This window comes from uncultured Dokdonia sp. (assembly GCF_947492535.1).
Lineage (GTDB): Bacteria > Bacteroidota > Bacteroidia > Flavobacteriales > Flavobacteriaceae > Dokdonia.
On record NZ_CANLNH010000008.1, the window covers coordinates 1 to 212,484 of the forward strand.

General features: G+C 34.5%; 183 protein-coding genes, 1 other RNA gene, 3 pseudogenes and 1 riboswitch. Of the genes and pseudogenes, 71 read left to right on the forward strand and 116 right to left on the reverse strand.

Features of this window, described 5'->3' with window-relative positions; all coding sequences use genetic code 11:
- Positions 1–204, forward strand: a pseudogene (locus tag Q1A60_RS11860) (hypothetical protein); the annotation flags it as partial.
- Positions 205–278: 74 nt separating this feature from the next.
- Here the strand turns inward: Q1A60_RS11860 and Q1A60_RS11865 are convergent.
- Positions 279–1,385, reverse strand: coding sequence for a TlpA disulfide reductase family protein (locus Q1A60_RS11865; protein WP_299766685.1), 1,107 nt, complete (start codon positions 1,383–1,385; stop codon positions 279–281).
- A 284-nt stretch (positions 1,386–1,669) separates the two neighbouring features.
- Between Q1A60_RS11865 and recN the strand changes: the two genes are divergently transcribed.
- The 7 genes from recN to Q1A60_RS11900 all read left to right on the forward strand — a co-directional run bounded on the left by recN (position 1,670) and on the right by Q1A60_RS11900 (position 10,201).
- Positions 1,670–3,376, forward strand: coding sequence for a DNA repair protein RecN (recN, locus tag Q1A60_RS11870; RefSeq protein WP_299766683.1), 1,707 nt, complete (start codon positions 1,670–1,672; stop codon positions 3,374–3,376).
- Between the two features lie 705 nt (positions 3,377–4,081).
- Entirely contained in the window at positions 4,082–4,903 is an 822-nt protein-coding gene (locus tag Q1A60_RS11875; RefSeq protein ID WP_299766681.1) for an SDR family oxidoreductase, read from the forward strand.
- Between the two features lie 258 nt (positions 4,904–5,161).
- Positions 5,162–6,163, forward strand: coding sequence for a glycosyltransferase (locus Q1A60_RS11880; RefSeq protein WP_299766679.1), 1,002 nt, complete (start codon positions 5,162–5,164; stop codon positions 6,161–6,163).
- 9 nt (positions 6,164–6,172) lie between these two features.
- Positions 6,173–7,123: a hypothetical protein gene (locus Q1A60_RS11885; RefSeq protein WP_299766677.1), complete on the forward strand. Its 951-nt coding sequence runs from the start codon at positions 6,173–6,175 to the stop codon at positions 7,121–7,123.
- Between the two features lie 144 nt (positions 7,124–7,267).
- Positions 7,268–7,861 (forward strand): dephospho-CoA kinase, encoded by a 594-nt coding sequence (gene coaE, locus Q1A60_RS11890; RefSeq protein WP_299766675.1) that lies wholly within the window; start codon positions 7,268–7,270, stop codon positions 7,859–7,861.
- 97 nt (positions 7,862–7,958) lie between these two features.
- Complete coding sequence (locus tag Q1A60_RS11895; protein ID WP_299766673.1) at positions 7,959–9,491, forward strand: HAMP domain-containing sensor histidine kinase; 1,533 nt, start codon at positions 7,959–7,961, stop codon at positions 9,489–9,491.
- A 2-nt stretch (positions 9,492–9,493) separates the two neighbouring features.
- A complete protein-coding gene (locus tag Q1A60_RS11900) occupies positions 9,494–10,201 on the forward strand; it encodes a response regulator transcription factor (RefSeq protein ID WP_299766671.1) in 708 nt (235 codons plus the stop codon).
- 38 nt (positions 10,202–10,239) lie between these two features.
- On the opposite strand, the gene miaA is transcribed toward Q1A60_RS11900, so the two are convergent.
- From miaA to Q1A60_RS11960, 12 genes and pseudogenes are all read right to left on the reverse strand, one after another.
- Positions 10,240–11,154: a tRNA (adenosine(37)-N6)-dimethylallyltransferase MiaA gene (gene miaA, locus Q1A60_RS11905; RefSeq protein WP_299766669.1), complete on the reverse strand. Its 915-nt coding sequence runs from the start codon at positions 11,152–11,154 to the stop codon at positions 10,240–10,242.
- Positions 11,147–11,995: an ion transporter gene (locus Q1A60_RS11910; protein ID WP_299766667.1), complete on the reverse strand. Its 849-nt coding sequence runs from the start codon at positions 11,993–11,995 to the stop codon at positions 11,147–11,149. Before Q1A60_RS11910 ends, miaA begins: the two co-directional genes overlap by 8 nt.
- 36 nt (positions 11,996–12,031) lie before the next feature.
- On the reverse strand, positions 12,032–13,411 hold the full coding sequence (locus tag Q1A60_RS11915) for an exonuclease domain-containing protein (RefSeq protein WP_299766665.1): 1,380 nt from the start codon (positions 13,409–13,411) through the stop codon (positions 12,032–12,034).
- A gap of 136 nt (positions 13,412–13,547) precedes the next feature.
- Positions 13,548–13,628, reverse strand: a pseudogene (locus Q1A60_RS11920) (YggS family pyridoxal phosphate-dependent enzyme); the annotation flags it as partial.
- 82 nt (positions 13,629–13,710) lie between these two features.
- The gene (locus Q1A60_RS11925) at positions 13,711–14,367 is read right to left on the reverse strand and encodes a YggS family pyridoxal phosphate-dependent enzyme (protein WP_299766663.1); all 657 of its coding nucleotides are present in this window, start codon (positions 14,365–14,367) and stop codon (positions 13,711–13,713) included.
- Between the two features lie 19 nt (positions 14,368–14,386).
- Positions 14,387–15,625 carry a DUF1015 domain-containing protein gene (locus Q1A60_RS11930; RefSeq protein ID WP_299766661.1) on the reverse strand — a complete coding sequence of 413 codons (1,239 nt, stop codon included), beginning with the start codon at positions 15,623–15,625 and terminating at the stop codon, positions 14,387–14,389.
- A gap of 1 nt (position 15,626) precedes the next feature.
- Complete coding sequence (locus tag Q1A60_RS11935) at positions 15,627–16,259, reverse strand: M23 family metallopeptidase (RefSeq protein ID WP_299766659.1); 633 nt, start codon at positions 16,257–16,259, stop codon at positions 15,627–15,629.
- Between the two features lie 4 nt (positions 16,260–16,263).
- Positions 16,264–16,740: a YcxB family protein gene (locus Q1A60_RS11940; RefSeq protein WP_299766657.1), complete on the reverse strand. Its 477-nt coding sequence runs from the start codon at positions 16,738–16,740 to the stop codon at positions 16,264–16,266.
- A gap of 3 nt (positions 16,741–16,743) precedes the next feature.
- Complete coding sequence (locus Q1A60_RS11945; RefSeq protein WP_299766655.1) at positions 16,744–17,322, reverse strand: GrpB family protein; 579 nt, start codon at positions 17,320–17,322, stop codon at positions 16,744–16,746.
- A gap of 15 nt (positions 17,323–17,337) precedes the next feature.
- On the reverse strand, positions 17,338–18,225 hold the full coding sequence (locus Q1A60_RS11950; RefSeq protein WP_299766653.1) for a 3-hydroxybutyryl-CoA dehydrogenase: 888 nt from the start codon (positions 18,223–18,225) through the stop codon (positions 17,338–17,340).
- A gap of 146 nt (positions 18,226–18,371) precedes the next feature.
- Complete coding sequence (locus Q1A60_RS11955; RefSeq protein WP_299766650.1) at positions 18,372–19,037, reverse strand: hypothetical protein; 666 nt, start codon at positions 19,035–19,037, stop codon at positions 18,372–18,374.
- An 11-nt stretch (positions 19,038–19,048) separates the two neighbouring features.
- On the reverse strand, positions 19,049–20,008 hold the full coding sequence (locus Q1A60_RS11960; RefSeq protein ID WP_299766648.1) for a Gfo/Idh/MocA family oxidoreductase: 960 nt from the start codon (positions 20,006–20,008) through the stop codon (positions 19,049–19,051).
- A 131-nt stretch (positions 20,009–20,139) separates the two neighbouring features.
- Between Q1A60_RS11960 and Q1A60_RS11965 the strand changes: the two genes are divergently transcribed.
- From Q1A60_RS11965 to Q1A60_RS11985, 5 genes are all read left to right on the forward strand, one after another.
- A complete protein-coding gene (locus Q1A60_RS11965; RefSeq protein ID WP_299766646.1) occupies positions 20,140–20,781 on the forward strand; it encodes a protein-L-isoaspartate(D-aspartate) O-methyltransferase in 642 nt (213 codons plus the stop codon).
- A 4-nt stretch (positions 20,782–20,785) separates the two neighbouring features.
- On the forward strand, positions 20,786–21,043 hold the full coding sequence (locus Q1A60_RS11970) for a hypothetical protein (RefSeq protein WP_299766644.1): 258 nt from the start codon (positions 20,786–20,788) through the stop codon (positions 21,041–21,043).
- 45 nt (positions 21,044–21,088) lie between these two features.
- Positions 21,089–21,706: a recombination mediator RecR gene (gene recR / locus Q1A60_RS11975; protein ID WP_299766642.1), complete on the forward strand. Its 618-nt coding sequence runs from the start codon at positions 21,089–21,091 to the stop codon at positions 21,704–21,706.
- A 13-nt stretch (positions 21,707–21,719) separates the two neighbouring features.
- A complete protein-coding gene (locus Q1A60_RS11980) occupies positions 21,720–22,826 on the forward strand; it encodes a glycosyltransferase family 2 protein (protein ID WP_299766640.1) in 1,107 nt (368 codons plus the stop codon).
- Positions 22,827–22,916: 90 nt separating this feature from the next.
- Positions 22,917–24,230, forward strand: coding sequence for a dihydrolipoamide acetyltransferase family protein (locus tag Q1A60_RS11985; RefSeq protein WP_299766638.1), 1,314 nt, complete (start codon positions 22,917–22,919; stop codon positions 24,228–24,230).
- A 128-nt stretch (positions 24,231–24,358) separates the two neighbouring features.
- Here Q1A60_RS11985 and Q1A60_RS11990 read toward each other — a convergent pair whose 3' ends face one another.
- From Q1A60_RS11990 to Q1A60_RS12010, 5 genes are all read right to left on the reverse strand, one after another.
- Positions 24,359–27,175, reverse strand: coding sequence for a fibronectin type III domain-containing protein (locus tag Q1A60_RS11990; RefSeq protein WP_299766636.1), 2,817 nt, complete (start codon positions 27,173–27,175; stop codon positions 24,359–24,361).
- Between the two features lie 112 nt (positions 27,176–27,287).
- The gene (locus Q1A60_RS11995; protein WP_299766634.1) at positions 27,288–28,688 is read right to left on the reverse strand and encodes a T9SS type A sorting domain-containing protein; all 1,401 of its coding nucleotides are present in this window, start codon (positions 28,686–28,688) and stop codon (positions 27,288–27,290) included.
- Positions 28,689–29,165: 477 nt separating this feature from the next.
- Positions 29,166–29,780 carry a hypothetical protein gene (locus tag Q1A60_RS12000; RefSeq protein WP_299766632.1) on the reverse strand — a complete coding sequence of 205 codons (615 nt, stop codon included), beginning with the start codon at positions 29,778–29,780 and terminating at the stop codon, positions 29,166–29,168.
- Between the two features lie 81 nt (positions 29,781–29,861).
- Complete coding sequence (locus Q1A60_RS12005) at positions 29,862–30,377, reverse strand: hypothetical protein (RefSeq protein WP_299766630.1); 516 nt, start codon at positions 30,375–30,377, stop codon at positions 29,862–29,864.
- Positions 30,378–30,396: 19 nt separating this feature from the next.
- Positions 30,397–31,077: a hypothetical protein gene (locus Q1A60_RS12010; protein WP_299766628.1), complete on the reverse strand. Its 681-nt coding sequence runs from the start codon at positions 31,075–31,077 to the stop codon at positions 30,397–30,399.
- A gap of 112 nt (positions 31,078–31,189) precedes the next feature.
- On the opposite strand from Q1A60_RS12010, the gene Q1A60_RS12015 reads away from it, so the two are divergent.
- The 8 genes from Q1A60_RS12015 to Q1A60_RS12050 all read left to right on the forward strand — a co-directional run bounded on the left by Q1A60_RS12015 (position 31,190) and on the right by Q1A60_RS12050 (position 35,247).
- Positions 31,190–31,966, forward strand: a complete 777-nt coding sequence (locus Q1A60_RS12015; RefSeq protein WP_299766626.1) for a 3'-5' exonuclease — start codon at positions 31,190–31,192, stop codon at positions 31,964–31,966.
- Positions 31,967–31,985: 19 nt separating this feature from the next.
- A complete protein-coding gene (locus Q1A60_RS12020) occupies positions 31,986–32,597 on the forward strand; it encodes a fumarylacetoacetate hydrolase family protein (protein WP_299766624.1) in 612 nt (203 codons plus the stop codon).
- A gap of 2 nt (positions 32,598–32,599) precedes the next feature.
- Positions 32,600–32,941 carry an Hpt domain-containing protein gene (locus tag Q1A60_RS12025; RefSeq protein ID WP_299766621.1) on the forward strand — a complete coding sequence of 114 codons (342 nt, stop codon included), beginning with the start codon at positions 32,600–32,602 and terminating at the stop codon, positions 32,939–32,941.
- A 5-nt stretch (positions 32,942–32,946) separates the two neighbouring features.
- Entirely contained in the window at positions 32,947–34,194 is a 1,248-nt protein-coding gene (locus Q1A60_RS12030) for a competence/damage-inducible protein A (RefSeq protein WP_299766619.1), read from the forward strand.
- Positions 34,195–34,270: 76 nt separating this feature from the next.
- Entirely contained in the window at positions 34,271–34,507 is a 237-nt protein-coding gene (rpmB, locus tag Q1A60_RS12035; RefSeq protein WP_299678602.1) for a 50S ribosomal protein L28, read from the forward strand.
- 21 nt (positions 34,508–34,528) lie between these two features.
- On the forward strand, positions 34,529–34,711 hold the full coding sequence (gene rpmG, locus Q1A60_RS12040) for a 50S ribosomal protein L33 (protein WP_089371636.1): 183 nt from the start codon (positions 34,529–34,531) through the stop codon (positions 34,709–34,711).
- Between the two features lie 9 nt (positions 34,712–34,720).
- A complete protein-coding gene (locus Q1A60_RS12045) occupies positions 34,721–34,873 on the forward strand; it encodes a DUF4295 domain-containing protein (protein ID WP_299766617.1) in 153 nt (50 codons plus the stop codon).
- Between the two features lie 152 nt (positions 34,874–35,025).
- The gene (locus Q1A60_RS12050) at positions 35,026–35,247 is read left to right on the forward strand and encodes a phosphate ABC transporter substrate-binding protein (protein WP_299766615.1); all 222 of its coding nucleotides are present in this window, start codon (positions 35,026–35,028) and stop codon (positions 35,245–35,247) included.
- Positions 35,248–35,308: 61 nt separating this feature from the next.
- Here the strand turns inward: Q1A60_RS12050 and Q1A60_RS12055 are convergent, their stop codons facing one another.
- The 7 genes from Q1A60_RS12055 to Q1A60_RS12085 form a co-directional block, all read right to left on the reverse strand.
- The gene (locus tag Q1A60_RS12055; protein ID WP_299766613.1) at positions 35,309–35,797 is read right to left on the reverse strand and encodes a DUF192 domain-containing protein; all 489 of its coding nucleotides are present in this window, start codon (positions 35,795–35,797) and stop codon (positions 35,309–35,311) included.
- Positions 35,798–35,801: 4 nt separating this feature from the next.
- Positions 35,802–36,728 carry a prolipoprotein diacylglyceryl transferase gene (gene lgt / locus Q1A60_RS12060; RefSeq protein ID WP_299766611.1) on the reverse strand — a complete coding sequence of 309 codons (927 nt, stop codon included), beginning with the start codon at positions 36,726–36,728 and terminating at the stop codon, positions 35,802–35,804.
- Between the two features lie 72 nt (positions 36,729–36,800).
- Entirely contained in the window at positions 36,801–37,052 is a 252-nt protein-coding gene (gene yidD, locus Q1A60_RS12065) for a membrane protein insertion efficiency factor YidD (RefSeq protein ID WP_299766609.1), read from the reverse strand.
- The gene (gene cysS / locus Q1A60_RS12070) at positions 37,052–38,536 is read right to left on the reverse strand and encodes a cysteine--tRNA ligase (protein WP_299766607.1); all 1,485 of its coding nucleotides are present in this window, start codon (positions 38,534–38,536) and stop codon (positions 37,052–37,054) included. The genes yidD and cysS overlap by 1 nt, the downstream gene beginning before the upstream one ends.
- A gap of 135 nt (positions 38,537–38,671) precedes the next feature.
- The gene (gene folE / locus Q1A60_RS12075; protein WP_299766605.1) at positions 38,672–39,367 is read right to left on the reverse strand and encodes a GTP cyclohydrolase I FolE; all 696 of its coding nucleotides are present in this window, start codon (positions 39,365–39,367) and stop codon (positions 38,672–38,674) included.
- A 229-nt stretch (positions 39,368–39,596) separates the two neighbouring features.
- Entirely contained in the window at positions 39,597–40,298 is a 702-nt protein-coding gene (locus Q1A60_RS12080) for a LytTR family DNA-binding domain-containing protein (protein ID WP_299766603.1), read from the reverse strand.
- On the reverse strand, positions 40,295–41,023 hold the full coding sequence (locus Q1A60_RS12085) for a histidine kinase (RefSeq protein WP_299766601.1): 729 nt from the start codon (positions 41,021–41,023) through the stop codon (positions 40,295–40,297). Before Q1A60_RS12085 ends, Q1A60_RS12080 begins: the two co-directional genes overlap by 4 nt.
- 539 nt (positions 41,024–41,562) lie before the next feature.
- Between Q1A60_RS12085 and Q1A60_RS12090 the strand changes: the two genes are divergently transcribed.
- Positions 41,563–42,597, forward strand: coding sequence for a serine hydrolase domain-containing protein (locus Q1A60_RS12090; RefSeq protein ID WP_299766599.1), 1,035 nt, complete (start codon positions 41,563–41,565; stop codon positions 42,595–42,597).
- Positions 42,598–42,627: 30 nt separating this feature from the next.
- Positions 42,628–43,005: a MotA/TolQ/ExbB proton channel family protein gene (locus Q1A60_RS12095; RefSeq protein WP_299766597.1), complete on the forward strand. Its 378-nt coding sequence runs from the start codon at positions 42,628–42,630 to the stop codon at positions 43,003–43,005.
- 65 nt (positions 43,006–43,070) lie between these two features.
- Here Q1A60_RS12095 and lptB read toward each other — a convergent pair whose 3' ends face one another.
- The 4 genes from lptB to Q1A60_RS12115 all read right to left on the reverse strand — a co-directional run bounded on the left by lptB (position 43,071) and on the right by Q1A60_RS12115 (position 46,264).
- Positions 43,071–43,811, reverse strand: a complete 741-nt coding sequence (gene lptB, locus Q1A60_RS12100) for an LPS export ABC transporter ATP-binding protein (RefSeq protein WP_299766595.1) — start codon at positions 43,809–43,811, stop codon at positions 43,071–43,073.
- A gap of 77 nt (positions 43,812–43,888) precedes the next feature.
- Positions 43,889–44,239 (reverse strand): carboxymuconolactone decarboxylase family protein, encoded by a 351-nt coding sequence (locus Q1A60_RS12105; RefSeq protein WP_299766593.1) that lies wholly within the window; start codon positions 44,237–44,239, stop codon positions 43,889–43,891.
- Between the two features lie 223 nt (positions 44,240–44,462).
- Positions 44,463–45,299, reverse strand: a complete 837-nt coding sequence (gene tatC, locus Q1A60_RS12110; RefSeq protein ID WP_299766591.1) for a twin-arginine translocase subunit TatC — start codon at positions 45,297–45,299, stop codon at positions 44,463–44,465.
- The gene (locus Q1A60_RS12115; protein ID WP_299766589.1) at positions 45,299–46,264 is read right to left on the reverse strand and encodes a KpsF/GutQ family sugar-phosphate isomerase; all 966 of its coding nucleotides are present in this window, start codon (positions 46,262–46,264) and stop codon (positions 45,299–45,301) included. The genes tatC and Q1A60_RS12115 overlap by 1 nt, the downstream gene beginning before the upstream one ends.
- 85 nt (positions 46,265–46,349) lie before the next feature.
- Between Q1A60_RS12115 and Q1A60_RS12120 the strand changes: the two genes are divergently transcribed.
- Positions 46,350–48,545 (forward strand): ATP-dependent DNA helicase RecQ, encoded by a 2,196-nt coding sequence (locus Q1A60_RS12120; protein WP_299766587.1) that lies wholly within the window; start codon positions 46,350–46,352, stop codon positions 48,543–48,545.
- A gap of 218 nt (positions 48,546–48,763) precedes the next feature.
- Here the strand turns inward: Q1A60_RS12120 and Q1A60_RS12125 are convergent, their stop codons facing one another.
- From Q1A60_RS12125 to Q1A60_RS12135, 3 genes are all read right to left on the reverse strand, one after another.
- Positions 48,764–49,102 carry a DUF6249 domain-containing protein gene (locus Q1A60_RS12125; protein ID WP_299766585.1) on the reverse strand — a complete coding sequence of 113 codons (339 nt, stop codon included), beginning with the start codon at positions 49,100–49,102 and terminating at the stop codon, positions 48,764–48,766.
- 167 nt (positions 49,103–49,269) lie between these two features.
- Positions 49,270–51,411, reverse strand: coding sequence for a DUF3857 domain-containing protein (locus Q1A60_RS12130; RefSeq protein WP_299766583.1), 2,142 nt, complete (start codon positions 51,409–51,411; stop codon positions 49,270–49,272).
- 60 nt (positions 51,412–51,471) lie between these two features.
- Complete coding sequence (locus Q1A60_RS12135) at positions 51,472–51,951, reverse strand: hypothetical protein (RefSeq protein ID WP_299766581.1); 480 nt, start codon at positions 51,949–51,951, stop codon at positions 51,472–51,474.
- Positions 51,952–52,326: 375 nt separating this feature from the next.
- Here Q1A60_RS12135 and Q1A60_RS12140 point away from each other — a divergent pair, with 375 nt between their 5' ends.
- Both Q1A60_RS12140 and Q1A60_RS12145 read left to right on the forward strand, forming a co-directional pair.
- Positions 52,327–52,911: a sigma-70 family RNA polymerase sigma factor gene (locus Q1A60_RS12140; RefSeq protein ID WP_299766579.1), complete on the forward strand. Its 585-nt coding sequence runs from the start codon at positions 52,327–52,329 to the stop codon at positions 52,909–52,911.
- Complete coding sequence (locus Q1A60_RS12145) at positions 52,898–53,320, forward strand: hypothetical protein (protein WP_299766577.1); 423 nt, start codon at positions 52,898–52,900, stop codon at positions 53,318–53,320. Before Q1A60_RS12140 ends, Q1A60_RS12145 begins: the two co-directional genes overlap by 14 nt.
- A 4-nt stretch (positions 53,321–53,324) precedes the next feature.
- Here the strand turns inward: Q1A60_RS12145 and Q1A60_RS12150 are convergent, their stop codons facing one another.
- A complete protein-coding gene (locus Q1A60_RS12150) occupies positions 53,325–54,434 on the reverse strand; it encodes a hypothetical protein (protein ID WP_299766575.1) in 1,110 nt (369 codons plus the stop codon).
- Between the two features lie 470 nt (positions 54,435–54,904).
- Positions 54,905–55,137, forward strand: a riboswitch (cobalamin riboswitch).
- Positions 55,138–55,203: 66 nt separating this feature from the next.
- Here Q1A60_RS12150 and Q1A60_RS12155 point away from each other — a divergent pair.
- Positions 55,204–57,096 (forward strand): TonB-dependent receptor plug domain-containing protein, encoded by a 1,893-nt coding sequence (locus Q1A60_RS12155; protein WP_299766573.1) that lies wholly within the window; start codon positions 55,204–55,206, stop codon positions 57,094–57,096.
- 637 nt (positions 57,097–57,733) lie between these two features.
- On the opposite strand, the gene Q1A60_RS12160 is transcribed toward Q1A60_RS12155, so the two are convergent.
- Positions 57,734–57,982 carry a GlsB/YeaQ/YmgE family stress response membrane protein gene (locus Q1A60_RS12160; RefSeq protein WP_299766571.1) on the reverse strand — a complete coding sequence of 83 codons (249 nt, stop codon included), beginning with the start codon at positions 57,980–57,982 and terminating at the stop codon, positions 57,734–57,736.
- A gap of 174 nt (positions 57,983–58,156) precedes the next feature.
- On the reverse strand, positions 58,157–59,374 hold the full coding sequence (locus Q1A60_RS12165) for a bifunctional alpha/beta hydrolase/OsmC family protein (protein WP_299766569.1): 1,218 nt from the start codon (positions 59,372–59,374) through the stop codon (positions 58,157–58,159).
- Positions 59,375–60,115: 741 nt separating this feature from the next.
- On the opposite strand from Q1A60_RS12165, the gene Q1A60_RS12170 reads away from it, so the two are divergent.
- Together Q1A60_RS12170 and Q1A60_RS12175 are read left to right on the forward strand one after the other, a co-directional pair.
- Complete coding sequence (locus tag Q1A60_RS12170) at positions 60,116–61,192, forward strand: 50S ribosomal protein L11 methyltransferase (protein ID WP_299766567.1); 1,077 nt, start codon at positions 60,116–60,118, stop codon at positions 61,190–61,192.
- A 450-nt stretch (positions 61,193–61,642) separates the two neighbouring features.
- Positions 61,643–62,857 (forward strand): DUF418 domain-containing protein, encoded by a 1,215-nt coding sequence (locus tag Q1A60_RS12175; protein WP_299766565.1) that lies wholly within the window; start codon positions 61,643–61,645, stop codon positions 62,855–62,857.
- A 3-nt stretch (positions 62,858–62,860) separates the two neighbouring features.
- On the opposite strand, the gene Q1A60_RS12180 is transcribed toward Q1A60_RS12175, so the two are convergent.
- From Q1A60_RS12180 to Q1A60_RS12225, 10 genes are all read right to left on the reverse strand, one after another.
- Complete coding sequence (locus Q1A60_RS12180) at positions 62,861–63,247, reverse strand: VOC family protein (RefSeq protein ID WP_299766563.1); 387 nt, start codon at positions 63,245–63,247, stop codon at positions 62,861–62,863.
- Between the two features lie 162 nt (positions 63,248–63,409).
- Complete coding sequence (locus tag Q1A60_RS12185) at positions 63,410–64,114, reverse strand: hypothetical protein (protein WP_299766561.1); 705 nt, start codon at positions 64,112–64,114, stop codon at positions 63,410–63,412.
- Positions 64,111–64,593, reverse strand: a complete 483-nt coding sequence (locus tag Q1A60_RS12190; protein WP_299766559.1) for a hypothetical protein — start codon at positions 64,591–64,593, stop codon at positions 64,111–64,113. Before Q1A60_RS12190 ends, Q1A60_RS12185 begins: the two co-directional genes overlap by 4 nt.
- A 1-nt stretch (position 64,594) precedes the next feature.
- A complete protein-coding gene (locus tag Q1A60_RS12195) occupies positions 64,595–65,419 on the reverse strand; it encodes an AAA family ATPase (RefSeq protein ID WP_299766557.1) in 825 nt (274 codons plus the stop codon).
- Between the two features lie 758 nt (positions 65,420–66,177).
- Positions 66,178–67,071, reverse strand: coding sequence for a hypothetical protein (locus Q1A60_RS12200; RefSeq protein ID WP_299766555.1), 894 nt, complete (start codon positions 67,069–67,071; stop codon positions 66,178–66,180).
- Positions 67,072–67,208: 137 nt separating this feature from the next.
- Positions 67,209–68,927, reverse strand: a complete 1,719-nt coding sequence (locus Q1A60_RS12205) for a serine hydrolase (RefSeq protein ID WP_299766553.1) — start codon at positions 68,925–68,927, stop codon at positions 67,209–67,211.
- Positions 68,928–68,998: 71 nt separating this feature from the next.
- Positions 68,999–69,805, reverse strand: coding sequence for a helix-turn-helix transcriptional regulator (locus Q1A60_RS12210; RefSeq protein WP_299766551.1), 807 nt, complete (start codon positions 69,803–69,805; stop codon positions 68,999–69,001).
- A 130-nt stretch (positions 69,806–69,935) separates the two neighbouring features.
- Positions 69,936–70,631, reverse strand: a complete 696-nt coding sequence (locus tag Q1A60_RS12215; RefSeq protein WP_299766549.1) for a DUF2490 domain-containing protein — start codon at positions 70,629–70,631, stop codon at positions 69,936–69,938.
- A gap of 210 nt (positions 70,632–70,841) precedes the next feature.
- Positions 70,842–72,764 carry a S9 family peptidase gene (locus Q1A60_RS12220; RefSeq protein ID WP_299766547.1) on the reverse strand — a complete coding sequence of 641 codons (1,923 nt, stop codon included), beginning with the start codon at positions 72,762–72,764 and terminating at the stop codon, positions 70,842–70,844.
- A 225-nt stretch (positions 72,765–72,989) separates the two neighbouring features.
- Positions 72,990–76,208, reverse strand: a complete 3,219-nt coding sequence (locus tag Q1A60_RS12225) for a hypothetical protein (RefSeq protein WP_300007773.1) — start codon at positions 76,206–76,208, stop codon at positions 72,990–72,992.
- Positions 76,209–76,826: 618 nt separating this feature from the next.
- Between Q1A60_RS12225 and Q1A60_RS12230 the strand changes: the two genes are divergently transcribed.
- From Q1A60_RS12230 to Q1A60_RS12245, 4 genes are all read left to right on the forward strand, one after another.
- Positions 76,827–77,357, forward strand: a complete 531-nt coding sequence (locus Q1A60_RS12230) for a fasciclin domain-containing protein (RefSeq protein ID WP_299766543.1) — start codon at positions 76,827–76,829, stop codon at positions 77,355–77,357.
- 157 nt (positions 77,358–77,514) lie between these two features.
- Positions 77,515–78,636, forward strand: a complete 1,122-nt coding sequence (locus tag Q1A60_RS12235; RefSeq protein WP_299766541.1) for a VWA domain-containing protein — start codon at positions 77,515–77,517, stop codon at positions 78,634–78,636.
- A gap of 428 nt (positions 78,637–79,064) precedes the next feature.
- On the forward strand, positions 79,065–80,525 hold the full coding sequence (locus tag Q1A60_RS12240) for a magnesium chelatase (RefSeq protein ID WP_299766539.1): 1,461 nt from the start codon (positions 79,065–79,067) through the stop codon (positions 80,523–80,525).
- Between the two features lie 413 nt (positions 80,526–80,938).
- Entirely contained in the window at positions 80,939–82,039 is a 1,101-nt protein-coding gene (locus Q1A60_RS12245) for a serine hydrolase domain-containing protein (protein ID WP_299766537.1), read from the forward strand.
- A 45-nt stretch (positions 82,040–82,084) separates the two neighbouring features.
- Here Q1A60_RS12245 and Q1A60_RS12250 read toward each other — a convergent pair whose 3' ends face one another.
- Entirely contained in the window at positions 82,085–82,582 is a 498-nt protein-coding gene (locus tag Q1A60_RS12250) for a hypothetical protein (protein ID WP_299766535.1), read from the reverse strand.
- Positions 82,583–82,624: 42 nt separating this feature from the next.
- Positions 82,625–82,865: pseudogene (locus Q1A60_RS12255) on the reverse strand (integrase core domain-containing protein); the annotation flags it as partial.
- A 301-nt stretch (positions 82,866–83,166) separates the two neighbouring features.
- On the opposite strand from Q1A60_RS12255, the gene Q1A60_RS12260 reads away from it, so the two are divergent.
- The 8 genes from Q1A60_RS12260 to Q1A60_RS12295 all read left to right on the forward strand — a co-directional run bounded on the left by Q1A60_RS12260 (position 83,167) and on the right by Q1A60_RS12295 (position 88,580).
- The gene (locus tag Q1A60_RS12260; protein WP_299766533.1) at positions 83,167–84,087 is read left to right on the forward strand and encodes a phosphotransferase; all 921 of its coding nucleotides are present in this window, start codon (positions 83,167–83,169) and stop codon (positions 84,085–84,087) included.
- A 122-nt stretch (positions 84,088–84,209) separates the two neighbouring features.
- Positions 84,210–84,593: an acyl-CoA thioesterase gene (locus tag Q1A60_RS12265; RefSeq protein WP_299766531.1), complete on the forward strand. Its 384-nt coding sequence runs from the start codon at positions 84,210–84,212 to the stop codon at positions 84,591–84,593.
- Positions 84,594–84,626: 33 nt separating this feature from the next.
- The gene (locus Q1A60_RS12270; protein ID WP_299766529.1) at positions 84,627–85,175 is read left to right on the forward strand and encodes a Crp/Fnr family transcriptional regulator; all 549 of its coding nucleotides are present in this window, start codon (positions 84,627–84,629) and stop codon (positions 85,173–85,175) included.
- Positions 85,176–85,241: 66 nt separating this feature from the next.
- On the forward strand, positions 85,242–85,877 hold the full coding sequence (locus Q1A60_RS12275; RefSeq protein WP_299766527.1) for a hypothetical protein: 636 nt from the start codon (positions 85,242–85,244) through the stop codon (positions 85,875–85,877).
- 3 nt (positions 85,878–85,880) lie between these two features.
- Complete coding sequence (locus Q1A60_RS12280) at positions 85,881–86,591, forward strand: class I SAM-dependent methyltransferase (protein WP_299766525.1); 711 nt, start codon at positions 85,881–85,883, stop codon at positions 86,589–86,591.
- A gap of 86 nt (positions 86,592–86,677) precedes the next feature.
- Positions 86,678–87,376 carry a metallophosphoesterase family protein gene (locus Q1A60_RS12285; protein ID WP_299766523.1) on the forward strand — a complete coding sequence of 233 codons (699 nt, stop codon included), beginning with the start codon at positions 86,678–86,680 and terminating at the stop codon, positions 87,374–87,376.
- Positions 87,377–87,518: 142 nt separating this feature from the next.
- Complete coding sequence (locus tag Q1A60_RS12290; RefSeq protein WP_299766521.1) at positions 87,519–87,653, forward strand: hypothetical protein; 135 nt, start codon at positions 87,519–87,521, stop codon at positions 87,651–87,653.
- A 387-nt stretch (positions 87,654–88,040) separates the two neighbouring features.
- Complete coding sequence (locus tag Q1A60_RS12295; RefSeq protein ID WP_299766519.1) at positions 88,041–88,580, forward strand: phosphoglycerate mutase family protein; 540 nt, start codon at positions 88,041–88,043, stop codon at positions 88,578–88,580.
- A gap of 47 nt (positions 88,581–88,627) precedes the next feature.
- Here the strand turns inward: Q1A60_RS12295 and Q1A60_RS12300 are convergent, their stop codons facing one another.
- Positions 88,628–89,419 (reverse strand): DUF6503 family protein, encoded by a 792-nt coding sequence (locus Q1A60_RS12300; RefSeq protein WP_299766517.1) that lies wholly within the window; start codon positions 89,417–89,419, stop codon positions 88,628–88,630.
- A gap of 90 nt (positions 89,420–89,509) precedes the next feature.
- On the opposite strand from Q1A60_RS12300, the gene smpB reads away from it, so the two are divergent.
- Together smpB and Q1A60_RS12310 are read left to right on the forward strand one after the other, a co-directional pair.
- Positions 89,510–89,977: an SsrA-binding protein SmpB gene (gene smpB / locus Q1A60_RS12305; protein WP_089371699.1), complete on the forward strand. Its 468-nt coding sequence runs from the start codon at positions 89,510–89,512 to the stop codon at positions 89,975–89,977.
- Positions 89,978–90,155: 178 nt separating this feature from the next.
- Complete coding sequence (locus Q1A60_RS12310; protein WP_299766514.1) at positions 90,156–92,657, forward strand: DUF5686 and carboxypeptidase regulatory-like domain-containing protein; 2,502 nt, start codon at positions 90,156–90,158, stop codon at positions 92,655–92,657.
- Between the two features lie 24 nt (positions 92,658–92,681).
- On the opposite strand, the gene Q1A60_RS12315 is transcribed toward Q1A60_RS12310, so the two are convergent.
- The 4 genes from Q1A60_RS12315 to Q1A60_RS12330 all read right to left on the reverse strand — a co-directional run bounded on the left by Q1A60_RS12315 (position 92,682) and on the right by Q1A60_RS12330 (position 94,919).
- Positions 92,682–93,029: a hypothetical protein gene (locus tag Q1A60_RS12315; RefSeq protein ID WP_299766512.1), complete on the reverse strand. Its 348-nt coding sequence runs from the start codon at positions 93,027–93,029 to the stop codon at positions 92,682–92,684.
- Positions 93,030–93,134: 105 nt separating this feature from the next.
- The gene (locus Q1A60_RS12320) at positions 93,135–93,602 is read right to left on the reverse strand and encodes a DinB family protein (protein WP_299766510.1); all 468 of its coding nucleotides are present in this window, start codon (positions 93,600–93,602) and stop codon (positions 93,135–93,137) included.
- Positions 93,603–93,678: 76 nt separating this feature from the next.
- Positions 93,679–94,539: an SDR family oxidoreductase gene (locus tag Q1A60_RS12325; protein ID WP_299766508.1), complete on the reverse strand. Its 861-nt coding sequence runs from the start codon at positions 94,537–94,539 to the stop codon at positions 93,679–93,681.
- Positions 94,540–94,559: 20 nt separating this feature from the next.
- Positions 94,560–94,919, reverse strand: a complete 360-nt coding sequence (locus Q1A60_RS12330; RefSeq protein WP_299766506.1) for a DoxX family protein — start codon at positions 94,917–94,919, stop codon at positions 94,560–94,562.
- Positions 94,920–95,118: 199 nt separating this feature from the next.
- On the opposite strand from Q1A60_RS12330, the gene Q1A60_RS12335 reads away from it, so the two are divergent.
- Both Q1A60_RS12335 and Q1A60_RS12340 read left to right on the forward strand, forming a co-directional pair.
- A complete protein-coding gene (locus Q1A60_RS12335; protein WP_299766504.1) occupies positions 95,119–95,925 on the forward strand; it encodes a sigma-70 family RNA polymerase sigma factor in 807 nt (268 codons plus the stop codon).
- Positions 95,926–95,932: 7 nt separating this feature from the next.
- Complete coding sequence (locus Q1A60_RS12340; RefSeq protein WP_299766502.1) at positions 95,933–96,361, forward strand: hypothetical protein; 429 nt, start codon at positions 95,933–95,935, stop codon at positions 96,359–96,361.
- A gap of 60 nt (positions 96,362–96,421) precedes the next feature.
- On the opposite strand, the gene Q1A60_RS12345 is transcribed toward Q1A60_RS12340, so the two are convergent.
- The 13 genes from Q1A60_RS12345 to Q1A60_RS12405 form a co-directional block, all read right to left on the reverse strand.
- Positions 96,422–97,879, reverse strand: coding sequence for an NAD(P)/FAD-dependent oxidoreductase (locus Q1A60_RS12345; protein WP_299766500.1), 1,458 nt, complete (start codon positions 97,877–97,879; stop codon positions 96,422–96,424).
- A gap of 528 nt (positions 97,880–98,407) precedes the next feature.
- On the reverse strand, positions 98,408–98,995 hold the full coding sequence (locus tag Q1A60_RS12350; RefSeq protein ID WP_299766498.1) for a 2OG-Fe(II) oxygenase: 588 nt from the start codon (positions 98,993–98,995) through the stop codon (positions 98,408–98,410).
- A 147-nt stretch (positions 98,996–99,142) separates the two neighbouring features.
- The gene (locus tag Q1A60_RS12355; protein WP_299766496.1) at positions 99,143–99,457 is read right to left on the reverse strand and encodes a hypothetical protein; all 315 of its coding nucleotides are present in this window, start codon (positions 99,455–99,457) and stop codon (positions 99,143–99,145) included.
- A gap of 24 nt (positions 99,458–99,481) precedes the next feature.
- Complete coding sequence (locus Q1A60_RS12360; protein WP_299766494.1) at positions 99,482–100,696, reverse strand: DUF418 domain-containing protein; 1,215 nt, start codon at positions 100,694–100,696, stop codon at positions 99,482–99,484.
- A 459-nt stretch (positions 100,697–101,155) separates the two neighbouring features.
- Positions 101,156–102,580: a DUF4041 domain-containing protein gene (locus Q1A60_RS12365; RefSeq protein WP_299766492.1), complete on the reverse strand. Its 1,425-nt coding sequence runs from the start codon at positions 102,578–102,580 to the stop codon at positions 101,156–101,158.
- 179 nt (positions 102,581–102,759) lie between these two features.
- Positions 102,760–103,296 carry a hypothetical protein gene (locus tag Q1A60_RS12370; RefSeq protein WP_299766490.1) on the reverse strand — a complete coding sequence of 179 codons (537 nt, stop codon included), beginning with the start codon at positions 103,294–103,296 and terminating at the stop codon, positions 102,760–102,762.
- 158 nt (positions 103,297–103,454) lie between these two features.
- Positions 103,455–104,933: a tetratricopeptide repeat protein gene (locus Q1A60_RS12375; RefSeq protein ID WP_299766488.1), complete on the reverse strand. Its 1,479-nt coding sequence runs from the start codon at positions 104,931–104,933 to the stop codon at positions 103,455–103,457.
- Between the two features lie 617 nt (positions 104,934–105,550).
- On the reverse strand, positions 105,551–106,930 hold the full coding sequence (locus Q1A60_RS12380) for a S41 family peptidase (RefSeq protein ID WP_299766486.1): 1,380 nt from the start codon (positions 106,928–106,930) through the stop codon (positions 105,551–105,553).
- A 128-nt stretch (positions 106,931–107,058) separates the two neighbouring features.
- A complete protein-coding gene (locus Q1A60_RS12385; RefSeq protein ID WP_299766484.1) occupies positions 107,059–107,931 on the reverse strand; it encodes a helix-turn-helix domain-containing protein in 873 nt (290 codons plus the stop codon).
- Between the two features lie 268 nt (positions 107,932–108,199).
- A complete protein-coding gene (locus tag Q1A60_RS12390; protein WP_299766482.1) occupies positions 108,200–108,388 on the reverse strand; it encodes a hypothetical protein in 189 nt (62 codons plus the stop codon).
- 324 nt (positions 108,389–108,712) lie between these two features.
- Positions 108,713–110,266 (reverse strand): hypothetical protein, encoded by a 1,554-nt coding sequence (locus Q1A60_RS12395; protein WP_299766480.1) that lies wholly within the window; start codon positions 110,264–110,266, stop codon positions 108,713–108,715.
- 212 nt (positions 110,267–110,478) lie between these two features.
- Positions 110,479–111,246: a carboxypeptidase-like regulatory domain-containing protein gene (locus Q1A60_RS12400; protein ID WP_299766478.1), complete on the reverse strand. Its 768-nt coding sequence runs from the start codon at positions 111,244–111,246 to the stop codon at positions 110,479–110,481.
- A 745-nt stretch (positions 111,247–111,991) separates the two neighbouring features.
- A complete protein-coding gene (locus Q1A60_RS12405; protein ID WP_299766476.1) occupies positions 111,992–113,053 on the reverse strand; it encodes a glutaminyl-peptide cyclotransferase in 1,062 nt (353 codons plus the stop codon).
- 84 nt (positions 113,054–113,137) lie between these two features.
- On the opposite strand from Q1A60_RS12405, the gene ffs reads away from it, so the two are divergent.
- Positions 113,138–113,236, forward strand: an RNA gene (gene ffs / locus Q1A60_RS12410) — signal recognition particle sRNA small type.
- Positions 113,237–113,659: 423 nt separating this feature from the next.
- Here ffs and Q1A60_RS12415 read toward each other — a convergent pair.
- Positions 113,660–114,298: a CPBP family glutamic-type intramembrane protease gene (locus tag Q1A60_RS12415; RefSeq protein WP_299766474.1), complete on the reverse strand. Its 639-nt coding sequence runs from the start codon at positions 114,296–114,298 to the stop codon at positions 113,660–113,662.
- Between the two features lies 1 nt (position 114,299).
- A complete protein-coding gene (locus Q1A60_RS12420) occupies positions 114,300–114,758 on the reverse strand; it encodes an Lrp/AsnC family transcriptional regulator (protein ID WP_299766472.1) in 459 nt (152 codons plus the stop codon).
- A gap of 201 nt (positions 114,759–114,959) precedes the next feature.
- On the opposite strand from Q1A60_RS12420, the gene Q1A60_RS12425 reads away from it, so the two are divergent.
- The gene (locus tag Q1A60_RS12425; RefSeq protein ID WP_299766470.1) at positions 114,960–116,177 is read left to right on the forward strand and encodes an aminotransferase class I/II-fold pyridoxal phosphate-dependent enzyme; all 1,218 of its coding nucleotides are present in this window, start codon (positions 114,960–114,962) and stop codon (positions 116,175–116,177) included.
- 75 nt (positions 116,178–116,252) lie between these two features.
- On the opposite strand, the gene Q1A60_RS12430 is transcribed toward Q1A60_RS12425, so the two are convergent.
- Both Q1A60_RS12430 and Q1A60_RS12435 read right to left on the reverse strand, forming a co-directional pair.
- On the reverse strand, positions 116,253–116,984 hold the full coding sequence (locus tag Q1A60_RS12430; protein ID WP_299766468.1) for a hypothetical protein: 732 nt from the start codon (positions 116,982–116,984) through the stop codon (positions 116,253–116,255).
- Between the two features lie 255 nt (positions 116,985–117,239).
- Positions 117,240–118,976 (reverse strand): tail fiber domain-containing protein, encoded by a 1,737-nt coding sequence (locus Q1A60_RS12435; protein WP_299766466.1) that lies wholly within the window; start codon positions 118,974–118,976, stop codon positions 117,240–117,242.
- 943 nt (positions 118,977–119,919) lie between these two features.
- Here Q1A60_RS12435 and Q1A60_RS21620 point away from each other — a divergent pair.
- Positions 119,920–120,108 carry a transposase gene (locus tag Q1A60_RS21620; protein WP_363322587.1) on the forward strand — a complete coding sequence of 63 codons (189 nt, stop codon included), beginning with the start codon at positions 119,920–119,922 and terminating at the stop codon, positions 120,106–120,108.
- 312 nt (positions 120,109–120,420) lie between these two features.
- Here the strand turns inward: Q1A60_RS21620 and Q1A60_RS12440 are convergent, their stop codons facing one another.
- From Q1A60_RS12440 to Q1A60_RS12450, 3 genes are all read right to left on the reverse strand, one after another.
- A complete protein-coding gene (locus Q1A60_RS12440) occupies positions 120,421–120,696 on the reverse strand; it encodes a hypothetical protein (protein ID WP_299766464.1) in 276 nt (91 codons plus the stop codon).
- 349 nt (positions 120,697–121,045) lie between these two features.
- Positions 121,046–121,666 carry a hypothetical protein gene (locus Q1A60_RS12445; protein WP_299766462.1) on the reverse strand — a complete coding sequence of 207 codons (621 nt, stop codon included), beginning with the start codon at positions 121,664–121,666 and terminating at the stop codon, positions 121,046–121,048.
- Positions 121,667–121,697: 31 nt separating this feature from the next.
- Positions 121,698–122,282 (reverse strand): hypothetical protein, encoded by a 585-nt coding sequence (locus Q1A60_RS12450; RefSeq protein WP_299766460.1) that lies wholly within the window; start codon positions 122,280–122,282, stop codon positions 121,698–121,700.
- A gap of 250 nt (positions 122,283–122,532) precedes the next feature.
- Here Q1A60_RS12450 and nhaC point away from each other — a divergent pair, with 250 nt between their 5' ends.
- The 9 genes from nhaC (at position 122,533) to Q1A60_RS12495 (ending at position 134,602) form a co-directional block, all read left to right on the forward strand.
- Positions 122,533–124,017, forward strand: a complete 1,485-nt coding sequence (gene nhaC, locus Q1A60_RS12455) for a Na+/H+ antiporter NhaC (RefSeq protein ID WP_299766458.1) — start codon at positions 122,533–122,535, stop codon at positions 124,015–124,017.
- A 242-nt stretch (positions 124,018–124,259) separates the two neighbouring features.
- The gene (tpx, locus tag Q1A60_RS12460) at positions 124,260–124,760 is read left to right on the forward strand and encodes a thiol peroxidase (RefSeq protein ID WP_299766456.1); all 501 of its coding nucleotides are present in this window, start codon (positions 124,260–124,262) and stop codon (positions 124,758–124,760) included.
- A gap of 2 nt (positions 124,761–124,762) precedes the next feature.
- Positions 124,763–125,125 carry a diacylglycerol kinase family protein gene (locus Q1A60_RS12465; RefSeq protein WP_299766453.1) on the forward strand — a complete coding sequence of 121 codons (363 nt, stop codon included), beginning with the start codon at positions 124,763–124,765 and terminating at the stop codon, positions 125,123–125,125.
- A gap of 198 nt (positions 125,126–125,323) precedes the next feature.
- Complete coding sequence (locus Q1A60_RS12470; RefSeq protein WP_299766451.1) at positions 125,324–127,816, forward strand: DNA translocase FtsK; 2,493 nt, start codon at positions 125,324–125,326, stop codon at positions 127,814–127,816.
- Positions 127,809–128,456 carry an outer membrane lipoprotein carrier protein LolA gene (locus tag Q1A60_RS12475; protein ID WP_299766449.1) on the forward strand — a complete coding sequence of 216 codons (648 nt, stop codon included), beginning with the start codon at positions 127,809–127,811 and terminating at the stop codon, positions 128,454–128,456. Before Q1A60_RS12470 ends, Q1A60_RS12475 begins: the two co-directional genes overlap by 8 nt.
- A gap of 60 nt (positions 128,457–128,516) precedes the next feature.
- On the forward strand, positions 128,517–130,517 hold the full coding sequence (locus tag Q1A60_RS12480; RefSeq protein WP_299766447.1) for an LptF/LptG family permease: 2,001 nt from the start codon (positions 128,517–128,519) through the stop codon (positions 130,515–130,517).
- Positions 130,518–130,580: 63 nt separating this feature from the next.
- The gene (gene ribB, locus Q1A60_RS12485; protein ID WP_299766445.1) at positions 130,581–131,723 is read left to right on the forward strand and encodes a 3,4-dihydroxy-2-butanone-4-phosphate synthase; all 1,143 of its coding nucleotides are present in this window, start codon (positions 130,581–130,583) and stop codon (positions 131,721–131,723) included.
- Between the two features lie 277 nt (positions 131,724–132,000).
- Positions 132,001–133,401: a dihydrolipoyl dehydrogenase gene (gene lpdA / locus Q1A60_RS12490; protein ID WP_299766443.1), complete on the forward strand. Its 1,401-nt coding sequence runs from the start codon at positions 132,001–132,003 to the stop codon at positions 133,399–133,401.
- A 109-nt stretch (positions 133,402–133,510) separates the two neighbouring features.
- Positions 133,511–134,602: a COX15/CtaA family protein gene (locus Q1A60_RS12495; RefSeq protein ID WP_299766441.1), complete on the forward strand. Its 1,092-nt coding sequence runs from the start codon at positions 133,511–133,513 to the stop codon at positions 134,600–134,602.
- A 156-nt stretch (positions 134,603–134,758) separates the two neighbouring features.
- On the opposite strand, the gene Q1A60_RS12500 is transcribed toward Q1A60_RS12495, so the two are convergent.
- From Q1A60_RS12500 to Q1A60_RS12520, 5 genes are read right to left on the reverse strand one after another with little or no spacing between them, the layout of a single operon-like run.
- Entirely contained in the window at positions 134,759–135,346 is a 588-nt protein-coding gene (locus Q1A60_RS12500) for a CHAP domain-containing protein (RefSeq protein WP_299766439.1), read from the reverse strand.
- Complete coding sequence (locus Q1A60_RS12505; protein ID WP_299766436.1) at positions 135,347–136,135, reverse strand: class I SAM-dependent methyltransferase; 789 nt, start codon at positions 136,133–136,135, stop codon at positions 135,347–135,349.
- Positions 136,132–136,668, reverse strand: coding sequence for a GNAT family protein (locus tag Q1A60_RS12510; protein ID WP_299766434.1), 537 nt, complete (start codon positions 136,666–136,668; stop codon positions 136,132–136,134). The genes Q1A60_RS12505 and Q1A60_RS12510 overlap by 4 nt, the downstream gene beginning before the upstream one ends.
- 60 nt (positions 136,669–136,728) lie before the next feature.
- Positions 136,729–137,274, reverse strand: coding sequence for a Crp/Fnr family transcriptional regulator (locus Q1A60_RS12515; protein ID WP_299766432.1), 546 nt, complete (start codon positions 137,272–137,274; stop codon positions 136,729–136,731).
- An 11-nt stretch (positions 137,275–137,285) separates the two neighbouring features.
- Entirely contained in the window at positions 137,286–138,860 is a 1,575-nt protein-coding gene (locus tag Q1A60_RS12520; RefSeq protein ID WP_299766430.1) for a protein adenylyltransferase SelO, read from the reverse strand.
- A gap of 501 nt (positions 138,861–139,361) precedes the next feature.
- Between Q1A60_RS12520 and Q1A60_RS12525 the strand changes: the two genes are divergently transcribed.
- Entirely contained in the window at positions 139,362–140,084 is a 723-nt protein-coding gene (locus Q1A60_RS12525) for a hypothetical protein (RefSeq protein WP_299766428.1), read from the forward strand.
- A gap of 453 nt (positions 140,085–140,537) precedes the next feature.
- On the opposite strand, the gene Q1A60_RS12530 is transcribed toward Q1A60_RS12525, so the two are convergent.
- The 12 genes from Q1A60_RS12530 to Q1A60_RS12585 all read right to left on the reverse strand — a co-directional run bounded on the left by Q1A60_RS12530 (position 140,538) and on the right by Q1A60_RS12585 (position 151,298).
- Positions 140,538–142,145, reverse strand: coding sequence for an amidohydrolase family protein (locus Q1A60_RS12530; protein ID WP_299766426.1), 1,608 nt, complete (start codon positions 142,143–142,145; stop codon positions 140,538–140,540).
- A gap of 40 nt (positions 142,146–142,185) precedes the next feature.
- Positions 142,186–142,656, reverse strand: a complete 471-nt coding sequence (locus tag Q1A60_RS12535) for a hypothetical protein (protein WP_299766424.1) — start codon at positions 142,654–142,656, stop codon at positions 142,186–142,188.
- A 158-nt stretch (positions 142,657–142,814) separates the two neighbouring features.
- Positions 142,815–143,906 carry a two-component regulator propeller domain-containing protein gene (locus Q1A60_RS12540; protein WP_299766422.1) on the reverse strand — a complete coding sequence of 364 codons (1,092 nt, stop codon included), beginning with the start codon at positions 143,904–143,906 and terminating at the stop codon, positions 142,815–142,817.
- Between the two features lie 28 nt (positions 143,907–143,934).
- Positions 143,935–144,519, reverse strand: a complete 585-nt coding sequence (locus Q1A60_RS12545; RefSeq protein WP_299766420.1) for a hypothetical protein — start codon at positions 144,517–144,519, stop codon at positions 143,935–143,937.
- A gap of 125 nt (positions 144,520–144,644) precedes the next feature.
- Entirely contained in the window at positions 144,645–145,067 is a 423-nt protein-coding gene (locus Q1A60_RS12550; protein ID WP_299766418.1) for a hypothetical protein, read from the reverse strand.
- Positions 145,068–145,229: 162 nt separating this feature from the next.
- Positions 145,230–145,907 (reverse strand): transglutaminase domain-containing protein, encoded by a 678-nt coding sequence (locus Q1A60_RS12555; protein ID WP_299766416.1) that lies wholly within the window; start codon positions 145,905–145,907, stop codon positions 145,230–145,232.
- A 10-nt stretch (positions 145,908–145,917) separates the two neighbouring features.
- The gene (locus Q1A60_RS12560; protein ID WP_299766414.1) at positions 145,918–146,328 is read right to left on the reverse strand and encodes a carboxypeptidase-like regulatory domain-containing protein; all 411 of its coding nucleotides are present in this window, start codon (positions 146,326–146,328) and stop codon (positions 145,918–145,920) included.
- A 175-nt stretch (positions 146,329–146,503) separates the two neighbouring features.
- Complete coding sequence (locus tag Q1A60_RS12565) at positions 146,504–146,875, reverse strand: DUF2200 domain-containing protein (RefSeq protein ID WP_299766412.1); 372 nt, start codon at positions 146,873–146,875, stop codon at positions 146,504–146,506.
- A 215-nt stretch (positions 146,876–147,090) separates the two neighbouring features.
- The gene (locus tag Q1A60_RS12570) at positions 147,091–147,600 is read right to left on the reverse strand and encodes a GNAT family protein (RefSeq protein ID WP_299766410.1); all 510 of its coding nucleotides are present in this window, start codon (positions 147,598–147,600) and stop codon (positions 147,091–147,093) included.
- 30 nt (positions 147,601–147,630) lie between these two features.
- The gene (locus Q1A60_RS12575; protein ID WP_299766408.1) at positions 147,631–148,122 is read right to left on the reverse strand and encodes a DinB family protein; all 492 of its coding nucleotides are present in this window, start codon (positions 148,120–148,122) and stop codon (positions 147,631–147,633) included.
- 22 nt (positions 148,123–148,144) lie between these two features.
- On the reverse strand, positions 148,145–148,363 hold the full coding sequence (locus tag Q1A60_RS12580; protein ID WP_299766406.1) for a hypothetical protein: 219 nt from the start codon (positions 148,361–148,363) through the stop codon (positions 148,145–148,147).
- Positions 148,364–148,784: 421 nt separating this feature from the next.
- Positions 148,785–151,298 (reverse strand): M14 family metallopeptidase, encoded by a 2,514-nt coding sequence (locus Q1A60_RS12585; RefSeq protein ID WP_299766404.1) that lies wholly within the window; start codon positions 151,296–151,298, stop codon positions 148,785–148,787.
- A 131-nt stretch (positions 151,299–151,429) separates the two neighbouring features.
- On the opposite strand from Q1A60_RS12585, the gene Q1A60_RS12590 reads away from it, so the two are divergent.
- Both Q1A60_RS12590 and Q1A60_RS12595 read left to right on the forward strand, forming a co-directional pair.
- Positions 151,430–152,806: a hypothetical protein gene (locus Q1A60_RS12590; RefSeq protein WP_299766402.1), complete on the forward strand. Its 1,377-nt coding sequence runs from the start codon at positions 151,430–151,432 to the stop codon at positions 152,804–152,806.
- Between the two features lie 113 nt (positions 152,807–152,919).
- Positions 152,920–154,050: a metallophosphoesterase gene (locus tag Q1A60_RS12595; protein ID WP_299766400.1), complete on the forward strand. Its 1,131-nt coding sequence runs from the start codon at positions 152,920–152,922 to the stop codon at positions 154,048–154,050.
- Positions 154,051–154,257: 207 nt separating this feature from the next.
- On the opposite strand, the gene Q1A60_RS12600 is transcribed toward Q1A60_RS12595, so the two are convergent.
- On the reverse strand, positions 154,258–155,499 hold the full coding sequence (locus Q1A60_RS12600) for a proprotein convertase P-domain-containing protein (protein ID WP_299766398.1): 1,242 nt from the start codon (positions 155,497–155,499) through the stop codon (positions 154,258–154,260).
- Positions 155,500–155,739: 240 nt separating this feature from the next.
- Between Q1A60_RS12600 and Q1A60_RS12605 the strand changes: the two genes are divergently transcribed.
- Positions 155,740–159,810, forward strand: coding sequence for an ATP-binding protein (locus tag Q1A60_RS12605; RefSeq protein ID WP_300007793.1), 4,071 nt, complete (start codon positions 155,740–155,742; stop codon positions 159,808–159,810).
- Positions 159,811–159,819: 9 nt separating this feature from the next.
- Here Q1A60_RS12605 and Q1A60_RS12610 read toward each other — a convergent pair whose 3' ends face one another.
- Positions 159,820–160,587 carry a DJ-1/PfpI family protein gene (locus Q1A60_RS12610; RefSeq protein WP_299766393.1) on the reverse strand — a complete coding sequence of 256 codons (768 nt, stop codon included), beginning with the start codon at positions 160,585–160,587 and terminating at the stop codon, positions 159,820–159,822.
- 5 nt (positions 160,588–160,592) lie between these two features.
- Entirely contained in the window at positions 160,593–161,828 is a 1,236-nt protein-coding gene (locus tag Q1A60_RS12615; protein WP_299766391.1) for an MFS transporter, read from the reverse strand.
- 251 nt (positions 161,829–162,079) lie between these two features.
- On the opposite strand from Q1A60_RS12615, the gene Q1A60_RS12620 reads away from it, so the two are divergent.
- Positions 162,080–162,721 (forward strand): DUF1684 domain-containing protein, encoded by a 642-nt coding sequence (locus Q1A60_RS12620; RefSeq protein WP_299766389.1) that lies wholly within the window; start codon positions 162,080–162,082, stop codon positions 162,719–162,721.
- 128 nt (positions 162,722–162,849) lie between these two features.
- Here the strand turns inward: Q1A60_RS12620 and Q1A60_RS12625 are convergent, their stop codons facing one another.
- The 8 genes from Q1A60_RS12625 to Q1A60_RS12660 form a co-directional block, all read right to left on the reverse strand.
- Positions 162,850–163,758 (reverse strand): glycosyl hydrolase family 17 protein, encoded by a 909-nt coding sequence (locus Q1A60_RS12625; protein WP_299766387.1) that lies wholly within the window; start codon positions 163,756–163,758, stop codon positions 162,850–162,852.
- 5 nt (positions 163,759–163,763) lie between these two features.
- Positions 163,764–166,094, reverse strand: coding sequence for an MFS transporter (locus Q1A60_RS12630; protein WP_299766385.1), 2,331 nt, complete (start codon positions 166,092–166,094; stop codon positions 163,764–163,766).
- Between the two features lie 135 nt (positions 166,095–166,229).
- A complete protein-coding gene (locus Q1A60_RS12635) occupies positions 166,230–167,726 on the reverse strand; it encodes a glycoside hydrolase family 30 protein (RefSeq protein ID WP_299766383.1) in 1,497 nt (498 codons plus the stop codon).
- A gap of 65 nt (positions 167,727–167,791) precedes the next feature.
- The gene (locus Q1A60_RS12640) at positions 167,792–169,081 is read right to left on the reverse strand and encodes a glycosyl hydrolase family 17 protein (protein WP_299766381.1); all 1,290 of its coding nucleotides are present in this window, start codon (positions 169,079–169,081) and stop codon (positions 167,792–167,794) included.
- 60 nt (positions 169,082–169,141) lie between these two features.
- On the reverse strand, positions 169,142–172,612 hold the full coding sequence (locus Q1A60_RS12645) for a hypothetical protein (protein ID WP_299766379.1): 3,471 nt from the start codon (positions 172,610–172,612) through the stop codon (positions 169,142–169,144).
- A gap of 177 nt (positions 172,613–172,789) precedes the next feature.
- A complete protein-coding gene (locus tag Q1A60_RS12650; protein WP_299766377.1) occupies positions 172,790–173,656 on the reverse strand; it encodes a glycoside hydrolase family 16 protein in 867 nt (288 codons plus the stop codon).
- Positions 173,657–173,784: 128 nt separating this feature from the next.
- Entirely contained in the window at positions 173,785–176,061 is a 2,277-nt protein-coding gene (locus Q1A60_RS12655) for a carbohydrate binding domain-containing protein (protein WP_299766375.1), read from the reverse strand.
- 6 nt (positions 176,062–176,067) lie between these two features.
- Positions 176,068–179,184 carry a glycoside hydrolase family 2 TIM barrel-domain containing protein gene (locus tag Q1A60_RS12660; RefSeq protein WP_299766373.1) on the reverse strand — a complete coding sequence of 1,039 codons (3,117 nt, stop codon included), beginning with the start codon at positions 179,182–179,184 and terminating at the stop codon, positions 176,068–176,070.
- 430 nt (positions 179,185–179,614) lie between these two features.
- On the opposite strand from Q1A60_RS12660, the gene Q1A60_RS12665 reads away from it, so the two are divergent.
- The gene (locus Q1A60_RS12665; RefSeq protein WP_299766371.1) at positions 179,615–182,419 is read left to right on the forward strand and encodes a two-component regulator propeller domain-containing protein; all 2,805 of its coding nucleotides are present in this window, start codon (positions 179,615–179,617) and stop codon (positions 182,417–182,419) included.
- Positions 182,420–182,796: 377 nt separating this feature from the next.
- A complete protein-coding gene (locus tag Q1A60_RS12670; protein ID WP_299766369.1) occupies positions 182,797–184,953 on the forward strand; it encodes a carbohydrate binding domain-containing protein in 2,157 nt (718 codons plus the stop codon).
- A 308-nt stretch (positions 184,954–185,261) separates the two neighbouring features.
- Here the strand turns inward: Q1A60_RS12670 and crcB are convergent, their stop codons facing one another.
- Both crcB and Q1A60_RS12680 read right to left on the reverse strand, forming a co-directional pair.
- Positions 185,262–185,633, reverse strand: coding sequence for a fluoride efflux transporter CrcB (crcB, locus tag Q1A60_RS12675; protein WP_299766367.1), 372 nt, complete (start codon positions 185,631–185,633; stop codon positions 185,262–185,264).
- A gap of 22 nt (positions 185,634–185,655) precedes the next feature.
- Positions 185,656–186,675 (reverse strand): GyrI-like domain-containing protein, encoded by a 1,020-nt coding sequence (locus Q1A60_RS12680; protein ID WP_299766365.1) that lies wholly within the window; start codon positions 186,673–186,675, stop codon positions 185,656–185,658.
- A 92-nt stretch (positions 186,676–186,767) separates the two neighbouring features.
- On the opposite strand from Q1A60_RS12680, the gene Q1A60_RS12685 reads away from it, so the two are divergent.
- Positions 186,768–188,807: a dihydrofolate reductase gene (locus tag Q1A60_RS12685; RefSeq protein WP_299766363.1), complete on the forward strand. Its 2,040-nt coding sequence runs from the start codon at positions 186,768–186,770 to the stop codon at positions 188,805–188,807.
- 76 nt (positions 188,808–188,883) lie between these two features.
- Here the strand turns inward: Q1A60_RS12685 and Q1A60_RS12690 are convergent, their stop codons facing one another.
- Entirely contained in the window at positions 188,884–189,666 is a 783-nt protein-coding gene (locus Q1A60_RS12690) for a DUF6503 family protein (protein ID WP_299766361.1), read from the reverse strand.
- Positions 189,667–189,673: 7 nt separating this feature from the next.
- A complete protein-coding gene (locus Q1A60_RS12695; RefSeq protein ID WP_299766359.1) occupies positions 189,674–192,370 on the reverse strand; it encodes a T9SS type A sorting domain-containing protein in 2,697 nt (898 codons plus the stop codon).
- A gap of 67 nt (positions 192,371–192,437) precedes the next feature.
- Here Q1A60_RS12695 and Q1A60_RS12700 point away from each other — a divergent pair, with 67 nt between their 5' ends.
- Positions 192,438–193,235, forward strand: coding sequence for a TrmH family RNA methyltransferase (locus tag Q1A60_RS12700; RefSeq protein WP_299766357.1), 798 nt, complete (start codon positions 192,438–192,440; stop codon positions 193,233–193,235).
- 74 nt (positions 193,236–193,309) lie between these two features.
- Complete coding sequence (locus Q1A60_RS12705) at positions 193,310–194,554, forward strand: M48 family metallopeptidase (protein WP_299766355.1); 1,245 nt, start codon at positions 193,310–193,312, stop codon at positions 194,552–194,554.
- Between the two features lie 129 nt (positions 194,555–194,683).
- Here Q1A60_RS12705 and Q1A60_RS12710 read toward each other — a convergent pair whose 3' ends face one another.
- Positions 194,684–195,382, reverse strand: coding sequence for a peptidylprolyl isomerase (locus tag Q1A60_RS12710; RefSeq protein ID WP_299766353.1), 699 nt, complete (start codon positions 195,380–195,382; stop codon positions 194,684–194,686).
- Positions 195,383–195,399: 17 nt separating this feature from the next.
- Between Q1A60_RS12710 and Q1A60_RS12715 the strand changes: the two genes are divergently transcribed.
- Together Q1A60_RS12715 and Q1A60_RS12720 are read left to right on the forward strand one after the other, a co-directional pair.
- Positions 195,400–196,044 (forward strand): CoA pyrophosphatase, encoded by a 645-nt coding sequence (locus tag Q1A60_RS12715; protein ID WP_299766351.1) that lies wholly within the window; start codon positions 195,400–195,402, stop codon positions 196,042–196,044.
- A gap of 58 nt (positions 196,045–196,102) precedes the next feature.
- Positions 196,103–196,906 carry a lysophospholipid acyltransferase family protein gene (locus tag Q1A60_RS12720; protein ID WP_299766349.1) on the forward strand — a complete coding sequence of 268 codons (804 nt, stop codon included), beginning with the start codon at positions 196,103–196,105 and terminating at the stop codon, positions 196,904–196,906.
- 165 nt (positions 196,907–197,071) lie between these two features.
- Here the strand turns inward: Q1A60_RS12720 and Q1A60_RS12725 are convergent, their stop codons facing one another.
- From Q1A60_RS12725 to Q1A60_RS12755, 7 genes are all read right to left on the reverse strand, one after another.
- On the reverse strand, positions 197,072–197,824 hold the full coding sequence (locus Q1A60_RS12725; RefSeq protein ID WP_299766347.1) for an SDR family oxidoreductase: 753 nt from the start codon (positions 197,822–197,824) through the stop codon (positions 197,072–197,074).
- Positions 197,825–198,651: 827 nt separating this feature from the next.
- Positions 198,652–199,269, reverse strand: a complete 618-nt coding sequence (locus Q1A60_RS12730) for a hypothetical protein (RefSeq protein ID WP_299766345.1) — start codon at positions 199,267–199,269, stop codon at positions 198,652–198,654.
- 2 nt (positions 199,270–199,271) lie between these two features.
- Entirely contained in the window at positions 199,272–199,769 is a 498-nt protein-coding gene (locus Q1A60_RS12735; protein ID WP_089371791.1) for a sigma-70 family RNA polymerase sigma factor, read from the reverse strand.
- A gap of 275 nt (positions 199,770–200,044) precedes the next feature.
- Positions 200,045–202,693, reverse strand: a complete 2,649-nt coding sequence (locus Q1A60_RS12740) for a choice-of-anchor I family protein (protein WP_299766341.1) — start codon at positions 202,691–202,693, stop codon at positions 200,045–200,047.
- 173 nt (positions 202,694–202,866) lie between these two features.
- Complete coding sequence (locus tag Q1A60_RS12745; protein WP_299766339.1) at positions 202,867–203,286, reverse strand: DUF1801 domain-containing protein; 420 nt, start codon at positions 203,284–203,286, stop codon at positions 202,867–202,869.
- Positions 203,287–203,362: 76 nt separating this feature from the next.
- Entirely contained in the window at positions 203,363–203,962 is a 600-nt protein-coding gene (locus tag Q1A60_RS12750) for a DUF1801 domain-containing protein (RefSeq protein ID WP_299766337.1), read from the reverse strand.
- 7 nt (positions 203,963–203,969) lie between these two features.
- A complete protein-coding gene (locus tag Q1A60_RS12755) occupies positions 203,970–204,983 on the reverse strand; it encodes a DUF1028 domain-containing protein (protein ID WP_299766335.1) in 1,014 nt (337 codons plus the stop codon).
- A 194-nt stretch (positions 204,984–205,177) separates the two neighbouring features.
- Here Q1A60_RS12755 and Q1A60_RS12760 point away from each other — a divergent pair, with 194 nt between their 5' ends.
- On the forward strand, positions 205,178–205,753 hold the full coding sequence (locus Q1A60_RS12760) for a hypothetical protein (protein WP_299766333.1): 576 nt from the start codon (positions 205,178–205,180) through the stop codon (positions 205,751–205,753).
- A gap of 40 nt (positions 205,754–205,793) precedes the next feature.
- Positions 205,794–207,953, forward strand: a complete 2,160-nt coding sequence (locus Q1A60_RS12765) for a TonB-dependent receptor (protein WP_299766331.1) — start codon at positions 205,794–205,796, stop codon at positions 207,951–207,953.
- A 100-nt stretch (positions 207,954–208,053) separates the two neighbouring features.
- On the opposite strand, the gene Q1A60_RS12770 is transcribed toward Q1A60_RS12765, so the two are convergent.
- From Q1A60_RS12770 to Q1A60_RS12785, 4 genes are all read right to left on the reverse strand, one after another.
- Complete coding sequence (locus Q1A60_RS12770; protein ID WP_299766329.1) at positions 208,054–208,956, reverse strand: hypothetical protein; 903 nt, start codon at positions 208,954–208,956, stop codon at positions 208,054–208,056.
- A gap of 117 nt (positions 208,957–209,073) precedes the next feature.
- A complete protein-coding gene (locus Q1A60_RS12775; protein WP_299766327.1) occupies positions 209,074–209,814 on the reverse strand; it encodes a LytTR family DNA-binding domain-containing protein in 741 nt (246 codons plus the stop codon).
- Positions 209,807–211,669, reverse strand: coding sequence for a histidine kinase (locus Q1A60_RS12780; RefSeq protein WP_299766325.1), 1,863 nt, complete (start codon positions 211,667–211,669; stop codon positions 209,807–209,809). Before Q1A60_RS12780 ends, Q1A60_RS12775 begins: the two co-directional genes overlap by 8 nt.
- A 281-nt stretch (positions 211,670–211,950) precedes the next feature.
- Positions 211,951–212,484: T9SS type A sorting domain-containing protein (locus tag Q1A60_RS12785; protein WP_299766324.1), on the reverse strand; the 534-nt coding region annotated here is incomplete at its 5' end.

A 212,484-nucleotide genomic window follows, 5' to 3' on the forward strand; every position in this document is an offset into this window, starting at 1 on the left:
ATAGGTATTGAACAGGCTAATAAGGTGATGCATCTGAGTGCGATGGCTTATAACTTGAAGAAGTACCTAAAATTCACACATAAAAAGGTAAAAAGTGGAGTGGGAAAGGAACTTTCATCTGGATTTTATAAAATTACTTTTTATGACCTAATATACGTTCCTATAAACGTCTTAAAAATCAAAATCCAGTACAAGATACTATAAAAAAAGCCTCAGGAAAGAGGCTTAGAATGAGTTGTTTTTATCAGAATTATGGACTTGTGCAACGATTACCATTGTTACCTGTTGGCTTTTTTTATATTTGATTCAATAGTTTCAATCAATTTTTCACCTCTTAAATCACGAGCGATAATGATTCCTTTTTCATCAATCAGGAAATTATCCGGTATTCCATTAATTCCATAAATTAAATATGGGTCAGCCTTTCCACCATTATCTTGCCAAAGGTTGACCCAGTTCAAATCATTTTTTTCTATTGATTTTAGCCACGTCTCTTTAGCTTGGTCTTCTGAAATACTAACAATTTCAAATCCATCCTCATTAAACATAGAGTAAGCTTTTCTTAATGCTGGATATTCTTTAATGCAAGGGCCACACCAAGATGCCCAAAAATCTAATAATATAAGTTTACCTTCGAAGTCTGATAGTTTAATAATTTCTCCGTTTTCGTTTGGCATTGAAAAATCAACATACTTTTCTCCAATTTGTGGATTCTGATTAATTTCTAAAAATCGACTGATAGATTTACCGTAAGAAGAATTTTTTATGTCCTCATTAAAGTTGTTATAGAATTCTGAAACTGTTTTTTTTGAAAAAGTCTTAGAATAGAAGTCAAGTGTCGCAGCACTTACATAAGATTCTGGATTATTTTTAATAAAATCTTTCTCTGCTTTTAGCCAATCTTCTTCTATCTTTTTTTGCTCAAGTTTTGCGACAGATTTTAAACTGTCATTTAATTGATTGTTGTTTAAAATTTTCCTTATGCTATCTCTGTGCTTTCTGTATTCCCAAATTGGCTTCCAGAGTCTTTCCTTTTCTTTATGGGATACAGAACCACTAACGATTGCATCTTTGAACTCTCCATTTTTAGCTTTGAAATAAATATTTCCTGGCTCTATCCAAATACGAGAATAGTTTCGTGAATTCTTAACGAATAAATCGTATTGTTTAGGATGTTCCGTTACTCCAATTATTGAAAATTTATTATTTTCTACTTTTGTCGAATCTATAGGTTTGTTGTCCAACATTAAATAAATCCAACTGTTGTTTTCAATTCCTTCTAATTCTCCATTGAGTACAAATTCATTTTCACCAAGTTTGTTTTTAGTTTCTTTACATCCAAATAATGAAAGTCCAATAATTAAAATTCCTAATATTTTTTTCATTTGCGTTGCTTTAGCTTGCAGGTAACTAGTTTATATCATTACCTCTAAAATACTATAAAAACCCATAAGCCATATAGTTATAGGATTTTAAATGATTAACAGCTTGTTTATAGTCGTTTTTAACGGATATAAACGTTTGAAAATACATACTTCCAATCTCCAAAATCCATTCCAATTCCCTTTACGGTTTCTCGTAATCCACCTAAATAAATCCAAACAAAAACAACAGTCTATTCCATAAATTTGGAAAAATTCCAAATTATATTCCATTTTCCATTTGGAATATGGAGAAACTCCACTATCTTTACAACCGTAATTTAAAATCAGATACCAATTCCGTGCTTACATCCCTATCCATAAAAAACTATGCGCTTATTGAAGAAGCACAGCTCTCATTACAAGATGGGTTTACGGTCATTACAGGAGAAACAGGCGCGGGAAAGTCGATACTATTAGGAGCCTTAGGACTGATTACAGGTAAAAGAGCCGATAGTTCCAGCATGGGAGATATGACGTCAAAATGTATCATAGAAGGGATATTTGAAGTTGGCGGTTATCAATTACAGACCTTTTTTAAGAAGAATGACCTTGATTATGAAGAAGCGACGATCATTCGTCGGGAGATCTTACCTTCAGGGAAAAGCCGTGCGTTTATCAATGATACGCCTGTAACTTTAGCGCAGTTAGGAGCCTTAGGCGAACGATTGGTCGATATTCATAGTCAACATAAGACATTGGATGTGATTGATAATGAGTATCAGTTTGAAGTATTAGACACTTTTGCCAATGCCTTGGTACTTCGTAAAAAGTATTACGAACAATACGCCGTTTGGAAAAAGAAGCTTGTCCAATTAGAACAAGTCCAAGAAAAGAAACAACGTGCACAATTAGAGTTTGATTATCAGTCATTTTTATTTAATGAATTGGATGAAGCCAAACTCATAGAAGGTGAGTTTGAACAATTAGAGATACAACTTAAAACCTTAAGTCACGCCGAAGAAATCCAAGAAAACCTTGCTACCGCACAGCAGAAGTTAGGACAAGATGAGGTAGGTATTATGGATCAGTTGGCAGAAGCGCGATCGGCATTATCACGTATTAGTAGTTATGGCGATGCCTATGAAACTTTATATACGAGACTCCATAGTGTATTTATTGAAATAGATGATCTCACCCAGGAACTTGCAGATGTAGCGAGTGGCGTAGATGCAGACCCACTGACTTTAGAAAAAACAAACAATAGAATCCAATTGCTTTATAACTTGATGAAAAAACATCAGGTAGATTCTGTAACTGAGTTAATTGATGTTCGTGAGCGTTTGGATGCCGAGCTATTCGAAGTACAAAATGTAGATGATCAGATTGCAGTGATTGAGGAAGAGATCGCTTTCGCGAAAGCGGAAGCCCAAAAAATCGCAACCCAATTACACGAAAAACGCTCCAAAGCCATTCCGAAACTAAAAGCCTCTATTGAAAAGATATTGGTAGAATTAGGAATGCCTAATGCACAATTACATATTGAAGTAACACACTTGCAGGATTTAATGCCCAACGGACAAGATGCCTTAGCGTTTTTGTTTTCAGCTAATAAAGGCATGGACGTAAAACCATTAGGAAAAGGTGCTTCTGGAGGAGAATTATCTAGAGTCATGCTTGCCATCAAAGCAGTATTAAGCCGACATAAGAAATTACCTACCCTTATTTTTGATGAGATTGATACGGGTGTGAGTGGAGAAGTGGCAGTCAAAATGGGCGCTATTTTAAAAGATATGGGACATACCATGCAGCTCATTAGTATTACACATTTACCACAAATAGCGGGACAAGGAGCTTCTCACTTTAAAGTTTTTAAAACAGACGAAGCCGAAAAAACCAAAACTCAAATCGTACGTCTTTCTCAAGAAGATCGTATCGTAGAAATTGCAGCTATGCTAGGTGGTAATAATCAAACAACGGCAGCATTAGAACATGCAAAGAATTTATTGAACTAACCAGTTGTACATGTAGGTATTCATTATTTTAATTTTCTATTGAAATTTTAAGTTTTACCTCAATCTTAAAGGAAGAACTAAAAATTTGGTCGATATTTCCTTTAGGGTTAAGGAAAGAATAGATGAAATCATTCAAAATACATAATAGACTGAACGAATACGCATTTGTTCTTACGAAATTCATTGGTTTATCGATAAACTACACAAATCACACTGTGAAATCATTCCTTTTTTTGCATAAGCACAAATGAAATAGACCTCATTTCTGTACTTATATATTTGTGTCATTCATGATTTGTGGGTGGAACAAGCTTATATCAGAATGGGGATTTTGGTTATCTAAGTTTGTTCGTTCCTGATACAATAAGATGGGGATGTCTTAGTGTATCAAATTAATAGTACTATACTCAAGTGAAGCTGAAACCTGTAGCCCCTAAACTACAGGTTTCTTTTTTAGAATTCATTCTACTATTTTAAGAGGTTTTACTAGTATCACTTGATTTTGATAGGGGTTTAAGATGTTTTCAAAATTGTAAGTTAAACCTATCGCTATTAACAGGCAGATTCATCAATCTTTTTCAACAAAATCTTTAATGAATGCCTTTTATGTATGCATTGAAAAAGAAGATAAGTTCAATACATATTAAAAAATAAACGCCGATATTTGTCCTTCAAAACGAAAATCAACTTTTAACCGATATTACAATGGGGTATAACTTACTAAAAGGAAAAAAAGGAATCATTTTTGGAGCATTAGATGCAAATTCTATTGCATGGAAAACCGCAGAGCGTGTACATGAGGAAGGCGGACAATTTGTATTGACAAATGCACCTATCGCAATGCGTATGGGAACATTAAATACACTGGCAGAACAAACAGGTTCTGAAATTATTCCTGCAGATGCAACTTCTATAGAAGACCTTGAAAACCTAGTAGAAAAAGCACAAGAAATCTTAGGAGGTAAACTTGATTTTGTATTACACTCTATCGGGATGTCTGTAAATGTGCGTAAAGGACGTGCGTATACAGATCAAAACTATACATGGACGGAAAAAGGATGGGATGTAAGTGCTGTCTCTTTTCATAAAACAATGCAAACACTATATAAGAAAGATGCCATGAATGAGTGGGGAAGTATTGTGGGCCTAACCTATATGGCGGCACAACGCGTATTTCCGGATTATAATGATATGGCAGATAATAAAGCCTTTTTAGAATCAATTGCACGTAGCTTTGGATACCATTTTGGAAAAGAGAAAAACGTACGTGTCAATACGATCTCTCAATCACCTACGCCTACAACCGCAGGTCAAGGTGTAAAAGGTTTTGACGGCTTTATCGCTTTTGCAGAAAAGATGAGTCCGTTAGGAAACGCTACAGCACAAGACTGTGCAGACTATACCGTGACTTTATTTTCAGACCTTACCAAACGTGTAACTATGCAAAACCTTTATAATGATGGAGGTTTTAGTAATACGGGTGTGAGTAGAGAAGTGATGGATGCATTTGTAAAAGACCAAGAATAAACCCTCAAAGAGGAAACAATAAAAATAGAGTAGTGTTCTAAAATAGAGTGCTACTCTATTTTTTGCGCTTTCGCGAAATCGAGCCTGCGAGATTCACGACCGGAGGGAGAATGAAATGGTAAATCGAACTTGTGAGACCTGCCTGCCGGCAGGCAGGTTCACGACCGGAGGGAGAGCGAAGCGTTAAAGCGTATACATCGAGAATAATTCCCCTTTCGGAGGTTAGGGGGCTTTTAGGGATTACCCTATATTTGCGGCATGCAATTATCGTATTCATTTATTATTCCTGTATACAATCGTCCCGACGAAATCAAGGAGTTGCTAGACAGTTTTGCAAGTCAAGACACACAGTTACCTTATGAGATTGTCATTGTAGAAGACGGATCGTCACTTCCTAGTGATACTATTGTTGCTGACTATACAAATACATTAAATATCACCTATCTCCCTAAGCCAAATTCTGGACCTGGACCTTCAAGAAATTATGGAATGGCTCGTGCTTCGGGAAATTATTTTATCATACTAGATTCAGATTGCATACTGCCACCACATTATGTGCGTGTAATGGATGAAACACTACGAGAAGATTATGTAGATTGTTTTGGCGGACCCGATGCGGCGCATCCTTCATTTTCACCTTTACAAAAAGCTATTAATTATAGTATGACCTCTTTTTTGACAACGGGAGGCATACGTGGAGGGAAAAAACAAGTCAATGCGTTTCAGCCTCGTAGTTTTAATATGGGGTTGTCTAAAAAAGCATTTGAAGCTAGTCAAGGATTTGGAAAAATACATCCCGGGGAAGACCCAGACTTAGTATTACGACTATGGGATAAAGGGTTTAAAACACGATTACTCTCAGATGCCTATGTGTATCATAAACGTCGTATCTCTTGGTCTAAGTTTTACAAACAAGTCAATAAATTTGGCATGGTACGTCCCATTCTAAATAGTTGGCATCCCACGTCAGCAAAGATTACTTACTGGTTTCCTACGGTATTTTTAGTAGGAATTCTTTTCAGTATCGTAATGGCTCTTTTTGGATGGTTATTCTTTATATACGCTGTGATAGGATATTTCGTTCTTATAGGAGTACATGCGATTATAATGACTAAAAGTTTTTCTATCGGTATCATGTCAATAGCTGCGACTATGGTACAATTTTATGGATATGGAACTGGGTTTTTAAAATCTACGATTGCCATACAATGGCTAGGGAAGAAGCCACAGAAAAAATTCCCTCATTTATTTTTTAAGTAACTTAGAGGTATGTCTAATTTTAAAGGAATCACATTTAAGAGAACTAACGTAAGAGAATTTCTATTTTTTCTTATGCTTACTACAATTTTAGCGGTTCTCATTAAACTTTCAAAAAACTATACCAAAATATATAGTCTTCCTGTAACCGTCGTCAATACTCCTATAGATAAAGTAGTGAGTAATCTGGAACCTGAAGAACTAGAAGTCACGACAAGTCTTTCTGGTTTTGCTTTGCTTTCCAATCAGTTTTCTGACTTCGAACTTGCTATAGATTTCAGTCAGTTAGAAAAAACATCTAATAAGAAATATCAATATGTTCCAGAAGGACACCCACTAGAGATTGCTAATGCTTTTTCTGGAATATCAGAAGTTACAGCGGTGCGTCCAAAACAAATTGAGATTCAAATAGATTCACTAGCGAGTAAAGATGTTCCAGTGACCTCCTTCCTTTCTTCAGAATATAAAACAGGATATGGTCCTAATGGAAAAGCAACACTAACACCCTCTGTAGTGCGTATAGTAGGTCCTAAAGCATATATTGATACCATTACAAGTGTGCAAACAATCTCTAAAAGCATAACAGGAATTTCTGAAAATATAGAAACACAATTAGCTATAGACTCTTTAGCATTGCATAAGGAAATAAAGTTGTCTTCGTATGAAGTGGTATATACGCAAGAAGTTGCAAAGTTTACAGAAGGCTCTTTTAGCATTCCTGTAAAACTAATCAATACAGACGGAGTAGATGTCAAGATATTTCCTAAAACAGTAGACATTTATTTTACGGTACCTATAGATGCCTATGAATCTATAACAGTAAATGATTTTGAAATCATTTGTGATTTTAAGAAAAGAAATTCTGAAGACGATTTTATTGTCCTCACCATTAAAAGAGCTCCAATAGAAGTACGAAGTACTCGATTAGCAACAAAACAGATTAAATATATTGTTGTTAATTAATCATTGTGTTTCATCTTATTAAGGTTTTTAATTAATTTTTGAATAAAAAGTTAAACAGAATAAGCTTTTTATTATTAATTTTAAAAACAGAATACCTGAACTCCCCATAAGGTAAAGTAATAAAAGATTAATTTTTAGAATAGTATGATTGTAGGCCTTACTGGAGGTATTGGTAGTGGAAAGACAACAGTTGCTGGGTTTTTTAAAAAACTAGGTGTTCCTGTATATATAGCAGATGATGAAGCAAAACGTCTTATGGCTATCTCCCCAGATATTCGTAAAGAAATTATTCAATTATTAGGAAGAGAAGCATACACAAATAACGGCCTTAATAGAACGTATGTAGCAGCCAAGGTTTTTAAAGATACGCATCTGTTAGAGCAATTAAATGCGATTGTGCATCCCAGAGTGGCAATACATTTTAAAAATTGGTATCATCGACAAGACAGTCCCTATGTTATTAAAGAGGCTGCTATTCTTTTTGAAAATGGAGGATATAAGGAATGTGATTTTATGTTATTAGTCACCGCTCCTATGCATATGCGTATAGAGAGACTCAAAAAACGTGATGATAGCTCTGAAGAAGAAATTAAAGATCGTATGGGAACGCAATGGAGCGATGCCAGAAAACAAGCATTGTCAGATTTTTCCATAGAAAATATATTTATGGATCAAACTAAAGAGAAAGTTTTGCGTATTCATAATCATATTCTACTCAGAATTGATCGTAAGTGGTAAAAGCTGTTAACATTTGGTTAAATGGAAAGCAGGCTAAATGTTAAAATATTACTTTTGAGCAGTGAACAAAAAACTGTTTTATGCTTTAATAACCCTTATGAGCCTATCGCTGATAGGTATCATATTTGTACAAGGATATTGGATCTTAGACAGTGTAGATGCAAAACGAGAACAGTTTTCTTTTAATGCTAAAAGAGCTGTTATTAAAGTAGCTGAAAAAATACAAGAAAGGGAATATGAAGACTACTATTACGCTGTTGAAAGAATAATAGATAGTGTTGGAATCCCTGATGATCTGACCCTTGATGAATATTTCTTTATAAATGAAGACCCTATTACAAAAGATGTGTTTTTACAACGTAATGGGATCTTACAACAAGACTTTAAACTTTCTGCACCCGCTTTTGACCGTAGTTTAGATAGTCTAGAGTTTAAACGTTTTTTTAATCTCAGTTCTAGACAGATTCTTAGAAGAGGGTCATTAGACGGAAACCTTGCGAGTACAGGTAAGATACAAGAGATCTCTAAAATTGTTGATTTTAAAAGGATCAGCTATGAGAACCTTATAAGTGATGTGTTAGAGAAAAAACCAATACATAAACGTGTTTCAGCAGAAGAAATACAACGTGTCATGACACTAGAACTTGTAGAAAGCGATTTAGAAACAGATTTTGAATTTGGGATTTTTGATAATGATCTTTTGACCAGAGTACGATCAGAAAACTTCGAATTTGAAGGGGGAGCTCAATTTTATCAAGCACCCATATTTGCAGATGAAGATGGAAGAACAGATTATTATTTATATGCTGAATTTCCAGGAGAGAAAAAAATAGTAATCTCTTCTATCATAGGAATGATTGTGCTTTCAGTCATATTTACATTAATTATTGTAATTGCCTATTCAAGTGCGTTACACCAATTAAATAAACAACGTCAAATCTCACAGATTAAGACAGACTTTATTAATAATATGACTCATGAGTTTAAAACGCCTATTGCTACCATTAACCTAGCATTAGATGCCGTTAAGAACCCTAAGATATCTAATAATCCTGAAAAGGTATCCTATTATCATAAGATGATACGTGATGAGAATAAACGTATGCATGCACAAGTTGAAAATGTATTGCGTATCTCAAAATTAGAAAAGAATGAACTTGATATCCGTAAAGAACGTTATAAATTACACGATATCATAGAAGATGCAGTGCAACACGTATCTCTTATTGTAGAAGATCGCAACGGATATATAAACATGCATTTAGATGCGCCAAAGTCATCAGTTTTGGCAAATGAATCACATTTTACAAATGTGATCGTTAATATGTTAGAGAATGCTGTTAAGTATTCTTCAGACGAACCTAAAATAGATGTCTATACAGAAAATGTAAAGAACTTTATTTATGTGAAAATTAAAGATCAAGGCGATGGAATGTCAAAAACGGCACAACGCAAAGTTTTTGAGAAATTCTATCGAGAGCAGTCAGGAAATATTCACAATGTCAAAGGGCACGGTTTAGGCTTAGCCTATGCCAGACAAATAGTAGAAGACCATCAAGGAGAAATCTTTGTGGAAAGTGAGAAAGGAAACGGAAGTACATTCATCATTAAATTACCACTAATATCATAATTATGGAAACTGAAAACAAAAAGATTTTACTCGTAGAAGACGATCCGAACTTCGGAACAGTCCTAAAGGATTATCTATCTATGAACGATTACAATGTTACACATGCTAAAAATGGTATGGAAGGCTTTGAAAAATTTAAAAAAGACGATTTTGATCTTTGTATACTAGATGTAATGATGCCCTATAAAGATGGGTTTACACTAGCGAAAGAAATACGCGAAAAGAACGCAGATGTGCCTATTATTTTCTTAACAGCAAAAGCCCTGAAAGAAGATGTTCTTAAAGGATACAAAGTAGGAGCAGATGACTATCTAAATAAACCTTTTGATAGTGAAGTACTTCTTATGAAAATCAAAGCTATTATTCAGCGTAAGAGTGTAGACTCTATCGCAGATAGTAAACAATTTGAATTTGTTATTGGAAACTTCCACCTAAATTCAAAGCTTCGTTTCTTAACGTATAAAGAAGAAGAGCCGATCAAGCTATCACCAAAAGAAAACGAATTATTACGTATGCTCGCATTACACGAAAATGATTTAATGCCTCGTGAGCTAGCACTTACAAAAATATGGAGAGACGATAATTACTTTACATCACGTAGTATGGATGTATATATCGCAAAACTTCGTAAATACCTTAAGAAAGACGATACCGTAGAGATATTAAATATCCACGGAGAAGGATTTAGATTGGTGGTTAAAGCCCTCTAAATAGATAACGGTATTAGTGAAGAAAGTAAGAAAACGTCCTACTCATCATAGGACGTTTTTTTATGTATAAATTCTGAAATTTCTTCAAATGGGGTTTGGTAATCAAACCAAGTAATTGCTTCGTCTTTTCGATACCAAGTACCTTGTCTCTTCGCAAAACGACGGGTATTTGTTTTAATATTTTCAATGGCTTGTTCTAAAGAAATCTTCCCTTCAAAGTGTTCAAAAAGTTCTCTATAACCTACCGTTTGTAATGCGTTTAACCGCTTTCGCGAAAGCAAACCTTGAACCTCTTCCACAAGGCCATTGGCAACCATTATATCAACGCGTTTATTGATACGATCATAAATCACTTCTCTATCTGCCGAAAGTCCTATTTTAATAGTTTCAAAGGGACGCTTAGGTTTTGGCTTATCTAAAAAAGAAGAAAAAGGCTTCCCTGAAGAAAGGCATACTTCTAGCGCACGTGTCACCCGCTGATGATTTTGAATATCTACACGCTCATAATACACAGGATCCTTTTCTTTAAGAAGGTGCTGTAATGCTTCAATGCCTTCAGATTCAAAGAGTGTATTTAATTGCTCTCTTATACCCGGTTTTACTTCTGGAAACTGATCTAGTCCTCGTATCACAGCATCTACATACATGCCAGAACCTCCTACCATTGTGACATATGAACTTTTTTGGTGAAGGGTATGTAACAAACTAATGGCTTCTCTTTCAAAATGCCCTACACTATAGGTGTCTTCTATAGAAATATGTTGAATGCAATGATGTGTTGCCGCAGCAAGCTCCTCTGGATCAGGTACAGCAGTACCAATAGTCATTTCTTTATAAAATTGACGGGAATCTGCCGATATGATTTCAGTTTGAAAATGTTGGGCTATTTTAATAGATAAGGCTGTTTTTCCTATTGCCGTAGGTCCAACAACTGCAATAAGGTATTTAGTCATTATGTAAGGAATAACCACAGTGATTACAAAACTTTGCACTGTCATGATGGGTATCATGATTGCAATTAGAACACGACTGTGTATTGGTATGTATATGTTCGTTTTGATCCGTTTTTTGCAATGCACTTTTTGTATACTCTGCACTTACAATACCTGTAGGTACGGCAATAATGCCATATCCCATAATCATAATGATTGAGGCAAGAAATTGTCCTAATGGTGTAATGGGAGCAATATCTCCATATCCAACAGTAGTAAGGGTAACAATACACCAATAGATACTTACAGGAATATTTCGAAAACCACTTTCTTCTCCTTCAACTAAATACATAATTGTACCAGAAATGATACATATGATAAGTACTGTAAATAAGAAGACACTTATTTTGGTCCTACTATCTACAAGTGCTTTCGTAAGTTTATTAGATTCTCCTATATAGCGTGTTACTTTTAAAATCCTGAAAATTCGTAATAAACGAAGTGCTCTCACTGTAAGTAAAGCATTAGAGCCTACGATAAAGAATGATAAGTATAGTGGAATAGTCGATAAGAAATCAATAATCCCATAGAAACTAAAAATATACTTACTTGGTTTATTTACAGTAATGATACGCGCAAAATATTCTAAAGTAAAAAAGATGGTGATAATCCATTCTCCAGCATAAAAAATATCATGGTATTTGTCATCAAGACTACCCACACTCTCTAGCATTACGAGTATAATACTTGCAAGAATTAATATGAGAAGAATAACATCAAAGAGTCTACCCTGAGGTGTGTCTGCCTCATAGATGATCTCATGCATTTTACGCTTCCAGTTTTTTTTAGTTTGGGTTTCCAAATAGGCTATTTTAAAGAATATAAAAGTACTAAATACTTAGGAATTGGGAATATTTGATAATGGGATAAGCTTTTGTACTTTTTTAGTTCGTAAGTAACTCTGTATGATATGCTGTGCATCTCTATTATTATCCATTTTGGTAATAATAGATTTTAAAATGTCAATATTATTAAGTTGAAAGTTTAAATTATAGAAGCCAATTCCTTGAAAAATACCATCTTCTATAAGCACCACCGAGCGTTCATCGATATCACGACCTCTATCAATGACAAGCATACTTTTGTTTTCGTAGCTATAGGTATTGATAAAATTCTGTGCTCTTTTATTATATAATTCTGGAGATTCTTCATTTACGCAAGCACCTTCACAGGTTTTAATAGAATGTCCAAAACAACTCCCTTTAGCATTAGTGAGTCCCGTTTTATTTTGACAGAGTGTATAGCTTTCTGTAATTTTTTCTAAATGTGACTTTGCTGAGGCTATAGAACTATAAGTAGTAATTCCTTTTTTACGGCCATCTGCTTTTTCAGTTTTGAAATTTATATATCCATCTTCATCGATATATTGCGTAAGCTGTATTTTATACTTTGTTCTTCGCAATGCCCTATTAAAAATAGGTTTGTTACGTTTTATTTCTTCATTTTCTTTTAATAAAGCAATGAGTTCGCTTCCCGTTTCTTCATAGGTAACAGCAACAACATCTTCCTGTATCTTCTTGCTTTTTCGATTGTCACTCGTAAAATGTTGTGTAAGGCGTTTTTTTATATTCTTGCTCTTCCCAATATAAATAACCGTGCCATTGACATTATGCATATAATAAACCCCACATACTGAAGGCACATCATTAATAATGTCTTTAAGCTTTTTATCCATGTTCTTTTTAGGAAAAGCACGTACAGAGGCTTGGATAATTTTTTTCTCGGTGTCTTTTGCTAAAAGCATTTTAAAAAGCTTAACCGTAGCCATGGCATCTCCGCTAGCTCTATGTCTATCTGTAATGGGAATACCAAGCGCTCTTACTAATTTTCCTAAACTATAGCTTTTATGTCCTGGAAGTAGTTCTTGAGATAATGCGACTGTACATAGTGTTTTTCGCTCATATGGATAGCCTAATCTATCAAACTCTAAGGTTAGAATACGATAATCAAATTGCGCATTATGTGCAACAATGATACATCCTTCGGTAATTTCTATAATACGTTTTGCAACTTCATAAAACTTAGGTGCATTACGTAGCATTTGATTATTAATTCCGGTAAGATTTACGACAAATGCTTGGATAGGACGTTCGGGATTTACAAGACTTATAAATTGATCTACCACCGTATGTCCATCAAACTTGTATATAGCAATTTCAGTAATACCTTCTTCATTGTATTTGCCTCCTGTAGTCTCTATGTCTAAAATCGCGTACATTCTTAATTCCCAGAAACTAGGGAATTTCTTATCATTTTAAAATTAGTAGTTCTTTGTACATAACAGATAGGTATGTTATGTAAAAGAGTATAAGATACTATTATTTTGTAGATTTTGTAGCTATGGGGTGTTAATTCTATAGATAATTTCTCGCTCCGAAAATAGCACTTCCTACTCGTACCATGGTACTTCCGTTTTCTATAGCGAGTTGGTAGTCCAGTATTATTTTACGGAAATATTTTTAAGAATGGTTTTAAAAAATATACCATTCTTAAAAATAAACCACCATGCTCCATGGTTTAATGATAATTTCTCGCTCCGAAAATAGCACTTCCTACTCTCACCATAGTACTCCCATTTTCTATAGCGAGTTGGTAGTCCCCACTCATACCCATGGAGAGGGTAGATAGGTTTTTGCTTTCGCGAAAGCGTATAAATAACTTTTCCAATACCTGAAATTCAGTAGCTACTTGCGTCATATCATCTGTAAATGAAGCCATTCCCATGAGTCCTACAACACGTACATTAGGGTACTGATCTAACTGATTTCCTTCTAAAAGGGCTGTAGCTTCGGTAAGTGGCATTCCATATTTAGTGTCTTCTTGAGCTATTTTTACTTGCAATAAAACATCTACAGTACGATGTGCTAAAGCGGCTTGTTTATTAATTTCTTTAAAGAGTTTACGTCTATCTGCACTATGAATAAGGGTTACATAAGGTATCATAAATTTTACCTTATTGGTTTGTACATGCCCTATCATATGCCATTGGATGTCTTTAGGGAGTTGTTCCCATTTTTCTGACATCTCCTGAATTTTATTTTCACCAAAAATGCGTTGTCCGCTATCATAAGCTTCTTGTATGGCAGCAACTGGTTTGGTTTTAGATACAGCTACTAGTGTAACGGTGTCTGGAATATTTTTTTGAAGTTGTACGATGTTTTCTTTAATGCTCATAAATGCTGTTTCACAGTGTTTAAAACTCATAAATGGTAATACCACTTCGTAATTTAGGCTCAATGTAAGTGCTTTTGGGAGGCATGGTATATCCATCGTCAGCAATTTGTTTGAGTTCTTCCATGGTAAGAGGGACCATGCCAAAACCTACCGTATATTCACCTTTGTCAATAGCACTTTTTACATAAATCATATCTTTCTTTCCGCCTGCATATGAGATTCGCGCATCATTACGTACATCTGAAATACCTAAAATAGGTTCTAGAATGGTTTTATATAAAATCTGTGTATCAAGTGCTTCAAGTGTATTTTCAAAATTGTAATTGCTTTTACGTAAATAAAGGGAATAAAATTCTCCATCTAAATACATAGAGAAGTGATGTTTTTTACTAGGTGTATATGCGGCAACACCTCTGTTTTCAATACGAAATACCGTGTCTAATGCAATCAGAAACTCTTCTTTGGATAATCCGTTAAGGTCTTTTACAAGTCTATTAAATTCATGAATGCGTACATGCGACTCAGGAATAAAGAAACTCATAAAGTAATTATAGGTCGCGTCTTTATGGTAGTTGGGATCGTTTTGTTGATGATCTTTAGCTAGCAAGTAAGAAGAAGAAGAACGGTGATGTCCATCTGCAATATAAAGTTGCGGCATGTGTGCAAATGCTTCTTGAATTGTGGCAATGCTTTTAGGATCGCTTAAAGGCCACACGTAATGCGTATCTCTATAGGTAGTAGTAAATTCATATTCGGCACGTTCTTGCGTGGTTTCCTCAATGATAGTGGCTACGGTATCATTATCTGGGTAGGTGAGGAGTACTGCTTCTGCATTGAACCCTACAGTATCTAGATATTCTTTAAATAGTTCCTCTCTATCTTCGAGTGTATCCTCATGTTTTTTAATGCGATTATTTTCATAATCAACGATACTAGCACCTCCTATAAGTCCGCAAAAAACCTGTCCTTTACGGTCAATGATTTTATAGATATAAAATGATGGGAGTTCTTCTTGAAGAAAAACACCATCTTCTTTAAACTCTTGGTAGCGATTGCGTACGAGTTTAAATGCTTTTTTACCCGTGATTTCTTTATGGTATTTGTAGCCAGGATTTACGATGTGTAAGAATGAATAGGGATTTCTATCCATTCTAAATTTGCGTCCTTTTTTTGAGTAGGTCTCATAAGATCGCGCAGCAACCAAGCCTACTTTATCTCTAGTGGGACGTACCGCTCGGAATGGAATAATTGTAGGCATATTAATGAGTTTTGATAAATTCTGTTGGGTTTATATATCCTTTTGAATCGGCGCTATATCCAGCTCCAATATTCATAAAAATACTATCTCTTATTTCTAAATGCAAATGTGCTAAGTAAGTACCATTAGCTGTGCCAATAGTTCCTATTTTTTCACCTCTTCTAATAAATTGTCCTTCTTTAATGAAAATAGTGTCGCAATGTGCATAAATAGATTCATAATATGCGTTTTTATAAGAATGTATAATTCTAATAACATTACCCCAACCGCCATCTATATTTTTAGATGAATACACATATCCATTTGAAATACTGTATATAGGATCACCTAAATCAGAATTACCGCCTCCAACACCGTTCCAATCTTCTCCTAAATGATCATTTTCTCTAAATTTCTGCGCATTGTAATATCCTTTAGAGGTAGGTTTCCCAACAGGGAAATCAAATTGAAATGAGATATACTCTTTATGTGTTGTAAATAAACTATCTAGAAGTTGTGACTTACTTTTTTGAGGGTTTTGACTCACAATTTCTTTTGGTAATGTACTCTTACTTGGTGGGTGTTTTTCTTGACAACTTAACAGAAAATAAAATGCTAACAATATGCATACTCGAAATGGAATAATTGTAGGCATACGATTATGAAATACTATTTTGGTTTATAATTTCTTCAAAGTATTGGCAATCTTCCTCTGTTTTAAAAGCAGCCTTTGGAATATAGCTAAAATTATTCTGAGATAAATATAACAAGTATTCGTCTTCAGTTTGCGTCATCTTAACAAATGTAGCAATACTTATTTTTGTTTCATTATCCGCAATATCTTTAAAGTATAGAAATGAGTTGTCTGCAGTCAATACGCTTTCTATAAAATAATTAGCGTTATTTTTTGAATAGACCCATCTATGAATTCTATAAAGATGTATAGGAATATATGCAATACCAAAAATGATAAAGAAACGCGCAAAATTATTTTCAGAAAACGTTGAGATGTTATAAATAACAATTCCAGTAAGGAGTGTAATGAGATACCATTTTCGTTTAAAAAATAATTTTATGAGTAGATGGAAATATCTTTTCTTTTCTAAACGATATGGGTGTGTGGTTATCTGTTGCATTCGTTAGAGGAGCTCATTTTTAATAATAGCTAATGTCTCGTTAACAAAATCAGTTTTAGAAAGCACATAATTCCCTCTGTCGTTTTTATATTTAGAAGCAGATTCAACTTTTAATTGCTCGTAGGCTTTTGCTCTATCTACATGTGTATTCAAATAATCTCTGAAGTCAACTTGTTGCCACATATAATTGTCTTTTGGACACATATGTATATGATAGATCTGTTCTTTTTTACCATCAAGGTTATATCCTTTTCCAAAAGACATATACGCTTCTATCCCATCTCTTTTAGGGACTTCAAAATAGACATAGCCTAAGGATGCAAAACTCTTTATAATATGTTCTTCAAAGAGATCTTCTTTAGAAACCTCTATGATAATATCTATATATGGTTTTGCTTTGATAGTAGGAATAGAAGTGCTTCCAAAATGCTCTATTCTTAAAATAGCATTCCCTAAGATATCAATAATTCGTTTTTCTTCTTGTTTATATAACTCTTTCCATATAGGATTATGATCAACAAGTGCAACAGGAAACAGGGTGTTCCAGTCATCTTTTGTCAACTCATATATGCTCTTTTTCATTATTTGATATACAGGTTAGGCAAACATCTTTGCTACATTCTCAGCTTTGCGACTTTCTGAGTAGTCATAAAATCCTTCTCCAGATTTCACACCTAATTTCCCAGCACGTACCATATTTACTAATAATGGGCATGGTGCATATTTAGGATTTTTAAACCCATCGTGCATCACTTCAAGAATAGAAAGGCAAACATCAAGTCCAATAAAATCAGCTAATTGTAAAGGTCCCATTGGATGTGCCATTCCAAGTTTCATCACGGTATCAATTTCATACACACCAGCAACACCATTGTATAAGGTTTCAATAGCCTCATTAATCATTGGCATTAGAATACGGTTTGCCACAAAGCCAGGATAATCATTCACTTCTACAGGAACTTTACCTAACTCTTTAGACATTTCCATGATCGTCGTAGTGACTTCATCACTCGTATTATAACCACGTATAATCTCTACGAGTTTCATAATCGGTACTGGATTCATAAAATGCATTCCGATTACTTGTTCAGGACGGTTTGTGACTGCAGCAATTTGAGTAATAGAAATAGAAGATGTGTTGGTGGCTAAGATGGTATCTTCACCTGTAGCCGCATCTAGATCTCTGAATATTTTTAGTTTAAGATCTACATTTTCTGTAGCAGCTTCTACAACAAGACCTGCATATTCAACCCCATCTTGTAAATTTGTAAATGTGGTGATGTTACTTAATGTTTCTTGTTTTTGCGCTTCTGTGATTCGCTCTTTAGCTAGTTGACGATCTAAATTTTTTGTAATTGTAGCCATTCCTCGATCTAATGAAGCTTGAGAGATGTCTATTAATTGTACTTTGAATCCACTCTGTGCAAATGTGTGAGCAATTCCATTACCCATAGTTCCTGCACCTATAACGGCTATGTTTTTCATAATATTCTATAGTTTCATTTCCGTGAAAACGGAAATCTTAATTTTAATTATTCAATTGTGTCTCTGTACTTCGACACGCTCAGTATAACATTTCGCGCCTGCCTGCCAGTAGTCAGGAAAGCGAAAACCTGTTTATTTATTATTCGTTATTTCTGTTCAATTAATTGTATTCCATGCCAAGGGCAATAGTCCCAGTTTCCATTCAATAACTCTTGATCTTCAGGACATTTCTTTTTGGCTACCATAGATTGTAAAGGAAGACGATAGTTAAAATCTTCATCATTTACTTTTACATAAAGCTTTCCTGTATTGTATGGAGAGATGGCAGTCGTGCCATCTTCTAATTCATTTTTAAATACATAAAATACCATTTGCTCACCTAGTTGTCCAACCATACTCGCAAGTGTAGGTCTAAAAACATCTACAAGCTCTTTTATATCTGCAGGAATCTCTTCTTCAGTTAAAGGAGATAAAATCTCATTATGATGTATAATGGTGATGGTTGCATCTCTTTTCTTAAAACCAGTAAATGGGCTTATATCTGAATTTACTACAGAAAAAATAGAATATCCTACTAATTTGGTTTCGATATCTGTAATAATCTCTTCTCCAATATCAGGAGAATCGGTAAGTGCAACTCTCCAATATTCACTAGGAATCCACCAAATTTGTTTGATGTTAGATTCTTGTTTTTTGGTGATAATTAAATCCTTCGCCATATCAATGAGTTCCACTTTTTCTGCTTTCTTTTGTGCAGTAATTGTTGCGGTAGATAGTATAAAAATAGCTATGACTATTCTGTATATTGACATCTTTTTATTTTTTAGAAATTGGCAATGACCATTTTTGCGACACGTAAAGCTTCGGTACCAGCTTCTAATGACACTACGGGTGTAGTGTTGGTTTTTATTGCTTTCGCGAAAGCGTCCAATTCATCAAGAATAGCATTATTAGACGGTACATCTGGGTTATCAAAATAGATTTGCTTTTTTATGCCTTCTGCATTTTGTAGAATCATAGCGAAATCATCCGGCTGTTCAGGAGCATCTTTCATTTTTACAACCTCCACTTTCTTTTCTAAAAAGTCAACAGAGATATAGGCGTCTTTCTGGAAAAAACGTGCTTTACGCATACTTTTAAGCGAGATACGGCTTGCGGTAAGATTGGCTACGCATCCGTTTTCAAACTCTATACGTGCATTGGCAATATCTGGGGTTTCACTAATTACAGAAACACCACTAGCAGATACATTTTTTACGGGACTTTTTACTACACTTAAAATAGCATCTATATCGTGAATCATAAGGTCTAATACCACGGGTACATCGGTACCTCTAGGATTAAACTCTGCAAGTCTATGCGCTTCTATAAACATTGGGCTTTGTATGGCGTTATTTACAGACATAAATGCAGGATTAAAACGCTCTACATGACCTACTTGTCCTGATACATTGTGTTTTTTTGCAAGTGCGAGAAGTTCTTCAGCTTCTTCAATCGTGTTTGTAATCGGTTTTTCTATAAATAAATGCTTTCCAGCAGTAATAACCTTCTTTGCACATTCATAATGAAAGGTAGTAGGGGTAACAACGTCTACCATATCACATGCTTCTATGAGGCTTTCCATGGTGTCGAAAGGGGTATACCCAAATTCATCAGCAATGGCTTTGCGTACTTCAGGGGAAGCATCGTAAAAACCAATAAGCTCATAATTTTCAGATTGTTGTAAAAGGCGTAAGTGTATTTTACCTAGGTGTCCAGCACCTAATACTCCAGCTTTAAGCATAGGGTTTATTTTTACACAAAAATAAGGTTATTTCAGGGATTTTTTTTAAGAATCTCACAGAGAAAAAAGATGTTAATTAATCTAGGATGAGTTTTCTTTGAAAGCTCAATTAAAGCTGTATTTTTATGCCAATGAAGGATACTACTCGTCATCAAGGAAAACGTAGGCAATTGGTAGAAATTGTCAAAAAGAAAGGAGTTACAAATACAGCTGTACTTGAGGCTATAGGAAAGATACCACGCCATTTTTTTATGGATAGTAGTTTTGAAGATCATGCTTACCAAGACAAAGCATTTCCTATTGCAGCAGATCAAACAATCTCACAACCCTATACTGTTGCTTTTCAAAGTGAACTACTCCAAGTAAAACGAGGAGATCAAGTACTAGAAATAGGTACAGGAAGCGGATATCAAACAGCTGTTTTATGCGAACTTGGAGCTAAAGTATATTCTATAGAAAGACAGCAAGAGTTGTTTAAAAAGACAAAACTCTTTTTATCTAAATTAGGATACCGACCTAAATTTTTAAGTTTTGGCGATGGTTATAAAGGATTGCCTGAGTATGCTCCTTTTGATAGTATTATTGTAACGGCAGGAGCGCCATATGTTCCTAAACCATTGTTAAGTCAGTTGAAAATAGGAGGAAGGCTTGTGATTCCAGTAGGAGATGACCCTCAAGTAATGACGCTGTTTGTACGAGTAGAAGCGACTAAGTTTGAGAAAAAAGAATTTGGGGAGTTTCGATTTGTACCTTTACTAGAAGATAAGAATTAATAGTATGGCAGATTTTTTTAATAAAGGAGTAGAAGATGAAGAAGAAGCATGGTTTTCAAAGCCTATAGAAGAACCCATGTCTAAAAAAACTTCTAAGGTTCAAGATATGAGTAAAAGAGAATTGTTAGAAGAATCTATAGAAAACCAACGATTACAGAATAAATACCTAAAGACTATTAAATTCTGTATGGTAATTATCGGTTTTATTATGGTAATTTATTTTTTGATAGATGTCTTGATATTTATTCGTTCTTTTAGATAAATAACTAAAACTATTTTAATTAACCAATGTTGTAAGTTTACGATCATGGAATTTTCTTCAAAACTTCTCGAAAACGCCGTCTATGAGATGTCACAATTACCTGGCGTTGGGAAACGTACAGCATTACGACTTGTGTTACATTTATTACGACAACCAGAAACACAGACGCATCATCTTGCAGAAGCTTTATTGACCATGCGAGATACCATTAAGTTTTGCAAGAACTGTCATAATATTTCTGATGTAGATTTATGTGAGATTTGCGCAAATCCAAATAGAGATGCTTCTTTGGTATGTGTTGTAGAAGATATACGAGATGTGATGGCTATAGAAAATACAAGTCAATATAAAGGACTCTATCATGTATTAGGTGGAAAAATTAGTCCGCTAGATGGTATTGGACCCCAAGAACTTAATATTTATTCATTAATAGAAAAGGTAAAAGAGGGTGAAGTAAAAGAGATCATCTTTGCACTAAGCTCTACGATGGAAGGCGATACCACCAATTTTTATATTTATAAACAAGTAGAAGAATTTAATATCCAAACCTCTACTATTGCACGCGGGATCTCTGTGGGTGACGAATTAGAATATGCAGATGAGGTTACACTGGGAAGAAGTATATTGCATCGTATTCCATTTGAATCTTCATTAAAAAACTAATTTAAACAGCTACTTGAAACAACTTTCAGTCGTCATAGTAAACTATAATGTGCGTCACTTTTTAGAGCTTTGCTTAAAAAGTGTACAAGCAGCGATACAAACAATCGATGCAGAAATTATTGTAGTAGATAATGCCTCTGCCGATGATAGTTGTGAGATGGTCAGAACAACGTTTCCTGAGGTTGTTTTAATTGCAAATGAAGAAAATGTTGGCTTTTCTAAAGCAAACAATCAAGGAGTAGCCATTGCAAAGGGAACGTATGTGTGTATTCTTAATCCAGATACTTTTGTAACCGAAGATACTTTTAAAGCGCTTTTAGATTTTGCAAATAAGACCCCTAAAGTTGGGGCTATAGGTACACGTCTCATTGATGGAACAGGAAGATTTTTACCAGAGAGTAAACGTAATCTACCTACGCCAAAAGTAGCATTTCAAAAAATATTTGGTAGCGGAGCTTCGTATTATGTAAATGATCTTGCGCAAACCGAAATTGGAGCTGTCACTGTACTTGTGGGTGCATTTATGTTTTTAAAACGTGATGTCTATCAAGAGGTTGGAGGGTTTGATGAACAGTATTTTATGTATGGAGAAGATATTGATCTATCATATACAATTGAAAAAGCAGGATATAAAAATTATTATTTCGGCGCTACTACAGTGATGCATTATAAGGGAGAAAGTACGGCGAAAGATGCCGTATATCGCAAACGTTTTTATGGGGCGATGCGTATTTTTTATCACAAGCATTTTAGGAAAAACCCTATAGAATCTTTTGGTGTGAAAATTGGATTATGGTTGGCTACGCTTTCGCGAAAGCGTATACAGGAAAATCAAACTCCACCACCTACAGCGTATGCAATTGCTACAGAAAACGACACGCTTGGACAGCAAATTTCTGAGATTTTACAAGTAGATCTTAAGAAAGTAACAAATATGGAAACATTACAGAAAGGCACTGAAATTTTTCTGGATGTAGGATCTTTATCATACATGGGTTGTATGACATTGATTTCAGAATCAGTCAATAAACAACTTACATTTAAGATTATTCCTAAAAATGCTACCTTTGCAATAGGAAGTAATAGCAAGGAAGGAAGAGGAGAAGTACTTCATTTTTAACAATAGAAAATTATGAATTTCTTAATATAAAGTTCGTTAAAAATAGTATTTTTGCACAAATTTTAATAAAAACACCTTTTAAATAAGAAAATGGCAAAATTTGAACTTAAACTACCAAAGATGGGAGAGAGTGTTGCAGAAGCAACCTTAACCTCTTGGCTTAAAGAAGTAGGCGATACCATAGAAGCAGACGAAGCGGTACTAGAAATTGCTACCGATAAGGTAGATAGTGAAGTTCCGAGTGAGGTAGATGGAGTTCTTGTAGAAAAGCTTTTTTCTATAGATGATGTTGTTCAAGTAGGACAAACGATTGCCATTATAGAAACAGATGGTGATGCTGTTTCTGATGCAGCTCCTGCAGCAGTGGTAGAAACACCTACAGTCGCAAAAGCTGCAGCTGAGGTAGAAAAAACAATAGCTGTTGCTAAAGATACTGTAGCCGCTGTAGAAAGTTCAGGAGATCGTTTTTATTCTCCACTTGTGAAAAACATGGCTAAAGCCGAAGGAATTTCACAAGCTGAGTTAGATGCTATTGCTGGAACAGGAAAAGATGGACGTGTTACTAAAAATGATATGCTTGCGTATATCGATACACGTGGTACTCAAAAACAAGCACCAGCTCCTGCTGCATCACAACCACAAAAAACAACAAAAACAGCTCCTAAGGCAACACCAAGTCCAGTAAGTGTTAATGGAGAAGATGAGATTATAGAAATGACACGTATGGGGAAATTAATTTCTCATCATATGGTTGCTTCTGTACAAACAAGTGCACACGTACAATCATTTATTGAAGCAGATGTTACCAATATCTGGAACTGGCGTAAAAAAGTAAAAGGATCGTTTGAGCAAAGGGAAGGAGAGAAACTTACGTTTACACCTATCTTTATGGAAGCTGTTGCAAAAGCAATACGTGACTTCCCTATGATCAATATCTCTGTAGATGGAGATCGAATCATCAAACGTAAACATATAAATTTAGGAATGGCTGCGGCACTTCCTGATGGAAACCTTATTGTTCCTGTAATTAAAAATGCAGATCAATTAAACCTTGTCGGAATGACAAAGGCAGTAAATGACCTAGCTACACGATCTCGTGGTGGAAAATTAAAACCAGACGATACACAAGGAGGAACCTATACAGTAACTAATGTAGGTACTTTTGGAAGTATTATGGGGACACCTATTATTAATCAACCTCAAGTGGCGATACTTGCTTTAGGTGCGATACGTAAAGTACCAGCAGTAATAGAAACTCCTGATGGTGACTTTATAGGAATTCGTATGAAAATGTTCTTATCACACTCATATGATCACCGTGTAGTAAATGGAGCGCTAGGAGGACAATTTGTAAAACGTGTGGCTGAGTATTTAGAAGCATGGGATATGAATAGAGAAATTTAAAAATGTATTATTTTTTGGTCACTATTAACTGACCTATAAAACATAAAAAACCCTGCGAATATAGTTTCGCAGGGTTTTTTATTAGCTAGTAGGATTAGTTATTTATATTCATCAACGATCCATTTCAATTAATCAACAATAAATGTGAAATTAGATGATTGATTATCAGTAGAAACCCTAAGAATATATGCTCCTTGTGCTAATTGAGATACATTAATACTTGTAGATATATCGTTGATCTCTTGTGATATCATTTCTTGTCCCAATATATTATAGATTATCACTTTTTGTAAAGTAGTTTGAGCGGTAAGATTTAATATATCTTTTGCTGGATTTGGGTAATACGAAAACCCTTCAATGACATTGTCTTCTACCGAAAGTACGGTACAGTTTTCTACAGGTGCTGACATTGTAATATCGTTATCTGGATCACCACTTAAGATGATTTCATTATTAATATCTAAGATATTATAGGTAATGTCTGCAGGAATATCACCAGGATTAACAAATACAGTGGTGATCTCATCACCTTCGGCAACTTCAAAAGTTAATACACCCATCTGTCCATTATTATTCGGATCATCCCCTAATGTTACATTATTTAAAATAGGGCCTCCATTACGTAAGACGTCTATCTGAGCACCATTCCATCCATCGCCAAAACTATCTAGCATTTGTAAAGTAAAGATACAGTCGCCTTCTGGAAATGCAGTGACAAAATTAAATGGACCCGCAGCTGTACTCATTTCAGAATCGCAAGTACCCAAAACATAAAATTCATAAGAAGTTCCTGATTCTAGACCATCTATAAGAGTTGTAGTTTCAGTAATACCAGTTATCATTGTTCCTTCTCCTAATGTAAATCCTTCTAATCCCCACTCTACAGTATAACTAGTAGCTGGAACGTTAGGATTTGTATCTTCCCATAACACATTTGCAGAAGTTTGTGTGATATTATTTACACTTAAATTATTTGGCTCATTACAGGTAGCACAATTTGCTGTTACAGTTCCTGTCACAATATTATTATTTGCATCTCCACTTCCTACAATTTCTCCATTAATGTCTAGAATATTATAGGATATTTCTTCAGGAAAATCCCCATCATTAGTGAGCATAGTAGTGATATCATCTCCGTTTAATATAGGAAGAGGTACTATTGGGTTTCCTTCATTTTCTAGGGTAATATCACTTAGTAGTAGGATCCCATTTCTGAAAATACTTATCGTCGCTCCTTCCCAGTCGCCATTGAAATCATCTAACAATTCTAATGAATATTCGCAATCTCCACCAATTGTGGTAAACGAAAATGCTTCAGAAAGAGAACTCATATTATCAGCACCACACACGGCAATTACGTAAAAATCATAAGTCGTTAGCGGATCTAAATTTTCTAGTAATAAAGAAGTTTCGGTACTATTTTCTATAACGGTTCCAGTTCCAGGAGTAAAACCTGAAATACCCCACTCAATTGTATACGACATAGCAGCTGGATCATTAACGTCTGTCCAAGAAATAGAGGCTGTCGTTTCTGTTATGTCTTCAGCATTTAGCATCGTAGGGATTAGACAACCAGAACAATTGGTAGTAATAGTTCCAGGCATTATATCTCCTCCTTCTTGTCCGGTTCCACTACCTACAGTAACTCCATTGGGATCTACAATGTCATAGGATATCTCACCAGGGAAAAAGCCAACGTCACTTAATTGTGTTGTAATATCATCTCCATCAAGCACTGGAAAGGTCGCAGATCCAAATTCTCCGTCTTCTAGTTGTACATTGAGTAAAAATGAACCGTTTCTAAAGATACTCAGGAAATCTCCGTTCCATCCATCTCCAAAAGAATCAAACATATTGATAGTATACATACAATCTCCTTCACCTTCGGTTAATTGTTGTACTAATGCAGATGTAGATGTCATACCATCACTACAATTAGATCGTAGATAGATATCATATGTAGTGATTCGTTCTAAATTTTCTAATAAAAAAGTTGTTTCAGTAAGATTAGGAATAACTGTTCCTGTACCTAATTCAAATCCTTGAGTTCCCCATTCTATTTCAAATGATGAAGACATAGGGTCTACATTTTGATCATCCCAGTCTATTTGAATACTAGTATCTCCAATAAGTGGTGTCATAATATTATTAGGACGTAAACAGTCAGGACATGAGGTAGTAAAGGGAGTAAATACATCGGCACTTCCTATTAATACAGGCACACTTGCAACTTCTCCTACAGCATCAAAAAATTGATATGTCTCTGAAAATTCTCGTTCTCCAAAATCTTGCACAAAAACAGTAATTTCATCATCAGGTAGTACAGAAAAAGGAATGCTTCCACTAAATGCTCCATCTTCTAAAGTTGCATTGTTTAATGCTAACAACCCATTACGAAATACATCAATTAATACACCACTCCATCCATTTGGACTAGAAGTGTTTAAGGATAGTGTATATTCACATTCGCCTGCAGGTGGAGGTGTTAAATCCTGACAGGTGGTTTCTATTAGGAAATCTCCACCACCACCTACATTAACAGTTTCTATAGAAACAATGTAATCAGTATTAGGTGTTGTTACTATGGTGAGTTGTGGAGTGTCTGCACAGAAACTATCAATCATTGCAAATGGATTTTGTGCATTAATCACAGTACAATCTGCTGTATTGTATATGCGCATTAAAGGATTAAAAGCGATATCCACGGTATTACAGAGCGAGAATGTAACTTCTTCAGCAGCAGCACCGCTAGTAAACGAAAAGAAAACTTCAGGATTTCCAGAAGAATCATTATCTGTATTTGTAGCATTTATTGTCGTAGCCATAAGAGGTACGCCACATTCTAATAGTAGTGCATTATCACAGGAATCATTAGCAGGAGTTTGCGCATATCCTGTTATTAGTGATGTAACCATCACTAATATGGTAAATAAGATTTTTTTCATTTTTTTGGATTAAATAACGTGAGATAAAGCTTCCTATTTAAGAATAGTGTAAAGCTTTATCTCACAAATAATGTTGTAGGATTATTAATGTGTAATAGTAATTGCTATTTAATTAGCGTATAATCAGTTTTCGTGTTTCGAGTATCTGATTATTTTGACTCATTAAATTTACGATGTACACACCTCTTGATAAGGTCTCTAAATTCATAGTAGTACTTGGTGACTGTGATTGAACCTCTTCTTGATATACCGAACGCCCAGTAATATCATATACTGCAATACGGCTTTGATCTAAGTTTCTTGGTAACACAACTTGGACAAGACCTTCACTAGGATTAGGACTTATGGTAAAATCACTAGTATCTTCTTGCTGATCTTCTACGCTTAATACTGATTGATTAAAGACTACAGTAGTAACACCACCTTGATTAGTTACCGAATTATCTATAAATGCATTATAGATGAAGCCGTCAATTTCTGTAAGCATAGGATCAAAACCTGAAATAGGTCCTCCGTCTGCAACATCATTTTCAAAACTTTCCCACGTATCAGTTTCTGTATTCAATCGGTAAAAACCATCTTCATTACCTGTAGCTAAAAATAAATCTCCATTACTAGCATTAAGGATATCACTATGAAGACCGACACCATTTGCAGTAACAGGAATAAGATTTCCTATTAAGCTAACCCCTTCGTTATTACCTTGTCCTTGCCCGTCATATAAAGCTACTTGTACACCTCCATTGCCACCAAAAGCAAAATAAATTTCTTCTGGAGATACGATGTGGAGAGTTCCATCAAAGCCAAAACCGCCCCCAAATACTTGTATCCATTCTGTTCCGTCATATCTAAAAATACGTCCGTTACCTGTATCAAATTGACGTCCTAAAACAAATAAGTTATCATCTTGATCTACAGCGATAGATATATCTGCAAGTTGTGTGTTAATGCCTCCTGTAGGTATTTGTGTCCACTCAGTTCCATCAAACATAAATACACTGATAGAACCAATCCCTACACTTGCATATATATTTCCAGATGTGCTTTGTGCCACACGAGTAAAGACGAATTCCTCTGGGTTGTTTGATGTAACGAGTCCTTCATTAGGGCCAAAAGGCTCAAAACTTCCATCTGGAGACAGACTATAAGAAAGAATTCTTGGATCTTCATTTGATCCACTTAGTACAGCGATCACACTTCCATCTGGCTGTCCTACACCACCTACTCCTGGCGTAGAAAGAGGAGTTATAAAAGTATCATTTGTTAAATCTTCCCAATCGGCAATACTAGGATTAAATCGCACTAATTCACTTGTTGAAATTCCATTTACAGTTAATGCATCATCTACATAATAATAGATGGAACCATCATCAGCTTGATAGAAATCAAGAACTTCAGGAACATCCCAATCTGTATTAAACTCTCGTGTTCCTAGTAATCTAAAGTTTTGTGATAATCCTATTTGAATAGCACATAAAAATATAATAATACATAGTGGTAATTTCTTTTTCATTTTAATACTGTAGTTTTAGATGTTAGTAATTTTAGATAGAGTTATCTAAAGATGTGCCAATTCAATTTATATATATAACTAACTGATATTTAGTATTTTGTATTTTTGATATACATTTGCTATTAGCTAAATCTGTACATTATTTTGTGTATGTATAATATATTGTGTGTTGGAGATTGTTAAAGGCTAAAACCTTAATAGACTATATTTTATACATTTCTATTTTAAAGCAAATTATAGGGTACTATGAATCTAAAATGAACGATTGGTTACCACTAACTTTAAGAGATACCTACTACCTGAATTATAGGATGTTGAATAATGTAGTTTCGATGTACAATTTTTAGCATGTCTTACAGACTTCTTAAGATGAGTTCATAACAAAAAATCCTGTGAAATTAATTTCACAGGATTTAATTATTCTAAAAAATAGCAACCTATTATTCTAAGGAAATAATTTGATAGGTACTATATTGGCTATTCAATTTCTTTGAGTTTATCCATTAGTTGTTCGTAGGTTTCTATATCTACAAATATTTTACCTCCTAAGTTTAAAATAGGGGTGGAGAGTGATTCAAGTGGTGTTGCAGAGTTTGCTAACGATTTTGTAAGATAAGCTTCCATTTTAGGTTGATCACTCAATTTTTCTGTTTTGAAAAGGTAGATACTCTTTTCTAAATTGGCGATTAAAGTATCACAGGTAGTACATTTTTCAGTCCGATAGATAAGAATAGGACGTTTTGCTTCTATTTTTATCAATTCAAAAGGTCGTTTAAGCGCTCTACGTGATAAACTATCATTTACGACAAGTTCATATTCGTATTGAGGTGTTTTACCACGTTCAATAATGAGACTTTTAATATTTACTTTGGAAGTTGCAGGAATACGAGTTAGTCTAGGTTTAGCCTTACTTTGTCTAAAACCAGTTCCAGTAACCGTAATCATGACATCAAGGTCTTTTTCGTTTTCATTTACTGCATAAAGAAATAAACGATTTGCTTTTTGTTCGTCTATAATTTTGATAGGACGATCTTGTGCTTTTACTACAAAAGTCAAGAATAAAAGTACAATGAAGGGTAGTTTTTTATGCATAATAATATAGGATTTATAGAGGTATAACGTTAAAAAAGAGTATTCCGTATACGCTTTCGCGAAAGCATAAAAAGAAAGTGTTTAGAAGGTAACTTCTGAAGTAGGCATAAGGAGATCTTCAAAGTTTTTTGTCCAGACACCATCTACCCGCTTTTCTCCATATTCATTAAAAAAGCCTTCTGATGTCCTTTGAAACGTAAGACGATAGTCATCTCCAATAGAACAAATGAGTTTTCCGTCTACAATTTTGCCTGTAAAAGGACGTACTCCTTTTTGTCTAAAGGCATAGTAGTAATACTGTCTTTCTTCTACATTGTAATAAATAATAGTATGTAAGCTCAATACAGGTTTACCATCTCTCATTGATCTATGTTTTAATACCAATAGTTCTCCATCTAAGTCATAGCGTACTTTTGAAAGTACATCATAGGATTTGTTTTGCTCCTTTGGATAGGAAGATCCGGTTCCTTTCCAATCTCCAATCATAAAAGAAAGCTTGGCCATCGCTTTTTGTTCTTCGGTTTGAGAAAAAGATACTTGAGTAACAAGAAAGAAGCAAAGGAATGTATAAAGAGTATTGTTTTTTATAATTTTCATAATTAGTATATAAATGGTTTTATACGCTCCTACCTGCCAGCAAAGACAGGTTCACGAAAGCGTATACCCAATCAATTTTTTTCCAATCAAAATTCTGAATAAAGTGTTCCATACTAATAATATCAAAGTACATTTTTTCTTTGTGCATTAATACAGGTAATTTTATAAGTTCTCCTCCAGAAACAGAATCTTTAAGATGCTTCCACATCATATCAAATACAGCACTATTTTTCTTGATATTTAATGGGCGATGTTTAATCCTTTTGTTTCTGAGGTAGTTGATAAGATGCGTGCATTTCTCACAATCATTTTCTATAAAAACGGTCAATTGTTCAGGGTTTACAGGAAGTAAATTTACATGCTCTTTTTGTCCTTCTCCTTTACGTTTCTTGATGGTTTGTAATTGCTCTTCAAAGGTAAAGACCTTTGTATAACTAGGAGTAGCACCTTTTAAAGGAATCAATATAATCATGACCACTTTACTATTCGGAGGAACTTTTTTTATAATAGGGCGATCGGCACTACGTCTAAACCCTTCTCCCTTCACCATTAAAAAGGCTTCCTGCTCAATATCAGTATTGTTTTGCGCATAGAGCGTCCAGCGTTTAGGCTGTTTATCTTCTATGAGCTCTACGGCTGGAGTTTGAGCAAAGACATATGAAGGAGATATAAGAAAAAATAGCAGTAAAAAGAGCTTCATAAATAGGACACTTCAATAATAAAGCTGCAAGATACATATTCTGATATTTTTAGCCATCTCTAGCGCGGAGGATAGCTTTTCAAATTGTATTTTTGTGTTTCAATAAAATTTTATGAAGCTTAATATAAGTAGACCTATTTGCTTCTTCGATTTGGAGACTACTGGAATTCAAGTAGCTAAAGACCGAATCGTAGAAATATCCATATTAAAAATATTTCCAGACGGAAGAGAAGAAGAATATACACAACGTATCAATCCTACAGTTCCTATTCCAGCAGCTACAACAGCAGTACACGGAATAAGTGATGCAGATATTGCTGATGCTCCTGTTTTTGCAGAAAAAGCCACTGAAATTTACAACCTGATTAAAGATTCAGACTTAGCAGGGTTTAATTCCAATCGTTTTGATATTCCATTATTAGCTGAAGAGTTATTGCGATGTGATATTGATTTTGACATGAAAAATAGGAATGCAATAGATGTACAAAATATCTTTCATAAGATGGAACAACGTACACTCGTAGCTGCCTATAAGTTTTATTGTGATAAAGACTTGACCAATGCACATAGTGCCGCAGCAGACACAAAGGCGACGTATGAAGTTTTAAAGTCACAATTAGATCGTTATGAAGAGCTAGAAAATGATATGAAATCATTAGCTGAGTTTAGTACACGTAAAAAAATAGCAGATTTTGCAGGGTTTATTGGATATAATGATAAAGGTGTAGAAATTTTTACTTTTGGTAAACACAAAGGAAAATTGGTGGAAGCGGTATTAGAAAATGAACCTGGATATTATGGATGGATTCAAAATGCAGATTTCCCATTATATACAAAGAAAGTACTCACAGCTATAAAGCTTAGAGGTTTTAATAACAAGCTATTTTAAATCACAGTATATTTACCCTATGAAGCTCATTTGTATCGGTCGCAATTATGCCAAACATATAGAAGAACTAGCTAACGAAAGACCAGATCATCCTGTTGTTTTCCTTAAGCCAGATTCCTCTATTCTTTTGAAACAACATCCTTTTGTGATTCCAGAATTTTCTAGAGATGTGCATCACGAAGTAGAGATTCTTGTAAAAATCAAGAAAATAGGGAAGTATATAGATAAAAAATTTGCACACACCTATTATGATGAAATAGGACTAGGTATAGACTTTACAGCTCGTGATTTACAATCAGATCTCAAAGCTAAAGGATTACCTTGGGAGAAGGCTAAAGCCTTTGATGGTGCTGCGGTGATAGGGAAGTGGTTACCTAAAACTATGTTTGAAAATGTAGACGCTATTGGCTTTACATTAGAAAAAAATGGTACGGTAGTACAAGATGGAAATACAGCACATATGCTGTGGAAAATAGACGAATTAATAAGTTATGTCTCTCAATACTTTACTCTTAAGATTGGAGATGTTATATTTACAGGCACGCCAGCGGGTGTTGGATCCGTTGCTGTAGATGATAAATTAAAAGGACGTATAGGAGATACTGAGATGTTTTCTATCAATGTAAAATAGCTATGACAAAAAATTATAACCTAGAAAAAGTAAGGGAAATTGCTGGCGGTGATGATAGTTTTGTAAGTGTAATTGTAGAAACTTTCTTGCAAGAGATTCCGCCAGATATGCAGTCTATGCAAACGGCTATAGAAAATGATAACCATAAAATGGCCTATCAATTTGCTCATAAAATGAAACCTAATATCGATATGTTTGGGATTGATTTATTAAAGCAAATTGCTGCTATGGAGAAATGGTCAGATTCAAATAAACCTACTTCAGCAATACAAGAACAGCTAGACCAAATTATCTCTACACTCACGATCGTTTTAAAAGAATTGAAAGAAGATTTTAACTTCTAGTCTTTATGAAAGCACATATCATTACAATAGGCGATGAGATTCTTATCGGTCAAATTGTAGATACAAACTCTGCTTATATCTCAAAGGTACTCAATGCTATAGGAGTGTCTGTATATCAAATAAGTTCGGTACAAGATGATAGGGCACATATTCTGGAAAGTTTTGCTTTCGCGAAAGCAAACTCAGATATTATCATTGTTACAGGAGGATTAGGACCTACCAAAGACGATATTACAAAAAGCACATTTTGTGAATTTTTTGATGATGAACTTGTCTTTAATCAAGAAGTACTAGACCATGTTGAGCACTTATTTAAAAAGTACGTAGGGAAACCATTATTGGAAGCAAATAAAACACAAGCGTTGGTTCCTTCTAAAGCGAAAATTTTAAAAAACAATTTTGGTACAGCTCCGGGTATGTGGATGGAGCAAGACGGAAAAGTATTTATTTCTATGCCAGGCGTTCCTCATGAGATGAAAGGATTGATGGAGCACGAAGTGTTGCCGAGCCTAAAGGAAAGATTTCACCTTCCCTATATACTTCATAAGACATTACTTACCTACGGAATGGGAGAGAGCTCTATAGCAGAACGTATAGAAGCTTTTGAGAATGAGTTGCCAAAAGAAATTAAGCTCGCTTATTTACCTTCATTAGGACGTGTGCGTTTACGATTATCTACCTCAGGCGCAGTTAAAGAAGATGTAGATGCTGCTATGGAGGCACAATTAGAAAAACTAGTCTCTCTTGTAGATGATATTTTTGTAGGGTATGAAGAAAATGGCCCCTTGGAAGTACTTGTAGGAGAGGCATTAACAGCACAGGGAAAAACACTGTCTATTGCAGAGAGTTGCACGGGCGGAAGTGTTGTACAACGCTTTACCTCAAATCCAGGAGCTTCAAAATACTTAATTGGAAGTATGGTAACCTATGCGACACAATCTAAAGTAGACGTATTAGAAGTAGATAAAGATCTTATAGAGAAACATTCTGTGGTGAGTGCTGAGGTAGCAGAAGCCATGGCGATACAAGTAAAAAAACTATACAATACAGATTACGCAATTACAACGACTGGAAATGCGGGTCCTACAAAAGGAGACTCTGATGTACCTGTAGGAACTGTCTATATCGGAATTGCTACACCAAATGGAAGTACAGCGCATCATTTTATGATGGGAAACCATAGAAAAAGAGTGGTAGAAAAGACTGTAAACAAGGCTTTAGAGCTATTACATGAAGAAATTTCAAAAAACTAGCATTTTGTTTTGGTGTAGCTGTAGATTTTATGTAAATTTGCACCCTGTTTTGAAATAACAAGAAAAGTTTATTAAGATGTCAAGAGTTTGTGAGCTTACAGGAAAAAAAGCAATGGTAGGAAACAACGTTTCTCACGCCATGAATAAGACGAAGCGTAAATTTAACGCTAACCTTGTAAAAAAGCGTTTTTACATTCCTGAAGAAGATAAGTGGATTACACTAAAAGTGTCTACGTCTGCTTTAAAAAATATTAACAAGAAAGGAATCTCAGCAGTGCTTAAAGAAGCGCGTGCAAAAGGATTCTTAAAATAAATCCCATAAAGAGTAACAGAAATGGCCAAGAAAGGGAATAGAGTACAGGTAATCTTAGAATGTACAGAGCACAAAGCTACTGGGCAACCAGGAACTTCAAGATATATAACGACAAAGAACAAAAAGAATACGCCAGATCGTATGGAGTTAAAGAAATTTAACCCAGTACTTAAGCGTATGACAGTTCATAAAGAAATTAAATAATAGAGAGTCATGGCAAAGAAATCAGTAGCATCGTTACAGACAGGATCAAAGCGTTTGACAAAAGCTATCAAAATGGTGAAATCTCCAAAGTCAGGAGCATACACTTTTGTTGAGTCAGTTATGTCACCAGAAAAAGTAAACGAATTCTTAGCAAAGAAATAAGTTATACTTACCAATGATATCAGAACCCGTCTTCATTTGAAGACGGGTTTTTTGTGTTATCTTACATTCATAATTAAAATGAGAATCATGAATCATTTAATTTTAATATATAAAGGGACAGTGTTTTAAGTATGTACTTAAAACACTGAACAGTGAAAAATTATAAGAAATTAAAAGAAGCTTTTGGGTTAAATGAATATGGTTTAATTGATTTTCCTGAAAAAATATCTAATATTAAAATTTCAAGAATTGTAAACCATGAGAAAATGGGAGGATGTTCTTATTGCTTTCCTCATGGATATGAAACCGTAAATGCTACGGTAGATAAAAATACAAGATCATGGAAAAATAATAGGTTAAAACAATGGAAGTAAAAGCTTTAAAAAATAAAAAACGTCGTGAAAACGACGTTTTTTATGCTGTATAATAAGCTAATTAATCTTTTGTCCACGCTACAGTATCGCCTATTTCTATAATCCATTCTTCCGCAAGGCCTCCATTAATTTCTAATACGTATTTGGCAGGTACTTGAGATGGTAATAATGATAAATCTAATGGTTTTGCATTTTCAGCAAAAGAGACTACTTTTTTATCACTATTGATGAAAATAAGATCTAATGGAATTAATGTGTTTTTCATATGAAAATTCTGTAGCTTCTCTTCATCTAAGATGAATAGCATGCCTTGAAGAGGTTTCATACTCGTGCGATGCATCAAACCTGTCTCACGTTCATAGTCATCTTCTGCAAATTCTATATCTATCTTCTTGATAAGTGAGCCATCTGCTTTGGTTAAGGTAAGTGTCCCTTCTTTTGTAAAAACAAATTTAGTCTCTGTAATTACTTTTTCTTCTTTAGTTTCTTTGCAACTATAGATAGTCACTGAAACAACTATAATGCATAGTATTTTTAGAAAGGTTTTCATAATGTTAAGCTTCTTTTCTAGTAAATGAAGTGTAGACTAAATAGATTCCTATTAGGATAAATGGGATACTTAGTATTTGTCCAGTATTAAGACCTAAAATCCAATCTTCACGGCCTTCTACTTGTTCTCTTTTAAAGTTTTCTACGATGAGACGCACTCCCATTAATAAGAGTAAAAATGTACCAAATAATAAACCTACTTTTTCAGAAGCTTTTGTTTTCCAATACATATAAAGTATGATCAAAAATACAATAGCATATCCCACAGCTTCCATAAGTTGTCCAGGATAACGATATGGGATTTCTGCAATTAAATCAGCATATTGAGAGTCTTCAGTAAGAGCGCGTAATGCTTTTTTAGGTTTTGCAATTTTAGTAATATTGACAGCGCGTCTTTCTGAAAACTCATCTTGTACAAATTGAATTCCTAGAGTGCTATCTGTAATTTTACCAACCATTTCTGAATTAAAGAAGTTTCCAATCCTCACAAACATAGCTCCTAAGGACACGGGTATAGCAACACGATCTAAAAGCCAAATAACAGATTTCTTTAATATTTTCTTATTGTATCTATACATTCCATACATACCCACAATCACAGCGCCATGACTTGCTAATCCTCTAAAGCCTGTAAATTCAAATTCAGGAACAAATCTAAACGGTAAAAATACAGACAGTGGGTCTTCTGTTAATAATTCCGTTTGATAAAAGATGACATGCCCTAAACGAGCTCCTATTAAAATAGAAACTACCGCATATATAAAAAGAGAATCTAGTTTTTCTTGAGCGATTCCTTCATTAGCATATACCTTTTTAGTGAGGTAGTATCCTAAAGAAAAGGCGACAACAAACATAAGGCTATAAAAATGGATGGTAATAAAACCAAGGTCTATTCCTGTAAGCGGATTCCAAGTAAACTTAAGTGCAATCATACTAATTCTTAGCGTATAGTTATTGTATGGGTAAAGATAACAAAGTCCGTTTGCCTTCGTGGTATTCTTAACCTATTTTTTAGAGTCTTCTTTAGGGGGTACAGGATCATAACCTTGACCTCCCCAAGGATGACAAGAGAAAATACGTTTTATAGATAACCTACTTCCTTTGATAAGTCCGTGGGTTTGTAATGCTTCTTTTGTATAATGAGAACATGTAGGTGTATATCTACAACTAGAAGGTGTCCAGGATGATATAAACTTCTGATAGAACCAAATAATGCCTAAAAATGGCGCAATTGCTATTTTCTTTAGTGAGACCATTAGTTTAGTGTAAAGGTGGTGCCTTCACTACCATCTTTCAGTTGAATTCCTAATGCTAATAATTCATCACGTATTTTATCACTAGTAGCAAAGTCTTTATTTTCACGCGCTTCTTTACGAAGTTTGATTAATAACTCTACAGTGCCTGATAGTTTGGAGTCGTCCGCTTTCGCGAAAGCGTCCCCATCTTCAAGACCTAATACATCAAAAACAAAGGCTTCCATTGTGTGTATTAACAATTTTAGATCGTCTGCTGTGATGGTGGCTTTTCCATCTTTAATCAGGTGTATTTGCTTCACACCTTCAAAAAGTTGTGCTATTAAAATAGGGCTATTAAAATCATCATTCATGGCATCATAGCATGACTGTCTCCATGCGCTAATATCCATAGAACTTGCTCCTTCTGTAGATAGTGACTGCATGATTTTCATAGCTTCCATAAGGCGATTAAATCCTTTTTCACTGGCAACCAAGGCATCATCACTGAAATCTAGAATACTTCTATAGTTGGCTTGTAATACAAAGAAACGTGCAGCACTAGGCGCAAACCCTTTACTTAAATGCGGACTATCACCTGTAAAGATTTCGCCAGGATTGATGCTGTTTCCGGTACTTTTTGCCATCTTCTGACCGTTAAGTGTAAGCATATTTGCATGCATCCAATAGCGAACAGGTACCGTTCCCATCGCGGCTTCATTCTGAGCAATCTCACATTCATGATGTGGAAACTTTAAATCCATACCACCTCCATGAATATCAAATTGATCTCCTAGGTACTTTGTACTCATGGCTGTACATTCTAGATGCCATCCCGGAAATCCATCTCCCCATGGACTAGGCCATCTCATAATATGTTCTGGACCTGCTTTTTTCCAAAGGGCAAAATCTTGCGGATTTTCTTTTTCATCCTGTGCATTCAATGCACGGGTATTGGCAATCATGTCTTCTAGCTTACGACCGCTTAATTTTCCATATTCATGATCTTTATTAAAAGTCACAACATCAAAATAAACAGAACCATTCTTCTCATAAGCATATCCATTTTCTATGATCTTTTTAATGATCTCAATTTGCTCAATGATATGTCCAGTGGCTGTAGGCTCAATACTTGGAGGAAGAAAATTAAAAGTATTTAAGATATTATGAAAGTCAACAGTATATTGTTGTACTACCTCCATAGGTTCTATTTTTTCAAGACGTGCTTTTTTGGCAATTTTATCTTCTCCTTGATCTCCATCATCTGTAAGGTGGCCTGCATCTGTGATATTACGTACGTATCTTACTTTATACCCTAAGTGTTTTAGGTATCTAAAAATCATGTCAAAGCTCATGAATGTACGTACATTTCCTAAATGAACATTGCTATATACCGTAGGGCCACAAACATACATTCCAACATGTCCTTCGAGAAGGGGTATAAAATCTTCTTTTTTCCCAGTTAGAGAATTGTATATTTTTAATTGTTGCTCTTTGTATAATGCCATTTTTTGGGCTTTTAAATGATTGTAAACTTAATTGATAACGAAGATAGATGGTTTATGTCAAAATCAAAAGCGATAACCAGTAGTTATCGCTTTTTTGAAGTTTTATGTATAATTATACGCTTTCGCGAAAGCGGATTAAAAATCAGTGTCTAATTTTATATAATCAAGAAATTCTCTACGAGTTGCTATTTCTTTAAACTTTCCTCCAAACTCACTAGTAACAGTACTGCTTTCTATATCTCGGATACCGCGACTATTCACACATAAGTGTTTTGCATCTATAACACAGGCAACATCTTTTGTTCCTAGAGCTTCCTGTAGTTCTTGTACAATTTGCATCGTAAGGCGTTCCTGTACTTGAGGACGCTTTGCATAATAATCTACAATACGATTCATTTTAGAAAGTCCCACAACCGTACCATTTGATATGTATGCTACGTGTGCTCTGCCTACAATAGGTAAGAGGTGGTGCTCACACGTAGAATACACAACAATATTCTTTTCAACCAGCATTTCTCCATACTTATAGTTGTTATCAAACGTAGAGGCTTTCGGTTTACGATCAGGATGTAAACCTCCAAAAATTTCATTTACAAACATCTTTGCCACACGGCTAGGAGTTCCTTTCAAACTATCATCGGTCATATCAAGACCTAAGGTTTCCATGATGTGTGCTACATCTTTTTTGATGCTTGCTATTTTTTCGATATCACTTAATTCAAAGGCATCATCTCTTAAAGGAGTAATAGCGCTTGAACCTATATGATCATTTCCCATCGCTTCTATTTGCTCTTGGTAATGATCTGTGTTTTTTTCTATTTCTGTCTTCATTTGCATGTCATTTCTTCCTTGAGTATATACGTGTATATAAACGCTGTTAGAAATATTTTTATTGGCACTGCCAAAAGGTTTAATACTCTGAGGCTTGCCTCGAAATTAAAATTTAGTTTCGTATAACTATCTCGCGAACTTATCCCGAGGTAGTTTACTAGTATCCCACAATCTGTCGTAACAAATTGAATAGGCTTGCAAAGATAGGTATTATAGTTATTATAGCTAATTATTTTATTGTAGTAAGGCGTTGGGCAACAGTATCTCGATAGCTTCTACTTATAGGAATAGAAGCGCGTCCTACGGTAAGATGCTCGCTTGTAAAACTATCTATTTTTGAAATGTTTATAATAAAAGAGCGATGTGTTCGCATAAACTGTTGTTCTGGTAATTTTTCTATGATGGTCGCTATCGTTTCTCTAGTGACTAATGTTTCTTGTAAAGTGTGTAATTTAATATAGTCGCCTAAGCTTTCTGTATATAGCAACTCATCAAAGGTTACTTTTACCATTTTGCGATCACATCTAAAAAAAGTAAAATCATACACTTGTTGTTGTAATACGGGAGCCAACTGTTCTTCTATAAACTTATGGACCGCTTTCATAAGACGTTCTAAAGAGATAGGCTTTAATAAATAATCTACTGCTTGAAGATCAAAACCATCTACTGCATATTCTCTATAGGCTGTAGTAAAAATCACTTTACTTTTTCCTTGTATTGCATTTGCAAACATGAGTCCTGTTACTTCAGGCATATTGATGTCTAAAAAAACAAGATCTATATGTTGTTTGCTCAATACAGAAAAGGCTTCAGAAGCATTTTTACAACTAGCAACTACCTCTATAGTATCTATTTTACTAAGATGTGTGGCAAGAATTTCTCTTGCAGTGGGTTCATCATCTACAAGTATAGCTGTATATATAGTATTCATGATTCTAATTGTATCTCTAGTTGTACTTGGTAATAATGCTCTTTTTGTGTGGTCGTAAGTGTATAATTATCAGGATATAGACTTTCTAATCTTTTTCTAGTGTTCTCCAAACCAATCCCATGACTTTCTGGTGACTTATTGGTTATATGTACTGTATTTTGAGTAGTAAATAACAATCGTTGGGGTGTTGTTTTTATATGAATATCAATACTTAAAAATCCATCAATAGGTGTACCATGTTTAAAAGCGTTTTCTACAAAAGCTATAAATAACATAGGCGGAATATGTATTTCCTTTTCAATTTCTTTTGTGAAATTTATACGCAGTATATCTCTAAAACGAACACGTTCTAATCCAATGTAGGCTTCTATATGCTTCAGCTCTTCTGTTAGTGGCACTAGAGGCTTTTCGATTTGATTAAGGATATAATCTAATAAATTAGAAAGTTTAAGAATAAGATCAGGAGTTTCTTCAGCACCTTTAAGCGCAAAACCATATACGGTATTTAAGGTGTTAAAAAGAAAGTGAGGATGTATTTGCTGCTTAAGGTAATAGAGTTCTTTTTGTTTTAGTACGAGTTTTCCTTCTAGGAGCTTATTTTCTAACTCTTTATTACGATTTGCTGCTTTATGATTGTATCGTAATAATTGTACAAAACAGACGACACTTACAACCAGATATACGAGTATTAATACAAAAATGACATTGCGTGTGAGCAATGGCATTTCCTTAATATTAAAATTAGAAAGAAATACAAGGTTTACAAATGTAATAATGAGTATCAAGTACACAGAACAGACTACCGTATAAAATAAGTATAGGCTAAATTTTAGATACTTTTTTTTAATTAGATACTTGGGAATAAGTAGGTAGGATATAAAATATGTAATAGCAATTGTTACCGGTAATAGACTTGTAGAAAACCAAAAAACAAATCTTTCATTGTTGGAGCCATAACTGAAAAAATAGGTGTAAAATAACCAAACTCCTACCCATAATAAAAGGTGTAAAGGGGTAAATTTTAATTCTTTCAGGATTGGTTTTAGCATCCTACAAAGGTGTATAAAATCTTTTAACTATACAGATTTTTGAGACAGATTACGGTTTTTATACTGTAAATAACACATCGATTTATATGATATACCATATAAGAGGTGATTATGGTTAAAACTCGTATGAAAATGGGAGTTGGTCGCATTACGCTTTCGCGAAAGCGTATACAAGATACATTTGAATCATTAAACACTATTAATTCTAATCACTTATGAATAAACTAACGATTCTCTTTTTATTTAGTTTTTGTACACTCATCGCACAAACCAACCAACATAATCAATTAGATGCCATTTTTGAAACGTTAGAAACAACAGGAAAAGGCATGGGAGGGATTTCTATCTATCAAGAAGGAAAAGAAGTCTATCAGAAATCTTTTGGCTATGCAAACATAGAACAGAAAATAAAAGCAACAGCGACTACTCAATACCGCATAGGGTCTGTGACTAAAATGTATACAGCTGTTGTAATTATACAATTAATAGAGGAGGGGAAATTACAATTTGATACGCCATTAAGTGCATTCTTTCCAAAACTTCCGAATGCATCAACAATCACCATTAAAAATCTTCTAAAGCATCAAAGTGGCTTATTTAATATAACTGAAGATAAGAATTTCGAAACATGGATGTTTCAGCCACAATCAAGAGGTAAGATGTTGGATCGTATGGTAGCGAATGGAGTTGTTTTTGATCCAGGAACTGATACTTCGTATTGTAATACCAATTATATCTTATTAGGGTATATCGCAGAAGATATCACAGGACAATCCTTTCATGATATTATACAGGAGAAAGTGGTAGTTCCTTTACAATTAAAACGTACACGTGTAGGGGTTGATCGTCCAAAAAGTACAGAAGAAGCAGTATCTCATGAACGTATGGATGATCATTGGGAAGTTGTTACTCAATATACCGATATGAGTGCTCCAATGGGAGCAGGGGCTATTGTGAGTACGCCGTTAGAAGTAAATATGTTCACAAAAGCATTGTATACTAGTACACTTATATCTCAAGATTCCTATCAACAAATGACAGATGTGAGTACTGGCATGGGAATGGGACTTGGAGGAGGAGATATTATGGATATGCAAGGCTTTGGAATGAGCGGACAAATAGATGGCTTTAAGTCATTAGCTATTTTCTTTCCAGAGCAAAAAATAGCGATCACGCTTCTTAGTAATGCATATGAATCTTCTTTACAGGAAATCATGATGCAGGTGCTACAAACTTATTTTAAAAATTAATTATTAGTAACTTTAAATTTTAATTGAATTATGTCACAATTAGTAGATCGTATACAAGAAGGCGGACCCGTATTTATGATACCTCTAGTATTAATTATTATTGCCATTGTTGTATTATTTATAATAGCGTTACTTGGTAAGAAGAAAATACTACACGTATATCAGTTGATAGGCCACTTGAGTCTTTTTGGAATGATATGGGGATTTTTAGGGTCAACTTTAGGATTAATATCTGCCTTTGATGCTATAGAATCTATTGGTAATGTGTCACAGCCTATGTTTGCCGGAGGTATAAAAGTAGCTTTATTGACTACGGTATTCGGATTGATTACTTTTTTAATTGGGAGAATAGCGATGTTAGTATTGACTATAAAATCTCAAATGAGTACTTCAGTAGACGCTTCTTAATATAGTTTATAATTTAAAAAATCCCTTTTCAACACTGAAAAGGGATTTTTTATTTCTGATAGTGATTAATCAAATATTTTTTTCTTTCGGAGTTCAAAGTTTTGTCCGAGGTATACTTTACGTACCATTTCATCGGCGGCAAGCTCTTCAGGAACACCATGCTTTAAGATACTTCCTTCAAACATAAGGTATGTTCTATCTGTAATGGCCAAGGTTTCTTGTACATTGTGATCGGTGATAAGAATACCTATGTTTTTATCTTTTAATTGTGCTACAATACGTTGTATATCTTCTACCGCAACAGGATCTACTCCTGCAAAAGGTTCATCTAGTAATATGAAATTAGGAGAGGTTGCGAGTGCTCTTGCGATTTCAGTACGACGACGCTCACCTCCAGAAAGTAAATCTCCTCTGTTTTTACGAATATGTCCAAGACTAAACTCTTCAATAAGTTCTTCCATCTTGTAGAGTTGCTCTTTCTTAGAAAGTTTTGTTAGTTGAAGTACACTTAGAATATTGTCTTCGATACTCATCTTTCTAAACACAGAAGCTTCTTGTGCAAGGTATCCAATACCGTTTTGAGCACGTTTATACATAGGGTATTTAGTAATCTCTTGATTGTCTAGATAAATGGTTCCGCCATTAGGTTTTACCAAACCAACAATCATATAGAAAGAAGTAGTCTTTCCAGCACCATTAGGCCCTAGAAGTCCTACAATCTCTCCTTGATTTACTTCTACAGAAATCCCTTTTACAACCTTTCGGCCTTTATACGATTTCATTAGATTTTCTGCACTTAGCTTCATAGATCGTAAATATACGTGTTTCGACGGATTTGTAATAAAGCAGTCAAATACTTTAGGAATGTATTAACGCTAGATGTTTAGTTGTTTTGTGTTTCTAATTCATGCCAAAACTCTCTAGCTCTACGTAGATGTGGGATCACAATAGTACCACCTACTAGTGTGGCAATACTCATCGTTTCCATCATTTCTTCTGTAGTAACCCCTTCTTTATAAGCAGTTTCAAGATGGTATTTAATACAATCATCACAACGTAATACTGCCGAAGCAACTAAGCCTAATAATTCTTTAGTTTTTACGTCTAATGCACCAGCAGTGTAGGTGTTGGTATCTAGATTAAAGATACGTTTAATGACTTTGTTATTATCACCAAGTATCATTTCGTTCATACGTGTACGATACTCATTAAATTCTTCTATTTCCTTACTCATGATTTTATTTTTCATTTCCTCGTAGGAGGGAATCTCATTATATATTAACTAATATTTTTAATCCAGTATTGGAACTTTATTTTTTTTCCAATGGTCATTCAACATAAATTCTGACGGAGATCTCATCATTTACTGTCAATTAATCATTTTTTACGTCTACTATAGTAATACTTAAAATACATTCTATGTGAATCGTATTTCTGTTTTCAACATTCGATTTTATTTATGCCTGCTCTCTTTTTAATCTTTTTTCTTCTCGTTTAACAACAATGCGACTTATAAAAATACTTACCTGATACAATAATAAAATAGGTACAGCAACAATCACTTGTGTCGAGATATCTGGAGGTGTGATTACAGCAGCAAGTATTAATACAAGAACGAGCGCATATTTACGGTTTCGTTTTAAAAATTCTGGAGTTACAAGTCCTATCTTAGTTAAGAAATAAATAATAATAGGGAGTTCAAAAATAAAACCAGAGGCAATAATGGAAGATCGTATGATAGCTATATACGAGCTTATTTTTATATTGTTTTCAATCTCATCTGCTATGGTAAAAGTTGCTAAGAAATTAATAGACAAAGGAGTGATTACAAAGTAACCAAATAATACACCTATAAAGAAGAGTAAAGAAGATACGATGATAAAACCTCTTGAGTTTTTTCGCTCTTTTTCATACAGTCCAGGAGAAATAAATTTCCAAAACTCAAACAATACATATGGAAAAGCAATAATAAAGCCTACAGTAATAGAGGTCCAGATAGCAATACTAAATTGCCCAGCCATTTCAGAATTTAAGAATGTAAAAGGCAGTTCTGACATACAGCCTTTTTCAGAACCAAAAATTTTGGAAATCTGACATAGTTTTTCGTATGAAATAAAATCTGTTTGCTTAAAAACAAGAATAATATATTTAAAAATTTCATCTATAAAAATGAAAGCAGCAACTGCAACAATGACTACAGCGAGTGTAGATCGTATCAGATGCCAGCGTAATTCTTCTAAGTGGTCCAAGAAAGACATTTCTGCTTCCTGTTTTTTTGTTTTTTTGGCAGCCATTAAATAATCCCTTCTTTTATTAAATCATGTATATGTACTACACCACTATAGGTATTTTGATCTGTAGCGAGTAACTGGCTAATGCCATTTTCTTCTAGAATGCGTTTTGCTTTTACGGCCATAGCATCATTTTCAATAGTTTTAGGAGAAGCACTCATAATATCTCGCGCAGTTAATCCTTCAAAAGTGTCATTGTTAGAAAGCATTCTTCGTAAGTCTCCATCAGTGATGATTCCTATAATTTTTTTATTCTCAATGACAGCCGTAACTCCTAATCGTTTTGCAGATATTTCTACGATCACTTCTTTGATACTAGCTTCTGGAGTTACCGATGGTTTTTCGTGTATTTGCGTGAGATCACTCACCCGTAAATATAATTTCTTCCCCAATGCACCACCTGGATGATACTTCGCAAAATCTTTATCAGAAAATCCTTTAAGATCTAGTAAGGCTACCGCTACAGCATCACCTATAACTAATTGTGCTGTGGTACTTGTAGTAGGCGCCAAATTGTTTGGGCATGCTTCTACTTCTACCTGTGCATGCAATACAAAATCGGCTTGCGTTCCTAAAAAAGAATCTCTATTGGATGTAATGGCAATAAGCGGGTTATTGGTTTTTTTAATAAGAGGAACGAGTACCTTAATTTCGGGTGTATTTCCACTTTTAGAAATACAGATCACAACATCATCTCGCTGTATCGTTCCTAAATCCCCGTGTATGGCATCGGCAGCATGCATAAAAATAGCAGGAGTTCCTGTACTATTTAGTGTCGCTACTATTTTTTGTGCGATAATAGCACTTTTCCCTATTCCTGTAATGATAACGCGACCTACCGAATTATAAATTACTTCGACTGCTTGTGCAAATTCTTCATCTATTAATGCGTGAAGATGTGCAATGGCTTCCTGCTCTATAGCTATGGTTTTCTGGGCGCTAGCAATAATTTGCTGTGAAATGTTCAAAATTTAGTTTTTATTAGGTTTGTATACCGTAAGGAATTCACTATATTTATGTAATACAAAGGTATGCAAAAATGCACAAGAATAAATGAATACTGGGCAATTAGACTTACACGCTGCACTTAAAAAATATTTTGGTTTTGGGCAGTTCAAAGGACTTCAAGAAGAAGTTATAAAAAGTATTGTTGGAGGAGATCATACATTTGTGATTATGCCTACTGGTGGTGGGAAATCACTATGTTATCAACTACCAGCATTACTCAACAATGGAACAGCAATTGTGGTTTCGCCATTAATTGCATTAATGAAAAATCAAGTAGATGCGTTACGAGGTATTTCTCAAGAAGATGGGATTGCACACGTATTAAACTCTTCATTGACCAAAGGCGAGATAAAAACAGTTAAGGAAGATATTTCTAGAGGCGTTACAAAACTATTATATGTAGCTCCAGAATCCCTCACTAAAGAAGAAAATGCAGAGTTTTTACGATCTGTTCCTATTTCTTTTTTAGCGATAGATGAAGCCCACTGTATCTCAGAATGGGGACATGATTTCAGACCAGAATATCGTAATCTTCGTAATATCATAAAACGTATAGGTGATAATATTCCTATTATCGCTGTGACAGCAACAGCAACTCCAAAAGTACAAGAAGATATTCTTAAGAATTTAGGAATTACAAATGCTAATACATTTAAGGCCTCTTTCAATAGACCTAATTTATACTATGAAATTCGTCCGAAAACAAAAGATGTAGATGGCGATATCATTCGATTTGTAAAACAGAATGAAGGAAAGAGTGGTATTGTGTATTGTCTTTCGCGAAAGCGCGTAGAAGAATTAGCACAAACCCTACAAGTAAACGGACTGAAAGCAGTACCATATCATGCGGGATTAGATGCAAAAACAAGAGCCAGACATCAAGACATGTTCCTCATGGAGGATGTAGATGTTGTTGTGGCGACTATTGCTTTTGGAATGGGGATAGATAAACCTGATGTACGTTTTGTAATACATCATGATATTCCTAAAAGTATAGAAAGTTATTACCAAGAGACAGGACGTGCGGGTCGTGATGGAGGAGAAGGACATTGCCTTGCATTTTATGCATATAAGGATATAGAAAAGCTCGAAAAGTTTATGAGCGGAAAACCTGTTGCAGAACAGGAAATAGGGCATGCATTACTCCAAGAAGTGGTGGCTTATGCAGAAACGAGTATGTCTCGACGTAAGTTTATTTTACATTATTTTGGAGAAGAGTTTGATAATGAAACGGGAGAAGGAGGAATGCTAGATGACAATATGCGTCATCCTAAAAAGAAACATGAAGCGAAAGATGAGTTGGTAAAAGTACTTCAAGTAGTACGTGATACCAATCAAATTTATAAAAGTAAAGAATTGGTCTTTACGATGCGAGGGAAAGAAAATGCAATTATCACGTCGCATAAAACACATTTACAACCGTTTTTTGGTTGTGGTAAAGAACGTGAGAAAACCTATTGGCATGCACTATTACGTCAAGCACTTGTCGCAGGATATATCTCAAAAGATATAGAAACTTATGGAGTCATAAAAATTACTGATAAAGGTCGTGCATTTATAGATGCGCCTTCATCGTTTATGATGACAGATGATCACGTGTATGACGACACTTCCAATAATCTAATTGTTTCTGCAGCAAAAGGTGGGGGAGCTGATAAAAAGCTAGTAGAAATGCTTAAAGACCTTCGTAAGAAAGTGTCTAAAAAATTAAATATCCCTCCATATATTGTTTTCCAAGATCCATCTATTGAAGACATGGCAATTAAATATCCGATGACGATAGAAGAACTGTCTTCTGTCCATGGGGTAGGTGATGGAAAAGCAAAAAAATATGGAAAAGAGTTTGCCACATTTATAGCTCAGTATGTTAAAGAGAATGATATTCTTCGTCCCGATGATCTTATTGTAAAAAGTACAGGTGCTAATAGCGGACTCAAACTATACATTATTCAAAATGTAGATCGTAAGTTACCACTAGATGATATTGCATCTGCCAAAGGCAAAGAAATGTCAGATTTTATCAAAGAGATGGAAGCAATTGTCTATAGTGGGACTAAACTTAATATCTCGTATTGGATTGATGATATTCTAGATGAAGATCAGCAAGAAGAACTTCATGAGTATTTTATGGAAGCCGAAACCGATGGGATAGAAGCGGCACTTGAAGAATTTGATGGTGATTATGATGACGAAGAATTACGTCTTTATCGTATCAAATTTATTAGTGAGGTGGCTAATTAATCGGGAGTATTTTCTTTTTTCCGATCTTGCCGTCAAAGGCAGATTCACTAAAGTATATAGCGATACCGAAGCTTATACTCAGTGTGACACTGAGCTTGTCGAAGTACTATCTAATTACGTAAATAGAAACAAAAACGATTGCTAATGTTTATTGCAAAAAAAATCAGGCAAGTATCTTATAATACTCACCTGATTGTCAAAAGCAATGTATTATACGATTACTTTACTAATTTTCTTGTAAGGAAGAATCCTGTAAGCAATCCTGTTCCTGCCATTAAGAAGATAATACCCGGATATAAAGCATCATTATACCCTACAGTTTCTTGCAGCATTAATGCGATCAAAATTCCAGTACCAATACCCATTAATAAAAGTGCAATATTAAGGACAAGTATTTTCCATACAGGTGGTGTTTCTCTTGATTGTTTGAAAATTCCAGCATCCATCCCTTTTTCTATAAGTGCCAGACGTTCTTTGTTACGTGTAGAATAATGTAGATATGCGATTCCGAAAATAGACCCAAAAATGCATAATACGATGATAATTTCTCCTCCCATAATAGTCGATTTTTAATTGATTATAAATTATTTATTTGTCCATAGGACGAGTGGTTTTTTAAAACGGTTACAGAAAATGTAATTTTTTTTGCTTTCGCGAAAATTGACATGTTACTAAAATGATATGCTTAAAGAATAAAAGGTTTAAATAACCATAACAAGTATGACTACTTCTTAGAAGTGTCTGATTCTTTTTTCAAGGTTGCTATTTCTGAATGAAGTTTATGTATCAATGCTTTACGTTCTCTTCCTTTTATTATAGAACGTACAAAAAAGAACACTATAGCTCCTATAACTAATAGAATAATACCATATATAATGTAAATGCGATTTCTATAAGTTTTATAATTGTCTTGAGGTTTGTTAGTGCCTTTTGATAGCAAAAGTCGCATATCTCCTTTAAGGTCATTTATTGATGTTCTGACATCTTTATATCTTGAAGAATCTAAATGTGTTTTTAAAAGTTCAGCAACGTAGGATGCATATATGGTATCATCTTTAACCCAACTCTTTTTAGTGTAGGTAATCCAATCATTTTTAAAATGAGTGCTATCAGGAGTAAAATTCATCCATTCTAATTTATGAATTTTGAAAAGCTGATTGGTTTTTCGAATATTGGATAAACTAAAGAATGGACCTAATTCATCAGGTTCTGTAATTTTTAGCCATTTATGTAATGATATGGGTTCAAAGGTGATTGATCCATTTGAATTCCCGTTATCAAAAACGGAAATAGTTTCTTTAGACGTAATATCTAAAACTGAATGCGGTTTATTTTCATCTATAAAATAAGCTAATTCAAAATTCCTAAGACTTAAATAGCGCTCTGAAATTAAGTCTGAAACTAATTCAAATACTGAGTTAATACCATTTTCTTTATAAACGTAGTTATGTTCATTTGCCAATTGACCATCAATAGAAACTTTCCAATCTATATTGTGTGTTCTATATTCATCATCATTATTTTTTTGTTTATATATAGAAGTAATTACGTTTAAAGAATTACTTGAATGCCAATTTAATTTGGTAATTTTTTTTTCTCCTTCTTTTATTCGTGCACCATACCTGAAGTTAGATACATACTTTTCTTTTATTCCTCCTTTTTGAGGATAGGTAGTTGGATCAAAAATAATAGTATCATTAGTATGTACAAACTCTACTACAGCATGATCAAACATTTGTCCGCTATAAATGTTTAAAAGTCTTTCATCTAAACCATCTGATTTTACGATCAAAGGCCATGACTTAACCTGTAAGCATTCTAACATTTTAATGGTAAGTAATGATTTCGATTTACAATCGCCAAAACCTTGTTTGAGTACTGTTTCTGGTTTCTTAGGGTCAATTAAACCATAATCTAAGTAATGAATGTTTTTTTGAGTGAAATTTAATATAGCATTAATTTGTTCCTGTTTAGATGGAATATCTTTGATAAGTTCTTTGACTTTATTTCTTATTTTTTCTGAAGGAGGCGTATTCAAATCATAATTATCTAGGTGAACTTGTATGTAATCTTCCCAAGAAATAGTATCAAAAAAATAAATTCCACTTTCACTAGTATGCCAAATAGGTGTGTCAGGATACTGTTTTTTCTCATCATTCTTTGATATAAACTCTATAGTATTGAATTCATTATTTTTTATTCGTATTGGCGTATTATCATAATTAAGTGATGTAAAGAATAATGGTTTTTCAGGGGTGTTTAAAACTCTTACGTAATCAGTTCCTCTTAGCGATTTTTTATATGGATAATGTTTATAAAGAAGTTTATCATATACATCCGGTTGTTGTCCTTTAGTGGTGTAAGCAATTTCAATAAAATCACCTACTCTAGCTTCTTCAAAATAGATCGTTACTTTTGCGTCAGAATCATATTGTTCTCCACTAATTTGTTTTTCAAACAACTCATAATTAACGTGCAAACTTTCTCCTAAATTAATGATGTTTCCGCTTCTATGAATTTTTACAGCGTTAATACTAAACTCTTGAAAACTGGGGTCATATGTTGTAGCGAATGCCCTTAGTTCATTTAGTCCTTCTATAGTATTTATATAATAGTAAAAATGTCGAGAATACTCTTTCGTTATGTTATTATATTGAAATTCATTTTGAATTAAGACTAAATCAAGGTCATATTCATTTTTAAGTTTTGGAGTAGGATATTTTTTAATCCAATTTGGAGTAGGTTTAATCTCAAAACGATTTACACTTTCTTGGGCTATTACCTTGGTGAAAAGGAATGAATAGGTTAAGAGGCAGTAAATGAAGTATTTAATGAAATAAATTTTTGAATTCCTATTTTTAGGCATATAATCTCTTATAATATGTACATTTAGTTTCTTATGGATAATTTTATAAAATAAAATACATTATTGCATTTCAAATTTTGCCCAAAGTCTTGCCTTAACAACTTTCCCTTTATATTTAGCAGGTTTAAATTGTACTCTGCTAATTGCATCAAGAAACATAAGCTCTATTTCATCGTGATGAGGACGTGATTTTACATTGATATCTGTAGGGACTCCTTTTTCGTCAATTGTTATATAAACATATGAATCTGACTTAAAAAAACCTGGTTCTCCCCAATGATCAATAATCAATTCATTTAACGTATCCTCAGCACACTTAATTTTTTCTTCTTTTGTCAAAGTATCCGAACAATTATTATCAAATGGTAATTCACTCAAAATGGCATAATGATAAATACCTTCTTTTTTTTGCTTGAAAGGTTTTAATTTATATCCTTTTTCTACAGAATCATCTGCATCAAGAAAATATCCATCAGGAATTTGACCTATTACCATCAAGGGTACAAAAAATATAAAAATCAAAATATAGTGTCTATTCATCCTATGTTCTTTAAATATATTATATAGTCTAATATAAAGTTTAATATGTTTTATATATATATCTAATAGCTTTAAAATTAATAAAATATATCCTGTTGTGCATTTTGAGTAATTTCATCGATTTTTTACCTAACCTTAAAGGGAATATCGATGAAATTTTTAGTTCTTCTTTTAGGATTGAGGTAAAACTAAAAATTTCATTAGAAAACTAGAGTAATGAACATCTAAGTGCATAACGGGTAAAATATATAAACTTTGAATTAATAGTATCATTTGTTACACATATTAATTGAAAGCATACTTTCTATCTTTTTTGTAACTTTTATAACAAATTCTGTAACCATATTGCTTGTTTAGGAGTCTTAGGTATGTACAATGACCCATCAAGATGACCATATCTATATCACAAAGACGTTGGCAGGCGAAGTAAATGCCTTTGCTACGCTAATAGATCGTTATAAATATATGGTGTATACGCTAAGTTTACGTATGATGAAAACTCCCGAAGAGGCAGAAGAGGTTTCACAAGACGTATTCTTGAAGGCGTTTCAGAAGTTGGAGAGTTTTAAGGGAACGTCTAAATTTAGTACGTGGCTTTATAGTATTACGTATCATAGGTGTCTGGATACGCTTTCGCGAAAGCGGAAACAGCCCACACATTATGCTACCGAAATACAAGAAGAGATCACTGAAGAGAAAACATCTAGTATCCTTGAAGCCATTGAAACCAAAGAGTTACGAGAACAATTAGAACAGTGTATTCAGCAATTGCGAGAAGAAGATGCCTTTTTAGTTACTTTGTACTATCTTGAAGAGCAAACACTAGAAGAGATTGCGCAAGTAACAGGAATGACAAAAAATAATGTAAAAGTGAAGCTTTTTCGTTGTAGAAAGAAATTATATACCATCATGGCAACACAATTACCTAAAGAATTAGTAGCGCGTTATGAAAGAGAATGAAGAAAAATTAGTAGACCATGCCGTGTCTAAAGCCATACAGAAAGTAGCTGTAAAATCTCCATCACCTGATTTTACAAATACACTCATGCATAAAATACAAGCTGTACAGGCTACCCAAACCACGATTGTTTATCAACCTCTGATTTCAAAACGCATTTGGAGTCTTCTAGCTATTATTTTTGGATTGTTAATAGGGTTTGTGAGTATACGTAGTATAGGGTTTACGGCTGTTCCTAATGTATTGCAAAAAGCATCAGATAAAGTAACATCGTTAGAAATCCCTACTTGGGAACTGCCTACTATAGATTATGCTGTTGCAACAACGAGTCCTTTTGTATATGGAGCTATAATCCTTGCAGGATTCTTACTTTTAGAAATCGTGATTCTAAAGCGGAAGTATAAGTGGTAATGTACTAATAATAGATAATAGCTAATTCCGTAGACTTATCTAGCACTTTTTTGCCATTGAGTAGAATATACGATGCGATATATGTCGGATTGTGATAGGTGTCATAGGTATATTCAAAGAGAAGATCCCTATGTATAATTACCTCCTTCTGAAAGTGATAATCATCTCGCGATACCTTTATTTTTTTACTACGATCAGTATCATAGGATATTTCATATATAATATTGTTTTTCTGAGAATCAGCTTTTGAATAGGTTTCTATTCGATTCTGATTATCATAGGTAACTGTTATATTAGTTTCTAAGTACATGCCTTCCACAGTCTCATTTTCTTGTAATTTCCACTTTTTTGGATGTTTATCAAGCTGTTCATAAGTTAGAAAAACACGATCTGAAACAATAGTAGCATTTTTAAAACGATTTTTCTGATCATATATATAATTGCTTTTATAGGTGTCTATAAGATCGTCTTCTACGGTAAACTCGTGTTGTGTTAAGCTGAGGAGTTGACCCGTTTTCGTGTACGTAGCTGTCCCATAGCTTTGAATACGAAACTCAGAAAAATACATCACAGATTCATCTACAAACCCTTCATCATCCATTTCAAGTGTACCTTCAGATTTATAATGTGTACGTGTAGATAGATTATTGTTTTTATAGGTATACACAATACTATCCATGATTCCACTTTCAATGTCATAAGACATATAGTTGGTGAGTTTCCCTTTTTTGTAGATATAGGTATAGAAATCATCCTCTTTTAGAATCGTATCATTCTTTATAGTAGGAGACTGCACTTTATTTAGGTATGCTAAGGTTGTATCATCGTAGGAATCGTCTGTGGCATATTTGGTAATTTCTTTCTCTGTATTTACTTGATAATAATATGTATTTGTATATGTCTCATCCCTATCGGGAGATATATGTAGTGTATGCGTACGATTAACTTCTCTTATCTGCCCTTCTAAAAACAGTGGATTCATTACTTTCTTTTCTTCTAATGATGTGTAGAAATCATCTTGAGGAGCAGGGAAATCTGGAAGATCTCTCGTTTGAGCATTGGTAAAACTGATATAGAAAAAAAAGAGTAGGGTAGTGTATACGTACTGATACATATAATGATTATAATGTTAGTGTCCCAATATAACGGTAAAATAATAAGATTATGATACTAGAGATATGGTATGAAAAAAGCGCCCACCCTTCCCCTAGGCAAGCACTTGTTTTCATGATCGTAAAAAATTAATTAACTAACTCTTAATCTTTAGAGCTGAAAGATGCGTAAATGATACAATACATCATTACGGGTTTCCGTAAAAAATAGAAGAAATAAATTTGTATGTGATCATTTTAAATGGAGTTTTACTAACTCAGATTTAATGCTTCGCGCTCCCTTTGGTTCTTGAACCTACCTCCCGGCAGGCAGATCTCTCAAGTTCGATTTGGCGAAAGCGTATAGAAATACAAAAATCTATTCTAACATAATCGAAGTGAGAAAGCATACATATATCGTATTACATTTCTCAATTGCAATTCAAAAAGCACGTTTTTGTTCACAATACTAGAAAGAATAAGAAATGATTGTATATTCGCGCCGAATTTTGGTTTGATACTGTTTGTTTATAACTGTATCAATTAAAAGGGAATCTGGTGAAATAATCACGTTAAATCCAGAACTGTTCCCGCAACTGTAATTCTTTGTCGATGCATATCGGCACCTTTTAGGATGTTATTAACTACAAGACCACTGGCAGAATGCTGGGAAGGTATGATAACATAAGATAAGTCAGGAGACCTGCCAAATTCAGCAATGTAAGTCAAACTTTCGGGATAAAAGTTTACGTATAATAGTGATTATACTATTCTCGATTTTAATTTAAAAAAATGAACAAAAAAACAAATGCGTTTCTAGCGTTAGGTGTGTTTTTTTCTATGTGTATGACTGCACAAGAAACACAAGAGCCTACTGTTGAAACATTGGATGAAGTAGTGTTAACAGATTCTCGTTTTGCATTAAAGCGTGAAAATTCTGGAAAAACAGTTATTACCATTTCTCAAGAAGAGATTGAAAAGAACCAAGGTCGTTCTGTCGCTGAATTGATCAATACAAAATCTGGTATTGAAGTGAATGGAACAAGAAGTAATGCAGGACAAAACTTAGGTGTTTTTGTACGTGGAGGAAGAAACCGTCAAGTTCTTGTCATTATAGATGGAGTTCAAGTTTCTGATCCATCGCAAATTAATGGAGAATATGATTTACGTCTATTGTCTTTAGGAAATATCGAAAAGATTGAAGTAATCAAAGGAGCAGCAAGTACGCTATATGGAAGTGGTGCAGCTGCAGCAGTGATTAATATTACCACCAAGAAAGCTAGTGATAAAGCGGTGAATGTTGTGATCAATTCTAGTGTAGGAACCAATCAGTCTCAAGACGATCAGGACTACAGATTATCAGATTTTAATAATAGTGTAAATGCAAATGGGACTGTAGGGAAGTTTACCTACAAAGCTGGATTTAATCAGCAGTTTACAGATGGACTTTCTGCAGCACTTGTAGAAGAAGGAGAAGCAGAAAGAGATGCATTTTCTAAAAAGAGTTTTGATGTAAATCTAGGATATCAATTTACAGATGCTTTTTCTATAAACGTATTTGGAAATGTAACCGATGTCAATTCAGATTTTGATGGTGGTGCATTTTTTGACTCGCCTGGAAATGTATTTAATAGTGATCAGTACAGAGTAGGGGTTTCTTCTAAATATACATATGGAAAAGGGAGTGTCAACTTAAACGCGTCTTATAGTACATTTGATAGAGCGTTTATATCTGATTTTCCATTTTTTGCAGAAGGAGAGAATTTGATTTTAGATGTATATAATAAATACACCATTAATAATTCATTCTATACCATTGTTGGTCTGAATGTAATTGATAATCAAGCGACATTTGAAGGAAACGCCGTAGACGAAAATCCAGATTTTAATATCGTAGATCCGTATGCAAATGTAGTATATGTGTCAGATTTTGGATTAAATATTAATGCAGGAGCACGTTTTAATAATCATAGTGAGTATGGATCAAATGTTACATATAACATCAACCCTTCATATACCTACAAGTTTGGAGAAGGAAGTTATATAAAACCATTCGGATCGTATAGTACCTCATTTATAACACCATCATTAAATCAGTTGTTTGGAAACTTCGGACCAAATCCAGAGTTAGATCCAGAAGAAAATTTAACGGTAGAAGGAGGAGTAGAAGTAAAACTAGGAAAGAACTTTAGAGCGAGTGCATTGTATTTTGATAGAGAAGAAACAGATGTGATTCTTTTTGACTTCGAAGCTGGATATTTTAATAATCCAGAAGAAGTAAATACAAGCGGTATTGAAGTAGAAATAAATGCAACACCTGTAAAAAATCTATCAGTAACAGCAAATTATACCTATATCGATAATGAAAATAACGCTGTGCTTATTCCAGAAAGTAAAGCAAACCTTTTAGTAGGATATGACTTTTCTCCTAGAACCTTCGCTTCGGTAGGGTTTCAATATACAGATGATAGACTCGCAAATGATTTTAGAGAATTCCCAGCGACAGAAGTAACATTAGAAAGTTTTAGTCTTGTAAATCTTGCATTTGGTCATACCCTAAAGAATGACAAATGGAGATTTTTACTAAGTGTAGATAATTTACTTAATGAAGATTATCAAGACGTTTTTGGATTTACATCAAGAGGAACTAACGTAAAACTAGGAGTAACATTAAATCTTTTATAAAGTCTATTCCTTTTTGAATTAAGCAGTTTCTATATACTTTATATAGTACATAGAACACCAATAAAAAGCCCTTATCAGTTATTGATAAGGGCTTTGTTTATGTATATATGTTATTTGTCTGGTTTAGTTGAGTGGAGTTGAAACCTAATATTAACATGATTTTGATATAGATTATCTAATATGTTTTCCTTTTTCTCCAGTATACGACAGAATATAAATTCTGGGCGAGATGGAGCGATGGCATATACAGTTAAAAATTTTTGAAGCCTTGGAAACGACAAAGTGTGAGCTTTGTGCGAGGAGTAGCGATGGAAAAACTTATTGTGGTTTTTCGCTTTAAGCGAAAAAATACCTAAGAAATCGAAGATTCATGAGTTCCAAAATTTAAAATAGAAATCACGCGAATAAAAAGCGTCTTTTCTTTTGGTTCCGTTTTCTTTGGACGAGCAAAGAAAATGAACAAATATGTTAGTTATTAAATAATTATGTCCAGTTTTAGTAAAATCATACTAAAAAGGGGAACTAAATATTTATGTCGAACTCACGTTATATTGAATTGATCAATAGTTCTCGACTGCGCTCGAACGTACATTGGTAACTAATGAATAGCATTTTGCATACAATTATTAAACGCTATCTATTTCTTCTTAAAAATCAGATTAAACAAAAATAGAATAACGATAGCACCTATAGCGCCAGTGAGTATTGCTCCGATCCAACCTGTTCCAAGACTTACGCCAAGTTTTCCTAAGAGCCAAGAACCCACAAAGCTACCTATGATCCCGATAATAATATTTCCAATAATGCCTAAGCCACTACCGCTGTATAGTTTGCTTCCTAGCCAACCTGCTAATGCTCCAATAATAAGTGTTGCAATGATTCCCATATGTTGATTTTTAGTTGTTAGTCTCTACAATGTAATCGATTTTTTTGAGATTTACTTTTGAAGGTATATTTTAGAAAGGTATCAATGTGTACTATTTAGTATAAAAAAACGGAAATTGTTACACTTGTTGTATGCAACAATCTCCGTTTGAATTAAAATATGATTACGTGATTACTACGCTAATGTACTAATCACTTGCGTCTCATTATGTAATGTTTTATGCACCGGACACTTATCTGCAATTTGCATGATGCGTGCTTTCTGTTTGTCATCAAGTCCATCTGCAGTAAGTTTAACAACCCGTGTGAAGGTATCAATCTTTGCTGTAGGGTCATCTTCACATGCTTGACAATCTTGCGGATAGGATTTAGAATAACTCGTATGTACTTCTACATTATCTATTTTCCATCCTTTACGTCTCGCATACATTTGTATGGTCATGGCTGTACATGCAGATAAAGAACCCGCTAAAAGTTCATACGGCGTAGGTCCATAATCATTTCCTCCAATACTTGGCGGTTCGTCAGCTTTCATATAATGATTCCCAAGCTTCAGTTCTGTGGTATATTTATCTTCGTCATCTAGACTAGCTGCTACTTGGTAGGTAGTACTTATGGTATCATTTTCTACAGCTGGAATATATCGAGCGGCCCATCCAGCAATCACTTTCCCCACATATGAGGCATTTTTCTTATCAATGAGTAAATGTTCCGAGCCATCTAAAGTCACAAAACTTTTTGGGTGATGTGCCGCATGGTAAATCTCTTCTGCATTTTTAATAGATACCGTAGCATCTTGCGGTGAATGTAAAATCAATAACGCTTTATTGAGTTTACGAGCTGCATCTGTACAAGAACACGCTTCTAGATCATCTATAAATTGTTTTTTAAAGGTAAAGTCACGACCAGCAAGTGTCACATTAGCCTGTCCTTCTTGTCTAATCACTTCGAGTCGACTTCCTAATTGCTTTTGCACATGCTGCGGATTACTTGGAGCGCCTATGGTAGCCACTGCAAGTACACTCTCTATTTGACCACCTGCAAAAATAGCAGCTGCGCCTCCTAAAGAATGCCCCACAATAAGTGTAGGCGCTTTATATTCCTTTGTTAGAAATTCAGCAGCACTGATGAGGTCTGTGACATTACTAGAAAAATTCGTGTCGGCAAAATCACCTTCACTACCGCCTAAGCCCATAAAGTCAAAACGCAATACGCCAAAACCTTCTGATGCTAGTGCACGACTTACATTACGTACCGCACTAAAATCTTTACTACAGGTAAAACAGTGTGCAAAAATGGCAAAATTATGAGGATGTTGATCTGCAGGAAGATCTAATCGTGCAGATAAAGACTTCCCTTCTGCATTTATAAACGTTAATTTACTTGATTTCATGAGGTTGATTTGTTTTGATAATATGCTAAGTCGGTCTCTTATGAAACACCTAACTTTTGCGAATCGTTAAGTTACAAATATTCCTATTTTTTTGTAGCGTTTTTTTTCGCTTTAAGCGGAAAAATAAAAAACAAACCTTCCAGAATAATTACCTAACATCAAGAACTACCAATGTACATATTTAAATGATTCCTTAACTAATGTGGGTGTAGCGAGTTTTAATACCGTACCTTTCCTACTTGTATTATGTATCTATTTGATATTAATTATCTCTTTGCTTCCGTTTAGCAAATGGCTAAGGCTCTACTTCTAAAGCCCTTATTTTTTTATTCATAAACACTAGTAACCAACTTGATGCCTGCTTGCTAGCGCATACCCAATGAAGTACATTTCATAAGATGTTTTACTACAGTCATTACGCTGTAAACCGTCTTCACTCATCGTTTACATAGAAAAACGCATGAGCTAATAGAATAGCAAATGATGTTATCAAAAATAGATGTTCATGTTTTCCTATAACCCATAGGATATATCAGTAATCGCTCATGGTTCATATGGGCGTGACCTTTATCCCGAACTTGGTTCAGGATAAAGGTCGGGCTTTCCGATACAATTCCTCGCACTTCTCCCGATTACAATCGGGATCAGGCTGTGGGATTTCCACTGCAATCCCTCACGCAAGAGAACATAGCATATCCATTTTAAAACAGCATTGTCACAGCAATTAATCCTGAGAATCCCATGACTAAAGACTTACAAATCCATAGACCAGCACCTATTACGATTCAAAAAAATGCAACCGTATTTGATAATGAAGCAGATAGTAAGAAAGCAATCAACGTATTAGAAAGCGGAAATCATATCGTTATCTCAGGTTTTTACAGCAATGGCTTGTTACTCCTTAAAGCACTAAAGAAGTATTTAGATAAAAAATTGCCTAACACTTCTTTCCAAGAACAACGCGCCTCTAGAGCTAAATATCATATATTATCCAATCGGATTCTTGTTGAGATCGAAAATCACACTGTCGCCTTAAAGAAAGCGCCTTCTATTGGTTGGCTTAAAAAACTATATCCAGAAACTAGCGATTTTATACTATCATTTCCTCAAGTACAAGGACTTAATAGTTCGTGGCAATGGTATACAAACGGAATTTCAATTCCTGTACTACGCAACAAAATACATCCGTATTATGGTACTTATTTCCCTACCCGTTTTGATCATGTGATTCTTTTTGATAATTGGTTAAAACGGTATGAAGGTCCTAAAAAAACAGCCATCGATGTGGGGATAGGAAGCGGAATTCTCTCTTTCCAGCTCCTAAAATATGGATTTCAAAAAGTATATGGTACAGATATAAACCCCAATGCCATTGTCGGATTAGCAGCGTTTATGGGAGATACTAAACTCTCTCGTAAGATAGCATTAGAACATGCACCTCTTTTTGGGAAGTATGATACCCCAACAGAATTGATTGTTTTCAATCCGCCTTGGTTACCCAAAACCAATCAAGAAGCCGATGTAGATGCTGCTATTTATTATGACGAACATTTATTTCCTGATTTTTTCGCAGAAGCAAAAAATCGATTAGCAGCAGACGGCCAACTCGTTATTTTATTCTCAAACTTATCACAGATTACTAATTTTAAAACATCACATCCTATAGAAAAAGAACTCTCAGAAGGAGGACGGTTTCGATTAGAACGCTGTTTTAAGAAGCGTGTCAAAGAAGCCTCTACAAGAACAAAGCGTGATCAGAATTGGCGTGGTTCGGAAGAAGTCGAACTTTGGGTGCTAATGCATAAGGTGAGTTTGTGAGTTGAGGAGTTGATGTGTTTAAGAGTTAAAAGCTGGAGGCTGAATGGTTTTACATCAGAACAAGGTGATGATTTAAAATTGTATCGAAGCTACTAGAGTCGATGTGTTTAGGAGTTTAAATGTTTAGGGGTTTAAAAGTTGGGGACTGAGTGGTTTTAGGTCAGAACAGCGTGATGATTTAAAATTGTATCGAAGTCACCAGAATTGATGTGTTTAAATGTTTAAGAGTTAAAAGCTGGAGGCTGAGTGGTTTTAGGTCAGAACAGCGTGATGATTTAAAATTGTATCGAAGTCACTAGAATTGATGTGTCTAAAAGTTTAAAAAGCTTAAAAGTAGAGGAGTCGATGTGTTGTCATATACATTGAGTTACCTTCAGGATACGCTTATGAAAACTTGGGTCAAGATTTCCGTTTCTAAATTGTATTTTTGATACACTTTCAAAGATATATATGACAAACTTATCTCATGAAAACGTTGGACCTGTCTCCAATAGAATTGTACTTCTAGATATCCTTAGAGGATTTGCACTTTTAGGAATCTTTGTTGTCAATATTGAGATTATGAATTGCATCTTTATGAATCAAGATGCATTTTCACAACAATGGACTTCTTCTCTAGATACACTAGTCGTACGATTACAACAACTCTTTTTCTACGGAAAGTTCTTTCCCATATTTTCATTGTTATTTGGTGTAGGAATTAGTATTCAATTTTTAAGCGTAAAGCGAAAAGGGATACCGATGACTTTCTTTTATCGCCGTATGGGTGCTTTGTTTTTGTTTGGGATCGCGCATATCCTATTTTTATGGCCTGGCGATGTGATTCATATGTATGCCTTATTGGGGCTTTGCATCCTATTTTTAGCGGAATGGAAACCCAAAAATCTGATCATACTAGCCATCATTGTATTTCTCTTCCCTTTCTACGGGAACATCTTTGAATGGATCACAACTATGCTAGGATATCAATCAGAAACCTATCTAAAGTCATATACTCCAGAATCTATTGTAACGGCCATTAGAGAAGGTTCTTATCTTGATGGTATGTCATTACGTATTCAAGAGTACAAAAGTAATATAGCAGTGTTATTTGTGTCCCTTATTCCTAAAGCATTTACGATGTTTATCTTCGGATTCATCATAGGGAAGAAGAGATGGTTACACGAGATAGATACCTTAGTGCAACGCATCAAAAAACCAGTATTATGGATCGCTGTACTTTCTAATGTATACAGAGTAATTTTCCTATTCTTTTTATGGGAAACTGAAATTTGGAAAGACTCTTTTTGGCGGACGTTGTTTATCTACCTCATGCAACTCTGTGATGCATTGATGGCGCTATTTTATATCTGGATACTAGCATATTTATATCAGTATGGATTCTGGCAAAAGTTATTAAGTCCGTTACAATATGCGGGTCGTATGGCATTGACCAATTATTTATTACAAAGCTTCATCGGATTATTGATATTCTCTTCTATAGGATTGCAATGGTATCAAACCTTATCACCTTCACAGACCATGGGACTCGCTATAGGTGTTTTTATAGGACAAGTGTTACTAAGTAAGCTTTGGCTGTCTTTCTTCCGATTTGGTCCTTTAGAGTGGATTTGGAGATGTATTTCGTATGGGAAGGTGTTGGAGATTCGGAAGAAGAAGGAATAGTATCTATAGAATATCATCATTTACTTCAATCCAATATCCGTTTGGGTCTTGAAAATACACCTGTTTGATTCCATCGTTTCGTATATACTCTTTGTTTGGGGTATTTTTCCAGTCAGAGTATTCAATGTTTAATACTGCTAGATGTGTGATAAATGCATTAATATCTGATGTTGCTAATGCAAAATGAACGGCCTTATTTATTTTTATTTCAGCATTTGGACGCGGAATCAAATGAAGTTGTTTTCCTTCTCCAAGGGATAGCCATCTCGTTTTTGAATCTGAAGCTGTATTCTTAATTTCTTCAAGTTGTAATACTTTTTGATAAAATGCGATAGATGCATCGACATCTTTGACCGAGAGTGCGATGTGATTGAATGAAAACAAAATCATGTACTAAGATGGGTTTTTAGTTTGAAAATTGTTGTTGTGAGCAATTTATCTTTAAGTTGTAGTAGTTAGTGCTTGTTGTAAATTAGGGCTAGTGAGGAAATGAGTTGTTCTTAACAGAATTATGGACTTATGTAATAGATATAGGTGTTATCCTCAGTTATTTTACGATTCTATCAATGTTTTATCTTCTTCGTTTAGCAATTCAGTTAATAATTCAAAACTTTTGGTAGGAAACCTTGATAAATCAGCTTTAAAAAATAATAATAGTAATTTATTCAACGAATAGATATTTCTGGTGTAATTGCTTTTCCAAATATTAAAGTCTCTAATTTTGAACGAATTAGTTTTTCTGGAATCAAGTTCGCATTGAAAGAATATTGGAGATTCACCGTGAATATGTTTTGAGAACTTCTTCCAATTTTGAGTTATTCTAACTAGTAGAGGAGAAATATCAGTTTCGAAATTTGGATGTTTGTTTATATACTCCATTATTTTATCGTGTTTTAAAACAAAATCGCCATTTTGCCATTGTTGAAACTCAATTGGATGATGAATAAAATATAACAATTGTAGTGTTAATTCAATGCTGCTTCTTAAATGCATATGAGCAGAACGATATAGCCCAATGAGAGATAAAAAAAATGATGAATTGATATCCTCAAAAATTTCATCAATCAAAATATCATAGTCTCTAAGATTAAGATTATGAAATACTATTTTATAATTTTTAGCTATTAGGGTAGCTTTATATATATCGTGTAATTCATCATCATTTATATTTGTTAGAGATTCATCCCAAAATGTTTTAAAATCATTAAAATATAAAGGTATATCAGTTTTTGCTTTTTCTAAGATAGCTGTTTTCATAAATTACTCAAGATTTCTGCCCATTTAGTAAAAGATTCTATTTTAGATAACTCCTTCTTGTCTAATTGAATACTTTGATTGTGAAAAGTCTCATTTCTTATTTTTTGAACAGCAAGTTTTACTTTATCTTTAAGTTCTGGTCTTTTTTCTATTCGTTTAATAATTCGCTGTATCGTCAAGGCTCTTGATTCCTTCTGGTCTTTAAAGCCTAAACCCATTTCAACATTTGTAAAATCAATTAAATCTCGTATTCTTGGAAAAACTTTTTTATCCTCTAAAAATGACTTAATCAATTCAAGTTTATCTTCGAAGCTTATTTTTTTATTTGATTTAAGATTTCTTGATTCTTGTATTTTTTCAAAAATCTTAAGATTTTTAATAAATATTCTTAATGAAGATGTATCTAGCCCTCTTTTTTCATAATCAGATAGTTCTCTTAGAGTTTTCTCTAGTTGTATAATTTTATTAGATATTTCCATTTTAGTCTTCTAGAGTTAAAATTAATTCTTCTGCAAAATTCTTGTAAGCGATAATTCCATTTTCATTAGGGTTTATTAATGTTGCAGGTTTGTTATACTTAGCTGCTTCACTAATTTTTGTAGTAAATGGTATTACAGTTTGAAAGGTTTCTATATACAATTCTGAATTACATGTTCTTCTAATACTGTCCAAATGATGATTATGGTCTCTTGTGTTTCTGACTTGTGTAAATAATATACCCAATATTTCAACAGTACACCCTGGCAATTTTCTTTTTAATTGGTTTACTCTGCTGATAAGCAACGGTAGACCAATAGCTGCATAAAATTCTGGAGAGACAGGTACTATAATGTAGTCACTTACTACTAAAGCATTCTGCGGCGCAATCGTTAGATTAGGAGGACAATCAATTAAAATAAAATCGTAATCAGTTTCAAGTTTTTCAATTTGTCGGCTCAAAATATTTTCTCTTCCGGGCTCTGAACTTAAATCTATGTCTAAAAATGTCAATTCAATGTGAGAAGGAATTAAATCTAAATTTTTGATACTAGAAACATCTTCAATAATAGCATCATTTATATCATATTCTTCATCTCTAGAGGAAAGACCTTTGTTCATTCCCAAAACATCGGCAATAGTAGCTGTATCTTTTATTCTTCCCCATTCATCTAAACCAATTAATGAAAATGTAGAATTGGTTTGAGGATCAATATCAATAATTAGAACCCTTTTGTCGTGTTCTGTTGCTAAGATTGTACCCAATTCTACTACGCTGGTTGTTTTTCCAACTCCCCCTTTCATATTTATGAATGATATTATTGTCATATTTTGTTTTTTAAATTTTGGGTAGTTAGTTTATATCGTATATATCATTATTTCTGATATATAGAATTACTCACAAAGCTACACTAAATTTTTAATAATAATCTTGTAATCAATTGTATATAAGTGAATTTTGAATAGGTTTTAGAAACTCTAAATATTTATACGTTATAAACGGCTATTATACGTGATGAATATAGATATCTTATGTCACAGTTCTTTACGGTTTTCCACAATTCATGAAAAAGATACAAGATCGCTACACTCTAAGATACAAGATTAAGGACTTTCCTTTAGTCATTTCGACAGAGCGAGGTACGAGCGACTAGGAATCACATAACAGCGAGTTAGATGTGTGATCTCTCCTTTCGTCGAGATGACGTAAGATGCTATGTTGCAAGACGTAAGAAAAGTACTCATTACTTCAGTCTTGATTCATTTTCGCGAAAGCGTAATTAAAAGATTTAAGATTTTTCTTTAGTCATTTACAGAAATGACAGTTAATCCGTCATTCTGAACTTGTTTCAGAATCTCATCCTGTTATTTATCAGTGTTATGGGAAGCTGAAATACATTCAGCTTGACGTATTCGTATTGCATATTCGTTTGTCAAACGGAGCTTATTGATGGGGCGATATGATTCAAGATCGCTTCACTCACGACTCGCGACTTTTTTAGTCTTGACTCCTGACCGCTTTGACTTGTATTTCCTTTTGTATTTAACGGGTTGAGTCTAAGTTCCTCTCTCGGCGGTTAGGGGGCTTACTTACCCCGTAACTCCTCAATTACCTTGGTGCTTACCCAATAAATATCTTGGTTGCTTGTGTAAAAGAAATACTTTCCATCGCTAGAAACAAAAGGGCAGAGTTCGTGACCTTTGGTATTGATGGTGGTTCCCATATTGATAGACGGTGTCCATGATCCATCAGGGTTTTTAAAACTGATATATAAATCGCCTCTTCCTAATCCTTCAGAGCGTGTGGCACAGAAAATCACATATTTCTCATTAGGGTCTACAAAGACATCGGCTTCATAACTAGTGGTATTAATGGATGGTCCTAATTTTATCGCTTCTTGGAATTTACCATTCGTATATTCGGAAGTATAAATATCAAAGTGATTCTGGTTTTTATTGGATGAAAAATACATGGTACCATCCTTTGTAAAGGAGATATAATATTCTTCAGAAGGTGAGTTGATATTCGGTCCAGCATTGATAGGTTCTGACCAACTATTACCGTTGCGTTGCACATACCAGATATCATGATCTTCTTTGGTGCCTGAACTGTCTAGTGCTTTTTGAGAAATAAAATACAAGCGTTGTTCATCTGGAGATAAAAAAGGATCATTAAATCCATATTTTGGATTTGATAAAATGGTTATAGGTGTTGTCCATGTGTTTCCTTTAAGTTCTGAATAACGTATGACGGTTCGTCCTTCTAGCTGTACTCCGTAAAAAAACTGTGTAGCATCTTTATTAAAAACAGATCCAAACTCATACTCGCCTTTTTTTGAAATGATTTCAGGAGCAAATACCTCAGGTTGTACTGTTGGTGGTTTTTGTCCCAAATAGGTGAGGGCAGGGTCTACTTGTTGAGCACAAGCCATAAACGGAATGCATAATAGACATGAAAAAAAATAAAGGAATAGGCGCATGAGTTTTAAGATTGATTGATGTAATACATAACGTATGTATGTGTTGTTTAGTTGTGTTTAATAATTAAGTTATAAGGTTTCTTCTTTTTCTCCAGTATAGCGAGGAATTTACGCTAAATAATAATATTCACTAATTTCTAATTCATTAAAGCTGGTAGAATATACTTCTTTAATATCTCTCTAGGTTGATTGCCTTTGCGATTTCTAAAATTCCCAGAAGTAATCACGATAACTGATTCTAAGGCTGGAATGATAAAGATAAATTGTCCGCCGGCACCTCTAGCTTCAATAGCTTTAATAGATTTTCCATTAACTTCATAGGTGTCATGCCACCATAAATACCCATAGAGATTTTTGTCGTCATAATCCTGTAATCGCAAGTATTTTCCGAAAGATGCTTCCACCCATTTTTCAGAGATAATTTGTTGCCCTTTCCATTTCCCTTTATTTTGATAGAGTTGTCCAAATTTGAGCAAGTCTCTTGGTGTTAACAGCATACCACCACCAAAATAGGGTGTCACCTCAGAATCATCCGTCTGATTGATATAATTGGTGATGCCCAAAGGTGTAAATAACTTTTCATCCATATAGGTTTCAAGAGGCATGTCTAAACGTTCATTTAAATAAACGCCTAGTAAGAATGGATTGGCAGATCCATAATCTGCATAGGTGCCGGGTTCTTTGACCATAGGTGCTTCTAATACGGTCTTTAACCAATTATTAGAGAAACGCGGATCTTGATAATTGTTTTCTGATGCCTGATTATTCACATCCAATCCCGAACTCATCGTTAACAAATCTTTGAGTTTGATGGCGGCTTTTTGAGCGTCTTTTGTGTATTGATATTGTTTAGGGATAAAGTCATATAATTTTTCATCAACACTTTCTATGATGTTGTCATCAATCGCAATTCCAATAATAGCTGAAGAAATACTTTTAGATGCCGATCTCAGGTCATGAGGGATATTAGCATTAAATCCATCAAAATAGGTTTCAAATACAAGTTTGTTTTCTTTCGCGATAAGCACGCTATGTGTATTGACTAATTTTTGAGCTTCAACATCAGCTATTAATCGTGTTAATTCACTTTTGTTGATCCCAAACGCGTTGATATTGGTCGTTGTCCACCCATCATTTAGTTGTACAGGTGTATCCGTATTTTGTGGTTGGTGTACGTAATCTGAATTATAATCCCATCCATCATTGGTGTGGGTTAAACTGGTTTTTGTAATAAAGGTACCTGCCATAAAAATCTCTAATTCGATAGCTGTTTTTAATAGCTTGGCGCGAAAATTGAATCCGGTCATCCCATCTGTGAATTCAAGGATGTTTCCTTTCTGTGTAAAGTCTTGCGTCCACATGCCTCTAAATCGTTGATCTCCGAAAAAAGGAAAAGCAACGAGTGTTTTATCTTGCATGGATTCTACATACAGCATCACATCATCAGATTGCAAGCCATTATCTTGCATAAACGGATGCCATGCTCCGACAAATTTGTCACTTCCCTTATTTTGTAAACTTACGTGGTATAAAAGCTTTCCTCCTTTAATAAAACCCGTCAGTGTTTGTGTATCTTGACTATAATTTAGATTGAAAAACAGGCGATTGTTCAATGTAAATTGTACGCCATCATTGACAGAAGAAACAATAGGTTCATCAATAAGCATTTGATCATTAGCAATTGTTAAATGATACGTAGTGTCATCTAATTTTTCTAAAGAAACCTGAAAATTGAAACTATTTTTATTTGGCAAAAAGCCTATCCATTCACCATCATAATTTTGTTGAACATTTTGAGCGCAACTTGTGACTATGGATACCGAGAGTACTATTAAAATTGAGATGTATTTAAGCATTGTTTTATAAGTTTAAGTCACAAACTTACAGCATACCAGTATTCAGAAATTGTATGAAATTAACATTACATCTATTTCTTTAGTATTTTTCTATACGAACTAGGGTTCATATTAAAATGGGATTTAAATACCCGATTAAAATGACTTTGATCTGAAAAACCTGCTTGATATGTAATTTCTGTTAATGATTTAGAGCCGTCAAATAGAAGCGGAATGGCTTTTTTAAGTTTTTGTTGTCGTATATATTCCCCAAGACTCATAGAAAGGTGTTTGGGAGCTGCTCTTGAAATATGTACAGGATGTATCTGTAATTGATCTGATAAATATTTCAGACTTAGTTCTGCTGTATCGTAATGTAATAATTCTTTTAAGTCTTCTATCCAAGTAGGAGGTTTTTGAATATATGTCGTTTTGATATTGCTTAAGGCTTCAGATATTTGAAGCAGTAAAAATTCAACAGACACTTCACTATACGTATCAGATAGTAATAGCTCTTTATATAGTTTTGCAAAAAGAAGGTGTAATTGCGGATTCTCAATACGCTGACTCCCTTCTAAAATCTGTAAGTCAATACCATTCTTTTCAAACCACGTTCTTTCAAATTCTAAATGAAATCCACTCGCAGTATCAGAATGCATACTTCCATAATGAGATTCTTGCCAATTATTAAACATCAGGCTTCCAGAAGGACATAGTGTTTTGGCTCTCGTATTACAATCCATCATATTGCCTTGTAATACATACATGAAATAAGGATTCTCATGGTAATGCCAATCTGTTTTAACACCTGTATAAATATAGCGTGATAACAGAATTCCATTAAAGGACATCTCCAAATTCTGATCGCCGTAATATTGTCCTTTTGTTAAAACTTTCATTTTTCTGAAGTCTATCTACTATAAATAAAACGTTGGCGTGGTTGTAATTGTTTTATTACTGAATTATCGGATCACCAAACGATCGTATATCTTCAATATGTAGTGTTCTAAAATCAACAATTAATAATCGTTAATCCACAGATTCCTTTTTCTTCTTTCTTAAATCAGTTTTGATAAATACTGCAATTTGAAAACGATCAAAGGTGTCTACTCTAAAGTCATTTTTAAGATACCCTACTTGTGTACTTAGTTTATCAGAAAAGTTATATCCTAAGGCTCCATACAAACGATTTTGACCAAAGAACTCATTCTGTAAATTGATAAATACTTCGTCGTAGGCGGTTAAGAACCATTTGTCACTAAGCGGATACGTAAGTCTTAAAAAATAACGGGCACGATGCTGCGTATCATTTCCCGAAAGGGGATTATCTATAAAACGTTGTTCTAAACGATAGCGATGTGAGAACTTTAATTTCCCCACCGAGTTACGTAGCACAAACTGTTGATAGATACGATGCTCTGAGATGTTTTCTTCTCCCTCAGGTTCAGGAAATGTAGGATCAGTACTAATAAAGCCATAGCCAAAAGAGGCCATAGCTTTATCAGAAATATGGTAATTTAACGCCGTACGTAATAACAATTGATTAAAATTATCTGCAAATTCATAATTACGATACTGCACTTCTGCATGAATACTTAACTTTTCAGATACACGATTGTTTGTAAATAACATATACCAAGCTCCTAACTCATCTTCTCCATTGTTTTGAGCATAGGTGCTTGCAGTCATGAGTACGAGTACGAGCGCTAAAAATATTTTTTTCATGTATTTTAAAATTTTGATTCTTCTTTTTTGAATTTGTTTTCTTAACCTGAATATCCTAAATCTAACATAAAGCGTTACGTCAACCTGAACTTGTTTCAGGTTCTCATTATAAAATTTTGATTTTCATAATTATGAGATTCCGAAATAAATTCGGAATGACGTCAAGATCTTTTATGGCACCAAACGGACATTTAAATTTATAAATAAGTACTAAAGATCGGTTTTTTCTAGTTTACTCACATCTCCTTTTAGATATTGATCTAAAAATTCTATTACTTTTTTAGAAGCCTCTATTTGATTTTCTTTTTTGACAAACCCATGACCTTCATCTTCAAAAAGAACATATTCAACAGGCACGCCGTTTTTACGAACGCCTTCTACAATCTCATCACTTTCTACTTGTAATACTCTAGGATCTTGTGCACCTTGTAAAACCAATAAGGGTTTGGTGACTTTATCGGTGTGAAATAGGGGCGAGATTTGTTTTAAACGAATCGAATCTGCTGTATGCGGATCTCCCATTTCTTCATATAAGGCATCTTTAAAAGAAGCCCACCATGGCGGAATACTTTTAAGAGTACGCATCCAATTGGTCACGCCAAAGTAATTTACACCTACTTTAAATTCTTCTGGAGCAGATGTAAGCGCTGCCATGGTCATAAAACCACCATACGAACCTCCCATGATTCCGATTTTATCGGCATCAATTACGTCTTGTTGTGCCAACCAATCCTTCCCAGCGATACAATCTTTAAGATCCTTATCGCCGTGGTTTTGATTATCCATTTGATAGAACGTCTTTCCGTAGCCGCTACTTCCTCTATTATTAACAGCCAATACTGCATACCCATGATTTACTAAATACTGAATATTAGAAGTAAAGCGAAGTGTGGATTGTCCACCTGGACCTCCATGTACTTGTACTAATGCAGGTACTTTATTATTTGCATTTGCTTGTTTCGGTTGGTAATAAATGGCAGGGATTTCGACACCATCAAATGATTTAAAGCGAACTACTTTTCCTTCTACAAGATCATCAGCATTGATTTCTTTATTGAGTACATCTGTTAGTTGGTAATAGTCTTTAGTACTCATATTATATGCATACATATTCGTAGGCTTTGCAGAGTTACCTACACGAAGTAATGCCATAGATTCATCTCTTGAAAAACTAGCACTAGTTACTGATTGTCCGTCTATTTCTGGAAAATCTATTGTTTTTCCAGTCGCTACTTCTGTTACGTTCATTACGGTTTTAGCATCTTCATTGGTAAAGAAAACATTGTATTTTCCATTATGAGTAAAATAATAACTAAATACAGGCCATTCATTATTAGTCACACGTTTTATAGTACCTGTGGCAATATCATAACTTGCTACATAGGAATTTTCTGCACCTACATCTGTAGAAAAGTATAGTGTTTTTCCATCTGGAGAAAAATCTAAATGTCCATTACCACTTTGCGTAGCATTCACTTTCTTTTGCTCATTGGTTTCAGTATTGACAATATACAAATCACTATCATTGGTAGTAATCGCTTCAGAGAGGGTGATGTATTTGCCATCGTCACTCATGGCATTAAAATCACGTGCACTTTCTACTTTATAGATCATTTTAGAAGAGAAATTTTCAATATTCATTTCATAATGATCTAGAAATTGAGGATCCCGTTCATTGCTTCCATAATAGAAGCTTTTTCCATCTTTTGCCCACCCTCTAAAAGCTGTTCGTACACCTTCTAAAGGGGTTAATGCTTTGATACCATTTTCATCTTTCATAAAAATCTTGAAAATTTCATCGCCATTTCCATCCATGCTAAATAAGATACGGTCGTCTTTAGGGAAGTATGAAATTCCGTAGATAGAACTACTATCACTTTGGGTAATCGGTGTAAGTTCGCCACCTTTTACAGGAGTACTATAGATATTATTAATACCAGAACGATTACTCGTGATAAGCACTTTGGATTTGTCGGCAGAAAAGCCATTAGCTCCTGCACTTTCATTATCCATAAATTGCTCAATAGTGTATTGGGCAATGGTACGTTCTTCTTTTGATGCGTCTGGCGTTTGTTCTTTACAAGAGAAAAGAACCAGCGTACACAAGACTACGAGCGTTAGTAATTGTTTCATAAGATTAGGTTGTTAGTTATTGAAGTTCAGTCTGAAATTATATAATAGTGTCTGTTCGAGCGCAGTCGAGAACCTAGTCAAGAACATCTATATATTAGAGTTCTTGACTGCGCTCGAACGGACAGATATATATGAAGCACTATCTAGTTATTTTATACAATTAGTCATTTGATTGCTAATTGAAAACAATTCCTCTCCCAATGGGAGAGGTTAGGTGAGGGCTTCTTAATTCATTTTAAAACTCTTTATCTCTTTAAATGGCTTCACATCCAGTCCTTCTAATTTTGATTGGAATGGTGTCCACTCATCTGTAAAGAACGTGTTTGTGGTCTCTAATGTCTCTTGCAACTGATCTTTTGCTTGCTGAATAAGCAGATTCTCTGTAGCAGTCATTCCATTAGGTCGGCTACCTGTATATCCGCGAGCCAGACCAATACGACGCATTACCGTCATTTCAGGATTACGTGTAATCCCTTGGCGTTTGTCTTCTTTCCCTAAGTATAATGCAATCACTTCATCTATACGTTTTACCATTTTCCCGATCTCTTTCAGATCCTCTTTGTGCGCATCATCTTTATCTAACTTCTTCAGCATTTTCTTATAATCCTGCGCAATGGTTTTACTTTCTACCAACTGTTTTACAGCATCGGCGGCAGTTTGTGTCAACCCTTCTAATGTTTTTCCAGCATCATACCCATCATTAATTGCTTTCTGAGGAACCTCTAATCTAGGATCAGATTCTACGGTAATCGATGAGGTACTTGTTTGATCTCCATAAGTCATTTCTAAACGATACGTACCTGGTTTCACACTCACGCCTCCTGGTTCATTTCTACGCTTACGAATAGTACGAGATGGTCTATCTCCGCCTGCTTCATTCATAAACCATCTTGTTTTATGAATTCCTGTACTGTCTGGTGTTTTCCATTTTAAGTGACGTATTTGTCTATCACCATCATATATTTTTAAATGGATAGAATCCCACGTTATCTTTTTAACTTCCGAGTCATCAGAAGTTTCATCTTCGTCATCCTCATCCTCATCCTCATCTTTCTTCTTAGACGCTTCTTTTTCTTGTTTGGTTACATAATAAGAGATATGCGCACCACGATCTCTATTTTCTCCATTGTATAAAGCATCACCACCAAAGCGACTTCCTGTAGGCTGTTGGTAGGCCGTTTGGTATGCCGTAGGAGGATCAAACAGTTGTAGCTTTCGCGAAAGCGTACTCTTGTCCTTTGCAATCGCACGTAATGGTCTAATATCATCTAGTACCCATGCTGCACGACCGAAGGTTCCGATCACTAAATCATGCTCTCTCGGCTGAATCACTAAATCTTTTACCGAAGTCGTAGGGAATCCTTTGGTCCATTTTTCCCAACTAGACCCAGCATCTAATGAAATATAAAGCCCGTCATCGGTACCCAAAAACAGTAAGTTAGGCTCTTCAATATCTTCTACAATAGAAAGCGTATAACTCTGTACATCATTGCCATCTACAATACGTTCCCATGTCTTCCCATAGTTACGAGTACGGTAGGCATATGGCGTATAATTAAAACGACGATAATCATTTGCAATCAATAAAGCTTCGCCTTGTTTTTTATTACTCGCTTTGATCTGTACAATCCAACTTCCTTTTGGAAGTCCTTTAATATTATTAGACACTTCGGTATAGTTATTTCCACCGTCCGTAGTATAATGTACACGACCATCATCGGTTCCAACCCAGAACATATTACGCTCTAAAGGCGATGGCTCAATCACTAGGATTGTCGTATGATTCTCAGCACCTGTAGCATCCATAGTAAGTCCACCGGACTCTGATTGCTTTTGTTTTTCAGGATCATTGGTAGTTAAGTCTGGCGAAATCACCTTCCATGTCAATCCTTTATCTGTCGATTTATGTACAAACTGACTTCCGAAGTAAATCGTATTATTATCAAATGGATCGATATTGATAGCTGAGTTCCAGTTAAAACGTAAGAATACATCTGGATCTGGATGCGTTGGTTTTACACCATAGTTATTTCCAGTGACCCAATCATAACGACTTACAAACCCTTGCTGACTCATACTCCAACCGTAACGGCTATCATCTTTATCTGGTACCACATCAAAACCGTCACCAAACGAAATCTCTTGCCAGTAGCTATTACGAATGCCTTGCGCTTTCCAAACATAAGCAGGACCTCTCCAGCTTCCGTTATCTTGCATCCCTCCATATACATTATATGGATACTCATTATCTACATTAATATGATAAAACTGCGCTACCGGTAAGTTTCCGATAAAACGCCATGTCTTCCCACCATCTTTAGTGATGTTCATACCACCATCATTTCCATCAATCATAAACTGACCGTTATCTGGATGAATCCACCATGCGTGGTGATCTGGGTGTACACCATTATCTACACCGTAGGCTCCCATGAGTTGTGAGAAATTCTTTCCACCATCTTCAGATACATTTACATAGGTAAATACAGAAAACACTCTATTTTCATTATCTGGATCTACATGAATATCCGAATAATAGAAAGGTCTATTTCCAATATCACTTTTATCGTTGATTTTCTCCCAGTTAAATCCACCGTCATCAGAACGGTATAATGCATTCTTTTTTGCTTCGATGAGTGCATATACTACATTCGGTTTATTAGGTGCAATCGAAATACCGATACGTCCTAATTCCCCTTTTGGAAGTCCGTCTTTATCAGATAGTTTTTTCCAAGTCTTTCCGCCATCGTGTGTCATATGTAATCCAGAACCTTTACCACCTGATTTAAAAAACCAAGGATCACGTTTGTGTTCCCACATGGCAACGATAAGTTTATTAGGATTGCTTGGGTCCATCACCATATCGGCAACGCCCGTTTTATTATTAGCGAATAAGATTTTATTCCATGTCTTTCCGCCGTCAGTGGTTTTAAATACACCGCGTTCTGGATGTACGCCCCATGGCGATCCAATAGCACCTACATAGACCACATCTGGGTTGGTAGGATCAATAATCACACGGTGAATATGTCTTGTTTTTTCAAGACCCATAGATTGCCATGTCTTTCCGCCATCTAGAGATTTGTAGACACCGTACCCTCCATTTAAAGAGTTACGTGGGTTTCCTTCTCCCGTTCCTACCCAAATGACACTTGGATTAGATTGTTGGATGGCTACAGCTCCAATAGAAGCTGTCAGCTCATTATCAAAAATAGGATCCCATTTAATCCCTCCAGAGGTAGATTTCCAAAGACCTCCAGAAGCCGTACCTACGTACATGATATCTGGATTGTCATTTACAACATCGATGGCTGTGACACGACCCGACATTCCGCCAGGGCCAATATTACGAGGTTCCATGTCTTGAAGTACAGACATGTCTAATTTTTGTGCGCTCGCAATAGTACAAAGGCACAAGAAGAGGAGTGAGAAAAAGTGTTTCATTTGGTTGTTTTAATATGTAGCATTATATGCTTTTAGGTTTCCTAAATACTACTTGGTTTGGTAGTAAGTGCATATCAATTTTTTATTGAACGGACTAAGTTAAGGAAATGTGAAAGTTCAAAATCTTAAAGGCTTGTTAAGTTCGCTTTCGCGAAAGCGTAATTAACATATTTTCAAACCTAGATAGGAGCAAAAACAGGTATATGAGTTCAGGGTTAGAATACTTCATTACTGAAACGAGTTCAGCACAGGCACTAGTCTTTTGCTGAAGGAAAGATATGATAAGGAGCTTTTCTCTCCCTTCCGTCTATATCTTGTACCTCGATATATCCACCTTCCCTCGCTGAGGGAAGGAACTTTTGTTTTGTGGTAAAAATAGTTGAATTGATTGTCAGTTTTTGTTTCTCCAACTTTAAAGGGAGCAAAAACCTTTATGTTAGTTAAGTTTTAGAATACCTCACTCTTTAGAGATGGGGAAAAGGGATTCGGCTTGAAAGAGTTTATGCGCTTTCTTGTTTTTGGGCGTATCTCAGATTGGGAATCAATAAATTAACGAACTTTTAATATTTTGTTTATCTTTTTGATTATATCTTTAAACAAAATTTAAAACCAATCGTTATGAAAAAATTAGTAGTAGTTTTAATATGTGTTTCTATGAGTTTTTTATCCTTCACAGAAAAAGAAGGAACTATCTTTCAAGATAAAAACATTGTTGAGATTGCAGCGGGTAATGACAATTTTTCTACCCTAGTTGCTGCTGTAAAAGCCGCTGGACTTGTAGATGTATTGTCTGGAAATACCCAATTTACCGTATTTGCACCTTCCAATGCTGCCTTTGATAAATTACCAAAAGGAACGGTAGCTTCTCTTTTAAAGCCAGAAAATAAAGATGCATTAACAGATATTTTAATGTACCATGTCGTTGCAGGAGAATATAAAGCAGGAGATGTTGTAAAAGCAATCAAAGATAATGGCGGAAAATTTTCCGTAAATACAGTAAAAGGAGAGAAAATAACGTTAAAAATGGACGGTAATAACGTCATAATTAAAGATGCAAAGGGTGGCAAGTCAGTGATTATCATGACAGATATAGACGCTTCAAACGGAGTGATACATGCCATCGAAAGTGTACTTATGCCAAAATCATAAGTAATTTCTGAACTTAGTTTTGAGAATGCCCTCTCGTGGGGGCATTTTTTTGTAATTTATCTCTTACTATACAGACATATCCTAGGAATCATAAAGCGATGTTAAGTCCGCTTTCGCGAAAGCGTAATTTGCCACAATTATTGTATTTTTATAGTGCATGAAAAAAGAACAAAGAAGAAAAGGGTTTGTCTTTAAACCTTACGAAGCAGAAAGTCAATCGTTATTTGATAAACTGCTTGATATTTTCCAAGAACTCATCACACATACATCAGGAGATTTTGATGAAGCGATGGATTGGTTAAAGCAATTGGATCAAGAATATAATTTGACCAATGATGAGTATACTTTAGATGATTTTGTACAGGAATTAAAAGATAAAGGCTATATCCGAGAGGAAGTACGCCCAGATGGAACTAAAGGCGGTGCGATTACAGAGAAGACAGAACGTGCGATCCGACAGCGAGCGTTGGATCAGATTTTTGGAAAGCTTAAGAAAAGTGCGCAAGGAAATCACCGTTCTAAAATAAGTGGTCGAGGGGATGAACATACAGGTGATTATCGCGGATATCGTTTTGGTGATCCACTAGAACGTATCTCAATGACGGAAAGCCTACGAAATGCACAAATTAATAATGGAGTCGGAGATTTTAGCTTACGCGAAAGTGATCTCGTGGTGGAAGAAACCCATTTCAAAGCGCAGATGAGCACCGTGTTGATGATTGATATTTCGCATAGTATGATTCTGTATGGTGAAGATCGAATCACACCAGCTAAGAAGGTAGCGATGGCACTGGCACAACTCATTACGACACGTTATCCAAAAGATACCTTAGATATTATTGTATTTGGAAATGATGCCTGGCCGATTAAAATCAAAGATTTACCGTATTTGCAAGTCGGTCCCTATCATACTAATACGGTAGCGGGACTAGAACTGGCGATGGATATTTTACGTCGTAAACGTAATACGAATAAACAGATTTTTATGATTACCGATGGAAAACCGAGTTGTTTACGTCTTAAAGATGGCAGGTATTATAAAAATCCAAATGGACTGGATCAGCATATTGTTGGGAAGTGCTATACAATGGCGCGTCAAGCGCGAAAGTTACACATTCCGATCACCACGTTTATGATCGCGAGTGATCCGTATTTACAGCAATTTGTGGATGGATTTACAGAGGCTAATCAAGGGAAAGCATTCTATACAGGACTGAAAGGTCTTGGTGAGATGATTTTTCAGGATTATGAAACGAATCGGAAGAAGCGAATTAAATAGTTTTTGAGCTAGCGCTCAAAATGAGAAAAGAGAACATAGAGTATAGAACATAGATTTTCACTCTTGCCTAATTGCAGAGAGTTTCCTGAAAATGGAGTCAGAAATCAGTATCGCTATATTTTGAAGAGGTAAGTGATGATGATGTTTCCAATAAATACGGGAACTAAATGAGAATAAAATGAAACTTCCCTCCTAGGAAGGAGGGATTGAGGGAGGTGTGAAAATGCTTCTTTTAAAATAGAAATAAAGTAGTATCCTATTGTAGGATGATTAGATATAGAACAATGAGATTCCCGTCGTCACGGGAATGAAATGAAAAGAATAAAGCAGGTGGCTGAGTGTTTTTCGCGAAAGCGAAAAATATATTGAAGTCCCTATCTAAGATAATAAGAATGAGATTCCCACCTTCGTGGGAATGAAAAGAAAGTATGAAAGACATAACAACATTAGGAGCATTAAAGGCATCCAACTGGGAATCACGAAGTATTAAGGAAGAGCTTCGCGAACATTTAATCGAAAAATTACAAAAGAAAGAACCTACGTTTACAGGGATTCATGGATATGAGAATACAGTGATTCCAGAATTGGAGCGTGCGATTTTATCAAGACACAATATCAACTTGCTTGGACTTCGTGGACAGGCAAAAACACGTCTGGCAAGACAGATGGTCAATTTGCTAGATGAATGGATGCCGATTGTAGCGGGATCAGAGATTAATGATGATCCGTTGCAACCGATTTCGAGATATGCAACAGAACTCATTGCCGAAAAAGGAGATGAAACGCCTATTGAGTGGGTACATCGTTCGGAGCGATTTGCTGAGAAACTAGCAACTCCTGATGTAACGGTAGCGGATATTGTAGGCGATGTAGATCCGATTAAGGCTGCGAACTTAAAATTAAGCTATGCGGATGATCGTGTGATTCATTACGGGATGATTCCTCGTGCCAACAGAAGTATTTTTGTGATCAATGAGTTACCTGATTTGCAAGCGCGTATTCAAGTTGCCTTATTTAATATTTTACAGGAAGGAGATATTCAGATTCGTGGATTTAAACTACGTCTTCCATTGGATATGCAATTTGTTTTTACAGCCAATCCTGAAGATTATACGAATCGTGGAAGTATCGTAACACCATTGAAAGATCGTATTGGTTCGCAGATCTTGACACATTATCCAGAAGATGTGGCGACAGCTAGAGCTATCACCGAACAGGAAGCGCGCCTAGATGAGCGCCAAAAGGATAAGGTACATGTGCCAGATTTGGTACGTGATTTATTGGAAGAAATTAGTTTCGTTGCACGTGAGAGTGAGTTTATTGATGAGAAGAGTGGGATTAGTGCGCGTATGAGTATCACCGCTTTTGAGAACTTAATGAGTACGGCAGAGCGTCGTATGTTAATAAGCGGAGAGACACAAACGTCGATTCGTTTTGGTGATTTGATGGGGATTGTACCTGCGATTACTGGAAAGGTAGAGCTCGTCTATGAAGGAGAGCAGGAGGGAGCGGCTTTTGTTGCGAAAACTTTAATTGGAGAAGCGACAAAATCTCTTTTTGATGATTACTTCCCAAAGATTGAAAAACTAACGAAAGAAACGGATGAAGATCCGTATGATGAAGTATTATCATGGTTTTTTGAGCAGAGTGGGTTTGTTTTAGAGGATGATCTTTCTGATGCTGAGTATAAAGAGAAACTGGATAGTATTACACCACTTACAGCTTTATTGAAAAAACACCAACCTACTATAGAAACCGCAGATTCTTATTTTGTAAAAGAGTTCGTCCTTTGGGCGCTTGTAGAATATAAGAAACTAAGTAAGTACCCATTATCAAATGGAATGCGATTTAATGATCTATATGGGAGTTATATTTCTGGGTTGTCGTAAGAAGTAAAATGGGTGGTTGTTTTCTGTTTTTTGTAGATTTTAGGACAAAAAACAGAAAATTTTCCGTCTCGTCTTCCTAAATATAAGAAACTAAGTAAGTATCCATTATCAAATGGAATGCGATTTAATGATCTATATGGGAGTTATATTTCTGGGTTGTCATAAGCCTTGATTTGATATAGAGGCTTCTTGCGAAGCACAAAACAACAAAAGCTAGCATCGAAGATGCTAGCTTTTGTTGTTTCTTTAAGTTATTTATACTATCACTAATGATAGTATACTGGTTACAGTAGAAAAGATACTAAACACTTTTTATAGGTAGATAATACATTTACTTGTGTAGCTAAATGCAGTACGTCGTTTTACTTAAAAAGATGATTATGTTTCTTTTAGGTTTGCAATAAAATATAATCATGGCAAGAATTTTGTTTTTCATTTTATGTGTAGTTATTGCTCAATTTTCAATGAATTGTAATGCTCAAGATAATTCAGCTATTCACTCTGACAAGCTTCAGAAAATTGAAGTTTTATTGAATGAATTTATGAGTAATGGTGATGTGCCAGCAATCAGTGTAGGGCTTATATCTGATGGAAAAATCATATTTATTAATAAAGGGACTTTTAAGAGAAATGTAAAGAGACGTATTGATGAACACTCCATTTTTCAAACCGCTTCTATTTCAAAAATTTTTACGGCGATTATAGTAAATACATTGGTGATTAAGGGTAAATTAAATTTAAACGAATCTATTGTTACATATTTACCGCAGAATTATCCTGCAAAAACTATTGAAAAGTTAAAAGCGATTACTGTGCGAGATTTATTGCACCATCGTTCTGGGCTTCCTAGTGAGAGTAAAATTTATAAAAAGTATCGAAAAGGAAATGGTGCTTTCATTTATAATTATACTAGTGAAGATTTTAAAAGGGATTTAAACAAGATTAAATTAAAATCAAAGCCTGGAGAAAAATTCTATTATTCTAATTTCGGTTATGCTTTGTTAGGTTTTTTAGCAGAGAGGGTAACAAACGAATCATTTGAGAATTTACTACAAGAGTTTGTAGGCTCTAAATTTCATTTGTCAAGTACTTCTACACATGTTAAAAACCCTCAAAATTTAGTAACAGCATATAGAAAAGATAAAAGACAAATTGTTATGGAACCTTGGGTAATGGGTAAACTTACGGCACCTTCAGGAATTTATAGTACTACTTCAGACTTATCAAATATGATATTGCAACAGCTTAAAGCTTATGCGATGAATGAGAACAATTCACTACGATTAACAAAAGATACAAGATCCATAAGCGAACGTACAAATATGACTTACGGTTATGGATTTTATGTTTATGGAAACACGGGTTCTTATGGTCATGGCGGAGAGATGGACGGCTATGCAGGGGATTATTCGATTAACCCAAAATTGCAAAGGGGTCATGTGATATTAACTTCTTGTGCAGGAGATGAGGTTTATGGTTTATCGACAAAAATTGCAACTGTTTTATATGATTAGTTGTGAACTGTAGAGACGAGGGGCTATATTTTAATGGATATTGGTTCATTTTCTTTTTTGGAACTTTGGAGAGGCATAGTATTCTTCAATACTGGCAATCATCCTATGTTTAACTCCTGTAATAAGTTTTCTTTTGTAACTTTTTTTCTCATACCACCAAGCCCATAAAAAAATAAGCACTACAAGGATAATTTCCCAAGGATTATTATAAACTTTAGGAACATTATAGTAAGCACTAATACCTATAATTGGTTTCATATATTTTATACCAAAGTACAATAGAATCGTTGCAAAAAAAGCAGCAGATAAAAAAAAGCGTTTATCAAACCTCAATCCTTTTTTTACTTTTTTATTAATTTCTAAAATAGATGCATCATTTAGTATAGTGTGTCTCTCTTGATACATTTGATTTATAAATTGTAGTCTGTCTTTAATGTCTTTTTCAGGAACCTTATCATAAACATTTGACACAAAATAAGTATTGTATTCAAGATAGTCTTGTTGTGTGATTTTTAATTTTGGATAAAGATTATAAGAACTCATTTTCTTTTATGGAGCTTGTAAGCTTCCCCTAATTAGAACTACTTAATTTTCTAAAATTTCTGTAAAGTTATTATTTTTAATTCTTCCAGAGCTAGCCCCAGAAGAATTAAGTTTTGCGTATTTCACTGCGGAGATTTTCCCTAGATTATCGTGTGGTCTTTTATGATTGTAATCATACCCATTGAATCGCTCAATGAAAGCATTTTGTGTTGGTCTATTTGGGTTGAATATATTTAAAGTCAATCTGGTCCATCTGACTCTAGTCATTTATAATTTTAGCTAAACATACCCTATCCTATCCAAACCACATCCCATTACGGTTTCCCACAATCGAGCTTAAAAACATGTTGAGGTACTTTTCGCGAAAGCGGAAAACACTTCGACTGTACTCAGTATAAACTTCTATATCACTTCGTTCTTTGAAAGCGTATCATGAAGCAGTCGTACTGAAACTGTAAGTATCTACTAAATAGTAAAACGCTATTTAAAATATCGAATCTTAATTAGTAGTATTTTTGCATCAGATGAATTCCCTTATGAACCCAAATTTTAGAGATTACCTTTTAAAAATCACTAAATCGACTGTGTGTAAAGAGATTGAAGTTATTCAATCGTTATGGAGTGGATATGGTAACATCTCTCGGTATGAATTGAATACTACATCACTTCCTACCATCGTGGTAAAGCATATCTCATTAGCTCGTTCTAAGACACATCCAAGAGGATGGAATACTTCGTATTCTCATGATAGAAAAGTGAAGTCTTATGAGGTGGAAACCCATTGGTATAGAGAGTGGAGCCAACGCTGTACGAGTGATTGTAAAGTGCCGACCTTACTTGGTTCTTTTTCAGAAGGGGATGATCAATGGATTGTTATGGAAAATTTAAATCTACAGTTTCCGTTGCGAAAACAACATCTTCATCTTGATGAGGTAAAAGCATGCTTGACATGGTTGGCACATTTTCATAGTACGTTCTTACATCAGAAGCCTATTGGTTTATGGGAAGTAGGTACCTATTGGCATTTAGCTACCCGACCTGATGAGTTGAAGGCTATGGAGCATCAAGAACTAAAATCAAAGGCATACTTAATCGATGCATTATTAAATGAATGTACCTATCAAACCATTGTTCACGGGGATGCGAAGCTTGCTAATTTTTGTTTTTCTGAAGATGGTAAACAAGTGGCCGCTGTAGATTTTCAATATGTTGGCGGAGGCTGCGGCATAAAAGATGTTGCGTATTTCCTGGGCAGTTGCCTTTCTAGCGAAGAATGTGAATTGTATGAAAAGGAATTATTGGACTTTTACTTTTCAGAGATGAAGACATCCGTTGATGCTAAAAATCTTAATATTGATTTTACAACATTAGCGCATGAATGGCGAAAGCTATATCCTGTTGCCTGTACTGATTTTACCCGTTTCTTACTCGGCTGGATGCCATCTCATCAAAAAGTGAATCGCTATAGTCTTACGATGATGAATAAAGTGTTGTCGAGTTTGTAGTGTTTTTAGATGTTGTATACGCTTTCGCGCCTGCCTGCCGGTAGGCAGGAAAGCGTATAAAGGATGTTATCAATGCTCACTTTTTTGAACGATCTTTGCATAAAAATCAGAAACCCAATCCTATGACGAAAGAAGAACGTATCGAAACCTCTAAAACAACCATTTTTAAAGCTGTATTTCCCAATACTACCAATCATTATCACACACTTTTTGGAGGAACCGCTATGCAACTTATGGATGAAACGGCGTTTATTACTGCGACACGTTTTAGCAGACAACAAATGGTGACGGTGAGTAGTGATCGTATTGATTTTAAAAAACCAATTCCAGCAGGAACCATTGTAGAATTGGTAGGAAAAGTATCGTATTTAGGGAATACAAGTTTAAAGATACGTGTAGATATTTTTGTGGAAGAAATGTATACTGAGTCTAGAGAGAAAGCAGTGTCTGGAGAGTTTACCTTTGTGGCGATCGATGAAAATAAACAGCCTGTAAAAATTAAATAAAAAACCTTTTATACATTTTGAATAATTTTACCGATGGTTAATTTTTTACGAAAAACAGAAAGATATTCAGAAGAAGAGTTACAACTTTTGAAAGCCGCTATTGAAGTTCGTGATTTAAAAAAGGGAGCGTTATTATTAGAAGCTGGAGTTGTGTGTTCAGAGATTTGTTTTTTAGAAAAAGGTGCGATTTATCAATATCGGATAGATACTGAGAATGAAGAACAAATTATTGATTTAAATGTACCTGAGGATTGGATTGTCAATCATCAAAGTTTTACAGGTAGAAAACCTTCTAGTTATTATATACAAGCATATGAAGACAGTAAGATACAAGTACTATCTATAGATGCGATCCATGCATTGATTGCACAATCCCAAGCTTTTTTACAAATGGGATCTTTACTGGAAAAAGCAGTGTCACGTGTTTACTTTTTTGATCAGCAATATACTCCTGATGAGAAATACCAACATGTAGTAAAACATCAACCATCATTGATTCAAACATTCCCTCAGAAGATGTTGGCTTCTTATCTTAAAATGAGTCCCGAAACCTTAAGTCGTGTTCGTAAACGGATTTCTTGATTCAAATCAAGTGTAAGACTCTGGATGCTATATGATATTTGTTGTCAATTAAACAACATACATATCATGAAGCATCAAGCTTATAAAAGTACTGGAGTGTCTCTAATCACAGGATCAATATTAGTCATCCTAACAATGGTGTTACATCCAGCTGGAGGAAGTATGGAACACATTCTGAGTATTTCAAAAACCATTACTATAACACATGCGTTGGCTATTTTTTGTTTACCCATTATCTTATTCGGATTTTATGGGCTAACGATGAGGCTGATGTACACTTTAAAACTATCTGTACTCGCTTTCATTATGATTCTTTTTGGATGCATAGCGGCTATGTTTGCAGCTTTAGTTAATGGATTAACCGTCCCGTATTTCTTAGGTAGTTATGCTGATCGACTAGAAGCGAATAGGGAAGTACTACATCCGATACTTACCTATAGTTTTGCACTCAACACACCTTTGGATTATATCTTTATCGTTTCTTTCTGTCTAGCCATTGCGTTATATTCTATAGTAATATTACGAACTAACAGATTCCCAAAATGGATGGGGTATTTTGGATTGTTATTTATCATCTTTGTAAGCATAGGAGTAGTAACAGGTTTTGTGTTTACAAGTTTAACAGGATTTAGAATCATTGTATTTAGTTTAGCAACATGGATTTTAAGTGCTGGGTTTTTTACAATGAGAGCAATAAAATAAGACATGAGCAAAGAAAAAATTAAACAGACATACGATGTCTTAGCCGAACGTTATAATGCATTGATAGATCATAAACCGCATAATGCCTATTATGATCGTCCCAATACGCTAGGGTTGATAGAAAACCCTAAAGGGAAACAAGTTTTAGATGCTGCTTGTGGCCCCGGAAAATATGCTGAAATCTTACTTTTAGAAGGTGCAAATGTGGTAGGGCTTGATATTAGCCCAGAAATGATCAAACATGCAAAAGAACGTAATAAAGGTGCAGGAACTTTTTTTGTACACGATTTAGAACACCCTTTTCATCAACTTGAAAATGATACGTTTGATGTCGTTGTATGTGCACTTGCCATGCATTATATAGAAAATTGGGATCACACCCTTCAAGAATTTTATAGGGTTTTAAAACCAAATGGAAAGCTAGTAATTTCTATAGAGCATCCGTTTTTTGAATATACGTATTTCAAGTCTCAACGTTATTTTGAAGTAGAGCCAGTTTCTTGTACTTGGAATGGCTTTGGAGTACCTGTTGAGGTACATAGTTTTAGAAGATCCCTTCAGGAATGTATCAACCCGTTACTAACCAATGGTTTTATGATTGATAAAATTCTAGAACCAAAACCTGTTCCTGAGTTTGAGAAGTTAGATCCCAAACATTTTAAAGAACTCAATGAATTCCCTGCCTTTATGTGTATACGAGCTGTTAAGAGATAACATCATTTATATTTCCTCGAAGGAGGGAATCTCTTTCTTTTTTTATTGATAAAAAAGAAAATAAAAATACCTTCTATATTTACGCTATGAATCGAAAAATATGTATCAGCGATATTCACGGTTGTGTAGCAACATGTAAAGCATTACTAGAACAGATACAGTTTGTAAAAGAAGATACATTATATCTATTAGGGGACTATATAGATAGAGGTCCAGATTCTAAAGGTGTAATTGATTATATCAAAGAATTACAAGAACAACAGTATCAAGTAGTAGCATTGCGAGGAAATCATGAACAAATGCTTATAAACGATCATACTGCCGAAACAAAATGGAGATGGCATGATATGGGCGATGAAGCACTTTTAAAGAGTTTCGGTTTAAAGAATCTAAAATTACTACCACAATCATATATTGATTTTTGTAATACATTGCCTTATTATCATATAGATGATGATTTTATAGCCGTGCATGCTGGCATTAATTGTACACATGAGCATCCTTTAGATCATTCAGAAGAATTACTATGGATTCGTAATTGGTATGAAACCATAAATTATGATTGGTTAGGAGATAGAATTATCATTCATGGACATACTCCTTTAACCAAATATGAAATAGAAGCACAATTTAAAGAATTAGGACACAAAAGAGTTTTAAATATAGATTGTGGCGCTTTTATGTCACGACAAAAAGAAGCAGGTTTAGGTCATTTATGTGCATTTGATATCACACATCAAAAATTATACTTTCAAGAAAATATAGATCTACATTGTAAATATTAGCTTTTTTTAGAGCTGTCATTCAGAATGTATTAACGACACTTCAGTCAACAAAATCAACACTTCAGGAGGCATTTTATAAAATGTTGTAACAAATATTTTTTTTAAACGTCTTTTAAGTATCAATCAATAAATCAAAATAATTATGAAAACTGAAGTAACAACAGAAACAAACGTTCCGAAAAATTATAGGCGTAATACATTACTAGGCGTATACGTAATTCTAACTACTACATTTGCGAGTGCATACACACTGATTCAACTTATGACAGTGGTATAAAAGACAAAATCTGCGTACAAGTACGCAGATTTCGTTCTTCATCATAGCAGATTTTTAATGTATGTAGACATCAAAAATGATGAATTAATTTTTCTTTCCTCTATCTGTCGGCTAGTATATTGTGTCCTTACAAAAAAATAAAAAATATTTTTTTATTCCTCGGAACAGCTAGTGTAATGCTATATAACTAAACGTTTGTATACTAATGTCAATGATACTTTGATGTTAGCGTAGCACCACTACATCCCAACTATGTATAGTATCATATCATTTTAAACACATATTAAAATGGTTTATATCTTCACGTAATCACTGAAGATGTACTGCTTACTGTTCCGGGTTTAATAGAATACTGTATTTTAGTGTATATCTTAAATACTTATCACTATGCGCTATCTATATCTACCTATTTTCCTTTTTGTTATTTCTTTTACAAGTTGTAAAGAAGAAGTTACTACTCCTGTAGTTGAAGAAATTACACATACTGAAGTAACCACGACTACATATTATTTAATAAGACATGCTGAAAAAGATCGTAGTGATCCAGAAAATAGAAACCCATCACTTATAGAAGCTGGACAAACAAGAGCTAATAACTGGGCAACGGTTTTTAAAGATGTTTCTTTTGATATGATTTATAGTACAGACTATGCGCGTACTCAAGAAACGGCTACTCCTACCGCTACTCAAAAAGGACTTGAAATACAATCGTATAATCCAAGAACCTTATTTGATGAAAATTTCCAAAAAACAACAGAAGGAAAAACGGTATTAGTGGTTGGACATAGTAACACAACACCTTCATTTACAAATGCTATTTTAGGAGAACAAAAATTCGAACAAATAGACGATTCCAACAACGGAAATCTCTATATCGTAACAATTACGGGTAAAGAAAAATCAGCACAATTATTGCATATTAATTAATCGTTAGGTAATTGAGTGATTTGTGAAACAAATTGTATCGAAATTACCTAATTGTTAGCTAAAGGAGTTACTTCAGGGTTTTCAGTTTCTATGGTAGATAATAATTTGAGTTCATTATTCTCAAACTGTCTATCTAGATCTGTAAGCGGTGGGAACTGTGTTTCTGGTTTGTAATTACGATAATCTACAAAGCGTACTCCATTTACGATGCGTTCGTTATACGCTTCTCTAAAGCGAGTACCACCTTCATCTACCTGATAATTATAAGCAATATAATCTACTGTATAATCTTCGGTTGCAATCCAATACATATATTGATCTTGGAAGTCTTCGCCGCCACCTTCTTGTGCAAAGGTGACTTTGATACGGTAATATGATTGCCCTTTTACGTCATGTATGTCAATAAGTTCTTTCGTTACTGCTGGATCGTTCAGGCCATACGGTAATACTGAAAAGTAATGTACAGAGTTTACACTGTTGGCATACTTCTGTTTCATACTATCGGGTACGTGTATACGTGCGCTTTCGCGAAAGCGTGTAAAATCACCTTTACTATCTAATACATCACGCTGTAGGATACATTCTTTATCCATACAACGTTCAAAAGTACGTGTACCATTCTCACGTTTTGCTTTATAATACTGATCTCTGAATTTAAATTGAATACTTGCATTAGCAATTGTCGTCCCACCACTTTGTACAATAGCATTGTCTACAATTTCTTGTACACTAGGTGTTTTTGGAGTACAAGAGGCGAGTATTAGGATACCTATAAATGCAATAAGGCTAACTAAATTATGTGTTGTAAAGAATTTTTGAGCGCTATTTTTTGAGATCATAATGTGATAAAATGTGGTCGTATGTATATCGAGTTAATTTTGGAAATAGTATTCAGTCTCAAAAGTAGCATTTTCATTACATTTGTCCTGATGTCAAAACCAAATACCGTAAATATATTAAATAAGCGTGCACGCTTTGAGTATGAGATTTTAGATAGACTCACGGCAGGTATTGTACTTGCTGGTACCGAGATTAAATCTATACGAGAAGGAAAAGCATCAATTGCTGAGAGCTTTTGTGAGTTTAATGATCATCAAGAGCTTTTTGTGATCAATATGACCATACAAGAATATTCGCATGCAACCTATTTTAACCACAAACCTAAGAGTGAGCGTAAATTATTATTGAATAAACGCGAACTCAAAAAATGGGAACGTGAGATTAAAAAGTCTGGATTGACCATTGTACCCCTTCGTTTGTTTACCAATGAAAAAGGATTTGCAAAATTAGAAATCGCACTCGCGAGAGGTAAGAAAAATTATGATAAACGTGAGGTAATTAAGGATCGTGATAATAAACGAGACTTAAGCCGTATTAAAAAGGCGTTTAATAACTAAAAGTACATAACGTAGCTTCTTAATTTATCTAAAATAATTATAAATTAACATCTTTAAATAGTTGTAAGTGAATCTATTGTGTGTTATTAGCCTTCCTAAAAGAATCACAACTAACATTTTTTTAAGAAGTTAGCGTTACTAAGTATAGTTTCTTTGATGCGCTAACTAAAAAACAATCATGACTAAAACTACACTTACCATCCTTTTCTCTTTTTTTGTTTCTATACTCTCTGCTCAAATTGTGGGGACTGTACGTGATGATAAAGGCGAATCATTACCCTTTGTCAACATTTATTTGGAAGGTTCGCAAGAAGGAACTACAACCAATGGCGACGGCGAATACGTACTAGATGTCTTAGGCTCTGGAGCTGGCAGAAATGCTACTGAACAAACGTACACCGTTGTTTTTCAATTTTTAGGATATACAACCGTACGAAAAGATATTACCACAAAAAACTCACAATACACCTTAGATGTGGTTTTAGTACCAGAAACAACATCGCTAGATGAGGTGGTTGTAGAAGCGGGCGTGAACCCAGCCGATAGAGTAGTACGTGCAGCCATCGAAAATAGAAAAGCCAATTTAGAAAGACTCAGTGAGTATACAGCCAATTTTTATTCCAGAGGATTATGGCAAGTAAAAAATGCACCAGAGAAATTCTTAGGCCAAGAAGTTGGAGATTTAGGAGGAGGTCTAGATTCTACGCGTACTGGGATTATTTATTTAAGTGAGACCATTTCAGAAATAGCCTATCAACGTCCTAATAACTTTTCAGAAAAGATTATCGCTAGTAAAGTAAGTGGTGATGATAATGGATTTAGCTTTAATACAGCCATAGATGCTAATTTTTCTTTCTATGAAAATACGTTAGAAATCAATACACAACTCATATCTCCTATAGGTATAAATGCCTTCTCGTATTATAAATACAAACTTATAGGAACCTTTTATGAAGAAGGAAAAATTATCAATAAGATAGAAGTAACACCACGTAGACCTAAAGATCGTGTCTTTAGCGGCTTAATCTATATTGTAGAAGATGAATGGCAATTATATGGTGTAGACCTTGCTACCAATGGCGATGCCATACAAGTACCTATTATAGAAAATCTCAATTTCAAACAGAATTATAAATATGATGCGCAATACAAACAATGGGTGAAAATCTCTCAAGTCATTGATTTTAGCTTTGGTATTTTGGGATTAAAAGGAGACGGTCGCTTTACAGCAGGCTATAGCGATTATAACTTTGAACCTAATTTTACAAAAAAATCGTTTACAAATGAAGTACTCTCATTTGCAGATGAAGCTAATAAGAAAGATAGTCTCTATTGGGAAGAAAAACGCCCTGTGCCTTTAACCTTAGAAGAGACAGATGATTATCTAAAAAAAGACAGCATCCAAGTTATTCGAAAGTCTAAAAAATATTTAGACTCTATAGATGGCCGTAGTAATAAGTTTCGAATTTTAGATCCAATCACGGGATATTCATACACAAATACCTATAAACGCTGGCGTGTTGGATATGATGGCATTTTTAATAGTGTAGGATATAATACCGTACAAGGTTGGAATGGAGAGACAGGACTTAATTATTTTACGTGGAGTGATGATGATTATTCTAAAACCTTGTACGCTTTCGCGAAAGTCAACTATGGTTTTTCAGAAGATCGATTACGTTATAGAGCTGGATTTACACGACAATTTGATCAAAAGAAACGAGCCGTTTTAAGCGTGATAGGAGGTGTAGAAACCAAACAATTTAATGCAAACAATCCTATTACCAATTCAGTAAATACGGTTGCATCTCTATATTTTGAACGTAATTATTTAAAAATCTATGAACGTTCTTTTGTAGATGTAGCCTACTCTCAAGAAATCTTTAATGGGTTACGATTATGGGGAAGTGTGAGTTATGAAGACCGTAAAGGACTTGCCAATACAACCGATCAGACATTTTATCCAAAAGATGATATTGTCTTTACCAGTAACAATCCTAGAGACCCACAAAACCTTTTTCCTGATGACCCAACAGGTGTTGTAGATCATGCTATTGTAAAAACACAATTGAGTGCGCGTATTAATTTTGGTCAGAAGTATTATAATTACCCTACAGGGAAGTTTAATATCCCAAATGATCGTTTTCCTACCTTATTTTTAACCTATGAAGGTGGTTTAGGAGCAGACGAAGATCGATTTAATTACACACAGTTAAGAGCGAGTCTACGTCAAGGTTTTAATATTGGAAATAAAGGACGTTTTAGATATGCATTAAACGGAGGAACCTTTTTAAACTCTGCAGATGGAGCCAGCTTTATAGATTTCCAACACTTTAATGGAAATCAAACAAGAATTAACTTAGACGGAAGCAGTCTAAATCGATTTAATCTATTACCGTATTATGAACGTAGTACCAATCAAGGCTATTTTGAAGGACATGTAGAGCATAATTTTAAAGGTTGGGTATTAGGAAAAATACCAGGTTTAAATACACTAAATTTTAATCTCGTTGCTGGAGCTCATGTGCTAAGTACCGCCGACAATAGACCGTACACAGAATGGTCTATTGGACTTGATAATCTTGGATGGGGGAAATTTCGTTTTTTACGTGTAGACTATGTACGCTCTTCAGGATTGGGTGCAAATGATGGTGCTTTTGTCTTTGGAGTGAGTTTTTAATAGGTAATATCACTATAGCGATTATTAGGCTATTACCAGCTTGGCATACGTCTTACCGTCTGTGTCAACATAATTGCTATTATATACTCTTTTTCCTGCAATAGCAGCTACTTTTTGAATATCTTCAGGTGCTCCGGCAAATACGATATTCATGATGTTAGGAGTGTCACTTGGTAAGAAATCAGAAACATATAATCCGTAGGTGTCTAGGACATCTTCTAATGGATATTGTGTGTTTTCTCCTTCTTCTAATTCAAGAGAGAAGGCTATTTTACATTCAAAATCCTGAGGATCGTTTTTGTACATACCATCCTTTAATGGGATAGGCGTAATATCATTTTTTGGAGGTGGTATGATTTTAATATTTTTCATAAGAATACGTGTTTGTTTTTGAAGGCTAAATACGCTTTAACGCTACGCTCTCCTTCTTGGTTGTGAACCTACCTGCTGGTAGGCAGGAGCGTATATAACCACATTTTACTGTGCTCTCACAATCTTTTTAAGAATGGCAATCTGACCCAAATGATAGTGCGTATGCTCTACAATACCTTGTAAATTTCTGTAATAGTTACCATACTTGGGATCAATAAATTTCTCCCATATCTTATCTTCAGGAAGTTGTTCTATAAGAGAAGCAAAATGATCGGCGGCGGTATAGGTTTTTTCTAAGAAGGTATCCCAATCTTGTTTTGATTGGATAGGAGGGTGGTCAAAGCTAAATGTATCTTTTCCGTCTAAAGGTCCGCCTTCTAATACTTTTGTAACCGTATTCACATAATAATGAATATGATACGCTAGCGTGGCAATCGTATTACAGTTGTATACTTGTGTTGTCGCTTCTTGCCACGTTACATCAGCCAGTTGATTTTTAAGATTGGAAGAGGTCCAATTTCCTGAGAAATAGACATCTCTTAGATGTTTTGCTATGTGTTTTGTAGTGCTCATTTATATTCTAAAATAACCTAAAGATACAAGTTTCTTTAGATGCTTTTTCCAGTATGTTCTAAACTTAGATGATATATTATAAGAAATTCTTTTTTACTTCATTAATTAACATAAGTCCTGTTGGGTCTGCTTTTGTTTTTAATTCACAAAATTCATTAGCCCATGCTGAGGTTCTGATTCGTAAAGGTGGGGTTTCGGTATTGACAACTTGTAAAATTACTTCTGCAACTTCTTTTCCCGTTTGGTATACAGCTAGGTTACTTTCAGTGGCTCTTTTTTGAGAACCTGCAAGATATTTTTCAAAAATTGGAAGATACTCTCCTCTAGCAAGCTGCCCATCTACAGTTGTTTTTTCAATGGCAGATTTCATAAACTCAGTGGCTATACCGCCAGGTTCTACTAACGTAAATTTGATGTTAAATGTAGTTCCTACATAGGTTGCTAAACTTTCTGTAAATCCCTCAACGGCAAATTTTGCTCCACAATAGATTTCATTAAATGGTTGTCCTACCAATCCTCCAACTGAGGTTATATTGATGATGTGTCCAGCTTTTTGTTTTCTCATATGCGGTAAGACTGCTTTAGTAGTACGCACAACTCCTAGATAATTTACATCTGTAACCCAGTTAATTTCTTCTTCACTTGTTTCTTCAAGTGTTTTAGCAAATCCAGCGCCAGCATTATTTAATAAGATATCTATAGTACCCTCTTTTTCTATTACTATATTGATTGCTGAATTTATAGAAGATTGGCTAGTTACATCAAGCTGTAGTATTTCAATATCTAAGTTTTCATCTTTGATATGCTTTTTTAGCTCTTCTGACTTTTTTAGATTACGCATTGTCGCATAGACTTTAAAACCATTACGAGAGAATAAAAGTGAAGCTTCATAACCCACACCTGATGATGTTCCTGTAATTAATATATTTCTTTTCATTGAGTTTGTTTTTATATCATTTATACTCCTATGTTGTTCTTATGTAGGTATATATACGAAATTATAAGAATAATGATCAATACAACATTTATTAGCGTAATGGAGATGGGATCTTTATGAGCCGTATGCGCTACAATTGCAGTTATAAAAAATAACGCAATACCAGCGTATGCCCATTCTTTTATGTATAAAGGAACCATTGGAACTAAAATGAGTATTGCTGCTAAAATTTTTAAAACAACTAATTGCTTTCGAAAAAAATCAGGAAATCCTAATGCCCTAACGCCTTCAATTGCTGCTTTGCTATATAAATAAGAATATGCGCTCCATAAAAGAAAAATAGATGTTAATGTGGTTGATATCCAATAAATCATTTTCATGTATCTAGGGTTTTTATTTTTAGGTATAGTAGGAGTTCATACAAACCTAACTAATTCTGTATGAGTTTACAAGGACAACTGTAAGATATGTCTTTTTTATTGGTACCGCCAAAGGATATAATATTCCGAGACTTGCCCTGAAGATTATTCACCAGTTTTGTCACAAACCGTATCTTTTGATTGTCTAATCTAATAGCATATGGAAAACAAACTAAATCTACTCGTTAAAAAAGCAAATGAAGGTGATAAGAAATCTTTAGAGCTTGTCATTTTAGAAATGAACGATTTAGTATATAATCTATCATTAAAGATGTTACTCTTCCCAGAAGATGCTGAGGATGCGACACAAGAGATCTTAATTAAGGTGATTACACATTTAAGTACGTTTCAATATCAGAGTCAGTTTACGACTTGGGTATATCGTATCGCAACCAACTATCTAATTACGTATAAAGGAAAGAAATCAAAGCAGTTTGCGATGCCTTTTAAGGAGTATGCAACATTGATAGATTCAGGACAATCTGATACGGTGACGCATGCTAAGAATGCTGGAGAGCTTGCTCTTTTAGAAGAAGAGGTAAAAGTAAGTTGTACGCAAGGCTTATTATTGTGTTTAAACTCCAGTGATCGTTTGGTATATATTCTTGCTGAAATTCTAGAATTTACTGGAAAAGAAGGTGCAGAAATACTCCAGATAACTCCAGAGAATTTTAGAAAGAAGTTGTCTAGATCAAGAGAAAAAATACGAAATTTCTTAACAAACAAATGCGGATTGGTACGTCCAGAAAATCCGTGTCGATGTCGTAAGAAAATAGACTTTCTAACCCATCAAAAAGTTATCAATCCTGACAATCTTCGGTTTGCCCAGTTTACAAAACGAAGTATGGATTTAGTGAATCAAATTGGGGATTTAGAAAAAACAGTTGCTATTTATCGTGCTACGCCAGATATTCCTGCTCCTGAAACTATTATGAAAACCATAAAAGAAACCATTTTAATCACTTAAATGCATTATGAAATCACCTTTTAATCTCAAGCAGTTTGTTATCATCACATTATTAGTAAGTATTTGGATCAATATTTCTGAAGTGTTTAGATACTTTGTACTTGTCATGCCTCGAATAAAAACTTTTTTTCAATATCAATCAGGTATTGCAGATATGAATATGGGGATTTTTTCTATTTGGGGATTGTGGGATACGTTATTAACAGCGATTCTTGTGTTTGTCTTTTGGTTATATGCTCGATCTTTTGGGAATACAGCAAAATCTGTATGGGTCTCAGGGACTTTTGTTTGGATGGCTGTTTTTGTGATCTTTTGGGTAGCTACAGCAAATATGGGATTATCAGAATGGAGCATTCTTTTAATCACATTGCCATTGAGCCTGTTAGAAATGCTCGTAGGTGCTTGGATGGCTTCTTGGTTGTATAAGCGAGTATAGAAGAGTAGGTAATTTTCGCGAAAGCGGAATTAGGAAAGCAACAAAGAAGATGACTTGTAATTAAGTGTCTTTCCTTTTTAAAACCCGCCCTCTAGGCTCATTCCCTTCATGGAGTACAATATCAGAGTGTAAAAACTGTGCAGCATCTGCCGAGTCTTTTACTTTGGAAGCACTGCGTGCTAACATTTCTGCTTCAAAGTCAGTTAATACACTTTTTCGTATACCTACATCTCTCCAACCAGATAAAGGTCTACAGCCTCTTGAAATTCCTCTGGCGATTGCTAAGGCATCTAATAATGCTTGATTAGCTCCCTGCCCTTTAAACGGGCTCATAGGATGTGCGGCATCACCTATCAGCGTTACTTTTTCTCCTTTTTGTAATAACTCTGGCGTAAGAAGCTCTCGATCGTAGACTGGATATCCAGAAATTTGTGTTGGATAGGTAGCTTCCATAATCTGAGGAATGGGGTCATGCCATTGAGTTCTGCGACATGCTTCTTCTTTTAATGCTTCAGCTCCTTTTGCACTCAAAACTTGTGCTTCTTTTTCAGACATAGGAAAACTCAATTGCCACATAATAGCGTCTGAAGTAAATGGCATCATATAGATGCGTTCGTTACCATTGGCTGTTTGAAATACAGTGGCTGAGTCGAGTAGGGGACTCTCCATATCTTTGAGTGATTCTAGCGGACAAATACCCAAAATGACAATACAATCTAAGTAGCGTAAAGGAGTTATGTCTTCGCCAATGAGGAGTTTTCTAATTGTACTACGAATGCCATCTGCGCCCACAACAAGATCAGCTTTGGTATTTTTTATCACTCCATTTACTTGAAAACTTAATTGTATACTTTCATCTTCATTGTCTTTAAAACCTATAAGCTGGTGTCCCCATTGTACGGCTTCATGTCCGTTAAGTTGTTCTAATAAAGCTAGACGTAAGGATTGTCGTGCGATATGGACATTGGTACGTTTTGGAGTCGTTTTTACATCAGATTCTACCCATTTTCTCATACCCCATTCGCCAAGTATTTTTCCTTCGGTGGTATGTACCACATGTCTTGTGGAGACCACACCTTCTTTTAAGGTAGTAATTCCAAATCCTTGAATGGCTTTACTGGCTTGCTGCAAGGTAAGACCATAGCCTTGCGATCGTTGGTCAAAACTGTTATCTCTTTCATACAGCGTAAAAGGAATCTTACGATGTAAGCAAGCAACAGCTAAAGCTACACCAGCAATCCCTCCGCCAATGATAGCTACGTGTGGGTAATTTTCTATATCCGGTATGGGATAGGTGTCTGATGGGAGTAATCCAGATCCAGCACAGTGAGGGCAAGGATATAATTTGCCTTTCGGCGAAATGGGTGCTATGCCTTTTCCATCTGTTTTTTCAAATTCTTCTAAAGCCTTTTGATGCTGGAGTCGTACTTTTTTGCGTATACGTCGTCTTTTTTTGCCATGTCCTTTACATTCTTGGCATATTGTCCAGCTACCTTTTTCGTGTTCTTTCTCTTTCATATGTTCTTAGGAAATACAACGTATAGCTTTAGGGTATTTTTTTACTATGAAGTGATTTAGACTTTTTCCTATTCGCTATAAAAATGTTCTTTTTTATTCAATTTTCGTCTTTTTATTATTTCGTAGCGCTGCTATGAAATGCAAAAAACGCTTCAATTGATCAAAAAATCCCTATTTTTCACTTGAATCAAAGAAGTTTAAATCACTTCTATTTGAAATAACAGGTCTTCTACTTTATTTTATAAATATAACTTAAAATAGGAACGTGGCAGTATAGGTTTTACCGTTACGCTTTTCCTTTTGGTCATGAACCTGCCTACAGGCAAGCAGGAGCGTATTTAGAAAAACACATCAAATAAAGTGTAAAAGTTTGTTATGTCGTTTTTAATCTCCTCTCCCTCTAGGAGAGGATTAAGGTGAGGGTTTTTGTTGTAGAAACCTCTCATTACTGAAGTAATTTCAGAATGACGTAATTAGATTCCTTTTATAGAAAACCTTGTTGAGATATAACGAAGGGAGTTCTATACGCTACCTAAACGGAGGTCCAGAAACCCAACCTACAATCGATTGGCGTGTACCTTTGGTGATAGGGGTAACGCGATGGATAATAAAGGAAGGGAAAATAATAATCGTTCCTTTTTCTCGTGGGGCATTTACGATCTTTTGATTGATCATAAATTGTAGATCACCTCCTTCATACTCATCTGGATCTGACAATTGAATAGTCATGCTTAATTTTCGAGCTGAAATTTCTCCTGCGCCAAAATCTAAATGCCAATCAAAAAAGTCACCTTCAGAATATCTGGTGAGTTGTAATTCTTGATGGAACCCTAATAAATCAAACCAATAGCGTTCATTGTTACAATGCATGGCTAGGTCTGCTAGTTTTTTATAGATCCACTCGTTTTCTGGGATATGATCTATAAACATTACCGAACTTTTTCGAAGCTCTTCATCTGGTTGTCCTTTGCCAGAGACCGTAGCTTCTATCGTTTTGTTATCATCCCAGAAATTAAGAATTCTGTCTATTTCATGAGGGAGAAATAGCCCTTGATAGTAGATATATTCAGCAAAGTTATGTTTAAGTGGAAGGCCAAATGAATAGTTTATGGACATAGCTTAGTGTATGATGTTAAGTAAATATGCAATTTTAAAATAATCTCATCCATCAAATACTTGGATTGATACGGGATGAAAGTACACTATTCACCTCGATTCATTTCAAGGGTTTTTACCTGTTTTTTACTTAGGTTTTACGAAGTGTTAATTTCTACGTATCAACTCTGAAGATTCTGGATCTTCTTCTTTCCAGGAATTTTCTAACAGTTTATAGAATATGTAGCAACATAAAATTCCAAATGGCAGTAGTATGATGCCTAATAATATATCATTAATAGTATCTATAAATCCTGGCGAAATAAATTCTGATGCAATACCTAGAATAAGACCAAAGAGTAGGGTACCTGCGTAGTAAGCGATAATTCCTAGAATGGCAAATCCCCACTTACTCCTATTATGCGCTTCTGCAAGTTTGTAAAAATATTTACCAATCCAATAGAGTAGTAATAATGATAACATAGTTTTTGTTTTTTCTAAATATAACTAAATTCTCTCCTTTTTTATAGGGAAGTTTTTAAAGAAAGTAAGACTACGCCATACCCATTCTAAAGGACCATATTTATAATGCTGTAGCCAGATTTTGCTTACCCAAACTTGTAGTATAATTAATACAATGGCTATTAAAAATGTGAATGTATTTATGAATCCCAAAAAACCAAATCCCCAACCATAGAACAATAGTGTTCCTAATATGCTTTGCATGACATAATTGGTTAAAGCCATTCTTCCGTAAGGAGCTAGTTTTACTAACCATTTTTCGACCTTCATTTTTCGATACAACATCACAAAGAGCGATAAATAGATAAACGTCATCGCTACATTATTTAAATCATATCCTGAAAGCCCAATCATGGCTGTCCAACTATTCATTTGTGGTTCTTGTGCCATACTCATAAAAGCGCCAGCGGAAATGCCCAGTGATACGACAAACAAAATAAGGGAGTAGATCAATACTTTTTTTGTGAATTTTTTGCTTTCGCGAAAGCGTGTAAAGAAACCTGACCGTCCTACATACAAGCCTATAAGAAAGAATGCAAACGTAAAATACCCACGCCCAAAGATCCCATATTGGAAATTCATTTTATCCAAATGACCTTGCCAGCTATTGGTTGCAAATACATCTAAAATGCTTCCATTCTTTAGAATGTTGTAATAATCTGCAACATGTGTACTTTCCATATCCATAGGATTGACATCTAGAAATAAATGTTCGCCTTTTGTGAGATAGAACACACTATATCTCCCAAGTCCAAGAAATAGTAGTGCAGCTACTCCTAATACCCATTTATTATTCGCTTTATAAAACGGAATTAATAAAATACCAAGCATGGCATAAATGGTTAAGATATCGCCTCTATAAAATAGACTGTGTATATAGCCGATGGCTAAGAGTACTAGTAATCGCCATAGAAACCTTCCGCCAAAGGCTTTTCCTTTTTTAGCACCATTATCCATTTGAATAAAGAAACTAAGACCGAATAAAAAGGAAAATAGGGCAAGGAACTTCCCTCGCATAAAAATGCCTATAAAGCCATCTATGATTTGATCTGATAACAAAACGCTTACGGCTTCGTTATGATTTGGCGGCGCTCCTGCGCCCAAATATTGTTCTACCATGTGGCAGATTAAGATCCCTGCGAGTGCAAACCCACGAAGGGCATCAATGATTTCAATTCTAGGTAATTTTGATGAAGACATACTGATTTTGATTGATGTTAATTAACTAAAATTATATATAAAGTTTTAATAGTTTTTCTTCTTTTTCTCTAGTATAATAAGGGGTTTTCGTTAAAAATTTTTGAAACCTTGGAAAAAATTTAGAAAACTTCTTATGGTTTTTCGCCTTAAGCGAAAAAATACCTAAGAAAAAGTGTCTTTTCTTTTGGTTCTGTTTTCTTTGGACAAGCAAAGAAAATGAACAATATTGCCGATTATGAAATTATTAAGTTGAAGTATAATTAGAATTAAACTAAGAACTCCTTAATTATTTATATAGTACTCACGTTATTTATATTTTTTATGCTACTTCCTATTGGTAGGAAAGTTCGCGAAAAACATTTTGAACGCTATCATACCGTTGTTTATCATACAACTATCATAGCGCTTTCTAAATGTAGTAAAAGAAAATGAACCTTTACGAGAAGTGGTTGTGTTTTCTCAGAATAAGCTGTCAGGATATTTTTCAATTTCATTTTCCGCTTGTTCGTTTTTCTCCTGTTCTATTTGTTTTATTATTGATTGTGTTTCTCTGAATTGTTGAGCTTCTGAAACTTTAATAAAGTCAATTTCTTTCTCGTATTTGTTTTTGATAACTTGTTCGATTTCATCCAATGTTACATTAAAATATTCTTTCCTATAATTAACTTTATTAATACGTCTATCGTCAAACTCTTTATGTAATAAATTTTCAAGTTCTGGTGCATTTTCTGAGAATATCATTGCGTGTAAATCAAATGTAAAAGGTACAGAAGCATCTCCTAATTCTTTTACTCTATCCATTGGTTCAAGTCTTCTCGTCATACCAATTTTATATACATTCTCTCCAAATGAACCAAGGTTTGAAATTATATAAACGTGTCCAGATTTTGTTTCTTGAGCTCTTGAAATTGCTCTTTCTTTTGCTTCGTGAGCTTCTTTTAAGTTTTGTTCTAATTGAGAGATTTGAGAATTTAATTCGCTGAGTTTTTCTCCGCTAACTAATCCTAAATCTTTTTTTGCCTTTTCTAACGCTTTTTGATAACGTTTTTCCTCCATTTCTGCATCTTTTCTTGCTTTTTCAAATTCACGTTGAGCTCTTTCTTCTTCTCGCTGTTGTGTTCTTATTTCTCTTGCTTCTTCTTTTTCTTGATATTTTTTGTGAGCTAATTCATAGACCAAGTGAAGTTCATCTAGTTTTAACTTTAAATATTTGTCAGTTAGAAATGTATTATTTGATTTTCCAAGCTTATTGATTGCATTAAAAGCTTTTTTTATTCTTTCTTCAAAACGTTTGACATTATTCCAGCGGACTTTAGAAATTAATGAATCGCATTCTCCATTAAATGCTCTCAAAGTTAAATTGATATATCTTCGAGTCATTATTTCTCCTTGTTTTCGACTATTTCCAACTACCCATTCTGTGTTACAAACACAAGCATTACCACCTTTTATAAGTTGTTTTTGTTTGTTTACAACATCTGTTATTTTTTCTTTGTATTCCTCTGAAGTTTCTAAATCAAAAATCGGTTCGTAAATTCCGAGTTCAATGAATTCTAAGTCATTTTTATAGATTTTAATATCTTTTTCTAATTCTTTAAAGATTGATTTGGCATTAATAAACTTATCATTTAATTCTGTTGCGTTAACTTGAATTTCTGAAAGTTCTTTGTTTTTTGATTGAATCTCACTCTCAATAGATAGGATTCCTCTAAATCTTTCCAAATCTGAATTAAGTTTATTATTTTCCTCAATTTTAGCAAATATTTTTGCACTCTTATTTTCGATTTCAGAAGTTAGTTTGGTTTTCGCTTTTTTACATTGATTTATTACAATGAAAAGTGAAACTCCTAAAATTAAAATTGTGATTATTAATCCTATTTCCATTTGGTTAATTGGGTTTTCTTTTATTTATTAAAACGGTCTAGAATAACCGCCAGTTACGGATTTATATGTGTTAATTTTTGGTTTAGCACAGAGATTAGCAATTCCGAGTAGATTCAGACGTAGTTAAATTTATCGTAATTGTGTTTATATATTGTAGGTATTGGTATTTTTCTATTTTACTAATTAATTTCATCAACAAGAACATAATTTGATAATAATTCTGAGTTGTAATTATATCCAATTATAATTCTAAAATTTTTCAAATTCCATTCTCTTAACTGACCACTTGGTGATTCGTTAATTTGCATTAAATCATATTTAGAGAATTCTGCACCAACTAAATCTGTTTCTCCTAACTCTGCGAAATATTTATCTACAAGTACTTTTATTGCTCTTTCTTCACGATTGTTTTGAGATAGATATAGAGATTTTGTTCCGTTATTATTGTCAGTCAGGCTTATATAGTCGAATTCAGTTTCATTATTGTCCGCTTGCCAATCAGATATTTTAATTGCTCCTGCAATTTCTTCGTTTAAAGAGATTTCAGAAGATTCCATTTCTTCATGTTTAAAGGAGTATGGATTAATTCCTAATTTATTAAGTAGTTCTCTTTGACCATCCTTGTTTAAATACTTTAATTTTCGTTCAGTTTTTCCGTCTGTGTAGATTGGTTCAGTTGATGTGTTTTTAGGTTTTAAGAAATCAAATAATCCCATAGAATTCTGTTTTTTTTGTATTAGAGACAACGGTCTCGGCTATAATTTCGTTGTGAAATTATGCACATATTCCGAAGAAATCCAGCTGTTTACTTTATAATTTTATTTTGGTATGGCACAAAACCACAATGAATTATAGCCATTGTCGTACTTTGTCTTTATAATTCTAGGTCAATATCAAGCTTTCCAATTTCAATGTTAATTTTTTTAGCCATTCTTTTAGCTTCTGCTATGTAAATTCGAAATTCTTCTTCCGAAACAAAATTTCTATATGTTTCAAGCAAATCCCGATTTTTTATATAATCAGTATCATTAAAAGCTCGATTGTAAACAAATGCCAAGTAATCATATAAAATAAAAGCTTTTGTATTTCCAAGTGCTCTAGATACATCTGCAATATTACCAGCTTGTACTCCAATATTGTTCAAGGTTTTTGTTTCAACTAGTAAGTCTAGACCTTTTTTACTATGAAAAAAGGCCTTTTCGTTATAGCCTAACGCAAAATAAGCTCTTCCAACAGCACTATGAGTAATTGCCATTCCGTAATCGTTTTGACTTATTTTAAAATTTTCCAAAGCTAAGATGTATAGTTGTAAAGCATCCTCAACGAAACCTTGTTTTCGTTTTATTATTGCTGTATTATATTGGGCTCTCGCTGTTGCTACATTGTCATTAATTTCTTCAGCAATTTTAGAAGCTTGAGTATAATAATTTAGAGCTAATGTGTCGTTATTTTTTTCAAATAATCGATTATAATAAATCATTCCTAAATTGTTATAGGTGTTCAGTAATCCACGTTTTGATTTATTTTTGGTATAAAGGTTTAATGAAGAATTATATAAATCAATAGCTTTGAAAAACTCTCTATCAAATTGAAAATTTTTTGCCTTTTGAAAGAGTATCTCAGCTTCTAATACTTCTTTTTTGTCTATGTTTTTTAAACAATTCTTTGCTTTTGTTAAATAGATATTTGCACTATCTGTCTTATGTTCCCATACATTTATTGTCCCAAGTTTTAAATAATATTCGACTTTTAATTTATTATCTGCATATTTCAGAGACTTTTCTTCATTTAAAAGAGTACTTTTTGCTAATTCAAAATCAGATTTTGTTATATATAAGTCAGCTAACATTACTTTTAAACTTAAGAGTTCACTTTCATCACCATAATTTTCCGTGAACAGATTATCGTTTTGATTTAAACGAATTAATATTTGTAAAATATCTTCTGTTTCCTCTAGATTATCTGGGTTAAGAATTTGTTGTTGTACTTTAATTTTAGCTAATGCATAATGAATAGTAGGAGCCATTTGCTTATCAGAATTAACCTCAAGTAAAACTTTTTCTGCTCTTTTTGCCTTGCCTTCTGAAAGTAATTCAGATGAATACTCTCTATATGTATTGATAATTGTATTCCTAGACATTCTATTTTTTATAGATTTACTCCACTCATATACTGGTAAAACTGAAGCTAGAATTAGTGCTGGTACTCCAACAAATTTTATAATTCGTTGAAATTTTTCATATCCTTTTAGGAATTTACCTTTTTTCTTTTCAGGATATGCTCGATTTAGAATTTCCTTTATATCCTTAAGAGAATTTTCATGAGAATTATCTTCTTTATTATTGGTTTCCATAGTTAATTCAAATGAAGTACAACTAGTTTATATCATTACCTATACGCAATTTCTATTGTATAGTATCACTTACAAAACTACAGTAAATTTTAATAGATAATGATGTAGTTTGTTGTTTATTAAGGTGTTTCAAATATGGGTTAGCAATTGTAATCGTATATAACCGTTAAAAACGATTAGGATGTGTTGTAAATATATAAGTTAGTCATCCTATTTTGTTACGGGTTTCCATATTTAGTGTAAAACTTGCTGAGAATGTTTTCGCGCAAGCGGAATTTAAAATAAGAGAAGAGAGAAGAGAGAAGAGAGTATAGAATATAGATTTCTATTCGTTCCTAATCTATAGGAACCGTTTTATACTATAAAGATGTTTTGTCGTCATTCTGAACTTGGTTCAGAATCACAGTATATGTTTTAATTTCTCTATATGATGTGAACCTGAAACGAGTTCAGGTTGACATATGATTTCAGGATATGATACAGAAGTATAACAAAAATATAGACGCTTACCTACAGACTTTTCTGGAAAATATAAAAGCCATTTCGTTACGAAATGGCTTTTACTAGTTCAGCTATTGTGGTGCATTGAGTGTTCAAGGTAGCTGAATGATTGTATTCTATTTTTTCTGTAGTGCTTTTTCAAGGTTTTCTTGAAATACCTGAAGATCTGGGGAGTTGTCTGCAGTGGCAAGTGCGACTGCTTTCTTATAATTTTTTATAGACTCTTCATACTTGCCAATTGTCATTAATCCTTCGGCATAGCTATCAAATACATTAGCTGATTCGGGATGTAACACCGTATTTGCTTTAAATATACACACAGCAATTTTAGGTTTTTTATGCTCCATCATATATTGATAGCCTAAGGCATTGATTTCCCAATCTTGTATCATTCCTTTTTCCTCACAGTCTTTTAGGATAGCTAGGATTTCTTTTTCAGAATTTGCTGGATTATAGGTTTCTAATTTTGATAGAAGAGTTGCGAATGTATTGGTGTATCGTTCTTTAATTTTTTCTCTGTAGTGATCGGCTGCTTTTTTAGCCAATTCATGCGTTTTACTAAAGGATTCGTCAGCTGTTACTTTGATTTCTGGAACGACACCTACACCTTCCCAGTTTGTTTTTGTAATGGGATTAATGGCTTTACCCGTAGGAATAAAAACGCTTAAAGATTCATTGATAGGTCTAGTGCCTCCTGGATTTGCTCCGCCGCCTGTAGTTTGTCCTACGAGGGTGGCACGTTTTTGTGTTTGCATATTATATGAAAACTCCTCAGCGCCTGAAAACGTTCTGTTACTTGTAATTACAAATAGAGGGATGTCAATCATTTTAGTACCATCTACATCATCAAGTGTATAGAAATCAATGGTTTTGTCTTCTTCTCTAAAGTATAGGCTATTTAAGTGAACACCTCCTTTGAAAAAATAGCTACACAGGTATTTTACCATTTCAGGATCTCCACCCCCATTTTTACTTAGGTCTATGATGACAGCATCTGTATTTGCGATTAATTTCATGTAGGCATCTGCAATAGGTTTCCCTTCTTGGAAGTAGGTGAAGCCTCTTAAATCTATATAGCCTACGTTGCCTTCCAATACTTTTACAGTATTAAATCCTGCATTGTATTCCTTTTTTCTTTTGAGGCTATATAATTTTTCTTCAATGATTCGTTCGGGTGTCATCACAGGCGCTTCATATGGAGGTTGATTCATAATCCTCATATGTTTGTCCTTATTAATGGATTGCACAGATTCTGTAAGGGCATTAGCAAAGCTTTCATTTGTTTTAAATGCATCAAAATGACCTGCCTTCAATTGTTTCTTTATATGTGCTTCTGTGTCTTTGGCTATATCAGGAAAGACATATAAATCGTTCATGAGTGTAGACAAGGTATTAATGACCTCTTCTTTGTAGGTATTGCTTAGATCTTGTGAATATGTAGTTGTATGAAATAGAGCACATATAAAAAGGAGAAATAGGTATTTACGAATAATCATCTTTGTTTTAATTTTAAATATGAATTTGTATAAAATTAAAGAAGATGAGTATTAAAAAATTGTAAAAAAGTAAACCTTAATCACGAAGCTCTATTACATAATGTGGATTAAAGAAAACCATCTAAACATTACGCTACAATAGGATCATATTGATGGGTAAATCGTTTAGAAATATTAAGATTGGTAATTTCGATTAGGTTTGATTTTTGAGCAAAAAACTTAAAAGGGGTTGTTTTAAAAATTGCGTTGAAGTCTTTAATGAAATGTGCTTGATCATAAAACCCTGCTTCTAAACCAATCGTAGTGAGATTTACATCAGGAAACTCTTTTCTGAGTTGAAGGATTCTATTCATGCGCCATATTTGCGATACTTTCTTAGGCGAAAGTCCTACTTTGTTTATAAAGTGCTTGTGTAGGGTAACTTTACTTACCTTAAATTCTTCAAATAATTCACTGATTCTAATGCTTCCATGTCTAAACATAATGAAGTTTAGTTGCGCTCTCAACGTCTCATCGACAGACATTGTTTTTGATAATAAGAGGTCGGTAAATTCATTGATAAGTTGTTCTTGTATAATGGCTTTACTTTCGGTGGCAATTTGTCGTATGAGTACATGTGATGTCTTCTCAAGCGTGAAGATATTTTCAAGTGCTATGATGCTGTCATTAAAATCAATAAGCGGATTCTTAATAAGATTAGCAAATGCAAAAGGTTTAAACCGAACACCAGTAATGGTAAGGGCACTGTTTGATTTAAAACTTAATAAGGTATTTGTTTGCCCTATAAAATAAGCGCCTGGTATTAGCTGCATCCATTTGGTTTGTGTGTTGCATCGTACAACACATGGAGCATCAATAAAAATGATATTAAAGGTACAGGTAGGGAGAAACATCTCTAGTGGATCTTTTGTCAATTGCTCATCAGAAAAGACATGCCAATAGCTTTCCACATGATGTGAAAATAAATGATCTGGTAATGTTTCTCTGTACGCTATATTCATCTAGAAAAGCTGCGGAATGTAGTGATAGGTACTATATTCTTATTGTATGTTACATTTTGTGTACTAAAAATACGATTTTTGGATTGCATTACCGTTCGTCACACTATTTTTATAGCGATTGTACTTACATCTATTTATTTTGTGTTTTAGCACTTATCTTAGATGTGTATTCAATGAGAAAATAAAACACAAAGAAACGACTCCAATACAGTTTGTAGAACTGTTTGGTTAGTGTGAAGTAATTTATGGGATAGCTAATAGTTAGCGGTTAATTACACAATCCGTCACCGTAATCTTCATTCGTCCAACTAATACATCTTTCTGCACAATCACAAGAAGAATACATTGGGCAATCTGCATCACTTTGACAAGAACTATAGTGTGCCCCAGAAATTGATTGTAATTCGTTTTTGCTTAGAATACGTACTCCGTCTATTTTTAACATGCTTTTTTTCATAATTGTTTGATTTTATGATGGTATTCTAAAGATACGTTTATTTTGTAAGATACTGTATTTTAATGTGTTAATGTTTTCATGTGCATTTTGAGGAAGAATACTTTTTTTATTTGCCTTCTAACTTCAATAGGCTCAGAACGACATTTCGCGAAAGCGGAATTGAAATGAAGATTAACGATTGTAGATTTTTGATTGCTGATTTTTGAATGTAGTTGACTTCTTTAGTAAGTATACTAAACAAAGAAGTAACTATATGTGATATAGACATAAAATAAAAGCCATTTCATAACGAAATGGCTTTAGATATATACTATTGTTTGTTAGTTATTCAGGTAATTCAATGCTTTCATAAGCACCTAGATCTGGAGCGGTTGTTCTATTGACACCTTTGATGTCTAGTGGAAATTGGTTGGCAGCACTCTGGAGAGCCTGTCCGTTTCCAGCAGTTTCTTCGCCTACTTGTAGCAAGTTATTAAACTCGTCTTGGAAGTCAGGATCTCCACCACGTATAATATCTGTATATAGCGTGGTATTGGTAAAATCAAAAAACGGATCATCTTCAAAATTCCCAAAGGTATCGTCAAAACGTATTTGTGTATTCCTAAAGTTATAATTTAATAGAGCTCCATCTTCTTGATTAAACCCAAGTTCTTCTCCTTGATTTCCGTAGATAATACAATTTGTAAAATTAGCTTCTTGTAAATCACCTACAAACAGTGTTTCTCCTGCAATAAAAGAGTTATCTAAAAATACAGCGGGTGTATTTCTAAAACTCTGTGTCCAATAGTTAGCAAACGTACAATGTGTAAAATTGTAAACCCCTCCTAATTGAACGAGCATGGCAAACTGTCCACAATTATTGATGACTAGATTAGAACCTTCTACATTAGAAAAGCGATTTAATAATCCTGCAGCAGAGGCATTATAGATTTGTGTATTGCTTATCGTAAGATTAGGATTTCCTGTTTGTACGTTAGATTCATTGAGAATTCCTACGGTTGCATTTTTTATGGTAGCATAGTCAACTTCGTTATTGATACTTCCATCGGTAAGTAAGATGGTTCCCCATTGTCCAGGCGTTTCAGAAAAGGACGGTTCTAAACGATCTCCTTCAAAGATGACTTCATTTTCCATAAGTTCGGGATCACTGCTTAAAGCGCCATTTACATCTAATGTTCCGTTATCACCTACAATAATTCCACTGTCGGCATGAAAGTGGATACGAGCACCGGGTTCTATGGTTAAGGTTTTGGGTGTATTTCCATCAGGACTCCCCACAGCCATATAGCCATAGATAACATAAGGTTTTTCGTTAGTAAAGGTGAGTTCTTCATCCGTTAGAAAACGACCTTCTAAGGTAGTTTCTACACCATTTATAGTGAGTGTTTCTACCATGCCTGTTTCTCCATCGCGATCGGCAAATAAGAATATTGCATCTTTTATAAGCGTAACCAGTTCTACTTTTTGCTGATTGGCTCCGCTATCAAATTCGATAGCTTCCGTATTTAAAAACTCTAAACTTCCGGCACCTACTTCGTTAATATCTGTAGTGGTTTCTACAAATACAAAGATGCTATCCTTAGCTAGGATTTCTACGTTTTCAAAAGTACGCCCTGCCACGCCATCTATATTGAGACGGTAATCAGAATCTTCACCTGTCGTTAAGCGTACATTTGGGATATTAATGGTCTCATCTGTATCATTATAGACTTTAAAATTATACGTACTAGAACCAATATTAGTAAATACGGTATCTAAGAAAATAGTGTCTCTAGAAAAACGTAAGTCTCCAGTACTAGGTGTCGTTTCGAAATCATTACGACATGAACTTACTAAAATGATACAAGCTAATAAGAGTAAAGTATAAATACTGCGCATTCAGATAAATTTTATTGGCACCGCCAAAGGGTTTAATATTCCGAGGTTTAGCTCGAAATTAAAATTCAGTTTCGTATAAATGCCTCGTTGCGTTGCCCCGAGGTAGTTTACAACAAATATAACTTTTTAGCCTGTGCAATATTGCCTATTCGTACGATTACTTTTTAGTGCTATGTAGCAGAATCTCTTTTTTCTATATTCTTATCTGTTTTTTATGAATGTTTTGTAGGTGTTTTTCCCGATTCTTTCAAACGAAGTTTGCCCATTATGATTATTTGTTCTTCTCTAAGGATTGTATCAAGAATCGTATTTATAGTTGCAGTCATAAAATGTAGTTCAGTTATTTTAACTTCTATAGTTTTATATCCCACATAAGAGAAGATAAGTACATCTCCGGTAGTTACTTCTAGTTCATAATTACCATCAAAATCTGTTTGCGTGCCTTTATCAGTTCCCTTTATATATATGTTTGCGCCAGGTAATGGCCCTGATTCTTCAGAAACAGTTCCTTTTATGATACGGGTCTGCTGTTTTTTCAGTGTGTCTTGCATATTTTGCTTTAACGCTTCACTCTCCCTATGGTCGTGAATCTCACGAGTTCGATTTCGCGAAAGCGAACTAATCCCTAAACTCTTATAATTTCCATCGGTTTGCTCTGTAGGGGTTGTATTGCTTTGAGCTTTTATTTCTTGTGTGGCAAGTATCGTAATAGGTAATAGAAGCGAAGCAGCATAACTCAACCAAGATTTATTTTCTTTACGTTGTAATTGAATAGGCCGATCTAACTGACTTTTTGTAAATCGCCCACATAAGTATCCTCCTTTTTTTGCTGTTTTATATATGTGTTCATCAGTAACTTTTGTAAAATCAATGACTTCTTTTTCACATACAGCACAGTGTTTTCCTTTTTGAGTAAGTGTCATTGTTGCCCAATCTTCATGGCAAGGTTCAGGAATGGTAATGGTGATTGATTTCTTCATGGGTATTCGTTTTAACATTGTCAAACCTAGCACTTTTACAAGCTTCATAAAACCATGAATGAGGGAATAGGGTGTTTTAGTGAGGGAATGGGAGGGAAGGTTTCTGATTTCTGATTGGAGATTGTGAATTTTTGAATTAAAAAATGTCGCATAACGGTTTACTCTAGAAAGAAGAGATTTGAGGTGTGTTGTTTCAGATGTATTTAGAACAAAGTTTCATGTTCCCTCCCTTCCGTCTGTATTTCGTGCCTCAATCCATCCACCTTCCCTCGCTGAGGGAAGGAGCTTTTGCATTGATGATTAGTTTATATACGCTTTCGCGAACCTGTCAACTGGCAAACAGGAGCGTACTAGGAAATTATAACATTTGAGTATTCCCTCCTAGAAAGGAGGGTTAGGGAGGTGTGATTACTATTATTAAATCAAAACTAAAAAATAGAGTAGTGCTCTAAAATAGAGCAATACTCTATTTGTAGTGTGGAGCTTTGTATATGCTTTTATGCAAGATTGTATGTTCTCTCCCTTCCGTCTGTATTTCGTGCCTCAATCCATCTACCTTCCCTCGCTGAGGGAAGGAGCTGATTATTAGATATAATTGTGCTAGAAGGTTTCTCTTTTTTGGTTTAGAAACCTTAGTTTCCTCGCTATGAAGAGTGGAGTAATGGGTGTGTTTTTTAAAAAGTAAGGTGATTGAGTGATTTTCGCTTTAAGCGAAAATAGTATCGAAATCACCGACTATAAAAACCTACTTCTCAAAAATCTCAATTTCAAAAAGGGTATTCCAGTGTTTTCCAGTAACAAAAAGACGGCCTTCATTGGCCTTATATGCAATTCCGTTTAATACTTCATTTTGAGGATCTAGACCACTTTGTACTTCTTTAGGTAAGGAAGTAAGATCAATCAATCCTTCTATGGCTCCTGTGGTAGGATCTATAATCGCGATACTCGCAACTTGATAGGTGTTGGCATAAATCTTACCATCTATAAATTCTAGTTCGTTAAATGCTTTAGAAACACTTTTGTGATTGGTTGGTTCTATATAACTCTGCTCAGCAAGTGTATTAGGATCTAATGTCCATATTTTAGTAGATCCGTCAGATTTATAGACCTTAGTACCATCATTACATAATCCCCATCCTTCTTTACTTTTATTATACGTAAACGTTCCTGTTTTTTCAAAGTCTGATAGGTTATAAATAAAGCCAGTATTTTCTTTCCAGGTAAGTTGATAGATTTTATCATTATATACAGTCAATCCTTCTGCAAAATAGGCATTATCCATTTTTACTTCTTGTAAAACGTCACCTGTTTTATAGTCTACCTTACGAAGTTTAGATTCTCCATATTTACCAGCGCTTTCATATAAGGTATCGCCTACAAACTCTAACCCTTGTGTATACGAATCGGTTTTATGAGGAAAACGATTTACAATTTTGTATCCATATATTTTTGGGGCCTTGTCATTAAGTACTGAAATAGTAGTTTTTAGATTTATGCTCTCATTTGGAAAGTATATAGTAACAGAAACTTTTTTACGACCTAAGGTTGGCGTTTGTATTTTTGTAGTATAGTCTTTAATTGCCGTCGTTTTATGTAATCTTTTACCATCTATTGCATAGACAATAGAGTCTATGTCATAATTTTTTTTGGCTGTAATTGAAAAAGAAATTTCTTCTCCATTGGTAATTGCATTTTTAGCTTTTGAAGTTTTTAGGGTATAGTTTCCAGATAAATTTTTTGTATCTCCACAAGAGTAAATTAAAACAGATAAACTAAGCAAACAGAGGGTCTTATATAGCGATGTCATAGGTGTCAAATTTGAATGGCAATTTATAACAAAAAATCGGGCAAAAAAACCTTGCATAGGTATCTAAATGATGTATCTTTGCAGCGGCAAGTCCTACACAACTAGCTCCTGTTGAATCCCCCAGGGCGGGAACGCAGCAAGGGTAGACGGTCGTAGCGGTGTGATGTAGGTAGCTTGCCTTTTTTTATGCACATTATTTATAGTTCATATACGTGAAAACCGAAGCAACTTTGCTTCGGTTTTTTTGTGTACTTCTTCATATTTCTGCGAAGGCGGAAATCTCAAAAGAACTTTGTGAATGTAAATAAGAATTAGATTCCCGCTTTCGCGGGAATGAAGATGAATACATACCGAGAAAGTAGGAGAGGTATATTGCGGAAAATTTATAATAAAAATGTGTTAGGTAATGAAGGTTGAGATTCCCGTCTTCACGGGAATGATTTAGTATAAACAACCACCCGTTTTATACCCTAACAAGCATCCATTCCAGGGAAGTAAGAGAAGTGTGCTACGGAAAGTTTATTATAAAAAAGTGTTAGGTAACGAAGGTTGAGATTCCCGCCTTCACGGGAATGAATTTAGTCTAAACAACCACCCAATCTATACCTAACAAGCATCCATTCCAGGAAAGGCGAGCATTTGTCCCATGCCTACAGTGAAGAGCCAATTGCCGTATAAAGCATGCTCTATAGAAACTAAAGTAGTCGATTTTGTTTTGGTATACGTATAGGCAAATAGCAATCCGCCTATAAACGTAAGGACTGTCACGAGTGTATTACGTAAAAATAAATGTGCCATGGAGAATACAATGGCATTTACAAAAATGAAAATCTTTTTATTGGTAAACATCGTTTGGTAACGTTCAAAGAAAAAAGTACGATAAATCACCTCCTGAGGCCATACCGATAAAAATGTATAAATAAATAGAATCGTGACCCATAAATCAGGCTTGTTACGAGGCACACAAAATAGGGCAGAAGCATCCATCACATATACATAAATACTTGTGATAATAGCAATTCCTATAAATTTAATTCCAGTAGCTTTCCAGAAAGATACCCAATCAATTCCCTTTTTAAGTTTAAGTCGTACAGGTGTTTTCTTAAAAAGGATAACTAAGAGATAGATAAAAGCTATTAAAATAGAAGCCGCTTTTATTCTAAAATCATATGGAAGAAGCAGACTAAGCGGAAGTGCTATAAAAAGTATAAATAATTCGGTAGCGAGGTATTTAGATAACTGCATATTAAATTGTAATGGCTGTCGTATGTTTTACTTCATTAATCACAAAAGAACTATGTGTACTTCCTATATGATCTAGTGTTGTGAGTTTAGTAACCATAAATTCTCTAAACTCATTTATATCTGCGACCAATACTTTAATAATGTAATCGTAATCCCCACTTACATGGTAACATTCTACGACTTCCTCTATAGCAAGTACAGCCTTCTCAAAAGTAGTGAGATATTCTTTACGATGCTGAATTAATTTAATATGGCATAATACCACAAAATCACGATGTACTTTAGCTTTATTTACAAGTCCGACATAGTTTTCAATAATGCCTTCTCGTTCTAATTTTTTGATACGTTCATATACCGCAGTAACCGACAAGTTGAGTAAACCTGACAGTTCTTTATTGGTCTTTTTACAATCTTCCTGAAGATAGCCTAAAAGCTTTTTATCTATAGCGTCAAAAGTCATAATAGAAAATATTTCTAGTGGTTATGGTGATTTATACGCTTTCGCGAAAGCGTATACAGCAAAAATACAATTTTATTAGTTTAATTTTCTAAATATAGATAGATTGGTTGATAAATTATCTAGTATCATCTAAATTTGATGTATAAATAATTATAAAGTAGCGTTCTTTTAGAGAGCGTAGCAACTAAAAACACAGATAATATGTCCTATAAACCCGCTAATAAGATTCAAGATTTACAGTACTTCGGAGAATTTGGAGGTGTCAATCCTTCCATTTCTGATAGTTCTACCTATACCTTTCTATCTGCAAAAACGATGTTTGACACTTTTGAAGGTGATGCCGATGGCTGTTATTTATATTCTCGTCATAGTACGCCTTCTAATTTATATTTAGGAGAAGCGCTTGCAGCTATGGAAGATACGGAAACGGCTAATGTAGCAGCAAGTGGTATGGGAGCGATCACGCCTGTATTATTACAGTTAAGTGAAGCAGGAGATCATATCGTTTCTAGTAGAACGATTTACGGAGGTACGTATGCCTTTCTAAAGAACTTTACGCCAAGATTAGGAATCTCTACCAGTTTTGTAGATATCACTAATTTAGAAAAAGTAGAAGCTGCGATTACACCAAAAACAAAAGTATTGTACTGTGAGTCAGTAAGTAATCCTTTATTAGAAATAGCCGATTTGGAGGCGTTGAGTGCGCTTTCGCGAAAGCATAACCTGAAACTTGTCGTAGATAATACATTTTCACCACTATCTATTACTCCTGTAAAACATGGTGCTGATATTGTGGTGCATAGCTTAACAAAGTTTATCAATGGATCTTCAGATACGGTAGGTGGTGTTGTATGCGGAAGTCAGGAATTTATAGATCAGTTACGTAATGTAAATGATGGTGCCAGTATGTTATTAGGATCTACTATGGATAGTTTACGTGCGGCATCGGTTCTTAAGAACTTGCGTACCCTACATATTAGAATGAAACAACATAGTTATAATGCATCCTATTTAGCAACTCAATTCCAAGCTGATGGTTTACGTACTGTTTATCCAGGATTAATATCACATCCAAGTCATGAAGTGTTTAAGCGTATGATGAATGAAGAATATGGTTTTGGAGGAATGCTTACTATAGATGTAGGAAGCCTCGATAAAGCCAATGCGCTTATGGAATTAATGCAAGAACGTAATTTAGGATATCTAGCTGTAAGTTTAGGGTTTTATAAAACATTATTTAGTGCACCCGGTACCTCTACTTCTTCAGAAATTCCAGAAGAAGAACAAGTAGAAATGGGACTTACCGATGGTTTAATCCGTTTTTCTGTAGGACTCGATAATGATATAGAACGTACGTATCAAGAAATGAAAAAATGTATGTATGAGGTAGGTGTTTTTGAAACCGCAGCTGTCATATAACATACTATATGTATATAAAAAGATAAGAGCCTGTATAAAAAAACACAGGCTCTTATTATATCTTATTTTTTGTACTTATAATTTTTTAATAGTCATATAGCACTGCCCAGATAATACAGTAATTCCATCACTTACATTACCACTACCTTGAGCAAAAGAATTGATGATCACAAAATCTACAGTGCCAGAAGCCGCTGTTATTTCAAATACAGAAGAAACTGGAGAATAACTTCCAGCATCTGAATTAAATGATGCCGCACTTGAAGTTCCAATTGAACCTGAGTTTGTACCATTTACTCTGGCTTGATAGTCAACAGAAACGCGTTCATTGACACGAATTGTAGCTGTAAGTTCATAGACTCCTCTTGGTAATGTTACTGTTGTTCCAGAGAAAGAAGCCCCATCAATATTACTAAAAAGTTCTGTATCATAATTAAACGGAGTAACAGTACTAGAAGTTAAAGTATTAGAACTAAAAGATCGTTGCATAATTTGTGTTCTAGGCATAATACTAGTCCACACAGCACCATCCCAATATACAAAACCGACCTCCAGACCATTAGTGCCTGTTACTTGCGTTGTATTAAATACAACTGTACCAATTTCTAAAGCAGTTCCTTGCGGATTGGTAACAGTAGATGTATCATCATTTCCTGAAAGTGCGTATTTAGGAACGAGAACACCGCCATTTGTAGTATTAGAAATTTCTAAAGCTGCTCTAGGTGTAGTGGTACCAACACCTACTTGTCCATAAGACATAGTTATGTTGATAAAAATAAAGACAATTAGAAAGATAAGTTTTTTCATAGTACTCAATTTACGCTCAAAAGTAGGGATGTAGATCTTTATATAAAATAATTAACAATAGGTATTCGTTGAAATGACCAGTTCCATCTATAAACAACTAAGTATTAAAAATTAATTAAGTAAAAACCGTTGTTTTTTTCTGGTTTGTGTTATCAAAATTACACAAACGTAAGAGTACGTATAAACTACTATAAATAGTAAAAGTCCGAAATAAGTATTTTCGGACTTTTGTTGTTTTATCTAATGGTTATTTTTTTACTTAAGTCCTTCTATAAGACTTTCTAATTTTTTAAGACGCGCCTCAAGTGCATCTATTTTATCGTTTTGAGAATTAATTACTTCTTGTTGCTCTTGTACTGCTTTTACTAATGGCACTACAAAAGTAACATAAGATACTTTGTAATTATCTTTACTTAGGTCTTCTGGTTTTACTAGACCAGAAAAATCATAATCTGAAGCGATCATAGCTTCTTCAATCTCTTGGGCAATAAACCCTGTTTCGATTTTTGTAGGATTTTCTCTTATCGTTTGAGCATTATGAAATGCATCTAGTTTTGCTAGATCAAACTTGTATGTTACTGGTCGAAGTCGATTTATAAAATCTAATCCAGGTACATTTGCTTTGATGTCATATTTGAATCGGCCGTCAGATGTATTTACAATTGTAGCGGTCCCTTGATCAATTTCAGTAATACTTCCGTATTTTAATTGATTAGCTTTAGTAGGTACTGCACCATTACCTATGCCGACAGCGTTATCATATCCATTTAATATAGTAATATTACTTCCTAGTGCTACAGCATTATTTGCACCTCCAGCAATGTTATTATTATTACCTAATGCAATACTTGAACTAGCGCCATTATTAATAACACTTCCAATTCCTAAAACTACAGATTGGTCAGCACCTCCATTTACAGAGGCGTTTTTTCCAATAGCAATACCACTATTAGAACCTCCGTCAACCAAAGCATTATTTCCAATAGCAATAGCTTCAACGCTATCTGCAGTAGCATTATTACCGATGGCAGTAGCATTGTTGCTTCCAGTAATAGCGGCATTTCCTATGGCAATAGCGTTACTGTTTCCAATTTCTTCGGTATTTGCATTTACACCTATGTATACATTATTACTTCCTGTTTGATTTGTTAACCCAGCATTAATTCCAATACTTGTATTATTAAATCCAGTAATATTATTACTTAGAGATGTTTGTCCTATAGCTGTATTATTTCCTCCTGTCGTATTCTGTCTTAATGCATCATTTCCTATAGCAGTATTACGACTTCCAAATGTATTATTTTCTAACGTTTCATCTCCTACAGCCGTATTAAAATCTCCAGTTGTATTTTTTGTAAGACTTAATGTACCTACAGCAAGATTGTCTCGACCTGAATTAGTTGCTTTTCCAGTTTGATATCCTATAAATGTATTGTGTTCTGATGCTGTATTATCTGGATCATATGCTTCTCCAGCTTCAAATCCAATAAAAACAGATTTTTCATCAGATTGAAGTTCGAATTGCCCAAGTTCAGTGAGTCGTGAAACAAGTTTATTGTTTACGCGGAAATCTAATTCTTCTTCATTAGTGGTTCCAATAAAATGAGTGCCACTCAAAGCATCATCATTACCTGTAATTCTCCATCCAGATACAGGAGTAGGAGTAAAAGGTATCCAATTAGTTACTGTATTATCCCAATAATAAAAACCCGTAGGGTAATCTTGAGGTGTTCCATTAATATTTACATTAGTTAGATCTGTAGTTAAATATATTAACATAGATTGTTGATTTGCTGTTGGATTAATAGCTGCTAAGTTATTAACTCTAGGGATTAGCAATCCATCATCAGATAGTGGCATATCAATATCTATAGAAGAAATATCTAATGTTGCTTGTGGGTCAGTAGTGTTTATTCCTACTTGAGCATTACTAGACAAAAAGGAAAGAAATAATAGTATAATTGTACTAAAATAAAAATGGGGCTTTTTCATTTAAAAATATTTTTTTCACAAATATATAAATGTAAAATATAATTGTAAGAAATTAATATGTTTTAATTTTTTTTTCAAAAAGTGGTATTTTATCGATCTAAAAATGAATTTTGTCGATATTTTTTTAAAAATTGATAAATTTAAGTTATGGTTTAACCGTAATTTTTTTAAAGATAACCTATCGTGCACTTGGGTAATACTATTTTAACATATTAATAGTTTTATTAAATTATTAGGGTTGGCTATTTACATCTCAATTATTTGATTATAGGTATTATATTTAAATCCATAAGAGATAAAAATATTAAAAAAGATTGAGAGACAAGTGTTTAAGGTTCATTTTGAGACCAAAGAAGATTGTTATAAATTTTTTGGGGAATTAAAGTGGTTTGATGGATATAATTGTAATAGATGTCATTCAGATGTATTTATACAATGTAAACAACCACATAGTCTTAGATGTAGTAATTATGGTTATGATGAATCTATCATTGCTTGAACTCTATTTCATAAATTAAAGTTTGGTATTGATAAAGCCTTTGAAAAGCTTTATGAAATTACAATCAATAAGAAATGAGCTAATAGTATATGTTTAGCAGAGCGTTTTGGCGTAAATCAAAAGACCGCATGAAGTTTTCGACAAAAAGTCCAAATAGCTATAAAAAGTAGTGAGAGATATCCTTTGGAGGATGAAGTTCACGATGATGAATTTGAAATAGGGACTCCTCAACCTAGAGAGCAAGGTAGAAGTAAGAGTGATAAAAAGGTAGGAGTGTGATTGTGTATGAACATAGGGACGGTAAATCTGGTAGAAATTATGCTAAGATTATTCAAGACTACAGCACCAAATATCTAAAGCCTATTTTCGATACACATAATTAAGAGTAACGCAAATATCTTAGGTTGGTCAGGCTATAAACTTCTTAAAGAGGGATATCCAAATTTGAAACAAACACTATCGGATAATGGAAAGAATTTTAAAATGCTTCATACTAAAATAAGAAACTTTAAAAATTCGCTAAGAGACGTTCATTCCTATTATAGCAAAGAATACCTACAAAGATATATTGATGAATACTTTTTTAGATTCAACAGAAGCATCAGTGATTTCAAATACAGCAGCTACAGGTGAATAGCTTCCTGCATCACAGTTAAATGAAGCAGAACTCGAAGTTCCTATAGATCCTATATTAGCACTGTTTACCCTTGCCTGATAGTCAACAGAAACACGTTCATTGACATGAATTGTGGCAGTGAGTTCGTAGATTCCCCTTGGTAATGTTACTGTTGTTCCTGAGAAAGAAGCTCCATCAATATTACTAAAAAGTTCTGTATCATAATTGAAAGGAGTGGTAGTACTAGTACTAGAAGTTAAGGTATTAGAATTAAAAGATCATTGCATAATTTGTGTTCTAGGTACAATGCTTGTCCATACAGCACCATCCTAATATGCAAAACCGACCTCCAGACCATTAGTGCCTGTTACTTGCGTTGTATTAAATACAACTGTACCAATTTCTAAAGCAGTTCCTTGCGGATTGGTAACAGTAGATGTGTCATTATTTCCAGAAAGCGCATATTTAGGAACAAGAACACCACCATTTGTGGTATTAGAAATTTCTAAGGCTGCTCTAGGTGAAGTTGTTCCCACACCAACTTGCCCATAAAATACTCCAGTATGGATTAAAATAAAAAGTAATATATAGCTGAGCTTTTTCATTTTTATTAAAATTTACGTTCAAAGGTAGCTACGTAGATCTTCAAAAAAAATAATTAACAATAGGTATTCGTTGAAATGATTGAATTCATCTATAAACAACTTAAATTTCAATACTATTTACGTAAAAACCATTGATAGATTAAGGTTAATATGTTAAATTAATGAATGTTATAATTAATGAGAGAGAGTCAAAACTAGTTATATATAGTAAAAGTCCGAAATTTTCATTTCGGACTTTTACTATATGTTTTTATAAAAGAATGTTCTCTATTTAAGACCTTCAATAAGGCTTTCTAATTTTTTAAGATGTGCTTCTAGTGCATCAATTTTTTTCATTTTGACTTTCAAATCAATTGTTTTGACGCCATTTTACCCGAATGTCTATAATTAGATTTTCAATATCATTCACGTCACTCTCCATTTCAAACCGTAGGACATCGCCTGCTTCAAAATCCAGATTAAAGTTGTTGTTTACATAACGCAAAGTTGATTGATCTAAATTAAATACCCCATCAATATTATTGTTTATATCATTATTAGGCACTACTGTTTCATTTATGAACAATAAGATTTCTCTTGAGTTGTCATTTGTAGCACTCATAGAAATTCCGACGATGGTACCATCAAAAGGCATTATAGGACTCCTTCGTGTGTCTCCTCCTGCATATTCTACCTCTGCAGGGTCAGATCCTTGCCCCAGACGACCAAAACCTAGTGAAGTGCTTTCTAAACTCAACCATTTCCCTCTTACAGCATCAAACATATACAGTATTCCATTTATTACAGTTAACTGTCCTGTTTGTGTTCCAGTAGGATTATTTTGAGGATTCAATCTCATAGATGCTATACCATTATCAATAGTATTTACATCCAAAGCAGCACTTGGATCTGTAGTTCCAATACCCATCTGAGCATGTACAGATATACTAAATAAGAAAAGCACGATAAACTTTACTATAATCGTTTTCATATTGTTTAAGATTATTCTTTGTTTTCTAAAATTAGTTACGAAATTTAGTCCAAATAGTTGCAGATAAACCTCTAATAGGCCCTCCACCATCAACAGCGCTTATTTGAATAAAATCCCCGCTTTCTACCTCTATATCGAGATTTTCAAGGATAAGACTGCCATTTACTAATTGAAACTCATGTTCTGTCACCGTTCCACTAGCATCAGTAATATTGATAGAAATTCTTTTGTCTTGATTTCCAGAAGTAGAATTCATGGTTAAATATACAATACTGGCTTTTTCTGTAATGCGAGGACCACTATCTCTTATATCACCAGCATATTCAAGGTTACCTGAATTAATATTACCTTCATCACCAAAACTAAAAATAGAAGTCTCTATACTAAGCCATTTATTCCTTGTGGCATCATAAAGAAATAATCGGTCGCCTATTACAGAAATCTGACCAGCTGCCGTTCCTATAGGATTCGATTGTGGATTTAGTTTTAATGCTGGAAGATCATCAGATGGAGATTGAATATCCAACGCTGCATTAGGTGTTGTTGTTCCGATACCAACTTGCGCAGTAGCAATTGAGCATACTAGTAGGATAGCAATAAGCAGTAATTTTTTCATTATTCAATACGATTTGGGACTACAAACATATAGATATTAAACACACTAATAATTAGATAAATACACTTTTCGTTAACTTGTCAAAAAGAATCGATGAAAGTCACAAAAAATGACAGTTTTAACGTCATTTTACTATAATTACGCACAGAATTTATGGCAAAACCGTAAAAATATTCTTGTTTTATCTTGTCTTTCGCTATATCATATTTTATATAAAATGGTTACATTGTGAGTCTAAAATTTAGATCATATGGATAGTCAAAGACAAGACACTCAAAATGAAAAAATAGTAGAGAATAAAGAGCTCAATATTTGGGAAGCACTTATTCCTGTTTTTGCATTGGTTGGAATGCTTGCTTTTAATGTTTTTGTGTTTGGAGATGATGCATTATCTGGATCTAATCAATTTGTTTTATTATTAGGAGCAGCTGTTGCAGCTATTGTAGGTCATTTTAATAAAGTGAGTTATAAGCAAATGGTAGAAGAAGTTGCTCAAAATGTAAAGTCAACTACAGGGGCTCTTTTAATTTTATTAATGGTTGGAGCATTGGCTGGAACTTGGCTACTTAGTGGTATTATCCCTACGATGATTTATTATGGATTACAAATATTGAATCCAACAATTTTTCTCGCTGCTTGTGTTATTATTTGTGCTGTGATATCAATAGCTACAGGAAGTAGCTGGACAACATCTGCAACCGTAGGTATTGCGCTTATAGGTATTGCAAGTGCCTTAGATATTTCTTTAGGAATGACAGCTGGAGCTGTACTATCTGGAGCTTATTTTGGAGATAAATTGTCACCTATGAGTGATACAACAAACTTAGCACCAGCAATGGCAGGAACTGATTTGTTTACACATATTAAATATATGACCATTACCACAGTACCTACTATTATTATTACCCTTATCGTATTTATTATTATTGGATTCACTTTAGATACTTCAGGTACTGCAAATACAGAAGCGATATTGACAGATATAGAAAAGACATTCAATATTTCGCCATGGTTATTTCTTGTGCCTATTATTGTGATTATTTTGATTGTAAAGAAAACACCACCATTAATAGCGCTTTTACTAGGGACATTATTAGGAGCTGTTGCTGCCTTAATCTTTCAGCCAGATCTTGTTGTTTTAGCTGCGGGTGGAGAAAAATTAGACTTTATAACAGGCTATAAAGGAATTATGAATGCAATAACAGTGAAAACAACAATACCCACTGAAAATGCGATATTAGCAGATCTTTTTTCAGCCAAAGGTATGGCTGGTATGTTGGGTACAATATGGCTAATTATTTGTGCTATGGTATTTGGAGGTGTGATGGATGCTATAGGTGCATTAGCACGTATAAGTAAAGCACTATTATCTCTTTTTCATACAACATTTGGTCTTTTTGCCAGTACAGTAGCTAGCTGTTTAGCATTGAATGTTACAGCTAGTGATCAGTATTTAGCAATAGTCGTACCTGGTAAAATGTACAGTAAAGCATTTAAAGATAAAGGACTAGCTCCAGAAAATTTATCTAGAACGTTAGAAGATTCAGGAACGGTAACCTCAGTCTTGGTACCTTGGAATACTTGTGGTGCCTACCAAAGCGGTGTGCTAGGAGTATCAGTATTAGACTATTTTGTGTTTGCCATCTTTAACTGGTTAAGCCCATTTATGACTTTATTATTTGCAGCTTTCAATATTAAAATACGTCAATTGAAAGATGCAGGAAAAGAAGCATAACACACACTATTATATAATTACTTTTACAGCTCTTTTAACCTTTTAAAAGAGCTGTTTTTTTATGCTAAAATGAAAGAAATTACCTTTGTGATTTAGAAGTGTCAACCTACTTAAACGAGCGATTAAATGAATAAGCTTCGATCATAAATTTTAAGAAAGCCTTGTGATTTTACAGGGCTTTTTCTTTGAAATATAGACGGTATTTTCTCATAGATTTTTTACATTTACAAAAATACTTTTTTATGGCATCAGTAACCTTAGGGGGAACCCCAGTAAATACAATAAGCAACCTTCCTGAAGTAGGAAGTCCAGCACCAGCTTTTACGCTTTCGCGAAATGATCTTTCTTCTGTAACCCTTAATGATTATAGAGGTAAGAGATTAGTGTTAAATATCTTTCCAAGTGTAGATACGGGTGTTTGTGCTCAATCTATAAGAACATTTAATGAAAGAGCGAGTGCACTAGAAAATACAGAAGTTCTATGCATTTCTCGTGATCTACCATTTGCGCAAGCTCGTTTTTGTGGTGCAGAAGGGATTGAGAATGTAAGTACACTTTCCGATTTTAAACGTGGTGAATTTGGAAAAGATTACGGAGTAGAACTTATAGATGGTGGTTTTGAAGGATTACATTCAAGAGCTATTGTCGTGGTAGATGATAAAGGAAAAGTAATTCATACAGAACAAGTTTCAGAGATAGGACACGAGCCTAATTATGATGCTGCCCTTAATGCATTGTCATAGAGATGCCAACTAGTTTTATAAAAGGACGTCTTAAAGGGTGTGTATACGCATTTAAAGGTGGAATACTCTTATTAAAATCGGAAGCGAGTATTCAAGTGCAATTTGGAATAGCAATACTTATTACAATTGCAGGTTTTTATTTTAAAATTTCACCTACAGAATGGATGATACAAACCATATGCATCGGTATGGTAATGAGTATTGAAGGTTTAAATACAGCGGTTGAAGAAATTGCAGATTTTATACATCCTGATTTTCATAATAAAATAGGGAAAATTAAAGATATTGCTGCTGGTGCTGTAGGCATTGCAGCGCTTATTGCTGTAATTGTGGCAGGTATTATTTATGTCCCTAAGATATTTTGATACTAAAATAATCATATAGAACACCTTACTTTAAGAAGTTATAAGCAATAAATAATAAAACCTAGGCTTATTGAAGATATCTCTGTGTATAAAAAGCTGTAATTGGGCACCAAATCCCCTATATTTCCGTTTCATATTTGTATTTTTAACCTGAATAATGCAGGTTTAACCTAACAACACAATCCAATCACTAGCTTAATGGCTAAAAAGAAAACAACGACTAAAAGTAAACCTAAAAAAACAAAGACACCCAGAAAACCCATAAGCTTTAAACTTTCTAGACAGCAACAAATTATATTAGGAAGTTTTTTGTTTTTTCTTGGAATCGCTTTGTTCTTCTCCTTTGTTTCCTACTTATTTACTTGGAAAGTAGACCAAAGTGTACTTACAGATATTACAGATAGAGATGCTCAAACAAAGAACTGGCTAAGTAACTTTGGAGCAGGAATGAGTAATTTCTTTATCTATAAAGGGTTTGGGGTTTCTGCATTTATTATATCGATATTACTTACGATATCAGGCGTATATTATTTCTTTGATTATACAAAAGCAAAATTAAGACAGTTTTGGTTTTGGGGTATTTTAGTGATGCTATGGCTTTCGGTATTTTTCGGATTCTTTCATAAACAGAATGATCTCCTTGGCGGTCGTGTGGGGTACGAGATTAATGATTACCTACAAGATTACTTAGGCCTTATAGGAGCTGCTTTTATTTTGGCATTTTTAGCAATAGCATATGCGGTAGTACGACTTAAAATGACACCCGATAAAGTAGGAACCTTCTTTAAAAGTACAAAAGACCAATTATCTGATGAGTTTAAAGAAACTCCTGCAGATACTATTGAAACCACCGAAACAGTTCAAGCTCCAGAAGCTGACCAAATAGTAGAAGATACGTCAGCTATTGTAGAAGAAGTTGTTAAAAATACAGAAGAGGAGAATACATCTGGAAAATCTACATTTGAAATGAATGTAGAAAACCTACAACCTACCATTGGTAAAAAGAAAAAGAAGGATGAGCTTGTAGACCCACCTATGGAGATTACAACGCCCGACCCTGAACCAGAATTAGTCATTACTACAGATGCTTCTGAAGAAATTGATATCGAAATTAAAGCCCCTGTAGAAGAAAAAGAAGTTAAGAAGAACCTTAGTGACCAACTGGTAGATGATTTTGGAGAATTTGATCCTACCTTAGAATTGGGACATTATAAATTCCCACCTATTGATTTATTAAAGGATTACACAAAGGGTCAAGGAATCACAATTAATCAACAAGAATTAGAAGAAAATAAAAATAGAATTGTTGAGACCCTAAATAATTATAAGATTGGGATTGCAAATATTAAAGCAACCGTTGGTCCTACAGTGACCTTATATGAGATTGTACCTGAAGCTGGAGTACGTATTTCTAAGATTAAAAACTTAGAAGATGATATTGCATTATCGTTAAGTGCACTTGGAATTCGTATCATAGCACCTATTCCCGGCAAAGGAACGATAGGGATTGAAGTGCCAAATAAAAACCCAAGAATCGTGTCAATGCGATCTGCTGTAGCTTCTCCTAAGTTTCAAGAAGCCGAAATGGAACTACCATTAACATTAGGAAAAACGATCTCTAATGAAACCTTTGTAGTAGATCTTGCAAAAATGCCACACTTATTAATGGCAGGAGCCACCGGGCAAGGAAAATCTGTTGGGTTAAATGCCATATTAGCATCTTTATTATATAAGAAACACCCTGCAGAAGTAAAGTTTGTACTTGTTGATCCTAAAAAAGTAGAACTCACACTCTTTAATAAAATAGAACGTCACTATCTAGCGAAGCTTCCAGATACAGAAGAAGCTATTATTACAGATAATTCTAAAGTAATCAACACACTAAACTCTCTTTGTATAGAGATGGATGCACGTTATGATCTGCTTAAAAATGCCATGTGTCGTAATATAAAAGAGTATAATGTGAAGTTTAAAGCCCGTAAACTCAATCCTAATAATGGGCATAAGTTTTTACCTTATATCGTATTAGTAGTGGATGAATTTGCAGACTTAATCATGACCTCTGGCAAGGAAGTCGAGACACCTATTGCACGTTTGGCGCAGCTAGCACGTGCTATTGGAATTCACCTTATTATTGCGACACAAAGACCCTCTGTAAATGTAATTACGGGTATTATTAAAGCAAACTTTCCTGCACGTATTGCATTTAGAGTAACATCAAAGATAGATAGCCGTACGATTTTGGATACCTCTGGCGCAGACCAATTAATAGGTCGAGGGGATATGCTATATACACAAGGAAATGACGTCGTACGTATTCAATGTGCTTTTGTAGATACACCAGAAGTAGAACGTATCGTAGATTATATAGGCGGTCAAAAAGCCTATCCAGATGCGCATCTTCTACCAGAATACGTAGGAGAAGAAAGTGGCACGAGTCTTGATATAGATGCCAGTGATAGAGATAAGCTCTTCCGAGAAGCCGCCGAAGTACTGGTAATTGCACAACAAGGAAGTGCCTCTTTATTACAACGAAAACTCAAACTAGGATATAATAGAGCTGGGCGTCTTATAGATCAGCTGGAAGCAGCAGGCATTGTAGGACCTTTTGAAGGGAGTAAAGCACGTCAAGTACTTGTACCTGATATTATGGCTCTAGATCAACTTTTAAATAATGAAGGAAATGAATAAAGTGAGTATGCGATTTTTAATGAGTATGCTATTAATTTTGGGAGGTTACGCTTTCGCGAAAGCGCAATCAGCTCAATCATTACTCAAAGAAGTAGACAGTAAAGTAAAGAGCTATGAAAATATAGCCATCGACTTTAAATATGCATTAACCAATGAAGCTGAAGGTGTAAATCAAGAAACGAAAGGGAATGTTGTTTTAAAGGGAGATTTGTATGCACTTAATTTATTAGGAACGAAACAAATTTTTGACGGCGCTAGTATTTATACAATAGTTCCTGAAGATGAAGAAGTTACTATAAGTACGGTAAGTGATCAGGATGAAAATGCAATCACACCATCCAAAATGCTTTCGTTCTTTAATGATGGGTATACCCAAAAAATGGATATTACTCAAAAAGTAAATGGACGTACCATACAATATGTGAAATTAACCCCTATGGATTCTAATAGTGAAGTAAAACACACATTATTAGGTGTTGATACTACCACAAAACATATCTATAGATTGATTATTGTACAAAAAAACGATACTAAAATTACAATTACAGTAAACTCATTTAAACCTAATCAGCCTATATCTGCAAAAGCATTTGTATTTGATGAAAGTAAGTACACAGATTATTATATTAACAAAATATAACAAGCACAGTACTGTAGGAATGAAGAAGGTATTGTATTTTTGTTTTCGATTTCCTAATTAATGAAAATACTAGATCGTTATATACTTTTCACATACGTGAAAACATTCTTGAGCATCTTTATCATATTGATGTTCATTTTTGTTTTACAAAGTGTCTGGCTCTATATACAAGAGCTTGCAGGACGAGACCTTGATTTTAGTGTTATCCTTAAGTTTTTATTATTTGTAACCCCAAGCCTTGTAACTCTAGTACTACCTTTATCTGTACTACTTACCAGTATTATGACATTTGGAAACTTTGCCGAAAACTACGAGTTTGCAGCAATGAAATCTACAGGAATATCATTACAACGAGCTATGAAAAGTCTCATTGTATTTATCGTTTTCTTAGGGATTACTTCATTTTTATTTGCAAACTATGTAATTCCTGCATCTCAATTTGAATTTAGAAACCTTCGTAATAATATTGGAAAACTAAAACCAGCAATGATCATACGCTCTGGGCAATTTAATGCCATAGGAGAAGATATCAATATCCGAGTAGCAGAAAAACACGGTGAACGTGATCAATACTTGACAGATGTTATTATACATCAAAAAGAACCTGGACGTATAGGAAATTATACGGTGATTAAAGCAAAAGAAGGAGAGTTAATTAGTTCGTTAGAATCTCCTATACTTTCTCTAAAACTCTCTGATGGTAACTATTATAGTGAAGTAAAACAGTCTGACTATAAAAAACAAAAAAGAGAACCTTTTGCAAAAAGTTATTTCGAAACCTATACACTTAATATTGATTTAGGGGCCCTTAATGGCGATGTAGATTTAGATAATAAAGGGATTGATAATTCTTATCAAATGCTGAATGTAAAAGAACTAGATTCGTCATTAACAGGATTAGCTAAAAAATATGATAAGAGTCGAACGGATTTTGGAAATACATTTATAAAAAAAGCCAATTTCAAACCTATAAAAGATTTTAAATTACCATTGGTAGATACGATACAGGAAGTACTTTTGGATAATTATAATCTTACAGATAAAGTAGCTATTTTACAATCTGTAAAATCGAGTATAGGAAATTCACTTACCTCCATAGATAGAAGAAAGAAGATACATGCAGTAGATGTAAAACGTCTTAATAAATTTGAGATAGCGATCCATGAAAAATATGTGCTAGGGTTTAGTTGTATTGTCTTATTCTTTGTAGGAGCACCCTTAGGCGCGATTATTCGTAAAGGAGGATTAGGATTACCTATTGTAGTAGGCGTTGTCTTATTTCTTACGTTTCACTTTATAGGAATCTTTGCAAAAAACAGTGCAGAAGATGGAACTATTTCTGCATTTACAGCAAGTTGGTTAAGTACATTTATTACCCTACCCATAGGCGTATATCTTACCTACAGGGCCACAACAGACCAAGGACTCATAGATTTAGACCCTATTCGTTTATTCCTTCAGAAAATCTTCGAAAAGAAGAAAAAAGTAGTTGAAGAAATAGTAGAAGAAAAAGTAGCATATACCTTAACTAAAGAAGAAGAGGCCATATTAGATGCACGGTCTATTAATCAATTGAAAGAAATAGTAAAAAACTATAAGCAATATGAGTATAGTGATGCATTGCGATATGGAGCATTAGACCGATTAGATGCATTAGGGATCACAAAAGAGAACCTTAAAGTACAAGGGTTTTATGAAAATGTCACCTATAATAAAGCAGAAAAATATTATACTGACTATAAGAAATATAACAAGTATACATTAATAAATTACCTGATTTATATTGCACTTTTTGCAGTAGCAATTTTTACCCCACAGCTTATAGGAAAGAACCCTGCTATTGTACTTACTTATCAAATATCGCAAATAGCTTTTCTTGTTATATTTTATATTCTATTTATACTTACGCTCGTTTCTATTTCTAAATATTACACCACGATAGGAAAGAAGCAGACTAATGGGTTATTTATTCTTTTTTTCCTACTAGGCATTCCTGGGTATCTGATTATTTATTTTTATTTTAAAAATAGGATGAAAGAAGATTTAGGAATGATTAGATAGTTCATGTATTCTATTCCGACAAACACACCATAATTCGTATCTTTGTAACCAAAATAGCAACCTATGCAAATGACTGTAGAACGTACTACGCAACTCCATACCATTGAAGAAGCAATAGAAGACATTAGACAAGGTAAAGTGATCATTGTGGTAGATGATGAAGACCGTGAAAATGAAGGTGATTTTGTAGCTGCAGCTGGTGCTGCCACTCCAGAAATGATCAACTTTATGGCAACACATGGTCGCGGACTCATCTGCGCTCCGATTACAGAAGAACGTTGTGATGATCTTCAATTGAATATGATGGTGACAAGCAATACCGATCCTATGGAAACTGCATTTACCGTTTCTATAGATTTAAAAGGTCAAGGAGTGACTACAGGAATTTCTGCAAGTGACCGCGCTAAAACGGTTATCGCACTTACAGACTCAGCAACCAAACCACTCGATTTAAGCAGGCCTGGACATATTTTTCCGCTTAAAGCGAAAGAAGGAGGTGTGTTACGCCGTACGGGACATACAGAAGCTGCTATCGATTTTGCAAGACTTGCCGGATTTGAACCTGCTGGAGTGATTGTAGAAATCATGAATGAAGATGGTACTATGGCACGCTTGCCACAACTATTGGAAGTAGCCGAAAAATTTGATCTAAAGATTGTTTCTATAGAAGACCTTGTTGCCTACCGTATGGAGCATGACAGTCTAATAGAGAAAAAAGAAGATTTTGATATCCAAACGCGTTTTGGTGATTATAGATTACGTGCCTATAAACAAACAACTAATGATCAAGTACATATTGCGCTTACGAAAGGAAGTTGGACAAAAGAAGAACCTGTCCTAGTTCGCGTTAACTCTACGCAGATCAACAATGATATCTTAGGAACCCTCACTAATAATGCCGATAAGAAACTAGACGATATGTTTAGAGCTATTAATGAAGCAGGAAAAGGAGCCATTGTGTTTATCAATCAAGATAATAATGCAGCCAATCTTTTAGGACGATTAAGTGAGCTGAAAAAGAATCAAAAAGAAGGCATCATGAAAGCACCTAATATTGTGATGGATGCTAAAGACTTTGGAATAGGGGCACAAATACTTCATGACCTTTCTATTACTAAGATTAAATTACTATCTAATACCGACGGAACAAAACGTGTAGGAATGATAGGATATGGCTTAGAAATCGTAGATCGCGTGCAATACTAAAATAAATATTTCTATAGAGGCTAATTTTCGTCAAGCTGAACTTGTTTCAGCTTCTCATCAAATTGATAAGTAACAGAATGAGATTCTGAAATAAATTCAGAATGACATTTCAAGATGTTTTTTTTGTATACGCTTTCGCGAAAGCGTATGATATAAAGATTTTGATTTCTGCACTAAGTATGTTTGAAACATAGGATCAAATCAAAAACAATTAAGGATAAACTTTTAAACTCAAGTAACGGTTCGTACCTTTGTACGACTATATTAAAAAAAACTTATGAGTTCATATGATGTAGCCGTTATAGGCTCTGGACCTGGTGGATATGTAGCAGCGATACGTTGTGCACAACTAGGAATGAAAACTGCCCTTATAGAGAAGTATAACACCTTAGGAGGGACCTGCCTTAATGTAGGATGTATCCCTTCTAAAGCCTTACTAGATTCTTCTCACCATTATGAAGATGCGATCAAGCATTTTGATGAACATGGTATAGAAGTAGGTGACGTAAAGTTCAATCTTGAAAAAATGATTGCTCGTAAGCAAGGCGTTGTCGATATGACCACAAAAGGAATTGAATTCCTTATGGGTAAAAATAATATAGATGTATATCAAGGTGTGGGATCTTTTAAAGATGCAACACATATTCATATAGACGGAGAGAAAAAGGAAACCATCGAAGCAAAACATACCATTATTGCTACGGGATCAAAACCAAGTACGCTTCCTTTTATCACCTTAGATAAAGAACGTATTATTACATCTACCGAAGCATTAAAACTGAAAGAAGTTCCTAAGCACATGATTGTGATAGGAGGTGGAGTGATAGGTTTGGAACTTGGTCAAGTATATAAAAGACTTGGAGCTGAGGTAACTGTGGTTGAATATATGGATCGTATCATTGCAGGAATGGATGGTGCGCAGAGTAAAGAAATGCTCAAAGTATTCAAAAAACAAAAAATGAAGTTTGCATTATCTCATGGAGTAACAGCTGTAGAGCGTAATGGAGATGAGATTACTGTAAAAGCTACCAATAATAAGAAAAATACCGAAGTAGAATTTAAAGGTGATTATGTATTAGTGGCTGTAGGACGTCATGCGTATACAGATGGACTAAATCTTGAAGCCGTAGGAATTCCTACAGATACGCGTGGTAAGATTGAAGTCAACGAGCATTTACAAACCAATGTTCCTAATATCTACGCGATAGGGGATGTGATTAAAGGTGCAATGCTTGCCCATAAAGCTGAAGAAGAAGGCGTATTTGTTGCAGAGACATTAGCAGGACAAAAACCGCATATCAATTATAATTTAATCCCTGGAGTTGTGTATACATGGCCAGAAGTGGCTTCTGTTGGTAAAACAGAAGAGCAATTAAAAGAAGCTGGTGTCGAATATAAATCAGGGCAATTCCCAATGCGTGCTTTAGGACGTAGTCGTGCCAGTGGAGATATAGATGGATTTGTGAAAGTCTTAGCTGATAAAACAACAGATGAAGTATTAGGAGTACATATGGTAGGCGCACGTGTAGCTGATTTAATTTCAGAAGGAGTAACCGCTATGGAATTCAGAGCAAGTGCAGAAGATATTGCTCGTATGAGTCATGCACACCCTACATATGCAGAGGCTGTAAAAGAAGCCGCACTTGCAGCTACAGAAGACAGACCCTTACATATTTAAAGAAACGATGTTTTAAGAAGTGTAGCGCACTTAAAACATATAACTCAATATATCCCGCGCTTGTCGCGGGATTTTTTTTGAACGCTATTGTACTTTAATCTAACTATCCATGTACAGAACAACGCTTAAAATTTCTATCATATTCTTATATCTTATTATCATTGCTGGTGCTATTGTTAGGATGACAGGAAGTGGTATGGGATGTCCCGATTGGCCAAAATGTTTTGGGTATTATATACCACCTACAGAAGAAGCTCAAATTCAATGGGAACCTAATAAAGCGTATAAGAAGGGATATATTATCATTGTAGAAGAATCACTGCGTATTGCACCCAAAGATTTTACATCTGCAGCTACGTATTCAGAAAGTAACTGGTCTACGTATGATAAGCATGATTATGCTACGTTTAATGTATGGCAAACTTGGATAGAGTATATTAATCGACAAGTAACCGTACTAGCAGGAATCCCAATACTCTTAATGATTATTAGTGCTTTTTGGTATTGGAAACGTCGTCCGTGGCTTATTTTTGGTTCTTTCTTTGTACTACCGCTTATGGGGTTTGAAGCATGGTTAGGAAAACAAGTGGTAGATTCTAATTTACTTCCTGTAAAGATCACCATTCATTTGATTGCAGCCTTAGTTATTGTTGCACTCTTATTATATCTATGGTATAAATCTCAGGAGAAGGAGGGGAGTACGCTTTCGCGAAATCGAACTCGTGAGATTCAAGATCATAGAGAGAGTGAAGCGTTAAAGCTTAAAAAGCATGACCCACTATTTAAAAACTTAGTGCTATTAGCTGGCGTATTGACGTTAGTTCAAGTTGTGTTTGGAACTCAAGTACGTCAATATGTAGATGAACAAGTCATCGCTCTAGGATATGATGCTAAAGACCAATGGTTGAATCCGCCAACAGTTATGTTTTATGTACATAGATCATTTTCTATACTTGTAACCCTACTGAATGTATACCTATTCTGGCGCAACCGAAAATACCTATTAGGACACGCCAACTTAATGTTATGGATATTGATTCTTATTGCACTAGAAGTTGTGACAGGCATTGCGATGTATTATATAGATTTTCCATTTGGAACACAGCCCTTACATCTCGTAGTAGCTTCTCTATTATTTGGGGTACAGTTTTATGTGTATTTGGAGAGTATGAGGAGTAGAGAAGAAGTACGTACAGCGTAAAGACATTCCCTCCTAGAAAGGAGGGTTAGGGAGGTGTTTTTTAATAATAATACTATTTATACACCCCAAATCCCTCTGCTATAGGGAAACATTTGCTCTTAGAGTATTGGAATATGAGGAAGGTTTTTAGAACCCTACTTGTAGTAATCAATATTCTTATTGTTTTCTCAACCAACCTAAAATTCGATCATTATCAATGCTCCATTTTCCGTTGATTTTTTTTAATTGGTAAGTTTCTCTAGAATTTCCGAAAGGCCCAGGGTTTTGTTGGATGATTTCAACTTCATTTTTAGTAACATTAGCTATAATTGAAACATGACCATATTTGTTTAATAATGTTTCAGAGTAAATAAGGAGGTCTTTAATTTTAGGTTTAGAGACACTTGGATTGGTATATTGAATTAAATCTCGCTGTTTGTTTATACCTGTATCTTTTATACTATGGTTAAAGAAATCTTTTGCATGACCATAACTATCAGGCATTTTATGATGCAATTCTTCATAATAATATCGTTTTACAAATTCAACACATTGATATTTTAACCCAAGGTTGTATCCATCTTTAGAAATTTCCCTTCCATTAATATTTCCGACACCTCCATTGTAATAAACATATACTCCGTGTAAACTATCTATCTTTTGTCCAATGGAGTAACTCGGATTTAAATTAGTTCTTTTAGCTATAAAAATACCTGTAGTTATTAAAACTACTATTCCAAATATGAGCAATCTCTTTTTATTCATTTATATATTCTTTTTTCCCACAATAAATACATAATCTCCCAAGTCATTCTCATACGATTTCATCACCTGATGAATACCTCCAGAATCAATGTCTTTTCTAAGGTTAGTGAGTCCTTGTGCTACTTCTTCTTTATTAGCTAAAGCAGAAAAAGATGAAATACCATTTCTAATCTGTGTATTAAAATAGACTTCTGGGGTATGTTTACCGCAATATAAAAAGTGATCTTGTAAATCAGGTTGTATACAATAAGTTTCTGTCGCTAGTAGTTCAATACCTGTGTTTTCAAACGCGTTAGTGATAGATGCTAAAGAAGGCATTTGCGAGATAGAGTCCGCAAGCATTTTTGGGAAGTAATGACATAGCCAATACTGTTTCATTTGTTTAGGAGTTGAAGTAAAAATAACAAGGTGTCCTTCTTTCTTTAATGTATTTGCTAGTTCTATAATTCCTTTAGTAATATTTGGCCAATGGTGTATTGTTAAAAAAGCGGTAATCCCATCAATACTTTCAGTGTTTAAGCTTGTTTTTTCTGCAGTACCTATCCGCCAATCTATAGTCGTATTTCTCTTTTTTGCTTTTTCAAGCATTGTTATAGAGGGATCAATGCCTATGTACTGAAATTTGGTCTTTTGAAATTCATGGGTGTAATTTCCGGAGCCACACCCAATATCTAGATATACGCCTTCTACGGTTGGTTGCAGATGATATAACATACGCTCCGTAAGGTATGGATCTGCTTTTCTAGTCAGATCATAATCAATCCCTATCTTGTCGTATTTGGCTTTCATTGAAAGAACTTCCCATAATAGTTTAAATCGACTAATCGTCCATCTGTAGTACGATAGTCACGCCTAACAGTACCTTCAAATTCAAAACCACACGCCAGCGCAACTTGAATACTTCTCTTGTTCTCCTTGGCAATTCTGCATAAGAGTTTTTTAAATCCGTGTTCTTGTACAATTGTGTTTATAAGAGAAGTGAGATGATGTGTAATAATCCCTTTGCCTTCATAGTCTGCATCAATAAAAGCACCTAGTTCTGCTTTAGGGACATCCCAATCTATATTTTTTATATCTATAAATCCAATCAATTTTTGGGATGCTTTTTCTTTAATGATGTATGGGAAATAGGAACGATGCTTTATACGTATTGAAATTTCTTTACAATATTCTTGTGTCGCTTCAAGCGTTGTTGTTTTTGCAACGGTTCCAGCAAAAAAATCGTTTAAGCGTTTTTTGTTCTCTTGTATGAGTGTAAAAAAAGAAAGACTGTCTTCTTCTTGTAAGAGTGTACATTGATAAGGAGTAAAATCAAAAGGCATAGATTACTGAATTGGTATCACAATGTTACAACGAATTTAATCTCAAAACCTTGATTGAAATCAAGATTTCTGAATTCTTGATAAGGTTTCAGGACTCATTCGTAGATAAGAAGCAATATATCGATGTGGGATTTCTTGAAATAATCTAGGATGCGTTTCTAAAGCCTGTTGGTATCTAGCGAATGGCGAATTGAGTAATAGACTTTTTTCTCGATCAACTTGCATCAATAAAAGCTGCGAAAGGACTTCCTGCCAAAGCGTTAATGTAGTTTTCTCTTTTTGAATAAAATCTAGAAATCTTTTTTTAGAGATCACTCTAACTTTGGTTTTTTTGATGGTTTTAATACATAATGTAGAAGCTGTATCTGTCAAAAAAGAATCGATAGCAGATATCAATGATCCTTTATATCCAAAGTATACGATATGTTCTTTAGCATCTTCTGTAAAATACACACGTACACTTCCTTCTTCTAAAAAATACAAATGTGTATCTATAGTATCTGCTTCTTTGATATAGGTATCTCTTTTAAAATCAAGTTCATATTCCCATAAGTCAGCTTCGGCAATAGTGCTTTTTAATATATGAACAGCATTTTCTATCAACATACATCTCTATTTTACGAACTACAGGAGAGCATAGAGCATCCTACTTTATGACGTGCCCATTCGGGACGTTTGGCAAACCAACGTTCATGTTTAGGTTGCTCATCGTATGGGTTTTTAAGAAGCGCATGAATCTCATCGAGAAGGTCATAATTCCCTTTATCGGCTTCATCGATGACGAGTTGCGAGATATAGTTACGTAATACATACTTAGGATTTACGGCATTCATCTGTTGCGCACGTTCAGCATCAGTTAATCGTTCTTGTGAAAGACGTTTGAGATAGTGTTGAAACCATGTTTCCCAGTTGGTATAGATAGCTCCTGTGATCTCTTCTGGTGTGTAGAAGGCCGCTTTCGCGAAAGCGTAAAAAACATCTTTCAAATTTTCAGTAGTGTCCTTAGATACCTGAGATAGATTCCTAAAGAAAATAGTCATATCGGTTTCTGAAGCTTGGAGGTTTTTTTCCAGATCAGCAATCAATTGAATATCTGTTTCTAGCGCTAATTGTAGCCCTAGTTTTTCTCGCATCATGGCGATATACTTTTTAGGGTACTCCGTATGGTAGCTCTGTAAAATTGCTTCTAATTGCGTGGTTTCTCCAATTAATGGAACCAATGCATTAGCAAGCTGTAAAAGATTCCAAAGTCCTATTTGCGGTTGATTTCCAAAACGATACCGTTTGTTTTGGCGATCGGTGGTATTTGGAGTCCATCCTGGATCATAGCCCTCTAGCCATCCATACGGACCATAATCTATCGTAAGACCAAGAATAGACATATTATCAGTATTCATGACTCCGTGTACAAAACCAACACGTTGCCAATGCACAATCATGTTGAGCGTGTTTTGTACGACTTCATTGAAGAATCCAAGATACCCTTCTTTAGTGCCTTGTTCATAGTGTGGGTAGAAGTGTTTGATGGTATAATCAACGAGTGTTTTAAGTGTTTCTGTATCTTGGCGGCTTGCAAAGATTTCAAAATTTCCAAAGCGTATAAAACTTGGTGCCACACGACATACAATGGCACCTTTTTCATAAGCAGCATTTCCGTCATATAAGACATCTCTTAATACTTGGTCTCCAGATAATGCGAGTGAAAGTGATCGTGTCGTAGGCACGCCCAAATGATACATAGCCTCACTACATAAATGCTCTCGAATAGAAGACCTAAGTACTGCAAGTCCATCTGCCGTACGAGAATAGGGAGTTTCACCAGCGCCTTTAAGTTGTATTGCCCAACGCTTATTATGATGTGTGATTTCTGCTAGGTTAATAGCTCTACCATCCCCTAATTGCCCTGCCCAATGTCCAAATTGATGTCCGCCATAACACATTGCATACGGCGAAGTGCCTTCTTCTACATTGGCTCCTGTGACCATTTCAAGAAACGCTTTCGATTGCACATCGTCTTCTGAGAATCCAAGAGTCTCTGCCATCTCTTTAGATACTTGAAGTAGAGAAGGAGTTGATGGTATTCTAGGAGTTACATAAGAAAAACAAGCTTTGGCTACCTGTCGTCTTGTATTTGCGGTAGTAGGATCGGCAGGTAATTCTTGACTAAACGTGTTTTCTATAGATAATTGCATAGCGCTTTTTTGAATAGGATATATCAAAGTTACGAAGACAAATGTGACTTATTGCTATTTACTGAAACTACTGATCTGATCTTTAAAATAGCCTATGATTTACAGCCTGAAGGTATATTTTTGAAGCGTACGTTGTAATGAAGGAAATCAAGAGAACGGAGTGTCAATAATACGAGAAAGTAAGACATAAATATATCATTGAAATGGCGCTTTATAAGAAACACTGAAGCTATTGATCTGATCTTGAAATAATAGTGCGATTCTTGATTTCCTCATGTACTTTTGACATCGGTTTAAAAATAAAAGTGAACTGAAACCTATAGGATTGATATAAAAATGAATGTCATCATATAGTTTTGAAATAGTGATAAAGTAGAATGTTAAAGAAGAGCTGAAACTACGGATCTGATTGACAAAACGTAGTGTGACTTTAAAAATAGGAAGTTACTTTTGACAAACATTTGAACAAGGAATTAACTTGGGAAATGATAAAATAGTATTATGAGAGAACAAAGAGAAGCATTAAAGGCATATTTTGAAAATGGAGATCGACCTACTGAAACTCAGTTTGCACAACTTATAGATTCTTATGTGCATTTAAATGAACTGAATTTTGGATTGAAATTACGCCCTTCTGGGGCTTTAAAAACAAAGTTTTATCATTTCTATAATTCTCAAGAACCGTTTTCTCCTATCGGTCATAAAATCATAGAAGCTCCGTTTGGTAGTGAAGCACCACCTATGCCAAATTACAGGACTCTTTTTAGCAGAGTTGTAAATTATAAACAATTAGTATGTTATATTCAAGGCCCTATAGATCTTGTAAAGCATCAGCCTAAAATTATTATAGAACGCTATAAACAGAAAAAGAAACTAACAAGTGGATATGTGAAACCATCAGGTTTTTATAAAGAAGAGATGCGAGATGCAATTCTTTGGAATAGGAAATCAGAGTATGATGTAACTGCCAGAGAAATGATCTTAGATATCGAACCTATTCATTATTTTAAGCCAAGTAGTTTATATCGTGATTTTAGACCTTCAGGTAGTAAATATGATCCAGGTTCTTTTAAATATTCAGTGCATAGAAAACCATATGTTCCTATTCAAATGAAGTTACAGATCACTATAGATAATACAAATTATACTTCACACCCTATAGACTTAAAAATAGTGCTTGGAGGAGGAGATATTAACGATGCCATAAATTTTGCTTTTGATTAAGCAATATGTTCATAATATAGATTGAAATACCCTTAATTAGTAGGATGCCCCTTAGGCGAGATACCTTTATTAAGATAATCAGGAGACTGATATTGATATGTGTATAGCTTATTGAGATAAGTTACAATTTACAGTAATTCTGAAGAGGTTCTTTAGCAAGGCGTGAGTTTACTTCGGTAGGCCATGAACTCTAACCCCTCAGAAGAAATACTTATAGAAATAACGTGCTTGTCTTTAGGAGTGAAGATATACAATACAATTATAATGATTATTAGTAGGAATCTGTATTGAGAGAAACTCTATCGCAAGGGGTACTTTGGTATTCCTTTTGAGATTTTCCTTACATAGACCAAGCAACCTTTAATTGAGATTCAATCTTTAAAATGAAAGCGCGTTACTCTTTATGAGTGACGCGCTTTCTATTTTTCGTATTTTGTATAAAAATATTAGAAACTATCCTTTAACTCCAGGTTGCTTAATTTCAAATCCGCCTTCGTCTGCTTTTGCCTTATCTACCATTGCTTTTACATCACGTAATAGCTGTTTAGCATCATAGATAATACCATCTTTAATGGTGTATTTTACACCTCCTGCACGAATCACTTCATTATCTTCAGTGAGTTTGATAGCACCAGTTCCATACAGTACTTTTAAATTTTGAAGCGGGTTTTCATCTACAATCACAAAATCGGCTAGTTTACCTACTTGTACAGATCCTATTTTATCATCCATACGTAGAGCTTCAGCACCATTAAGCGTTGCAGCTCTGATCACTTCCATAGGATGGAAACCAGCTTCTCTTAATAATTCTAATTCGCGTATATAGGCAAATCCATAGAGTTGAAAGATAAATCCAGAGTCAGATCCAGCAGTGACACGCCCTCCTCTGTTTTTATACTCGTTGATAAAGGTCATCCATAGACGGTAATTTTCGCGCCAAGCAACTTCTTCTTCCGTTCCCCAGAAATGCCAGTAGGATCCATGCGAAATTTTACTAGGTTGGTAGAAACGCCATAAAGAGGGTAGTGTATAGTCTTCATGCCACTCTGCACGGCGCGCTCTCATCAAATCACGACTTGCTTCATAGATATTAAAAGTAGGATCTAATGTAAAATCTAAGGCTAATAATTCTTCCATGACAGCATTCCAATGATCAGAATAAGGAGCTGCTGCTTGTTGCCATAATCTACCCGCTTCTCCAAAACGATGTTGCTCATTGTTATAATTATAATCTAAAGGATAATCCTGTACCGTACGATCTGTAAATAAGGCTTCAGGCAATCCATACCAATGTTCCATAGAAGTAAGTCCAGCTCTCGCCGAATTTAATACATTCCATCTCGCTACACTTAATTGTGCGTGATGCATGGATGAGGTAAGACCTAATTTTTTATTTTCTTCCAATGCCGCCTGCATGATATGAGGTTCTGCGCCAAAAAACTTAATCCCATCTGCGCCTTTTTTTGCATTATCACGTACCCATTGTCTTGCTTGTTCTGCAGTAGTGATAGGCGTTTTACTTCCTTGCCCAAAACCTGTATGTGCGACAATACGCGGTGCGATAATTTCATTTTTTGCAGATCTACGTTTTAAATCTAAGGCATAATCGATACCTCTTCCTGATGGTTCGCGCACCGTTGTTACCCCATGTGCCATCCATAACTTAAACACATATTCCCAATCTGCGCCTTGAGCTACACCTCCAATATGTCCATGCATATCTACAAAACCAGGCAGCAGATACATCCCATTGGCATCAAGTTCTTTTCCTCCATTTTTAAGTTGCGGGCGTTTGGTAGCATCAATGGGTACGCCTGGATATCCTACTACCTTAATTTCTTTGATGATATTATTTTCTACGACAATATCTACGGGACCAATAGGCGGTGCGCCATCACCATTTATAACGGTGACACCTCGTATGATTAATTGATTAAATGGACCTTGCTGTGTTTGCGCTCCTGCCTGTCGTGCTATATTTTGAGCCCTTGCGGCAGACAGGTTCGCGAAAGCGTATACAGTAAAAATAATAGTGAGTGTGAGAAGTAGTTGTTTTTTCATAGGTGATGGTTTGTATTCTATGGAAGAGTTTTTGATAAGGCTAATATATTAACCTAAAACTTTGTGCTATTTTTTCGCCAGCAATCACATCATTATCATAACAATAAATAGTTGATTCGTATATGATTTTCTTTTCTGGGTGATACATAACGACTACAAATACGGGATTTTTAGTATCACCATCTATATCTGTTGCTCGTACATAATAGCCTTTAGCAACGGTTGTTAACTTTTGAGCTGTTTGTACTTCGTATAGGCTTAATTGAGAAGCTACTACTTCGGTGGTTCTAGCAAGATTAACAAAGTAATCTTTGCTAACTTCATTTACATAAAAAATCTCTGTATCTACGGCTAGATCATCATTTTCATAACCTACCACACGTACAGATTCTGTATCGTAGAGTTTTAATTCTACAGGGGTTTCAAATGAAAAAGAATATTTTTCTGATGTATTCAAGATTTGTGCTAATCCTATTTGACAGAATCCCAAAAGGAAAAGGATAGTGTACATAACTTTGTTATTCATAGATTGTAGGAGTTGTTAGTGTTTTTAAATTGAATGTTCAGTGTTAAAGATACGTATTGTGACTGAAATGTAGTTATTGAACTTTAGGGTAGTTCTATACGCTTTCGCGAAAGCGTATTCATTTATTTAGCAATAGTATTTTATTACTTCCATGGACCATGTATAGTGACAGCGGCAAAATTGTTTTCATTCTTTAGAAAGAGTCCTTTCCAGCCTCCTGCCCAAATCTTTCCTTCTTGATCTTGATATACGGTTTGTACCCCATTGGTAGTAAGCCCTTGATCATTGTAAAAATTTGTAAATGTGGTACCATCATAGCGATATACGCCATAATTCTCTGCGGGAAACCAAATATATCCGTTTTGATCTTCATATACGCTCCATACTTCATCACCAGCTATAATGCCATCTTTGGTATAATTCGTAAAAGTAGCTCCATCGTATTTACTAATCCCTTTGAAGTGAGTAGCAAACCAGAAATTTCCTTGAGTGTCTTCTAAAATATCATTGACAGAATTATTACTTAAACCATCTTTTTCAGAGAGATTCGTTAGCGATTTTCCGTCGTAGATATATGCACCACCATTGGTGCCAAACCACATACGATTTTTACTATCCTGCATGATACTATGCACAATTTTTTTGCTTGTCACACCTCTTCTATGATCTTCTTTTGTTTCAGGAAGCGTAAAAGGAGTAAATGAAGTACCGTCAAATAAGCTTATTCCTTGATAAGTGCCTACCCATAGAATTCCTTCTTTATCTATCGTCATACTCCATACATTGTTATCTGCCAATCCTTCTTTTTCTGTGTAATTTGTAAATGTAGTACCATCATATTTTGTGATTCCTCCATTAGTGCCAAACCAGATATTTTTGTTGCGATCTTCTAAAATACTTCGTACCGCTCCTCCTCCAAATCCCTCTTTAAATGTAAAATATTCTATATTTTTTCCATTATAACGAGCCACGCCATCTCCATTTGTACCAAGCCATAAGTTTCCTTGTGAGTCTTGAAATATCCTACGTACAAAGTCACTTATTCTTGGAGACAAGAATTCGGTAGGACTATACTCAGAAGGAGGGAGCGGAGTTGTCTGTTTTTTTTTAGATAACGTACCTGTTATAGATTCTTCTTCCTTTTTTAAGGCGTCTTGTCCATTACAGGAAGCGATACAAATAGAAAATAGTATGATGTAATATTTTACTATATATGCGGGAATTCTATTTTTCATAAAGGTTATATTTTATGATTATGAATTTTTATTTTGGCATAAATCTTTTAGGATCTTCTTTGTCTATAATTTCTGCTTCTTGTTGTTTACTACTCTTCTCTTCTGTTTTTGGAGATGCGCTACTGCTTTGTTTTTGATCTGGCTTAGGGTTATTTCTTTCTTTGTGTATTGATGTAGGTTTTACTTTAGAATAAATAGGTTCTACGAGCACTTTCCAAGGTTTTTGTAATTTCCAACATTTAATTAAATAAGGGATTAAAAAGAGAATTTCAATTCTAAGATTGATTTCATAAGTACCATCGCCGACTAATTCAAAAATAGGGTAGAATATAGTCATCATGACACAAATTATAAGTCCAATGATTGCATCTATAATACCTAGTGTCATTGCAATATTTTTCTCTGTCCACATCGTGTAGGCGGTAAATGCTTTGAAGAAGATAATAGAATGGATTAATAAACCCATTAGTGAGAAGCTATCATCAGTACTCATACCATAGATCGATACATCAAATAAAAAACCAAAATTTAGGCTATATCGTATGGCTTCCCAAAATAGAACACCTACACTATAGATTGCTGGTAAAAAATAGATCCAAATAAAAAAAATCATCCACCAAGGAAGTAGTTTTCTTCTTCTATGTAAAATTTGACGATATATACTGTTTTGCTTTGTGATAATTTGACCGTTTTCTGGATTTATACTGTTTAATGCATATTTTTTTGATAAAGTATAGATTAACTTGAATCCAACATTCCTTTTCTAGTGATCAAGTTAATTATAATTCTTGTTATAAAATAAATACCTAGGATAATAAAGAAACTACTAAAACGAAAGTTGAAATTCAGCGTACCAAATGGCCAAAGTATTTTTGCTAAAAGGGGTCCTATAATGGTTAGATATAAAATAAGCCATATTCCTATGGCTGTTACTTCTATAAGTACGTTTTTGATTTTTGTTATTTTCTCAATATACTTTTTAGCAAAAAAAGTAATTAAGATAAGAGATGTTGTTGCAGCACTAGAAAAGAATAACCAATACCAAGGATGTTCTTCAAAAATAGCGTCTTTTCTACTAATATGTTCGTAATAATCGTAAGCAGAGTAGATTATTACGATTACTACAAAGTAGTATAATGGATTTTTAGGTATTTTATTCAAAATGATATAGAATACTCATTAAATATAAAAGATATAACCTTAGTTAGCTCTTATTAACTTGTGAAGATTCTGAGTACGCTTTACCGCTAAGCTCTCCCTCTGGTCGTGAATCTCGTAAACTCGCTTTCGCGAAAGCGTATATGTATTAATAAATATCCGTTATCATTTTTGAGGAAGCAATGTCCATTCTTTATCTACTGGTTGATGTGTTTTTATAAACGCTGACGGTTGCATTAAGAAGAATGAATTATCATAATCAAATTCAAATAGTTCTGTGGTTACATCTGTAAAACCACTAGACCAGGTGGCATCGCATAGATACCATTTTCCATTGAGTTTAATGACATTCCAAGAGTGATTAGGCATCTCTAAATTTTTAGATTTCATACTTCCATCTAAGCCATACCCATTTATGATTTTGCACTCTAAACCAGCCAATCGGGATAATTCTTGGACTAAATAGGCATAACCTGTACAAAGTGTTTCTTTATCATTAAGTAATTTTTTAAATACCTGTCTTTTAAATTGATGGTTCCAAATGTGTAATGCTTCTGGATCGTCTTTTAGCTTTTGACGTTTACGATCATTTTTTAGCATCAGTCCGTACTCTCCTTTTATATTATGGCACACCCAATAATAGATAGCTCTAAAACGCTCCACATCCGTATCTAACGTATAGGTTAGTTGATGAGCGAGCATTGGTAAATTAGTAAGTGCTTCACCTTTATGTCTATCTGCAATATTCTCAGCTTTTGTAAAATCGATGGTTTTAAAATCGCTTTGTTGTGCATGTAAGAACGGCATAAAGATGAAGCATACTAAAAGAAGATATCTTCTCATATCAAAAGCGTTATTTCTTTTCTATATCTAATGGTGCCGTAGTAGCTTTTGTGCGTAAAGCAGCAGTAATAATGATTGGAATATCCTCTAGAAATGGTTCGATATAGGTAGTATCTCCTGTGATCTTGATCTCTCTATCTTTAAATCCTAGAGAAGTCACGACTAATACATCGTTTTCTTTTAATTTTTGAGGAAATGTAAACTTTCCATCATCATCGCATACCACTCCAATATACGTTCCCTTTAAGAGTACGGTTGCAGAGGGTACAATACCATAATTAGAAGTAACTTGACCAGTAACAGTTCGTTCCGTTTCTTGTGCATTTACGGTAGTCGTGAAAAGTGAAATCATCAGGAAAATACCAAAGGCAATACCTGTTTTTAATACGTTTTGTTGTTTTGGAATACATAGTGTTTTCATAATATATCTGTTTTGTTTCTCTCAAACATAGATATATCATAGGTGTATAGAAAGCTATAATGAGTTAACGGGACGATTGCTTGAGTGAAACAACTATTATGACGAGTATTCCAATAACTAGTTAAAAAGAAGGTTTTGAACTATTAAAAATATTACTTGAGTAAGTCTAAGGGTATTATATGTATACTTTTCGAAGTATTTTTTCCATTTTTCTTCCTCTAGCAAGTTCTTCTATGAGTTTATCTAAATAGCGGCATTGTTTGGTTAATGGAGTTTCAATTTCTTCTATTTTATAGCCACATATGGTTCCTTTAATTAAGGAAGCATTTGGATGTAATGTAGCCCTTTCAAAGAAGGTGGCAAATGTTACTTTTTCGTCAATGAGTTGTTGTATGTCACTTTCATTAAAGCCTGTAAGCCATTCTATAACTTGATGTAATTCTTCTTTAGTTCTCCCTTTTTTTTCCACTTTTGTTACGTAATGAGGGTAGACAGAAAAAAACTTCATATTGGCTACACGAGCATCGTGTTCTGGAGTTGTTGCCATGGTTTTGATTTATTTTATAACCTATACAATATATAAAAATAATTACGCTTTCGCGAAAGCGTACGCAGCATCCTATGTATTAAAATGATAGTATTCATATTATATGGGCTTTCACATATACGTGAGAAAAAGAATCTTTATCATTCATTGGTGGTCGCTAAATTAACAGAAAAAGAAGTATTCAGATCATTGATTCCTTTTTTATGATCTTATATTCATTTAGTATACTCATCACGTATTATATAGTACCTGTGTTCGTCATAAATTTTTTCATTCTTGATGATTGCTTTTTTAAAAATCCCATCCTTCATATACCCATTTTTTTCAAGTGCTTTCATAGAAGAAATATTGTATTCAAATACCCCAGCATGAATTCTTATTAGTTCTAGTTGTTCAAAACCATAGTGTGTTATTAATGCTATTGCTTTTGTGGCAATACCCTTACCCCAATAGGGCTCACCAATCCAGTAACCAATTTCAGCGGTTTTTCTATACACATCATTTTGAGTTATAACACCAATAACGCCACAAAGATTCCCTTTATATTCAATACCAAAATTTTGTTTGGGATCCTCTTGTTTGGTTTGCGTTATAAATGATTTTGCATCATTTTCATTGTATGGAAAAGGGATATAGTCTCTTAAGTTATTCCATATATTCTTATTATTAGCAAGGGTAGCTAATTGTGATGCATCTGATAATTCAAGAGGTCTCAATGTGATCATATAATGGAACTAAACATTAATGGTATAAGTTTATGGATGCTTTTTTAAATATTTTATAATGATGCCTAACTGTCCTAAATGATAGAGGTCATGGTGAAGCATTCCGTTAATAATAAACCGATATTCATAATTGTCTTTAAAGTCGGTATCATAATATTTTGTATTCAGAAAATCATCATCCTTAGATGCTAATAAATTAATCAATTGAGTAAGTGTCTTATCATATTCTGATTTGATATGATGCCAGCCTATTAGTTCCAGTTTGTCATTCGTCAACCAGTTTTCTTCACAATCGTCTGTTTTACTTCCTGTACCTGTTTGAATTTTTAAGATGGTCTCTTTTCTCCATAATGTTAAATGAGAAATGATCTCAGCAATACTATGCAATCCTTCAATGGGTCTCTTAAAAACCATAGATTCATCTACCTGATTTAACTTACTAGTAAATGTACTACCTATCCATAATGTTCCATTTTGAACTTCTTTGTATTGTTGAATGATATGTTGAATTACATGATTCATATTATAGATAGATTTGTAATTATTAATATGGTATAAAACCATACTTTAAGCTTAATATAACAAGAATAATAGTGACTAATAAGAGTAATACTTTGTACATATTTCGTAACGAAAATTCACCAAAAAGAGCACTACCATCGTGATTGATAGTTTTTGGTTGCATCAAAATATCATAATTCTCTATACTGTATTTTTCTATTGTATGTACATCTGTCAATGTAGTTGATCGTTGTTTCTTCAACTTAAAATAGGTTATGAATAAACATACAATCACTAGAATAACGAAGGGTACATCTGAATTATCTAAAAACCTAGGGTCGATGTATGGACCACTAGAAATAACTTTTAAGCATAACATAATTTACTTACTTTAATGATGAATCGGACTTTCAAAAACAAAACGTTTAAAAATAACGTATTCGGAAGCTAGTTACGGAAAGTACGTCTTTTTTTGTGCTTTGCATATTACAAAAAAGGACGTACAACCACCAACATTACGTTGGCATACAATTTTACTTTAGTTAATCAAACTTCCAAAGAACAAGGCATTAAAAAATAACTTATTTAGAATTGAGTTACGGAAAGTACGTTCTTTTTTGTGCTTCGCATATTACAAAAAAGGACGTACAACCACCAACACTACGTTGGCATACAATTTTACTTTAGTTAATCAAACTTCCAAAGAACAAGGCATTAAAAAATAATTTATTCGTACCATACCAACTCCCTCTAAAGTTAGGATTATCAGCAAAAAGGACGACACGACCACTCCCTTGTGGACTTACCACTAAAGAAGCCGATGGTTTTAAATTATCTTCCAAATTTTCTTCAGAAATAAAACCATCTATATGTGGGTCTTTCGTATACTTAGCTACTGTGTTATATTCATTTTTACTAGGCGCTAACCATACATTATTATTCTTATAAACAGGCAAATCGCGGTAACGATATCCAAATCCAAGCGGGTGAGTGATATCTAAATCTACTTTGAAAATAGCACCTCCTAAACGTTGTTTTCCTCTATTATTACGTGCATCTACATAGTTTTTACGTTCAGTTACTTTGGTTGTATCCTTTTTCTTTTCTGTTAGTTTTCCAGTAGCTATTTTTCGGTTAACTGCCCATGAAGTTGCACGCCCTATCGTAATGAGTGTATTCCCTTGAGATACCCATGTTTTAAGTTTTTGTACATCTCCATCAGAAAGCCGACTATAATTTCCAGAGACCATTACTAGGGTGTTGTACTTGCTAAGATCTGCAAATCGGAAGTTATTCATCAGAATCTTCGTAATAGGCATATGTACACGTGTATCGAGTAGATGCCATACCTCTCCCGCTTCATACGAACTCGTGCCATCCCCAATAAGCATGGCTGCTTTGGGCGTGTCAATTTTTGCAAAGTTACTACTCCCTAGATCAATTCCTTTAACACTAAAACCTGTATTTGTAGCATGAATAGGTACTTGAAAACGTTGCTGGGCTTCAGAAACAATGGTAAATACTTCATTTGCATCTAGTGACTGTCTACTCACAGGAACCAGAAGTGCTCCATAATTAAAATCTACGGTTCCATTTTGTGTTTTTGCAGTAAAGGATTTAAAAGCCGTAGATACTGTAATTCCTTTTTGTTGAAGGTGATATAGTAATGCTGTAGCATTATAATCATCATAATCTATGAGATACGCATAGTTTGTTTTTGAAACTGGAGTCACTGTAGCGATACCATCTGTACTGGTTACTTCATTACTCAAACGAGGCACACTATTTAACCCTTTGTAGCGCATATTATAAAAATTGGCGACACTCCATGCGCTGGCATCATAATACACACTATCGCGGTATTTGCTATACGTCTCAAAAAAAGATTGCACCATACGTTTTTGTGGTTGTGCTACAGGCACTACATAGGTGCCATCTCCTTTTTTGTAGGTTTTAATTCGATGTAATAGAAGTTTGTCTATAAATGCTTTGGTACGATTTCGGTCGTTAGGATCTCCAAATTCATAAGCAACGGCTTGATCTGTTTTTGCTTTCGCGAAAGCGGATACAAAGAAATCTTGCTGGTATTTACGTAAACGAGCTTTATTCTCAACAGCTGCTTTAACCGTAGCAAAGCTAGAAGTATACTGATTACGAATCGTAAACGGAAAAGAAATCGTTCCAAAATCGGTGTCTTGTAAATGCCCTCGACTACTGGCTTGTTCAAAAAGCAATGCGAGTGCTCCTTGTAAGTCGGGATACGAACTTCCATAGCCAGGATAGGTGCCATCAAAGGCTTCTTTTGTAAAATAGAAAGACCCAATCTGATCTAATGCATCTGAAAAGTAAGGAGCAAAAAGGTTGTTGAGGTCTTCGTAGTTTTCTTTAGGCATGATAGGATTTAAACTCCCTATAGGTAACATAGGTTCAAAGAAGTGAGTGCTATTAGTGCCCATTTCGTGAAAATCGGTGACTACATTTGGATACCACTCGTGATACCAATTTAATTTCCCACGACTCTCTGGATGAATCCCAAGTAACCAATCTCGGTTTAAGTCAAACCAATAATGATTGGTACGTCCTCGTGGCCACATTTCTGTATGTTCTGCATCAATATTATCAGAGACAAGCGGTGATCCTTTAAAGCTATTTGCCCATTGCGTATGACGATCACGTCCGTCAGGATTAATGGTAGGATCTATAAAAATAATAGCATTTTTACGGTAGTTGGCGATAGCTGCATGCTCTGAAGCAACGAGTGTGTAGGCTGTTAATAGAGCAGCTTCAGAACTAGAAGGCTCATTACCATGTACATTATATCCTAATTGTATAAAAACTGGAACTTGATCATAATTTGTTGCTTTTTGCGAGGTATTAGAAAAAGCAAGATGCTGTTTTTTAATAGTTTCTAAGTTGGTGTGATTTTCTGGAGTAGCGATTGTAAGCATGACTAATTTTCTGCCTTCATGAGTACGACCGTATTCTGAAATAGTTGCTCGGTCAGATACTTCGGCAAGTTTTTCTAAATAAGAAACAATTTGATCATGTCGTGTATGCTGCTCTCCAATACCGTAGCCTAGAAATTCTTCAGGTGTTGGAATGCTTTGTTGAAAAGGAGTATATTTTGCAAAATAATAGTCTTGCGCTTTCGCGAAAGCGGATAAAAAGAGAATAATAATGAGTAAAGAACGTTTCATACACAAAGTTTTAGTAGATTAAAAATAGGCAAAAAATAAGAGGATGATCATGCATATAAGTTCATTTATTTTTTTATTAAAGAATTTCTTGCACGATATTTGATATAATTGTTGAAAATTTAAAATTGTATATGCGCTATATAATACTCTTTCTCTTTGTAACTCTTCCTGCTTTAAGTCAAGACATTGTTCCCGGTACTATTATTTCTTCAATTGCTTTAGATGATACTCAAAATGACACCTACGCCTTATATCTCCCTAGAGGATATGATGAGAATGAGAGTTATCCGATTGTCTTTGTTTTTGATGAAACCAATGCAGGAGATCGGGCCGTACAACAATTTACCATCGGAGCAGAGCTTACCCGTAGTATTATAGTGGGAGCCAATTTTGCAATTAAAGATTCGTTACAAACAGGCTTAAAACGAACAGAAAAACTAATTAATACGGTGTATCAACGGTATGCAATAGACGCTGCTAAAATTATATTTGCAGGTCGAGGAGATGGGGCATTGGTAGCAACAGCGGGCGCATATAAAACACAAAAAATTAAAGGAGTTATTGCTATAAATGATATTTATATAGACAAAAATATTTTTAGTAAAAACTCAGGGATTAAATTGACGCTTATATCGGGCGATGAGAATCCTAATTCGTATAAGTTACGCGCTTACCAAAATGTATTGCGTAGTAGTTCAAGTTTTGCAGGGTATTACGAGTATGATGGAGGAAAAGATTGGCCAGAAGCTGGATTTTTATCGGCGGCTATGGTTGATATTCTAATGACTAGAGCAACTCCAGTAGAAGATGTACAACGTTATTATGATAGTGACCTTGCTTTTGGAGAATTATTATATAGACAGCAAAAACACTTACCCGCATTTAGTTTTGTACAAGACTTAAAGAAGCAATATAAAGATCGCGTTGATACAGATTCACAGAAAAAGCTATTAAAAACCATACGAGGAAATACTACTTTTAAAGCAAAACGATCTAGAAAAACAACTGTAAAATATGCGGAGCTTTTACTAGCAGAAGATTTTCAATACTACCTTACTGAAGATGCTAAGAATTCTTACTTTGATAACCTAGGTTGGTGGAATTTTCAAATGAATGATTTAGATGCAAAAATTGATAGTACAGCAAGTAATAATCAAGAACGTAAAGCTTCTATTCGTTTAAAAGGATTTGCAAAAACACTTGTAGAAGACAAATACAAAGAGGTTTTAGAAAAAAAGCCTAAGATAGAACAACTACTATTTATGAATATTTTACGTACGTTGGTAGACCCTAACAATCAACAAGCCTTTATAAATGCAATTTCTTTAAGTGCAAAAGAAGGTGATGTAAATGCAAGTTTGTTTTATTTGGAAGAACTACTTAAAAGTGGTTTTACAAATTATGAACTTCTCTATAATATAGATGGTACAACTGCATTACGTATAGGAGAAGAATGGAATGCCATTGTAAAAGCCTATCTCGGAAAATCTAAGTTTTATGATGATTAATAAGACCTTTTAACTAGGTTTTATTGATTGGTTATTACATTATCAAACACGTATTTATACTTATAAGTGTTTGTATAAATTATACTATTTTCATAGCACGTAAACTAACCATCATGAAGCATAGAATTTTATGGAGTAGCTTTATAGCGCTCATTTTAGTAGGTAGTTGTAAAAACAATACAGAAACACCTATTCAAGAGACTACTGAAGAAGAATTAGGAGTAATTTCTAAAAAACAAGCAACACCTGTTTTTAGTTTTTCTTTTGTAGGATGTAACCGTATTGATAGACATAATCAATCATCTTCAAACCCTTCTACAGCAAATACATATGCTCTAGAACGTATTTATCAGGATATGGATAGCTTATCACTAAAGCCTGAATTATTCTTTTTTCTAGGAGATTTAGTACTTGCGGAGAGTACACTCCCTAATTTAGATTCACAACTTAAAGCTTGGGAGAAATTGTACGATGCAAACCCTATTAGCAAATCTAGAATTGAACTCGTCGCTGTACCAGGAAATCACGAAATGTTAACATATACACCAAATGGAGAAATTCCCCTTAAAGGGAGTACAGATGTCTGGTTAAAGTATATGAAAAAGTACATGCCAACGGGTAGAAAAACAGCTCCAGATACCTTAGGACTAGATAATCGATTGACGTTTGCTTTTACAAAACATAATGTAGGTTTTGTAGTCATGAATACCGATACCTATAACCCTAATGGATTAGAAGGCCAATTACCTGTGTCTTGGGTAAATAATCAAGTAGAAGCCTATAAGAAAGACAGCGCTATAGATCATATTTTTGTGTTAGGACATCGTCCTTATTATGTAAATGGACAACCAGACACAACGCATGGAGGATTACCTCAAGGAGGGCAATTATGGCCAACATTTGAGAAAAATGGAGTAATAGCCATGCTTTCTGCACATCAACATAATTATGAACGTTCGCAACCTATTAATAACGCTCTGGGTGGAGGAACCTACCAAATTGTCGCTGGTCATGGAGGAAGTGTTAATAATCGTCATGTATCTCACTCACCGCCATTTTTTGGCTATAGTTTGATTACCGTAATGAGTGATGGGTCTGTAGAATTAGATACGCGTGGATATTGTACGGGTGATACATATTTAACTCCAGTGTCTAGCAATCCTATGACATCTAGAGATAAGACAACTTTGACGTGGGCAAAGAACCCTAATACATTTACAAATCCTTATACAGGATGTCAATAGTATACAAATGAATAGGTATGCTTTCGCGCTTGCCTGCTGGTAGGTAGGAAAACGTACTTTTTGAGACCAGCCTGCTTGTAGGTCCACAACCGCAGGGAAAGTAAGACTATAAAACGTATACAATTGTAAAACTCATCTTGATTTTTTAGAAAACTAAAAGACCAAGATGAGTTTATTATTTAATAGGATATTAATTGTTTTGGCTAATTACTGTTTTAAAATCTTAAAGGTACCTTCCTGTCCATTAATGGTAGTTTTCATCAGATAGATTCCTGAACTAAGTGCTGTCATATCAAGTTGTGTTGTTGTGGTAGTATTTGTTTGCTCGATCACTTTTTGACCAGATAGCGTATAGAGGCTTATTTTTTCTATAGGCGTTTGTGCATTAAGGGTAAGTGTGTTTTGAACCGGATTAGGAAAATATTCAAAACCATCAAATGCTTGCTCATCAATACTTAAATTGTTATCAAATTCTATAACAACATCAGAGGCAGTATCCAAATTGATCACTAATAGATAGTAGGTTTGTCCTGGTACAGTTTCTATACTGGAAGTAATGAAACTCGCACATTCATTTGTTCCGGAATCTTCAAAGAGCAAGTCACCAACTGTTGCATTTTCATCAGGAGCATTATAAAAAACAACAAGGGCACTAGAAGCATCAGATGCAGGGGTAGTAATGGTGGCCGTGGCTGTACCTTCTTCTGTAGCTGTAAACTTATACCATACGGCTGGTACTGGGTTACCACCTGTACCACAGTTTGTATCATTAGGAATAACATCTCCTGTAGCCGTTAGGAAATTAACAGCAGCATCGGTAAACGGAAACCCTGCTTCATCTACATCTATGGCATTTTCAATAAGGTCATTTGATGGTGGGATGGGATTACAAAATACAATACCAGCAAATGCAACGGCTCCAGTATCAAGGTCTGTAGTATCACAGATTCTCAGTTGCCAGGTACCAGTTATAGACTCCCCATCAAATACATCTGCAAAATTTCCACCTTGAGGTTGAAAAATTGAGCCTGTGTATGGAGGCGTGGCTGTAGTGATATCCTCTCCACCATCTCCAAAAGTGGTAACGAAATAGGCATCAACTGTATTTCCGCTATTATTATCTGTAAGGACAATACTTGTTCCTGCAGGAGATACTAAAGAAATTTCTAAATCTCCAGAATAGGTATGTTCTATTTCAAAGACTACCTGACTAAGGCTTGTCGTTGAACCTATAATCCCTGTTTCGGCAATGTCAAATGCGATAATATTAGGTTCATTTTCACAGTCTATAGTAATAAAATCTTCACCATCAAGCTCTAAGGGTAGTGGAGTGGAGGTCTCTTGGGCTAGGAGAGTTCCTGCGTCACAAACACCTGGTACTGTTTGTGCATTGGACAATGCTCCAAATACTAAAAATAAAATAGTAAGGGGTAGGGTAATTTTTTTCATAATAATTATTGTTTTGTTAACTTGTTTAAAGTTTTAATTAGAAAATATATAAAATACTTTTTCTAATAATTGAATGGTCAAATTTCTTACTATTAGTCAAGGATGTCTAGCACGACGTTTTCAATTTATAGCAGAATACGTACTGTAAAATATGTGCTATCTTGAGAAAGATTTGTGCTATTCAAATTCTTATAACTTTAATATATTACTATCCTTAATTTTGAGAACTTCTTTATTTTGATGAAACGGCAATTATTACGCTACGCTAGCCTTCTAGTTTTTTTTTTGATTAGAGATTCTTGTATTGCACAAGAAAATTACTTGGCTTCCTATTTAACTGAAGAAGAGCGTGCCAATTTTGGAAATGTGTACAGTTTGTACGAAGACCCTGTTGGTATTATATGGATGGGAGTCTATGGAAAGGGACTGGCTTATTATGATGGCGAAAAAGTAAAGCGTTTTCCCTTGCCTAATGAACAAAATTTTGCCAGTCGTGATATTGTTTTTGAAGGATTTGAAGACAAACTCTATCTCAATGATGGGGATGGTATTCGTATTTTCGACCCTATTGTTCAGGACAACCCTAAAACCATTGCCCTAAATAGCGAGCAGATCCAATTGGGATCCCTTTCCGGAATTGCCGTTACAAAAAATGGGGGAGACACCTATGTATGGGGCGCTTTGCAACTTAATACTCAAGATACAAATCCCGAATATCATATATTGATCTCTAAAAACCATGGGCCTTTCCAACAACTTACTACCAAGCCTATACGCACACATGGGAGTGTGCTTATTAAACGTGTAGGAGAAACTATTTTTGCGAAAGCAGAAACTGACTTCGAAATCTGGTCTGTAAATGGAAAAGTAGCTAGTATAGCGATACCTCAAGTACCTGCGTCTGTTATCACAACGTTTAACTTTCGGGTAGAAAAAGATGGCACAGTCTGGCTGGGAGGTGCATGTAAACAAAATCTTGCATATAAAGAAGGACAGTATATCAACTCCTGTACGATATGGAAAAAATCTCCCAATAGTAATCAATTTACATTGACTAAAGATGTGGTTTCAACAGGACGTGGAACCATCTCTTCTACTGTGGATACCAATAATTACCTACAACGGATAACCATTATTAATGAGCGTTATTTTTCATTTGCTGATGCCAGAAATCTGGATGAAGCACTTGACAATCCTATTCAAATTATTAATACCTCGGAAAATTTTTTAACAAAGCACCCTTTTACAACCCTCAAAACAAAATCTGGAATTATCTGGTGGGGTAGTATAGATGGGCTTCATAAATTAACGCCACAACCTCCTGCCTTTAAATTATTACCACCTTTAGGATTGCGTTCTTTTATAGAGGATAGGGAAGGATATGTCTATGGAAGTGTCGACTTGTATAACAAATATGAGCAAGGCTCTTCGATAAATCGGTATGACCCTGATACCGATAAGGTGGTTTCTCTGGCAAAAAGAAACCTTGCTGGAAGTTATTGGTATCATGTAAATTCTTATAAGGACAAAATGTATGCCGGTAACGGAATTGTGAACCCCGTTGAAGGATATACCAAACACTTTGATGATGTGGAATTGGATTTTAATCTTGGACCTTATTTATCTCTTATTACTACAAAGGGCGAATTATGGAAAGCTCATTGGGGCGTTCCCTATATAGGCATTTATGACCCTGATACAGGCAAACGCATTAAGCGTATTCCTATTAAAGCCTTACAATCGGCGGTAGTCAGTCTTAATGACTGGTACCAACGTCCTTCTGATGGTACGATCTGGCTAGGTACCTATGGCGTAGGCATCTTTGTTTTTGATGAAGATGGAACTTTGTTACATCATCTAGATCGAAAAGATAATGGTGCTATCTCTCTACCAAACAATGTAGTGTCTGCTTTTTACGAAGATAGTCAAGGACGTATGTGGATTGGGCATGGGTCGGGATTGAGTCGTATTGATCTTGGCTTTTCAGACATTACACATTATACCTTTGATCCCGACAATCCAGAATCCCGTTTGGTATATGGTATTCTCCCAGAAGATGATGATCGCTTTTTATGGCTCAGTACTAGCAAGGGTATTTTTCGTTTCGATTCAGAAACTGGGCAGTTTATGGACTTTCCGCTTCATCCCAATGTGATGGGCTATGAATACAACAGAGCTTCGTATTACAAAAGTAAAAAAGGACAGTTCTTCTTTGGGACAGATCGAACTGATCGTCCAACTATTAGTTTTTTTCCAGAGGATGTGTTGCGTTATTACAATCAGGTTTCGTCTGAAAAATCACAAATCATCCTTACTTCTTATGCGCAATATAATGGAGAAGAAGAAAAAGTCATAAGTCAAAAAAAAGGAATTCAGAACATAGATAGCATCGTATTGCAGCCCGGAGATCGCTTTTTTGAGTTGTCTTTCCTCGTTACTGATTTTAGAAGTACTGGGAGTAACAGTTATAGCTATTACCTTGAAAATTATGAAGCGGACTGGAATTCTATTGCACGAAATAACAATAAGGTACGCTACGAAAATCTCCCTCCTGGAATATATACACTTAAAATGAGAGGTGGACTCGTTCCAGAAACTGCTTCTCAAAACCAACGCGATATTACTGTAATTGTGCGACCATATTGGTATCAAACACTATGGGCTAAAATTGTAGGTGTTTTACTCATTTTTGGCCTTGGATTCCTTATTTATAGATTTAATTTAAAACGTCAATATGAAAAACAAGAGACAAAACGCTTAAAGGAAGTAGACGATTTGAAAACACGTTTGTATACTAATATTACTCATGAATTCCGAACCCCACTTACTGTGATTATGGGCATGAATGATACCATCAAAGGATTTGATAAAGAACGTGATTTAATAAAACGAAATGCTAAAAACTTATTACGTCTTATCAATCAATTATTAGATTTATCAAAACTGGATTCAGGAACTTTGAAGATGGATACAACTAAAGGGGACATCATTTTGTATTTAAAATATTTGACAGAGTCTTTTTATTCTATGGCTTCAGATAAGAAAGTACATTTGAGTTTCCATTCTGATATGAAAGGATTGGTTATGGACTATGATGAAATCAAACTACAACATGTAATCTATAACCTTTTATCTAACGCAATCAAATTTACACGACCTGGAGGAAAAGTAAATCTTACGTTAAAGACCATATCATATAAAGGCAGACCGCATATTGAAATTACTGTTAAGGATACAGGTACAGGTATTGATGCTAAAGATTTGCCTCATATTTTTGAGCGTTTTTATCAAGTTAGTAATACTAACGAGGCTCAGCATAGAAGTAAAACTTTTGAAGGTACAGGAATAGGACTAGCCTTAACAAAAGAATTGATAGAATTAATGAAAGGTTCTATTAGCGTTCAGAGTGAAAAGTCTTGGGGCTCACGTTTTATAGTATGTTTACCTATAGAAAATGAAGAATTTGAAAGAGAGGTAGATAAAACACTAGCCACTATTTTTACCGAGAACGAATTTCAAACAACTATTGACGAAATTAATAATCTTACTGATCACACTACAGCAGATAAACCATTACTCTTGCTTATAGAGGATAATAGTGGTGTTGTGACATATATACGAGCTATCCTAGAAGCTAGTTATGAGATCAATGTAGCTATTAATGGTCATGAAGGAATAGAAATGGCGTTAGAACGTATTCCAGATATTGTGATAACGGATATTATGATGCCTGAAAAAAATGGTTATGAAGTTTGTGATTTTTTAAAGAACGATAGTCGAACCAGTCATATTCCCATTATCATCTTAACAGCTAAAGCTGATATTTCTTCCAAACTAGAAGGATTAGGCATAGGTGCCGATGTCTATTTATCTAAACCTTTTGAGAAAGAGGAGTTATTAGTCCAACTCAAAAACTTATTGACTACCAGAGAGAAACTGCAAGCCTATTATTCAGGTACTGTCAAAACAATTCCTGAGCCTTTAGTTAAACGAGAAAATATATTTATAGATAAATTACGCTCTTATGTAGACGACCATATTCAAGATAGTGATTTGTCAGTCAATACAATCTCTGAATTTATGGGGTTAAGTCATATTCAATTGTATCGAAAATTAAAAGCACTTACAGGACAAACACCTTCTCAATTTATTAGATCAATACGTTTAAAAAAAGCATCTGTTTTATTGGAAACAACAGAGATGAATATTTCTGAAATTGCCTATGAGGTAGGTTTTAATGATCCTAATTATTTTACACGTGTTTTTAAACAGGAATATGGTAAAGTTCCAGGTGAAGCACGCAAACAGTAAAAGATATACCTATTCAATAATCAGATGGGGTACTTTATCCAATTTCCAATCTATAACAAGTCCTCCAGCAAGAGAACGCGCAATTTCTGCTCCATATAAATGCTCTGCTAGGTAGAGTGCTGCTTCAAAACTTTTGGCACCACCTGCTGAGGTTATGTACTTGTCATCGTGAACAAATAATACTTCCTTACGAATATCAAGCTGTGGAAATGTTTCACGCATCTTGTCTATGTCACTAGGGAAAGTAGTGGATACTTTTCCATCCAATAATCCTGCTTTTGCTAGAACAAATGCACCATCACAATGTGAGGTGATAAATTGTGCATTTTGATCTACCTTTTTGACAAAATCAATCATTACTTGGTCATCTAAATCAGTATCTAGATGGTGTTCTGCGCTTGGTACTACCAGAATATCGATGTTAGGTAGGTCTGGTGCTGTATAATCAAAGTCGGGTAGGAGGTACATGCCTTCAAATGTTCGGATTGGGTCTAGGGTATTTGCTACCGTAAATACATTCATCTGCTTGATGTTTTCGCGATACTGTGTATGTTGAAAGATATCAAAAGGCGCTGTGAGTTCTGTGTTATAGGTTCCGTCCATGATTAGAAAGGCGACATTATATCGCCCTTCTTTTAGTTCTGGTTTTGCTTTCGCGAAAGCGTTATTAGACGTAGTAATTTCTGTATTAGGCACCTCTGTTTCTATCTGTTTTCCTTCTTTAGTCTCGCAAGAGTAGAGTGCTAGTACCGCTATTAGAATAAATAGATGCTTCATGTATATTATTTAGATTTTAAAGATAGGTTTTTTGTCGCTGTTTCTTCCATTACTTTTCGTCTAGATAAGTACATAAAAAAACATGCAATGACTGTGAGGCCGAATATAAATAACCAAACAATTTTAAATCCATATTTTGCCGTTATTTGCATACCTGCATTATGAGAAAAGATATTAGCTATAGCAAATGCCATAGAATACAATCCCATAAAAGCGCCTTGTTTCCCTATTTTAGAACGATCTAATGCAAATTTATTACTAAAAGGAAACCCTATCATTTCCCCAAAAGTCATAAGTATAATAGAAATAAATAAAACACCTATCCACGCTTCCCATACAAGTACAATATAACTAAGTCCTGTAAACGCAATCCCTATAATAGTGAGTTGGATATTATCATACTTCTTTTTTAACAACCAAGCTACTAAAGGCATTTCTAGTAGCACGATCATTATTGGATTGATTCCCATAAGTAATCCAATATTAGGTTTACTTATTTCATAAACAGTTGTATAATAAAGGGGTACTACCGTAAATAATGGAAGAAAAGCCATAGCAAATAGTACGAGTCCTATAAGAAAGTAAACATAGGAGATGTCTTTTTCTGGTGCTATAGGATTTTCTACAATCACTTCCGTATCTACTTCTTTTACCGTTTTTGGATTTAAAACATACATCATTAATAAGCCTGCTAACAAACAGGTAAACCCATCGGTATAAAAGAGTGCATGATAACCTACGGTTCCTATTAAAAGCCCACCAATCATAGGTCCAGCACCCATTCCTAAGTTAATGGCAAGTCGCAAGAGCGTGAGCGATCGTGTTTTATTTTCTGGTTTTGAGTATGCGCTTAGTGCCACAAAAAAAGCAGGGCGTCCCATATCAGCAAGTGTGATGAGAATAAAAAATGAGAAACATAATCCCCAAAAATCAGAAATATGCATTACCCATAGGAAGTTAATTCCTGTAAAAAAGAGACTCATAAGGATTACCTTATAATAACCTATACGATCTGTTAATTTACCTCCAATATAAGAGCCTACCACAGATCCTAAACCATAAGCAGACATAATCCAACCTACATCACTGATTGTAATTCCGATACTTTCATTGAGATAAATAGATAGAAATGGAATCACCATCGCCCCAAAACGGTTTACAAAAGTAATAAGTGATAACCACCAAACCTCTTTAGAGAGGCCTTCAAATGTTTTTATATAATTGCGTATTATGAGTTTCATTACACAGGTGTTTAAGAGTTATATATTCCTGTGTCGACTCTATAAAAGTATAAAGTCCGACACAGAGCGTCGGACTTTAGTATTTGTTACTTTATAAATATATTATATAGAGACAATACATAGCATCCGACAGTGGAAAGAATTCCACTTCTGAGATCGGTAACATGTATTGACTTGTTTCATTTTTCTTTATTTGATACTTCAAAACTAAGTAAAAAATGTGTTACTTGTACATTCTTAAATGAAGAAAAATGAAAATTTATATTTTTTTAGTTGTTTTTGCTTTCGCGAAAATTGCTATTTGTCAGACAGATACAGCGTTAACTGATCATCATAAATTATTAATAGAACACGCTCAGAAACATCAAGATTCACTTTCGGAAGTATATAAAAACCCAGAAACGTCTATTCTAAGTAAGAAGCAATTAAAAAAATTTCATGGATTAGAATTCTATCCCATCGACTTAAAATTTCGCGTAAGCGCAACCTTTACTAGAACACCAAATTCAACACCATTTCCTATGGCTACTTCTACAGGTATTCCTAGAACGTATGTGAAATATGGAGAAGTAACTTTTGATCTATTAGGAAAAACACATACACTTTCCATTTATCAAAACCCAACATTTACAGCGACACCTAATCATAAATATGCAGATCATCTCATGCTAGGTTTTACAGATTATACGAGTGGAGACGGTTCTTATGGAGGGGGACGATATGTAGATATAGGCATATCAGATATAAGAGACAACCAGTTAATCATTGATTTTAATAAAGCCTATAATCCCTATTGCGCATATACTGAAGGGTATTCCTGTGCCATTCCTCCTGATGATAATGATGTTACCATTAGAATAGAAGCGGGTGTGAAGGATTATGGAAAGCATTAAACTATACTAAAAAAAGGACATCCCCATTTTAATACGTAAAATGAGGATGCATTGTTTAAAAGGGGTTCAAGTTACCTATATAAATTCTTCACAATCATATGGTATACGTATACTATGATGTATTATTTTTAAAATTTTAATTTCTCGCGTTTATCCCATAGTCCCCAATAGGCACCTACATCGCCTTCTGGACCTACTTTCCAAGATTCATCAAAGGATGAAAAATAGAATAATTCTATATTTTCTTTTGCAGACCAAGCTTGTGCATTGATAAAATATTTCATGGCATTTTCTTTTGAAGGATATGCTCCTTTTAGATTCGTTCCATGACTAGGCCAACCTGTTTCTGTAATAATTACTTTTTTCCCATTTGCAGCATGCGTCGCTTGTCCAAACATTTGCTGCATGTGATTCAAAGAGTTTTCTTGATCACATCCTTCCCAATAGGGATAACAATTAGATAAGATCACATCACAAGCTTCTGTAATTTTTGGTCTATGAGAAAATTCGTAATAAGCATCTACATACCCTACTGTAATATCAGGTAAGGCTTCTTTAACGATATGCATATAATCTAACAATTGTTCTTCTGTAAGATCACCACGATACATTACTTCATTTCCTACGGCAGCAATATCAACACAGCCTTCTTTTGCTAACGCTATAAGAGCCTCAATTTCATCTTCATTTTTTTGTAGATCATCTCCTAACCAAGCACCGACCATTGTTTTGAGTCCATGTTTATGAGCTATACGAGGGATGTATTCATTCCCTTCAATACAAGAGAAAGAGCGTACCCATTTTGTATAGGGTTTTATGATGTTTATTCTTCGTTCTACCTGTGCTTCGGTAATAATATCACCAGGTTCCTGTCCATCTTCGTACATACTAAAACACAATCCGTGCATTCCAGCTTTTACTGTTTTTCGCCAAAGCTTTTTCAGTTCTTTGTCAGTATACTTACTAAAATCAAGACCTTTATGGTTTGTAAAGTCTGTGTTTTCAAGTAGAAAGTTATGGTCTCCTCTATATGACATATATATTAGTATTTTAATTTTTCACTAGTATTCCATAATCCCCAGCGTGCTCCTACATCACCTTCCTGATGTACTTTCCATGATTCATCAAAAGATGAAAAATAGAATAGGGGTATAGAACTCTTTTTAGACATATTACTAGCCGAAATGAAATATTTCATGGCATTTTCTGTAGTTGGTGTAGCACCTTCTACGCTATCTCCTTGATTTGGCCATCCGGTTTCTGTGATAATTACAGGTTTCCCTTTTGAAATGTTTTTAGTAACTGTATACATTTGTCGTAGGTAACGAGTAGCTTCTTCTATACTACTTCCTTCCCAGAATGGATAACAGTTTACTAAAATGACATCACAAACTTCTATAAGCTCAGGATGCTCATGAAACTGGTAATACGCATCTACATACCCTACTGGAATTCCCGGTAGTTCTTTTTTAACTTTATTGATATGTATAATAATTTCTTGCACACTCAAGTCACCTCTCATAAGCACTTCGTTACCAACAACAGCAATATCTGCAAGTTTGTTTTTTGCAAGCTGAATAAGTGAATCAATCTCTTTCCCATTTTGAACTTTATCACTTCCAATCCAAGCACCTACCATGGTTTTTAGTCCATTGTTACGAGCTGCTTTAGGGATAAATTCATTTCCGTGTGTAGAAGAGAATGAACGTACCCATTTGGTATGAGGAGCGATCACATCCATACGGCGTTGTATTTGTACTTCTGATAATTGATCACCAATATTTTGACCTTCTGTATATGGACTAAAACATATCCCGTGTAATCCACCATTTAATGATTTTGTAAATAGTGATTTGAGTTCATCGGTAGACATCCCACTAAAATCTATATCGTACTTTGAATTAGCAGCTACTGAAGCACCCATTAATGTTGCTAGTTTACCCGTTTCATAAAAAGAGGTAGGTTTTTTACGTCTTTCTAATTCTGCACTTATTTCTAAAGCACGTTCTTCTGTAAGGTCATAATCTCGCATGAGGTAAATAGCAATTAATGTACCTATAATAGGGAATGCAGAAAAGAAAATGCGTAATCCAGTAACAGCTCCATCTGGTTGTGTTGGTAGTTCAGGATCAAATCCAACGGCAAACATTATGAGTGCACTTAATCCACCTGCAATAGCAAAACCAAATTTTACCATCCACCAATAAATGGCTCCAAAAATACCTTCGCGGCGTTGTCCAAAATTGAGTTCATCTAAATCACAAACATCTGCTGTCATAGACATCATTAACGTAAATAGCGCCCCTATTCCAAAAGAGAAAAAAGGTAATGCAAATAAAACGACATATGGTTTTCCTGGAATAAATAAAAACCACAACAAGATATATCCTATTATTGAAATACTTTGTGATACTATAAATGCTTTCTTTTTACCCATTGCTTTGGACATTCTAGCAACGATAGGAATTACTAAAAAAGTAGTAACTAAAGCTCCTACACTTCCGAATAGCGTTGGCCATATCCATGCTCCATCATCACCAGTGACTCCATCAAATAAATAGTATACAATGATGAAAAAGGAAAAACCAGCAACAGTATTAAAAGCGTTAAAAATGAAAAAGGTGGAGATACATAGTTTTTTAAACTGTTTAATTTTAAATGCTTCCTTAAAACCTTTTCGTATCTCTTTTAAACTACTTCCTATAGTCTTTAAATTTAATGGCGCATAATCTTCATGTAAAGTTGATTCGCCTTTAATGAAAATAGCAGGCACCATCGCACAAATCATAAAAATTATACCGACCCAAATCGCTAACTCCCTAACAGCGACTTCTGCAGATTCAAACCAACTTTCATCATACATAATTACCCAAAACCATGGAGCTATAACCCAAGCCCATTGCCCTATCCATTGTGCAACGGCCATGATGTTAGTTCGTTCATGAAAATCATCACTCATTTCATAACCCATAGCAACATAGGGGACACTAAAAATGGTCAGTCCTAAATAAAATACAAATGACCATAATAAATAATAAATGAAATTATATTCTAAACCACTGTCTTTATGTAATTGCCACATTAATATATAAGACACTCCCATAATTATTGCACCTGCAAATACATAATGACGACGTCTTCCCCATTTAGATTTTGTATTATCAGAAATGAAACCCATAATAGGATCAGTAAAAGCATCGAGTATTCTGGGTAAGAAAAACAAGATTGAATACATCCAAGTTGGAAATCCTAAGTTTTGAATTAATACCACCATAAATATTCCTAATGCGGCAGGAAACATTTGATTAGCGAGCATTCCAATACCGAAAGCTACTTTCTGACCAAATGGTACTTTTTGAGTAGTTGTGGACATAATTTTTTAGAGTTTTGGTTAGTAATTAGTTGATTAATACCGGTAATAATTCTAAGTCCGCTTTCGCGAAAGCGTATAAAGACCCCATCTTATTGCGAGCTATCGTAGTATTCATTATGTATATGCTATATATTATCATTTACGACTTGGAATCATAATCGTTTGCAATGCTTGTCCTTCAATATGAAGGTTTACAGTTTCTTCTTTAAGTGTTAAGCTAAAATCTCTTGCTTGTGGTTCTTCATTAAAAACAACCACAGCAATAGAGCCATCAGGATTTTTGGCAGCAGTCACCATAAACTTTTTATCTGCGGGACTTTCAAGAGCAATCACTTTTGCTCCTGGACGGATGTATTTGCTAAAATGTGCCATGGTGTAATAGAGTGGTGTAAAGTATACTTCGTCTTTGTCTGGATCTACAATGACAGGTGCGGCACACCAGTTTTTAAACCAGTTAGGACCTCCTTGGGTGTCTAATACCATATTCCAATCTACCCAACCATCTACCCAGTTATTAAGGCAACCTATAATATCTCTGGCATACCTGTTTACAGGGGCATATTTTGGGTGTAAGTATTTCTTTTCTTCTTCACGCCAATCGAACCCCCAATCTGTAGCTTCTTTACTCCAATACCACGTATCATCTTTCCACGCAGGCACTTCAGAATCAATGCAACCTTCTGTTTCTATAAGTAATTTGTTTGGGGCTTTGTTATGCGCATATTGTAATTCTTCTGGGAATACTGCATACGTACTTTCATACCAATGTATGGCTGTACCATCAAAATATTTGGAGGACTCTTCTGTAGCATACATAGAATCTACCCATTCTTTTAAGCCTTCTCTATTCTGATCATATCCTAAAATGATTTTATCACCATGACCATCTGCTTCTAGTTTTGGACCTAAATGATTTTGCACAAAATTGGTCATTTCATCAGGTGTATAGTGCATACTTTCCCAGTTATTCCCATTTCCATGTGGTTCATTTTCTACGGTGAACCCCCAAAGGTCAATTCCTTCAGCTTTGTATGCGTCTATATATTTTGAGAAGAATAAAGCCCAAGTGTCATAGTATTCAGGAAGTAGTTTTCCGCCTACCCATTCCTTATTATCTTTCATCCATGGCGGGGCAGTCCAAGGGGATACGAAAATTTCAAATCCATCTTCAGAAGCAGCCATGGCATCTTTAATCATTGGGATTAAATCGTCCTTATCTTCTTTAACCGAAAAGTGCTCCAATTGCATATCATCTTCAACAGGCGCATATGAATATTGTGATAAAGAGAAATCACAAGAGTTCATATGGGTTCTGGTAAGTGAATAGTTAGCACCTTCTTTACTGAAATACGCTTGGATAATCGTATCTCTATTTTTTTTACTTAATCGATTGAGTAAATAAGCAGAAGATTCTGTAAAAGCACCTCCAAAACCAGTAATGGTTTGTAATTCTTTTTCTGGAAATAAAGTAATTTTTTCTAAGGTGTCTGCCTTAGATATTGCATTTACAGCAGTTAATTTATTTCCGCTTGCTGAAGTTTCATATACTTCAACTTGAAGTGATTGTTCTTTTGTGCATGCCATGAGTACTGTTGCGAGCATTAATAAACCATATATTTTTAAATATTTCATGTATTTAAAATTTTATAAAACCTATTATCTTAACTATTAATTATTTCGATTGCTATTCATTGATATTAATTCAATACAACCTTTCCTTTTGCTGGCGGGGATAATACATCAGCAAGTAATGCTTCTTTATCTCCGTTATAGGTTTTGGTTATTGTGTTTCCGTTGCGTGTTAAGCCTTTAAAAACTCCTTGGTCTACGAGTTTCCAAAGCGCATATTTTGCTTTTCCATCTACTGTAAATAATCCAAAATGATTTTCTGACCCTCCACTGTTATGAGCATCTTTCCAAGGTTCGTCAAAGGCTTCAAAATAGAAGCAAGACATTCCATTTTCATTGGTCCAATTGCGCATATGCTCATAGTATAAGGCTTCTTTATATTCATCGGTTGCTTTAGAACCATTGGGTCCGTAGAGTCCATTGGAAGCACTTGCCCATCCAGTTTCTCCAATATGAATAGGTTTGCTTATTCCTAAGCTTTTCATATACCTAGCAACGCTGTCTTTTTGTGCAATGGCATAGTTTTTAGCACGTAGCATAGCCGCGTCTATTTTTTCTAAATGTGTTTGCTCATTTTCTTGGCCAAATACACCCCAAAATGTAGGGTTGTAATGCGTATCATGCATGGGGTAGGTATGCACTGAAAGATAATCTACAGCTGCCATCAGTTCTTCTAATGCTTTTACGTGATATTGGTTTTCACCACCTCCCCAAGAGGCAAAATTATCAGAACTCGTAATCCATAAATCTTTTGAAAGTGTTCCTTTGTTTTTAAGAGCTTGTAAATGCTGTACCCATTTTAAAATAACATCAGGTTGTACATAATAGGAGGTCGCCCATTTTACCATAGCTTCATTCCCTACTGCAATTACTTTTACAATACCTGGATACTGTTGTGCAAGTGCTACTGCGCGATCAATTTCGGCAGCATTATCAGGACTTTCTATATCGTGATTTGGTTCTTGATCGGTCCAAGCATTTAGGCAATCTATCCATGCACCTAGCATGACATACATCTCAAAATTAACATCTTCTTCTTTAAGTTCTTTAATGGCTTTTAGAATATTAGGTGCTTGCGCTAACTGAACATTATAGGTTCTAAGTATCTTAATATCCATGGCGTGAAGCAATTTCAAATCTTCTTTTAATTGCGGTATTGTAGGCTGACTATCACGAGAAGTCATGCGGTATCCACCATAAGAGATGGCTACATAGTCTGGATTTCCTAATATATCTTTAGCAGTCACTTTTTTTACTATTTGTTCTTTGGGAGTTTCTGGGGCTTTCATAGATTCTTTACAAGACAAGACACCTAAAGCGAGTGATAATCCTACTAAGATGTGCTTTGTTATTTTCATGAGTCTTGTTTATTACTATTGTTTTTCTTTAGTGTACGCTTTCGCGAAAGCGTATATATATTATTTTAAATAGTCACTGGTGATTGAAACGTTGATTTGAACGATATCTCCAGTTCTATTAAATAGCTGCTGACTTACTATTTCATCAAGGCTGAGTCCTTCAAAAATCTGTGATGTCCCTTTTTTAGAATGTACCTCTACACTCGATTTTTCAGAAATGGTATACATAACGGGCACTTGACAATAGGTAAAGCACATCGCCTCTTTTGGAATAGTAATCGTTTGTTTATTTTGGTTTATATCTATGTAATCAAATGATTGTGGGGTCTTTAAAAATTCTGATTTACGAAGCATGTCTGGACTAAATTGGAGTTTGCCTTCTCGTACAAAGACACCTAATTCTCCAAAACGACTTAGAATATCTTCTTTTACTTGTCCCGTCATTCCTGGTTGTTGCGCTCCTTTACCCGCAGGTGTATGCGAGTAGGGGTCTGTTGGAAATGCTCCATATAATTTAGGAGATTTATGAACACCAATCCCTTCATTGATTTCATAATAGTGTTCTAACAATCGGCCAATAATAGCGTCACTTTCATTTTCTTTGATGGCTTTTAAACAACATTCTTGAACTGCCAGTAATAGTTTAGATACCATATGCCAGTAAATAGAACCAAGTCCTTCATAACCAAAAAAGGTACCTGATCTTCCTGTAAATGCCTTGTGATTAAATACCATTTCATAGGTGTCTAATATATGTTGGCGCTCTTTCGTGATAAGTGATTGATATGCTGGGCCTAATGTGTCTAAGGCTTCGTTGAGCATTTTGGCATTATTAAAGGTACCATTGAAATGGTAGTTCCCCTTGATATCCTTTTGTATGATTTGCGTATTGCCATCCGTAAGAAGTTGCTGTAATAATTGAGATGCAGTAACTGCTTTTTCAGGGATATTATTTTTATCTAAAAACTTTAATAACTCTTTATTTGGATAGAGGATATAACTGTATTGATCTTCTCTAAATAAAGCACTGTTTTTTAATGCATCTAGCACCGCTAGGTTTTCTTTAGAACTTAAATATCCTGAACTTAGCACGGCTACTTGTCCTTCTAACATTTCGTCTAAATAGCTTATAGAAACTTCTTTATCGCCTTCTTGCGTCATTAAGTTATAGGCGTGATATAAGTTGTCTTCTCTTGTATTTGCATCAATAGTATGTTCTATATATGCTAGGGTAGTAGTAACAAAATCAGCAATGTTAGCCAAAGAAATGTCTTTCTTTTTTCCAGAAAAGGCATGTTGATATACGCGGGTTCTATAGGTGCTTGCAGGTGTTGCTAGACCATCTAAAATAGCTTTGCGTGCACTGTCAGATATAGCGCCGTTTAGTACATTTTTATGAGCGCTTAGTGTCAATGTAACACTATTATAAAATTCTAGTAACTCTTCAGATATTTGAGATTCTTTTACAGAAGCATTTGCTATAATCTCTCCAAAGAATGTAAGAAAACGTCTTAAGTAATACAGTGTTACCATAGATACACCATTACCTACGAGTGCATTGTTTGCATCATTCCATTCCGGACGTTGTGTATTTAACCAGATTCCAGCTTCAGGAATAAAGTTAGAGACTTTAGCCAAGACCGTAGCCAGTATTTTTTCTATGAAATTTACAGTATAAATACGACCATTTGCATCTTGTATAAGTGCACCGTCTACACCCAAAGTAGCTCTTCTTTCGTTGATCTTATGATCAAGATCAAAGTCAAAATTTATAGTGTCTTTTGGGTTTTTTAAGATGTCTGAGTAGCTTTTAATTTTATAAGGAACATTTGCATATACAAAGAGGTCTTTATCAAAATAACTAGCTAATTTCCCAGGAGTATGGTTTTCAATAATCTCTAAAAACTTCTGTAAATAGATAATTTGATGATCACCCCAGTACCCAATATACGCCCATGGATTGTCTTCTTCAATCACTTCCCAGTCAAATCCGCCTTTTGTAACTCGGTATGGGTTATATCCATCAAAAGTGGTTGCATTTAGAAATTTATGAATCATGCTCTCGATAAACTCAGGGTAGGAGAGGGCTAGTGCTTCCCAATTTTGGAAAATATCTCTCCAGTTTCCTTCGTAATCTAATACCTTAGAACCATCGATCTCGCTTCGTGTATTGATTGAAAATTTATTCCAAGGCCTACTTGGATCCCCATGCCTTCTACTAAACTTTAAGGGCATGTATTCTAAGCAAAGTCTTTTAAAATGAGGATCGTCACTTTGAGATGCGAGTTCCTTAAGATCTGAAAGTGTAAATAGATCAGGTAGTTTATTAATAGTCGCTTTCTCTTGTTTATAAACGGTTGTATTTGCTTTCGCTAAATAGTGCTCGAAATCCCATTTTTCTATTTGATAGTTTTTATCAAAAATGCCACCTCTCATAATATTGAAAAGTGTATTTGCAAAATGCCGTGTATTTCGAAGTTCGTTAGCACTTAGCTGCATCGCATCAGATGCGCCTGCAAGTTCTAAAAGATGTGTTGTTCCTTTATCAATATCTTCTTGTACTAACTCCATAAGATTTGGAGTTGTTTGTATTTTTTCAGAGATCGCTGTGATGGAACTTATGGTATAGTTTACATCAATAATGAGCATCCATTGTTTTTGCTGTTTACTACCTAATTCAAGGTCTGTAGTTACAAAATAAGCACCTCGCTCTGCTTTTACATCTGTTTCTTGATGAAGGGTGCCTCCGCGTCTAAATGTATCTAGTTGTAGTGATGATACTAGATATGTAGGTTGTTCAATCCCTAATGACCAAGCAATGTTACTTTTTAATGCTTCACTAGGTTCTGCTTTATCAACTATGGTGGCACTAAGTGCATACATACCTACACCAGAATCAGTGATAAGTTCATTGCGTTTATAGGCATCTACCAAATTGCTACTCGCTTTTTGTAGATCTTCACCTACACTATATGGAATGATATTTTGTAGCCCGTCAAGTACGGTTACTTTGATAGGAGTATCAAGATCATTTACCAAGGTCGATTTTTTGACAAAACCATAGGCATCACTAGTACTCCATTGGTATCTATAAGTCAGCCCTAAATCAGTATTATGTTCTTCAAAAACCACTTTATTGCCATACTCATTTTTATACAAGTTTAGAGTGATTTTGTACACTCCTTTATATGTATTTGAAAAAGGCTCCCATAAATACGTTTTACCATCTTTATGAACATGATACATTGTTTTGCTTCCTGTTACATTTGCAGATTCGGTAATTTTATCGTCTGTATAATAGGGAAATAATGCATTGTCAGAATCTTTTCTCCCAGCCGATAATCCTCCATTACTAGCAATAAACATCCAATGGTTTGAGTTGCTAATAAGACTCATAAAGAAGGGCCTCATTTGGTCACTATTAGATATTTTATAATAGACTTCGTTATCTAATGTGATAAGTTCACCTTTAATTTCTTGATCATTAAAAGTGGCTTGTTTATTTCCTATGTAAATAGATTGTTCTGTCATTTGTCATTTTTCATAATAATGGTCATATGTAGCGTCCATTATTAGTAATACATTTTATTTTACTTGATATATCAAATAAAACAATAGCTCAATTAGATTGTATATTAATATCTATAGCATCAAACTCGATATATTGTTTTGATGCTATAGAGGATAGTCTCTTGTTATGCGTTTTGATTAGTTTCCTATCTCATATATACGCACATAGTCTACGATCATTTGTTGAGGTAGCGGTGTTGCATCTACAGGGAAACCAACAAAAGTTCCACCTACAGCAACATTTAATAACATAAAGAATGGTTGATCATCAAAAACCCAGTCGGTTCCATTTGGAATATCGCTTTTGTTTATTCTATTAAAACGAACACCATCAATAAAGTAGTCTATAAAATCAGGGCTCCACTCAATAGCAAACTCATGAAATTCTGCATCAAAACGCTCATCAATAAGATCCAACTCGCCAGAGATAGCACCACCTCCAGAATATCCAGGACCGTGTATGCTACCAATCGTTCTAAAAGGCTCTTGACCTCTCATTTCGGTGATATCTATTTCACCTACAAAGGGCCATGCAATCGTAGCTGGGTCATCATCTGGTTCGGTTTCAATATTACTCCCTAGCATCCAGAAAGCGGGCCATACACCACGACCTCCTGGCATTTGAATACGTGCTTCAAAACGACCATATTGCTGCTCTACTTTGTCTCTTGTATTTATTCTAGCAGATGTAAAAGCAGCTCCTTGAAAGTTTTCTCTGCGCGCAGTAATCACCATATTTCCTTCACCGTCTAGAGAAACATTTTCAGGACGGTCTGTGTAGTATTGTAGTTCTTGATTTCCCCATCCGTTATTACCAGTACCGATATCAAAATTCCAAAATTCGGTATTGATAGATGCACCAGCTTCTCCATCAAAGTCATCTTCAAAAACTAGGTTGAGATTAGTCAAACCGATCGTACTTCCTTCGTCTTCATTACAACTTAGCACAGCCATACAGATCAAGCTGTATGCGATGCCTTTTAAGATTACATTTTTTATTTTCATTTTTCTTTTTTTATGAGAAACAAAAGATATCGGATCAAGGAGTACTGTAGTACTGTTTCTGAGTACGCTTTCGCGAAAGCGTATATTGACACCATATCTTTTATCACATTATTTATAATTCCTTATTATTAGTTTTGAACTAATGATACATTGTCTAATACTAAGACACCGCCATCTGCTCCTAAATCAAATAACGCACGACTATTTGTACTACCCGAAGGAGGTGTAAGGGTAAGTGTATAGGTTTGTGTTTCTGAAGTAATAGTGACAACTTCAGTGGCTGCTGCGAAATCACCTTCGTTAAGACCAATCCCTGCAATAATCGTTCTACTACCGTCTTCCATTGAAGTAGAAGCATCAAAACTTAGCGTATACGTTACGCCAGCTTCTAGAGTTACAGGGTGACTTAAGTTTACATCAAAAGGATTTCCAGAAACTTCATTATCTGAAAGATTGAAGCTGTTTCCACCATCTTCTTGTACATTAAACGCATTTCCAAACCAGGTAATCATTCCTTGTTCAAAATCTCCATTAGTGAGTAATTCAGTCTCTTCATTCATTGTTTCTTCTGTGGTGAGCACTACATTATCCAATACTAAAACACCACCATCTGATCCTAAATCAAATAATACACGACTATTTGTACTACCTGCAGGAGGTGTTAATGTAAGCGTATAGGTTTGTGTTTCTGAAGTAACGGTTACAATCTCAGTAGCTGAGGCGAAATCACCTTCATTAAGACCAATTCCTGCAATAATTGTTCTACTACCGTCTTCCATTGAAGTAGATGCATCAAAACTTAGTGTATAGGTTATGCCAGCTTCTAGTGCTACAGGATGGCTTAGGTTTACATCAAAAGGATTTCCAGAAACTTCATTGTCAGATAAATTGAAGCTATTTCCTCCATCTTCTTGTACATTAAACGCATTTCCAAACCAGGTAACCATTCCTTGTTCAAAATCTCCATTCTCAAGTAGATTATCTCCTTCATTTCCACCGCCACCGCCGCCATCGCCGTCGGTTAATTGGATGTCATCTATAAAGTATACAGAATCATCTCCTGCGGTTCCGTTATTATATATAAGTACCAGTCTGTTATAGTCTGTAGCAGTGTTTGTTGTTCCTGTATAATCAAAAGTAAGTTCTTGCCATTCATTGGCAACAGTAGTGGTTGCTGTAGCTGCAACTTGAGATGCTTGTCCAATAGCACCGTCTTCAAACCCTAATAATACCGTAGTGCCTGCTGCTGGAGCAAATACGAGTGCCGAAACTTGTTCTGATTCTGAGAAATCTACAGAAACATCTAGATCCATAATTATCCCTGCAAAAGTTTCAGACCCTGTCACTTTTTGTGTACGTAAGACATTACCACTGTTATTTAACCCTCCTACTTGTGGATTTCCACTTACTGCCGAAGGAGCTCCTCCAAATTCTACAGGATTATACCCTAAAGTTGCAGATTCAAAACCTAGCGGAAGCATGATTTCAGTATTTTCAGAATCATCTACATTGCCAGAAGCATCTACGTCCATCAGTGTGATAGACCCATTGGCATCAAGACCATTTAGTGTAGCGCTTATCACAGAAGAACCATCATCGCTTAGTACAGATACGACTCCAAACTCATTTACAGTAGCAACAGATTCATTTGATGAGGTATAGTCAAAATAAGCAGCCGTTGTTGTAAGACTTTGTAAAATACCTGAAGGAAGGTTGTATGTTGCTGATGTTCCATCTATTGTAATAGTATTTCCTGCTGATGCCCCTGTTACTTGATCTACTCCATTAAGGATTTCAGCACTTTCTTGAATAATTGTATTTAAATTTTCAAACTTTACTTCATCTATCCATAATTGGTATGAAGATCCGTCGTCTGCAGCTTCTGCTATCCAAAGCATCCCTCTTTCTTGTGTAAGTCTTGCTGAATTAGGAATAGGAATAAAATATTTTTGCCATGCAGTTCCTACTTGAATACCATTCACTTGTGTTCTGAAAACTTCTCCTTCAAAGGTTAATCCAAATCCTATTTGATTTATAGTTTCTCCTTTAGAAGCTCTTGCATAAAAAGTTAACACATTATAATCGGTAAGATTTCTACCTACTCCTGTAGTAAATACACCTCCTGCAAAGCCACCTTCTGGATCACTTGTATTAGGGATGTCAAATCGCATAGCAGCGGTTCCTTCAAATGTAATATCTGTATCTACATCAAATGCAGTTACTTTAGAAGTACCAAAAGCCGCATATTGTAATCCTGCGCTAAACGTATCTATAAATACCTCTGCTATATCTGGAAAAGTTGCCTCTGGTAAGTTTTCATCATCTGGCTGACAGCTGTAACTAATAACTAAAAATAGCGCAGCTATGAAGTAGCTTAATTTTCTTGTTGTGAATATCTTGTTCATGACTTTTTATTTTCCAATGTTAATGTGTAAATATGTTCTAATCTCCCATTCATTTCCGTTAGGGAATCCCATATCGATAGGGTCTTGGAATTGAAATCTAGGTGAGAAATTATCTAAAGAACGCCAAGTATAACGTATACCAATGCGTGTATTAGGTAATATGAACCAATCTGGTTTTCCTACGGTAGTAGAAAGATCTACTTTAAATTGTAATGGGAATGTAAGGTTGAAATCTCTATGGAAATCAAAAGGTCCCCAATCATCTACTTTTACTTCAGTTATTAACTTAAGTTTGTTATAGATCACACGTACATCAGTACCATATCTATTAATAACTCTCTCATCGCTTCCGTTTGCTTGGCCATTGCCTCCAAAGAAGTTAGCAATAAGGCCAAAATCTGGATTGAATTTAGAAACAATTCTACCGTTTATTTCCCATAAGTCTTGTGCGGACGGCGCAGCTTCAAATGCAACAGGAACACGACTATTTCCAAAGAATCCAATAGCAGCATCTTGTGTTGTTGGAAGATGGCGATATACAAAACCTAAATTAGCTGCAAATGGTGCATCCTCAGCTCTGTCGTTATCCCATTCATAAAACCAAGATCCAGGTGTAGGATCATACGTTAATAAGATTTCACCTGCTGTTGTTCTTCTGTTTGATCTAACTACAAAAGGATCTGCAAGAATATTTCTGGCTCTGGCAGGTGCAGGAGATCCTATTGGAATAGGGTCTACTATAGGTTCTTGCCATAAGAAATTAGGTGCTATTTGAAGATTTCCTATTGTATATGTGAAACCTGTTAAGAAATTATATTGATTACCGCTTCCGCTGTCTTTAAGTCTCCAACCTGTGAATGTCTTAGTATAATCTGCGCCTCCGCCAGCGACAAGTCCTTGCGCAGCAGCTTGTGCATACCAGTTGAATTTACCTCCAGTATATTTAACTTTTAGTTTACCTCCCCAGTTATCATCAGAATCTATAGTGTTTACTAAAACATTTGTGTTTCCATTTTCATCATTCTGAACGATTTGATATTCTCTTCCATTTAAAGGTTGTCCTGCCCAAATACCCCCTAATTCTACATCAAACTTACCAAATTTACGTTGCGCATATCCTGTAAACCTTCGTGTTCTTGGTTGAGGAATTGCTCCAGATGTCACACCAGCCCCTCCTTGTTGTGCAATATCTTCGTGAAAAATTCCTGCAACTTTATATTTGCCAAATTGCTTTTCATATTTAACAAGCACAGCAGGATTGGCTCCCCACCATAGTTCTGGACCAAATGCTACTTTAAGTCCTTTAAATTCTTTTTTTCCTTCAAATTCAAAACCAAAAGGCGCTAAACCATTATATAAGTCAATGTTTGGACCGTAGTTTGCTTCAGGATATAATCCAAAGAAATCACCTTCATATCCCCAGTGATAATGTCCTGTACGATAGAATCCTTTTACATTTGCATATTTGGTGTTCCAATCAAATTCAGCTTGATATATCTGAACTCTATTATTATCGGTGATAGGTACAATTCCATTATCGGTTTCAACATTTACGGGACGGCCTCTATTTTCAAAGAAAATCTCATCAATAGGATTTCTAGCTACATTTCCTAAGATATTAGTAACAACGTTTGCTCTCAATCCTGGCATTGGACTTGCTTCAACTCCAATGTAATAAGATTCCATATTATCAAACCCTAGTTGATCAGGAAATGTATTTGCATTTGGATCTCTATCCTCTGGTGTTGTGATACGATCACCTCCTGTATTAAATGTAGTAAACTCTGCTCTTAAAGAACTTATTTTTATTTTATTACCACCTGCAGTTCCTGAAGCTGCTTTATCACCACGAGCTCTTAATACAGCATCGATGATTTGAATATCATTAAAATGATTTTCAACTGTAGCTGCAGTAGTTCCTAATGTATATGGATTTAATTCATGAGCTTCTTTTAACGCATAATATGCGGCTCTTGGATATAAAGTATAAAGGCCTTTTGCATTTGTAGGGCCTTTTGCACAGATACCAAACCACTCTTCATTCATATTATTTTCACCCTCAACAAAATCTTTTTGATACCCACCATTAGGCCAAGAGGCATTGTTATCGTGAATATCTAGATTTGTAGTTTGTCCATATTTCCACCATCCGTCACTAAATTGGAAGGTGAATCCTCCTATTGAATTTCCTGCTTTTCCAAGACCAGCAGCATTTGCATAGATATCTTTCCAATTTCCAACCATGTAATAAGCTTGAGCTTGTTGATCTTCTTGATTTTGAATAGCATTAAATGCATCTGATCCAAATTCAGTAAACATGATTGGTTTTCCGTACTCATTTTTTACTCTTTCAAAGGCGTCACCAAAAGAAATACCTCGATACATGTTTGTACCATAGATATCAATATCTTTACATTCTTGCGCGATAATATCTAAGAAGAGTAAATCTCCATTACAAATAGCAACAGGTTGTGAAGTGATGATTTTTTTCATTTCAACTGTAGCTTCATTGAAGAGCTTATACATTGCTCTAGCTCTAGGTTTTGTTTTACTATCTTCTTCTGGAATATCTTCTGTTTCTGCTCCGTCCCAAAAAAGTCCATAGTTATTTTCATTACCTAATAGGAATAATAATATACCTGGAGTGTCCTTAAATTCTCTAGCCATGGCAGCCGTTTCTTTAAGTAATATTTCTCTTACTCTGGGATCTGCATAATCTGTATTAGGTTCCCATGCTCCATCTATGGTTAGGCCATAACGTCCAAACGAATGATTTATCATTGTATAAATACCATAATTCTCATAGATGTATTGTACCCATTTTGGTTTAACACCTACATATTGTCTTATAGTATTTACTCCCATATTCTTTAGGAGAGACATTTCTGCATCTAATGCTTCTTTAATAATATCATCAGATTGATTCCAAAATTGATAGGATGTCGTTGCTACGGTTTGGCCAATTGGGATGTAATCCCAATTCATACCATTAATCATAAAATCTTTTCCGTCTACCATTAATTTCATACCATCATTAGCATTTTCAACAGTAACTTTATTTGCTTGCGCTACTATTGAAGTTGAGGCTAGAAATAGAAATAGTCTTAATAAATAATGTTTCATTGAATCATTGGTTTTAGTAAGTATGTTAACATCATTTTATAATTATGATGAGTTATAATTCTTCTGTGTCTAGTAAATATATAATTATGAAATATTAATATCATTAAATATAAATGCACAAAAACTATACATTTAGCTTATTTATGTTTGTTTTTTTGAGAATTTGATGGTTTTTGCTTGCTAATATTGAGAATATTGATATTTGGAGTGTTTTTATTTTAACATTAAAAAATCACTGCTGTATAGCTATTTTTTGTTAATTTTTTGTTAATGCTGTAGTAATGTTGTAGTGATTTCATTTCTTGTATAGGCGTTATTGCCTCTGAGTATGAGTTAAAAATGTGATTTAATAACTCATTTAGATAAATATAGAATCTGTAAACGATCTAAATCTGCTTCTTTTAGTCACTATTTAAGCAAAAAAAGCTATATGATAAAGTATATTATACGTTTACTCTTTTTACTATTTTCTTCTGTTTTTCTAAAAGCTCAAGAACTTCCTCCTGTAATAAACTATCCTCCTAGTGTATATGATGCTGATAATCAAAATTGGATGCTTACTCAGGGTCCTGATAAAACAATATATGTAGCTAATAATAGAGGTTTGTTAGTCTTTAATGGGGCACAATGGGATTTATATCCTTCTCCTAATAAAACGATTGTTAGAGGTGTTAAAGCTGTTGCTGATAATATATATACAGGCGCCTACATGGATTTTGGTGTATGGGAAAAGGATAGTACAGGTGTCTTGAAATACACTTCTATTGTTGCAAGTCTGAAAATAGAAATGATTGAAGATGAACATATTTGGAACATAGAAAGTTATGGTCAATATGTTCTTTTTCAATCTCTAGATCGGATTTATATATATGATTCTTTAGACCATCAGATTCAAATGATTACTCCAGATCAACAAGTGGTACGATTATTTTTAGTAGGTGATGATTTGTTTTTCCAAGTTAAAGAAAGAGGATTATATTCTATAGAGAGTGGGGAAGCCATTCTCTTTAGTTCAAATCCTGTGCTTCTTCAGGAACGTTTAATTAATCTCTTTAGAATTGATGGTGAATTAATAGGCGTTACAGCAAATAATGGTTTTTATAGTATAGAAGAGGAACAGTCCGTACCTTGGAATGTAGTAAGTAATGAATCAATTAAAGAATATACGGTTTATAGTGCTATTCAACGCAAAAATGAGTCAATAGTATTAGGAACTATTGAAAATGGAATTGTTCAGCTTTCAAAAACAGGGGCATTTGAATACCAGATAAAGCAAGGTAACGGTCTGAATAATAATACAGCACTTGCATTGTTAGAAGACAAAGACCAAAACTTATGGATTGGTTTAGATGCAGGAATAGATTGTGTAAATAATCAAAGTGCTTTTTATCATTATATAGATGTGAGTGGAAGATTAGGGACAATATATGCTTCTGCAGTTGTAAATGGTTATATGTATTTAGGAACAAATCAAGGGCTCTTTTATAAACCTGAAAATTCGCAATCAGAGTTTATTAGAATGCCTGGTACTGAGGGGCAAGTGTGGAATTTACGAATTATAGATGGTACGCTGTTTTGTGGACATAATAATGGAACTTATATTATAGAAGGTGCTAAGAATAAATTAATTGCAGGTATTGAAGGTACCTGGGATATTAAAAAAATAGAAGGAAAAGAAAACCTTTTATTACAAGGGAATTATGATGGTCTTTATGTTTTGGAAAAGTCTCCACAAGGATGGGAAATAAGAAATAAAATTGAAAACTTCGTTAATTCATCAAAACACTTTGAGGTTACAAGCAATACTAAAATCCTTGTTAATCACGAGTATAAAGGTGTTTTTGAAATAACTGTAGATGATGAATACCAACAAGCTTTAAAGGTATTTAAAAATACAAGTGTGAATATTGGTGATCATTCTAGTTTAGCAAGATTGAATGAAACTATTTTTTATGCAAATCAAGAAGGAGTGTTTGTATATGAAATTAATAGTGCAGAATTTAAACGAGAAGAAAAGCTCAGTCTTATATTTAATGATAAAACCTTTGTTACTGGAAAACTTGTAGAAGATCGAAATAGGTTGTGGGCATTTACAAAAGATAATCTTATATGTATTTCTAGAGATAAATTAGACGGTGCTTTTACGATACAAAAAATATTTATACCCATTAGTTTACGTAATACTGTAGAGGGATATGAAAGTTTTGTTCGTTTTAGTGAAAATGAATACTTATTAGGTACTTCAAATGGTTATATAGTTGTCAATACGAATGATGCTGATAATGTTATTGAAGAGTATAAAATAAAATTAAATTCTGCCAGTGTTCATAGTTTAGGAAAGTCACCAAGATTAGTTCCTTACAGTGATGAAATAGAGTTTTCATCAAGAGACAATAACGTAAGTTTCTCCTATAGTGTTCCTGAATATGATAAGTTCCTTACTACTGAATATTCATACTTATTAGAAGGCCTGTATGATGTATGGAGTCCTTGGACTACGAATCCGAGTATACATTTTGAAAATTTGCCACATAGTTCTTATACTTTTAAAGCAAAAGCGCGTGTAGGAGGGAAGGAAACAACTAATGAAATAACATATTCTTTTGTAATTAATAGGCCTTGGTATCTGTCTAATTTAAGTATCGTTTTATATGTTATTCTAACGGTGCTATTATTTATCTTATTGAATTGGTTTTATAAACGGTATTATAGAAAACAGCAACAATTAGCGCTTGATAGAACAAAAAGAGATATGGAATTGAAAGCTTTAGAGAGTGAAAAACAAATTGTAGAATTAAATAATGCCAATTTAAAACAAGATATAGATGCTCGTAATAGAGAATTAGCAGTTTCTACCATGAATATGGTTAATAAGAATAAAACCCTCAACGCTATTAAAAATGCATTATTAAAGGCTGAAAGAGTTGAAGATATAAATAAGATTATATCATTAGTTGATAAGACTATAGAGAATGAAGAAGATTGGAACTTTTTTGAAGAAGCCTTTAATCATGCTGATAAAGATTTTTTTAGAAAAGTGAAAGAGAAGCATGCTTCTTTAACAGCCAATGATTTGAAATTATGTGTCTATTTACGATTAAATATGTCTTCTAAAGAAATAGCACCATTATTAAATATCTCCTCACGTAGTGTTGAAATAAAACGCTACAGACTTCGTAAGAAATTAGACTTATCAAGGGATATCAACCTAAATGATTACTTCATTAACCTTTAACTAGTACAACATGTTGTTTTTTTAATACAACATTACCACAACAACTGTATATTTTGTTTAAAGATCACTTGCTTTAAACAAAATCTAAAATATAGTTGAATCCCTTACATCTATTGGACTTTTTGCTAATTTTTAATATGCTTTATAGTAAACAAAATATTAAATCGTGTTGTATGTTTTTTGTATAGGTCTTCTTTAGGGATTCATCAAAAAATAGCCCTTAAATTTGAGTAATTCGAAATTACAGTTGGATAGATTTATCAATTTCTTATTGTTTGTTGGTTTTAGTTTCATAATCAATAACAAGTCGGTCAATTATATGTTATCTGTATTTCAATGATCTTAGAATTTAATGAATGCTTAATACACACACTATTATGAAAAAAATTACTTTTTTAGTTTTTATGTTTCTCGGAGCAATTGTTCTTCAGGCCCAAGAAAATTTATTGTCAAACGGCGATTTTGAACAAGGAATGGTTACTTGGTTTGGAAACGCTTTTAATGTGCAAGAAGATGGAGGAAATAGTTTCAATTTATCGGATAATGAAATTTCAGGAAATCCATTTGATGTAAATTTAAGTCACCCAGTAGAACTAACAGCTGGATTAACGTATACATTAAGTTTTGATGCATCAACTTCTATGGAAAATGGAAGCAGAACGATTATTGCGGGTATTGGTCTTAATGAAGGTGATTTTGCAGCAGCTACTGAAGTAGTTACAGTAACTTCAGACTTCCAAACATATACACTTACATTAACGCCGCCAGCAGGAAGTATGAATAGTCGTGCTTTATTTGATTTAGGTGCAGATGGTGGTGTCCTAGTAATTGATAACGTCGTTCTAACAGTCGAGGAAACAATGAATGAGGACAATTTATTATCAAATGGAGATTTTGAAGAAGGAATGGTTACATGGTTTGGTAATGCATTTAATGTACAGGAAGATGGAGGAAATAGTTTTAATTTATCTGATAATGAAGTTTCTGGAAATCCTTTTGATGTAAATTTAAGTCATCCAGTAGCATTAGAAGGAGGAGTAACATACACTTTTAGTTTTGATGCTTCCACTTCAATGGAAGATGGTAGTAGAACGATTATAGCAGGTATAGGTCTGAATGAAGGAGACTTCTCAGCAGCTACTGAAGTAGTTACAGTAACTTCAGAAATACAAACATATACACTTACATTAACACCTCCAGCAGGTAGTGCAAATAGTCGTGCATTATTTGACTTAGGAGCAGACGGTGGTGTTTTAGTACTAGATAATGTAGTTCTAACTGTTGAAGATACAATGACAGAGGGAGAATTATTAGAGAATGGTGATTTTGAACAAGGAATGGTTACATGGTTTGGAAATGCATTTAATGTACAGGAAGATGGAGGTAACAGTTTTAACCTATCTGATAATGAAATTTCAGGAAACCCATTTGATGTAAATTTAAGTCATCCAGTAGCATTAGAAGCTGGAGTTGAATATACTTTTAGTTTTGATGCATCTACTTCAATGGAAGATGGTAGCAGAACAATCATCGCTGGAATTGGTCTTAATGAAGGTGATTTTGCTGCAGCTACTGAAGTAGTTACAGTAACTTCAGATTTGCAAACATATACATTCACGTTAACACCTCCAGCAGGTAGTGCAAATAGTCGTGTATTATTTGACTTAGGAGCAGATGGTGGTGTTTTAGTATTAGATAATGTATCGTTGATGGTAGCAGATGGCGGTGGAGATCCTGTAGTGCCATTAGTAGCTGCACCAACACCTCCAGCAAGAGCAGAAGATGCTGTATTCTCTATTTTTAGTAATGCATACAACAATCAACCTAATGTAGTTTTTGGAGCTTTTGATGTAGGTACTACAGATATTGAAACTATTCAAATTGAAGGCGATGATACACAACAAATCAATTTAAACCAACCAGCAGCAGAATTCTTGCTAGTAGATTGGGGAGAAGTTGTAGACAATACAGCTATGACGCATTTCCATATGGATTACTGGATTGATACTCCTTTATCTGCTGGTTTAATAGCAAATCCATTATGGTCTAACCACGTTGGGGATGCTGGTGAAACATCTTCATTTGGATTAACAAACCCTGTGACTACTTTTGGAGAATGGGTGTCTATAGATGTACCTCTTGAAAACTTTGATTTTGGGAATAATAGTAATAACCAACAAAGAGATGCGTTAAGACAGTTTGTACTTACAGTAGCTGGAGCAGAGACAGGAACAAGAACAATCTTTTTAGATAATATCTATCTACATAATAATACAACACTTAGTACAGAAGAATTTACAGCAGTAGATATCAATGTATATCCTAACCCATCTACAGATCGTTGGACAGTATCAACAAATTCAGACCTAATAACGTCTGTAACTGTATATGATCTTTTAGGAAGAAGCGTATCAGTAGCAACACCAAATGCTGCTACATTTGATATCAATGCATCAAATTTAAAAACAGGTATCTATATTGCTACGATTACTACAAATCAAGGGCAAGAAAGCATACGATTAATAAAACGCTAGATTCTTAATCCTAGGGGGATTACTTAATTTTAGTAGGAAAGGGCTATTATCTTTTGATGATAGCCCTTTTAATATGTTAGCGTGTTTTTGATATAAGAAAACATTTAATCAAGGTATCATCACCTGTTAAATAACATATTTCTTAGAATTTCGCCCCAAAAGCCATTTCATATCATTGAAACGTATTTATAGGCAATAAGAAGATTATTAATGGGAATTAATCATTATAACTTTTCGCTTTAAGCGAAAAAATATAAGAGAATATATAGTGTAAAAGAAGAATACAGATTCCTTAGATGAATTATATATTAAAGTGTTTTTACAATCCACATACCACCAAATACTGCAAGAATCCCAACCGCAAAACTAGCAATAGCATAGATGGCAAATAGCATAAAATCTCCAGACTTTATAAAATTATGATTTTCATAGGCAAATGTAGAAAAGGTAGTAAACCCTCCACAGAAACCAGTAGCTAATAGAAGTGTTGTATTACTAGATAATGTATTATTTTTTATAGCCCAGCCTAACACAAGTCCTATAATAAGACTCCCTAGTATATTTGCTGTAAATGTCCCGTATGGAATTCCTGTAGTAGAAGTATTCCATACTTTACTAAGTAAGTAACGTGCAATACTTCCCGTACCGCCACCTATAAAAACAAGCAGTAATTGCTTCATTGTATATTGATCTTTTTCTTTTTTATTCTACAGGGATATAGATATCAGTTACCCAATCTGCTGGGTTAGGATAATTACCAGGATCATTTGTATAAATTTCAAATGGCTTTTGTTCACTCTGTGTTAATTGATATTGCGCTATGTATTGCATGGCTTCTGCCCATGCCTTATCTAAATATGTATAATTTCCTTTTAATGTAACTTTTACAGCTTTCGTTTTAGGTAAGTATCCACTTAAAACCGTACTTTCTTCTGTGATTTCTACCGCATTAGCAACGGGTATCGCATTACTCATAATGATGCTTCCATTAGGATTCATTTCATTATAGATAGTAAAAGGCATACCAGATTGTGTAATCCCTTTTTGATTCATATACTGCATAATTTCACCATAATTTTGAGCCATTATATTGCTAATATTTGTACCACTCGCAGAGGTTGTTTTATACACATAAAATCCGCCACCATATTCTGTAATACCTTGTATTGAGACAGCGTGGTCTTCCATTTTCTCTCTTACATATGTTTCTAATCCTTCCAGTCCATTAGTATACATCGTACGCATATCACCTTCAAAATCGGTTCCAGAAAAGGCAAAATAGACCTTATCCATTAGCGTGTGTTCTCCTTCAACTTTCCAAGATACTTCTACACCAGTATCTGTAGGTGTAAATTCCCAACCTACTTTAGAGGCGCGTTCTCCTCCGGGAGTTACAAGATTAAGATCCTGTTCGATGGCTATATTTTCTTGAACGGCTGTAGTTTTCATAGCCCCTGGAAATGCTCCATCCCAAGAATAACCACCACCTATACCTACCGTAGTAGCGTCATACGAAAATATCATTGTAGAATCTTCTTTTTTCCAAGGTCCCCATTGTTCCCAAGTTTTGTAATCATTAACCGTATTATATAGTATAGATGCAGGCACTTGAATAACGCGACTTTCCTTGATGTCATAACGACCATCTTTTGAAGCAAAATAAATAGCACCGCCAATTAAAAAAATGAGTAAAAGAAAGAATAGGAGTTTTAAAACTTTCATTGAATATAGGGGGTTAGTTAGTGAAGCTAAGATACTAGATTTTTAAAACTTCTAATTTTGGTATATTTACGCACAAATAAAAATGAATCTCAATGAAATTTAAAGCGTTATATGGCTTTGGACTTGCTGCTTTATTAGCTGTAAGTTGTGGTCAAGATCAACAAACTACAAAAAGCGAAGAGGGTGAAAATACCGCTTCCGCGAAAACAGAAACAGCAGCATTTGATTATCAAGTAGATCAATTTGCAGATATCAAAATATTACGATATAAAATTCCTGGTTTTGAAGACTTGACACTAAAAGAGCAAAAGCTAGTATACTATATGACACAAGCAGGTCTTGCGGGTCGTGATATTATGTGGGCGCAAAACTATCGTCATAATTTAGAAATTAGAGATGCACTTGAAAAAGTTTATACTTCGTATTCAGGAGATAAAAATTCTGAGGATTGGAAACATTTTGAAGAGTACTTAAAACGCGTATGGTTTTCTAATGGAATCCACCATCACTATAGCAACGCAAAATTACAACCAAAATTTTCAGCAACGTATCTTAAAGAGGTATTAGCAGCTTCTGGAGCAACTTTAGAAGGAGAAGCGTTTGATGTGATTTTTAATGATAAAGATGCAAAAAAAGTAAACCTTTCTAAAGATGCAGATATTGTATTAGAAAGTGCGATTAACTTTTATGGACCTGATGTAACTACAGCCGATGTAGAAGCATATTATGGAGCGATAAAAGTAGATAAAAACGAACCTATTGAAGTAGGACTCAATACACGCCTTGTTAAAGAAAATGGAAAACTGGTAGAGCAGGTATACAAGAGTGGGGGTATGTATGGCACTGCAATCGATGAAATCATTGGTTGGTTAGAAAAAGCAAAAACAGTTGCAGAAAACCCAAAACAAGACGAAGCCCTTGGACTTCTTATAGAGTATTATAAAACAGGTAGTCTTGATACCTGGGATGATTACTGTATTGCATGGGCTACATCTACCGAAGGAAATATAGATTGGATCAATGGGTTTATAGAAGTATATAACGATCCAAAAGGATATAAAGGATCTTATGAAACCATCGTACAGATTAAGGATTTTGATATGTCTAAAAAGATGGCTGTACTTTCTCAAGATGCACAGTGGTTTGAAGACAACTCTCCGTTAATGCCAGAACATAAGAAAAAAGAAGTAAAAGGCGTTTCTTACAAAACGGTTATTGTAGCAGGAGAAGCAGGAGATGCATCGCCTAGTACACCTATTGGTGTAAACCTTCCTAACAATAACTGGATTAGACAAACACACGGAAGTAAATCCGTATCGCTAGGTAATATTATCAATTCTTATGCAAATGCAGGAGGTTCTGGTCGTTTACAAGAATTTGCACATGATGCAGAAGAAGTAGAATTAGAAGAGAAATATGGCCAATTAGCAGATAAATTGCATACTGCTTTACACGAGGTAGTAGGACATGCATCTGGACAAATTAACGAAGGAGTAGGAACGCCTAAAGAAACACTTAAGAGTTATAAGTCTACGATTGAAGAAGGAAGAGCCGATCTTTTTGGTTTATACTACCTAATGGATCCTAAACTTCAAGAACTAGGATTGGTAGAAGATTGGGAAAAAACAGGAATTGCAGCGTATGATGGTTATATCCGTAATGGATTAGTATCTCAATTAGTACGTTTGGAATTAGGAGATGATGTAGAAGAAGCACATATGCGTAATCGCCAGTGGGTAAGTGCATGGGCTTTTGAAAGAGGCGCAAAAGATAATGTAATAGAAAAAGTAACTCGGGATGGTAAGACATTCTATAACATAAACGATTATACAAAGCTTAGAGCAATCTTTGGAGAGTTATTGCGCGAGACACAACGTATCACTTCAGAAGGAGATTATGACGCTGCTAAAGCGCTCGTAGAAGATTATGGCGTAAAGGTAGACCCAACACTTCACAAAGAAGTATTAGATCGTAATAGTAAGTTTAAAAGTGCTGCGTATAGTGGATTTGTAAATCCAGTGATTGTTCCAAAGACAGAAAACGGAGAAATTACAGGTTTTACAGTAAACCAACCAACAGATTTTCAAACACAGATGTTAGAATACGCCAAGACCTATGGATTTTTGAAGTAACAGTAACATATTAACAAAACAAAAAAGCTGTCCTAAATTAGGACAGCTTTTTTGTTTTTGTTGACTAAGTAGTAAATTATTCAGCAAATTCACCATTTACTGGTTTTTCAAATTTAGAAGCATCAGGAACATTTTTAGATATGGTAGCTGCCGTAAAGGTACGTTCACCACTCATTGCTGTAGGAACTCCATCTTCTACTTTATACCATTGTAATACACTTGGTAATTGTACCCCATCTATATCTGCCCATTGATCATATTTAATGTAGTTAAAACGATCACTTTTTTCATTCTTACCATATGTTACTGTATAGGCTAGCCATTCCATTTGGTTTGTTTTTGGATTACGGTATACGATATATTCATCGTCTGGGGCATCACCAACACCACTACCAAAGGAAATTTTAGTACCAGGGTAAGAAACACCTTCAAATGTTAATGCAGGCACGTCGCTATAGGTTATACCGTCATCACCCAAAACAAAAGGCATCGCATAAAAGTAGAACATCAAGTTATGGTAAAAACGAGCACGTTGTGGTTGAAAATAAGTTGAATCCTGTGCTAACCATACTTTATTTCCATCAAAACCTAAAGTGTATTTGTCTGTCTGGATTAACGTTTTACGGGATTTTAAATCTACCGTATGACGTTCATCACCTAGTGTATAGGATAGATAATTCATGTCATTCCATTTTTGTATTCCTCCATGCGCTTTAAACACAGAAGCAATAGCAGCTGGATATTCTTTTTCAATAACGTTAGTGACTTCTTCCGTAACAGTTGATGTAGCTTCTTGTGCTTTTTCTTTACAGCTTAAAGCGAAAATTGCCACAGCAACTAAAAAAATAATTTTTTTCATTTGATGATTAGTTTTTAATGAATTGTATTGGTTTTCTGTTATCAACTTCCATAAAATAAACACCATTAGTAAGCGTACTTATATCCATTGAATAACTTGTAGAATTGTTATTCACTGAAGATAATACGGCACGACCTAAGGTGTCATAGATGGTAATTGTAGCATCTAAGTCGATATTTTCTAAAATAATTACAGAAGAAGATGGATTTGGGTAGAGTGCGAAATTAGTTACTGTAAATTCATCTGTACTTAAAGCAACATCAGGATCTAAGAAATCTGGAATCCCATTATCATTAATGTCATCATCTAGTGGTGATCCGCTATTGTTATAATCTTCATCTCTCGTTAAGACTAAATCTCCATCATCATCATCATCAAGATAATTTTCTATCATATCATCATCGGTATCTATAAAATCTTGTGGAGCAATACCGGCACCTATTCCTGTAATTTCATCAATGGTCATGACTAAATCTCCATCATCATCGTCATCTAGGTAATTAGGAATGTCATCATTATCTGTATCATCATCTTCCAGATCTCCGTTACCATTCAGGTCTTCTTCTTCATCAGGAACACCATCATTATCGGTATCTTCAGGACAAATTGTTATGTTTATAGAAGCAATATAATTACAAGATATACCAGTATTATATGTAGCAGTACAACTAATTTCATAAACTCCTTCTTGATCAACAGTAATCGTTGGCTCTAGTGAAGCCAGTTCTCCATCTAATCTCCAAGTATATGCATAAGATACTCCAGCTATAGGAGTTTCTACTGTTCCATTTAATATTGTAGTATTTTCAGTATCCAAACACGTTTCTTCAAGAATTATAAACGGTAATGGTTCTACAAGAATTTGAAATTCTATAATATCTGAAGGACAAAAACTATTTGAATTGATTGCGCGCGCATATATAGTCTGGGGATTACTTGTATTTGTATATGCGGTTGGAACTGATATTGAATTTTCCGTATTTTGAGCATCTTCTATTGAAACATAGTAAAGTACGAATGTACTCGGATCACCACCAGTGATTATATCACTTTGTTGTGTTATATCGAAAGTAGCTATATCTTGGTTAGGAATCCCATTAACTCCAGGATTTGTAGCACATTGGATAATATCACTTACAGGATTTGTTTCAGGTCGCGTTTCTACATTAAATATGACGCTACTAATAGTATTACATCCTGTATTCAAATTTTCTATTCTAAAGAATAATTCATCTCCGTCACTAACTGTAAATAAAGATGATTGATCAATAGGAAACGCATTATTCTCGGCTTCTATCATAGTATCATGATATGAAATATTAAAATCAGCGGTGTCTTGTGGCACTAATAAGAAACCTGCATCATCTGCTAAGGTTGTAAGGTCTATATCGCCCATGGTATCATCGCCATCAAACTGTTCACAAAAGGTATAATCAAATGGAATATCTTGAGATAATATAGGAGATTCTGCTATTGTAAGATTAAAAGAAGCAATAGAAAAACATCCAAGAGTTTCATTTTTTAATCGCGCCCAAATTACTGTACCTGGTGCACTTACTAGATAATTTGCAGGATCACCAATAGGAAGCGTATCGTTGGACGCATCCATTTGAGATTCATGATAGGTAACTGTATAATCAGTTGGATCGAATGGTCCTAAGATAATAGGCGTATTCGTAGTAAGATCAAATAGAGCCAGATCACTTCCATCATTACATTGTGTAAGATCTGGTAATGGAGTCGCTATAGGAGGATTAGGGGTTGTAATTAAAGTAATAGTAATAATTCTGAAACATTCTGTAGCCGTAAGAGGGTCTATATCTGTAGCACGTACATAAAGCGTTTGCGGATTGGCAATACTTGCATAAGGAAGTGTTAAATCAATTTCTGAAGTGCCTAATTCTGCGTTTTCTAATGTTTCATGAAAACTTAAAGCGACATTCGTTTCTCCATTTAATATATCATCTACTAATAATTGTAAATCAAAAAGCCCAATACCATCTTCATTATCATCACAGACCATAACATCAGGAATAAAACTGGGAGATGGTAATTGGTTTACGATTAATGTAACAGGGACAACACTTGAGCAGTTACTAGTACTATCGAAAACAAGCATCCAAATAGTTTGTATGCCAGGAGAGACATTTTGATACATACCTGGTAACGGATCTTGACTATTATTTGCATCAGATTGTGTTAAGTGAAGGGAAATAACCAAATCAGGATCACCATTCGTTGCCTCAATAGCAAGGCTATTTAAATCAAAAGTTGCTAATTCATCTACATCACTACCACTTTCTATATCGTCACAAACTTCAACGAGTCCAGGTGTCGTAAATACAGGCTGAGGATTAACAATCACATTAAACACCCCAATCTCAAATAGATCTGTATTTGCAATTTCTTCCACACGTACAAATATCGTAGCATCACTACTTGTATATGCATTTGGAGTAGGAATTGGATTTGTATCATTATCGGCATCTGCCTGTGTAAGATGATATGTAATATTAAAATCAGCAGGATTTTGAGACCCTAATACAATAGCATTATTTATAGTGAGGTCAAAAGTTTCAATACCATCATTATTTTCATCACAGGCTGTAAGATTAATAGGAGGGTTTTCGATAGCTTCTAAAGAAGAAGCATGTGTTATAAAAATAGATCCTATTGTAAGGATACAAAGTAATAGTTTGTTCATAATCTGTAGTTTAAAAGTAAAAATAGTTATAATACCTTTGCCTTTTAGATAATAGCAAACATTATTTATGTTAAAACACATCTCAAGTTCCCAAAATCCAACGGTAAAGAAGCTTATAAAGATACAGTCTAAAGCAAAGGCTCGTCAACTAGAAGGCGCGTTTCTTATTGAAGGGTTGCGTGAGGTTCATCTTGCGATTGCTGGGGGATATACCATCACTGCGCTTTATATAAAAGAACGTTTTGTGGAGGATGCTTCGGTGGTGGCGCTTATTAACTCATTAGAGGGAGTTGCTGTCACATCACTTTCTGATGAGGTGTACCGTAAAGTGGCATATCGAGATGGGACGGAGGTTGTGATTGCTTTCGCGAAAGCAAAAAAAACCAATTTAGAAGTGTTACAATTGCCAGAGAATCCGTTAGTACTTATCGCAGAAGCTCCTGAAAAACCAGGAAATATAGGCGCATTATTACGTACCGCCGATGCTGCCGCAGTCGATGCCGTCATTATCGCAAACCCCAAAACCGATTTATATAACCCGAATATCATAAGGTCTAGTGTAGGCTGTGTGTTTACCAATCAAATTGCCATGGCTCCAACAGAAACGGTGATTTCATTTTTACAAGAGCGAAATATTCAGATTTTTAGTGCGATTCTACAAGAAGCACAATCGTATCATACACAAGATTATACGAAAGCGACTGCTATTGTTGTAGGAACCGAAGCCACTGGACTCACGACTCCTTGGCGAGCGGCAAGTACTCAAAATATTATCATTCCGATGAATGGCGAAATAGATAGTATGAACGTGAGTGTCGCCGCAGGAATTCTTACTTTTGAAGCAAAACGTCAACGAGGTTTTTAATCGCACCTGCCAGCCGAAGAGCTAGGTTTGCAAAAGCAGGTTTAACCTAAACACATATTGTTAACAGCATATTTATGACATCACAGACATTATTTTATAGTATTATCGCTATTCTCGTACTGAGTTACTTGGTCGATTTTATCATGGGATATTTAAATGCAAAACATTTTAATGACCCTATTCCAGAGGCTTTAAAAGATGTGTATAACGAAGAAGAATATCTAAAATCACAGGCGTATAAAAAAACAAAAGACCGTTTTGGAACCTATACAGCTACCTTTAGTCTACTATTGACATTAGGTTTTTTCTTTTTTGACGGCTTTGCTATTGTAGATCAATGGGCACGGACATTTACAGATCACCCTATAGGAGTTGCACTTATCTTTTTTGGCGCGATTCTGTTTGCGAGCGATATCTTAACAACGCCTTTTTCTTATTATGATACGTTTGTAATCGAAGAGAAGTTCGGATTTAATAAGATGAAACCCATTACCTTTTTTATGGATAAGTTGAAAGGATGGATCATGGGTATTGTAATAGGTGGAGGTTTGCTTGCCTTAATCATTTGGATTTATGAAATGACACAAAATTCTTTTTGGTTGTATGCATGGGGTGTTGTGACGTTGTTTTCTTTATTTATGAATATGTTTTATGCGCGATTAATTGTGCCTATTTTTAATAAACAAGCACCCTTAGGAGCAGGGGAATTACGTTCCAAAATCGAAATGTATGCAACAAAAGTGGGATTTAATCTTACGAATATATTTACCATCGATGGTTCTAAACGTAGTACCAAAGCAAATGCATATTTTTCAGGTCTAGGACGCGAAAAACGAATTACGTTATACGATACCTTGATTAATGATTTGGATGATACTGAAATTGTTGCAGTTCTTGCCCATGAAGTAGGACATTATAAACGTAAACATATTATTACTAATCTATTGCTTTCGGTAGTAATTACGGGAGTTACCTTATGGCTGTTTTCGTTGTGTTTAGCACAACCTATCATTGCTGAGGCAGTTGGTGTTTCGATTCCTTCTTTTCACGTTGGGATGGTTGTTTTCGGAATTTTATACAGCCCTATATCTGCGATTACGGGATTTTTTATGAGTGCGCTTTCGCGAAAGCATGAGTATGAAGCAGACAACTACGCCGCCGAAACCTATGAAGCCGAACCGCTTATTAGTTCGCTTAAAAAACTTTCTAAAAACAGTTTAAGTAACTTGACACCGCATCCGTTATATGTAGCGTTACACTACTCACATCCTACCTTGTTACAACGAGTGGAGAATCTGAAGAGGCATTCAGTTGTTTAGCTTTTAGTTCTTTGTCTTTTGCTTTTACAAAAAATGTTATACACTTATATTTCTCGTTTTCACGAAAACAAAAGGCTCCTCACCTCAACGAGGGGAGGAGCCTTTTTATTTTTGACTAACGACTAATAGCTACTCAATAATTTCAATTTTCATGTAAATATTCTCTTCAGGCCATTCGGTGCCATCTACAGCTACTTTGTTCATTTCATCTACCACATCCATGCCTTTGGTAACTCTTCCAAAAACGGTATGTTCACCATCTATATGATGTGCACCACGATGAGATTGAACAATAAAAAATTCAAATGGGGAAGAAGCCTTACTGATATTTTGTTCGCTATACTTTGCTGCAGAAAAGGCACCACGCACGTGTGGATGGTGTTTTTTTGCTTCATTAGGTAATAGGTAATTGCCCATGCCTTGTCTATTACGAGCTGTTGTTCTAGTATCATTATTACCACCTTGTACTACAAAATCGGGTGATACTCTATGAAATTGTGTAGTATTAAAATATTCATTTTTCACAAGCATGATAAAGTTTGCTCGGTGTAGGGGAGTATCTTTATAGAGCACTACTTCGATATCTCCAAAGCGTGTTATAATACGCACTTTGGTTTCTGGGTTTTCTTCTCCATAGGTCTTTAAAAATGGTTTCAATTCTGCTTGCGAAGCAATCATTGGGTTTTCAGGAGTTCCTTTTGGAGCAGGTGCTTTAGGTTTCTTTTTTTCTGAAAGAGTATCTTTAATTACAACGGCTTTTGGTGTCTCTTTTTTTGTAGATTTAGTATCTTGACATCCTAAGAAAACGGATATTAAGAATAATAGCATAATAGACCTATACATACATGAAATTTGATACGTGTTTACGATTACTTTCAAAAATAAGCAATTTGCCGTTGCCAGGTAAAAAAGCGCAATTTATGATGGCGCCTATAGAACGAGTCACACAATTTAGTGATTTGGATGTTGCTAAAATGAATCCTCGTAAAGCAGGAGTAATGATGCTTTTTTATCCTGATCAGGATCATACGGCAAAGATGATCTTAATGCTTAGAAAAACGTATAAGGGAGTGCATTCCAATCAAGTGGGGTTTCCAGGAGGGAAAGTAGAGGAGGAGGATACAAGTATGCTCGATACCGCTTTACGCGAAACAGAAGAAGAGATAGGTATCTCTAGAGATAAAATTACGGTTGTAAAGGAAATGAGTGCTACCTATATTCCGCCTAGTAATTTTTGTGTATATCCTTTTGTGGGGTACAGTGATACCCCATTAGATTTTGTTCCTCAGGAAGAAGAGGTAGAGGGATTGATAGAAGTTGCTATCACTGATTTTTTATCAGATGAAGCTGTTATATCCAAAAAAATGTCGACATCTTACATGGATGATATAGATGTACCTGCCTTTTTATTAAATGATCATATTGTGTGGGGAGCTACAGCTATGATGCTTAGTGAATTAAAGGTGTTGCTACTTTCTGGTCAGGAATAATAGGGTTTTGTATCTTTGTGATTCTGTTCTTACGACAGGACACTATTTAAATTACTACATGGGTCTATTTAAAACTAATCCATTCGGACATATACTTTTTTTAAAAAAATGGCTTATTCGCATTGCGGGTGCTTTGACGCATAGGCGTTACCGAGGGTTTAATGAATTACAAATAGAAGGGTCTGATATACTTCGTAATCTACCAGAAACAAATGTGTTGTTTGTTTCTAATCACCAAACGTATTTTGCAGATGTGGTGTCTATGTTTCATGTGTTTAATGCAAGTTTGAGTGGACGTGAAGATTCTATAAAGAATATAGGATATCTCTGGAACCCTAAAATGAATTTATACTATGTGGCTGCGGGAGAGACTATGAAAAGTGGTTTGTTACCTCGTATTCTAGCGTATGCAGGTGCCATTACCGTAAGTAGAACCTGGCGTGAAAAAGGAAAAGAAATAGACCGTAAAGTGAATTTTCAAGATACCGAGAATATTGGTATTGCCCTTGATGATGGTTGGGTGATTACCTTCCCACAAGGAACAACAAAACCTTGGAAACCTATTCGAAAAGGAACCGCACACATTATTAAACAATACAAACCTACAGTGGTCCCTATTGTAATAGATGGCTTTAGACGTAGTTTTGATAAGAAAGGACTACGTATTAAAAAACGTAATATTTTACAATCCTTTGAAATCAAAGAACCTCTTGAGATTGACTATGAAAATGATTCTGTAGAAACTATTGTTGAACAATTAGAATATGCTATTGAGCAACATCCTTCTTTCTTAAAAGTAATCCCAGTAGATGAACTTGAGAAAGAAGAAGAACTCAATAAGAAACGACAGTGGGAGTATTAGGCATACCCCATAACCGTATATAGTTCACATCAATTTACTTTCGTTTTCCCTTCTGTATTTGTTTAGAAAACGAATCTAAGTACAAGCATGATAGCTTGCTTGCACTTAGATTTAGACTTTATTGGCACCGCCAAAGGATTTAATATTTCGGGGCTTGCCTCGAAATTAAAACTCTTGAACTGCAGGACGAATTACTATTTCGTTTACATCTACATCCGAAGGTTGTTCTATAGCAAATGCTATCGTTCTTGCGATAGAGCTCGATGGAATAGCGATCTCGTAAAAATCTTTTACAAAATCAGCACTTTCTTTATGAGAACTACCGTGTTTTAATTCAGAATCAATAAGTCCTGGTTCTATTGTAGTGGTTCTGATATTTCCTCCTACTTCATGACGCAATCCTTCTGATATAGCACGAACGGCATATTTTGTTCCGCTGTAAACAGTTCCTCCAGGACTAAATACTTTTATCCCTGCAACAGATGATATATTAATAAAATGCCCTGACTCTTGTTTTTGAAAAATAGGTAAAGCAGCTGCGATACCATATAGCACTCCTTTTATATTAATATCTATCATACGATCCCATTCATCTATTTTAACCTCGTTCATAGGAGCAATAGACATGAGTCCTGCATTATTGATAATTACATCTACTTTACCAAATTCTGTTACAGCTTTATCTACTAAATTCTGTACTTGTTCTTTTTGGGTGACATCTGTTTTTAGAAAAACAGCTTTCCCATTTTCTTGTGCATTAATTTCTTCAGAGATCGTTTGTAGACGTTCTTCTCTACGAGCCCCTAAAACTATATTAGCTCCTTTAGAGGCTAAATGACGAGCTGTAGTCTCTCCTAATCCACTACTCGCACCAGTAATGACAACGACTTTTCCTTTAATATTATTTTCTAAATTCATCTTGTTTATTTTTTAAATTATATTATTCTGATTTATATAAACAAAAGTACTATCAGTATGTAGGATTGAAAATGGAGAAAGCGTCCTAATGTATGGACAATTAGATCATATAAGTTGTTTTAGATCGTATAAAACTATTGAAGGAAAAAATCATTTTAAAATTGATTCTAAACATGATTTTACAGACGCAAAGTAGAACAATTAAAATATGCTATCGCTAAACACTTTTCTTTCTTAAAAAGAATCCTTCTAGAGGAATTTGAAAAAGAAAAAGCGTTGAATAAGAAGTGTGATGGGAGTATTAAATATAAAAAGAGGCTGTAAGAGCCTCTTTTTATTGATACTAGTAGTTAATCTACTTGTTATTTTATTCTTGAGTTTTTTCCTCTTTTTTACGAGGTTTTAATACAGCAACCTTTATTTCTTGATCTTTATCCATATAGAAATCAGGAGTATATTGCCCAGAAATGACTAATTCCATCATTTGCATTCCTTTAACTCTTGTTCCATTTTCAGTATAGACAGCTATAGATTCTCCATCTAGTGTAATTTGCTTAGTAGATAGGGAAGCCTACAATTCCAAGCAATAATGTGATCATTTTCTAACACTTTATTACAAATAGAGCATTTGCTTTTCCCTTTAATGATTATTGCCATTTTGCTTATTTTTTTGAAGTTTCAAATCTGATTTTTCATTCACTTCTAGAGCATTGTAAAATAATATAAATAGTTCAGAGTTGGCTTTCGCGAAAGCGTATTAGATACATTCAAAAAAAGCCTAAACATTTATACAGATGTTTAGGCTTTTGAGCATAGTTTCCCAAAAACTATACTTCCATTTTTTTAAGTTCCTTATAATTGCGGTCTAAACGTTTTGTTAAAATGCCGTATACTCTACTATATACTAACCAGAAAATACCTGTAATCATGATAGTAAGAATGGCTGTTATTATGATAAGAACTGTTTTATTAATTTCTTCAAATGCTTCAGGATTACTATTTACAATGAGGGCCGTTGTAAAAATGGCTGCTATGACAAATAAGGTCATACTTGAATAGATATAATATTTTACTGTTTTTCGAGTGTTAAGAATATTTTTCATCAACTTCCGAGCGGAATCGGTACTTGCTATTTTTTTAAAATTTATATAAAACTTTGTAATAAAAAATAACAAAACAGCTATATGTACAATAAGAAATATGGTTTCAAAATTTCGTAGGTTTTCTGACTCCAACTTTAAATCTCCTCCAAATTGAAAGTCTCTGAATAATAATGAAATGATCATCCAGAATGAAAACTCGATCATACTGATGATAAATATCCATTTTACAACAGAAGACGATTTCTTCAATAACATGGGGTATATATCTTCTTTGCTAAGTTTAGGAAGTGTTTCATCCTGCTTTTGCCACTGCTTTTTTAATAATTCTAATTCATCTACCATAACTATGATGGGTTTACTAGTTTTTTAAGCTTTCCTTTTACACGATTCATTTTTACACGGGCATTTACCTCGGTAATTCCCATCGTCTCAGAAATCTCTTTATAATTTTTATCTTCTAAATAAAGAAAAACTAGGGCTTTTTCTATATCGTTTAAATCTTTGATCGCATTGTACATGACTTTCAATTGTTGTTCTACAGTATCATCATACTCTTCTGAAGAGATACGAAACATTACATCATCAAAATCTTGTGTCTGCACAGTACGTTTAGACTTTCTGTATAAGGTAATTGCTGTGTTTAGAGCCACACGATACATCCATGTACTAAATTTTGCGTCTCCTCTAAACTTCGGAAACGCACGCCATAATTGTATTGTCACTTCTTGAAATAGGTCGTTATGCTGCTCTCGATTATTGGTGTATAATCGGCAGACTTTGTGTACAATGTTCTGGTTTTCTTCCAGAAGTGTTACAAATTTCTCTTGTAAATCTTTCTCCAATGATTGATCGTTAGTTACCTATTGGTAGGGGAATTTGGTGTAATGTTACAAAAACTATGAGTTTTTATTTTAACTGTAGTAGTGATTTCTATTTTAATAGTGATGCGTACGCTTTATCGCTTTGCTCTCCCTATGGTCGTGAATCTCACAAGTTCGATTTCGCGAAAGCGTATATATGCTGATTTTCATTTTAATACAAACCATTAGAAAACGAAAAGCCCCCTGTACGAATACAGCGGACTCTTCTCCCTAATTAATAATTAAAATGTTTTTTCTTATTTAATCATTACTTTTTGTGTTGTACCATTATCAAAATTGATAAGATAAACCCCTGTTTTTAATGTGTTGATCTGTACTTGAGAAGCTAAAGGACTGCTTGCCACTTGACGGCCTACTAAGTCATACATCACAAAACCACTTTCCTTGCTGAAGTATAAAGTTCCGTTTGATGTTGGGTTTGGATAGATTGTAATGGTCTCATTACTTATAGTAAATTCTTCAGTACTCAGGGTATCGTTTTCAAGTGTATATATTGAAATAGTTGAACTTACTTCATTTGCTACTACAATAAGTCCTTTCCCAGTGGCATTATCTTCTGGAGCTATATAAATTACACCTTCTGGTGCAAGATCTCCTTCTGGATTTTCGATGTCTATTGTAGTATCTCTATTATTTACATAGGTTTCAAAAGTAGGCGCTGTTGGGTCAGTTACATTGAATACAGCAATTCCTCCAATTCTTTCTAAACCTACAAATGCGTACCATTGTCCAGCAATTTCTTTTACGATGACAGCTTCTGGCTCAGGCCCTTTATCATCAGAACGATTTTTGAATACATTTTCATCGTCTGTTGTATTAAAAATGACTCCGTATACAGGGTCTTCTTTTACGATACGTTCTAATACATCTTGACTATCATATACAATAGCCCCTGTATCTGCATTTACAATAGAGAATGAACGTCCGCCATATGTGTGTATAAGATCAATATCACCGTCACCATCTGTATCTCCTGTAGCATTTGTAGTACGGAGTCTTCCTAACGTTTCATCCATTTGAAGGAAATGAGCATTTGGATAGGCGGTTGGGTCAAGGTTGAGATCGTTTATACGAACTTCTTCACTAAAACCATCGTAATCCCTAGCGTCTCCTTCATTTGCAATCACAATATAATTTGTTCCACCTACTGTATAATTTGCAATAGCATCTGGTTGATACATTCCTACAGTATTCCAAGTAGACATAAATACAAAGTCAAGTCTATTGGAAACATCTAATGCGTTTTCTTCTAGAGAGTGGTCTTTAACGCCCCAAGCTTCAACAGCAGTAATGCTGGGTGTTACCAAATCTACAATGGCATATGCATTATTTTCTTGAAGAGACACATAAGCGATTGTACTATCATCTGTAACGGTAATAAATTCTGGTTCTAAGTCTTGAGAGATAGAAGCCTCTGGGCCAAAAATACGGACGCCTGCTGCTTCTAATGCTGCTTGGTCTGCATCAAAATTAGTAAAGGTAAGTGAGGTTACTTCTGCTTGTGTTAATGTTTCAATTCCTCCAGTAATGTCAATAACTGAGATCGTCCCTTCAGGATCAATCGTATAGTCATCGCTAGGCTCTCCTTCGTTAGCCACCAATACTTTTGTTGCATCTGGCGTAAATGTAACCATATCTGGCAGCGAACCAACTTCTACATTACTTAATACAGTCCCGTCTGTATCTATAAATACAATTTGGCCATTTCCTTGATCGGCAGCTCTTACAGCTACAGCTACAGTACCATTATAAGCGCTTACACTGGTTACTTCATCTCCAAAGGTGCTCATATCTATAGCGGGTAGCGTAGTGAGGTTTAACGGATCATTAAAGTCTATTACTTCCACAGTGTTGTCTCCAGCGTTAGAAACAAATAGTCTATTTGACTCCATATCATGAGTCACTATTTCTGCTCCGTTAACTTCTATATTCGTCGTAAAAGACATTCCTAATACATTTGCTGCATTTGGCGTTTGTAATTCATCATCAAGAACATACACCGTATGTGTTGTGAATTCTCCTTCTTCTGCACCTATGCTATTTTCTAAGGCTAGTGCGATATAATAATCTTGGTTTGGATCTGTATTATCTGCAAGATTCATCATCACATTTTGTGTTGTTGCACCATCTGCAGTAAATGTGAGTGTGGTTGTATTTAACACGAAAGAGCTTTCAAGATCATTTGTTAGAGTTACTGTAATAACTACAGTTGCATCTGCCGCTTCCGATATAGATACAGGAATTGTCACGACTCCATCATTTTCAGATACCTGCGTTAATTCTTCATTAAAAGAAATAAGAATTGGTGCTTCTACACTATACGTTCCTAATGGGAATGGGATCTCAGCGTTTTCATTATCTGATTCGTCATCTAAAGCATTAGGACCACTAAAGCTCCAATGATCTATCATAAATGTAGCTCCATCTGCTGTAGTACCACTATTTCGATATGCCCAGCCATCTTGATACTCCCAATCTTCTCCACTTCCATCTACATTACTATCTCCAAATACATCGATGATCATTCCGTTATTAAATAACTCAATAGCATCATCTCCATTTACATTAGCTGTATCATCTACAAATGTAGGGTCAAATCCAAAAAAGGTATTAAAGTTAGGTTGTTCACTAGCAATGTATATAAAGTCACCTGCTGAAGCATTTCCTGAGAGAAAAAATTCTTCACCATCTGTGCCGTCGCCATTATTGGCAGAGCCTATAGCATAGGTAGATAAATCTGGAATATTGTTTAGTACATAAAGCTCTATCGCTTTAGGGGTTCCTCCAGTTAGTGTAGCATCTACAACACCTGTGATTAAGAGGTCTTGTGCTTGAATGATAGTAGTAATACTTAATAAGAATACTAAAAAATAGTTTTTTTTCATAACGAGTTTTATAAGATTGATAGCCCTAAAAATACTAGGACATCATTCTAATTACTTGAAATTAACGTTACGAAAGTTTTACGCTTTATAGGGGTGTATATAGGAATTTACATTTCTGAAATGTTTCGGTAAAATAGGAATAACATAGCTATAAATAGACCAATTTATGGCTGTTATTTATGGTATTTAGTTCTCATATAATCGACTGATTGGTGGATGAGTTCTTTAAGAATATCTAAATCAACATCGGCGAGTTTATTTATATATAAACAGGCTTTACTGGTTTTATGTTTTCCTAGTTTTTTTAGTAAGGAATCAAAATTTGCAAAGCCAGGCATGATATATAAACTTATATTTTGCTTACGCGGAGAAAAACCAACAATAGGCCATTCTCCTTCACGACCGCTCTTATATACATAATGGTAGGAATCAAAACCAACGATACTATCTCCCCACATTTTTGGTGCTACGCCTGTCACTTCTGTGATGAGTTTTAGTAATATAAAACCATCAGCTTTTTTTACGGGATGTGCAACAGCATTTAGAAAATCTTCTACAGAGGCATCATTTACTTTGGTTTTTACATCACTCATGAGTTTATGTTTAGGAGTTTTAAAGTGTATGAGGTGGACTATTTAAAAGTTTAGGTCTTTAATGTCTATCTTTTATTTAACAATTCTTATACTTATCATTTAGTCCTATGCCTTCTAGAATCATAGGAATACATTTTTCTAATCTTCGCAGTCTTGTGGTTTCTTGTTTAGCTCTGCCAATATGTTCTGCGTATTCTCTTTGTTTTGAGGGTGTCAAGGCTTCAAATGCGGTTTGTAAGGTTCCCGCTTTCGCGAAAGCGGACTCCAATTCAACAGGGATAATAATTTCTTTTTTAGATCTATCGGGTTTTACTTCTTTCCCATCTTTTGCATTTTGAATGGCTTCTAAGAGGTATTCTTTCAAGATCGTTATGTCTATGTCTTCTATAGATTCGTAATGTAAGGAGCGCATTGCTTTGGTCTTTCCATCTTGTGCATTGCGCAATAACTTTTTAGAATCTTTTAGAAATACACCTTGGAAAAACCAAACGCCAAAATGGTTTTTAAAATTCCCTACACCTATTACATTACGACCTTGTATCGTATAGCAGGGGAAATTCCATTTCCATTCTTCTGTAAGTTCAGTATCATTAATAACAGCACGTAACTGCTGTATGCCTTCTAGCCAAGGAGATGATTTTGTATAATACTGTTCTAGTTTTTCTTCATAGGTCATCTAAGTCTTAACTTTTAATAATTTTTATTGTGTGTATTTCATTTGCTCCTGTAATACGAAGGAAATAAACTCCTTTTTTATAGGAACTACTATCTATAAGCTCTCCAGAGTCTATTCCTGAAAATTGCGTTTGTAAGTGTACGCGTTTTCCACTTACATCAAATACTTCAAGTTTAGAAATAAATGTAGAAGGAGGTAAGACTACTTGAAACTGATCTGACACAGGGTTAGGGAATACCTGCACTAAATCTTCAAGAGTGTTGTCTTGAACAGATAATACAAAGTTATCGTAGAGTATTTGAAGAGAATCGATAGGTTCTTCACCAAATGGCATTTCTTCGATATTTAATCGTAATGTAGGATCTCCGGGAGCGTCTGTTTCTTGATATACTACCAGATATGCAGCCGTAGATGAGGTACCTCTATCCAAGCATCTCATATCTGCTCCTGCAAAGTTAGCTCCTTGCATGGCAGCCATAAGCTTATCTGCCAATGTTCCTTCTGTACTATTAAAATTATTCTCCATATTAATGAGTACAGTTTCATTTAATAAAATATTTCCTTGAACACTATAGGTAGCTCCTTGTCTATCATCTTTAAAATCGTCTGCGAGGCTTCCAGTAAAGCCAGCGGTTCTTGGATTTCCATCTGGATCAAAATCGGCAACGCCATATTGTCTAAACTCAGGATTGAAATCTTGAGAACTACAATCATCGTTATTAATTAAATACTCAATAATCTCATCAGGAGAAAGACCTGATTCCATTTGATCAATAGCATTTGCTAAATTGGTATTAGGTATGCATACAAATGCTTGAGAATTTACGCCTCCACGTCCAGGAATAATGTCTGTAATGATATCGATAAGTCCTCCAAATTGTCCAATGCCGTCTACACAGGAAGCTCCTGCAGATCCGACTTCACCTGTATCAGGGTCTACAGCGATAATAGAGAATGTATCCTGAGCATAGGTAACAAAACTTAAAAATAATGCAATGAGTAATACGTAATTTTTTTTCATAGTATAACAATGTTTATTGACATTAAAGTTAATCAATTACGAGCAATATTCTCAAGTGTTTAGGAGAGATTTATATCCTAATTGTACTAGGAATATACAATTGAGAATCAAAAAATGACGGTTGAGTAGTTTATGCTTTCGCGAAAGCGTAAGAAGTAACACTTTTGTCCTGTAACCAATAAAAATATAGTAGTATGATCTCTAAAGCACAATTAAACGAAGCACGATTAGATGTCGCTCAAAGAGCAAAACAAGGCATTGATTTTATTACAGCAGCTACCCTTATTTGGGTACTTATTACCATTATATGGAGTACAGAAATGACATTAGAAACTAAAAATATAGCGACACTAGCTGTGGGAGGGATTATGATGCCGCTGGCGTTTTTATTTTCAAAAATATATAAGTCACAATGGAAAATGAAAGATAATCCTATACATCCATTAGGGTTACTCCTTAATATCGCGCAATTATTTTACTTTCCTATTCTAATACTAGTAATCAAATTTACACCTACCTATTTTCTTCCTGTATTTATGATCATAACTGGGGCTCATTTCTTTCCATATGCTTGGTTTTATAAACAGCCTATGTATGCAATTATGGCTGGGGTTATATCTGTAGGCACTGTCGTGTTAAGTTTTACAGTACTCACCGAATCACCTATGCTAGCGCCTTTAGTAATGGCTATCGCATTAGCAATACTTACGATTATATTATTTGTTTCTAATAGACACTTAGCACAGGCTTCTGAATATCGTATAGTATAAACCATTCATCATCATCAATCAAAATAATCAACCCATTATCATGAATTATCTATTTGCTTTATTTTTCTTTTTATGTGCTTCGACGTATGCACAAACAACAATCTCCGGGACGGTAACAGATCCTAAAGGAATTCCTATTGAGGGTGCCAACGTATATCTAGACGGTACTTATGATGGTGCTTCTAGTACTGTAGATGGTACGTTTAGTTTTACCACAAGTGAAACAGGAGATCAGGTACTGATCGTTACTTTTTTATCTTTCGAGACGTATTCCTTTTTTGGACCTGTGTCAAGTATGAAAGAATTGCCAATTAAACTTAAAGAAGATATTAACTCCCTAGATACTGTAGTAATTTCTGCAGGGAGTTTTGAGGCAAGTGATAATAGTAAAATTTCTGTACTAAAACCGCTGGATGTAGTGACAACAGCGAGTGCTTTAGGAGATTTTGTAGGTGCCTTACAAACACTGCCAGGTACGACTACTGTTGCTGAAGATGGACGTCTTTTTGTGCGTGGCGGTGATGCAGGAGAAACACAAATTTTTATAGATGGGATTCGTGTATTTACACCGTATACACCTACTACTAATAATATCCCTACACGAGGGAGATATAGTCCGTTTTTGTTTGATGGGATTACATTTTCTACAGGAGGCTATTCTGCCGAGTATGGGGAGGCACTCTCTAGTGTCCTTTTACTAAATACGGTTGATGAGCCAGATCAAAACAAAACAGATATATCTATTATGTCTGTAGGAGGTGGATTAGGAATGACAAGAAAATGGGAGAAATCTTCATTGAGTTTGAGTACTTCTTATATTAATTTAGCACCTTATATAGAAGTGTTTCCAGATCGCAACGATTGGTCAAAACCTTTTGAAGCACTTTCAGGAGAAGCTGTGTATCGCTATAGAACAACCGATGGCTTATTTAAATTGTATACAGCTTTTGATACGTCAAATTTTGAACTTACTCAAGAAGATATAAATCTAGAAGATGGATTGGATTTTAAATTAAAGAACAGTAATTTATATGTGAATACCTCATATACAGGTGTGTTATCAGATACGTGGAGTATACAAACAGGAGGGAGCTATACGTTTGCTAAAACCGATGTAGGAGTTATGACTAACGATATCGATAATACAGAAAACTCTGCACATTTTAAACTCAAAGTTAAAAAGCGTTTTTCAAGTCGTTTTAAGTTATCAATGGGAGCAGAGCAGTTTATCACAGATTTTAATGAAGATTTTAGCGGTGTTTTTAATACACAGACTATTGGTGATTCTTATGGCTATGATAGTGCTATCAGCGCATTATTTACAGAGGGAGATGTGATATTTTCTAAAAAACTAGCATTAAAGGCTGGATTACGAGGTTCGTATACAAATCTAACGGATCAGTTTACGATCTCTCCAAGAGTTTCGTTGGCGTACAAAACAGGTAAGAAAAGTCAGTTGTCATTAGCGTATGGAGATTTTTATCAAAACCCTACGAATGATTTTCTAAAGTTTAGTCAAGAATTAGAAGCACAAAAGACACAGCATTATATATTGAACTATCAATATAATAGTAATGGGCGTATTTTTAGAGCAGAGGCTTATCGAAAATCATATGACAACCTTGTTACTTTTGATACTGATTTTGCAGGTGTAGATAGTGTATTTGAGAATGGAGGAGATGGGTATGCTCAAGGACTAGATCTTTTTTGGAGAGATAATACGAGTATTAAAAACATGGATTATTGGGTGAGTTATTCGTTCTTAGATTCAGAAAGGCAATATCTTAATTTTCCAGAGCAAGCAAGACCTTCATTTGCTAATACACATAATTTTTCGGGAGTGGTTAAATATTTTATTACAGATTGGAAGTCTCAAGTTGGTTTGAGTTATCAATATGCTTCTGGACGTACGCATACCAATCCTAATGTACCTGGTTTTTTACAAGAAGAAACTAAGTCATTTAATAGCCTTAGTTTAAATTGGGCTTATTTATTGTCACAACAAAAGATTTTATATGTGTCTGTAAATAATGTCTTAGGATTTAATAATGTAAATGGATTCCAGTATAGCAATACGCCAAATGGAAATGGGACTTTTGATAGAAGAGCACTTACTCCCGCTGCCGATCAATTCTTTTTTGTAGGTTTTTTCTGGACTATCAGTGATGATAATAACAGTAATCAATTGGATAATTTATAAATAAACCTATAAGATTATTTTATAGATTTTCTAGTAGTATAATTAAAAAAGCCACATCTAAACGTTTAGATGTGGCTTTTTTAATTAGGATTTTTATTGATTATTGTAGAAAATTTGTAAAATCAAAATTATATTCTGAATATAGACATCTTCTATTTTTCTTAGGTCTTGCTACGATAACTAGATCGTTTGTAGTATTAATATATGATTGATCTACAGTGATTTCATCCGTTTGAATAACTTCAATAATTACTCCAAATGTTGATATAGAGACCCAATGACGGAAATAACCAGTATTTTCATTTACCCCTTCAACTAATGGATGTGCCGTAGAAGTAACTGATCTATATTCAGTATCTGTAATTCCATTTGGGAAATATAATTCTAAACAGTTTTTATTTATAATAGTGTTCATGAATTCTTGTCTTAAACTTTCTACATATTCAAAACAATCTGGATCTATAGTAGCTGTTTCATTACTATTAGCTATTTTAAAATTATTAATTGTATTGGGGTTTAGTATATTTCCAGGTGGATTGCTTCCTGGAGGTGGGGTTGCTGTAGCTCCTCCTGGTCTTATACAATCCAATGCAACTAATAAAAAGTAATTATAACTTCGTCTAAAAGCATCTTTAAATGGATCTGTATCTGGTATATCACTGCCTAATAGATCATTTATTAATACAGATGGTTTTTGTTCAGCAACTGGACCTGGAACTGGGGTGATTTGATCAATAACACGTTCTCTTGCCTCTGGATTATTATGTATTGCAGCTGCGGCAATATAAGAAACCCATTGCATATGATTTTCTAATTCAATACTCTCTGGAGATAATAAAGGATCATAAAATCGTTCTCCTCCCTGAGTCGTTTGATCAGAACCTGATGTTTCAATTATAAAGTTGCTTGAATCATTTTCAATAATCGGTTCTTGATCAACAGTACACGATATTGCTGAAAATAATAATGCGATTAATACTAAATAGGGATTTAGTGTTCTCATAGTTTTTTAATTTTAATTATAGGGTAATGATACTACATTTTGATGCAAAATCATGATGTTCTTATATAAGTGTATCTGTTTATTTCATTTTCGTATGCGTTCATTTCATTTTTGATTTTAATCAAAAATTCTTTTTAACACATAGTCTTTTCTTCTACTAGAAACGGGAACTTTAAAATCTAGATGTACTACAAGTATTCCTTGCTTATTGTATTTTAGGACATGTTTCTTATTTACTATATATGATTGATGGCATCGTATAAATGATTCTTCAGAAAGGATTTCTTCTACTTTTTTTATAGATTTTGAAACCATAATCTTTTCCATTTGCTGTGTGTAAAATGTAGTGTAATTCCCTTCAGATCTACAGTAAATAATATCATCTTCATAGATGGCATATACATTATCACTGGTTTTAAGAATAACTCTTTTGTTTTTTACACCGCTAAAGTATTCACTAGAGATCTCAATAAGTTTTTCTAAGTGATTTTCTTGTTTTTCTTGCGTTGTTACTTTTCGAAGTGCATCTATAAACTCATCCATTTCAATAGGCTTTAAGATATAATCTAAGGCTCCTACTTTAATAGCTTTAATAGCATGCATATCATATCCTGTGATAAAGATGACATCAAAATCTTTAAAAGAAGTTTGTTTTAAGATATCAAAACTAGTACCGTCTCCTAAATTAATATCAAGTAGTAAGAGTTGAGGTTTAAGTTGTTCTATCACTTTTATTCCTGAAGCAACACTATCTGCTTCTCCTATAATAGAAATCTCATTTTTAAAATGTGAGGCTATTTTTTCTCTTACATCTGCTCTTACACTGGCTTCATCATCAATAATAATTGTTTTAATCATGCTCTGTTTGTTTATATGGAATTAAAAAAGAAGTGATCATTCCACTAGTAGAAGGATCACGATCCTTTTTATTTATGTCGTTAATTTTCTGTTTGGTTGCTTTTTCTATAAAATTAGCAATCAATGTTGTTGATACCGATTCTTTATGAGAATTGACTTTAGATTGTATACCTATACCATTATCTTCAATAATACATTTTATAAATTCTTTTTTCAAGGATAATGTAATATGAATCTTTCCTTTATAGTTTATTCCTTTAAATGCATGTTCTATACTGTTTTCAATATAAGGTTGTATAAGCATAGGAGGGATAAATATAAACTCATCCTCTTCTAGATCTTGTAATGTAATAGTATAAGTATACTTTTCTGGAAAACGTAACAATTGTAAATCCATGTATTTACGAAGAGACTCTAATTCTTTTTCAAGTAAAACATAATTATTTGTAGAATTTTCAAGTATGAGTCGTAACAATCTTGAAAATTTCAAGAGATAATTGACAGCACCTTGCGGATCTTTTTTAATCGTATTCTGAATAGCATATAGCGTATTAAAAGTAAAATGAGGATTCATTTGAGAACGTAATAAGCGTTGTTGCATTTGCAGGCTCATTTTATCAAACGTACGTTGGCGTTTTTTATAAAAATAAATACCTAAGGTAATTAGTAGGCTAGATATTATAAAAACAATTAACAACTGTATTTGAGTTTTTGCTTTTTCTAGTTCTACTTGCTGTTTTTCAATTCGGATAGCTTCTTTTTCTTTATAAGAAGATTCTAATGACTTTAAACCTTTAGAATATCTTTCTTCATATCTCATCTCTTGATACTTTGCAATGGTATCTAAATGATTTTGAGTTTCTTTATAATTAGATTTGGTTTCGTAGGCATATCTTAACTTATAGCTTAAAAGTTGTCTTGTTTTATCATTTGAATTGCTCAATTTATCTTCCTGAGATGCTTTATCTAAATAAAACTTAGCAGAGTCATAAACTTTGAGGTCTAAGTATACTTCTCCTAAATTAGAATATAATTGTGTATATTCTGTAGTTAAAAAAGGTGTTTTTTCTAAGTGATTTATAGCTGATAAGCCTTTATGATAATAATCTCTTGCTTCCTTATATCTCTGATCTAAATGGAGGTAATATCCATATTGTGTATATAGTTGTCTTTTTAAGTCAAAGTCAAGTTCTTCTTTTAAAAGGAGTAATTTTTCTAAAGTAGAATATGCTTCTTCTTTATTAAGATATAAAAACTGTAATTCTGTTTTTGTAATTGTGGTAATGATGACTCTTTTAGTATTCTTTAATTCTTTATAGGTCTCAATACTTAAATCTATATATTTAATCGCTTCTTGGTATTTTTTTGATGCTTTATAAGTCTCGATGTATTGATAGTATACCCTAAGTAAATTCGTATTATCCGATTCTTTAATTAACGATTCAAAACGTCTTGTAATAGCGATGCACTCTCCATATTCTTGAAGTTGTTGATGTGTACTCCATGCATTAAAAAAATACTGATACTCTCTATCACTTTGAATAGAATCTTTGATACTTTCTATTGCTTTATAATGATAAACGGCAGCACTATCAATTTGCCCTTTTTTAGAATAGTAATCTCCGATTAAAAAATCATTTTCAGATTTTAAAGAATCTGGTAGAGAAGGGGTCGATTTAATAAGTCGTGCTACGTCCCTTAGATATATCAGTGTAGAATCTGATAAAGTTTCAGAAGATTTTTTTTGTAAAAGGCTAATAGTTTCTTCTGTACTTTCATTTGTAGGTTTTTGACTAGTACATGCAACGAGTAGACAGCTTAATAAAAAACAGTATAGGAATGTATTTTTTATCATAGATCAAACTTACAGAAAATGTCAAACTAATGGTAACTCTTTATTATATATTACTGTATGCCAATTTCACTCATGTCTAGGATATTAGATTATTTTAAGAATATCTAAGCAATTCATTTGTATACTATCATAGATAAATAGGAGGGAAGTACTTTATTTTTATGTCCATATAGGATAGATATTTTATACGCTTTCGCGAAAGCGTATAAAACCAATTTTCTATAAAAACAAAGAAGCCTCTGCAATAGAGGCTCCTTTTGTCAATGTATGCATAAAATGCGCTAGTGAATAATTAATTTTTCTGTAAATGATCCCATATCTGTTTCTAGACGAAGGATATAAGGTCCTTTACTTATGTTCGATACTGGTAGTTGTATTGTACCTGTTCCAGTTTCTGGTTTCCATTGTTGTATTACTTGACCAAGCATAGAGTACAATGTAGCATTGTTTACATTATTACGCTCATTCTTAGTAATCGTAATATATTTTCCTTGCGTATTGAAGCTTACAGTAACACTGTGAAGGTCTGTTTCTTCTTCTAAAGACACATTTTCTTCTTGTACTGCGATGTCAGTATCCTGTTCGTCAGCCTCTGTTTCTTCTTCTGTATCTGTAGAAGTATCTTCTTCTTCAGAAGTGTCTTCTTCTTCTTCAGTATCTGTTTCAGAAGTACCATCTCCTTCTTCAGTATCAGTATCAGTTGTGTCAGTCTCTTCTTCTGTTTCCTCTCCTTCAGTATCTGTCTCTGTCTCTTCACCAGTACCAGTCGTTTCTTCTTCCTCTTCTTCTTCCCATTCTCCAGAAGTCTCTTCACC

Coding starts and splice junctions, on each gene's coding strand:
- Q1A60_RS12220 (WP_299766547.1), bottom strand. CDS start 72,764: ATGAAACAATTACTAACGCTCGTAGTCTTGTGTACGCTGGTTCTTTTC.
- Q1A60_RS11915 (WP_299766665.1), bottom strand. CDS start 13,411: ATGTACGCGATTTTAGACATAGAGACTACAGGAGGCAAATACAATGAA.
- Q1A60_RS12625 (WP_299766387.1), bottom strand. CDS start 163,758: ATGTCATATAGAGGAGACCATAACTTTCTACTTGAAAACACAGACTTT.
- Q1A60_RS12640 (WP_299766381.1), bottom strand. CDS start 169,081: ATGAAAATAACAAAGCACATCTTAGTAGGATTATCACTCGCTTTAGGT.
- Q1A60_RS12665 (WP_299766371.1), top strand. CDS start 179,615: ATGATAAAGTATATTATACGTTTACTCTTTTTACTATTTTCTTCTGTT.
- Q1A60_RS12420 (WP_299766472.1), bottom strand. CDS start 114,758: ATGACTTTTGACGCTATAGATAAAAAGCTTTTAGGCTATCTTCAGGAA.
- Q1A60_RS12095 (WP_299766597.1), top strand. CDS start 42,628: ATGTCACAATTAGTAGATCGTATACAAGAAGGCGGACCCGTATTTATG.
- Q1A60_RS12190 (WP_299766559.1), bottom strand. CDS start 64,593: ATGGAAATATCTAATAAAATTATACAACTAGAGAAAACTCTAAGAGAA.
- rpmB (WP_299678602.1), top strand. CDS start 34,271: ATGTCAAGAGTTTGTGAGCTTACAGGAAAAAAAGCAATGGTAGGAAAC.
- Q1A60_RS12435 (WP_299766466.1), bottom strand. CDS start 118,976: ATGAAAAAGCCCCATTTTTATTTTAGTACAATTATACTATTATTTCTT.
- folE (WP_299766605.1), bottom strand. CDS start 39,367: ATGAAGACAGAAATAGAAAAAAACACAGATCATTACCAAGAGCAAATA.
- Q1A60_RS12000 (WP_299766632.1), bottom strand. CDS start 29,780: ATGCATAAAAAACTACCCTTCATTGTACTTTTATTCTTGACTTTTGTA.
- tpx (WP_299766456.1), top strand. CDS start 124,260: ATGGCATCAGTAACCTTAGGGGGAACCCCAGTAAATACAATAAGCAAC.
- Q1A60_RS12495 (WP_299766441.1), top strand. CDS start 133,511: ATGTACAGAACAACGCTTAAAATTTCTATCATATTCTTATATCTTATT.
- Q1A60_RS12725 (WP_299766347.1), bottom strand. CDS start 197,824: ATGAATTTAGAAAATAATATTAAAGGAAAAGTCGTTGTCATTACTGGT.
- Q1A60_RS12140 (WP_299766579.1), top strand. CDS start 52,327: ATGACCCATCAAGATGACCATATCTATATCACAAAGACGTTGGCAGGC.
- tatC (WP_299766591.1), bottom strand. CDS start 45,299: ATGGCTGCCAAAAAAACAAAAAAACAGGAAGCAGAAATGTCTTTCTTG.
- coaE (WP_299766675.1), top strand. CDS start 7,268: ATGATTGTAGGCCTTACTGGAGGTATTGGTAGTGGAAAGACAACAGTT.
- Q1A60_RS12360 (WP_299766494.1), bottom strand. CDS start 100,696: ATGTCTTCATCAAAATTACCTAGAATTGAAATCATTGATGCCCTTCGT.
- Q1A60_RS11930 (WP_299766661.1), bottom strand. CDS start 15,625: ATGCCTACAATTATTCCATTCCGAGCGGTACGTCCCACTAGAGATAAA.
- Q1A60_RS12160 (WP_299766571.1), bottom strand. CDS start 57,982: ATGGGAATCATTGCAACACTTATTATTGGAGCATTAGCAGGTTGGCTA.
- Q1A60_RS11875 (WP_299766681.1), top strand. CDS start 4,082: ATGGGGTATAACTTACTAAAAGGAAAAAAAGGAATCATTTTTGGAGCA.
- Q1A60_RS11945 (WP_299766655.1), bottom strand. CDS start 17,322: ATGAAAAAGAGCATATATGAGTTGACAAAAGATGACTGGAACACCCTG.
- rpmG (WP_089371636.1), top strand. CDS start 34,529: ATGGCCAAGAAAGGGAATAGAGTACAGGTAATCTTAGAATGTACAGAG.
- Q1A60_RS12250 (WP_299766535.1), bottom strand. CDS start 82,582: ATGAGTTCTTATAATCTTTATCCAAAATTAAAAATCACACAACAAGAC.
- Q1A60_RS11965 (WP_299766646.1), top strand. CDS start 20,140: ATGAAGGATACTACTCGTCATCAAGGAAAACGTAGGCAATTGGTAGAA.
- Q1A60_RS12545 (WP_299766420.1), bottom strand. CDS start 144,519: ATGATTTTTTTTATTTGGATCTATTTTTTACCAGCAATCTATAGTGTA.
- Q1A60_RS12695 (WP_299766359.1), bottom strand. CDS start 192,370: ATGAACAAACTATTACTTTGTATCCTTACAATAGGATCTATTTTTATA.
- Q1A60_RS12535 (WP_299766424.1), bottom strand. CDS start 142,656: ATGTACACTATCCTTTTCCTTTTGGGATTCTGTCAAATAGGATTAGCA.
- nhaC (WP_299766458.1), top strand. CDS start 122,533: ATGGATAGTCAAAGACAAGACACTCAAAATGAAAAAATAGTAGAGAAT.
- Q1A60_RS12690 (WP_299766361.1), bottom strand. CDS start 189,666: ATGAAAAAAATTATTTTTTTAGTTGCTGTGGCAATTTTCGCTTTAAGC.
- Q1A60_RS12015 (WP_299766626.1), top strand. CDS start 31,190: ATGAAGCTTAATATAAGTAGACCTATTTGCTTCTTCGATTTGGAGACT.
- Q1A60_RS12330 (WP_299766506.1), bottom strand. CDS start 94,919: ATGAAAATGATTTATTGGATATCAACCACATTAACATCTATTTTTCTT.
- Q1A60_RS12585 (WP_299766404.1), bottom strand. CDS start 151,298: ATGAAACGTTCTTTACTCATTATTATTCTCTTTTTATCCGCTTTCGCG.
- Q1A60_RS12325 (WP_299766508.1), bottom strand. CDS start 94,539: ATGAAAAGAAATATATTAATTACAGGAACATCATCAGGTGTGGGTTAT.
- Q1A60_RS12270 (WP_299766529.1), top strand. CDS start 84,627: ATGGTTAATTTTTTACGAAAAACAGAAAGATATTCAGAAGAAGAGTTA.
- Q1A60_RS12780 (WP_299766325.1), bottom strand. CDS start 211,669: ATGATAAAAAATACATTCCTATACTGTTTTTTATTAAGCTGTCTACTC.
- Q1A60_RS12280 (WP_299766525.1), top strand. CDS start 85,881: ATGAGCAAAGAAAAAATTAAACAGACATACGATGTCTTAGCCGAACGT.
- Q1A60_RS12425 (WP_299766470.1), top strand. CDS start 114,960: ATGTCCTATAAACCCGCTAATAAGATTCAAGATTTACAGTACTTCGGA.
- Q1A60_RS12235 (WP_299766541.1), top strand. CDS start 77,515: ATGAAAAAAGAACAAAGAAGAAAAGGGTTTGTCTTTAAACCTTACGAA.
- Q1A60_RS11950 (WP_299766653.1), bottom strand. CDS start 18,225: ATGAAAAACATAGCCGTTATAGGTGCAGGAACTATGGGTAATGGAATT.
- Q1A60_RS12520 (WP_299766430.1), bottom strand. CDS start 138,860: ATGCAATTATCTATAGAAAACACGTTTAGTCAAGAATTACCTGCCGAT.
- Q1A60_RS12575 (WP_299766408.1), bottom strand. CDS start 148,122: ATGAATCATGTAATTCAACATATCATTCAACAATACAAAGAAGTTCAA.
- Q1A60_RS12150 (WP_299766575.1), bottom strand. CDS start 54,434: ATGTATCAGTACGTATACACTACCCTACTCTTTTTTTTCTATATCAGT.
- Q1A60_RS11955 (WP_299766650.1), bottom strand. CDS start 19,037: ATGTCAATATACAGAATAGTCATAGCTATTTTTATACTATCTACCGCA.
- Q1A60_RS12225 (WP_300007773.1), bottom strand. CDS start 76,208: ATGAAACACTTTTTCTCACTCCTCTTCTTGTGCCTTTGTACTATTGCG.
- Q1A60_RS12350 (WP_299766498.1), bottom strand. CDS start 98,995: ATGTCCATAAACTATTCATTTGGCCTTCCACTTAAACATAACTTTGCT.
- Q1A60_RS12655 (WP_299766375.1), bottom strand. CDS start 176,061: ATGAACAAGATATTCACAACAAGAAAATTAAGCTACTTCATAGCTGCG.
- Q1A60_RS12525 (WP_299766428.1), top strand. CDS start 139,362: ATGAGAGAACAAAGAGAAGCATTAAAGGCATATTTTGAAAATGGAGAT.
- Q1A60_RS12740 (WP_299766341.1), bottom strand. CDS start 202,693: ATGAAAAAAAACTATTTTTTAGTATTCTTATTAAGTATTACTACTATC.
- Q1A60_RS12335 (WP_299766504.1), top strand. CDS start 95,119: ATGGAAAACAAACTAAATCTACTCGTTAAAAAAGCAAATGAAGGTGAT.
- Q1A60_RS12680 (WP_299766365.1), bottom strand. CDS start 186,675: ATGAAAGTTTTAAAACTCCTATTCTTTCTTTTACTCATTTTTTTAATT.
- Q1A60_RS11970 (WP_299766644.1), top strand. CDS start 20,786: ATGGCAGATTTTTTTAATAAAGGAGTAGAAGATGAAGAAGAAGCATGG.
- Q1A60_RS12570 (WP_299766410.1), bottom strand. CDS start 147,600: ATGATCACATTGAGACCTCTTGAATTATCAGATGCATCACAATTAGCT.
- Q1A60_RS12510 (WP_299766434.1), bottom strand. CDS start 136,668: ATGCCTTTTGATTTTACTCCTTATCAATGTACACTCTTACAAGAAGAA.
- Q1A60_RS12475 (WP_299766449.1), top strand. CDS start 127,809: ATGAATAAAGTGAGTATGCGATTTTTAATGAGTATGCTATTAATTTTG.
- Q1A60_RS12745 (WP_299766339.1), bottom strand. CDS start 203,286: ATGAGTGATGTAAAAACCAAAGTAAATGATGCCTCTGTAGAAGATTTT.
- Q1A60_RS12200 (WP_299766555.1), bottom strand. CDS start 67,071: ATGCGCCTATTCCTTTATTTTTTTTCATGTCTATTATGCATTCCGTTT.
- Q1A60_RS12315 (WP_299766512.1), bottom strand. CDS start 93,029: ATGAAAAATATTAAAATCATACCACCTCCAAAAAATGATATTACGCCT.
- Q1A60_RS12145 (WP_299766577.1), top strand. CDS start 52,898: ATGAAAGAGAATGAAGAAAAATTAGTAGACCATGCCGTGTCTAAAGCC.
- Q1A60_RS12605 (WP_300007793.1), top strand. CDS start 155,740: ATGAAACGGCAATTATTACGCTACGCTAGCCTTCTAGTTTTTTTTTTG.
- Q1A60_RS12405 (WP_299766476.1), bottom strand. CDS start 113,053: ATGACATCGCTATATAAGACCCTCTGTTTGCTTAGTTTATCTGTTTTA.
- Q1A60_RS12080 (WP_299766603.1), bottom strand. CDS start 40,298: ATGAATACTATATATACAGCTATACTTGTAGATGATGAACCCACTGCA.
- Q1A60_RS12765 (WP_299766331.1), top strand. CDS start 205,794: ATGAATTATCTATTTGCTTTATTTTTCTTTTTATGTGCTTCGACGTAT.
- lpdA (WP_299766443.1), top strand. CDS start 132,001: ATGAGTTCATATGATGTAGCCGTTATAGGCTCTGGACCTGGTGGATAT.
- cysS (WP_299766607.1), bottom strand. CDS start 38,536: ATGGCATTATACAAAGAGCAACAATTAAAAATATACAATTCTCTAACT.
- miaA (WP_299766669.1), bottom strand. CDS start 11,154: ATGACTAAATACCTTATTGCAGTTGTTGGACCTACGGCAATAGGAAAA.
- Q1A60_RS11895 (WP_299766673.1), top strand. CDS start 7,959: ATGAGCCTATCGCTGATAGGTATCATATTTGTACAAGGATATTGGATC.
- Q1A60_RS12700 (WP_299766357.1), top strand. CDS start 192,438: ATGTTAAAACACATCTCAAGTTCCCAAAATCCAACGGTAAAGAAGCTT.
- Q1A60_RS12450 (WP_299766460.1), bottom strand. CDS start 122,282: ATGAAAAAATTACTGCTTATTGCTATCCTACTAGTATGCTCAATTGCT.
- Q1A60_RS12185 (WP_299766561.1), bottom strand. CDS start 64,114: ATGAAAACAGCTATCTTAGAAAAAGCAAAAACTGATATACCTTTATAT.
- Q1A60_RS12195 (WP_299766557.1), bottom strand. CDS start 65,419: ATGACAATAATATCATTCATAAATATGAAAGGGGGAGTTGGAAAAACA.
- Q1A60_RS12295 (WP_299766519.1), top strand. CDS start 88,041: ATGCGCTATCTATATCTACCTATTTTCCTTTTTGTTATTTCTTTTACA.
- Q1A60_RS12175 (WP_299766565.1), top strand. CDS start 61,643: ATGACAAACTTATCTCATGAAAACGTTGGACCTGTCTCCAATAGAATT.
- Q1A60_RS12555 (WP_299766416.1), bottom strand. CDS start 145,907: ATGAGAAGATATCTTCTTTTAGTATGCTTCATCTTTATGCCGTTCTTA.
- Q1A60_RS12600 (WP_299766398.1), bottom strand. CDS start 155,499: ATGAAAAAAATTACCCTACCCCTTACTATTTTATTTTTAGTATTTGGA.
- Q1A60_RS12595 (WP_299766400.1), top strand. CDS start 152,920: ATGAAGCATAGAATTTTATGGAGTAGCTTTATAGCGCTCATTTTAGTA.
- Q1A60_RS12010 (WP_299766628.1), bottom strand. CDS start 31,077: ATGAAGCTCTTTTTACTGCTATTTTTTCTTATATCTCCTTCATATGTC.
- Q1A60_RS12590 (WP_299766402.1), top strand. CDS start 151,430: ATGCGCTATATAATACTCTTTCTCTTTGTAACTCTTCCTGCTTTAAGT.
- lgt (WP_299766611.1), bottom strand. CDS start 36,728: ATGATTGCACTTAAGTTTACTTGGAATCCGCTTACAGGAATAGACCTT.
- Q1A60_RS11940 (WP_299766657.1), bottom strand. CDS start 16,740: ATGCAACAGATAACCACACACCCATATCGTTTAGAAAAGAAAAGATAT.
- Q1A60_RS12365 (WP_299766492.1), bottom strand. CDS start 102,580: ATGGAAATAGGATTAATAATCACAATTTTAATTTTAGGAGTTTCACTT.
- Q1A60_RS12245 (WP_299766537.1), top strand. CDS start 80,939: ATGGCAAGAATTTTGTTTTTCATTTTATGTGTAGTTATTGCTCAATTT.
- Q1A60_RS12670 (WP_299766369.1), top strand. CDS start 182,797: ATGAAAAAAATTACTTTTTTAGTTTTTATGTTTCTCGGAGCAATTGTT.
- ribB (WP_299766445.1), top strand. CDS start 130,581: ATGCAAATGACTGTAGAACGTACTACGCAACTCCATACCATTGAAGAA.
- Q1A60_RS12530 (WP_299766426.1), bottom strand. CDS start 142,145: ATGAAAAAACAACTACTTCTCACACTCACTATTATTTTTACTGTATAC.
- Q1A60_RS11900 (WP_299766671.1), top strand. CDS start 9,494: ATGGAAACTGAAAACAAAAAGATTTTACTCGTAGAAGACGATCCGAAC.
- Q1A60_RS12440 (WP_299766464.1), bottom strand. CDS start 120,696: ATGAAAAAGCTCAGCTATATATTACTTTTTATTTTAATCCATACTGGA.
- Q1A60_RS12230 (WP_299766543.1), top strand. CDS start 76,827: ATGAAAAAATTAGTAGTAGTTTTAATATGTGTTTCTATGAGTTTTTTA.
- Q1A60_RS12135 (WP_299766581.1), bottom strand. CDS start 51,951: ATGAATAGACACTATATTTTGATTTTTATATTTTTTGTACCCTTGATG.
- Q1A60_RS12390 (WP_299766482.1), bottom strand. CDS start 108,388: ATGAAAAAAAGCATGTTAAAAATAGACGGAGTACGTATTCTAAGCAAA.
- Q1A60_RS12385 (WP_299766484.1), bottom strand. CDS start 107,931: ATGAATATAGCGTACAGAGAAACATTACCAGATCATTTATTTTCACAT.
- Q1A60_RS12025 (WP_299766621.1), top strand. CDS start 32,600: ATGACAAAAAATTATAACCTAGAAAAAGTAAGGGAAATTGCTGGCGGT.
- Q1A60_RS12240 (WP_299766539.1), top strand. CDS start 79,065: ATGAAAGACATAACAACATTAGGAGCATTAAAGGCATCCAACTGGGAA.
- Q1A60_RS12320 (WP_299766510.1), bottom strand. CDS start 93,602: ATGAGCACTACAAAACACATAGCAAAACATCTAAGAGATGTCTATTTC.
- Q1A60_RS12375 (WP_299766488.1), bottom strand. CDS start 104,933: ATGGAAACCAATAATAAAGAAGATAATTCTCATGAAAATTCTCTTAAG.
- Q1A60_RS11995 (WP_299766634.1), bottom strand. CDS start 28,688: ATGAAAAAGAAATTACCACTATGTATTATTATATTTTTATGTGCTATT.
- Q1A60_RS12470 (WP_299766451.1), top strand. CDS start 125,324: ATGGCTAAAAAGAAAACAACGACTAAAAGTAAACCTAAAAAAACAAAG.
- Q1A60_RS12705 (WP_299766355.1), top strand. CDS start 193,310: ATGACATCACAGACATTATTTTATAGTATTATCGCTATTCTCGTACTG.
- Q1A60_RS12445 (WP_299766462.1), bottom strand. CDS start 121,666: ATGAAAACGATTATAGTAAAGTTTATCGTGCTTTTCTTATTTAGTATA.
- Q1A60_RS12215 (WP_299766549.1), bottom strand. CDS start 70,631: ATGAAAAAAATATTTTTAGCGCTCGTACTCGTACTCATGACTGCAAGC.
- Q1A60_RS12210 (WP_299766551.1), bottom strand. CDS start 69,805: ATGAAAGTTTTAACAAAAGGACAATATTACGGCGATCAGAATTTGGAG.
- Q1A60_RS12370 (WP_299766490.1), bottom strand. CDS start 103,296: ATGGGATTATTTGATTTCTTAAAACCTAAAAACACATCAACTGAACCA.
- Q1A60_RS12560 (WP_299766414.1), bottom strand. CDS start 146,328: ATGAAAACACTATGTATTCCAAAACAACAAAACGTATTAAAAACAGGT.
- recN (WP_299766683.1), top strand. CDS start 1,670: ATGGAGAAACTCCACTATCTTTACAACCGTAATTTAAAATCAGATACC.
- Q1A60_RS11885 (WP_299766677.1), top strand. CDS start 6,173: ATGTCTAATTTTAAAGGAATCACATTTAAGAGAACTAACGTAAGAGAA.
- Q1A60_RS12180 (WP_299766563.1), bottom strand. CDS start 63,247: ATGATTTTGTTTTCATTCAATCACATCGCACTCTCGGTCAAAGATGTC.
- Q1A60_RS12685 (WP_299766363.1), top strand. CDS start 186,768: ATGAAATTTAAAGCGTTATATGGCTTTGGACTTGCTGCTTTATTAGCT.
- Q1A60_RS12710 (WP_299766353.1), bottom strand. CDS start 195,382: ATGCTATTATTCTTAATATCCGTTTTCTTAGGATGTCAAGATACTAAA.
- yidD (WP_299766609.1), bottom strand. CDS start 37,052: ATGGTCTCACTAAAGAAAATAGCAATTGCGCCATTTTTAGGCATTATT.
- Q1A60_RS12380 (WP_299766486.1), bottom strand. CDS start 106,930: ATGATTATTCGTAAATACCTATTTCTCCTTTTTATATGTGCTCTATTT.
- Q1A60_RS12615 (WP_299766391.1), bottom strand. CDS start 161,828: ATGAAACTCATAATACGCAATTATATAAAAACATTTGAAGGCCTCTCT.
- Q1A60_RS12345 (WP_299766500.1), bottom strand. CDS start 97,879: ATGAAAGAGAAAGAACACGAAAAAGGTAGCTGGACAATATGCCAAGAA.
- Q1A60_RS12565 (WP_299766412.1), bottom strand. CDS start 146,875: ATGGCAACAACTCCAGAACACGATGCTCGTGTAGCCAATATGAAGTTT.
- Q1A60_RS12170 (WP_299766567.1), top strand. CDS start 60,116: ATGACTAAAGACTTACAAATCCATAGACCAGCACCTATTACGATTCAA.
- Q1A60_RS12355 (WP_299766496.1), bottom strand. CDS start 99,457: ATGTTATCATTATTACTACTCTATTGGATTGGTAAATATTTTTACAAA.
- Q1A60_RS12540 (WP_299766422.1), bottom strand. CDS start 143,906: ATGAAAAATAGAATTCCCGCATATATAGTAAAATATTACATCATACTA.
- lptB (WP_299766595.1), bottom strand. CDS start 43,811: ATGAAGCTAAGTGCAGAAAATCTAATGAAATCGTATAAAGGCCGAAAG.
- Q1A60_RS12090 (WP_299766599.1), top strand. CDS start 41,563: ATGAATAAACTAACGATTCTCTTTTTATTTAGTTTTTGTACACTCATC.
- Q1A60_RS12130 (WP_299766583.1), bottom strand. CDS start 51,411: ATGCCTAAAAATAGGAATTCAAAAATTTATTTCATTAAATACTTCATT.
- crcB (WP_299766367.1), bottom strand. CDS start 185,633: ATGAAGCAATTACTGCTTGTTTTTATAGGTGGCGGTACGGGAAGTATT.
- Q1A60_RS12755 (WP_299766335.1), bottom strand. CDS start 204,983: ATGAAAAAAAATTACGTATTACTCATTGCATTATTTTTAAGTTTTGTT.
- Q1A60_RS12620 (WP_299766389.1), top strand. CDS start 162,080: ATGAAAATTTATATTTTTTTAGTTGTTTTTGCTTTCGCGAAAATTGCT.
- Q1A60_RS12660 (WP_299766373.1), bottom strand. CDS start 179,184: ATGAAACATTATTTATTAAGACTATTTCTATTTCTAGCCTCAACTTCA.
- Q1A60_RS12205 (WP_299766553.1), bottom strand. CDS start 68,927: ATGCTTAAATACATCTCAATTTTAATAGTACTCTCGGTATCCATAGTC.
- Q1A60_RS12020 (WP_299766624.1), top strand. CDS start 31,986: ATGAAGCTCATTTGTATCGGTCGCAATTATGCCAAACATATAGAAGAA.
- Q1A60_RS12400 (WP_299766478.1), bottom strand. CDS start 111,246: ATGAAGAAATCAATCACCATTACCATTCCTGAACCTTGCCATGAAGAT.
- Q1A60_RS12045 (WP_299766617.1), top strand. CDS start 34,721: ATGGCAAAGAAATCAGTAGCATCGTTACAGACAGGATCAAAGCGTTTG.
- Q1A60_RS12645 (WP_299766379.1), bottom strand. CDS start 172,612: ATGACAGAACAATCTATTTACATAGGAAATAAACAAGCCACTTTTAAT.
- Q1A60_RS11880 (WP_299766679.1), top strand. CDS start 5,162: ATGCAATTATCGTATTCATTTATTATTCCTGTATACAATCGTCCCGAC.
- Q1A60_RS12340 (WP_299766502.1), top strand. CDS start 95,933: ATGAAATCACCTTTTAATCTCAAGCAGTTTGTTATCATCACATTATTA.
- Q1A60_RS12480 (WP_299766447.1), top strand. CDS start 128,517: ATGAAAATACTAGATCGTTATATACTTTTCACATACGTGAAAACATTC.
- Q1A60_RS12415 (WP_299766474.1), bottom strand. CDS start 114,298: ATGCAGTTATCTAAATACCTCGCTACCGAATTATTTATACTTTTTATA.
- Q1A60_RS11925 (WP_299766663.1), bottom strand. CDS start 14,367: ATGAGCATTAAAGAAAACATCGTACAACTTCAAAAAAATATTCCAGAC.
- Q1A60_RS12055 (WP_299766613.1), bottom strand. CDS start 35,797: ATGAAAACCTTTCTAAAAATACTATGCATTATAGTTGTTTCAGTGACT.
- Q1A60_RS12430 (WP_299766468.1), bottom strand. CDS start 116,984: ATGAAAAAACTTATCTTTCTAATTGTCTTTATTTTTATCAACATAACT.
- Q1A60_RS12720 (WP_299766349.1), top strand. CDS start 196,103: ATGGGTCTATTTAAAACTAATCCATTCGGACATATACTTTTTTTAAAA.
- Q1A60_RS12395 (WP_299766480.1), bottom strand. CDS start 110,266: ATGCGCAGTATTTATACTTTACTCTTATTAGCTTGTATCATTTTAGTA.
- Q1A60_RS12650 (WP_299766377.1), bottom strand. CDS start 173,656: ATGAAAATAAAAAATGTAATCTTAAAAGGCATCGCATACAGCTTGATC.
- Q1A60_RS12760 (WP_299766333.1), top strand. CDS start 205,178: ATGATCTCTAAAGCACAATTAAACGAAGCACGATTAGATGTCGCTCAA.
- Q1A60_RS12770 (WP_299766329.1), bottom strand. CDS start 208,956: ATGAGAACACTAAATCCCTATTTAGTATTAATCGCATTATTATTTTCA.
- Q1A60_RS12310 (WP_299766514.1), top strand. CDS start 90,156: ATGACTAAAACTACACTTACCATCCTTTTCTCTTTTTTTGTTTCTATA.
- Q1A60_RS12155 (WP_299766573.1), top strand. CDS start 55,204: ATGAACAAAAAAACAAATGCGTTTCTAGCGTTAGGTGTGTTTTTTTCT.
- Q1A60_RS12730 (WP_299766345.1), bottom strand. CDS start 199,269: ATGGTAGATGAATTAGAATTATTAAAAAAGCAGTGGCAAAAGCAGGAT.
- Q1A60_RS12300 (WP_299766517.1), bottom strand. CDS start 89,419: ATGATCTCAAAAAATAGCGCTCAAAAATTCTTTACAACACATAATTTA.
- Q1A60_RS11935 (WP_299766659.1), bottom strand. CDS start 16,259: ATGCCTACAATTATTCCATTTCGAGTATGCATATTGTTAGCATTTTAT.
- Q1A60_RS12750 (WP_299766337.1), bottom strand. CDS start 203,962: ATGACCTATGAAGAAAAACTAGAACAGTATTATACAAAATCATCTCCT.
- recR (WP_299766642.1), top strand. CDS start 21,089: ATGGAATTTTCTTCAAAACTTCTCGAAAACGCCGTCTATGAGATGTCA.
- Q1A60_RS12500 (WP_299766439.1), bottom strand. CDS start 135,346: ATGAATAAAAAGAGATTGCTCATATTTGGAATAGTAGTTTTAATAACT.
- Q1A60_RS12105 (WP_299766593.1), bottom strand. CDS start 44,239: ATGAGTAAGGAAATAGAAGAATTTAATGAGTATCGTACACGTATGAAC.
- Q1A60_RS12715 (WP_299766351.1), top strand. CDS start 195,400: ATGAAATTTGATACGTGTTTACGATTACTTTCAAAAATAAGCAATTTG.
- Q1A60_RS11865 (WP_299766685.1), bottom strand. CDS start 1,385: ATGAAAAAAATATTAGGAATTTTAATTATTGGACTTTCATTATTTGGA.
- Q1A60_RS12030 (WP_299766619.1), top strand. CDS start 32,947: ATGAAAGCACATATCATTACAATAGGCGATGAGATTCTTATCGGTCAA.
- Q1A60_RS12120 (WP_299766587.1), top strand. CDS start 46,350: ATGAATACTGGGCAATTAGACTTACACGCTGCACTTAAAAAATATTTT.
- Q1A60_RS12465 (WP_299766453.1), top strand. CDS start 124,763: ATGCCAACTAGTTTTATAAAAGGACGTCTTAAAGGGTGTGTATACGCA.
- Q1A60_RS12085 (WP_299766601.1), bottom strand. CDS start 41,023: ATGCCATTGCTCACACGCAATGTCATTTTTGTATTAATACTCGTATAT.
- Q1A60_RS12505 (WP_299766436.1), bottom strand. CDS start 136,135: ATGAAAGCCAAATACGACAAGATAGGGATTGATTATGATCTGACTAGA.
- smpB (WP_089371699.1), top strand. CDS start 89,510: ATGTCAAAACCAAATACCGTAAATATATTAAATAAGCGTGCACGCTTT.
- Q1A60_RS12775 (WP_299766327.1), bottom strand. CDS start 209,814: ATGATTAAAACAATTATTATTGATGATGAAGCCAGTGTAAGAGCAGAT.
- Q1A60_RS11960 (WP_299766648.1), bottom strand. CDS start 20,008: ATGCTTAAAGCTGGAGTATTAGGTGCTGGACACCTAGGTAAAATACAC.
- Q1A60_RS12005 (WP_299766630.1), bottom strand. CDS start 30,377: ATGAAAATTATAAAAAACAATACTCTTTATACATTCCTTTGCTTCTTT.
- Q1A60_RS12285 (WP_299766523.1), top strand. CDS start 86,678: ATGAATCGAAAAATATGTATCAGCGATATTCACGGTTGTGTAGCAACA.
- Q1A60_RS12635 (WP_299766383.1), bottom strand. CDS start 167,726: ATGAAATATTTAAAAATATATGGTTTATTAATGCTCGCAACAGTACTC.
- Q1A60_RS12275 (WP_299766527.1), top strand. CDS start 85,242: ATGAAGCATCAAGCTTATAAAAGTACTGGAGTGTCTCTAATCACAGGA.
- Q1A60_RS11990 (WP_299766636.1), bottom strand. CDS start 27,175: ATGAAAAAAATCTTATTTACCATATTAGTGATGGTTACATCACTAATA.
- Q1A60_RS12610 (WP_299766393.1), bottom strand. CDS start 160,587: ATGAAGCATCTATTTATTCTAATAGCGGTACTAGCACTCTACTCTTGC.
- Q1A60_RS12265 (WP_299766531.1), top strand. CDS start 84,210: ATGACGAAAGAAGAACGTATCGAAACCTCTAAAACAACCATTTTTAAA.
- Q1A60_RS12125 (WP_299766585.1), bottom strand. CDS start 49,102: ATGGGAGGAGAAATTATCATCGTATTATGCATTTTTGGGTCTATTTTC.
- Q1A60_RS12290 (WP_299766521.1), top strand. CDS start 87,519: ATGAAAACTGAAGTAACAACAGAAACAAACGTTCCGAAAAATTATAGG.
- Q1A60_RS12630 (WP_299766385.1), bottom strand. CDS start 166,094: ATGTCCACAACTACTCAAAAAGTACCATTTGGTCAGAAAGTAGCTTTC.
- Q1A60_RS12515 (WP_299766432.1), bottom strand. CDS start 137,274: ATGTTGATAGAAAATGCTGTTCATATATTAAAAAGCACTATTGCCGAA.
- Q1A60_RS11985 (WP_299766638.1), top strand. CDS start 22,917: ATGGCAAAATTTGAACTTAAACTACCAAAGATGGGAGAGAGTGTTGCA.
- Q1A60_RS12165 (WP_299766569.1), bottom strand. CDS start 59,374: ATGAAATCAAGTAAATTAACGTTTATAAATGCAGAAGGGAAGTCTTTA.